Origin of the sequence: Flavobacterium sp. KACC 22758, assembly GCF_028736135.1 — a bacterium.
GTDB lineage: Bacteria > Bacteroidota > Bacteroidia > Flavobacteriales > Flavobacteriaceae > Flavobacterium > Flavobacterium johnsoniae.
In genome coordinates, this window is the sequence record NZ_CP117878.1 from 1960408 (window position 1) to 2191093 (window position 230686).

200 protein-coding genes (2 of these 200 running past the window's edge) are annotated in these 230686 nt (G+C 34.3%); 117 read left to right on the forward strand and 83 right to left on the reverse strand.

Translation table 11 applies throughout. From position 1 onward, the window contains the following. The 3 genes in view from PQ462_RS08485 to priA are tightly spaced (at most 23 nt apart) and all read left to right on the forward strand, a layout consistent with a single transcriptional unit that may run on beyond the window. Positions 1-132, forward strand: partial view of a DUF2147 domain-containing protein gene (locus tag PQ462_RS08485; RefSeq protein ID WP_274253108.1) — the end only. Its footprint begins 297 nt before the window's first position; the window shows 132 of its 429 coding nt (coding positions 298-429); its start codon lies beyond the left edge, outside the window; the stop codon is at positions 130-132. A gap of 13 nt (positions 133-145) precedes the next feature. Further along, entirely contained in the window at positions 146-892 is a 747-nt protein-coding gene (gene bla-B1-FLAV / locus PQ462_RS08490; protein WP_274253109.1) for a subclass B1 metallo-beta-lactamase, read from the forward strand. 23 nt (positions 893-915) lie between these two features. Then, a complete protein-coding gene (gene priA / locus PQ462_RS08495) occupies positions 916-3363 on the forward strand; it encodes a replication restart helicase PriA (RefSeq protein WP_073409200.1) in 2448 nt (815 codons plus the stop codon). Positions 3364-3365: 2 nt separating this feature from the next. On the opposite strand, the gene PQ462_RS08500 is transcribed toward priA, so the two are convergent. Continuing rightward, complete coding sequence (locus PQ462_RS08500; protein ID WP_071637338.1) at positions 3366-4061, reverse strand: LytR/AlgR family response regulator transcription factor; 696 nt, start codon at positions 4059-4061, stop codon at positions 3366-3368. 177 nt (positions 4062-4238) lie between these two features. Between PQ462_RS08500 and rpsF the strand changes: the two genes are divergently transcribed. The 10 genes from rpsF (at position 4239) to PQ462_RS08550 (ending at position 23983) form a co-directional block, all read left to right on the forward strand. Beyond that, the gene (gene rpsF, locus PQ462_RS08505; protein WP_007810575.1) at positions 4239-4580 is read left to right on the forward strand and encodes a 30S ribosomal protein S6; all 342 of its coding nucleotides are present in this window, start codon (positions 4239-4241) and stop codon (positions 4578-4580) included. Positions 4581-4585: 5 nt separating this feature from the next. Next, the gene (rpsR, locus tag PQ462_RS08510) at positions 4586-4882 is read left to right on the forward strand and encodes a 30S ribosomal protein S18 (RefSeq protein WP_002987043.1); all 297 of its coding nucleotides are present in this window, start codon (positions 4586-4588) and stop codon (positions 4880-4882) included. 68 nt (positions 4883-4950) lie between these two features. Beyond that, a complete protein-coding gene (gene rplI, locus PQ462_RS08515; protein WP_012025463.1) occupies positions 4951-5391 on the forward strand; it encodes a 50S ribosomal protein L9 in 441 nt (146 codons plus the stop codon). A gap of 139 nt (positions 5392-5530) precedes the next feature. Next, complete coding sequence (locus tag PQ462_RS08520) at positions 5531-6004, forward strand: DUF6495 family protein (RefSeq protein WP_274253113.1); 474 nt, start codon at positions 5531-5533, stop codon at positions 6002-6004. A gap of 566 nt (positions 6005-6570) precedes the next feature. Beyond that, positions 6571-6783: a hypothetical protein gene (locus PQ462_RS08525; RefSeq protein WP_274253114.1), complete on the forward strand. Its 213-nt coding sequence runs from the start codon at positions 6571-6573 to the stop codon at positions 6781-6783. Positions 6784-7233: 450 nt separating this feature from the next. Further along, entirely contained in the window at positions 7234-18120 is a 10887-nt protein-coding gene (locus tag PQ462_RS08530; RefSeq protein ID WP_274253115.1) for an Ig-like domain-containing protein, read from the forward strand. A 46-nt stretch (positions 18121-18166) separates the two neighbouring features. Next, positions 18167-19099 carry a PorP/SprF family type IX secretion system membrane protein gene (locus PQ462_RS08535; RefSeq protein WP_274253116.1) on the forward strand — a complete coding sequence of 311 codons (933 nt, stop codon included), beginning with the start codon at positions 18167-18169 and terminating at the stop codon, positions 19097-19099. 11 nt (positions 19100-19110) lie between these two features. Then, a complete protein-coding gene (locus tag PQ462_RS08540) occupies positions 19111-21048 on the forward strand; it encodes an OmpA family protein (RefSeq protein WP_274253117.1) in 1938 nt (645 codons plus the stop codon). A 246-nt stretch (positions 21049-21294) separates the two neighbouring features. Next, the gene (gene ligA, locus PQ462_RS08545; protein ID WP_274253118.1) at positions 21295-23301 is read left to right on the forward strand and encodes an NAD-dependent DNA ligase LigA; all 2007 of its coding nucleotides are present in this window, start codon (positions 21295-21297) and stop codon (positions 23299-23301) included. 70 nt (positions 23302-23371) lie between these two features. Further along, the gene (locus tag PQ462_RS08550; RefSeq protein WP_274253119.1) at positions 23372-23983 is read left to right on the forward strand and encodes a lysoplasmalogenase family protein; all 612 of its coding nucleotides are present in this window, start codon (positions 23372-23374) and stop codon (positions 23981-23983) included. Here the strand turns inward: PQ462_RS08550 and PQ462_RS08555 are convergent. Both PQ462_RS08555 and PQ462_RS08560 read right to left on the reverse strand, forming a co-directional pair. Continuing rightward, a complete protein-coding gene (locus PQ462_RS08555) occupies positions 23969-24880 on the reverse strand; it encodes a bifunctional metallophosphatase/5'-nucleotidase (protein WP_274253120.1) in 912 nt (303 codons plus the stop codon). The genes PQ462_RS08550 and PQ462_RS08555 overlap by 15 nt on opposite strands. Positions 24881-24931: 51 nt before the next feature. Continuing rightward, the gene (locus PQ462_RS08560) at positions 24932-25711 is read right to left on the reverse strand and encodes a 5'-nucleotidase C-terminal domain-containing protein (protein ID WP_274253121.1); all 780 of its coding nucleotides are present in this window, start codon (positions 25709-25711) and stop codon (positions 24932-24934) included. A 46-nt stretch (positions 25712-25757) separates the two neighbouring features. Between PQ462_RS08560 and PQ462_RS08565 the strand changes: the two genes are divergently transcribed. The 17 genes from PQ462_RS08565 to PQ462_RS08645 all read left to right on the forward strand — a co-directional run bounded on the left by PQ462_RS08565 (position 25758) and on the right by PQ462_RS08645 (position 42292). Then, on the forward strand, positions 25758-26270 hold the full coding sequence (locus tag PQ462_RS08565) for a DUF6913 domain-containing protein (RefSeq protein ID WP_443135210.1): 513 nt from the start codon (positions 25758-25760) through the stop codon (positions 26268-26270). 16 nt (positions 26271-26286) lie between these two features. Next, positions 26287-27168, forward strand: coding sequence for a 4-hydroxy-tetrahydrodipicolinate synthase (gene dapA, locus PQ462_RS08570; protein WP_274253123.1), 882 nt, complete (start codon positions 26287-26289; stop codon positions 27166-27168). A gap of 137 nt (positions 27169-27305) precedes the next feature. Further along, complete coding sequence (locus tag PQ462_RS08575; RefSeq protein WP_012025452.1) at positions 27306-28100, forward strand: outer membrane protein assembly factor BamD; 795 nt, start codon at positions 27306-27308, stop codon at positions 28098-28100. A gap of 8 nt (positions 28101-28108) precedes the next feature. Beyond that, positions 28109-28426, forward strand: a complete 318-nt coding sequence (locus PQ462_RS08580) for a DNA-directed RNA polymerase subunit omega (protein ID WP_012025451.1) — start codon at positions 28109-28111, stop codon at positions 28424-28426. 12 nt (positions 28427-28438) lie between these two features. After that, on the forward strand, positions 28439-29653 hold the full coding sequence (gene coaBC / locus PQ462_RS08585) for a bifunctional phosphopantothenoylcysteine decarboxylase/phosphopantothenate--cysteine ligase CoaBC (protein WP_274253124.1): 1215 nt from the start codon (positions 28439-28441) through the stop codon (positions 29651-29653). Between the two features lie 71 nt (positions 29654-29724). Beyond that, entirely contained in the window at positions 29725-30609 is an 885-nt protein-coding gene (porD, locus tag PQ462_RS08590) for a type IX secretion system protein PorD (RefSeq protein WP_012025449.1), read from the forward strand. Positions 30610-30664: 55 nt separating this feature from the next. Next, positions 30665-32317, forward strand: coding sequence for a DNA repair protein RecN (recN, locus tag PQ462_RS08595; protein ID WP_274253125.1), 1653 nt, complete (start codon positions 30665-30667; stop codon positions 32315-32317). Positions 32318-32417: 100 nt separating this feature from the next. Continuing rightward, positions 32418-33608, forward strand: a complete 1191-nt coding sequence (gene fabV, locus PQ462_RS08600) for an enoyl-ACP reductase FabV (RefSeq protein ID WP_012025447.1) — start codon at positions 32418-32420, stop codon at positions 33606-33608. 122 nt (positions 33609-33730) lie between these two features. After that, on the forward strand, positions 33731-34729 hold the full coding sequence (locus PQ462_RS08605; RefSeq protein WP_012025446.1) for a glycosyltransferase: 999 nt from the start codon (positions 33731-33733) through the stop codon (positions 34727-34729). A 1-nt stretch (position 34730) separates the two neighbouring features. Further along, positions 34731-35327, forward strand: coding sequence for a dephospho-CoA kinase (gene coaE, locus PQ462_RS08610; RefSeq protein ID WP_274253126.1), 597 nt, complete (start codon positions 34731-34733; stop codon positions 35325-35327). Between the two features lie 59 nt (positions 35328-35386). Beyond that, complete coding sequence (locus PQ462_RS08615) at positions 35387-36973, forward strand: sensor histidine kinase (RefSeq protein ID WP_121361593.1); 1587 nt, start codon at positions 35387-35389, stop codon at positions 36971-36973. A 3-nt stretch (positions 36974-36976) separates the two neighbouring features. Beyond that, positions 36977-37693 (forward strand): response regulator transcription factor, encoded by a 717-nt coding sequence (locus PQ462_RS08620; protein ID WP_012025443.1) that lies wholly within the window; start codon positions 36977-36979, stop codon positions 37691-37693. Positions 37694-38330: 637 nt separating this feature from the next. Next, positions 38331-39077 (forward strand): hypothetical protein, encoded by a 747-nt coding sequence (locus tag PQ462_RS08625; RefSeq protein ID WP_274253127.1) that lies wholly within the window; start codon positions 38331-38333, stop codon positions 39075-39077. 3 nt (positions 39078-39080) lie between these two features. Beyond that, positions 39081-40472, forward strand: a complete 1392-nt coding sequence (locus tag PQ462_RS08630) for an RtcB family protein (RefSeq protein WP_274253128.1) — start codon at positions 39081-39083, stop codon at positions 40470-40472. A gap of 12 nt (positions 40473-40484) precedes the next feature. After that, complete coding sequence (locus PQ462_RS08635) at positions 40485-41156, forward strand: hypothetical protein (RefSeq protein ID WP_274253129.1); 672 nt, start codon at positions 40485-40487, stop codon at positions 41154-41156. Then, a complete protein-coding gene (prfH, locus tag PQ462_RS08640; RefSeq protein WP_274253130.1) occupies positions 41083-41772 on the forward strand; it encodes a peptide chain release factor H in 690 nt (229 codons plus the stop codon). Before PQ462_RS08635 ends, prfH begins: the two co-directional genes overlap by 74 nt. After that, entirely contained in the window at positions 41759-42292 is a 534-nt protein-coding gene (locus PQ462_RS08645; RefSeq protein ID WP_121361589.1) for a hypothetical protein, read from the forward strand. The genes prfH and PQ462_RS08645 overlap by 14 nt, the downstream gene beginning before the upstream one ends. A gap of 210 nt (positions 42293-42502) precedes the next feature. Here PQ462_RS08645 and PQ462_RS08650 read toward each other — a convergent pair whose 3' ends face one another. From PQ462_RS08650 to PQ462_RS08685, 8 genes are all read right to left on the reverse strand, one after another. Further along, entirely contained in the window at positions 42503-43249 is a 747-nt protein-coding gene (locus PQ462_RS08650; RefSeq protein ID WP_274253131.1) for an acyl-[acyl-carrier-protein] thioesterase, read from the reverse strand. A gap of 68 nt (positions 43250-43317) precedes the next feature. After that, a complete protein-coding gene (miaA, locus tag PQ462_RS08655) occupies positions 43318-44238 on the reverse strand; it encodes a tRNA (adenosine(37)-N6)-dimethylallyltransferase MiaA (RefSeq protein ID WP_274253132.1) in 921 nt (306 codons plus the stop codon). A gap of 152 nt (positions 44239-44390) precedes the next feature. Then, positions 44391-45230: an ion transporter gene (locus PQ462_RS08660; RefSeq protein ID WP_121361586.1), complete on the reverse strand. Its 840-nt coding sequence runs from the start codon at positions 45228-45230 to the stop codon at positions 44391-44393. Between the two features lie 30 nt (positions 45231-45260). Further along, positions 45261-46622, reverse strand: a complete 1362-nt coding sequence (locus PQ462_RS08665) for an exonuclease domain-containing protein (RefSeq protein WP_274253133.1) — start codon at positions 46620-46622, stop codon at positions 45261-45263. Positions 46623-46674: 52 nt separating this feature from the next. Beyond that, the gene (locus PQ462_RS08670) at positions 46675-46917 is read right to left on the reverse strand and encodes a hypothetical protein (protein ID WP_274253134.1); all 243 of its coding nucleotides are present in this window, start codon (positions 46915-46917) and stop codon (positions 46675-46677) included. A 63-nt stretch (positions 46918-46980) separates the two neighbouring features. Beyond that, on the reverse strand, positions 46981-47640 hold the full coding sequence (locus PQ462_RS08675; RefSeq protein WP_274253136.1) for a YggS family pyridoxal phosphate-dependent enzyme: 660 nt from the start codon (positions 47638-47640) through the stop codon (positions 46981-46983). Between the two features lie 12 nt (positions 47641-47652). Continuing rightward, the gene (locus PQ462_RS08680) at positions 47653-48540 is read right to left on the reverse strand and encodes a 3-hydroxyacyl-CoA dehydrogenase family protein (RefSeq protein WP_012025431.1); all 888 of its coding nucleotides are present in this window, start codon (positions 48538-48540) and stop codon (positions 47653-47655) included. 88 nt (positions 48541-48628) lie between these two features. After that, positions 48629-49594 (reverse strand): Gfo/Idh/MocA family protein, encoded by a 966-nt coding sequence (locus PQ462_RS08685; protein WP_274253137.1) that lies wholly within the window; start codon positions 49592-49594, stop codon positions 48629-48631. 211 nt (positions 49595-49805) lie between these two features. On the opposite strand from PQ462_RS08685, the gene PQ462_RS08690 reads away from it, so the two are divergent. Then, positions 49806-50447, forward strand: coding sequence for a protein-L-isoaspartate(D-aspartate) O-methyltransferase (locus tag PQ462_RS08690; protein ID WP_177209989.1), 642 nt, complete (start codon positions 49806-49808; stop codon positions 50445-50447). Positions 50448-50476: 29 nt separating this feature from the next. Here the strand turns inward: PQ462_RS08690 and PQ462_RS08695 are convergent, their stop codons facing one another. The 3 genes from PQ462_RS08695 to smpB form a co-directional block, all read right to left on the reverse strand. Beyond that, entirely contained in the window at positions 50477-51484 is a 1008-nt protein-coding gene (locus PQ462_RS08695) for a helix-turn-helix domain-containing protein (RefSeq protein ID WP_274253138.1), read from the reverse strand. A gap of 85 nt (positions 51485-51569) precedes the next feature. Continuing rightward, on the reverse strand, positions 51570-52211 hold the full coding sequence (locus tag PQ462_RS08700) for a hypothetical protein (RefSeq protein WP_012025427.1): 642 nt from the start codon (positions 52209-52211) through the stop codon (positions 51570-51572). A gap of 78 nt (positions 52212-52289) precedes the next feature. Continuing rightward, positions 52290-52745 (reverse strand): SsrA-binding protein SmpB, encoded by a 456-nt coding sequence (gene smpB, locus PQ462_RS08705; RefSeq protein ID WP_073409225.1) that lies wholly within the window; start codon positions 52743-52745, stop codon positions 52290-52292. A 138-nt stretch (positions 52746-52883) separates the two neighbouring features. Here smpB and PQ462_RS08710 point away from each other — a divergent pair, with 138 nt between their 5' ends. Further along, a complete protein-coding gene (locus tag PQ462_RS08710) occupies positions 52884-53522 on the forward strand; it encodes an outer membrane beta-barrel protein (RefSeq protein ID WP_149207691.1) in 639 nt (212 codons plus the stop codon). Between the two features lie 96 nt (positions 53523-53618). Further along, positions 53619-53843 (forward strand): VF530 family DNA-binding protein, encoded by a 225-nt coding sequence (locus PQ462_RS08715; protein WP_073409227.1) that lies wholly within the window; start codon positions 53619-53621, stop codon positions 53841-53843. A 1-nt stretch (position 53844) separates the two neighbouring features. On the opposite strand, the gene PQ462_RS08720 is transcribed toward PQ462_RS08715, so the two are convergent. The 3 genes from PQ462_RS08720 to PQ462_RS08730 all read right to left on the reverse strand — a co-directional run bounded on the left by PQ462_RS08720 (position 53845) and on the right by PQ462_RS08730 (position 55922). Beyond that, a complete protein-coding gene (locus PQ462_RS08720) occupies positions 53845-54399 on the reverse strand; it encodes a DUF3575 domain-containing protein (RefSeq protein WP_274253139.1) in 555 nt (184 codons plus the stop codon). Between the two features lie 120 nt (positions 54400-54519). After that, the gene (locus PQ462_RS08725) at positions 54520-55068 is read right to left on the reverse strand and encodes a GNAT family N-acetyltransferase (protein ID WP_274253140.1); all 549 of its coding nucleotides are present in this window, start codon (positions 55066-55068) and stop codon (positions 54520-54522) included. Then, positions 55068-55922 (reverse strand): aldose 1-epimerase family protein, encoded by an 855-nt coding sequence (locus tag PQ462_RS08730; protein WP_274253141.1) that lies wholly within the window; start codon positions 55920-55922, stop codon positions 55068-55070. The genes PQ462_RS08725 and PQ462_RS08730 overlap by 1 nt, the downstream gene beginning before the upstream one ends. Before the next feature lie 189 nt (positions 55923-56111). Between PQ462_RS08730 and PQ462_RS08735 the strand changes: the two genes are divergently transcribed. Continuing rightward, positions 56112-58382: a M1 family metallopeptidase gene (locus tag PQ462_RS08735; RefSeq protein ID WP_274253142.1), complete on the forward strand. Its 2271-nt coding sequence runs from the start codon at positions 56112-56114 to the stop codon at positions 58380-58382. A gap of 185 nt (positions 58383-58567) precedes the next feature. Here the strand turns inward: PQ462_RS08735 and PQ462_RS08740 are convergent, their stop codons facing one another. Then, positions 58568-58735, reverse strand: coding sequence for a hypothetical protein (locus PQ462_RS08740; RefSeq protein WP_274253143.1), 168 nt, complete (start codon positions 58733-58735; stop codon positions 58568-58570). Between the two features lie 201 nt (positions 58736-58936). Between PQ462_RS08740 and PQ462_RS08745 the strand changes: the two genes are divergently transcribed. The 12 genes from PQ462_RS08745 (at position 58937) to PQ462_RS08800 (ending at position 72332) form a co-directional block, all read left to right on the forward strand. Next, on the forward strand, positions 58937-59584 hold the full coding sequence (locus PQ462_RS08745) for a GNAT family N-acetyltransferase (RefSeq protein WP_073409231.1): 648 nt from the start codon (positions 58937-58939) through the stop codon (positions 59582-59584). Between the two features lie 55 nt (positions 59585-59639). Then, complete coding sequence (locus PQ462_RS08750) at positions 59640-60833, forward strand: argininosuccinate synthase (RefSeq protein WP_274253144.1); 1194 nt, start codon at positions 59640-59642, stop codon at positions 60831-60833. Further along, a complete protein-coding gene (argC, locus tag PQ462_RS08755) occupies positions 60826-61803 on the forward strand; it encodes an N-acetyl-gamma-glutamyl-phosphate reductase (RefSeq protein WP_274253145.1) in 978 nt (325 codons plus the stop codon). Before PQ462_RS08750 ends, argC begins: the two co-directional genes overlap by 8 nt. 161 nt (positions 61804-61964) lie before the next feature. Continuing rightward, a complete protein-coding gene (locus PQ462_RS08760; RefSeq protein WP_274253146.1) occupies positions 61965-63098 on the forward strand; it encodes an aspartate aminotransferase family protein in 1134 nt (377 codons plus the stop codon). A 91-nt stretch (positions 63099-63189) separates the two neighbouring features. Next, positions 63190-64383, forward strand: coding sequence for a glutamate-5-semialdehyde dehydrogenase (locus tag PQ462_RS08765; RefSeq protein ID WP_274253147.1), 1194 nt, complete (start codon positions 63190-63192; stop codon positions 64381-64383). A 226-nt stretch (positions 64384-64609) separates the two neighbouring features. Beyond that, entirely contained in the window at positions 64610-65371 is a 762-nt protein-coding gene (gene proB / locus PQ462_RS08770; protein ID WP_274253148.1) for a glutamate 5-kinase, read from the forward strand. A gap of 142 nt (positions 65372-65513) precedes the next feature. Beyond that, positions 65514-66461: an N-acetylornithine carbamoyltransferase gene (locus PQ462_RS08775; RefSeq protein ID WP_274253149.1), complete on the forward strand. Its 948-nt coding sequence runs from the start codon at positions 65514-65516 to the stop codon at positions 66459-66461. Between the two features lie 97 nt (positions 66462-66558). Next, positions 66559-67332: an acetylglutamate kinase gene (gene argB / locus PQ462_RS08780; protein ID WP_274253150.1), complete on the forward strand. Its 774-nt coding sequence runs from the start codon at positions 66559-66561 to the stop codon at positions 67330-67332. A gap of 282 nt (positions 67333-67614) precedes the next feature. Next, positions 67615-68685, forward strand: a complete 1071-nt coding sequence (locus PQ462_RS08785; protein ID WP_274253151.1) for a M20 family metallo-hydrolase — start codon at positions 67615-67617, stop codon at positions 68683-68685. A 51-nt stretch (positions 68686-68736) separates the two neighbouring features. Further along, the gene (gene argH, locus PQ462_RS08790; RefSeq protein ID WP_274253152.1) at positions 68737-70017 is read left to right on the forward strand and encodes an argininosuccinate lyase; all 1281 of its coding nucleotides are present in this window, start codon (positions 68737-68739) and stop codon (positions 70015-70017) included. Positions 70018-70149: 132 nt separating this feature from the next. Then, positions 70150-71157: a DUF2157 domain-containing protein gene (locus PQ462_RS08795; RefSeq protein WP_274253153.1), complete on the forward strand. Its 1008-nt coding sequence runs from the start codon at positions 70150-70152 to the stop codon at positions 71155-71157. Next, entirely contained in the window at positions 71154-72332 is a 1179-nt protein-coding gene (locus tag PQ462_RS08800) for a hypothetical protein (RefSeq protein ID WP_149207680.1), read from the forward strand. The genes PQ462_RS08795 and PQ462_RS08800 overlap by 4 nt, the downstream gene beginning before the upstream one ends. A 132-nt stretch (positions 72333-72464) precedes the next feature. On the opposite strand, the gene PQ462_RS08805 is transcribed toward PQ462_RS08800, so the two are convergent. Together PQ462_RS08805 and ytxJ are read right to left on the reverse strand one after the other, a co-directional pair. After that, positions 72465-73007 carry an HD domain-containing protein gene (locus PQ462_RS08805; protein WP_274253154.1) on the reverse strand — a complete coding sequence of 181 codons (543 nt, stop codon included), beginning with the start codon at positions 73005-73007 and terminating at the stop codon, positions 72465-72467. A 19-nt stretch (positions 73008-73026) separates the two neighbouring features. Continuing rightward, positions 73027-73416, reverse strand: a complete 390-nt coding sequence (gene ytxJ, locus PQ462_RS08810; RefSeq protein ID WP_012025406.1) for a bacillithiol system redox-active protein YtxJ — start codon at positions 73414-73416, stop codon at positions 73027-73029. A gap of 205 nt (positions 73417-73621) precedes the next feature. Between ytxJ and clpB the strand changes: the two genes are divergently transcribed. The 7 genes from clpB to PQ462_RS08845 all read left to right on the forward strand — a co-directional run bounded on the left by clpB (position 73622) and on the right by PQ462_RS08845 (position 81401). Further along, a complete protein-coding gene (clpB, locus tag PQ462_RS08815; protein ID WP_274253155.1) occupies positions 73622-76225 on the forward strand; it encodes an ATP-dependent chaperone ClpB in 2604 nt (867 codons plus the stop codon). 162 nt (positions 76226-76387) lie between these two features. Further along, complete coding sequence (locus tag PQ462_RS08820; protein ID WP_274253156.1) at positions 76388-76879, forward strand: T9SS type A sorting domain-containing protein; 492 nt, start codon at positions 76388-76390, stop codon at positions 76877-76879. Between the two features lie 23 nt (positions 76880-76902). Further along, positions 76903-77940 carry a hypothetical protein gene (locus PQ462_RS08825; protein WP_274253157.1) on the forward strand — a complete coding sequence of 346 codons (1038 nt, stop codon included), beginning with the start codon at positions 76903-76905 and terminating at the stop codon, positions 77938-77940. Positions 77941-78294: 354 nt separating this feature from the next. Next, positions 78295-79170 (forward strand): DUF808 domain-containing protein, encoded by an 876-nt coding sequence (locus PQ462_RS08830; protein ID WP_274253158.1) that lies wholly within the window; start codon positions 78295-78297, stop codon positions 79168-79170. Positions 79171-79255: 85 nt separating this feature from the next. Next, positions 79256-79669: a hypothetical protein gene (locus tag PQ462_RS08835; protein ID WP_274253159.1), complete on the forward strand. Its 414-nt coding sequence runs from the start codon at positions 79256-79258 to the stop codon at positions 79667-79669. 249 nt (positions 79670-79918) lie between these two features. After that, on the forward strand, positions 79919-80329 hold the full coding sequence (locus PQ462_RS08840) for a hypothetical protein (protein WP_274253160.1): 411 nt from the start codon (positions 79919-79921) through the stop codon (positions 80327-80329). 181 nt (positions 80330-80510) lie between these two features. After that, entirely contained in the window at positions 80511-81401 is an 891-nt protein-coding gene (locus tag PQ462_RS08845) for a carbon-nitrogen hydrolase (protein ID WP_274253161.1), read from the forward strand. Positions 81402-81764: 363 nt separating this feature from the next. Here the strand turns inward: PQ462_RS08845 and PQ462_RS08850 are convergent, their stop codons facing one another. Next, the gene (locus PQ462_RS08850) at positions 81765-83027 is read right to left on the reverse strand and encodes an OmpA family protein (RefSeq protein WP_274253162.1); all 1263 of its coding nucleotides are present in this window, start codon (positions 83025-83027) and stop codon (positions 81765-81767) included. 199 nt (positions 83028-83226) lie between these two features. Then, on the reverse strand, positions 83227-84747 hold the full coding sequence (locus PQ462_RS08855) for a choice-of-anchor I family protein (RefSeq protein WP_274253163.1): 1521 nt from the start codon (positions 84745-84747) through the stop codon (positions 83227-83229). Positions 84748-84933: 186 nt separating this feature from the next. Between PQ462_RS08855 and PQ462_RS08860 the strand changes: the two genes are divergently transcribed. Both PQ462_RS08860 and PQ462_RS08865 read left to right on the forward strand, forming a co-directional pair. Next, entirely contained in the window at positions 84934-85974 is a 1041-nt protein-coding gene (locus tag PQ462_RS08860) for an agmatine deiminase family protein (RefSeq protein ID WP_274253164.1), read from the forward strand. Between the two features lie 214 nt (positions 85975-86188). Then, entirely contained in the window at positions 86189-87373 is a 1185-nt protein-coding gene (locus PQ462_RS08865; RefSeq protein ID WP_274253165.1) for an endonuclease/exonuclease/phosphatase family protein, read from the forward strand. 95 nt (positions 87374-87468) lie between these two features. On the opposite strand, the gene fahA is transcribed toward PQ462_RS08865, so the two are convergent. Then, positions 87469-88752, reverse strand: coding sequence for a fumarylacetoacetase (fahA, locus tag PQ462_RS08870; RefSeq protein ID WP_012025394.1), 1284 nt, complete (start codon positions 88750-88752; stop codon positions 87469-87471). Between the two features lie 109 nt (positions 88753-88861). On the opposite strand from fahA, the gene glyA reads away from it, so the two are divergent. The 6 genes from glyA to PQ462_RS08900 all read left to right on the forward strand — a co-directional run bounded on the left by glyA (position 88862) and on the right by PQ462_RS08900 (position 94728). Beyond that, the gene (gene glyA, locus PQ462_RS08875; RefSeq protein ID WP_274253166.1) at positions 88862-90136 is read left to right on the forward strand and encodes a serine hydroxymethyltransferase; all 1275 of its coding nucleotides are present in this window, start codon (positions 88862-88864) and stop codon (positions 90134-90136) included. Positions 90137-90284: 148 nt separating this feature from the next. After that, on the forward strand, positions 90285-90878 hold the full coding sequence (locus PQ462_RS08880) for a tRNA-(ms[2]io[6]A)-hydroxylase (protein ID WP_012025392.1): 594 nt from the start codon (positions 90285-90287) through the stop codon (positions 90876-90878). 176 nt (positions 90879-91054) lie between these two features. After that, complete coding sequence (locus PQ462_RS08885) at positions 91055-92095, forward strand: GMP reductase (protein WP_274253167.1); 1041 nt, start codon at positions 91055-91057, stop codon at positions 92093-92095. Position 92096: 1 nt separating this feature from the next. Beyond that, complete coding sequence (locus PQ462_RS08890; RefSeq protein WP_274253168.1) at positions 92097-92594, forward strand: GNAT family N-acetyltransferase; 498 nt, start codon at positions 92097-92099, stop codon at positions 92592-92594. Between the two features lie 111 nt (positions 92595-92705). Next, the gene (locus PQ462_RS08895; protein WP_274253169.1) at positions 92706-93272 is read left to right on the forward strand and encodes a TetR/AcrR family transcriptional regulator; all 567 of its coding nucleotides are present in this window, start codon (positions 92706-92708) and stop codon (positions 93270-93272) included. Positions 93273-93312: 40 nt separating this feature from the next. After that, positions 93313-94728, forward strand: coding sequence for an MFS transporter (locus tag PQ462_RS08900; protein ID WP_274253170.1), 1416 nt, complete (start codon positions 93313-93315; stop codon positions 94726-94728). Between the two features lie 12 nt (positions 94729-94740). Here PQ462_RS08900 and PQ462_RS08905 read toward each other — a convergent pair whose 3' ends face one another. Then, on the reverse strand, positions 94741-95319 hold the full coding sequence (locus tag PQ462_RS08905) for a pentapeptide repeat-containing protein (RefSeq protein WP_274253171.1): 579 nt from the start codon (positions 95317-95319) through the stop codon (positions 94741-94743). A gap of 157 nt (positions 95320-95476) precedes the next feature. Here PQ462_RS08905 and aspA point away from each other — a divergent pair, with 157 nt between their 5' ends. The 7 genes from aspA (at position 95477) to PQ462_RS08940 (ending at position 103195) form a co-directional block, all read left to right on the forward strand. Further along, positions 95477-96886 carry an aspartate ammonia-lyase gene (gene aspA / locus PQ462_RS08910; RefSeq protein WP_274253172.1) on the forward strand — a complete coding sequence of 470 codons (1410 nt, stop codon included), beginning with the start codon at positions 95477-95479 and terminating at the stop codon, positions 96884-96886. Positions 96887-97036: 150 nt separating this feature from the next. Next, the gene (locus tag PQ462_RS08915) at positions 97037-98311 is read left to right on the forward strand and encodes a BamA/TamA family outer membrane protein (protein WP_274253173.1); all 1275 of its coding nucleotides are present in this window, start codon (positions 97037-97039) and stop codon (positions 98309-98311) included. A 112-nt stretch (positions 98312-98423) separates the two neighbouring features. Further along, positions 98424-99044 (forward strand): outer membrane beta-barrel protein, encoded by a 621-nt coding sequence (locus tag PQ462_RS08920; RefSeq protein WP_012025384.1) that lies wholly within the window; start codon positions 98424-98426, stop codon positions 99042-99044. 167 nt (positions 99045-99211) lie between these two features. Further along, complete coding sequence (locus PQ462_RS08925; RefSeq protein ID WP_012025383.1) at positions 99212-99886, forward strand: response regulator transcription factor; 675 nt, start codon at positions 99212-99214, stop codon at positions 99884-99886. Position 99887: 1 nt separating this feature from the next. Further along, complete coding sequence (locus tag PQ462_RS08930; RefSeq protein ID WP_274253174.1) at positions 99888-101291, forward strand: sensor histidine kinase; 1404 nt, start codon at positions 99888-99890, stop codon at positions 101289-101291. A 77-nt stretch (positions 101292-101368) separates the two neighbouring features. Beyond that, the gene (locus PQ462_RS08935; protein ID WP_274253175.1) at positions 101369-102091 is read left to right on the forward strand and encodes a hypothetical protein; all 723 of its coding nucleotides are present in this window, start codon (positions 101369-101371) and stop codon (positions 102089-102091) included. 156 nt (positions 102092-102247) lie between these two features. Next, entirely contained in the window at positions 102248-103195 is a 948-nt protein-coding gene (locus tag PQ462_RS08940) for a bestrophin family protein (protein WP_337992972.1), read from the forward strand. 83 nt (positions 103196-103278) lie between these two features. Here the strand turns inward: PQ462_RS08940 and PQ462_RS08945 are convergent, their stop codons facing one another. Next, the gene (locus tag PQ462_RS08945) at positions 103279-104700 is read right to left on the reverse strand and encodes an aminotransferase-like domain-containing protein (protein ID WP_274253177.1); all 1422 of its coding nucleotides are present in this window, start codon (positions 104698-104700) and stop codon (positions 103279-103281) included. 94 nt (positions 104701-104794) lie between these two features. Between PQ462_RS08945 and PQ462_RS08950 the strand changes: the two genes are divergently transcribed. Then, positions 104795-105712, forward strand: a complete 918-nt coding sequence (locus tag PQ462_RS08950; RefSeq protein WP_274253178.1) for an EamA family transporter — start codon at positions 104795-104797, stop codon at positions 105710-105712. A gap of 236 nt (positions 105713-105948) precedes the next feature. Next, positions 105949-108207, forward strand: a complete 2259-nt coding sequence (locus PQ462_RS08955) for an acyl-CoA dehydrogenase family protein (protein ID WP_274253179.1) — start codon at positions 105949-105951, stop codon at positions 108205-108207. Between the two features lie 122 nt (positions 108208-108329). Here PQ462_RS08955 and PQ462_RS08960 read toward each other — a convergent pair whose 3' ends face one another. Beyond that, complete coding sequence (locus PQ462_RS08960; protein WP_073409263.1) at positions 108330-108674, reverse strand: 5-carboxymethyl-2-hydroxymuconate Delta-isomerase; 345 nt, start codon at positions 108672-108674, stop codon at positions 108330-108332. Between the two features lie 133 nt (positions 108675-108807). Here PQ462_RS08960 and PQ462_RS08965 point away from each other — a divergent pair, with 133 nt between their 5' ends. The 3 genes from PQ462_RS08965 (at position 108808) to PQ462_RS08975 (ending at position 114399) form a co-directional block, all read left to right on the forward strand. Continuing rightward, a complete protein-coding gene (locus tag PQ462_RS08965; protein ID WP_274253180.1) occupies positions 108808-110451 on the forward strand; it encodes a DUF6377 domain-containing protein in 1644 nt (547 codons plus the stop codon). 208 nt (positions 110452-110659) lie between these two features. Continuing rightward, the gene (locus tag PQ462_RS08970) at positions 110660-112876 is read left to right on the forward strand and encodes a glycoside hydrolase family 3 C-terminal domain-containing protein (RefSeq protein WP_274253181.1); all 2217 of its coding nucleotides are present in this window, start codon (positions 110660-110662) and stop codon (positions 112874-112876) included. Positions 112877-113268: 392 nt separating this feature from the next. Next, positions 113269-114399: an acyltransferase family protein gene (locus PQ462_RS08975; RefSeq protein ID WP_274253182.1), complete on the forward strand. Its 1131-nt coding sequence runs from the start codon at positions 113269-113271 to the stop codon at positions 114397-114399. Positions 114400-114608: 209 nt separating this feature from the next. On the opposite strand, the gene tyrS is transcribed toward PQ462_RS08975, so the two are convergent. The 3 genes from tyrS to PQ462_RS08990 all read right to left on the reverse strand — a co-directional run bounded on the left by tyrS (position 114609) and on the right by PQ462_RS08990 (position 117488). Beyond that, positions 114609-115811: a tyrosine--tRNA ligase gene (gene tyrS, locus PQ462_RS08980; RefSeq protein WP_274253183.1), complete on the reverse strand. Its 1203-nt coding sequence runs from the start codon at positions 115809-115811 to the stop codon at positions 114609-114611. Between the two features lie 261 nt (positions 115812-116072). After that, entirely contained in the window at positions 116073-117179 is a 1107-nt protein-coding gene (locus PQ462_RS08985; protein WP_274253184.1) for an NADH:flavin oxidoreductase, read from the reverse strand. A 6-nt stretch (positions 117180-117185) separates the two neighbouring features. Next, a complete protein-coding gene (locus tag PQ462_RS08990; protein ID WP_012025367.1) occupies positions 117186-117488 on the reverse strand; it encodes an ArsR/SmtB family transcription factor in 303 nt (100 codons plus the stop codon). A gap of 171 nt (positions 117489-117659) precedes the next feature. Between PQ462_RS08990 and PQ462_RS08995 the strand changes: the two genes are divergently transcribed. Together PQ462_RS08995 and PQ462_RS09000 are read left to right on the forward strand one after the other, a co-directional pair. Further along, the gene (locus PQ462_RS08995; RefSeq protein WP_012025366.1) at positions 117660-118154 is read left to right on the forward strand and encodes a TlpA family protein disulfide reductase; all 495 of its coding nucleotides are present in this window, start codon (positions 117660-117662) and stop codon (positions 118152-118154) included. A gap of 79 nt (positions 118155-118233) precedes the next feature. Further along, complete coding sequence (locus PQ462_RS09000; RefSeq protein WP_274253185.1) at positions 118234-118638, forward strand: lysozyme inhibitor LprI family protein; 405 nt, start codon at positions 118234-118236, stop codon at positions 118636-118638. Between the two features lie 164 nt (positions 118639-118802). On the opposite strand, the gene PQ462_RS09005 is transcribed toward PQ462_RS09000, so the two are convergent. From PQ462_RS09005 to PQ462_RS09015, 3 genes are read right to left on the reverse strand one after another with little or no spacing between them, the layout of a single operon-like run. Continuing rightward, complete coding sequence (locus tag PQ462_RS09005) at positions 118803-119303, reverse strand: hypothetical protein (RefSeq protein ID WP_012025364.1); 501 nt, start codon at positions 119301-119303, stop codon at positions 118803-118805. A gap of 58 nt (positions 119304-119361) precedes the next feature. Next, a complete protein-coding gene (locus PQ462_RS09010) occupies positions 119362-120228 on the reverse strand; it encodes a chromate resistance protein ChrB domain-containing protein (RefSeq protein ID WP_274253187.1) in 867 nt (288 codons plus the stop codon). Positions 120229-120247: 19 nt separating this feature from the next. Next, entirely contained in the window at positions 120248-120634 is a 387-nt protein-coding gene (locus PQ462_RS09015) for a hypothetical protein (protein WP_149207655.1), read from the reverse strand. A gap of 208 nt (positions 120635-120842) precedes the next feature. On the opposite strand from PQ462_RS09015, the gene galA reads away from it, so the two are divergent. Further along, entirely contained in the window at positions 120843-123662 is a 2820-nt protein-coding gene (gene galA / locus PQ462_RS09020) for a beta-galactosidase GalA (protein WP_274253188.1), read from the forward strand. 40 nt (positions 123663-123702) lie between these two features. Here the strand turns inward: galA and PQ462_RS09025 are convergent, their stop codons facing one another. The 3 genes from PQ462_RS09025 to PQ462_RS09035 form a co-directional block, all read right to left on the reverse strand. Next, positions 123703-125253 carry a DHA2 family efflux MFS transporter permease subunit gene (locus tag PQ462_RS09025; RefSeq protein WP_274253189.1) on the reverse strand — a complete coding sequence of 517 codons (1551 nt, stop codon included), beginning with the start codon at positions 125251-125253 and terminating at the stop codon, positions 123703-123705. A 64-nt stretch (positions 125254-125317) separates the two neighbouring features. Then, positions 125318-125770, reverse strand: a complete 453-nt coding sequence (locus tag PQ462_RS09030) for a PaaI family thioesterase (RefSeq protein ID WP_274253190.1) — start codon at positions 125768-125770, stop codon at positions 125318-125320. Between the two features lie 59 nt (positions 125771-125829). Next, entirely contained in the window at positions 125830-126420 is a 591-nt protein-coding gene (locus PQ462_RS09035; RefSeq protein WP_073409275.1) for a TetR/AcrR family transcriptional regulator, read from the reverse strand. Positions 126421-126648: 228 nt separating this feature from the next. Here PQ462_RS09035 and PQ462_RS09040 point away from each other — a divergent pair, with 228 nt between their 5' ends. The 3 genes from PQ462_RS09040 (at position 126649) to PQ462_RS09050 (ending at position 128564) form a co-directional block, all read left to right on the forward strand. Continuing rightward, the gene (locus PQ462_RS09040) at positions 126649-127518 is read left to right on the forward strand and encodes a helix-turn-helix domain-containing protein (protein WP_121361538.1); all 870 of its coding nucleotides are present in this window, start codon (positions 126649-126651) and stop codon (positions 127516-127518) included. 192 nt (positions 127519-127710) lie between these two features. After that, positions 127711-128127, forward strand: a complete 417-nt coding sequence (locus PQ462_RS09045) for a (R)-mandelonitrile lyase (protein ID WP_012025356.1) — start codon at positions 127711-127713, stop codon at positions 128125-128127. A gap of 29 nt (positions 128128-128156) precedes the next feature. After that, entirely contained in the window at positions 128157-128564 is a 408-nt protein-coding gene (locus tag PQ462_RS09050) for a cupin domain-containing protein (protein ID WP_012025355.1), read from the forward strand. Positions 128565-128780: 216 nt separating this feature from the next. Here the strand turns inward: PQ462_RS09050 and PQ462_RS09055 are convergent, their stop codons facing one another. Continuing rightward, positions 128781-129368, reverse strand: a complete 588-nt coding sequence (locus PQ462_RS09055) for a DUF4142 domain-containing protein (protein ID WP_274253191.1) — start codon at positions 129366-129368, stop codon at positions 128781-128783. Positions 129369-129548: 180 nt separating this feature from the next. Between PQ462_RS09055 and PQ462_RS09060 the strand changes: the two genes are divergently transcribed. The 5 genes from PQ462_RS09060 to PQ462_RS09080 all read left to right on the forward strand — a co-directional run bounded on the left by PQ462_RS09060 (position 129549) and on the right by PQ462_RS09080 (position 132774). Further along, the gene (locus PQ462_RS09060; protein ID WP_274253192.1) at positions 129549-129992 is read left to right on the forward strand and encodes a hypothetical protein; all 444 of its coding nucleotides are present in this window, start codon (positions 129549-129551) and stop codon (positions 129990-129992) included. A 339-nt stretch (positions 129993-130331) separates the two neighbouring features. Further along, entirely contained in the window at positions 130332-130571 is a 240-nt protein-coding gene (locus PQ462_RS09065) for a DUF7218 family protein (RefSeq protein ID WP_012025352.1), read from the forward strand. Between the two features lie 138 nt (positions 130572-130709). After that, positions 130710-131792, forward strand: a complete 1083-nt coding sequence (locus PQ462_RS09070; RefSeq protein WP_121361534.1) for a DNA topoisomerase IB — start codon at positions 130710-130712, stop codon at positions 131790-131792. A gap of 84 nt (positions 131793-131876) precedes the next feature. Next, complete coding sequence (locus PQ462_RS09075; RefSeq protein WP_035644678.1) at positions 131877-132038, forward strand: DUF1328 family protein; 162 nt, start codon at positions 131877-131879, stop codon at positions 132036-132038. 88 nt (positions 132039-132126) lie between these two features. After that, a complete protein-coding gene (locus PQ462_RS09080; protein WP_121361533.1) occupies positions 132127-132774 on the forward strand; it encodes a DUF5661 family protein in 648 nt (215 codons plus the stop codon). A gap of 71 nt (positions 132775-132845) precedes the next feature. Here the strand turns inward: PQ462_RS09080 and PQ462_RS09085 are convergent, their stop codons facing one another. Beyond that, the gene (locus PQ462_RS09085) at positions 132846-133400 is read right to left on the reverse strand and encodes a hypothetical protein (protein WP_274253194.1); all 555 of its coding nucleotides are present in this window, start codon (positions 133398-133400) and stop codon (positions 132846-132848) included. 186 nt (positions 133401-133586) lie between these two features. Here PQ462_RS09085 and PQ462_RS09090 point away from each other — a divergent pair, with 186 nt between their 5' ends. The 3 genes from PQ462_RS09090 to PQ462_RS09100 all read left to right on the forward strand — a co-directional run bounded on the left by PQ462_RS09090 (position 133587) and on the right by PQ462_RS09100 (position 135697). After that, on the forward strand, positions 133587-134183 hold the full coding sequence (locus PQ462_RS09090) for a YciE/YciF ferroxidase family protein (RefSeq protein WP_012025348.1): 597 nt from the start codon (positions 133587-133589) through the stop codon (positions 134181-134183). Between the two features lie 75 nt (positions 134184-134258). Then, complete coding sequence (locus PQ462_RS09095) at positions 134259-134990, forward strand: DNA-formamidopyrimidine glycosylase family protein (protein WP_274253195.1); 732 nt, start codon at positions 134259-134261, stop codon at positions 134988-134990. Then, positions 134987-135697 (forward strand): DUF72 domain-containing protein, encoded by a 711-nt coding sequence (locus PQ462_RS09100; protein WP_274253196.1) that lies wholly within the window; start codon positions 134987-134989, stop codon positions 135695-135697. The genes PQ462_RS09095 and PQ462_RS09100 overlap by 4 nt, the downstream gene beginning before the upstream one ends. Before the next feature lie 132 nt (positions 135698-135829). Here the strand turns inward: PQ462_RS09100 and PQ462_RS09105 are convergent, their stop codons facing one another. Next, positions 135830-136330, reverse strand: a complete 501-nt coding sequence (locus PQ462_RS09105; RefSeq protein WP_012025345.1) for a pyridoxamine 5'-phosphate oxidase family protein — start codon at positions 136328-136330, stop codon at positions 135830-135832. Between the two features lie 212 nt (positions 136331-136542). On the opposite strand from PQ462_RS09105, the gene PQ462_RS09110 reads away from it, so the two are divergent. Beyond that, a complete protein-coding gene (locus PQ462_RS09110; protein ID WP_274253197.1) occupies positions 136543-136971 on the forward strand; it encodes a response regulator in 429 nt (142 codons plus the stop codon). Positions 136972-137030: 59 nt separating this feature from the next. Here the strand turns inward: PQ462_RS09110 and PQ462_RS09115 are convergent, their stop codons facing one another. Next, positions 137031-140237, reverse strand: coding sequence for a PAS domain-containing protein (locus tag PQ462_RS09115; RefSeq protein ID WP_274253198.1), 3207 nt, complete (start codon positions 140235-140237; stop codon positions 137031-137033). 224 nt (positions 140238-140461) lie between these two features. Between PQ462_RS09115 and PQ462_RS09120 the strand changes: the two genes are divergently transcribed. Together PQ462_RS09120 and PQ462_RS09125 are read left to right on the forward strand one after the other, a co-directional pair. Beyond that, positions 140462-140800, forward strand: a complete 339-nt coding sequence (locus PQ462_RS09120; protein WP_121361528.1) for a hypothetical protein — start codon at positions 140462-140464, stop codon at positions 140798-140800. A 315-nt stretch (positions 140801-141115) separates the two neighbouring features. Then, positions 141116-141910, forward strand: a complete 795-nt coding sequence (locus tag PQ462_RS09125) for a hypothetical protein (protein WP_121361527.1) — start codon at positions 141116-141118, stop codon at positions 141908-141910. A 318-nt stretch (positions 141911-142228) separates the two neighbouring features. Here the strand turns inward: PQ462_RS09125 and PQ462_RS09130 are convergent, their stop codons facing one another. Both PQ462_RS09130 and PQ462_RS09135 read right to left on the reverse strand, forming a co-directional pair. Then, positions 142229-142489 (reverse strand): SemiSWEET family sugar transporter, encoded by a 261-nt coding sequence (locus tag PQ462_RS09130; RefSeq protein WP_274253199.1) that lies wholly within the window; start codon positions 142487-142489, stop codon positions 142229-142231. Positions 142490-142623: 134 nt separating this feature from the next. Next, a complete protein-coding gene (locus PQ462_RS09135) occupies positions 142624-143472 on the reverse strand; it encodes an SDR family oxidoreductase (protein WP_274253200.1) in 849 nt (282 codons plus the stop codon). Between the two features lie 366 nt (positions 143473-143838). Between PQ462_RS09135 and PQ462_RS09140 the strand changes: the two genes are divergently transcribed. From PQ462_RS09140 to PQ462_RS09160, 5 genes are all read left to right on the forward strand, one after another. Continuing rightward, entirely contained in the window at positions 143839-145056 is a 1218-nt protein-coding gene (locus PQ462_RS09140; protein ID WP_274253201.1) for a hybrid sensor histidine kinase/response regulator, read from the forward strand. Between the two features lie 15 nt (positions 145057-145071). Further along, positions 145072-148641 (forward strand): response regulator, encoded by a 3570-nt coding sequence (locus PQ462_RS09145; RefSeq protein WP_274253202.1) that lies wholly within the window; start codon positions 145072-145074, stop codon positions 148639-148641. Between the two features lie 67 nt (positions 148642-148708). Continuing rightward, the gene (locus PQ462_RS09150; RefSeq protein WP_274253203.1) at positions 148709-149074 is read left to right on the forward strand and encodes a response regulator; all 366 of its coding nucleotides are present in this window, start codon (positions 148709-148711) and stop codon (positions 149072-149074) included. Between the two features lie 6 nt (positions 149075-149080). After that, entirely contained in the window at positions 149081-149890 is an 810-nt protein-coding gene (locus tag PQ462_RS09155; protein WP_121361523.1) for a CheR family methyltransferase, read from the forward strand. Beyond that, positions 149872-150456, forward strand: coding sequence for a chemotaxis protein CheB (locus PQ462_RS09160; protein WP_274253204.1), 585 nt, complete (start codon positions 149872-149874; stop codon positions 150454-150456). Before PQ462_RS09155 ends, PQ462_RS09160 begins: the two co-directional genes overlap by 19 nt. Positions 150457-150459: 3 nt before the next feature. Here PQ462_RS09160 and PQ462_RS09165 read toward each other — a convergent pair whose 3' ends face one another. Continuing rightward, positions 150460-151233, reverse strand: coding sequence for a porin family protein (locus PQ462_RS09165; RefSeq protein ID WP_274253205.1), 774 nt, complete (start codon positions 151231-151233; stop codon positions 150460-150462). A 9-nt stretch (positions 151234-151242) separates the two neighbouring features. Next, positions 151243-152364, reverse strand: a complete 1122-nt coding sequence (locus PQ462_RS09170; protein WP_012025332.1) for a hypothetical protein — start codon at positions 152362-152364, stop codon at positions 151243-151245. A 258-nt stretch (positions 152365-152622) separates the two neighbouring features. Between PQ462_RS09170 and PQ462_RS09175 the strand changes: the two genes are divergently transcribed. The 5 genes from PQ462_RS09175 (at position 152623) to PQ462_RS09195 (ending at position 160986) form a co-directional block, all read left to right on the forward strand. Beyond that, positions 152623-152946, forward strand: coding sequence for a DUF6660 family protein (locus PQ462_RS09175; protein ID WP_274253207.1), 324 nt, complete (start codon positions 152623-152625; stop codon positions 152944-152946). Between the two features lie 109 nt (positions 152947-153055). Beyond that, positions 153056-156199: an efflux RND transporter permease subunit gene (locus PQ462_RS09180; protein ID WP_274253208.1), complete on the forward strand. Its 3144-nt coding sequence runs from the start codon at positions 153056-153058 to the stop codon at positions 156197-156199. A 16-nt stretch (positions 156200-156215) separates the two neighbouring features. Further along, entirely contained in the window at positions 156216-157496 is a 1281-nt protein-coding gene (locus PQ462_RS09185) for a TolC family protein (RefSeq protein ID WP_274253209.1), read from the forward strand. Between the two features lie 2 nt (positions 157497-157498). Then, a complete protein-coding gene (locus PQ462_RS09190; RefSeq protein ID WP_274253210.1) occupies positions 157499-158761 on the forward strand; it encodes an efflux RND transporter periplasmic adaptor subunit in 1263 nt (420 codons plus the stop codon). A gap of 233 nt (positions 158762-158994) precedes the next feature. Continuing rightward, complete coding sequence (locus PQ462_RS09195; protein WP_274253211.1) at positions 158995-160986, forward strand: heavy metal translocating P-type ATPase; 1992 nt, start codon at positions 158995-158997, stop codon at positions 160984-160986. Positions 160987-161040: 54 nt separating this feature from the next. Here PQ462_RS09195 and PQ462_RS09200 read toward each other — a convergent pair whose 3' ends face one another. From PQ462_RS09200 to PQ462_RS09265, 14 genes are all read right to left on the reverse strand, one after another. Further along, complete coding sequence (locus tag PQ462_RS09200; RefSeq protein ID WP_274253212.1) at positions 161041-161691, reverse strand: VOC family protein; 651 nt, start codon at positions 161689-161691, stop codon at positions 161041-161043. 659 nt (positions 161692-162350) lie between these two features. Continuing rightward, the gene (locus tag PQ462_RS09205) at positions 162351-163493 is read right to left on the reverse strand and encodes a cytochrome-c peroxidase (RefSeq protein ID WP_274253213.1); all 1143 of its coding nucleotides are present in this window, start codon (positions 163491-163493) and stop codon (positions 162351-162353) included. 159 nt (positions 163494-163652) lie between these two features. Then, entirely contained in the window at positions 163653-165128 is a 1476-nt protein-coding gene (locus PQ462_RS09210; RefSeq protein ID WP_274253214.1) for a hypothetical protein, read from the reverse strand. Further along, on the reverse strand, positions 165115-166575 hold the full coding sequence (locus PQ462_RS09215) for a RagB/SusD family nutrient uptake outer membrane protein (protein WP_274253215.1): 1461 nt from the start codon (positions 166573-166575) through the stop codon (positions 165115-165117). The genes PQ462_RS09210 and PQ462_RS09215 overlap by 14 nt, the downstream gene beginning before the upstream one ends. 4 nt (positions 166576-166579) lie before the next feature. Then, complete coding sequence (locus PQ462_RS09220; protein WP_274253216.1) at positions 166580-169939, reverse strand: SusC/RagA family TonB-linked outer membrane protein; 3360 nt, start codon at positions 169937-169939, stop codon at positions 166580-166582. 10 nt (positions 169940-169949) lie between these two features. Beyond that, positions 169950-171053: a FecR family protein gene (locus PQ462_RS09225; RefSeq protein WP_274253217.1), complete on the reverse strand. Its 1104-nt coding sequence runs from the start codon at positions 171051-171053 to the stop codon at positions 169950-169952. Positions 171054-171120: 67 nt separating this feature from the next. Then, positions 171121-171720 (reverse strand): RNA polymerase sigma-70 factor, encoded by a 600-nt coding sequence (locus PQ462_RS09230; RefSeq protein ID WP_274253218.1) that lies wholly within the window; start codon positions 171718-171720, stop codon positions 171121-171123. 312 nt (positions 171721-172032) lie between these two features. Then, positions 172033-172671 carry a hypothetical protein gene (locus PQ462_RS09235; protein WP_274253219.1) on the reverse strand — a complete coding sequence of 213 codons (639 nt, stop codon included), beginning with the start codon at positions 172669-172671 and terminating at the stop codon, positions 172033-172035. A 165-nt stretch (positions 172672-172836) separates the two neighbouring features. Next, positions 172837-174186: a DUF3526 domain-containing protein gene (locus tag PQ462_RS09240; protein ID WP_274253220.1), complete on the reverse strand. Its 1350-nt coding sequence runs from the start codon at positions 174184-174186 to the stop codon at positions 172837-172839. A 1-nt stretch (position 174187) separates the two neighbouring features. After that, on the reverse strand, positions 174188-175639 hold the full coding sequence (locus PQ462_RS09245) for an ABC transporter permease (protein WP_274253221.1): 1452 nt from the start codon (positions 175637-175639) through the stop codon (positions 174188-174190). Positions 175640-175831: 192 nt separating this feature from the next. Continuing rightward, complete coding sequence (locus tag PQ462_RS09250) at positions 175832-178132, reverse strand: TonB-dependent siderophore receptor (protein WP_274253222.1); 2301 nt, start codon at positions 178130-178132, stop codon at positions 175832-175834. Between the two features lies 1 nt (position 178133). Then, positions 178134-178829 carry an ABC transporter ATP-binding protein gene (locus PQ462_RS09255; protein ID WP_012025315.1) on the reverse strand — a complete coding sequence of 232 codons (696 nt, stop codon included), beginning with the start codon at positions 178827-178829 and terminating at the stop codon, positions 178134-178136. Positions 178830-179064: 235 nt separating this feature from the next. Further along, positions 179065-179418: a hypothetical protein gene (locus tag PQ462_RS09260; RefSeq protein ID WP_274253223.1), complete on the reverse strand. Its 354-nt coding sequence runs from the start codon at positions 179416-179418 to the stop codon at positions 179065-179067. Positions 179419-179569: 151 nt separating this feature from the next. Further along, positions 179570-180004 (reverse strand): DUF1810 domain-containing protein, encoded by a 435-nt coding sequence (locus PQ462_RS09265; RefSeq protein WP_012025313.1) that lies wholly within the window; start codon positions 180002-180004, stop codon positions 179570-179572. 384 nt (positions 180005-180388) lie between these two features. On the opposite strand from PQ462_RS09265, the gene PQ462_RS09270 reads away from it, so the two are divergent. Further along, on the forward strand, positions 180389-181138 hold the full coding sequence (locus tag PQ462_RS09270) for a 4-hydroxy-tetrahydrodipicolinate reductase (protein ID WP_274253224.1): 750 nt from the start codon (positions 180389-180391) through the stop codon (positions 181136-181138). Between the two features lie 157 nt (positions 181139-181295). Here the strand turns inward: PQ462_RS09270 and PQ462_RS09275 are convergent, their stop codons facing one another. The 4 genes from PQ462_RS09275 to PQ462_RS09290 all read right to left on the reverse strand — a co-directional run bounded on the left by PQ462_RS09275 (position 181296) and on the right by PQ462_RS09290 (position 187616). Then, positions 181296-182042, reverse strand: a complete 747-nt coding sequence (locus tag PQ462_RS09275; RefSeq protein WP_121361506.1) for a succinate dehydrogenase/fumarate reductase iron-sulfur subunit — start codon at positions 182040-182042, stop codon at positions 181296-181298. Between the two features lie 102 nt (positions 182043-182144). Next, positions 182145-184055, reverse strand: a complete 1911-nt coding sequence (locus PQ462_RS09280) for a fumarate reductase/succinate dehydrogenase flavoprotein subunit (protein WP_274253225.1) — start codon at positions 184053-184055, stop codon at positions 182145-182147. A gap of 92 nt (positions 184056-184147) precedes the next feature. After that, positions 184148-187066 (reverse strand): PQQ-dependent sugar dehydrogenase, encoded by a 2919-nt coding sequence (locus PQ462_RS09285; protein ID WP_274253226.1) that lies wholly within the window; start codon positions 187064-187066, stop codon positions 184148-184150. Between the two features lie 178 nt (positions 187067-187244). Next, positions 187245-187616: a winged helix-turn-helix transcriptional regulator gene (locus tag PQ462_RS09290; RefSeq protein ID WP_012025308.1), complete on the reverse strand. Its 372-nt coding sequence runs from the start codon at positions 187614-187616 to the stop codon at positions 187245-187247. Between the two features lie 107 nt (positions 187617-187723). Between PQ462_RS09290 and PQ462_RS09295 the strand changes: the two genes are divergently transcribed. Then, entirely contained in the window at positions 187724-188335 is a 612-nt protein-coding gene (locus PQ462_RS09295; RefSeq protein WP_274253227.1) for an FMN-dependent NADH-azoreductase, read from the forward strand. Between the two features lie 96 nt (positions 188336-188431). On the opposite strand, the gene PQ462_RS09300 is transcribed toward PQ462_RS09295, so the two are convergent. After that, positions 188432-189166, reverse strand: coding sequence for a hypothetical protein (locus tag PQ462_RS09300; RefSeq protein ID WP_274253229.1), 735 nt, complete (start codon positions 189164-189166; stop codon positions 188432-188434). 46 nt (positions 189167-189212) lie between these two features. Then, positions 189213-190493, reverse strand: coding sequence for an acetyl-CoA C-acetyltransferase (locus tag PQ462_RS09305; protein ID WP_274253230.1), 1281 nt, complete (start codon positions 190491-190493; stop codon positions 189213-189215). Positions 190494-190693: 200 nt separating this feature from the next. On the opposite strand from PQ462_RS09305, the gene PQ462_RS09310 reads away from it, so the two are divergent. After that, on the forward strand, positions 190694-193117 hold the full coding sequence (locus PQ462_RS09310; RefSeq protein ID WP_274253231.1) for a TonB-dependent receptor: 2424 nt from the start codon (positions 190694-190696) through the stop codon (positions 193115-193117). 226 nt (positions 193118-193343) lie between these two features. On the opposite strand, the gene PQ462_RS09315 is transcribed toward PQ462_RS09310, so the two are convergent. From PQ462_RS09315 to PQ462_RS09330, 4 genes are all read right to left on the reverse strand, one after another. Next, positions 193344-194366, reverse strand: a complete 1023-nt coding sequence (locus PQ462_RS09315; protein WP_274253232.1) for an LLM class flavin-dependent oxidoreductase — start codon at positions 194364-194366, stop codon at positions 193344-193346. Between the two features lie 87 nt (positions 194367-194453). Next, positions 194454-194861 (reverse strand): DUF1634 domain-containing protein, encoded by a 408-nt coding sequence (locus PQ462_RS09320; protein WP_274253233.1) that lies wholly within the window; start codon positions 194859-194861, stop codon positions 194454-194456. After that, entirely contained in the window at positions 194848-195684 is an 837-nt protein-coding gene (locus PQ462_RS09325) for a sulfite exporter TauE/SafE family protein (protein ID WP_012025302.1), read from the reverse strand. Before PQ462_RS09325 ends, PQ462_RS09320 begins: the two co-directional genes overlap by 14 nt. A gap of 290 nt (positions 195685-195974) precedes the next feature. Then, positions 195975-196967, reverse strand: coding sequence for a helix-turn-helix domain-containing protein (locus PQ462_RS09330; RefSeq protein ID WP_274253234.1), 993 nt, complete (start codon positions 196965-196967; stop codon positions 195975-195977). A 136-nt stretch (positions 196968-197103) separates the two neighbouring features. Between PQ462_RS09330 and PQ462_RS09335 the strand changes: the two genes are divergently transcribed. The 4 genes from PQ462_RS09335 to PQ462_RS09350 all read left to right on the forward strand — a co-directional run bounded on the left by PQ462_RS09335 (position 197104) and on the right by PQ462_RS09350 (position 203301). Continuing rightward, positions 197104-199452: a TonB-dependent receptor plug domain-containing protein gene (locus PQ462_RS09335; RefSeq protein WP_274253235.1), complete on the forward strand. Its 2349-nt coding sequence runs from the start codon at positions 197104-197106 to the stop codon at positions 199450-199452. A 21-nt stretch (positions 199453-199473) separates the two neighbouring features. Beyond that, a complete protein-coding gene (locus tag PQ462_RS09340) occupies positions 199474-200739 on the forward strand; it encodes a hypothetical protein (RefSeq protein WP_274253236.1) in 1266 nt (421 codons plus the stop codon). A 171-nt stretch (positions 200740-200910) separates the two neighbouring features. Continuing rightward, a complete protein-coding gene (locus PQ462_RS09345; protein ID WP_274253237.1) occupies positions 200911-202827 on the forward strand; it encodes a tetratricopeptide repeat protein in 1917 nt (638 codons plus the stop codon). Between the two features lie 81 nt (positions 202828-202908). Beyond that, positions 202909-203301, forward strand: coding sequence for a hypothetical protein (locus PQ462_RS09350; RefSeq protein ID WP_073409359.1), 393 nt, complete (start codon positions 202909-202911; stop codon positions 203299-203301). 67 nt (positions 203302-203368) lie between these two features. Here the strand turns inward: PQ462_RS09350 and PQ462_RS09355 are convergent, their stop codons facing one another. Both PQ462_RS09355 and PQ462_RS09360 read right to left on the reverse strand, forming a co-directional pair. Further along, a complete protein-coding gene (locus tag PQ462_RS09355) occupies positions 203369-203803 on the reverse strand; it encodes a DoxX family membrane protein (protein ID WP_274253238.1) in 435 nt (144 codons plus the stop codon). A 147-nt stretch (positions 203804-203950) separates the two neighbouring features. Then, positions 203951-204511, reverse strand: coding sequence for a GNAT family N-acetyltransferase (locus tag PQ462_RS09360; RefSeq protein ID WP_274253239.1), 561 nt, complete (start codon positions 204509-204511; stop codon positions 203951-203953). 300 nt (positions 204512-204811) lie between these two features. On the opposite strand from PQ462_RS09360, the gene PQ462_RS09365 reads away from it, so the two are divergent. From PQ462_RS09365 to ku, 6 genes are all read left to right on the forward strand, one after another. Further along, positions 204812-205825, forward strand: a complete 1014-nt coding sequence (locus tag PQ462_RS09365; protein WP_274253240.1) for a zinc-binding alcohol dehydrogenase family protein — start codon at positions 204812-204814, stop codon at positions 205823-205825. Between the two features lie 152 nt (positions 205826-205977). Beyond that, complete coding sequence (locus tag PQ462_RS09370; protein WP_083558554.1) at positions 205978-206364, forward strand: DoxX family protein; 387 nt, start codon at positions 205978-205980, stop codon at positions 206362-206364. A 170-nt stretch (positions 206365-206534) separates the two neighbouring features. Continuing rightward, a complete protein-coding gene (locus tag PQ462_RS09375) occupies positions 206535-207761 on the forward strand; it encodes a PQQ-dependent sugar dehydrogenase (RefSeq protein ID WP_274253241.1) in 1227 nt (408 codons plus the stop codon). A 130-nt stretch (positions 207762-207891) separates the two neighbouring features. Then, positions 207892-208737, forward strand: coding sequence for a helix-turn-helix domain-containing protein (locus PQ462_RS09380; protein ID WP_274253242.1), 846 nt, complete (start codon positions 207892-207894; stop codon positions 208735-208737). Between the two features lie 299 nt (positions 208738-209036). Then, positions 209037-209531 carry a hypothetical protein gene (locus tag PQ462_RS09385; RefSeq protein ID WP_274253243.1) on the forward strand — a complete coding sequence of 165 codons (495 nt, stop codon included), beginning with the start codon at positions 209037-209039 and terminating at the stop codon, positions 209529-209531. A gap of 115 nt (positions 209532-209646) precedes the next feature. Then, on the forward strand, positions 209647-210426 hold the full coding sequence (gene ku / locus PQ462_RS09390) for a non-homologous end joining protein Ku (RefSeq protein WP_274253245.1): 780 nt from the start codon (positions 209647-209649) through the stop codon (positions 210424-210426). Positions 210427-210435: 9 nt separating this feature from the next. Here ku and ligD read toward each other — a convergent pair whose 3' ends face one another. The 4 genes from ligD to PQ462_RS09410 all read right to left on the reverse strand — a co-directional run bounded on the left by ligD (position 210436) and on the right by PQ462_RS09410 (position 214991). After that, positions 210436-213003 (reverse strand): DNA ligase D, encoded by a 2568-nt coding sequence (gene ligD / locus PQ462_RS09395; protein WP_274253246.1) that lies wholly within the window; start codon positions 213001-213003, stop codon positions 210436-210438. Next, entirely contained in the window at positions 212984-213466 is a 483-nt protein-coding gene (locus PQ462_RS09400; RefSeq protein ID WP_274253247.1) for a hypothetical protein, read from the reverse strand. Before PQ462_RS09400 ends, ligD begins: the two co-directional genes overlap by 20 nt. Before the next feature lie 114 nt (positions 213467-213580). Continuing rightward, positions 213581-214471, reverse strand: a complete 891-nt coding sequence (locus PQ462_RS09405; protein WP_274253248.1) for a DMT family transporter — start codon at positions 214469-214471, stop codon at positions 213581-213583. After that, positions 214464-214991, reverse strand: a complete 528-nt coding sequence (locus PQ462_RS09410; RefSeq protein WP_274253249.1) for a GNAT family N-acetyltransferase — start codon at positions 214989-214991, stop codon at positions 214464-214466. The genes PQ462_RS09405 and PQ462_RS09410 overlap by 8 nt, the downstream gene beginning before the upstream one ends. Before the next feature lie 62 nt (positions 214992-215053). On the opposite strand from PQ462_RS09410, the gene PQ462_RS09415 reads away from it, so the two are divergent. Continuing rightward, positions 215054-215917, forward strand: a complete 864-nt coding sequence (locus tag PQ462_RS09415; protein ID WP_073409380.1) for a LysR family transcriptional regulator — start codon at positions 215054-215056, stop codon at positions 215915-215917. Between the two features lie 8 nt (positions 215918-215925). On the opposite strand, the gene PQ462_RS09420 is transcribed toward PQ462_RS09415, so the two are convergent. The 3 genes from PQ462_RS09420 to PQ462_RS09430 all read right to left on the reverse strand — a co-directional run bounded on the left by PQ462_RS09420 (position 215926) and on the right by PQ462_RS09430 (position 217496). Continuing rightward, positions 215926-216372 carry a GNAT family N-acetyltransferase gene (locus PQ462_RS09420; RefSeq protein WP_274253250.1) on the reverse strand — a complete coding sequence of 149 codons (447 nt, stop codon included), beginning with the start codon at positions 216370-216372 and terminating at the stop codon, positions 215926-215928. A 161-nt stretch (positions 216373-216533) separates the two neighbouring features. Continuing rightward, complete coding sequence (locus PQ462_RS09425) at positions 216534-216860, reverse strand: DMT family transporter (protein ID WP_012025280.1); 327 nt, start codon at positions 216858-216860, stop codon at positions 216534-216536. 72 nt (positions 216861-216932) lie between these two features. Next, positions 216933-217496, reverse strand: a complete 564-nt coding sequence (locus PQ462_RS09430) for a Crp/Fnr family transcriptional regulator (RefSeq protein WP_274253251.1) — start codon at positions 217494-217496, stop codon at positions 216933-216935. A 273-nt stretch (positions 217497-217769) separates the two neighbouring features. Between PQ462_RS09430 and PQ462_RS09435 the strand changes: the two genes are divergently transcribed. Then, a complete protein-coding gene (locus PQ462_RS09435) occupies positions 217770-218828 on the forward strand; it encodes an NAD(P)-dependent alcohol dehydrogenase (RefSeq protein ID WP_121361484.1) in 1059 nt (352 codons plus the stop codon). Between the two features lie 102 nt (positions 218829-218930). On the opposite strand, the gene PQ462_RS09440 is transcribed toward PQ462_RS09435, so the two are convergent. The 7 genes from PQ462_RS09440 to PQ462_RS09470 all read right to left on the reverse strand — a co-directional run bounded on the left by PQ462_RS09440 (position 218931) and on the right by PQ462_RS09470 (position 226931). Then, positions 218931-219737 carry an SDR family NAD(P)-dependent oxidoreductase gene (locus tag PQ462_RS09440; protein WP_274253252.1) on the reverse strand — a complete coding sequence of 269 codons (807 nt, stop codon included), beginning with the start codon at positions 219735-219737 and terminating at the stop codon, positions 218931-218933. A gap of 93 nt (positions 219738-219830) precedes the next feature. After that, positions 219831-220418: a TetR/AcrR family transcriptional regulator gene (locus PQ462_RS09445; RefSeq protein ID WP_274253253.1), complete on the reverse strand. Its 588-nt coding sequence runs from the start codon at positions 220416-220418 to the stop codon at positions 219831-219833. A gap of 141 nt (positions 220419-220559) precedes the next feature. Next, positions 220560-221774, reverse strand: a complete 1215-nt coding sequence (locus tag PQ462_RS09450; protein WP_274253254.1) for a hypothetical protein — start codon at positions 221772-221774, stop codon at positions 220560-220562. A gap of 36 nt (positions 221775-221810) precedes the next feature. Continuing rightward, on the reverse strand, positions 221811-222713 hold the full coding sequence (locus PQ462_RS09455) for a DUF4625 domain-containing protein (RefSeq protein ID WP_274253255.1): 903 nt from the start codon (positions 222711-222713) through the stop codon (positions 221811-221813). Between the two features lie 28 nt (positions 222714-222741). Beyond that, positions 222742-224934: a TonB-dependent receptor gene (locus PQ462_RS09460; protein WP_274253256.1), complete on the reverse strand. Its 2193-nt coding sequence runs from the start codon at positions 224932-224934 to the stop codon at positions 222742-222744. Positions 224935-224943: 9 nt separating this feature from the next. After that, complete coding sequence (locus PQ462_RS09465; RefSeq protein ID WP_274253257.1) at positions 224944-225447, reverse strand: DUF4625 domain-containing protein; 504 nt, start codon at positions 225445-225447, stop codon at positions 224944-224946. Positions 225448-226340: 893 nt separating this feature from the next. Continuing rightward, entirely contained in the window at positions 226341-226931 is a 591-nt protein-coding gene (locus PQ462_RS09470; RefSeq protein WP_274253258.1) for a hypothetical protein, read from the reverse strand. A gap of 273 nt (positions 226932-227204) precedes the next feature. Here PQ462_RS09470 and PQ462_RS09475 point away from each other — a divergent pair, with 273 nt between their 5' ends. Together PQ462_RS09475 and PQ462_RS09480 are read left to right on the forward strand one after the other, a co-directional pair. Continuing rightward, complete coding sequence (locus tag PQ462_RS09475) at positions 227205-228686, forward strand: DUF1254 domain-containing protein (RefSeq protein ID WP_274253259.1); 1482 nt, start codon at positions 227205-227207, stop codon at positions 228684-228686. A 20-nt stretch (positions 228687-228706) separates the two neighbouring features. Continuing rightward, on the forward strand, positions 228707-230686 hold the 5' portion of the coding sequence (locus PQ462_RS09480) for an arylsulfatase (RefSeq protein ID WP_274253260.1). The gene runs 420 nt beyond the window's last position; only the first 1980 of its 2400 coding nucleotides appear in the window; the start codon lies at positions 228707-228709; its stop codon lies beyond the right edge, outside the window.

The window sequence follows — 230686 nt, forward strand, 5'->3', positions numbered from 1 at the left end:
TTAGATCCTACAAGCGGTAAAAAATACAAATGTTATATTTCATTAGAATCTGCAGATAAATTAAAACTTCGCGGTTATGTTGGAATTTCTTTAATGGGAAGAACACAATACTGGACACGAGTGAAAAATTAATTCAAAATAATACATGCGAAAATTAGCTTCGATAATTTTATTCTTAGCCGCGGTTTCAAATAGTTTGGGACAATCTAAGAATTCGCCATTACAAATAAGTCATCTTACAGGTGACTTTTATGTTTATAGAACTTTTAATGATTATAAAGGAACTAAGATTTCTGCCAATGCTATGTATGTCGTTACAGATAAAGGCGTTGTGCTTTTTGATGCGCCTTGGGATAAAACACAGTTTCAGCCGTTATTAGACAGCATAAAAGCAAAGCACAATAAAGATGTTGTAATGCTTTTTGGCACGCATTCTCATGAAGATCGTGCAGGAGGATTTGATTTTTACAAGAAAAAAGGAATCAAAACGTACTCCATTAAACTGACTGATGATATTCTTAAAAAGAATAATGAACCAAGAGCAGAATTTATAATTTCAAATGATACAACATTTACTGTTGGAAATCATACTTTTGAAGTTTATTACCCAGGAAAAGGACATGCTCCTGATAATATTGTAGCATGGTTTAAAAAGGAGAAAATTCTTTACGGAGGCTGTTTTGTGAAAAGTGCAGAAGCAGTGGATTTAGGTTATCTGGGTGATGCTGACGTTAATGAATGGCAGAAATCTATAAAAAAAGTGCAGGCAAAATTCAAAAAACCGGCTTATATAATTTCGGGACATGATGACTGGACTAGTAAAGAATCTTTAAATCATACTTTCAAACTGGTTAACGAGTATTTGGCTCAAAAATCTGTCGGAAAAAAGTAACTTTGCAATCCTATATATAGTACATGTTTTTTATCGAAGTTATTTTACCGCTTTCCTTAGCAAAAACCTTTACATATCGTGTTTCTGAGGCTGAATTCCATTTTATTAAAAAAGGAATGCGGGTAGCGGTGCCATTTGGTAAAAGCAAAATTTATACAGCACTTGTATTAGATATACATGAAAATGCGCCAACCTTATATGAAGCCAAAGAAATTCATCAAATTTTAGATGAAAGGCCAATTGCAACCGAAATTCAGATTAAACACTGGCTTTGGGTGGCTAATTATTATATGTGTGGTATTGGCGATGTATATCGCGGCGCTTTTCCAACGGGATTACTGTTGGAAAGTGAAACTATTGTTTCGCACAAACCAGATGTTGTTGTTAATGATTCTGAACTTTCTGATGATGAATTTTTAATTTATGAAGCGTTACAGCATCAGAGTTCGCTTAAAGTTCAGGAAATAGCTTCTATTTTAAACAGAAAAAATATCCTGCCAATTCTTCAAAAATTAATAGCAAGAGATATAATTTTTCTGGAAGAAGAAATAAAAGAAAGTTATAAGCCTAAACTGGTTCGTTATGTTAAGCTGCATTCAAAATACGAAACAGATCAAGGTTTAGGAAGCCTGCTTGATATTCTGAAAAATGACAAACAAAAAGAAATTGTCTTAGCTTATTTTCAAATTAGTGCTTCAGAAAAAAAGCCTGTTACTGTTAAAAAATTAGTTGAGGTTTCTGGTTCGAGTTCTTCTGTTGTGAAAACCTTGGTTAAGAATGAAATTCTTGAAGAATATCTTTTGCAGCAAGACCGTGTTTTGTTTACCGGAGAAAAATCGGAAAAAGAATTATTGTTAAGTGAAGCGCAGCAAAATGCTTTTACAGCAATAAAACAAAGTCTTACTGAAAAAGAAGTCTGTTTGCTTCATGGTGTTACTTCGAGCGGGAAAACAGAAATTTATATAAAGCTAATCGAAGAATATCTGCATACAGGAAGACAGGTTTTGTATCTGCTTCCTGAAATAGCTCTTACCACTCAGTTAGTTTCTCGTCTGCGTCTTCATTTTGGAGACAAAGTTGCTGTTTTTCATTCAAAATACAGTAATAATGAAAGAGTTGAGGTTTGGAAACAGACACTTGAAAATTCTGAAAAAGCGCAAATAGTCATAGGAGCAAGATCGGCTTTGTTTTTGCCTTTTAATGATCTTGGTCTGCTGATTGTTGATGAAGAGCATGAGCAGACTTTTAAACAAACAGATCCGGCACCAAGATATCACGCCAGAGATGCCGCAATTGTATTAGCAAATTTTCATAATGCTAAAGTTTTACTTGGATCTGCAACACCAAGTATCGAGACTTATTTTAATACCCAGAATGATAAATATGGTTTAGTAACGCTTACTGAACGCTATAAAAATGTTCGAATGCCCGAAGTTGTTTTAGTCGATTTAAAAGACAAACATTTTAGGAAGAGAATGACAGGGCATTTTAGTGATCTTTTAATAGAAGAAATTACTGAGGCCTTGTCTTTGGGTGAACAAGTGATTTTGTTTCAAAACAGAAGAGGATATTCACCTATAATAGAGTGTTTGACCTGCGGACACGTACCTCATTGCCAGCAATGCGATGTGAGTTTAACGTATCATAAGTTTAAAAATCAGCTGCGTTGTCATTATTGTGGATACGCTATTGCAAAACCTACGAATTGTCATAGCTGTTCAAGTATAGATTTAACCACAAAAGGGTTTGGAACAGAGCAGATAGAGCAGGAGCTGGCATCACTTTTTCCAAAAGCAAAAACGGCACGTATGGATCAGGATACAACACGCGGTAAATTTGGTTTTGAAAAAATTATCGATACCTTTAAAAATCGAGAAATAGATATTCTTGTCGGGACGCAAATGCTGGCCAAAGGGCTTGACTTTGATAATGTAAGTCTGGTTGGAATCATGAATGCTGATAATATGCTGCATCATCCGGATTTCAGGGCTTTTGAACGCAGTTTTCAAATGATGACTCAGGTTGCAGGAAGAGCAGGAAGATCTGAAAAGCAGGGAAAAGTTGTTATTCAGACCTATAATCCAAATCATAATACAATTCAGCAGGTTACAAACCATAATTATAATGGTATGTATAAGGAGCAGTTGTATGACAGGCAGATCTATAAATATCCTCCTTATTTCAGAATTATAAAACTTACTATAAAACATAAAGATTTTGATAAGCTGAAAGAAGGTTCAATGTGGCTGTATCAGGTTTTAAGCCAAAATCTAAATATACCTGTTTTAGGTCCTGAAGAACCGGCAATCAGCAGAATACGAAATGAATATATCCGAACAATTTTAATTAAGATTCCGCAGAATATGCATTTGGGTAATACAAAAAAAACTATTCAGAAAATGTTGAATAGTTTTGAAGCTGTTGCTCAGTACAGGGCTATAAAAGTGGTTGTAAATGTCGATTTTTATTAAAATTACGACGTTGACAAAGCTTTAACTAAATCTTCTTTTTTGTTTCGGCTAAGCGGAATTTTAGTGATGCCGATTTCAGCAAATTTACTATTGAAACGTTCAACTTTATCAATATTAATAATATATGATTTGTGAACGCGTATGAATTTGTCTTTTGATAAATCATTTTCAAAAGATTTCATAGTCGAAAGTACCAGGTTACTGTCGTCTTCAGTAACTACTCTCACATAATCCCCAAAAGCTTCAATCCATTTGATTTTTGCAGTGAAAATTTTAAGTTTTTTAAGGTTGCTTTTTATAAAAATATGCTCTCCTTCTTCTTCTTTAACTTCTTTTTTCAGTAAATGCATATCGATTGCCCTTTTTACAGAAGCATTAAAACGGTCTACAGCAATTGGTTTCTGCAGATAATCAGTAGCATCATAATCAAAAGCTTTTAAAGCATATTCTGCTTTAGAAGTAATAAATATAATCTGCGGTTTAGATTTTAAACCGTCAAGAAAGTCAAAGCCGTTAATAACCGGCATTTCTATATCAAGAAATATTAAATCGATATTATTAAGTGAGATACAACTTTTTGCTTCTATTGCATTAGAAAAATCCCCGATTAAGTGCAAACCTGGGTGATTATTAACTAATTTTGCAATAATTGTCCTCTGTATAGAACTATCATCTACAACAACACAGTTTAGTTTCATAACATTTAAATTTAGAATAAATTCAGGATAGCAGTAGTAAATGTATTATTTTTTTGGAAAAAAAACTAAAATGAGCGCATATTTTTTGCATTATGACGAATAAAAGGAAAAAAGTGTTGTATATCTAAATATAATGATTACTTTTGCACCCAATTTTAACAAATAAATTTTTTATTTATGAATCATTATGAAACTGTTTTCATTTTAAATCCCGTTTTATCTGAGGTTCAGGTGAAGGAAACAGTAACGAAATTTGAAGAATTTCTTACTAGTAGAGGAGCTGAAATGGTATCGAAAGAGGATTGGGGTCTGAAAAAAATGGCTTACGAAATCCAAAACAAAAAAAGTGGTTTTTACCATTTATTCGAATTCAAAGTAGCTGGAGAAGTTCTAATTGCTTTTGAAACTGAATTCAGACGTGACGAAAGAGTTATGCGTTTCTTAACTGTAAGTTTAGACAAACATGCTATTTCATGGGCGGAAAGAAGAAGAGCAAAATTAAAATCTACTAAAGCGTAATTATTATGTCTACAATCGAACAATCTGCAAAAGGAAAAAAAGACGGAGATATCAGATATTTAACGCCTTTAAACATTGAAACTAACAAAACTAAAAAGTATTGCCGTTTCAAAAAATCAGGAATCAAATACATCGATTATAAAGATGCTGATTTCTTATTGAAATTCGTTAACGAGCAAGGAAAAATTCTTCCACGTCGTTTAACTGGAACTTCATTAAAATACCAAAGAAAAGTTTCTGTAGCTGTAAAAAGAGCTCGTCACTTAGCTTTAATGCCATACGTGGCCGATTTATTAAAATAGTATATAAAAATCTAGTCGCTGGTTTCTGTTAAAGCAGAACCTAACTTCTAAAATATAAGGACAACAACATGGAAATTATTTTAAAACAAGACGTACAGAACTTAGGATTTAAAGATGATGTAGTATCTGTTAAACCTGGTTACGGTCGTAACTTTTTAATTCCTCAAGGATTCGCTACATTAGCAACTCCTTCTGCTAAAAAAGTTTTAGCTGAAAACCTAAAACAAAGAGCACACAAAGAAGCTAAAATTGTTGCTGATGCTAAAGCATTAGCTGAAACTTTAAAAGCTCTTGAAATTAAACTTACTGCAAAAGCTGGTGGAGAGAAACTTTTTGGTTCTATCACTAACATCGATATCGCTGAAGCTTTAGAGAAATCTGGTAATGCTATCGATAGAAAATTCATCACTAGCGGTGTTGTAAAACGTATTGGAAAATACAATGCTACAGTTCGTTTGCACAGAGATGTAATCGTTGAATTACCATACGAAATTGTTGCTGAAAAGTAATAGTTTTAAAAACTATATAAAAATCCCGATGCGAATCGGGATTTTTTTGTTTAATACAAGATCTATATTAATAATTAGAATTATTGCTGGCGGTTTATGGCATATTGCTTAAGGCCTGCAGCGTAAAGCCTAAAAACAAATGAAATACGCTAGATTAACAAAAGAGCAATTTGATGAATTGCACGCTGAATTTGCCAGCTTTTTAGCAACTCAGGCAATTGATAAAGCAGAATGGGATTCTCTTAAAATAAATAAACCTGAAGTTGCAGAACAGGAGCTGGATGTTTTCTCTGATTTAATTTGGGAAGGTGTTTTAGGAAGAGCTGAGTTTTTAGAGCACTTTTCTAAAAATCATATTTTTTTATTTCAATGTTTTGATACTCATGTTCAATCTATAGTATTGAAATCATTAGTTCCTGAAACTGATTTTTTGACCAAAGAAGGTTTGCAGTGGTTAAGTGATAATATGTTTACTGAAAACATTGAAATGAAAGTAGGAAAAAAAGTGTTTACAGAAGAGAGAAATGCTTCTATTTTTGAATTGATTAAACAAGGGGCTTTTTTAAGCGATGGTCAATTATTTACGCAAATTAATACAATTTTAGAATCGTAGTGTGTAAATAGTTCATTTTCAAAATTTTATTAAGGGGTAAGCAGTATTGTTAAAATGTTTACCCTTTTTTATTTTTTTAACTTTTGTTTAGACTTTTTTGTTTTTTATTACCCGTATTTTTACCTCTTTTTTTAATAATATTCAAAAAATTAAGATTTTAAACAGAAATCAATAATTTGAATGTGTGTTTAATGATTATTGTTAAAATTCAATCGTTTTAAATTAATTTATTGTAGTATTAAACCTATAATTATTAAAATTAACATAAAAATTATAATTATTTTAAAGTCCAAAAACAGGTGTTTTTTCTATTAAAAACTCCGTTTTTTCTTATATTCCTTCCGTTTTAGTAGTTTTCGAAATTTATCCTCTTTCAAAAAAATAAGAATTTTATGCTTGTTTTATTATTTTGTTTTTTATAATTTTAGAATAGAAAAGTTAAACAAAATATTGGCTCCCATTTTTATCATGTTTAATATAAAGCCAATTTAACTTTAAAAACAAAAAATAGGATAGTATAAATTGTAATTAATTAGACTTTAAATAATAACTTAATTCGCCTGCTTATGGAACTGACAATTACTTTTTTTATCAAGTTTGCATTAGGTTTTCATATTATTTCAGCTTTAATTTTTATTATTTTGAAGAAAACCAAACTTCTTCATCCTGTAAGTTTTGCTTCTCTTGCAAATAACTTTTTTCAAAAGTTTTCAATATTCCATTTTCATTATTTAAAATTTGGCCGACGACGTTATGTCGATGACAATATTCTGCATTAAATATTTTGTTTAATGCTAAACATTCTAATGTTTAATTTATTCAATTGTTGAGTTTTTATTTTAAAGTAATAAAATTCATAGAAAGAGTAATCAACTTTCTATAAGAGATTGAAAAGGCTAAATGTTATCAAATTAAATTCTCCCCTCCATAACTGATTTTCTTTAGGAAAATTATTTAAACAGATCACTTCATTAAGAAGATGGTGCGGATCAATATTGTCTAAAATTTACGGAATATTTTATTCCAAGAAGATAAAAATTTCTGGTTTGTATGTTTTTTAAAACATACGGTGTAATAATTTTTTTTTGAAAATTTAAACTATAGTCTTTATGTGCTAAGGATTTATTATAGGGTTTAACTAATTGATTTTTAACGTTTTTTTTAATTGCCTAAGCATACGTGCTTATCGCAGCAGGTGTTTTATTGTCCATTTTCTAATCTTCCAAATTATGAAAAAAAAATTTACTTTTTGTAGTCTCAGCTTCCAGAAGAGATTATTCGGACTATTATTTTTATTCTTATTATGCACTAATGCATTTTCGCAGACTATTTGCAGACCTGTGTCTCAAACTAATAGTCAGGGAGGTCTATTGTGTGTAGGTTTAAATGTTGATAGTCCCGCCAACGCTTATGACAGCGCTGGTTTAACAACTTTTGCAACCCTGACAAATGCTGTTGGTGTAGGTTGTTTCGTTGAAGAAACACTCACTTTAAGCCAGACAGCAAGAGCAGGTGACCAGATTGCTATTTATTTTGGTACCGGAAATGGTTTGCTTGACGTAGGATTGTTATCTAATGCGTCTCTTCAGGCTAAATTTTCGGGTACAAATGTAGGTTCAAGTGTGGCTTTAAATAGTCCGCTGTTGAACCTAAACTTGTTAAATGGCAATACTGTTGCTGTGGCAAAATTTGCTGTGACAGGTGATACTAATCAGATTCAAATTCAGGTTGGAGGTTTATTAAGCCTTTTAGTGAGTTTAAGAGTTTACGATGTGCGTTTAGAATTTGCACAGCCTACTGTAACAGGTGGTTTAACACAAACTGTTTGTTCAGGTTCTACTGCAGCACTTACAGCGACACCTGCCGCAGGTACAACACTTGCATGGTATAGTTCTGAGGCATCAACAACACCATTAGCAACAGGTAGTACCTATACAACTCCTGCTTTAACTGCGTCAACTACTTATTATATTGGTATTTCGAGAGCTGCAGGCTGTGAGGGGAATGTTCGTGTTCCTGTGATTCTAAATGTTTCAAATCCTGTTGCTCCTGCTGTAAATAATGCGGGAGCTTCAATTTGTTCTACAGGAGCAACCCAGCAAACAACTTTGACACTTTTAAATCCTATTCCGGGAACAACATATTCCTGGTATTCCGGACCAACTGGCGGAACTGCACTTGCATCAGGAACAACTTATTCTCCTACGGTTTCATTAGGAACAACAACTTTTTATGTTGGAGGTTCTATAGGAAGTTGTGTGAGCCCAACTCGTACAGCAGTAAATGTTGTTTCGACAGCAGTGCCGGCAGCGCCAACTGTTTTAACACAAAGTGTTACTATTCAATCAGGTCAGAATGCTACTTTAACAGCAACATCTTCTGAACCTGGGGCTCAATTAAATTGGTATGATGTTGCCACAGGCGGAACAGCGGTTGCTGCAAACATAGCTACTTTTACAACGCCAATTTTAACAGCAACAAAAATATATTATGTAGAAGCACAAAGCCCGAACGGTTTATGTCCTAGTGCTGCCAGAGTACCGGTTACTGTAACGGTTCAACCAGCTGCTTTAGGCGGATGTCTTGAAGCCAGCAGTCAGTTAACGGTTCAAAACGGATTGTGTCTACTGTGTAGTTCTGCAAATCCAAATAATTCTGTAGATGGAAATCCTGCTACAGCAGCGAGACTTAGTGTTCCGGTTGGGTTAATTAACGGTTGGGTTCAACAGACATTACAATTTAATAATCCTGGAAAAGCAGGTGATATTGTAGATGTGGAGCTAGAATTACCAGGCGGTATTGCAGATCTTTCTTTATTAGGAGCCGTTAGTTTGGCAACTTATAACGGAGCAACTTATAATAATGACAGAATTGCTATTAATAATCCGTTAATTACACTTCAATTATTATCAGGAAATCGTTTTAGAGCCAGTGTAGTTGCAGGAGCTAATTTTGATCGTGTTGAAATTCGATTAGGAGGTTTGGCTACTGTTTTAACAACAGCTGATATTTATCAGGCAACTTACAGATATAAAGCGCCTGTAATTACAGGAAATACAACTATTTGCAGTGGAGCGACTACAACATTAACTGCTGCTCTTGCGGTAGGTGAAACTGTGAATTGGTATAGTGCAGCTACAGGAGGAACTTCGTTAGCTTCTACAGCTGCGTTTACAACTCCGGCTTTAACAGCACCAACAACATATTATGTTGAAATAACAAGAAATGGTTGTGTGAATAGTGAAAGAAATCCAGTTCAGGTATTGATACAAAATCCTGTACTGCCTACAGTTACTCCATCACCATCGAGCATTTGTAACGGACAGTCTACAACTTTAACAGTTGATATACCAGTTGCAGGTACTACTTATAATTGGTACGATGCGGCAACGGGAGGTAATTTAGTATTTACAGGAACGGCGTATACAACGCCAGCTTTGACTGCTAATGTAACATATTATGTAGAAGCAGTTGTAGGCGGTTGTTCAACTCCAACTCGTACTGCGGTTCCGCTGACAGTTAATCCTTTGCCTGCGGTACCAACTTTTGCGTCAACAGATGTAATTATACAATCTGGACAAACTATTACTTTGGCTGTTCAGAATCCGGTGGCGGGTGTTAGATACAATTGGTACGATGTTCCAACTGGTGGTGCTTCTGTTGCATTTGATACAACAACTTTTACACCTAGCCCGGCTTTAACTGCTAATAAAACGTATTATGTTGAAGCAGTTAATGTGGGTACTGATTGTACTAATTTAACAAGAGGTGTAATTAATGTTATTGTTATAGCTAATACAAGTACTTGTTTGCAAGCTGGTACACAGGCAACATCTACAGATGGTGTATTATGTGGTTTATGTACAGCTCTTACTCCAAATGATTCTGTAGATGGTAATATTAATTCGTATGCACATCTTTCTGTACCGCTTGGAGTAGGCGGATTCATTCAGCAGCAATTGATTTTTGCTAATCCGGGTCAGGCAGGAGATATTATTGATGTGGAATTAGAAGTTCCAGGAGGTCTTTTAGATATCAGTCTTTTATCTAATATTACTTTGGCAACTTATAACGGAGCAACTTATAACAACGATAGAATTTCTGTCAATAACAATTTATTAAATATCCAATTGTTGTCAGGAAATAAATTTAAAGCAAGCTTTACTACAGCAGCTGCATTTGATCGAATTGAAGTAAGATTAGGAGGTCTGGCTACAGTATTAAGCAATTTATACATTTATCAGGCGGCATACAGATTTCCAAATGCAACTGTAACGGGTGCTGCAAATCCAATTTGTTCTGGTCAGACAGCTTCTTTAACAGCATCTTCTACAGGAACAGAAACTTTTACCTGGTATGATGCTCCAACAGGAGGAAATATTGTTGCAGTTAATCCAACTGCTGCATTAACTTCTACTACAACTTTTTATTTACAAGGAACACGAGGCAGTACTTGCGAGAATAGCTTACGTCAGGGAGTTACAGTAACTGTATTGCTAATTCCTACAGATGCCGATGTTGTAGTTGCAACACCAGTTGAAGCTACTTGTACAGGACAAGCTGTTATAGCTCCAACAACAACTATTGCAGGAGCAGAGTTTAGATATTATACAGATCAAAATAAAACAACTCAAATTGTCAACGGAAGCGTAATTGGCGGTGTAACATTTGCAATAGATGCTTCTACGGGCGCACTTTCATTAACTGGTGTAACTGCTTCTGGAACCAATTATTTTGTTTCTATTTTAAATGGAGGTACTTGTGAAAATGTAAACGGTTCATTAAAAGAAGTTACAGTAAATTTACCTTCAACAACTACTTTGACAGTTAATGCTGCTTTGACAGGTTGTGGAAGTGCTAATTTAAGAAACGCAATTACTAACTTTGATTCAACAGGAAATACTACTTATACTTTCTATGATCCTTCAAATAATGTAATTACTTCAGATGCTGCTTCAAATATTACTGTAGGCGGGAATTATTCAATCGAAGCCCAGCTTACTGGTGATACTTGTCCTTCTGTTAGACAAACTGTAGCAGTAACGATCAATGCTTTACCAAGTATAGTGGTAACGAATCCACAGGAATCTGTAAATGTAGGTACAAATGTTACTTTACAAGCAACTTCTACAGCGCCAATCACTTGGTTTGATCCGCAGGGAAATGCTTTGCCAGGAACATCAACAGGTGCATTAAATACACCGGGAGTTTATACTTATACTGCAGTCGCTAATGACGGAACTTGTACAGCAACTGCAACAAAAATAATTAACGTTATAAACCTTAGCAGTTGTAAATCATTAACAGAAAGAGTTTATGCAACGGCACAGACATCTGGTTCAATAGTTACTGGAAATGTTACTAATGGAGGAAGTGCAGTTGACGGAAACCCACAGACTTATTCTACAATTACTACAGGTTTAGGACTTTTAGGAGTAGGTACAACATGGCAGAATTTAACCTGGCCAAGTGTTATTACTAAAGGAACACCGGTAACGATTAAATTAGGATCTGAATACAGCTTATTGGCTGTTGGTCAAAATTTATCAGTAATTGGAACTATTGGAGGTGTTGATATTGGAGCAATGCAGTCAGTATCAGGATCTTTATTGAACTTAATTTCAGGAGATAATACTTATGAGTTCACTTTTGTTCCTTCAGATGCATCTGGGCCACAAGCTTATGACGGAATTCGTATTCAGTCGGCTTCTGTTTTAAGTGTTGCTCAAAATACAAAAGTATTCGATGCTCATTATAATACATCAGTTCCATCTGTAGCATGTACTCCGGGAGATATTCGTGATATTTTCTATGGAGCAACAGATATGGGACTTCCAGTTGGGGCAGTTACAGCAACTGTAGGGGTAAGTGATGCATGGAATATTGCTGACAATGATATTACCACTTTTGCTACAATGTATAGTACAATTGGAGTAGCTGCTGCATCAGATTTAACTGTAGAATTTAAAACACCTTCAGTTGTAAGCGATACATTAAGAATTGTTGTTTCAAAACCAGGAACACTTTTAGATGTTAACTTATTGACTGGATTTTCAATTCAGCGTTATTTAGGAAGTGTTCCAGTTGGAGCACCAATTCAAAATACTAGTACATTATTAAGTTTAAGATTATTGCCGGGAAATACAATGGCAATGGTTTTGGTTTCTTCACCAACAGAATCTTATGACAGAGTAAGAATTCGTTTTGGAGGAGTTGCAGGAGTTTTAGATTTCTTACGAGTACATACCGTAGAAAGAGTAGCTAATACAACAGTTGTAGGAGCTGACCCTCAAAATAAAATAATAGTCTGTCCGGGTTCAACGATAACACTTCAAATACCCGAAGAAGCCTGTTCAACTTATATTTGGTACGATTCGCCAACTGGAGGAGCTTCGGTTGCAACAGGACCAAGTTTTACAGTTCCAGCCAATTTAACAGCAGGAATTTACAAATATTATGTACAGCCGGTACGTTATGGCTGTGAAGCCTTTACAAGAGGTGAAGTTACTGTTGAAGTAAAAGCTTCTGCTCCGGTAAATGCTTTAACAGATATTACTTTAAACGGAGGAACTACAACGTCAATTTGTTCTCCTTCAGGAACAGTGACTTTAGCGACAAGTTTAAGCGGAACACCAGTTGTAACTAATCCAGTTTATTATTGGTATAGCTTTAACGGAACTACAAGTCAGTTAATTCCGGGAGAAACAACTGCACAATTAATCGTAAACGGATTAGCTCCGGGAACTTATACCTATTATGTAGGAGTTAGTTCAGATCAATTTTGTGAAACAGCTGCAGCAGATAGAAAACAAATTACGTTTACAATTCTGCCTCCTTCAATTGCAAATGATATAGTAGTTGATGATATAACAGTTTGTCACGATGTACCTGCTTCATTAACTCCAACTGCACCAACATTAACAAATCCGGTATTTACCTGGTATTTGGATGCAGCTAAAACACAGCCAATAACCAATGGTGCAGTTATAGCCGGCGTTACTTATACAACTGATCCGGTTACTGGTGTTTTAACTGCAGTAGGTTTAACAAAAGCAGTAAGCCCAATAACATATTATGCTGCTGTTGCAAGTGCTAATACTTGTGAAAATCTAGCAGGAACATTGCAAGATGCAGTAATCATTATTAGTGATCCAAGTACACCAACATTAACAAATCCAGGAGATCAAAACTTCTGTTTGGTAAATGCACCAACTTTTGCGAGTATTTTACTAAATGAGTCTAATATTGCATGGTATACTGCTGCAACTGGAGGAACTCCAATTGCTTTAACAGATGCCTTAACAACTGGAGTTTATTATGTAGGTCATATTGATCCTGTTACTTTATGTGAAAGTTCAACAAGATTAGCTGTAACAGTAAATGTTAATGATCCGGGAATACCAACATTAGTAACAGCAGGAACACAAAACTTCTGTTTGGTAAATTCACCAACTTTTGCCAGTGTTCAGTTTAATGAAACCAATATTGTTTGGTACACAGCATTAACAGGCGGAACAGCGATTCCATCAACAACAGCTTTAACAAGCGGTACATATTATGCTGCTATCAGTGATCCGACAACAGGCTGTGAAAGCGCAGTAAGATTAGCAGTAACGATCAATGTTAATGATCCTGGCACACCAACATTAGTAACAGCAGGAACACAAAACTTCTGTTTGGTAAATTCACCAACTTTTGCCAGTGTTCAGTTTAATGAAACCAATATTGTCTGGTATACAGCATTAACAGGCGGAACTGCAATTCCATCAACAACAGCTTTAACAAGCGGTACATATTATGCTGCTATCAGTGATCCGACAACAGGCTGTGAAAGCGCAGTAAGATTAGCGGTAACAATCAATGTAAGTGATCCTGGCACACCAACATTAGTAACAGCAGGAACACAAAACTTCTGTTTGGTAAATGCACCAACTTTTGCGAGTGTTCAGTTTAATGAAGCAAACATTGTTTGGTATACAGCATTAACAGGCGGAACAGCGATTCCATCAACAACAGCTTTAACAAGCGGTACATATTATGCTGCAATCAGCGATCCGACATCAGGCTGTGAAAGTGCAGTAAGATTAGCGGTAACAATCAATGTAAGTGATCCTGGCACACCAACATTAGTAACAGCAGGAACACAAAACTTCTGTTTGGTAAATGCACCAACTTTTGCGAGTGTTCAGTTTAATGAAGCAAACATTGTTTGGTATACAGCATTAACAGGCGGAACAGCGATTCCATCAACAACAGCTTTAACAAGCGGTACATATTACGCTGCTATCAGTGATCCAACAACAGGCTGTGAAAGTGCAGTAAGATTAGCGGTAACGATCAATGTAAGTGATCCTGGCACACCAACATTAGTAACAGCAGGAACACAAAACTTCTGTTTGGTAAATGCACCGACTTTTGCGAGTGTTCAATTTAATGAAGCCAATATTGTCTGGTACACAGCATTAACAGGCGGAACAGCGATTCCATCAACAACAGCTTTAACAAGCGGTACATACTACGCAGCAATCAGCGATCCGGCAACAGGCTGTGAAAGCGCAGTAAGATTAGCTGTAACGATCAATGTAAGCGATCCTGGCACACCAACATTAGTAACGGCAGGAACACAAAACTTCTGTTTGGTAAATGCACCAACTTTTGCAAGTGTTCAGTTTAATGAAGCCAATATTGTCTGGTATACAGCATTAACAGGCGGAACTGCAATTCCATCAACAACAGCTTTAACAAGCGGTACATATTACGCAGCAATCAGCGATCCGGCAACAGGCTGTGAAAGCGCAGTAAGATTAGCAGTAACGATCAATGTTAATGATCCTGGCACACCAACATTAGTAACAGCAGGAACACAAAACTTCTGTTTGGTAAATGCACCGACTTTTGCCAGTGTTCAGTTTAATGAAGCTAATATTGTTTGGTACACAGCATTAACAGGCGGAACAGCGATTCCATCAACAACAGCTTTAACAAGCGGAACATACTACGCAGCGATCAGCGATCCGGCAACAGGCTGTGAAAGCGCAGTAAGATTAGCTGTAACAATCAATGTAAGCGATCCGGGAACACCAACATTAGTAACAGCAGGCACTCAAAACTTCTGTTTGGTAAATGCACCAACTTTTGCCAGTGTTCAGTTTAATGAAGCCAATATTGTTTGGTACACAGCATTAACAGGCGGAACAGCGATTCCATCGACAACAGCTTTAACAAGCGGTACATACTACGCAGCTATCAGCGATCCAACAACAGGCTGTGAAAGTGCAGTAAGATTAGCAGTAACAATCAATGTAAGCGATCCTGGTACACCAACATTAGTAACAGCAGGAACACAAAACTTCTGTTTGGTAAATACACCAACTTTTGCCAGTGTTCAGTTTAATGAAGCTAATATTGTTTGGTACACAGCATTAACAGGCGGAACAGCGATTCCATCAACAACAGCTTTAACAAGCGGAACATACTACGCAGCAATCAGCGATCCGGCAACAGGATGTGAAAGCGCAGTAAGATTAGCGGTAACAATTAATGTAAGCGATCCTGGCACACCAACATTAGTAACAGCAGGAACACAAAACTTCTGTTTGGTAAATGCACCAACTTTTGCCAGTGTTCAGTTTAATGAAGCTAACATTGTTTGGTACACAGCATTAACAGGCGGAACAGCGATTCCATCGACAACAGCTTTAACAAGCGGTACATACTACGCAGCTATCAGCGATCCGGCAAAAGGCTGTGAAAGTGCAGTAAGATTAGCTGTAACAATCAATGTAAGCGATCCGGGTACACCAACATTAGTAACAGCAGGAACACAAAACTTCTGTTTGGTAAATGCACCGACTTTTGCCAGTGTTCAGTTTAATGAAACCAATATTGTTTGGTACACAGCATTAACAGGCGGAACAGCGATTCCATCGACAACAGCTTTAACAAGCGGTACATACTACGCAGCTATCAGCGATCCGGCAACAGGATGTGAAAGCGCAGTAAGATTAGCGGTAACAATTAATGTAAGCGATCCTGGCACACCAACATTAGTAACAGCAGGAACACAAAACTTCTGTTTGGTAAATGCACCAACTTTTGCCAGTGTTCAGTTTAATGAAGCTAACATTGTTTGGTACACAGCATTAACAGGCGGAACAGCGATTCCATCGACAACAGCTTTAACAAGCGGTACCTATTATGCAGCGATCAGTGATCCGGCTACAGGCTGTGAAAGTAACACAAGATTATCAGTATCAGTTAACGTAACAGATCCGGTTACGCCAACAACTAGTAATGCTTCTCAAACTTTCTGTTCTGGAACTACACCAACTGTTGCTAGTATTCAGGTAAACGAAGCTAATGTAATTTGGTTCAGCACTCCAACAGGAGGAACACCAATTGCTTCTACAACAGTATTAGCAAGCGGTACTTATTATGGCGCAATATTAGATCCAGCAACAGGATGTTCAAGCAGCGTGAGATTACCAATCGCGGTTACTGTTGGAAATACAATTAATCCAACAACAAACAATGCTTCTCAAACTTTCTGTTCAACAGCAGTACCAACAGTTGCTAATATTCAGGTAAATGAAAGCGGCGTAACCTGGTTCAGCAGTGCTGCAGGCGGAACAGCAATTCCAGCAAACACACCTTTAGTATCAGGTCTTTATTACGGAAATATTGTAGATCCGATAACGGGATGCGAAAGCTCAACTCGTCTGGTAGTAACAGTTACAGTATCAAATCCAAGTCCAACACCAACAACAACTGATACAACACAAGATTTCTGTACTTTGAATACACCAACAATTGCCAGTATTCAGGTAAATGAAGCAAATGTAATCTGGTACAGCACAGCAACAGGCGGAACAGCGATTCCATCAACAACAGCTTTAGCAACAGGAACTTATTACGGTGCAGTTGCAAGCACAATAAATTGTGAGAATCCAGTGAGATTAGCCGTTGCCGTTACTGTAAATACTCCGGGTACTGTTACAACGCCTAAAACAACACAAACATTCTGCTTATCAGCACTTCCAACAATTGCAAGTATTTTGGTAAACGAACCAAATGTAGTTTTCTACGCAACAGCGACAGGAGGAACACCATTGGCACCAAATACAGCACTTACAGCAGCTACATATTATGCAGCTTTATTAAGTAATACAACTAATGGCTGCGAAAGTGCCGGAAGATTAGGTATTACAGTAAACTTTGAAAATGATGCTTTAGTGCAGCTTACAACTAATGATGATACTCCATGTGTTTTCAAAGGTGTAACGTATTCAATTGCAAATGGAAAATCAGATTATGTGTGGACAATTACAAACGGAACTATTCTTTCAGGTGGAGGAAATGCAGACGGAACTGTAACAGTTTCATGGTCAGATATTGGTCCGGGAAGAGTAGAGGTTTCTTACATCAACAACTGTAACGAAAACACAACGAAATTCCTAAATGTAAATGTGGCAACTTGTTCTGATATCACAATTACCAATGTAGTAGATAACCCGACTCCTAATTTTGGAGAACATGTAACGTTTACTATAACAGTAAATAATGTAGGCGAGGGAAGTTTCATAAACACAATAGTTAGTGAAATACTGCCAAGCGGATACGATTTAGTAAGCTTTAATACAACAGGCGGTACATACGATCCTGCAACACAGCTTTGGACAATACCTGCTTTAGCCTCAGGTCAGAGTCTGGTTCTTACAATAGTTGCAGAAGTATTGCCAAGCGGAAATTATCTAAATGTTGCTGCTATAGAAATTTCAACTCCTTTAGATGTTGATGCGGCAAACAATTCAGCTTCAGCTTCAGTAGAGCCAATCTGTTTAACAGTTTACAACGAGTTTACACCAAACAATGACGGCGCAAATGATCTGTTTAGAATTGATTGTATCGAATCATATCCAAACAATGAATTGAAAGTATTTAATAGATATGGTGCATTAGTTTACAGCAAACAACATTATGAAAACGACTGGGACGGAACAGCAAATGTATCCGGAGTTGTAAATAGAGGAGATATGCTGCCAACAGGTACTTATTTTTATGTGATTACCATTGGAGATGGAACGGTTAAAAAAGGATGGTTATCAATTATGAGATAAGCATTTCAATTAATCATCTAATTAATTAAACTAAATAAGTATCGTTATGAAACTATATATAAAACCATTAGAAACGTATTTCATTTTAATATGTTCTTTTATTACAATATGTGCCAGTGCACAGCAAGATCCCGAGTATACACAATATATGTATAACACAATGGCGGTAAATCCGGCTTATGCCGGGTCTACCGGTACATTAGAAGCCACACTTTTGCACCGTTCACAATGGGTGGGAATTTCAGGAGCTCCAGAAACACAGTCATTCTCTATTCATGGCCCGCTTCGAAACGAAAAAGTGGGTTTAGGATTAAGCGTTGTCAATGACAAAATTGGTCCTTCAAACGAATTATACCTTGACGGAAACTTCTCTTATTCATTGCCTCTGGGTTATGAAAAAAGATTAGCATTTGGTCTTAAAGCTGGTATGAGAATGCTGAACATCGATTGGTCTAAAGGAAAATATTATGATAATACAGACGTTCTTTTGAATCAAAATATCGACAATCAGATGAAATTAGCAGTTGGAGCAGGGGTTTACTATTATACAGAAAAATGGTATTTAGGATTCTCAATTCCAAGCTTTATAGAAAATAACTATTATGATGATGTTCAGGAATCTATAGATTATGATCGTTTACATTATTATTTAATGGGAGGTTATGTTTTTGATTTGAATCCAAATTTAAAGTTCAAACCAGCATTTTTAGTAAAAGCAGTAAATGGGGCACCGCTTACTGCTGACGTATCGGCGAACTTTATGATTAATGAAAAGTTTGTTATTGGAGGATCATACAGAACAGATGATTCGATCAGTATTTTGGCAGGTTTTCAAATATCACCAAGTTTTTATCTCGGATATGCTTTTGATTACACAGTAGGCGGATTGAATAAATACAACGATGGAACACATGAGTTCATCCTGCGTTATTCGCTTAACAAAAATCAAAGCAAAATCAAGTCTCCTCGATTCTTCTAAAAACAAAACATATGAAAAAATTATATATCCTGAGTTTAGTCTTGAGCATTACGTTTAGTTTTGCTCAAAAGACTAATTTAAAACAAGCCGATGCCTTGTTTAGAAATTATTCATATGCCGATGCTTCAAAAGCCTATGAAGAAATTTTGCAGAACATCAAAAATCCTACGGCTCAAACCTTAAAAAATGCTGCCGATTCGTATTACTTTATTTCAGATGCACGAAATGCACTTAAATGGTATAAAAAACTATACGAAGTTCAGGGGAATAATTTAACCGATATTTACTATCTGCGTTATATTCAATCTATGAAAGCAGTTATGGATTATGATGAAGCTGATAGAGTTACAAAAGAATATCTCGATAAAAAAGGCGATAAAAAAGAGATCAACCGTTATGTTGTCCAAAAGAAACAGCTGGACAGTTTAGCAAAATCAAAATCGCTTTATCAGATTAAAAATCTGGATATTAATACCAGTAAATCTGATTTTGGAGCAACATTTTTTGGAGATAAAATCGTTTTTACATCAGCAAGAGATACTACTAAATTTAGTGAAAAACTCTATACATGGAACAATCAGCCTTTTTTGAATTTATATGTTTCAGAAAGAAATCCGGCTGATGGAAGTTTGTTTAATGAAAAACTTTTTCTTCCAAATGTCATGAGCAAATATCACGAAGCTACGGCAAGTTTCGATCCAAGCGGGAAAACCATTTATTATTCGACAAACATTGTAAAGAAAAATAAATTGGTAGTCGATGGAGATAAAGTCAACAATTTTCAAATTGTAAAAGGCACAATTGTAGATAATAAGTTAGAAAATCCTCAAAATGTTTTCTTTGACAATGACGATTACTCAGTTGGACATCCTTGTTTAAGCGAAGACGGACAATGGCTCTTCTTTGCATCAGATATGCCGGGAGGTTTTGGTGAAACCGATTTGTATGTGGTAAAAATTGCTGCCGATGGAACAATGAGTTCTCCATTAAATTTAGGACCAAATATCAATACAATGGGAAATGAGGTTTTTCCTTATTACAGAAACGGAATGCTGTATTTTTCTTCAGACGGACATTATGGTTTAGGTGATTTAGATGTTTACGAAAGCAAATTTTTAGCCGATGGAAATTTTACAACCCCTAGAAATCTTGGCGCACCAATAAACAGTAACAAAGATGATTTTACTTATGTTGTTGATAAAGCAGATACTTATGGTTATGTTTCATCAAATAGAGCAGGAGGAAAAGGGGATGATGATATTTATTCATTTGTAAAAGGTAAACCCGTTTGCAACCAAAGTATTTCAGGGATTGCAGTTGACAGAAAAACGAAACTTCCTTTAACAGATGTTACCATTATGGCTTACAACTCTTTTAAAGAAGTGCTTGGAGAAACAAAAACCAATTACGAAGGAAAATATGCAATTGTTGTTCCATGTAATAAAGTTGTAAATATGATTGCGGCAAAGCCAAATTATAGCAGCGAAGAAAAAACAGTAGAAACAACAAAAGAAAACGAAGGCGAAATAAAAGATGTCAACTTCGAACTAAGCAACTACGACGATTTGGTAGTTAAAAAGAGAGGCGTAGAAATGGTAGATGTTCAGCCTATTTATTTTGATTATGACAAATACGATATTACGCCAAAAGCTATTGAAGAATTGACCAAAGTTGTTTTCATCATGCAGAAATTTCCAAACATTAAAATTAAAATAGAATCACATACAGATTCTCGTGGAAAAGATTCCTATAACTTAAAACTTTCAGACAACAGAGCCAAGTCAACAAGAGATTATATTCTCTCACAAGGCATTGATGCTTCAAGAATTGAAAGTGCCATTGGTTACGGTGAAAGCCGATTAATCAATAAATGTAAAAACGGAGTGAAATGTACTGAAGAAGAACATTTATTAAACAGACGCTCTGACTTTATCATTATTCAAAAATAGTACTATATTTGCACTCTAATAATTTGATTATCAGTATAAAAGTATAGAACGTAGAAACCATTTGGAAGTTGGTTTTTTTAAATTCTTTTTTAAGAATAATGGACAAGGAGAAAATCAGGCCGCATATTTTGCAGCCTGATTTTTGATTTTATAAAACTTTCAAATTTTAATGTTTTTGAATTAAAATAATCCTAATTTTGATATTCAAATTACTTTCAAATCAAATCAGCATTATTTTAATATTATATGAATATTCAGGAAACCATTCAAACATTAAGAGAAGAACTTAATCAGCACAATTACAATTACTATGTGCTGGATAACGCCACAATTTCTGATTACGATTTTGATATCAAATTAAAAGAACTGCAGGATTTAGAAAACAAACATCCTGAATTTTTTGACGAAGATTCACCAACACAAAGAGTCGGCGGATCAGTAACAAAAAACTTCAAAACCATAGCGCACCAATACAGAATGTATTCGCTTGATAATTCCTATTCTAAAGAAGATCTAATAGATTGGGAAAACAGAATTCAGCGTGTATTAGGTAACGTTAATTTACAATATACCTGCGAATTAAAATACGATGGAGCCTCAATCAGCATTTCATACCAAAATGGAAAATTAGTTCAGGCGCTTACACGCGGCGATGGTTTTCAAGGAGATGAGGTTACCAATAATATTAAAACCATCAAATCTATTCCGTTAAAATTAAAAGGAGATTATCCAGAAAGATTTGATATACGAGGAGAAATAATCCTTCCTTTTGCCGGTTTCGAAAAAATGAATCAGGAACTAATCGAAATTGGAGAAACCCCATATTCAAACCCAAGAAATACAGCTTCCGGAAGTTTAAAATTACAAGACAGTGCAGAAGTGGCGAAACGTCCTCTTGAATGTCTTTTATATACTGTTGCAGGAAATAATCTTCCTTTTAAAACTCAATTTGAAGGATTAGAATCGGCCAGAAAATGGGGATTCAAAGTGCCAAATGAAGCCAAACTGGTAAACAGTATGCAGGAAGTTTTTGATTTTATTGACTATTGGGATGTTCACCGCCATAAATTACCTTATGAGACAGACGGTGTTGTTATAAAAGTAAACAGCATTCATTCTCAGGAAGAACTTGGATACACGGCAAAATCACCACGCTGGGCCATTGCCTACAAATTCAAATCAGAACAGGCTTCAACAAAATTAAAATCAATATCGTATCAGGTTGGGCGTACAGGAGCTATTACTCCAGTTGCCAATCTAGAACCTGTGCAGCTGGCAGGAACTATTGTAAAAAGAGCTTCACTTCACAATGCAGATCAAATTGAAAAATTAGACATTAGAATAAATGATACCGTTTTTGTTGAAAAAGGCGGAGAAATTATTCCTAAAATTATTGCCGTAGATCTGGAAAAACGTCCTGAAAATTCAGAAGTTACACAATACATAACACATTGTCCTGAGTGTGAGACTGAATTAGTTCGAAATGCTGGAGAAGCCAACCATTACTGCCCGAATTTTTATGGATGCCCGCCGCAGATTATCGGAAGAATCCAGCATTATATTTCAAGAAAAGCAATGGATATTGAAGGACTCGGAGGAGAAACCGTTGCTTTATTATTCAAAAACGGCTTAGTTCACAACTATGCAGATTTATATGAATTAAAAGTAGAAGATATTCTTCATTTAGAAAGAATGGCACAAAAATCTGCTGAAAATTTGGTAAACGGTGTAGAAAAATCAAAAGAAATTCCATTTGAAAGCGTTCTTTTTGCGCTTGGAATTCGTTTTGTTGGAGAAACCGTAGCCAAAAAGCTAGCCAAACATTATAAAAACATAGACGCTTTAAGCCAGGCTTCATTAATGGATTTAATTCTGGTTGATGAAATTGGAGAAAGAATTGCCAGAAGCGTTATCGAATTTTTCGAAAACGAAGAAAATAAAATCATAATCGAACGATTAAAAAAATACGGTATTCAGTTTGAAACCGTAGAAAGAGTCAACCCAAATGCTACCGAGAAATTTATTGGAAAAACTTTTGTAGTTTCAGGAGTTTTCAGCCAATTTTCAAGAGATGAATTAAAGAAAGCAATCGAAGACAACGGAGGAAAAGTAGGAAGTTCAATTTCTGCAAAAACCGACTTTGTGGTAGCAGGAGATAATATGGGACCAGCTAAATTAGAAAAAGCAACAAAATTAAATATTCCTATACTATCTGAAGACGAATTTATAACCAAACTTAATGAAAGCGAATAAGCCCTCGTTGATTTTATTTTTCTTGTCATTACTGTTTACAATCATATTTGATTGTACTAAACAGGACTTCATGGCTATCTATGCCAAAGCAATAGTATTACCCGCTATTTTTATTTATTTTTTTATCAGTAATGAATTTAAAATAAAGAAGACAGAAGGTTTAATATTCCTGTTTTGCTTTATTGGGCAGGTTTTTGATTTGATGGATGTTGAGGTTTCAGAGATTGGCGGTGTAATAAGCTTTCTTATTGTATATTCATTAATCCTGCTCCTTTTTATCAGAGAACACGAAAGAATAAAACTCGTAAAAAAAGACATACTGCCAATTTCAATAGTAGTCGTATTTATTGTTTATCTGCTTATTTCTGTACTCAGTATGAAATTTGATAATATGCAGAATTTCAATATAATTTATATATTATACGGAATTGTGCTAAGCTTAATAAGCTATTTTTCATTTGTAAGCTACATTACCAAAGGGACATTTATTACATTGTTAATGTCCCTAATGGCAGTAAGTTATATATTTTCGGATATATTTTACATCTTCAATCAATACTTTTCCTATTCAGTTGTACTGGTTTTAATTCGTGATGTAACACAAATTCTAGCTTATTATTTTATGGTAGAATATTTTCTTGAAAAAACTAAAAAGAAACGAAGAGCCTTATACAACAATTGATCTGGCTTGGTTGCTGTGTGCTTTATCTTTATCAAAATAAAAATCGATACGGCCTAAATTAATTCCGTAACATCCAACCTGATTTACCAGTACCTCTTGTCCTGCTTTATTTTTTACAATTGTAGGTTTGTCAAGAAAAGTATGCGTGTGGCCGCCAATAATCAAATCAATATCCTGTGTAAGTTCAGCAAATTTTAAATCTGAAATCTTATTTTCTTCATCTTTATATTTATATCCAAGGTGCGAAAGGCAGATAACCAAATCACATTTTTCTTCTTTCTTTAATAATTGCGTCATATCCTGAGCAATTTCAACAGGATCATTATAAACAGTTTCCTTATATAATTGTTTGTCAACTAAACCCTGAAGTTCAATTCCTACACCAAAAACACCAACCTTAATTCCGTTTTTATTAAAGATTTTATACGGTTTAACAAGGCCGTTCATAACCGTATTTTTAAAATCGTAATTAGAATTTATAAATTCAAAAGTCGCATGAGGCATTTGAGCATACAAACCATCAAGACCATTATCAAAATCATGATTTCCAATTGTCGAAGCATCATATTTCATCATGCTCATCAGTTTGAACTCAAGTTCACCGCCGTAATAATTAAAATACGGAGTTCCCTGAAAAATATCTCCTGCATCTAATAAAAGCACATTTGGGTTTTCCTGACGAATAGTTTCAATAAGTGCTGCACGGCGAGAAACACCGCCTTTGTTTGGATTACGAGGATCATCAGCCGGAAAAGGATCAATATGACTGTGAACATCGTTAGTATGAAGAACAGTTAAGTGTTTAATATCGTTAGTTTCAAAACTGCTCAAAGACAATCCTAAACTTAATAAGGCAGTACTTGCAGCTGTTTTTTCGATAAATTCTCTTCTTTTCATCTTGTATATTTTTTGCGTAAGCGCTTTTTATTTTTTCTTAATTTGATTTCTTTATTCTTCTGTAATTCTAATATCTTTTGATACCGGGATTGTCTTAACTTGTTTAAAATAATCAATCAGCACATTTCGAAGTTTATAATTCAAATCAAATTTCTGTGTGTTTTTTGCGAAAAAACTCATATTGTCACCACCATTTGCTAAATAATCATTCGTAGCAACATAATATGTTTTGTTTACATCAAAAGGTTTGCCTTGTATCAAAATATTTTTAACAGTTTTATCTTTTGCAATAGTAAAAGTCATACCAGATAAAGGCTGTGCTTTTTGTGTTTTAATAAAATAAGAAGTTATTTCAAGAACTTGCTCACCTTTTAATGCCAGTACAACTAAATTATTTTCAAACGGCATAATTTCAAAAGCACTTCTGCTGGTAACATTTCCTTTTGGAAGACCAGCTCTGATACCTCCAAAATTTAAAAGGCAGAAATCAATGGTTTTGTTTTCTCTGGATTTAAAAATAATATCACCACGCTGTACACAAGCATCAGCAAGCATGTTGCCAATAGTAGTCTGCCATTTCCCCGAGTTTTTATCTAAATTTTCAGGGCAGTAGGCAAGAACACTGTCCAGATCTTTATTAATATGATCACGATAAGGCTTAATAAATTTTTCAATTTCAGGAGTTTCGGTACCTTTTTTTGTAACCGGAATCTGTTTTCCTTCTATTTTCGTTAAATTATAGTTCTTGTTGCTGCAAGAGATTATTGAAAATAGTGTTAAGAATATAACAAAAAGTTTTAAAAATCGGTTATACTTTTTTAGTTTTACCATCTTAAATGCGGCTTAAATAATTAATTTTGTAATTTGTAAAAGTACTATGTTTTTAAATTATATAAAGGAATTTTTTGTAAAAAAATCATTAAAAAATAACTTGAATATTGTCAAAAACGAAGTCTTTACCAGCAATATTCAAACGGTTGGTTTATTGGTAGATGAAACACAATTTCGTTATTCAAAAGAACTGATAAAAGAATTAATATCGAATGGAATTGCCGAAGAAAATATAAAAATTGTCGCGTACAGACGTAAGTTCAAAAAGAAAAAAATATATTCAAAACCCACTTTTGGCAGAAAACATATAGACTGGAGAGGGCAGGTAACCGAAGCATTTTTAAGTGAATTTATAGATACAGAATTTGATCTTTTGATTAGTTATTATGAAGTTGAAACACCTATTTTGATGATGCTCACAAGCAAATCAAAAGCAAAATTTAAAGTAGGATTTTCATCAGTCGATAAAAAACTAAATCGATGGATGATAGAAACGACAACAGCAGAGTATAAACTTTTCATTTCAGAATTGTTTAGATATTTAAAAAGTTTAAAATAAAATTATAAATCAAAATATGCAATCATTAATAGGAACGGGTGTTGCGCTTGTAACTCCATTTAAAAAAGACTTTTCAGTAGATATCGAAGCATTGCAGCGCGTTGTTAATTTTTCGATTGATGGAGGAGTTGAGTATCTTGTTGTTATGGGAACAACTGCAGAAAATGCAACCCTTACAGCAGAAGAGAAAGAGTTGGTTATTAACACCGTAATTGATGTTAATAAAGGAAGGCTGCCTTTAGTTCTTGGAGTTGGAGGTAATAATACCATGCAGATTGTAGAGGAATTAAAAACACGAGATTTTTCTGCTTTTGAAGCCATACTTTCAGTTTCACCATACTATAATAAACCTACACAAGAAGGAATCTATCAGCATTTTAAGGCTGTCGCCGAGGCATCTCCGGTTCCTGTAATCTTATATAATGTTCCGGGAAGAACTGCCAGCAATATGCTGCCTTCAACCGTAATTCGTTTAGCTAATGATTTTGATAATGTTGTAGCTATCAAAGAAGCAGCAGGAGATATGGCTCAGGCTTTAAAAATTATTAAAGATGCGCCAAAAGATTTTCTTGTAATTTCTGGAGACGATATGATCGCTCTGCCTATCGTTTTAGCCGGTGGTGCAGGAGTAATTTCTGTAATTGGACAAGGTTATCCTAAAGAATTTTCAGAAATGATTCGTTTAGGATTGAATAAAAAAGCAGTTGAAGCTTTTAAAACGCAATATTTTTTATCAGACTGTATCGACATGATTTTCGAGCAGGGAAATCCGGCCGGAATCAAACAAGTGTTTCAGGCACTTGGTATTACGGAGAACACAGTTCGTCTTCCATTAGTTTCTGTAGATGAATCTTTAGCAGAAAGAATAAATGACTTTGTAAAAAACAGCATTAAATAATTGTTAAAGTGTTAGTATTTTAATATACTAAAAAATTATTTTGCAGTCGCTAAATTAATACCTAAATTTGCCACCGAAACTTCGGTGTGGTTTTGCTTTGGCATAATGTCTAAAGAAATCATAATAAAAGTAAAAAAATGAAAAAAATAGTATCTCTATTAATTGTTGCTGCCCTTTTTTGTTCTTGTAGTGAGTATCAAAAAGCTCTAAAAAATGAAGATGTCGCAGCAAAATTCGAAGTAGCGACAAAAATGTATGATGCTGGAAAATACAATAAGGCGATCCGTCTTTTTGAACAACTCGCACCTACTTATAGAGGTAAGCCTCAGGCGGAAAAGCTTTTTTATATGTTTTCTCAGTCTTATTACAAGACAAAACAATATTATTTAGCAGGTTATCAGTTTGAAAGTTTTGTTTCTGGATACCCGCGAAGCGAAAAAGTACAGGAAGCAGCATTTTTAGGAGCTTACAGCTACTCTAAATTAGCACCTGTTTACAGTTTAGATCAGGCAGATACTGTAAAAGCCTTAGATAAATTACAGGCTTTTATTGATAATTACCCAAACTCAGAATATTTAGCTCAGGCAAATGAGTCTGTTAAGATTTTGAACGGAAAATTAGAGAAAAAAGCATACGAGAATGCTAAAGGATATAACACAATTTCAGATTACAAATCAGCTTTAGTTGCATTTGATAATTTTATTGCTGATTTTCCCGGAACACCTCTAAAAGAAGACGCTTTGTTTTATAAATATGATTCAGCATACCAATTAGCTATAAACAGTGTACCATCAAAAATGGAAGAACGTTTACATGTAGCACAGACAGCATATGCTAATTTGATGAAATATAAAAGCGATACTAAGTACAAAGAAAAGGCAGATCAAATGAATGCCAGAGTTGAAACAGATTTACAAAAATTTACTAAATAAATAAAGTCATGGATTTAAAAAAGACGAATGCTCCTGTTAACACAATAACTTACAATAAAACAGTTATTGAAGAGCCAACAGGAAATGTGTATGAGGCAATTACCATTATGGCTAAAAGAGCAAACCAGATTAATTCTGAAATTAAAAAAGAATTAACTGAGAAATTAGAAGAGTTTGCTACTTATAATGACAGTCTTGAAGAAGTTTTTGAAAATAAAGAGCAGATTGAAGTTTCTAAATTTTACGAAAAATTACCAAAACCTCACGCTTTAGCAGTTCAGGAATGGTTAGACGGTAAAACTTACCACAGAAACTCAAACAAATAATATATAGTAATAATGTCAGTTTTAAACGGTAAAAAGATTTTACTGGGAGTTTCTGGTGGAATTGCAGCGTATAAAACAGCCTCATTAGTACGACTTTTTATAAAAGCAGGTGCACATGTCCAAGTGATAATGACACCTGCTTCTAAGGATTTTGTAACCCCGCTTACATTATCTACCCTGTCAAAAAATCCGGTACATTCCAATTTCTTTAATCAGGATGATGAAGATGCTGTATGGAATAATCACGTCGAATTAGGTCTTTGGGCCGATTTGATGCTGATAGCACCTGCAACAGCAAATACATTATCTAAAATGGCGACAGGCAACAGCGATAATCTTTTAATTGCTGCATACTTATCAGCAAAATGTCCAGTCTATTTTGCTCCGGCAATGGATCTGGATATGTACAAACATCCCTCTACAATTTCTAGTTTTAATACCCTGAAACAGTTTGGTAATATTATGATTCCGGCTGAAAGCGGTGAGCTGGCCAGCGGTTTGTCAGGAGAAGGCCGTATGGCAGAACCAGAAAATATTATTGCTTTTCTAGAAGCTGATTTAGAGAGTAAATTGCCTTTAAAAGGAAAAAAAATACTAATTACTGCAGGTCCGACATACGAAGCGATAGACCCCGTACGTTTTATAGGAAATCATTCTTCAGGAAAAATGGGATTTGATATCGCTAATGAAGCGGCTAATCTTGGAGCAGAAGTTGTTTTGGTTTCAGGACCAACACATTACAAAGCTAAGAATGCATCAATTAAAGTTGTAAATGTAATTTCAGCGCAAGATATGTATGAAGCTTGTCATGAATATTTTAATGACGTTGATGCAGCAATCGCCGCCGCCGCAGTTGCGGATTACAGACCGAAAGAAGTCGCTTTGCAGAAAATTAAAAAAAATGCAGCTGAATTTTCTATTGATCTGGAAAAGACAAAAGATATTTTATCTTCATTAGGAGCGATCAAAAAAAATCAATTTTTAGTTGGTTTTGCTTTAGAAACTGAAAATGAAATTGAAAATGCTAAGTTGAAAATTCAGAAAAAAAACTTAGATTTGATAGTTCTAAATTCTTTGCAGGATGAAGGCGCAGGTTTTAAAAAAGAAACCAATAAAGTTACTTTTATTGATAAAGATTTTAAAATTGAGCCAATGGAGTTAAAGGCAAAAGAATTTGTAGCTCAAGATATTTTGAATAAAGTAATTTTACATTTTTCAAAATTGTAATGTTTAAAATGTAGTCTAAAAGCAAAAAATAGGAACACTATTTATGCTATTAAAAATAATATTTTATTTGTATGAACAGGATACTTACTTTCTTAGTTTTTTTGACTTTTGGCTTAACTCAGGCACAGCAGCTAAATTGTACTGTTACTGTAAACACAGAAAGACTTCCTAATGCAAATCAGCAGGTGTTTAAAACCCTGCAGACTTCTTTATCTGAGTTTGTTAATAAAACAGACTGGACAGGAACTGTGTTAAAACAAAACGAAAGAATTAACTGTTCAATGTATATTACATTGTCGTCTTACAGCTCAGATCAATTTTCGGGAACAATACAAATACAATCCTCGCGATTAATTTTTAATTCAACATACTCATCTCCGGTTTTTAATTTTAACGATAAAGATTTTAATTTTAAATACACAGAGTACGAACCTTTATTGTTTAATCCTTCTGTTTACGAATCAAATTTAGTATCTGTAATTTCATTTTACAGCTATGTAATTTTAGGAATGGATGCTGATACTTTTCAATCAGGAGCAGGAAATCAATACTTTGAAACGGCTCAAAACATTGCAAACGTAGCGCAGCAGGGAGGTTTTAAAGGATGGACTCAAACCGATGGACTTCAGAATCGTTATTATTTAATAAACGATATGCTTTCTCCAATGTTTGCAGATTTGCGTCAAACAAGCTTCTTGTATCATACAGGTTTAGATACCATGAGCGATGATCTAAAAGGAGCAAAAGAAAAAATAAAATCTTCTGTTGTGCTTATTGGTAAATTAAATTCAGTTAGACCAAATGCTTTTTTAACAAGAGTATTTTTTGATGCCAAATCAGATGAAATAGTTTCTATATTTTCAGGAGGGCCAAGTATTCCGGTTACAGATCTTACCGATGTTTTAAATAGAGTTTCTCCATTAAATTCAACCAAATGGTCTCAAATTAAGTTTTAAAAACTTAATTTTTTTTACTTTCTTCGTATCACTTTTATTTTATATTTTTTCCTCTATGATTACTTCACTGTCAATTAAAAATTATGCGCTGATTGAAAAACTTTCTATCGATTTTTCAAAAGGATTTTCTATAATTACAGGTGAAACAGGAGCGGGAAAATCTATTATTTTAGGTGCAATCGGGCTTGTTTTAGGAAAAAGAGCAGATCTTACTTCGTTAAAAAATAAAGAAGAAAAATGCGTTATCGAAGCGCAGTTTGAAATCTCAAAATACAATTTAAAAGAGTTTTTTGAAGCAAATGACCTCGATTATGAAGACGAAACCATAATCAGACGTGAAATTCTGCCTTCAGGAAAATCTCGTGCCTTTATAAACGACAGTCCTGTCAATCTTCAGGAACTGCAGGATTTAAGCTTGTTTTTAATCGATATCCATTCACAGCAGCAAACCCAGGAATTATCAGACGAAACAGTTCAGTTTAAGATAATTGACGCTATTGCAAATAATAACGATATTATCTTGTCTTATCAGGATTTATTAAAAAGTTATAAATCAGAAAAATCAAAACTGAATGCTTTATTGAAAAAACAAAGTGATTCAGGAAAAGAGCAGGAGTACAATACATTTTTATTAAATGAATTGGTTTCGGCTAAATTAAAATCAGGAGAACAGGCAGAATTAGAAGCTGATTTTGAAAAACTGAATAATGTCGAAATCATTAAAGAATCAATTGATAAATCGCTTGTAATAGCAAACGAAGAGCAGTTTGGAGTATTTCATAATCTAAATGAAATTAAAACGGCATTACAAAAAATCGCACCATTTTCTACTGAATATCAAAGTTTATTTGATAGAATAACCAGTATATCAATAGAATTTGATGATGTTTCAAAAGAACTGCAAAATGCTTCAGAAAAACTGCTAAACGATCCAGAGCAATTACAATTAGTAAGTCAAAAACTGCAGTTGATTTTCAATTTACAGAAAAAACACCACGCAGGATCTGTAGAAGAGCTGCTTCAAATTCAGGCAGATTTAGGGAACACACTTCTTGAATTAGATAATATCGAGGAAGAAATCGAAACATTATCAAAAGCAATCGAAGAAAAAGTGGTTGAATTAGATGCTTTTGCCGCTAAAATTCATCAAAATAGAATAAATGCCATTCCGGTTTTATCAAATCAGTTAATTTCGATTTTAGAAACCTTAGGAATGCCAAACGTTCGTTTTAATATTGAACTTATACCATCTGAAACCTATTTCCAAAACGGAAAAGATGAATTACAATTCTTGCTTTCGGCCAATAAAGGAACTGATTTTGGTTTGCTGAAAAAAGTAGCATCAGGAGGAGAGATGTCTCGTATTATGCTGGCTGTAAAAGCAATTTTAGCTCAATATTCAAAACTGCCTACTTTAATTTTTGATGAAATTGATACAGGAGTTTCTGGAGAAATTGCCATCAGAATGGGAGAGATTATGAAAGAGATGAGTGCTAAAATGCAGATTTTTGCCATCACACACTTACCGCAAATTGCAGCAAAAGGCGATTCGCATTTCAAAGTTTCAAAAGCAACCATAGATGATGATACACAGTCAGAATTGAAGCTGTTGTCTCAGGATGAAAGAGTTATAGAAATTGCTCAAATGTTATCCGGAGCAGTCGTTTCTGATTCGGCTTTAAATCACGCTAAAGCCTTGTTGAACTAAAGAAATACTTTATATTTGTCATCGAAAAAATAAGTAAACAAACGGTAATAAGCCCTCATTTATCTAATAAATAGCTTATTAACGAATAAATAAAACAAGTATGATCATAGAACCTAGAATGAGAGGATTTATTTGTTTGACAGCCCACCCGGCGGGATGCGAACAAAATGTTAAAAATCAAATTGAATATATCAAATCAAAAGGTGCGATTGCAGGAGCAAAAAAAGTATTAGTTATTGGTGCTTCTACTGGTTTCGGATTAGCTTCAAGAATTACAAGTGCTTTCGGATCAGATGCTGCTACAATTGGAGTGTTTTTTGAAAAACCGCCGGTTGAAGGAAAAACAGCTTCGCCAGGTTGGTATAATTCTGCTGCATTTGAAAAAGAAGCTCATAAAGCAGGTTTATATGCAAAAAGTATCAACGGAGATGCTTTTTCAAACGAAATTAAAAGAGAAACTTTAGATTTAATCAAAGCTGATTTAGGTCAGGTAGATTTAGTTATTTACAGTTTAGCTTCTCCAGTACGTACAAATCCTAATACAGGAGTTACGCATCGTTCAGTTCTAAAACCAATTGGACAGACTTTTACAAATAAAACAGTTGATTTCCATACAGGAAACGTATCTGAGGTTTCTATTGCTCCGGCAAATGAAGAAGATATTGAAAATACAGTGGCTGTAATGGGCGGTGAAGACTGGGCAATGTGGATTGATGCTTTAAAAAATGAAAATTTATTAGCAGAAGGCGCAACAACAATCGCTTATTCATACATTGGGCCAGAATTAACTGAGGCGGTTTACCGTAAAGGTACAATTGGCCGTGCAAAAGATCACTTAGAAGCTACAGCTTTTACAATTACAGATACTTTAAAATCTCTTGGAGGAAAAGCGTATGTTTCTGTAAATAAAGCTTTGGTTACACAAGCAAGTTCTGCAATTCCGGTTATTCCGTTATATATTTCTCTTTTATACAAAATCATGAAAGAAGAAGGTATTCATGAAGGATGTATCGAGCAGATTCAGCGTTTATTCCAAGACAGATTATACAATGGTTCTGAAGTTCCTGTTGATGAAAAAGGAAGAATTAGAATTGACGACTGGGAAATGCGCGAAGACGTTCAGGCAAAAGTTGCTGCACTTTGGAAAGAAGCTACGACAGAAACACTTCCATCTATTGGAGATTTAGCAGGCTACAGAAACGATTTCTTGAATTTATTCGGATTTGAATTCGCCGGAGTAGACTACAAAGCAGATACTAATGAAGTAGTTAATATCGAAAGTATTAAATAAAAATACATATAAAACAAGAAGAAACCATCAACCAAAAGTTGGTGGTTTTTTTATGAATATAACTTATCTTTGTTAAAATTTTATAAAGTTTAAAACAGACCACTTAAAACCGCATTCCCGCTATGATTTTTTCTTTAATTATACCAGTGTATAATCGTCCAGATGAAGTTGATGAACTTTTAGAGAGCCTTACAAAATCTGATTACAACGAACCTTTTGAAATTGTTCTTGTTGAAGATGGTTCTTCTATTCCTTGTAAAGATGTAGTGATGACGTATCAAGGGAAATTGAATATTTCGTATTACTTTAAACCAAATTCAGGTCCGGGTGATTCAAGAAATTTTGGGATGCAGAAAGCTAGAGGTGATTATTTTATCATTTTTGATTCAGATTGTATTATTCCTCCAAATTATTTAACCGAAGTCCGTAAAGCTTTAGATGAAAAATACGTAGATTGTTTTGGAGGTCCTGATAAAGCTCTTAAAAGCTTTTCAAACATTCAAAAAGCAATCAATTTTGCCATGACTTCTTTCTTAACAACAGGTGGAATTCGAGGCGGTTCTGAGAAGATAAATAAATTTCAGCCCCGAAGCTTTAATATGGGAATTTCTAAAAAAGCTTTTGAAGCGTCAAAAGGTTTCGGAAACATACACCCAGGCGAAGATCCGGATTTATCTATCCGTTTATGGAACTTAGGATTTGAAACAAGGCTGTTTTCTGAGGCTTTTGTGTATCACAAACGCAGAATTGACTGGGAAAAATTCTCTATTCAGGTAAAGAAATTTGGTATTGCAAGACCTATTTTAAACAGCTGGTATCCAGAACATAATAAACTCACTTTTTTCTTTCCTACTGTTTTTATTCTGGGGTTATTATTAGCTTTTTTATTGTTAATTTTCAATATTGATATTTTATTACAATTATATTTTGTATATTTCGTTATAATTTTTCTTACAGCGAGTGTTCAGAATAAAAGTATCAAAATTGGATATTTGTCAGTAATTGCTGTCTGGAAACAATTTTATGGTTACGGAACAGGATTTTTGGAATCTTTTGTAAAAGTGATTTTATTAAAGAAAAAACCACAAGAAGCTTTTCCACGTATGTTTTTTAAAATATAATATGACAAAAATAATTGGCCTGACCGGCGGAATAGGAAGCGGTAAAACAACAATTGCCAGTTTTTTTAAAGAAGAAGGAATTCCTGTTTATATTGCTGATGATGAAGCTAAAAAGGTAATGCAGTCATCAGAAATTATAAATCAAATAAAAACTTCTTTTGGAGAATCGCTCTTTGATAATAATGTTTTAAACCGGTCAAAATTAGCCGAAATAGTATTTAACAATAAAGAAGAATTAGAAAAGTTAAATGCAATTGTTCATCCTGCCGTAAAAAAAGATTTTCAATCCTGGCTTTTACAAAATAAAGGAATGGATTTTGTGGTATATGAAGCAGCTATTTTGTTTGAAAGCGGCAAGTATAAAGAATTTGATTATATAGTTACCGTTACAGCGCCTGAAGAGATAAGAATTGAAAGAGTAATGAAACGCGACAATTCTACAAGAGAACAGGTTTTAAGCAGAATGAAAATGCAGTGGAATGACGAAAAACGAATTTCTTTAAGCAATTTTGTAATTAATAACAGTAATCTTAAAATTGCGCGAGAAGAAGTTGGTGAAATTCTTAAAATTTTGAAAATAAAACAAAAACAGTCTTAAATGTTAATATTTGGTTAATGTATTATTTAGTATATTGTTAAAATATTAATTTTGTTTCGATGAATAAATTATTTTTTAGAATACTTGTTTTATTGATGAGTTTGTCCTTAATAGGGATAATTCTGGTACAGGTATTTTGGTTCAATTCTTCATTTAAAAATAATGAAGAACAGTTTAAATACCACGTTACACAAGTAATTGGAAATGTTGCAGATAAACTTGAGCAGCAAGAAGAATACAGTTTTTACGACAAATACAACCGTATAAAAGACAGTACCGGTAAAATTCCACAAAAGGAAGACTTACTTGAAGTATTGTATGTACAAAGAAACACAAAAACAAATAAAACAATTGTTTATTCTAATACTCTAAGCTCTGAAGATTACGATATAGACGGATCTCTTTTTAATAAAAAATTCAGCAGCGAAAGATTTAAAAATTTCAGTTCTAAAAGAGTAACAGAAGTTTATAATAATAACAACGGAATTGATAATAATAGTTTAGGTCAGAGTATTATTCCGGATCTTAAAATTGAAAAATCCGGAAGTTTAGATATTTTAAATAAAGTTCAGCAGCAGATTCAGTATAAAGACATTGCTTCATTAACCCCCATTGAAGGCCGAATTACAAAAGATAAACTGCATAAACTTTTAAAAAAGGAATTAGAAGAATATGGTGTTAAAACCAAATTCGAATACGGAATTTACAGCAGCGGTGTTCCAACCAAAATTAAATCGGATGGATTTCACTATGACAAAGAAGCAACATATAATATTCCGATATATACTGATAACGAAGGAAACAGCCGATATGAATTATCAGTTACCTTCCCAAATAAAAAGAAATTTTTATTATCTGAGTTATTAAGTATTACTATTTTATCGATAGTATTTACATTAATTATAATAGTTGCTTATACAAGTGCATTAAATCAGTTACTGCGTCAAAAACATATTTCTGAAATCAAAACCGATTTTATTAATAATATGACGCACGAGTTTAAAACACCAATTGCAACGATTAACTTAGCGTTAGATGCTATTAGGAGCCCTAAAGTAATTGAAGATAAAGAAAAGGTTTATCGATATCTTCAAATGATAAGGGATGAAAATAAAAGAATGCATGCCCAGGTTGAAAATGTACTCCGTATTTCTAAATTAGAAAAAAGAGAACTTGATATTACAAAAGAACCAACTGTAGTAACTGATATTATTGACGATGCAATCGAGCATGTAAATTTAATTTTAGAAGACAGAGAAGGTACGGTGGTAAAACACTATAATGCAGCAAGAACAACATGTTTGATTAATGAAGTGCATTTTACAAACGTATTAGTTAATATTTTAGAGAATGCTATAAAGTATTCGCCGGGAACTCCCGAAATTGAAATATTTACAGAAAATGTAAAAGATATGATCCTGATAAAAGTAAGAGATCATGGATTAGGAATGAGTAAGATAGCTCAAAAACGAGTATTTGAGAAATTTTACAGAGAACATACAGGAGACCTTCATAATGTAAAAGGACACGGTTTAGGTCTTGCTTATGTAAAAAGAATTGTCGAGGATCACAATGGACAAGTATATGTTGAAAGCGAAAAAGGAAAAGGTAGCACCTTTATAATAAAAATACCATTAATAAATTAAAATATGGAAAATACTAACAAAAGAATACTTTTAGTAGAAGATGACCTAAATTTTGGGGCGGTTCTTAAAGATTATCTAATGTTAAATGACTTTGAAGTTACTTTAGCTAAAAACGGTATGGAAGGTTTCGAGAAATTCAAGAAAGATGTGTATGATTTATGTATTCTTGATGTAATGATGCCTTATAAAGATGGTTACACTTTGGCTAAAGAAATTAGAGAAAAAAATAGTGAAGTGCCTATTATATTTTTAACAGCAAAATCTATGAAAGAAGATGTGTTAAAAGGATACAAAGCAGGTGCTGATGATTATTTAAATAAACCTTTTGATTCAGAGGTTTTATTAATGAAAATTAAAGCAATCATTCAAAGAAAATCTGCTGATACAAAAGCAGAACAAGTACAATTTGAATTTAACATTGGTAAATTCCACTTAAATTCAAAATTAAGATTCTTGACTTTTCAGGATGAAGAGCCAATAAAATTATCTCCAAAAGAAAATGAATTGCTTAAAATGCTTATTCTTCATGAAAATGATTTAATGCCGAGAGAATTAGCTTTAACTAAAATTTGGAGAGATGACAACTACTTTACTTCAAGAAGTATGGATGTTTACATCGCTAAACTTAGAAAGTATCTAAAATCTGACGAAGATGTTGAAATCTTAAACATTCATGGAGAAGGTTTCAGATTAGTTGTAAAGAGCAAAGTTTCTGAATAATTAATTCACCTGCAAAATATAAGCCCTGAGAAATCAGGGCTTTTTTTATGCCTAAAAAGTAAAAAGAAATTCAGCATAATCTTGTTTCGAATAAAAAGTATACACCCTGAGAAAACAAATTAAATTTGAATTTTTCATTTAAATTTTAATTAGGAGCAATTTCCTGCTATCCGCTTGTATCTTTTTCTTGCTAAAGAAGCAAGAAAAAGGATACCGCTTCTATCAAGGCTATAGGTTTAGTTTTCAGGTGTATACTGTGGTTTTAATGAGTTCTAAAAAAGGAATAATTTATTTTTTGAAGAATTTTCTTTAAAATAAATTTGGAAAATCAAAAAACAATTCTGAATATTTGCACACGAAAAAAATAATAACCCTTTTAAAAACGAAGAAAATGTTTGTACTTACATCGACATCACAAAGCTTTACACCAAACGAATTTGGTGCAGCTATTCTTCGTGGCTTATTTCAATCTTAGAAATATATTTTTAGATATATAAAAAAGCCCGAAGACATTTAGTTTCGGGCTTTTTTATTCTAGACACTTCAAATTTTCCCGAAAACCGATTTTATTATTTATCCTCAAGGATAAAATGTTAAGCCTTTATGGCTTGTAATTTAATGAACTGTAATTTTTTTAATGGAAAATTATACGGTAGATGAGTATGCTTTATGTACTCGTTTTAAAAGTAGAAGAAGGAAAGAAAGATTAGCAAAGGAAGATTTTGAAAAACATTTAATTCAGTTAAGAAAACGGGAAAAAGAACTTTGGAAAAAAAGAAAAGACTTACCATTGATTCCGCTAGAAAATCCTTATCAAAAAGGATGGCAGCGCAGTTTTGTACTGAGAGAAGATGTAGCAAGATCTAGCGAAGCTGAATTTTACAGAACATTATTGGAAAAAATAAATACATGGCAGTTTTCTTCTGAAAAATCTTTTAAAAGAAAGAAAAAGAGAAAAAGAAGGAACGTATATGTTGAAAAGATTCAAACTGTAAAAGAATTCTCTGAATGGGAATGGAAAAGTCCAAAATTAGAATTGACAGAAAAAGAAAAAGCACATTTTTATAAGCGGGAACGCTGGTGCAGCAATTTCAAGCGATATAAAATTCATTATGTGTTTAATGAGCCTTGGCGTTATGTACTTCGCGTTAGCCCATACATGATAACGCATACAAAAATGGTCGATTCAGATTTGGAAAGTGAAATTCAGATTCTTGACAATTACATAGTTAATCTTAATTTAAGAAATAAAATAAACAGATTAATACACGGCAGTTCTCTGAAATGGAGTTATTATCAAAAAGAAAACCCAAAAGAGACAAGCCCAATTAAAAATAAAAGTCTAAACACTTTGTATCAGCAATATTTAGACGAAATGATATAAATAATGGGAAATAAACTAACTGGAAAAGACCTGATTAAATTAGGTTTTCCAAAGAACAATTCAATAAATATCGCTTTAGGGCAGATAAACAGATATAGAAAAAGAGAAAAAAAGGAATATATTCTAACAGAAGCAAAAGATGTTTTGCTAAATCCTGAAAAGTACGAAGGAAACGGAACTTGGGGAAAAGTTGCTGAAGGTTTAATTAAACCCGTTCAGGTAAGAATGCACCAGCTTAATAATACAAGAGCCCCTTTTACCATTTTTGGTGAAAATGAAATTGATCAGCAGGCAAAATTCCAATTGTATGATTCATTGAAACTGCCAGTTTCAGTAGCTGGAGCTTTAATGCCAGATGCACATTCAGGTTACGGACTGCCAATTGGCGGCGTTTTAGCGACAGATAATGCTGTAATTCCATATGGAGTTGGTGTTGATATTGGATGCCGAATGAGTCTTTCAATTTTTGATTTGCCAGCTTCTCATTTTAAAGGAAAAGAACATCAGTTAGAAGCAATTTTAAAAGACAATACAAAATTTGGAATGTATGAAACGCATGTGTCAAGAGTCGATCATGAAGTTTTTCATAAAAGCGAGTTTCAGGACATTCCATTGCTGAAAAATCTTTTACCAAAGGCCTACAAACAATTAGGAACTTCTGGAGGAGGAAACCATTTTGTGGAATTTGGAATTGCTAAAATTGAGAATCCGGAGAACGAATGGAAATTGGAAAAAGGCGAATATTTTGCCGTTCTCTCGCATAGCGGTTCGCGTGGTTTGGGTGCAAACATTGCAAAGCATTATACTTATTTGGCAACAAAACAATGTCCGTTACCAAAAAACGTACAGCATTTGGCTTGGTTGGATTTAAATACGCATGATGGTCAGGAATATTGGCTGGCAATGAATTTAGCTGGAGAATATGCAAAAGCCTGCCATGACGATATTCACAGACGAATTGCCAAAGCAATTGGAAAAAGAGTAGTGGTTACAATTGAAAACCATCACAATTTTGCCTGGAAAGAAATGGTAAATGGTCAGGAATGTATTGTACATAGAAAAGGTGCAACGCCTGCTGGTGAAGGACAATTGGGAATTATTCCCGGTTCTATGACGGCACCAGGTTACATTGTAAAAGGTAAAGGAAATACTGATAGTTTAAATTCAGCTTCGCATGGTGCGGGACGTTTGTTTTCGAGAGCGAAATGTAAAAGTACATTTACGCAAAGTGAAATTAAAAAGGTTTTGAAAGCTAATGATGTAACCTTGATTGGCGGCAATATTGATGAAGCACCAATGGCATACAAAGACATCGAGAAAGTAATGGCGAACCAAACCGATTTAGTTGAAGTGCTGGGAACATTTACGCCAAAGATTGTTAGAATGGACCGCTAAAAATTAAATATTATGGAAAGATTTCAAGATGAAAATAAATGGCTGGGAAGCTTTTATAATGAGATATTGGTTAAATGTCCAAAATGCGAATCAAAAGCAGTTGTGAAAGAAGAATTAAAGGAAAAATGTGAATGTGGAAGATGTCACAATATGGTTTTTGAATGCAAAAATTGTTTCTATAAAATGAAGGAACCAGTGTATAGATACATCGCTTTTGGAAAAGAATTTTGCAATAATTGCTTTGAAAAATTTGAATATCAATCTCAGCCGCTAAAAGACAAACCTTTAACGTATAAAACTAAATGTCCTCATTGTGATTTTCAGGAGGAATGGGAAACAAAATCATATAGAGTTAAAGAAGAATCGAAAGCAGATAATGGTTTAGCAAAAGAAATGTGGTATAATTTACCAATTTGGTTTCAAAAAGAAGTAAATGGAAATCTTTTTTGGGCTTATAATCTTGATCATATCGATTATCTAGAAAGATACATTAAAGCAGATTTACGAGAAAGAAACAATGATGGTAGTGGTAATGGGACTATGGTTTCAAGACTTCCACAATTTGTAAAAGCAGCTAAAAACAGAGAAAAACTGCTCAAAATTTTAAAAAATGGAAAGAATAATTCAGATAACAGCGGGTCGCGGACCTGCAGAATGCACTTGGGTTGTCGCCCAAGTGCTTAAAAAAGTTTTGGAAGAAGCCCAAGATCAAAATTTAGAAACTGTTTTGCTACAGCGAGAAGCAGGGCAGGAAAACGGTACAGTGGAGACAGCATCGATTTCGGTAAAAGGAAAAAATGCAGATCAATTTGTGAAATCTTGGATAGGAACGATTCAATGGATTGGTCAGAGTCAGTTTAGGAAAATGCACAAACGCAAAAACTGGTTTATTGGGGTTTTTGAGATTGAACAGCAGAAAAATGCATCAGTTTCAGAAAACGATATTCAATATCAGGCGATGAGAAGCTCTGGAGCAGGCGGTCAGCATGTAAACAAAGTAAGTTCAGCAATTCGTGCGACACATATTCCAACAGGAATTGCAGTTGTGGCAATGGACAGCCGTTCGCAGCACCAAAACAAAAAACTGGCTAAAGAAAGATTATTAAAAAAACTAGATGACGAAAAACTGGTTCAGCTTAAAAATCACGTAGGAAAACAATGGGAAAACCAGCTCAATGTAGAGCGTGGAAACCCAATTAGAGTTTTTACCGGAAGTGATTTTAAAAAGAACAAAGTTGAGAAAAGCTACAAAGGAACTCGTCAGAAATTAAAAAAAGATTTACGAAATGAAAACAACTGATAAATACCTTTTTCAAGCCTTGGATAATTATCCGTTTTGGCTTGAAGGGACAATAGAATCTTTAGATTATGCTTTTTCTTATGACGATAAAAACACGATGGTTTTGTGTTTGTACGGAAGGATACAGGCAGAACAATTAATGAATTATGAAGAAGCGAAATCGTATTTTCAACAGGCTTTATCGATTAATATTCATGCACTTGAAGTATATCCGTATTATTTAAAAACATTGATTTTAAATGAAGATTACGAAGAAGCGCAGAAATTAATAGATTTTGCTTTAAAGGTTAAAGGGATCAATAAGTCAGAGATTTACATCAAAAAAGCAATTCTGTTAGAAGTACAGCATAAATTCAAAGATGCCTTAAAAGAAATTAAGCAGGCAAAATTATATTCTATTCTACATGACTATGATTCAGGAATTAGTGAAGTTGAGAAAAGGATTAAAGGTAAAATGGATTTGTTAAAAAAGAAGAAAGAGAAGAAATCTAAGAAAGGTTCTAAAAAGAAATCGAAATGATTTTAAAAAAAACGATGCAATTTAGCATCGTTTTTTTTGTTCTATGAAGAATATTTAGATAAAGTTTGTCATTTCGACGAAGGAGAAATCTCCGCGAGTAACTCCGCAACGAATGTACAATCTTTGTAGAGCTTCTTGTGGAGATTTCTCCTTCGTCGAAATGACAATATTGTGGGAAAATAGGAAAGAAAACTTATTTATAAACTTCTTTTATTTCCAATGCAATTCTAAAGCAAAACACGTTTTTTCGTCTTTTGTAATGCTGAATGTCGCTGTTGTATGATCGTCGTCTTCGCTTTCGTGAATTACCACATTATCTTGTAACGAAAGCTCTTTCATGAAATTCATTTCAAAGCTTTTTACTTCTTGTTTTATAATTCTTTTTGGATCGACATGATCCAGACACCACTCTAAGTATTTTACGTTATTGACGTGGTTTACAATATCTAAATCGGATAAATAAACTGTTTTTTCGAATACAGCTTCTTTTTCGTGGTTGATATTTATTTTAGAAAAACCTTCTGTTGTTGCTCTTTTTTCCGGGAACAATTCAAAATGTTCAAAAGGTAATGCCAATGCTTCTGGACGACGTGCTTTGGTGTTAAAAACAGCCCAGTAGGTTTCGCTTCCAACAATCTTTTTTCCGTTTATATACATTTCCAATGCACGAACAGAACGTGAATTTTCTAAGCTGTTAATCCATGTTTTTACAGTTACAACATCCTGCCATTTTGGTAATTCAGTAATTTCGACACGCATTCGGCTTAGAACCCATGCCTGATCAAATTCCTGCATATCGGTAAAACTGATTCCGCCAACTTCAGAATGTGCTGCAGCAGTTAATTGTAAAAGGTTGCACAAATCGGTATATTTTAAGTAGCCGTTTGGCGTGCACTGCGTGAAATTAATTTCCCAGTCTTTGCTTAAAACTGATGTAAAATTGGGAGATATTGGCATTGTTAATTTTAGATTTTAGATTGTTTTTAGAGAATAGAATAAATAGTATAGAAAAAAGACTTTTGATTTTACTTTAGAAGATTTTCTATGTAATCTATAATTTGTTTTCTATCTGTTGCGTAATCAAACCATTTGGTGTTCTCGTTTCGTTTGAACCACGTTAATTGTCTTTTGGAGAATCTTCTTGTGTTTTTTTTGATTTCTTCTATTGCAAAAGGCAAGGTGAATTCTCCATCAAAATAACTAAATAATTCTCTATAACCGACAGTTTGGAGTGCATTTAACGCTTTGTTAGGATAAAGTGTTTCAGCTTCTTTTAATAATCCTTGCTTCATCATAATATCAACACGCTGGTTGATTCGGCTGTAAATGATTTCTCTGTCGGCATCTAAACCAATTAGAATAGGAGTGAAGTTTCGGTTGTTTTTCTTCAAATTTAAAAATGAAGAATAGGGTTTTTGAGATCCAATGCAGACTTCTACAAAACGCATCATTCGTTGTGGGTTTTGCAATGTCTGTGGATTTTCCAAAGTTATTTTTTGATAATATTCTGGATCTAAATTTTTCAGTTGTTCTTGAAGATATTCAATTCCAAGTTTTTCATAATTTGTATTTACTTCGGCGCGAACATTTGGATCTATTTCTGGAAATTCATCAAAACCTTTTAGAATGGCATCAACATACAATCCTGAACCGCCAATAAGAATAACAAAATCATTGGTTTGAAATAACTTTTCAATTTTGGCTAAAGCTTCTTTTTCGTAATCGCCAACGGTATAATTTTCGAAAATAGATTTATTTTGAATGAAATGATGCTTGGCAGAATTGAGTTCTTCCTGACTTGGAACTGCAGTTCCAATGGTCATTTCTTTAAAAAACTGACGACTGTCGCAAGAAACAATTTCGCATTTAAAATGTTGTGCCAAAGCAATACTTAAGGCTGTTTTGCCTATAGCTGTTGGTCCGACAATAGTGATTAGGTATTTCATATTTTTTAGCCCAGATGGAAATGGAAACCCCGGACTTATATTTGTTGAATTTTTTTGGTGTAAAAGAGCGACCAGCGGAAGCTCCTTTTATGCCTTAAAAAATTACAAATATAAGGAGGAGTTGTAATGTACAGCTGGATTAGCTTCTAAAATTAATTATTAGGCAGTTCGGTTCCGCATTCGTAGCAATATTTTGCATTATCGAAATGGACTTGAGACTGGCATTTTCTGCATGTTTTTTTACCGCTTACAGAATTGTTTCTTAAACTGCTTTTGGCAAATTCGGCAGTAACTATTCCTGTTGGGACGGCGATGATTCCGTAACCTAAAATCATTACAAACGCAGCTATAAATTGTCCGAGTGGTGTTTGTGGCGAAATATCTCCGTAACCAACTGTTGTTAGGGTTACGATTGTCCAGTAAATTCCCATTGGAATGCTGGTAAATCCTGATTCCCTGCCTTCAACCAAATACATAACTGTACCAATGATTACGGTGCTGATTAAAACAAAGTAAATGAATACCAGAATTTTTTCTTTACTGGCTTCTATAGCTTCTTTTAACTGCAGTGATTGATGGTTGATTTGCGGAATATGCAAAATTTTGAATAATCGAAGAAAACGTAATGCTCTTACGATTGATAAAATACTTGCGCCTGGGAAAAAGATGGATAAATACATGGGTAAAACAGCCAATAAATCGATGATTCCGTAAAAGCTGAAAACGTATTTAACGGGTTTTTGTATTGAAATAATTCTCAATATATACTCTATTGTAAAAAATACCGTAATTACCCATTCGCATATCAACAATTGTTGGTGATATTTAGAACTGATACCTTGAACGGTATCCAGCATTATCAATAGAACGCTTAGTAAAATTAACCCCAGCAATACTAAATCGAACATTCGGCCTAATATGGTGTTGGTGCCATATAGAACAATTTTGACTTTTTCTCTAAAGATTTCGTATTGTGATTTTGTATTTTTCATATCCTTAAAGATAATGAAGGTTTCGATTTTTTAAAATTGAAGTATTTTTATTGATTTACTTTTGCGAATATAACTCTGAATGATATTTTTTACATCGCGGTTATGCTGCATTGGAACCAGAATATTTTTTAAGATGTCGATATTCGTAATTTGATAATTAAGATCGTAATAGGCATAACCTTTGTATATTCCGTTTTCAATTAGAATTGCACTTCGTTCGTTTACATTTCTTCCTCTGTCTATCAATACCATGCTTTTGTTTTCAAAGCTGTTTTCTGAAATGAATTGCTGTACTCTTAAATTGTAAATTTCTGGAGTAACTTCGCCAATGCAGGCGCCGTCGCATTCTTTGATTTTATATTGAAAACACTCTTTTTTGGTTTGATATAAACCTGTCAGTTTTTGGCACAAATGGTATTTTGACGTAAATCTGAAAAGTGCATTTTTTCCTTCTTGTAACGAAGCAAAAGAGGTAATTTCTTTTTTACGTCCGTCAGCTTTTTCCAATCTTAAGTTGATATAACCGTCTGAATCTTTTTCGGCATATAAAGCTACAGGAAATACAGATTTTTTTTGCGAACGATTGTATCGCGGACGATTAACTTTTACTTCCTGACTTTCTTTTAAAAGCGCAATTAATTCGCTTCCTGTTTCGTCATACGTTATGGTAAAAACTTCTGCCTGGATTCTTTTGCTTTTGGTTGTAATTCCCGTAAAATGCTGATTGACTCTTTTTTTTATATTTTGGCTTTTGCCAATGTAAATTAAAGTTCCGTCTTCTTTGTAGATATAGTAAACACCTGTTTTAGCCGGCATTTGATTTACAATATCCAGGAATTTTGGAGAAATTCCTTTTTCTACTTCCAGCTTTATAAAATCTTTTACGATTGTTTTTTCAACATCTTTTTCTAAAAGCATTTTAAACAGCTTTGTGGTTGCCATAGCGTCTCCGCTTGCACGGTGTCTGTCGGCCATAGGGATTCCAAGTGCGCGAACTAGTTTTCCTAAGCTGTATGAAGGCTGTTCCGGAATTAGTTTTTTGGCTAATTCTACTGTGCAAAGCGTTTTGGCTTCGAAATCATAACCCAAACGACGAAATTCGGTTCTCAGGATTCTATAGTCAAAAGAAGCATTATGAGCCACAATAACGCAATCCGTAGTGATTTCTATAATTCGTTTAGCAACTTCGTAGAATTTTGGTGCAGAACGTAACATAGCATTATTAATTCCGGTCAGTTTTACTACGAAAGGCTGAATGGGAATTTCAGGATTGACAAGGCTGATGAATTGATCAACTACTTCATGCCCATCAAATTTGTAGATAGCGATTTCAGTAATTCCCTCTTCATTAAATTGTCCCCCAGTGGTTTCTATGTCTAGTATTGCGTACATATTCAATGTCAATGTCAAAAATCAATGGCAATTACAATATCAAAACTCAATATCAATTTTGAAAATTGTTATTGTAATTGCCATTGTCATTGGTATTGAAAATTATCTTTTGTTTATTATCATTTTTGACTGTTCCTTGTGCTTCTCCAAAATTTAAAGATGCACTTCCAGATGATCTAATTAATTGATTTTTATAATATTCGTTTTCAAATAGTCTTTCAAATTGTCTTGTAAAGAAAATACATTCTCCAGCAAAACGAACTAATCGATCTTCAAAATTGAATATTTTTTCCATTTAAAACTTTTCCACTTTTAAAAATGACATTGATTTTTGTAATTTTAATTGATTATTGAAAAATTATCTGCCTCCAAAAATGCTGCTTCCAATGCGTACCATTGTGCTTCCGCATTCTATTGCCAATTGATAGTCTCCAGACATTCCCATCGATATGGTGTTCAGGCTGCAGTTTTCAGTTTTCAGATTTTTTATCGAATCAAAAATGGATTTTAAATGGGTAAATTCTTTTTTTATCTGGTTTTGATCTTCTGTGAATGTTGCCATTCCCATTAAACCTAAGATACGAATATTTTTTAACTCTTTAAACTCCACAGAAGTTAAAAGTTCATTTAATTCGTTTTCGTCTAAACCAAATTTAGATTCTTCTTCAGCAATATATATTTGAAGAAGACAATCTATTGTTCTATTGTTTTTTACAGCTTGTTTGTTGATTTCTTGTAATAATTTCAAGCTATCAACACCATGAATCAAAGTGACATACGGCGCCATAAATTTGACTTTATTCGACTGAACATGACCTATCATATGCCATTGAATGTCTTTTGGCATTTGTTCCCATTTCTCAGTCATTTCCTGTATTTTGTTTTCTCCAAAAATGCGCTGTCCAGCTTCATAAGCCTGCATCAAATCTGAAACAGGTTTTGTTTTTGAAACAGCAACCAGAGTTACATGTTCAGGTAAAGTTGTTTTAATTGTATTTAAATTCGATTGAATCGACATGATATTTCTTTTTTATAAAAACTGCTTCGAGATTTTCTCAGCTTTTTTGCTTTCGCTGTAATCGTAAAAACCTTCGCCGGATTTAACCCCAAGTTTACCAGCTCTTACCATATTTACTAAAAGCGGGCAAGGAGCATATTTAGGATTTTTGAATCCGTCGTACATTACATTTAGAATTGCAAGACAAACATCAAGACCAATAAAATCGGCCAATTGAAGTGGTCCCATTGGGTGTCCCATTCCTAATTTCATTACCGTATCTATTTCGTAAACTCCAGCAACTTTATTGTATAACGTTTCGATGGCTTCGTTTAGCATTGGCATTAAAATTCTGTTTGCTACGAAACCTGGATAATCGTTTACTTCTACAGGAACTTTACCTAATTTTTCAGATAAAGTCATGATAATTTTAGTTACTTCATCGCTGGTATTATATCCGCGGATGATTTCAACCAATTTCATAATCGGCACAGGATTCATAAAGTGCATTCCGATAACACGTTCAGGATGTGCAACAACAGCTCCGATTTGTGTAATTGAAATAGAAGAAGTATTGGTTGCTAAAATGGTATTGTGCGAGCAATATTCGTTTAATTGCTTAAAGATATTTAGTTTTAATTCAACGTTTTCAGTTGCTGCTTCAACTACTAAATCAACTCCAACAACACCGTCTTTTAAATCTGTATAAGTAATGATATTGGTAATAGTTTTGGCGACATCTTCCTGCGTAATCGTTCCTTTAGATAACATACGGTCTAAGTTGGCAGCAATTGTTGCCATTCCTTTATCTAATGATTTTTCAGAAACATCTATTAATTTTACGGTAAATCCGCTTTGTGCAAAAGTGTGGGCAATTCCGTTACCCATTGTTCCTGCTCCAATTACAGCTATTGTTTTCATTTTTTGCTAGATATTTTTTTATGATTTAGCCACGAATTCACCAAATAATTCGTGAATTCGTGGCTAATTTATTTTGATTTTTTTAAAACTATTTATCGAAACAATCAATAATTTGATAAGCAACACGCAATGCATCTGTTGCCTGCTCTAGTGTTACAACTGGAGTTGTATTATTGTTAATTGCATCTGCAAATGAATTTAATTCATCTAAGATCGCGTTGTTTTGTTCAACATCAGGATTAGTAAAATAAATTTGTTTTTTAACTCCTTCGGCATTTTGAAGAATCATATCAAAATCTCCAGGAACTTCTGGTGCATCTTTCATACGGACTACCTCACATTTTTTCTCTAAAAAGTCAACAGAAATATAAGCGTCTTTTTGAAAGAAACGTGATTTGCGCATGTTTTTCAATGAAATTCTGCTTGCCGTTAAATTGGCAACACAGCCATTTTCAAACTCAATTCTGGCATTGGCAATATCTGGAGTATCACTTATCACAGATACACCGCTTGCATGAATATCTTTTACCTTTGAATTAACAACGCTTAAAATAGCATCAATATCATGAATCATTAAATCTAAAACCACAGGAACGTCCGTACCACGCGGATTAAATTCTGCCAAACGATGTGTTTCTATAAACATCGGATTTTCAATCATGTTTTTCGTAGCAATAAAAGCGGGATTAAAACGCTCTACGTGACCTACTTGCCCTTTTACATTGTATTCATTTGCTAAAGTGATAATTTCTTCGGCTTCTTCTACAGTGTTTGCGATTGGTTTTTCAATAAAGATATGTTTTCCTGATTTTATGGCAACTTTAGCACATTTATAGTGTGAGAGAGTTGGAGTTACAATATCAATCACGTCGACAGCGTGAATGAGTTTTGCAATTGTACTGAAGTTTTTGTAGCCAAACTCTTTTGAGATTTTTTCGGCATTTTCTTGATTTTCGTCGTAAAATCCAACTAATTCGTATTTGTCAGATTGTTGTAATAAGCGTAAATGTATTTTACCAAGATGACCAGCACCTAAAACTCCTACTTTTAACATGAGAATGTATTTTAAACAAAAATATAATTTATTTGTTTAACGTGAAAATGAATTCATCTAATTGTGAGTTATGAATTGTGAATTGTAAATTATTTGCTGTCACTTTTGATTTTCGACTTTTGACTTTTGAGTGTATTAATTTATTATTTAAAAATCAATATTTGAAATCCTGTTTTGTTTCTTATTTTTGCGAAAATAAAACCTACCCATTTTGAAAGACACTGCCAAACATCAAGGACTTCGTAATCAATTAGTAACTACTTTAGAGCAGAAAGGAATTACTGATAAAGCGGTGCTGGATGCGATAAAAAAAATCCCGAGACACCTTTTTTTAAATTCAAGTTTTGAAGATTATGCTTATCAAGATAAGGCTTTTCCTATTGGAGCAGGGCAAACTATTTCCCAGCCATACACAGTTGCTTTTCAATCACAATTGTTAGAAGTAAAAAGAGATCATAAAGTTCTTGAAATCGGAACTGGTTCTGGTTATCAGACTGCTGTTTTGTTTATGCTTGGAGCTAAAGTGTATACTGTTGAAAGGCAAAGTGAATTATTTAAAACAACATCAAACTTATTTCCAAAATTAAATATTCGTCCTAAGCATGTTACATTTGGAGATGGATATAAAGGATTGCCAAATTTTGCACCGTTTGACAGTATTATAGTTACAGCGGGTGCGCCTTTTATTCCACAGCCTTTAATGGCACAATTGAAAATAGGAGGGAGATTGGTTATTCCGTTAGGAGAAGATGTTCAGATTATGACTTTATTGATTAGAAAGAACGAAACTCAATTTGAAAAACATGAATTTGGAGAATTTAGATTTGTTCCTCTATTAGAAGATAAAAATTAATGAGAAAGCCCAGTTTTAGCTGGGCTTTTTTATTTTTCGATTAATTGTATCGCTCTTTTTAAATTTTCTTTTTCGATTCGAATGATATAATTAATAAAAATTGATTTGTCATTCTGAATCTGACTTTCCTCCAAAATAGAGAAATATTCATCGATACTCTTTTGATTTTCGTCAATTGTAACGTATGTATAATTATGTTGGATTAAAATCCAGTTTAATGCTAAGTTTGCCATTTGCAGATTTCCATTTTCAAAAGGTTTAATTTCAGCTATTTTTAGATGAGCTTCAGAAGCGAGAATTATAGGGTGCAAATTGTTTTTTTGTGATTCATACCAATTAAAAAATAAATTCATTTCGCGTATAATAAGTGCATCATTGATATATTTTCCAGAACTTTCAGATTCAAATCCTTTAAAAAGAAAAGTGTGAAGCAAAAGAAAATCTTTTTCATTTAATGCCGTTTTCTTTTGAATTAGATCTTTAATGTAAAATGTTGCTTCTTGAAAATTAATAGCTTCAAGATGATTTTGCATGCTTTTTCCAGAAATGGTTAATCCTTCATTTAAAACTAGTTTAGTTTCTTCTAATGTTAATGGATTCTTGTTTAAATGGATACTTTTAAATATAAATTCTAATTCTAAAGTTTTTGAAATCTGACGGAGCTCAAAATGATTAAAGGAGTGGATTTTATTTTTTAAGATTTCAATTTCATCTAAAATATTTTGAATAGAAGATATTATAGCGGAATTGATTTCTTTTTTGTTATTTTGAATTTCTTGTTCAGCTAATATTAAAGCTTTCAGTGCAAATTCTTCATCACCAATTTCATAAAGAATCTTTTCTTTAAGCCAGGTAATCATTAAAGTTTCATAATCAATCTCTAAAAGCTGAGATAGTTTAATAACCTGATCTTTGGTTGGTTTTCGTGTTCCAGATTCAAATTTACTGATCAATGCCTGATCGATTCCGGCAAGCTGAGCCAATTCTCTCGTTTTTAGTCCTTTTTGTTCTCTTGCATTTTTTAAAAGTGATTTCATTTTTGATGAAATTTAAAGTCTTGACAAAAATGGTCATTTGTTTAGTCATAAAAAAAAGCAGCATTTAAGCTGCTTTTTGTTTCTCTTATTTTGGAGGTAATGAGCCGTCTTTTCTCATTTCTTTTACAACTGCCTGCATTATGGCATCTACAGTTTGTCCTACATCGGTTACGTAATCTGATCTTGTGGTTCCGGTCCAGATTAATTTGTTTTCTTTTAGCGAAAAAATATTGGTTTCTACCATGTAATAAGTTGTTTCCTGATAATATCCCGGATCGTAGAAAGCCGGTGAATACATTCCGTACCAGTTTCCAAAACCGTATCCGTACATTCCTGAATATAAGCCATCAAAGCCTCCATAATACATTCCCGTATAACTTCCGGGAACGTAGGTAGTTTCTTTTTCAGTACTTACTAAACGCATCGTGACAACTCCATCAAAGTTTTCATCTTGAAGGATTTTTAATTTTTGTTCCTGCGTAAGCTGTTTGGTAGTTTCGTTTAAATATTGGTAGGAAGTTTTAAAAATAGGATTGCTTGCAGCGATTCTGTTTTCGGCAATTCTTCTTGAAGCTTCGTCTTTAACAAGGGCAACTACTAAGACTTTTTTAAAATGTTCCTGAGCAACTGTTATTTTTGGATCTCTCCAGCTGTTTACAATAGTTGTATTACTGCCGCAGCTTGAAAGTGACAGAATTACAATGAGTAGAATTAAGTACTTTTTCATATTTTACAGTTATATTGTTTGTAGTAAAAATAACTATAAAATTTTGATAAACACAGATTTAAGGAATTAAATCTGTGTTTAGTTATATGCTTTTTTAATTCTGTCTAAGTCGCGTTTTGTATCCTGCTCTTTTAGAGATTCACGTTTGTCGTAGTTTTTCTTTCCTTTACAAAGACCAATCTGCAGTTTTGCAAGACCTTTTTCATTGGTAAACAATTTTAAAGGCACAATAGTAAGACCTTTTGCCTGAACACTTTTATGAAGGTTTTTTAATTCTTTTTTATTCAAAAGCAATTTTCGTTCACTTCTTGATTTATGGTTGAATTGATTCCCAAATGAATATTCCTCTATATAAGTATTGATTGCAAAAAGTTCCATCCCGCTGAATTCGCAGAAGCTTTCTGTAATATTCGCTTTTCCTAAACGTATCGATTTAATTTCGGTTCCTGCCAAAACAATTCCGGCAGTATAGGTGTCGATTATTTCGTAATCAAACCGGGCTCTTTTATTAAGTATATTGACTGATTTTAACATGGGTACAAAAGTAAGAAAATTGCAGGAATATAAACTGCTCAAATATAATTAAAGATTTTTTTTAATCTATGATTTTAATCATCCTTCTCAAAAATGCTTACAAGTAAGTTTGTCCTGTAATTCAAAAACAAATTTATAATGAAAAAAATTGTAACATTAGTCAGTATTGTGTTAATGGGCTTAACCGCTAAGGCTCAGGATTCAGCTCAAGGACTAAAAGGAGCTTGGTTTGCAACCTCTCAATTCGGTTATCAGCAGACAAAAACTGCAGACGAAAAAAATACGAGTTTATCTGTACTTCCAATCGTGGGTACATTTGTAACTCCATCTGTAGCCGTTGGAGCAGGATTTGGATTAATTAACATCAAAGCCGAGTCAAATGCAGGCACAGCTGCAAAAACAGATTTAATTGTTATTCAGCCTTTAGTTAGAAAATATTGGAATGTAGCTGGTTCATTGTACTTCTTCGGACAGGCAGCGATACCAGTTATTACCGGAAAAGAAAAAGAAAGCGAGTTAAAAGTTAATCAGGTAGGATTATCAGTATCAGGAGGTTTTGATTATTTCATTACAAAAAACTTCTCTGTAGAGTTCTCTTACGATTTGGCTAATTTTACTTCTACGACTCTAGAGCCTAAAAATGGAGAAAAAACGACTGTTACAAATTTTGGATTGGCGCATGTTGCAAATGTTGACCCATTTTACAATACAGCTTTAGCAGGAAGTAATCCAAATTTAACTTCTCCGCTTTCTTTTGGATTTAAATTCATATTCTAATTTAGCGGATTGTTTTAGGTCAATTCCGTAATTTTGCAAAAAAGACCGTGCTTTTTTAAGTACGGTCTTTTAGTATTATTTAATATATAAATTAAAATGGAAAGCAAATCTAAAGATCCGCTTCACGGAATTACACTTCAAAAAATTGTTGAAACTCTTGTAGATTATTATGGTTTTGATACTTTAGGAGAATTAATTCCAATTAAGTGTTTTATATCAAATCCAAGCGTGAAATCGAGTCTTACTTTTTTAAGAAAAACAGATTGGGCAAGAAAGAAAGTGGAAGATTTGTATATAAAATCACTTCCTAAATTCAGCTGATTTACAATTTATAAGAAATCATCACACCCCCGCGGTACGGAAGCCATTCGCCGCTTTTATTGTAGTTAGGGGCTTTTTCATATCTTCCGGGAGTACCATCATTATAATATCCATGATAAAAACCTTGGTGCCAGCCGCCGCCAACAAAAATATCAAGTAAAAATTTATCGCTGAGTTTTACATTATAACCAACTGTAGCGCCTAGTCTATAACCAAAACCATCTTCATATTTGTTACTGTCCCAGTAATTCCATTTTTGAAGTTCATATTTATCAGCACCTACATGACCTCCGACATAAAAACCATTGTATTTTTCTTTAAAATGGTAACGGATTTCTGGAGTTGCCGTATAAAATTTCATAGGAGAATGACCATCAAATGATTCCCAAAAAGATGCCATAACGTCAAAACTAAAAGTTGTTTTTTCGCCAATACTGGTTTCAACCCCAATATTTGGTACACCAACTAAAGCTGTTACACCATTAAATTTGATAAAAGTCTGGCTTTGTAATTGAATAGATACAAGAAGAACGGTAAGGGCGAATATTTTTTTCATGGTATTTTAAATCGCAGGGAATAATTTATTTTGGCGCAAATATAACTTAACTAAAATCTTAGTATTAAAGATTAACGGACTTTTAACAGGATTATTTTGGTCAGAAATAATTATGTTTTTCTAATTATTTAGTAATGAGTAAATTACTTTGTCAAGGAATTTTCCTTCCCAAAATTCGGCTTCTCTTAAATGAGCTTCTTTAACAAAGCCGCATTTTTGTAAAACTTTTTCTGATGCGTAATTTTCAGGATCAATCACAGCTTCAATAGAATGTAATTTTAAATTTTCAAAACCATATTTTAGCAATACATTTACTGCTTCGGGAATAATTCCTTTTCCGTGAAAATCTGGAGACAGCATATAGCCAATTTCGGCGCGGTAATTTTCAGGCTGCATTCTGTAATAGCCAATTATTCCTAAAAGTTTAGGATTATCTTTTAAAGTTATTGCCCAATTTATACCAATATTTGTTTCAATTTTTTCTTCGATCATCGCAATGTGCTGCAAGGCATCTTCATTGTCTTTTACTAATGGTCTTGGAATGAATTTCATAGTTTCAGGATTCGATCTCAATTCGAATACTTCGTTAACGTCATCATTTGTAATTCTTCTTAAAAGCAAACGCTCAGTTTCAATTACAGGAAATGGATTAAAATTGAATTCTAACATTATGATACTATTTTAATACTAAATTGAGAATGGAAAGATTGATCGATTTCTAAAACTAAAATACCTTCTTTTTTAAATAAATCACCCGAATTATCTGCAGTGTCTGAGTAGCCAAACCATGGTTCAATACAAACAAAAGGCGCCTGGTCTTTTGTCCAGATTCCTAAGCTTGGAAAATCTTCAAAATCAACCTGAACGTAAGTTTTTTTATTTTCAAGTATAGTTAATGAATTTGATTCTAGTGTTTTAAAAACCAAAGCATCATTTTCAAAAAGTTTATAAGTTAACGGAACGACATTTTCTGTAGTTTTTAGAGTTTCAGTTTTATTTGAAATTAGATCATTCTCTAAAAGATTATACTTTAAAGGTTCTTGTTTTTCAAATTTAAAAGAATAGTTCTCGAAATTTTCAGGAAGCGCAATTGCCGGATGTGCTCCAATAGAAAATGGCATTTTAGTTTCACCTTTATTAATTACGATATATTCTATGTTTAAAGAAGTGTTTTCAAGCGTATAAATAAGCTGTAATTCAAATTCGAAAGGGTATTTTTTTAAGGTTTCGGCATTTGATTCTAACGAAAAAACGGCACTATTTCCTGTTTTCTCAACCAATTTGAATTCCATATCTCTTGCAAAACCATGTCTTGACAGCTGATATTCTTTTTTGTCAATAGTATAAGTATTGTTCTTTAATGTACCTACAATTGGAAACAAAACAGGTGAGTGTTTACCCCAAAAATCAGGATTTCCTTCCCAGATATATTCTTTGTTTTGATTGTCTTTTAAAGAAAATAATTCTGCTCCTGCATGTTTGATTGAAGCTTTAAGTATTGAGTTTGATATTGTTGTATCCAAAATAGTAGAATTGAAATAGAATTAAGTTTTAAATCGTGATGTAAATATATTTTATAAATTTTGTTTTTTAGGAAAAATACTCTGAATTATTTTTTTAATAAAATTTTGCTAAAATTAAATTTAAGCTTAGCTATTCCTCTGCAAATAGCTTTTTTTTTCATTAATTTGCTACATAAACAGCTAAAAAATATGAAAAAGCAATCTGCAAAAGCCATACTAACCGCGGCTTTATTTTTTGGGATTTCTTCAGTCTGGGCGCAGCAAACGTCTCCGGCGGCAACAGCAAATCCGGTAAACAATTATAATTATCACGATGCCTTTGGTCCGCATTTTTATACAAAAAATGGAACAACGACCCGTACAGCAAGCGGTCAGCCGGGAGCAGAATACTGGCAGAACAGAGCCGATTATCAAATCACAGCAAAATTAAATGGTACTACAAATGAAATTGTAGGTACAGATGAAATTACATATACTAATAATAGCCCTGATAAGTTAGGTTTTCTTTGGCTGAATTTAGATCAGAATTTATTTAAAGAAGATTCTAGAGGAAACGCTGTTGTGCCATTGACAGGAAGCCGTAACGGAGCTCAAGGGCAGGTTTTTGACGGAGGAAACAAAATTAAATCTGTAAAAGTGATTTCCGGAGGAAAAAACAAAACAGAAGTTGCAGCAAAATATATCGTTACAGATACTAGAATGCAGATATTTCTTCCACAGGAATTAGCAGCAAAAGGAGGTTCTGTAAAAATTAAAATCGAATTTTCATTCATCGCTCCATTTGAAGGTTCTGACAGAATGGGGGTTTTGGAAACTAAAAACGGAAAAATCTTTACAATTGCGCAATGGTATCCTCGTATGTGTGTGTACGATGATGTACGCGGTTGGAACACGGCTCCTTATTTAGGTGCTTCTGAGTTTTACCTAGAATATGGTGATTTTGATGTAAAATTGACAGTTCCGGGGAATCATTTTGTAGTTGCTTCTGGTGAATTAATAAATGGTCAGGAAGTATTTTCTGCAGATCATTTCAAAAAATATAAAGATGCTGCAAACAGCGATAAAACAGTAACAATTCGTTCTGAACAAGAAGCAAATTCGGCTTCAAATGCAAATGCAGGAACAGAAAAAACATGGCATTATAAAATTAAAAATGCACGTGATTTTTCTTGGGCATCATCTCCTGCTTTTATCTTAGATGGAGCAAAAATTAATCTTCCAAGCGGAAAAAAATCTTTAGCATTATCTGCTTATCCTGCAGAAAGTGCCGGACAAGGCGCTTACGGACGTTCTACTGAATATGTAAAAGCATCAATCGAACATTATTCTAAACAATGGTTCGAATATCCTTATCCTGCTGCTACAAACGTGGCTGGAAATGAAGGAGGAATGGAATATCCAGGAATTGTTTTCTGCGGATGGAAATCTAAAGGACAAGATTTATGGGGAGTTACAGACCACGAATTTGGCCATATCTGGTTCCCAATGATTGTAGGTTCAAACGAAAGATTATTCGGCTGGATGGATGAAGGATTTAATACTTTTATTAACTCATTAAGTACAGCTGCTTTTAATAATGGAGAATACAAAGAACCTGCAACAGATTTACACGAGCAGGCTGAACCGTTTACAAGACCTGATTTAGAAACCATTATGAGTTCTCCTGATAATATGAAGGAAGCAAATATTGGTATGTTATGTTACTTTAAACCAAGCGCAGGTCTGGTAATCTTGAGAGAACAGATTTTAGGTAAAGAACGTTTCGATACTGCTTTTAGAACTTATATTGAGCGCTGGGCTTACAAACACCCGCAGCCGGATGATTTCTTTAGGTCTATGGAAAATGTTGCAGGAGAAGACTTAAGCTGGTTCTGGAGAAGCTGGTTCGTAAATAACTGGCGTTTTGATCAGGGAATCAATTCAATTAAATATGTAAAAAATGATCCTGCAAAAGGAGTTATTATTACTGTTGAGAATTTTGATAAAATGCCAATGCCAATTGTCTTAGATGTTAAAACAAAAAGCGGTAAAGTAAGCAGAGTAAATCTTCCTGTAGAAATTTGGCAGCGTAATAACAGCTGGTCTTTCATGCACAATTCTACAGAAGAAATTGAAAGCATCACTTTAGATCCAGATCACGCTTTTCCAGATAATAATGCATCAAACAATGTTTGGACAGCCGGAAAAGGTAAAGTAGAAAAAGACGTAATTTTAGATCCATATTTAGGAATGTTTTCGACTTCAAGAGCACCTCTTAAAATTGAAGTTACAGAGAAAAACAGCACAATGTATTTTGAAATTACAGATTTTCCGAAGTTTTCAGTTAAACCAGTAGAAAACGAAAAAGACACATTTGAGTCTAAAGGAGCTGGTTTAAAATTCAAATACAATGAAGCAAAAACAGGTTTTGATATGATTGTTACAGGGAGTGCACAAGTGATTCCGTTTACAAAAAACTAAATACAAAACTCCAAATAATTTAAACCCGATGGTATTTTTACTATCGGGTTTTTCTTTTGTTTAAACTTTTCAGAGTTTAAAGTTTATTTAGTCAGGTTAGAAAAAAAAGAAAAACTCAGAACCTTAGTAGCTTAGAACCCTTAGCATCTTGAAAAATAACTTTTCATTAAAAAAATGTTAGAATTTTAATTTTTTGTTTTGTAAATAAAAAAAAGATGTACTTTTGCACCGATGAATAAAATAAGTTTACATATAACTTCTTTGTCACGGACAAACTCACCGATTACTTCTCCCGAAGTACGGACACTATTTCTATAGTGTTCACTGAGTTTTATAGCCGTATATTTATTCATATCCATTTTTCATTTTGAAATCACATAATTTGTCCATTGGACAAACATATCCTAAAAGTATTTATTATTTTGTAAATTTTCTTAGTCAAGTTTTTGATTTAGAGAATGTTACTTTTATTTTGCTTAATTTTATTGGATTCAATTCTGGATTTCAAACTAAACAACATGCTTTAATTTTTAACTCTAACTTCAATTATTGAAATGAAGATCTCTATTGTTGTTACCCAGGAAGAACACTTCAAATTCGCACAAGAAATCTGCGATACGATAGAATCATCTGCCTTGTTAAGAGGTACGGGGATTGCTAAAAGAACTCCTGAGTACATTCAGAAAAAAATGTCGAATGGTGATGCGATGATTGCTCTGGCTGATGGAAAATTTGCAGGTTTTTGTTACATCGAAAGCTGGGAACACGGAAAGTTCGTAGCACATTCCGGCTTAATTGTACACCCTGACTATAGAAGTTTAGGATTGGCAAAAAAGATAAAATCAAAAGTATTTGATTATTCTTTGCAGCGATATCCAGATGCAAAAATATTTGGAATTACTACTGGTCTGGCAGTAATGAAAATTAACTCTGATTTAGGCTATAAACCGGTTCCGTTTTCAGAATTAACTACCGATCCAAGTTTCTGGGCAGGCTGTAAAACCTGTACTAACTTCCCAATTTTACAGAGCAAAGAAAACAAAATGTGTCTTTGTACCGGAATGTTATACGACCCAAAAGAAAAACAAAAAACACCGCCGAGACATCCTTTTAATGAGGCTGTTTTAAGCAGACTTAAAAAAATTAAACAGGCTTTATTCTTAAACAAAATATTGTCATTTATTTTTTTATTCAAAATTTAATCAAAAAGAAATCTCAAACTGCTATATACGAAAGTATTAGCCTAAATTATAAAAAATGAAAAAAGTAGTATTAGCTTATAGCGGAGGATTAGATACCTCGTATTGTTTGAAATATTTAAAAAACGAAAAAGGTTATGAAGTTCATACCGTTCTTGTTGATACAGGAGGATTTAGTGCAGAGGAATTATCAGCTATAGAAAAAAGAGCTTACGAATTAGGAAGTGCGCAGCATGCTAACTTAACAATTTTAGATAAATATTACGATAAAGCTATAAAATACCTGATTTTCGGAAACGTATTAAAAAACAATACATACCCATTATCAGTAAGTGCAGAGCGTGTTTTTCAGGCAATTGAAGCTATAAAATATGCAAAAAAAGTAGGAGCAACTGCAATCGCTCACGGAAGTACAGGCGCAGGAAACGACCAAATTCGTTTTGATTTGATTTTCCAGACAATTGCTCCAGAAATTGAAATCATTACTCCAATTAGAGATTTAAAACTTTCAAGACAAGAAGAAGTTGATTATTTAGCTCAAAACGGAGTTCACTATTCTTGGGAAAAAGCACAATATTCTATCAATAAAGGACTTTGGGGAACAAGTGTTGGAGGAAAAGAGACTTTAACTTCTAGCCAGCCATTACCAAGTGAAGCTTATCCATCGCAATTGCAAAAAGAAGGTGAAGAAAAAGTGACTCTTCATTTTGAACAAGGAGAATTAGTTGGTTTAAACGGAAAAACGGACAAACCATCAAATAATATTGTAGCTCTTGAAAAACTGGCAAATGCGTATGCAATTGGTAGAGATATTCACGTTGGAGATACCATTATCGGAATTAAAGGAAGAGTTGGTTTTGAAGCTGCGGCTCCTTTAATTATCATCAAAGCGCACCATTTATTGGAGAAACACACTCTTGGAAAATGGCAGCAATATTGGAAAGAACAATTAGGAAACTGGTACGGAATGTTATTCCACGAAGGTCAGTTCTTAGATCCAGTTATGAGAAATATTGAAACTTTCTTACAAGATACTCAAAAAACAGTAAATGGAACCGTAACAGTTTCATTAAAACCATACCATTTCTCACTTGACGGAATTGAATCTGAAAACGATTTGATGAACACAGGTTTTGGTCAATACGGAGAAATGAACAATGCCTGGACATCTGACGATGCAAAAGGATTTATCAAGATTTTAGGAAATGCACAAAACATATTCTCATCTGTAAACAAATTAGATCATGATTAATGTCGGAATTATTGGTGGTTCGGGCTACACAGCCGGAGAACTCATCAGAATTTTAATGTATCACCCAAAAGTAAACATCGATTTTGTTTACAGTACAACAAACGCTGGAAAGCCGCTTTCTGTGGCGCACCACGATTTGATGGGCGATATCGAAATGAATTTTACGGATGAAATCAATCCAAATGTGAACGTTGTTTTCTTGTGTTTAGGTCACGGAAAATCGATTTCATTTTTGAAAGAAAATCAGTTTGCAAGTCATACTAAAATCATCGATTTAGGAAATGATTTCAGATTGAATAAAGATGCGCATTTTGAAGGAAAAGATTTTGTTTACGGACTGCCTGAGATCAATAAAGCCGAAATCAAAAAAGCAAATTATATCGCAAATCCGGGTTGTTTCGCTACAGCTATTCAATTGGCTTTATTGCCTTTAGCAGAACATAATCTGCTGAATAATGATGTACATATTAATGCAACAACAGGAAGTACTGGAGCAGGAGTAAGTCTTTCAGAAACTTCTCATTTCAGCTGGAGAAACAATAATATGTCGCATTACAAAGCTTTTGAACATCAGCATTTAGGTGAAATCGGAGAAAGTTTAGTTCAGTTGCAGGATGATTTTGACAGCGAATTGCTTTTTATTCCAAACAGAGGAGATTTCCCAAGAGGAATTTTTGCAACCTTATATACATTATGTGATGATAGTTTGGAACAATTAGTTGCAAAATATGAAGAGTTCTACAAAAATGAGCCTTTTGTAACCATTACCACAACCAACATCAACATGAAACAAGTGGTGCAGACGAATAAATGTATTATTAGTTTATTGAAAAAAGGAAACCGGGTTCTCATAACATCAATTATCGATAACTTAACCAAAGGCGCTTCAGGACAAGCGATTCAAAACATGAATTTAATGTTCGGTTTAGAAGAAACCACAGGTTTACATTTGAAACCAAGCGGATTTTAATTTTTTAGTTTGCAAGTTTAAAGTTTCAGGTTTCACGTTCTGTGCGTGACTTGAAATGGATACGAAGAAACATAACTAGTTTTAAGGTTTGAAGTTTTAGTTTTCACGTTCAGTGAGTAACTTGAAACATGAAACCTGAAACAAAATAAACAAAACAAAAAATGAACTTATTCAACGTTTACCCATTATACGACATAACTCCAGTAAAAGCAGTAGATTGTACAATTATTGATGACAAAGGAGTAGAATATTTAGATTTATACAGCGGACATGGTGTGATTTCTATCGGACACACACAACCAGATTATGTAGCAAAACTAAAGAATCAATTAGACCATTTAGGTTTTTATTCGAATGCTATTCAGAATCCTTTGCAGGTAGAATTGGCTCAGAAATTAGGAAAACTATCTGGTCTTGAAGATTACGAATTGTTTCTATGCAGTTCTGGTGCTGAAGCCAATGAAAATGCTTTAAAACTAGCTTCTTTTCATAACGGAAAATCAAGAGTTGTGGCTTTTGATAATTCTTTTCACGGAAGAACTTCTGCAGCAGTTGCCGTTACAGATAACAAAAAGATTGTTGCGCCATTAAATGCACAGCAAGAAGTTACGTTTTTACCTTTAAATCAAATCGAATTAGTTGAAGCTGAATTGGCTAAAGGAGATGTTACAGCAGTAATTATCGAAGGAATTCAGGGAGTTGGGGGTTTAGACCAAGGAACAACCGAGTTTTTTCAGGCTTTAGAAAAAGCTTGTAAAAAACACGATGTTGTTTTGATTTTAGATGAAGTACAATCAGGATACGGAAGAAGCGGGAAATTCTTCGCTTTCCAGCATCACGGAATCAACGCTGATATAATTTCAGTTGCGAAAGGAATGGGGAACGGTTTCCCTGTTGGAGCGATTCTAATTTCTCCAAAATTTGAAGCAAGCTTCGGATTATTAGGAACTACTTTCGGCGGAAGCCATTTATCTTGTGCAGCAGGAATTGCAGTTCTTGATGTAATCGAAAAACTTGATTTGCAGAAAAATGTAAATGAAGTTTATGAATATTTCTTAGAGAAAATCAAAGAAGTTGAAGGAATCAAACAAGTAAAAGGAAAAGGATTAATGCTTGGAGTAGAGTTTGATTTTGATGTAGCAGCTTTAAGAAAGAAATTAATCATCGAAAAACACATTTTTACAGGAAGCGCGAACAATAAAAATCTATTAAGAATTTTACCGCCGTTAACGGTGAAAAAAGCTGATATTGATACGTTTGTAAAAGCTTTAAAAGAAAGTTTAGAAGAACTATAATGTTAATTTGTTTAATCGTTTAATTGGCTAAACGAATTACCGATTAAACAGTTAAACGATTAAACCAACTAACCAATTAAACCAAAATAAAATGAAACCATTATCAATTGAAACACGCAATGCGGTTTTGCGGACTATGTCAAAGCTGGTCGAGCAGGAGCGGAATGAGATAATCCTAACCAATCAGGAAGATCTTGCTGATTACGACGGCTCAGATTTAGCGATGGAAGAACGCTTAAAAGTAGATGATAAAAAAGTTGATGAAATGATTTTATCATTAAACCAATTAGCTTCTCAAGAAGATCCCGTTGGTGTTGAGCGTTTTCATTTTACTCATGATAATGGAATAAAAGTGGTCAATAAAACTGCTGCTTTTGGAACGATTTTAATTATTTACGAATCCCGCCCAGATGTTACAATAGAAGCGGGAGGAATTGCCTTTAAATCCGGAAATAAGATTTTATTAAAAGGAGGAAAAGAATCTTTAAAATCAAATTTAAAAATCGTAAGTCTTTGGCACAAAGCTTTAGAAGAAAACGGAGTTTCAAAAGACTGGGTAGAGTATCTGAATTACAACCGAACTGAAACTCAGGCTTTTTTAGAAAAACCAACTCAAAAAGTCGATTTAATAGTTCCAAGAGGCGGAGAAAAACTTATTGAATTTGTAAAAGCGCACGCAACATGTCCCGTAATAGTAAGCGGACGAGGGAATAATTTCGTTTACGTTCATGAAGATGCAGATACTGATTTGGCTTTAAAAGTAATCTTAAACGCTAAAACAGCTAAAATTTCGGCTTGCAATGCTTTAGATAAAGTTTTGATAAGTTCCAAACTTTCAAATTTTGAAGGTTTCGTTGCAATGTTAATTGAAGCTTTAATCGAATCAAAAGTAGAAGTTATTGTAGATAAATCGTTAGAAAATTTCGAAAACACCAAAACTATCGTAAACGAAGACATTTGGTACGAAGAATTTCTGGATTATAAAATCGTAATAGGAACCATCGATTCTCAGGATCATGCAATTGATATGATTAATAAATACTGCGGAGGGCATTCTGCAGCAATTATTACGAGAGATAATGAAGCTGCACAACAGTTTATGGAATCAATAGATGCTGCAGCAGTTTATCAAAATGCTTCAACCCGTTTTACAGACGGCGGACAATTTGGTCTTGGTGGAGAATTAGCAATAAGTACTGATAAATTGCATCAACGAGGTCCAATTGGCCTTCAACATCTCGTGACCAATAAATGGTACGTTTACGGAGAAGGACAGATTAGATAGTTAGACTTTCTTAGATTGTTAGACCTCTTAGAATTTTAGATTGATGATTAACGATTTTTGATTGCAGATTATTGGAATTTGGAATTTTTTATTGAAATTTAACTGTAGACAAAGCTTTGCGAACTTAGCGTTTGTAAACACAAAATATATCAAAAACTTTGCGCCCTTTGCGGTAAAAAACGGTTGCAATACAAAAACTTAGAACCTTAGCACCTTTTAAAAAAAAATGGGTAAGAAACGGATTTTATTAAAAATAGGAAGTAATACTTTAACCAAAGAAACCAATCATATTTCGCGGGGAAAGATTGAAGACCTTGGAATACAGATTGCGGCTTTAAACGACGAATATGAATTTATCATAGTAAGTTCAGGAGCAATTGCAGCAGCAAAGCAGTTTGTGAAACTTGATAATCAGGATAAAGATGTTTTTGTAAAACAGGCTTTAGCTTCAATCGGACAGCCTCATTTAATGCGGATTTACAATGAAAATTTCAAGGATTTAGGATTAAATACTTCTCAGTGTCTGCTTTCTTATTCTGATTTCGAAAAAGAGCAGACCAAAAAGAACATTGTAAATACGATTAATGTATTGGTTAAAAACAATTACATTCCGATTATCAATGAAAATGATACCGTTGCCACAGATGAGATTCGGTTTGGAGATAATGATAAATTAGCGGCTTTAACGGCAGTTCTTTTAAATGTTGATATTCTGATAATTGCCACCAATACAAACGGAATTTATACGAAAGATTCTATTCATGATGAAATTCCAGAAACAATCAAATTGGTAAATGATTTAAAATCACTCGAAAAAGAAATCGGCGAATCAAAATCATCACACGGAACTGGCGGAATGCAATCAAAAATAGAAGCAGCTGGAATTGCAAAAGCAGCTAATATCGAAACTTGGATAGTCAACGGATTAAATGATAATTTTATTTTAAAGGCACTCAAGGACGAAATTCCTTTTACCAAGATTGTGTAAAGAGGTTTAATTGTTTAATCGTTAATTCGATTAATCGATTAAAAGAGAACATTAAAAAAACAAAAATGGATAAAAGTTAGATTTGTTTAAGCAGTAAAACGATTAAACAAATCAACTATTAACCGATTAAACAAAAAAAACAATGAATTATATTTCAATAAAAGATATCGACTCATTATCAAAATGGGTTAAAAGCGCGATCAAAATCAAAAAAGATCCGCTTAAAAATAAAAAACTAGGTAAAAACAAAACCTTAGGAATGTTATTCTTCAATCCGAGTTTAAGAACGCGTTTGAGTACACAAAAAGCGGCTTTAAACTTAGGTATGAACGTTATGGTAATGAATTTTACCAACGAAGGATGGACATTAGAATTTGAAGACGGAGCGGTAATGAATTCTGGTGCTTCGGAGCATATCAAAGAAGCAGCAGAAGTAGTTTCTCAATATTGTGACATTATTGCCATTCGTGCTTTTGCAGGTTTAGTAGATAAAGAAAAAGATTATCAGGAAACTGTAATTTCAGGGTTTTTGAAATACGCTACAGTGCCAATCGTAAACATGGAAAGCGCTGTACGTCACCCATTGCAGTCTTTGGCAGATGCCATTACAATGGAAGAATTTAAAACGAAACACAAACCAAAAGTGGTTCTTTCTTGGGCGCCGCACCCAAAAGCTTTGCCTCAGGCAGTTGCGAATTCATTTGTAGAAATGATGCAAATGCAAAAAGATATGGATTTTGTAATCACACATCCAGAAGGTTACGAACTAAGTCCAGAAATTACAAAAGACTGCAAAATTGAATACGATCAAAATAAAGCTTTTGAAAATGCCGATTTCGTTTACGTAAAAAACTGGAGCAACTTCAACGATTACGGAAAAGTAACCAACAGCGATCCAAATTGGACCGTTACGGCTGAAAAAATGGCTTTAACAAACAATGGAAAATTCATGCACTGTCTTCCGGTTCGTCGTAATGTAATTGTAAGCGACGAAGTTTTAGATGGAGAAAATTCAATCGTAATCGAGCAAGCGAATAACAGAACGTATTCAGCACAATTAGTTTTACAAAAGATTCTTAAAAAAATATAATTTTTGAGGAGCTAAGGTTCTAAGTTTCTAAGATGCTAAGAAACGATGAGCAAAAACCTTAGTACCTTAGAAACTTAGCATCTTAGAACCTCAAAAAATGAACGTATCAGTAATAAAAATTGGTGGAAACATCATCGATAATCCAGCAGAATTAGAACAATTCTTAACCGATTTTTCTAAAATTGAAGGCTATAAAGTTTTAGTTCACGGTGGTGGAAAATCGGCTACAAAAATGGCGCAGAGTATTGGTTTGGTGCCGCAGATGATCGACGGACGCCGAATTACAGATGCTCCAATGCTTGATGTTGTAGTAATGATTTACGCAGGACAAATCAACAAACATATTGTAGCGCAACTGCAGGCGAAAGAGAATAACGCAATTGGTTTTTCAGGAGCTGACGGAAATTTAATTCAGTCAACAAAAAGAAATCACCCAACAATCGATTACGGATTTGTAGGTGATGTAAAACAAGTCAACACCAAATTACTGGCAACTTTGCTTGAAGCTGGAGTTGTTCCTGTTTTTTGTGCTATTACACACGACAAAAACGGACAATTGTTAAACACAAATGCAGATACCATTGCGAGCGAATTATCAATTGCTTTATCTGAATTTTTTGATGTGACGCTGACGTATTGTTTTGAAAAACAAGGTGTTTTGCAGGATTCAGAAGACGATTCATCTGTAATAACCCAAATCAACGAAGCATTATACAATAAGCTGAAAGAAGAAAAAGTAATCCATTCCGGAATGATTCCAAAACTGGATAACTGTTTCAATAGTTTATCACGAGGCGTGCAGAAAATCAAAATTGGGCATCATAAAATGCTTCAAAATCCAGATGTTCTGCATACGACGATTACATTATAAATGATGCTGTCGCGGCTTACACAAATTGACACTAATTTTTTCTGTTAAAAGAGAAAATAATTTTAAACAGACACTAAAAAGTTTATTTTGATTTTAAATCTGTGACAAAAAAATAATCCATGCAATTAGTGGCAAAAAAACCGAACTGCGCAGTGCTTTTAAATATTAATTTAAGAAATTTGCGCCAATTAATTTTCTGGCTAACATTGGGTAAAGTCATTGCTTAAAAGCTTAGAATCTCAGTCCCGATAGTTATCGGGATAGCCTCAGAACCTAACAAAAATGAAAAATATAGATACGCTTACTCAGGAAGCAATTAGTTTATTAAAAAGCTTAATCGAAACCCCTTCATTTTCTAGTGAAGAAGACCAAACAGCTCTTTTAATCGAAAATTGGTTCAATCAAAATGAAATTCCTTTCAAGAGAGAAAACAACAATGTGTGGGCTTTCAACAAATATTTCGACGAAAACAAACCAACACTTTTATTAAACTCACATCACGATACTGTACGACCAAATCAGGCGTACACAAACGATCCGTTTAAAGCAATCGAAAAAGACGGAAAATTGTTCGGTTTAGGAAGTAATGATGCAGGTGGATGTCTGGTTTCATTATTGGCAACTTTTGTGCACTTTTACGAAAATCAAAACCTTTCGCATAATATTGTAATTGTGGCTTCCGCCGAAGAAGAAAGCAGCGGAAAAAATGGATTGAATAGCGTTTTAAAAAGCTTGCCAGAATTAGACTGCGCAATTGTGGGAGAACCAACATTAATGCAGTTAGCAGTTGCTGAAAAAGGTCTTTTAGTTTTGGATGTAAAAGTAAAAGGAACCGCAAGCCACGCTGCACATCAAAACGACGATAATGCATTATATAAATCAATTCCGGTAATGGAATGGTTTAAAAACTATAAATTCGATAAAATCTCAGACGTTTTAGGTCCTGTAAAAATGACTGTAACGCAGATTAATGCAGGAAAACAGCATAATGTAGTGCCGTCAGAATGTGATTTAGTTGTAGATATTCGTGTAACAGACCGATATACAAATACTGAAATTTTAGAAGTTGTAAAAGCAAATGTAAATGCCGAAGTAACGCCAAGATCCATGCATTTAAACGCATCGTCTATACCGGTTTCACACGGTTTAGTTCAAGCGGGAATTGCTTTAGGAAGAACAACATATGGTTCGCCAACACTTTCAGATCAGTCAGTTTTAAGCTGTCAGTCTTTAAAATTAGGGCCAGGAGAAACGTTGCGTTCACATTCAGCAGACGAATTTATTTTTGTAAATGAAATTGAAGAAGGAGTCGACTTGTACATTAAAATACTAACTGATTTCTTTAAATTATAATTAAACCCGACAGGTTTTTAAAACCTGTCGGGTTTCTAAAAAATAGTACCTATGAAACTTTGGGAAAAAGGAATACCAACAGATAAACAAATCGAACAATTCACTGTTGGAAACGACCGTGAACTGGATTTAGTTTTAGCAAAATACGATGCTTTAGGTTCAATCGCACACGCCAAAATGCTGGGTCAGATAGGTTTGTTAACTGAAGAAGAAACAACTTCTTTAGTTGATGCATTAAACGAAATCATTGCAGATATCGTAGTTGGAAATTTCGAAATCGAAGACAGTTTTGAAGATGTACATTCTAAAATAGAATATCTTCTAACAGTAAAACTTGGCGATGCAGGAAAGAAAATCCACACCGCACGTTCTCGTAACGATCAGGTTTTAGTAGATGTTCATTTGTATTTAAAAGACGAGTTAAAAGCAATAAAAGAACAGGTAAAAACATTGTTTGATTTGTTGATGGAATCGGCAGAAAAACATCAAAATGTATTATTGCCAGGTTATACCCATTTACAAATTGCGATGCCGTCGTCTTTCGGAATGTGGTTTTCTGCTTATGCAGAAAGCTTGATTGATGATATTACAATATTGAACGCAGCTTCTAAAATTGTAGATCAAAATCCATTAGGTTCTGCTGCTGGTTACGGAAGTTCATTTCCAATCAATAGAACATTTACAACAAAAGAATTAGGTTTTGAAACTTTGAAATACAATGCTGTTGCAGCTCAAATGAGCCGTGGAAAAGCAGAAAAAACGGTTGCTTTTGCTATGACAAGCGTTGCAGGAACGTTGTCAAAATTTGCAATGGACGTTTGCTTGTATATGAGCCAGAACTTTGATTTTATTGGTCTTCCGGCCCATCTTACAACAGGTTCTAGTATTATGCCTCACAAAAAGAATCCAGATGTTTTCGAATTAATCAGAGGAAAATGCAATAAGATTCAGGCGCTTCCATACGAAATCACTTTAATTACAAATAATCTTCCAAGCGGTTATCACAGAGATTTACAGCTTTTAAAAGAAGGTCTGTTTCCAGCGATTCAAAACCTGAAAGCTTGTTTGGATATTGCGATTTTTTCCATAAAAGATATTACAGTAAAAGATCATATTTTAGAAGATAAGAAATACGATTATTTGTTTACAGTTGATACTTTAAATGAAATGGTTGTAGAAGGAATGCCATTTAGAGATGCTTATAAAGCAGTTGCCGAACAATTGGAAGCGGGAACTTACAAATCTCCAAAACAAACAAAACACACGCACGAAGGCAGTATCAATAATTTATGCCTTGATGCAATTAAAGATAAAATGAAAGCTGCTTTCTAAAGCCGTATTATTAAAAAAGCCGATTTCTTACCATACAAATCGGTTTTTTTATTTCTTCAAATATCTTTTTTAAATTAAGAAAATTCGGCTTAAATTAGTTAAATTTGCAAATTGATTACCTACATTAAAAATATGACACAATTTGAAGATCAGGCATCTCAGGAACTCTATGAGAAAAATCTAATTACTGAAAGTCAGTTTCAGGAAATAAAAGAGTATCGAAGTCTGAATATTTTTTCTCTTAATGTAGAACTAAAACTGCTGCTTTCTATTTCAGTTTTAATGTTTACTTCCGGAATAGGAATTCTTATATACGATAATATCGACAGCATTGGTCACATAGCGTTATTGTCTATTTTGTTTGCTGTTACGTGTGGATGTTTTTATTATTGTTTTAAAAATTCAAAAGGTTTTCAAAAAGATGAAACTACATCAGAAAGTCCGTTTCTTGAATATTTAGTTTTAACAGCAAATGTTTTAACCTGTATTTTTATAGGATACCTTCAGTTTCAATATAAAGTATTTGGAACAGATTATGGTTTGGCAACTTTGGTTCCTACAATTGTCAGCTTTGTTTGTGCTTATTATTTTGATAACAAAAGCGTTTTAACAATTGCTGTTACAGGTTTGGCTGCTTATATTGGTTTTTCGGTAACACCTCAGGATATTTTTAATGGTAATAATGATTTTTATGCCAATGAAAGTTTAAGTTATTCAGCGATAATTCTTGGTGTTTTATTAATATTATGGACAGTTTATAGTTTTAAAATTAAATTAAAAACACATTTTGCTTTAGTTTATCTAACGTTTGCTCTACATATTATAAGTGTTGTTTCGATAAGTAATATGCTTCGTGAGGAAATAACCTGGCTGCTTTTCTCTTTAATTTTAGCTGGATCATCTTTTTATTTTTATAAAGTAAGTCATGAACTAAAAGCAATTTCGCTTTATGTTTTCATGGTTCTATACGCTTATATTGGTATTAATGTTTTTTTATTTATTTTATTTAAAATTTTTCAACATGTTGTTTTTGATGAAATATGGGTTTTATTTTTTATGTCATCGCCAATTTACTTTATTGGCTCAATTGTGTTGTTTATAATGTTGATTAAAAAATTCAATAAAGAAATTGCAAAATGATAAAATACGATAAAAATTTACTGAATAATTTATTTTTGACAGAAGAGGCTGATTCTCTTGAAAATGGAGGGTTTATAAGTAAAGATCAAAAGAAAATAATTAGAAATCAATTACCTTCTTTTAAAATTCAAAACAACATTTTAGTTCGTTTAGGATTTTTTGTGCTGGGATCATTTCTTTATTTATCTATTTGTGGTGTAATTGCTTTGATGGGATTGTCTGGTGGCGGCTCTGAACGTTATTTTTTTAAAATTTGCTGTTTTCTTTTTGCAGGTGTTGGTATTGCCGGCGCTGAACTTTTAGCGAATCAAAAATTTTATAGACACGGCTTAGACGATGCTTTTATTTTGGGAATACTTTTGAGTATCGGAGGTGGTGTTTTTGTAATTACAGAAGATTTTGAAACAGTTTTAACTCCTGCAATTTTTGTAGCGATTGCTTCTTTTTTAACCTACAAAAGATACCTGCATTTATTATCTATGCTTGTGTTCTGTTTTGCTTGTTCTGCCGTTTTGTTTTTCGGAATGTTTGAAATTGGAGATATTGGAAAAACAATTTTGCCTTTTGCGGCAATGCTGACTTCGGGAGTGTTTTATTTTTTCACTAAACGAAAAATTAATAATCTAAACGAAGTTTACTATTATAATGGCTTAGTATTAGCTAATAATTTCTGTTTGATTTTATTTTATCTTTCTTGTAATTATTTAGTTGTAAGAGAGCTTTCATCAGAACTTTTAGGGGTTGATGTGCAGCCGGGACATGATATTCCTTTTGCTTATTTCTTTTACGCTTTTACATTTATTGTTCCAATTGTATACTTGGTTCAGGCATTGAGAACAAAAAACAGAATTATGCTCTGGATTAGTTTTGCTGCAATCGCTTTTACTATTTTTACAATCCGTTTTTATTATTCGGTTTTGCCAATTGAAGCTGCATTAACTCTGGGCGGATTAGTAATGTTTACAATTGCTTTTTTCTCAATCCAAAAATTAAAAAATAAAGAATCTGGACTAACCTTTAAACCAGATAGGATCAATCATTCAAATGCTATTTTAAATGCTCAAACTTTAATTGTAGCTTCAACTTTAGGTATGAAACCAGGAATTAAAACCGAATCTCCAATGGATTTTGGAGGAGGAGGATTTAGTGGAGGCGGATCTGGAGAAAGCTTTTAATTAATTATTAATTATTAATTATTAATTATGAATTATGAATGGTTAATTGTGAATTTGAATTTGAAAATGAAAAATTATAACAAAAAACGCTGAATTTTTATTCAGCGTTTTTTGTTTTTTAAATGAAGAATCTTAATCTAGATATGCTTCGTATTCTTCTATTTTAGTTTGTAAACGATTTTCTAAATACGTGTTGCCGCCTTTTAATTTTTCCAGAATAATTACTGCTTCAGCTTTATAATTTCTCCTTTTTAAATTGTCCCAGGTTTTAGGAGGTTTTTGTAAATTGGTAATTCTGTCCGCTAATTTTATGGCCCAGACTTCTTTTCTCAGCTTTAAAATTCGGTCTAAACTATCCAGCATTTTTTCTTCTTTATGTAAATTGCTGTTTTTTGTAAGAGCAGAAACTCCTTTGGCAATTTCCAACCCAAATTCATGTTCCAGTTCTTCAAATGTGGTATTTGTATCTTCTAATGTATCATGTAATAAAGCAACCTGTATAGCAAAGTTTAAATCAAAATTGTCAGTATGATTCGATGCAATCAGGATTTCCATCGCCACATTACTCAAATGAATAACATACGGAAGATTAGAATCAGTAATAGTCTGATTATTTTCTAAATGCTTTATGGTGGCAAAAATTATAGTTTTTTGATAAGCTGTTTGAACATCCATTCAGTTAATTTTAGAATTATTACACTTTACTTTTCAAAGCTTCGGCATCAATATCACTGTGCGAAACATTGTAAACAGCTTTTCCGTTTTTAATTAAAATTAACTGAGGTGATTCATGATAAACTCCAAATCTGCTGGCAATTTCATTTGAAATGTCTCTGTGAGCAATTAAATCCAGAAAATAAGCATCAACTACACCTTCCAGATCAAATTCTCTTTCAAATTGTTTTAATGCCATACGGCTGATACTGCATCTTGTACTGTGTTTAAAAATAACAACCGGTTTTTCATTAGAAATGGCTTCTATTTCCATTAACTGAAGAATATCAGTTAATTCTGTCCAGTTTACTTTACTTTTTGATGCTTCTGAGTTCTCTGAACTTCCGAAGATTGAATTTAAAAAACTCATATTTGGCGGTTTTTATGACTTTTTGACATTTAAAAATGATAAAAATCACGTTTTTAATGTCATTTTGTCTTTATTTTTACTATGGAATATAATTTGTCTATTCGAGTACAAAGTTAGATTATTTGAGTCAAAAATGTATCTCAATAAATTGTAACTTTAATGTAATCGAATATTTCAAACAAAAAATCAATCAAATCGAAAAAATATGAATATAAACAAGTTTACTATTAAATCGCAGGAAGCCATACAGTTGTCTCAGCAATTAGCACAACGAAACGGCCATCAGCAAATTGAAAATGAACACATTTTCAAAGCTATTTTTGAAGTTGATGAAAACGTTGCGCCATTCATTTTAAAGAAATTAAATGTAAATGTGCCTTTGTTTTTACAAATTTTAGACAGTACAATTCAGAGTTTTCCAAAAGTTTCCGGAGGCGATGTTATGCTTTCGAGAGATGCAAATAAAGCTTTGAACGAAGCAGAAATTATTGCACAAAAAATGAACGACGAATACGTTTCGATCGAGCATTTAATCTTAGCAATTTTTGATTCAAAAAGTAAAGTTTCTCAAATTTTAAAAGATCAGGGAGTTACAGGAAAAGGTCTTAAGGCAGCAATCGAAGAACTTCGTAAAGGAGAGAGAGTAACTTCTGCTTCTGCCGAAGAAACCTATAACTCATTAAATAAATACGCTAAAAATCTAAATGAATTAGCACGTACAGGAAAATTAGATCCGGTTATTGGCCGTGACGAAGAAATTCGTCGTGTATTACAAATTCTGACTCGTCGAACTAAAAATAACCCAATGCTTATTGGTGAACCCGGAGTTGGTAAAACCGCCATTGCAGAAGGTTTAGCACATAGAATTGTGGATGGAGATGTTCCTGAAAATCTGAAGGATAAAATCGTTTTCTCTTTAGATATGGGAGCTTTGATTGCTGGAGCAAAATATAAAGGAGAATTTGAAGAACGTTTAAAATCGGTTGTAAAAGAAGTTACAGCCGCAGAAGGTGATATCGTATTGTTTATTGACGAAATTCACACACTTGTAGGTGCAGGTGGAGGTGAAGGCGCAATGGATGCGGCTAATATCCTGAAACCAGCGTTGGCTCGTGGAGAACTAAGAGCAATTGGTGCTACAACCCTAGATGAATATCAAAAGTATTTTGAAAAAGACAAAGCACTTGAAAGACGTTTTCAAAAAGTACTAATCGATGAACCGGATACTGAAAGTGCTATTTCAATTTTACGTGGTATCAAAGAGAAATACGAAACGCACCATAAAGTTCAGATTAAAGACGAAGCAATTATTGCGGCTGTTGAACTTTCGCAAAGATATATTACCAATCGTTTTTTACCAGATAAAGCGATTGATTTAATGGACGAAGCGGCTTCTAAACTGCGTATGGAAATCAATTCAAAACCTGAAGAATTAGATGTTTTGGATCGTAAAATCATGCAGCTTGAAATTGAAATCGAAGCGATTAAACGTGAAAAAGAAGAAAGTAAGCTGAAAATTTTAGGTATGGAATTGGCCAACCTGAAAGAAGAGCGAAACGAAATCTATGCAAAATGGAAACAAGAAAAAGATATCGTTGACGGAATTCAGGCTGTAAAACACGAAATCGAAGACTTTAAATACGAAGCAGAACGTGCAGAACGTGATGGTGATTACGGAAAAGTAGCCGAAATTCGTTACGGTAAAATAAAAGAAGCACAAGAACGTCAGGAAAATTTGCAAAAACAATTATTGGAATTTCAATCTGGTAATTCTTTAATTAAAGAAGAAGTTACAAGAGAAGATATTGCCGAAGTTGTAGCAAAATGGACTGGAATACCAGTAACAAAAATGCTTCAGACAGAAAGAGAAAAACTATTGCATCTTGAAGATGAATTACACAAACGTGTAGTTGGTCAGGAAGAAGCGATTGAAGCTGTGAGTGATGCCGTTCGCAGAAGCCGTGCCGGTTTACAGGATATGAAAAAACCTGTTGGTTCATTCTTGTTTTTAGGAACGACCGGAGTTGGTAAAACGGAGCTGGCAAAAGCCTTAGCCGAATATCTTTTTGATGACGAAAATGCGATGACTCGTATTGATATGAGCGAATATCAGGAACGTCATAGTGTGAGCCGATTAGTTGGTGCGCCTCCAGGATATGTAGGTTATGATGAAGGAGGCCAGTTAACAGAAGCTGTTCGTAGAAAACCTTATTCTGTTGTACTTTTAGACGAGATCGAAAAAGCACATCCGGATACTTTTAATATTTTATTGCAGGTTCTGGACGAAGGACGTTTAACAGATAACAAAGGGCGTCTGGCCGATTTTAGAAATACGATTATTATTATGACCTCAAATATGGGAAGTAATATTATTCAGGAGAAATTTGAAAATCTAAAAGGCAGCGTTGAGGCAGCAACAGAAGCAGCTAAAAATGAAGTTTTAGGATTATTAAAACAAACTGTTCGTCCTGAGTTTATCAACCGTATTGATGAGATTGTAATGTTTACACCTCTTACTGTAGAAAATATTTCAAGAATTGTAAGTTTACAGTTAAAAAGTGTTACAAAAATGCTGGCTCTGCAAGGTATTACAATGGATGCAACTCCAGAAGCGATTGCTTATCTGGCAGATAAAGGTTACGACCCTCATTTTGGTGCGAGACCTGTAAAACGTGTAGTTCAAAGAGAAGTCTTAAACCAATTGTCAAAAGAAATTCTGGCAGGGAATATTACAACAGATAGTATTATCTTATTAGATGCTTTTGATGGCAATTTGGTTTTTAGAAATCAAACTGAGGAAGCCAAATAATTAATGAGATGCACAGAAGGTGCGTTGTCATGATAAGAAAACACCAGCAGAAATGCTGGTGTTTTTGTTTATTACATTATATGTTATTCGTAAAATATTTTTCATGTAAGAATTATTATATATTTGACTAATTAAAAACTAATCAACAGTTAAATCAATTATATGAAAGAAAACCAACAAACTTTTTTATTGTTTTTAGTTACTTGTATTCTCTGCATAACAAATGGTTATTCGCAGGAAAGCATAGTAGTTACGGGAGGAAATGCTGCTGGTGCAGGCGGTACGGCAAGTTATTCTATTGGACAAATAGCGTATACAGTTTTATCAGGATCGGATCAAAATGCTATTCAGGGTGTTCAACAGCCATATGAAATAACAACATTAGGCAATAATGAATTTGCCGAAATTAAGCTTACAATGACTGCTTATCCAAATCCGGTTATTAACGAGCTTAGCTTAGTTGTTAATGATGATAAACTAGATGATTTATCATATGGCGTATTTGATATAAATGGAAAAACAGTATCACAGAATCTAAAAGTAACAACTTCAGAAACCAGAGTATCAATGCAGGGACTAAATCAAGGGGTTTATTTTTTGGTCATAAATAAGAATTCAAAAAATATTAAAACTTTTAAAATAATAAAAAAATAACATTTTAAACCGCAGAAAAATATATGAAAAAAATTACTCTAGCATTATTATTAAGTTCTTTTACAGTTTTATTTGCACAGGCTCCGCAGAAGATGAGTTATCAATCTGTTATTCGTAAAGCAGACGGAACATTGGCAGCGAATACATTAGTGAATATAAAAACCAGTATTTTATTAGGTTCAGCAACAGGAACGGCTTCTTATGTTGAAACACAAACTACCACCACAAATACTAATGGATTAGCAACAATAGAAATTGGAGGCGGAACACCTGCTTCTGGAACTTTTGCCAATATCAATTGGGGAGCAGGATCACATTTTATTAAAACCGAAATAGATCCAACAGGAGGGAGTAATTTTACTATAAGCGGTACAAGCCAGCTTTTAAGTGTACCTTATGCTTTATATGCAGGCTCTGCTCAAAGTCAAGGTAAAACAAGTATTGTATTAACAGGTGATATTACAGATGCACAAGCTGTTACGCAATTACAGAATGAGTTAGGACCAAATACAGAAAATATTTATGTTTTAGGGACGACAAACCTGACAAATTTGGATTTAAGTGCTATAAAGAATGTAGTTAATTTATCTGTAATGGAAAATTTAAAATTAGCTGCAATAAATTTTAGTAATCTTAGTGAAATATATAATGAGTTGAAGATAGAAAATAACGATAAATTAGCAACATTGTTATTTCCTGCTTTAAAGGCGGTACATGGATTCGATACCTATGTTTCTAGAAATTTATCATTAGTATCAATTTCCTGTCCTGTATTAACAAAATCAAAAAGCATCTATTTTCGAAGAAATCCTCTTTTAAGTTCTATAGATTTGCCTTTATTGGTTAAAGTTCATAATGGTGAAGCAAGTCTTAATTTTGATGGAAATGCTCTTTCAAGCTCTCAGGTTAATTTAATTTTAAGCAGATTATTAAATATTTCTCCAGCTTCAGGAACTTATATTCAACTGCAGTATCAAAACCCTCCTGCACCGCCTACAGGACAAGGTCTTATCGATAAAACAACTTTAATAAACAGAGGTAACAGCGTTGCAACCGATTAAAGATTTTTTAGAATAAATATATTTAAAAACACCAGTATTTCAGCTGGTGTTTTTTTGTTTGTACCCGTGAATAATGAAACTTTTTTTAAAAGTCCTATAAGTAAATTTTTGGTTTAATTCTCAAATTTACAGTAACATAAAACAAATTATCATGAACAATATATTTAGAGGATTAATCGCCGGATATGGCGCAAAAAAGTTAGGCGGAGGGTGTTTTGGAACCATATTAGTTTTTATAATTATCTGGCTGTTATTAGGGCAGTGCAGTTAAAAATTAAATCCAATTTTAGTTAAAGAGATTCGCATAAAAAGTAGTAGATTCGCACAACTAAACATTAAACAAAGACAAATATAATGGCATCAGGTTTTTTCGTACTATTAGACGATATAGCAGCAATTATGGACGACGTTGCAGTAATGAGTAAAGTTGCGGCAAAAAAAACAGCAGGAATTTTAGGAGATGATTTGGCGGTAAATGCCGAAAAAGCTTCGGGATTTGCATCTTCAAGAGAACTGCCGGTTTTATGGGCAATCAGTAAAGGTTCATTGCTTAATAAAATTATTATTCTGCCAATCGCATTTCTGCTGAGTGCCTTTTTACCAGTTGCAATAATTGTCATTTTGGTTTTAGGAGGATTATTTTTAGCATATGAAGGTGCCGAAAAAATATATGAATTTGTATTTCCTCACAAACATGAAGAATCTGAAGGAATAACCGAAGAAACTTTGACTGAAGAACAAATACTTGAAGCCGAAAAAGGTAAAATAAAATCAGCAATTATAACCGACTTTATATTATCTGTAGAAATCGTAATTATTGCTTTGGGTACGGTTATAGGCCAGCCTATTACACAGCAGATTATTGTAACATCAATAATAGCTTTGATCGCTACTATAGGAGTATATGGTATTGTAGCTCTTATTGTAAGAATGGATGAAGCAGGGTATAAGCTTATTAAGTTTAGTAAAGGAGAAAAAAGTATTTCAAAATTCATTGGAAATATCTTAGTAAAAGCACTTCCACTGGTTATTAAAGGGTTGACTATAATAGGTACAATTGCTTTACTATTAGTTGCCGGCGGTATCTTTGTACACTACATTCCGTATTTTCATCATTTAGCAGAAAAAATTAATATTCCTTCGATAATAAAAGAATTTGTAATTGGGTTAATATTAGGTTTCGTTGTTTTAGGATTTGTAAATTTGTTCAAAAAGATTTTTAAAAAATAATTCTAAATTTGAAAATTTAACATTTTTATACGCAACTAAAATCAATTATTACATCTATATATTATTAAGAACAATTTATTATACTATGAAAAAAATCAAATTACAATCTATTGCAGTGGTTCTAATGCTGGTAACTTTTTTGAGTTCATGCAGCAGTGACAACAATACACCAGATACTTCTGATGTTATTTTTAAAAGTTCTTTTGCAACTGATGTGAATGGACCAACAACCGGAAAAGTAAATCAAGAGCTGACTTATGTGATATCTTTTGAAGTAGAAAACAGCTGTGGAGAATTTCAGAGATTTACTGATGTTGAATTTAAAAAAGAACCAGGATTTCAAATTGAAGCTAAATATCCAAAAGCGGGATGCGAAAGTTCTACTCCTACAATAAAAAGAACAGTATATAAAATTACTCCAACCCAAAAAGGAACTTATTATTTAAGAATTGCAAAATCTGATAGTGAATACATAGAAACAAAAGTTGTTATAGACTAAACCTAAAAGATTATTTAAAATACGACCGCTTTACAAATTTTGTAAAGCGGTTTTTTTTATGGTTGTAATTCACAAACGCTTGATCATTTTTCGTAAGAAATTACATTTGTTTTGTAAAATATTTTTACTGAATAACTTTTTAAAATTCAGGTATTTAGTCTTTTTGTAAAACGAATTAACATTTTATCTAAGCAACCTTTGCAACTCGGTTACATCTTCATAGTAATTAACAATTAATTATTATTTTATATGAAAAGTTCTAATTTAAAATCTATTTTAGTAGTATTATTTTTATCAATTTCATTTGTTTCATGCAGTAATGATGATGATCATGCTGAAGCACCAGTCAAAACAAAAACAGCATTTGTTACACAAATTAAAGGAGCAGGAACAGGAAAAGTAAATGAAGAATTGAGTTATGATGTAACTTATACTGTGGATAATGCTTGTGCCGAATTTATAAAAATCAGCGAGACAACAATTGGTACAGTAAAAGGATTTCAAGTTGAAGTAAAATATCCATCAGAAGTTTGTACTCAGCAAGTACCAGAACCTAAAAAAACAGTTTATAAATTTAAATCGGCTGTAAAAGGAACTTTTGAAATTAAATTCAAAAAATCTGAAACAGAATTCGTGACTCAAAAAGTTGTTATTCAATAATATTTTGAGTTGATATTCCAAGATAGAAAACCATTTTGCGATTGTTTAAAATTTTAAATTAATGCAAAATGGTTTTTTATATAATTCAATTATCTCGATGCATTTCTTCGATGTTATATAAAAGTTATAGACTTTGCCATTCCTTTAAAAAGTATTATTTTTGCACTCTAAATTTTATGTCATGTCGAAAAGAAAGTATAAAATATCAGTTATTCAGTTAAATCTGAATGATGTAGCCGAAAATAATCTTAAAAAATGTATCAGCTGGGTAAGAGATGCTGCAAGCCAAGGAGCAGAGGTAATCTTACTTCCGGAATTATATAGCAGTCATTATTTCTGCCAAAGCGAAGATGTAGATAATTTTGCATTAGCAGAGCCGCTTTACAGTACTTCATTTATTGCATTTAGCGAGTTAGCAAAAGAATTAGGAGTGGTAATTATTGTTCCTTTCTTCGAAAAAAGAATGGCAGGAATTTATCATAATAGTGCATACATCATCGATACAGATGGTACAGAAGCTGGTTTATACCGTAAAATGCACATTCCAGACGATCCGCATTTTTATGAAAAATTCTATTTTACTCCAGGTGACTTAGGTTTTCAGGCAATCGAAACTAAAAAAGGAACAGTTGGAACATTAATCTGCTGGGATCAATGGTATCCAGAAGCGGCACGTATCACTGCTTTAAAAGGTGCTGAGGTTTTATTCTATCCAACAGCAATTGGATGGCATCCAAAAGAAAAAGAACAATACGGAGAAAACCAATACGGAGCATGGATGAATGTAATGAAAGGTCACGCCGTTGCAAATGGTGTTTTTGTTGCAGCCGCAAACAGAATTGGTCTTGAAAAATATATTGAAGGAACAGAAGGAATTCAATTTTGGGGAGCGTCATTTATTGCAGGACCTCAAGGAGAGATTTTAGCTCAGGCTTCTCACGATAAAGAAGAAATCTTAATTGCTGAGGTTGATTTAGATCTTCAGGAAAATGTTCGTCAAAACTGGCCATTCTTTAGAGATAGAAGAATTGATGCTTTTGGTGATATTACAAAAAGAGCAATCGATAAATAATTTAGTTTATTCAAAATATAAAAAGGGCAAAATTGATATTTTGCCCTTTTTTTGTAAGCTTCGAACAAGAGAAATATTTCTAGCAAGAAATGCACATTTGCTCCAGAGAAGCAAAATATTTATAACAACAAATACACATTTGCATAAAACTCCAGCGGAGCGACATGCATTAGATTGTAAAAAATATGTCGCTCCGTAGGAGCTTATTTTATTTGTCCTATTGAAATTCTATAAATATTTTGCTCCTCTGGAGCTTTTATTAAATATCCATTAACTAGAAAGAAATCTATTGTTTTTATATTATTAAACAAAAAGGCGGTTTCAAAACTATTGAAACCGCCTTTTTTAATATATAGACTAAGATTATTTTACTTGGAAAGTAACTCTTCTCACGATTTGACGTGCTTCTTTAGAGTTTTTGTTAACCGAAGTATCTTCTCCGTTAGCAATTACATTCAATCTTGAAGCATCGATTCCAGCGTTTACAGCTACTTTTTTCACTGCTTCAGCTCTTTTTCTTGATAATTCAGTGTTGTAACTTGTTTTTCCAATTTCGTCAGCATAACCAATAATGTCAGCAGATTTTCCTGGATTATTTTTTAGATATTTCACTAAGAAATCAACGCCAGATAAAGAAGCATTTGTCGGTTTAGATGAATTGAAATCAAAATAAACATTTACATAACCGCCGTTAATTAACTCTTCAACCGTATTGTTTGTAGCAGTTCCGCTGCCTTTCTTTTCGTAAGTTTTATCTAAATAGCTTTCTAGCTCATCCGGCACACCATTTTGATTTGTATCAATAGATTGTCCTTTTGTATTAACAGCTACTCCTGCAATAGTATTAGGTTCTAAATCGTATAAATCAGCAACTCCGTCTTTGTCTGAATCGATAAGACCAGTTTCGATTAAGTCCACTCTTTTTTCCAATTCGCCAATTCTGTCTTCTTCGCCAACCCAGTCAGCATGTTTTTCGTTTTTACCTAAGTAGAAAGTTAAACCAACAGAAGCGTTTAATAATACTCCGTCAAAAGAACCTGTAGTAGTATTACCCATACCGTCAAAATTCCAGTTTTGTCTTCCATTCACAATTCCTGTAAGGTCACCAGTCAAAGCAACTCTGTTACTAAGTTTGATTTGTCCTGTAATACCTGCGATTCCGTGAGCCATATAATCCTGCCCTCCAAATCCAGTTTCAGTACTAATTTGCGAAACCCCAAAACCACCATGTGCCAAAATACCAATTGTATTCGTCCAGGTTTCAAAATTTAAAGCGCGTCCTACGTTAATAACCCCCTGAAAACTGGCTCTAACATAACGGCTTTCAAAATCTGGTGTGTTTTTCTTTTCTTTAAACTGGTCGTAACCTACATCTAATTTTACCCCAAACTTAGGATTAAACATATATCTTACACCTAAATCACCGTGAAAGAAATTTAAAGATTCTGTAGTATAACCTGCGGTCATAGCACGGGTTGGTTTATTAACACCGCCATTAAGTTCAATAGACCATTTGTTGTATTCTGGTTGGTCAACACTTGGTTTTGCTGATGTGGTAGCCATATTTTGAGCACCTGCTGTAAGTGCTAATAGTAAAAGGGATACTGATGCTAATTTCTTTTTCATGATATCAAAATTTAATTGGGTTTTTATTTAAACTCCAGACAAAATTATGGCTCATGTTTAAGACAATGTTCTATATGCTCTTACATAATTCCCACTAATTAACGTATAATTCTGAAAATGTGTTAATTAAAATTGAATTTTTGACATAAAAAAAGGGTAAAATTTAAGTTTTACCCTTTTTGAATTTGTGAAATAATGGTTATTTTAAATCTGGCTGATAAATTTTTACAGATCCGTCGCCTTCACTGCTTACTACTAATAAACTTCTTTTAGTTGGACTTTTTGAAGCCGGAATAAAAAGAATTCCTTCTGGGGCATCACCTGTTTTTACAGTTTGTAAATATTGTGGAGAAACAGGATTTGTTACATCATAAACCATAAATGCATCAGATCTTTCAAGACCAACAAATAAAATGTTTTGATTTCCCATTTTAGTAACAACTACAGCTTCTGGTTCAGAACCCTTGTCATCACTTCTCTTATCATCATAAGTTCCTAATTCGTTAGTTTTTTTATCAACATCGTTCTTACTGTCAAAAACAATTTTTCCTGTGTTTCCATTCCAGATAGAGAATGATCTTGCGCCAAAGCTTACCATTTCGTCTAAATCACCATCGCCGTCAATATCTCCCATATCAGCAACAAGATTCAATCTTCCTAAATTAGCATCTAGTTTTAAAGTAGCAGCATCAGGAAAAACGGTTGCATCAAGTGTCATGTTTTTCATTCGCTTCACATCAGTATAAGCTGTATATTCTCTTGCATCACCTTCATTAGCGGTTACAAAATACGGAACATTATTTACAGAGAAATGGCTGATAGCATCTGGCATATACAATCCTTTTACTTTCCAAGGATTAAATGCAATTTTATTATCGCTGTCGCTTACATCAATTGCATTTTCAGCAGTATTATAATCTTTTAACCCTAAAGGATAAATAGCAGTAATCGTTTTAGAAGTTAAATCAACTTTTGCTACACCATTGTTTTCTTGCAGAGTTACCCATGCAGTTTTAGAATCATCAGAAATGGTAATATATTCTGGTTCGATATCTTGAGCAAAACTAGTTTTAGCAAATTTAGAAATTCTAAACCCGTCTTTTGCTAAAGCAGCAGCTTGATTAGCAAACGAACTGAAATCTAAAGTTGTAACATTGTAAGTGCTAGTTTCAATAATAGAAATTGTTCCGTTTGGATCTTGAGAATAATCAGTATTTGGTTCACCTTCATTAGCAGTCATAATATATTTTCCGTCTGGAGAAAAAGTAATCATATCTGGTAATGCACCAACGCTTACCTGTTTAATTAAACTGTAGTCAGATGTATTAAAAATAACCACTTTGCCATTTGCCTGTTTGTTTGTGATTGATTCTAAAGCAACTGCCAGTTTTCCGTCAAAAACAGAAACACTATTTGCAGCACCTTCATAAACAGCTAAATCAATTTTTCCTATTTTAATTGGTTTTGCAGGATCAGAAATATCAATAACATCAATTTGGTTTACCCCACTGTTATTTACTGTAAAAAGTCTTTTTGTTTTTTCGCAGTAAGCAGAAATTTCCGCAGCAGCTTCACCGCCAATTGTAATTGATCCAATTTCTTTAAAAGTTCCAGGATTTTCATTTACAACTGCTTCTGGTTCATTTTTAGAGTTTTCATCGTTGTTACAGCTTGCCATAAACACAAGAGCAGCTAACAATGTGATAGTTAAATTTTTCATTTTGTTGTGTTTTAGTTTTTAGCCAAAAGTAATTCTCGGATTTGGGTGTAATATTAAGTCTGTATTATTTAATCTTTAACTTAAATTTTATAAGATATTATGGGTGAAATGTTATATCTTTTTAAGCAGCTGTTTTATAATCCTATCGAATGATTATCTTTGCACTTTCTAAATTAGAACGTATTTATGTCAACAAATAATAGAAGATTTCCAGCAGAATGGGAAAAACAGCAAGGAATTGTATTGTGTTTTCCGCATAATGGCAATGACTGGCCGGGAAAATACGAAGCTGTTCAATGGGCTTTTGTAGAATTTATTAAAAAAGTAGCCGCTTTTGAAACTGTTTTTTTGGTCGTAGCCGATGAAAAGCTGAAAGAAAAAGTTGCTGATATGCTTGAAAGAGCCCGCGTAAACATTAAAAACATTTCGTATATCATTCATAAAACCAACAGAAGCTGGATGCGCGACTCTGGGCCGATTATTGTAAAAAATGGTTCAAAAAGAGAAGCATTGAATTTTAACTTCAACGGCTGGGCAAAATATAAAAACTATCAATTAGATAAATTTGTTCCGGGTAAAGTGGCTGACTTTATTGATGTGCCTTTAACTCAGGTAATGTATAAAGGTAAACCTGTAATTGTAGAAGGCGGAGCGATTGATGTAAACGGAAAAGGTACTTTACTGACTTCTGAAGAGTGTTTAATGCACCCAACAATTCAGGTTCGTAACGCCGGTTTTACAAAAGAAGATTATGAAGCAGTTTTTAAAGAATATCTAGGAGTAACCAATGTAATCTGGCTTGGAGATGGAATAGAAGGAGATGACACACACGGACACATCGACGATTTATGCAGATTTGTAAACGAAGATACTATTGTAACTATTGTTGAAACAGATAAAAACGATTCAAACTATAAACCTTTGCAGGACAATTTAAAACGTTTGCAAAATGCAAAATTAGAAAACGGAAAATCTCCGGTTATTGTAGCATTGCCAATGCCAAAACGTGTCGATTTTGAAGATTTACGTTTACCGGCAAGCTATGCGAACTTCTTAATTTTAAATAATTGCGTTTTAGTACCAACATTCAACGATAGTAATGATCGTGTGGCTTTAAATATCTTATCTGAATGTTTCCCAGATCGGGAAGTAATCGGTATAAGCTGTATTGATTTTATCTGGGGATTTGGAACTTTACATTGTTTAAGTCAGCAGATTCCTGCATAAAAATAATAGCTGCAAATTAGAAAAAATCACTTTTGTTTTTTTTAATCCGTAATAAAATTATCAGATATACAGAGACTTTCTTATATCATTTGAGCTGTCACCAAAAGTGGCAGCTTTTTTTTGTTGTATATTTAACATACAGATTTGCCGTGTGTCCCTGCATCCTTCTTATATTCGTATGTTTAACAATGCAGAAATGCAGATTTAATTTTATATGAAGAAGATATTTTTTATCCTTTCCGTGCTTTCTTCCGGAGTTCTATTTTCGCAGTCTGAGGCACAGGAAAAAACTGAACTTACATTTGCTACCTATAATGTAAGTATGGAATCTGATAATTATTCTCCCAAAGGTGCAATGGGGAAATCGGAGCAAATATTGATTTATCAGCTTAATTCAGGGGTTAATGCTCAAATCAGAAATATTGCCCACATTATTCAGACCGTTAGACCAGACGTTATTTTGCTAAACGAATTTGATTATATTAAAGACCCTGAACTTGGTGTAAAGGCATTTGTAAAAAAATATTTGAATGTGAGCCAAGGCGACGCAGCAGCCATTGATTATCCTTACTACTATTATTCGACAGTAAATACAGGCCAGCCAAGTCCTTACGATTTGAACAATGATGGAAAGTTGAATAATTTTGGAAATGATGCATGGGGATTTGGTATGTATCCTGGGCAATATGGGATGATGCTTTTATCTAAATATCCTATTGATGTTAACGCGGTTCGTACTTTTCAACATTTTAAATGGAAAGATATGCCGGGAGCATTGCTTACCAAAAAAGCAGATGGATCGGATTGGTACAGTAAGAAAGCATGGAAGGAATTTCCATTATCTTCAAAATCGCATTGGGATGTTCCTGTAGAGATTGGTAATAAAATAGTTCACGTTTTAGTTAGTCATCCAACTCCTCCTACTTTTGATGGCGACGAAGATCGAAATGGAAAAAGAAATCATGATGAAATCCGATTCTGGAAAGATTATATTTCAGACAATTCGGCTTCGTATATTTATGATGATAAAGGGGTAAAAGGAGGTTTGCCTCTGGATTCCCGATTTGTTGTAATGGGTGATCAAAACGCTTCACCAGTTGAAGGAAACGCAATTAGAGAAGGTATAAAGTCTTTAATAGACAGTCCGAAAATTAATAACGACTTTACGCCTGCCAGCAAAGGTGGTACTGAATATAGTCCTGAAAATCCTTTTGGAGTTAATCATACAGCCTTTTGGAGAATGCGAGCTGATTATGTATTGCCGTCCAGACTTGGTTTTACGTTTGTCAATAGCGGCGTATTCTGGCCTGCAAAAGGTGAACCAATGTCAGAATTAGTTGAAAAAAGAGAATCAAGTTCAGATCATCGTTTGGTTTGGGTAAAGGTGATCTTAGAATAAATAGCTTTTTTTAATTTTTTCGAGATTAAAAGCATAAAAAAAACCTTGGTTCGCCAAGGTTTTTTTTATTTCTATACTTCAGATTGCTCTGTTCTTCATTGTCTTGTAAATGGAGGTAAAAGCTGGCTGGCAACTTCACCAAAACCAATTCTTACTTCATTATTTTCGCAGAATCCGCGAATAATAACTGTGTCATTATCTTCAATAAATTTACGTTCACTTCCGTCATTTAGTTTCAACGGATTTTTTCCTCCCCAAGTTAATTCCAGCATAGAACCAAAACTATCCGGAGTTGGGCCAGAAATAGTTCCAGAACCCATCATGTCACCAGAATTAACACGACATCCATTAGAAGTATGGTGCGTTAATTGCTGTGCCATTGACCAATACATATATTTAAAGTTGGATTTTGAAATCACAGTTTCTTCCTGATTCTCTGGTTTTAAAGAAACTTCTAAATGAATATCAAAAGCTTTTTTTCCTTTTGTCTGCAAATAGGGAAGCGGAGACGGATCTTGTTTTGGGCCTTTGGTTCTAAAAGGCTCCAAAGCATCCATAGTCACAATCCATGGAGAAATCGAAGTTGCAAAGTTTTTTGCTAAAAATGGTCCAAGAGGCACATATTCCCATTTCTGCATATCGCGTGCGCTCCAGTCATTTAGTAAAACCATACCAAAAATATAGTCTTCTGCTTCATAAGTTGAGATGTTTTCTCCCATTACATTCACGTCAGTAGTAATAAAAGCCGTTTCTAATTCGAAATCTACCAAACGCGAAGCTCCAAAAACTGGTGTGTCGTGACCCGCAGGCAATGTTTGTCCCATTGGCCTGTGAACCGGAATTCCAGATGGTACAATTGTAGAACTTCTTCCATGGTACCCAACCGGAATATGAAGCCAGTTTGGCAGTAAAGCATTTTCTGGGTCACGGAACATTTTACCTACGTTTGTAGCATGTTCTCTGCTTGAATAAAAATCTGTATAATCACCAATTAAAACCGGAAGCTGCATTTCTACATCTTCAATCTTAAATATAACAATATCTCGGTGTTTTGTTGAATCTCTTAGTTGTGGATTAGTCTCGTCGAAAATATCAGCGATACGATTTCGCACCAAACGCCATGTTTTTTTTCCGTCAGAAATAAAATCATTCAGCGTGTCCTGCATAAACATATCATCGGTTAATTCTATTCCTTCAAAATAGTTTAATTGTTGTAAAGCCCCTAAATCTATGGCATAATCGCCAATTCTAGTTCCCACTGTAACGACATTTTCTTTGGTAAGAAACACGCCGAAAGGAATATTTTGAATAGGGAAGTCACTATTTTCTGGTACTTCTAACCATGATTTTCTATTTGTATCGTTGGCGGTTATTGGCATGTTAGATGTTAATTATTTGTTGAAAAATTATATGTCAAATATATCATAATCTGCCAGTATCACAAACGTTTTTTTGTATTTTTGCAGGAAATTAACGAAAAACGAAAAAATGCAACGCGACGAACAAATTTTTGATCTTATCCAAGAGGAAAAAGATAGACAAATTCACGGATTAGAACTTATCGCTTCAGAAAATTTTGTAAGTGATGAGGTAATGGAAGCAGCTGGGTCTGTTTTAACTAACAAATATGCTGAGGGTTATCCTGGCAAAAGATACTACGGCGGTTGTGAAGTAGTTGACGTTATCGAGCAGATTGCTATCGACAGAGCAAAAGAATTATTTGGAGCTGAATATGCAAACGTACAGCCTCACTCAGGTTCTCAGGCAAACACTGCCGTTTACCACGCTTGTTTAAATCCTGGTGATACTATTTTAGGTTTCGATTTGTCTCACGGAGGACATTTAACTCACGGTTCGCCTGTAAACTTCTCAGGACGTTTATACCGTCCGGTTTTCTATGGTGTAGATGCTGAAACAGGACGTTTAGATTATGATAAAATTCAGGAAATTGCAACTAAAGAACAGCCAAAATTAATCATCGCAGGAGCTTCGGCTTATTCTCGTGATATGGATTTTGCTCGTTTCAGACAAATTGCAGACAGCGTAGGAGCGATCTTATTTGCTGATATTTCTCACCCGGCAGGGCTTATTGCAAAAGGATTATTAAGCGATCCAATTCCACATTGTCATATCGTTTCTACAACGACTCACAAAACATTAAGAGGACCACGTGGAGGTCTAATCTTAATGGGGAAAGATTTCCCAAATCCACAAGGATTAACAACTCCAAAAGGAGAAATCAGAATGATGTCTTCATTATTAGACTTAGCTGTTTTCCCTGGAAACCAAGGTGGACCTTTAATGCATATTATCGCTGCTAAAGCGGTTGCTTTTGGTGAAGCTCTTAAAGATGAGTTCTTTACTTATGCAATGCAGTTACAAAAAAATGCAAACGCAATGGCAGATGCTTTCGTAAAAAGAGGATACAACATTATCTCTGGCGGAACTGATAACCACATGATGCTTATTGACTTAAGAAATAAAAATATTTCTGGTAAAGAAGCTGAAAATGCATTAGTAAAAGCAGAAATTACAGTAAACAAAAACATGGTTCCTTTTGATGATAAATCGCCATTTATCACTTCTGGAATTCGTGTTGGAACAGCTGCAATCACAACTCGTGGTTTAGTTGAAAAAGATATGGAAACTATCGTGGCACTTATCGATAAAGTATTAACAAATCATACAAATGAAGACATTATCGAAGAGGTTGCTGAAGAAGTAAACGAATTAATGAGCGAAAGACCAATTTTTGCGTATTAAAAATTAGTCGTAAAGTCTTAAAGTCGAAGGTCAAAAGTCTAAAAAAGAAATGTGAATTTCTGTGTTTAGTTTTTGATCTTCGATTTTTCTTTTTAGGTTTTCTAATGGCTTTATGACTTTTGACTTTCAAACTTTAAGACTTAAAAAAATGGGCGTATTAAGATTACAATTGCCAACAGACCCAAGATGGGTAAATATCGTTGAGAAAAACATCGAAGAAATCCTGACAGATCACGCTTGGTGCGAGCAGAAAGCAGCAACAAACGCAATTACAATTATTACCAATAACTCTGAACATCAGGATTTAGTAAAAGATTTATTGGCTTTAGCCAAAGAAGAAATTGATCATTTTGAACAAGTTCACAACATTATCATCAAAAGAGGGTTGAAACTAGGACGTGAGCGTAAAGATGATTACGTAAACGAACTATACCAATACATGAAAAGAAGCGGAGACGGAAGCCGTGTTTCTGGTCTTGTTGAAAGATTATTATTTTCAGCCATGATTGAAGCAAGAAGCTGTGAACGTTTTAAAGTGCTTTCAGAAAATATTAAAGACGAAGAGTTGGCTGTTTTCTATAGAGAATTAATGGAAAGCGAAGCAGGACATTATACAACATTCATTACCTACGCACGTAAATACGGAACCGGAATCGACGTTGAAAAACGCTGGAGAGAATGGCTGGCTTTTGAAGAATCAATTATTACCAATTACGGAAAAGGAGAAACGATTCACGGGTAGTTTTTTTAGTTTCAGTCTCAGTCTCAGTTTTTAGTTTTCACATTTGTCAGGCTGAGCGAAGTCGAAGCCCACGAAAAGTAAATAAATTGTTCAAAAGTTCAAGTTTTTGTTAATCTAAAATCTAAAGTCTACAATCTAAAATTCCTTACATTTGAGAGTAACCAAAATCTTGAAATATGAGAATAGAAATGGACTTAAAACTGGGGTTTAAAGATGTAATGTTTAGGCCAAAAAGATCAACGCTCAAAAGCAGGTCTGAAGTTTCTTTAGAACAAAATTTCAAGTTTTTGCACAGTACTGCAAGTTGGACAGGAATTCCAATTATGGCAGCGAATATGGATACAGTCGGAACTTTTGAAATGGCTCAGGTTTTGGCTAAAGAAAAATTGTTTATCGCTATTCATAAACATTACACTTTAGAAGAATGGAATGCGTTTCTAAAGAATGTAACTCCGGATTTTTACGATTATATTGCCGTAAGTACAGGAACTGGAAAAGAAGATTTTGAAAAGATTGAAAAAATAATTACTGCAAACCCGTTGCTCAAATTTATCTGTATTGATGTTGCAAACGGCTATTCAGAGCATTTTGTACAGTTTTTAAAGAAAACCCGAAAACAATATCCTGATAAAATAATCATTGCAGGAAATGTTGTGACAGGTGAGATGACTGAAGAACTTTTATTAGCTGGTGCTGATATTGTAAAAGTCGGAATTGGACCAGGCTCTGTTTGTACAACTCGTGTTAAAACAGGTGTTGGTTATCCGCAGTTATCGGCTATTATCGAATGTGCCGATGCAGCGCACGGTTTAGGCGGTCATATTATAAGCGATGGCGGCTGCACAACTCCGGGCGATGTTGCTAAAGCTTTTGGTGCAGGAGCCGACTTTGTAATGTTGGGAGGAATGCTCGCAGGACATACAGAAAGCGGCGGAGAACTAATAGAAGTAAAAGGCGAAAAATTCAAACAATTTTACGGAATGAGTTCAAAAACTGCAATGGATAAACATTCTGGCGGCGTTGCAGAATACAGAGCAAGTGAAGGAAAAACAGTGCAGGTTCCGTTTAAAGGAGATGTGATTCACACTGTTTTAGATATATTGGGCGGAATAAGAAGCACTTGCACTTATGTTGGAGCTTCAAGATTAAAAGAATTGACTAAACGAACGACTTTCATTCGCGTAAGCGAACAGGAAAATCAAGTTTTTAAAAAATAATATGATTAAAATTACCGAAGCATTTGTAAAAGATATTGCTAAAATTCAAGAAATTGCACATATAACCTGGCCAATAACCTATGGCGAAATTTTGACTGCAGAACAATTGGATTATATGTTAGATCTGATTTATTCTGATGAAGCACTTTCAAAACAAATTCAAAATAAAGAACAGTTGTTTTATTTGATTTCTGATTCAAAATCTATAATTGGTTTTATCGGAATTGAACACAATTATAAAAAAGAAGCCATTACCAAAATTCATAAAATCTATCTTCTGCCGGAAACACAAGGAAAAGGTTACGGAAAAATAGTATTTGAAGAAATTGCAAAAATGGCTTTAGAAAATAATTCCAAAGGACTTTTATTAAACGTAAACCGTTTCAATACAGCTTTAAATTTCTATAAAAAACTAGGTTTCGAAATTAAGGAAACCGTTGATATAGAAATTGGAAACGGATATTTGATGGAAGATTATGTAATGGGGAAAGCTCTGTAAATAATTCAAAATCAATGAAATTTAAAATCACAACTTTTGTGATTTTTTTTATTTTGAAATAAAATAGATAACTCTATCTATTTTTATTTTATCTTTGGCAAAAAAATAACAATGAAACAGAAAAGCAGTGTAAAAGAACGAATACTCGATACAGCATCTCGTCTGTTTTATCATCAGGGATTTAATAGTACAGGAATTAACCAGATTATTGCTGAGGCAGATATTGCGATTGGTTCGCTTTACAAACACTATGAGTCAAAAAGTGATTTGTTGTATCATTATCTTGAACAGCAGGAAACAGAATATTTTGCCAATCTAGATGACTATTTAAAAGACGAGAAACAGCCCTTAAAAAAGCTTCTTAAATTAATAGATTATCGTATTAAACTTCAGGAGGAATCAAATTTTTCCGGATGCCATTTCATAAAAATAAATGCTGAAATAGGCAGAGAAGATAAAAAAATAGAACAGTTTGTTCTGGCACATAAAGAGCGCCAGCGTGAGTATATTAATTTGTTAGTTGATGAAATTAGTACAGTAAAAACACTTTTGATAGAAAAAAACGCACTGCAAAACAGTATTTTTTTGATGATAGAAGGAGCTGTAGTTTCGGCAGGTATAAACGGAAATACGAATGACTTAAAAGCCGTAAAAAAAAGTATAAATCAGTTTTTCTGATTTTTTTTTGACCAAAAATAGATAGACTGTTCTATATATTATGAAAAATAAAAAATACATTTCGCTCCTTATATTGCTGCTGGCACATTTGCTTACTATTTTGGATATCTTTATTGTAAATGTTGCTATTCCGTCAATTCAGCGCGGGCTTGGTTCAAGTAATGGAAAAATTCAGTTAGTTGTAGCCATGTATATGGTTGGATTTGCTTCTTTTCTTATAATTGGCGGCAAGACTGGAGATTATTTCGGCAGAAAGAAAATTTTTGTTTTAGGAATGCTCTTATTTATGATTAGCTCTGCGGGCTGTGGTTTTGCAGATTCGACTCACCAGCTTATTATTTTGAGGTTTTTTCAGGGAATAAGCGCAGGATTGATGTCTCCTCAGGTTTTGTCTTATATACAAGTTCTTTTTACAGATCATAAAGAGCGAACTTACGCAATGGGCTGGTATGGAATTACAATTGGTATTGGCACTATGCTGGGACAGTTTCTGGGTGGTTTTCTGGTAGAACTCAAACCATATTTAATTGATCAATCCTGGCGGTATATATTCCTTATTAATGTTCCTATTTGTGCTTCAGGTATTTTGCTGGCCATTCGTTATCTTAATCCGTCCAGAGATTATTCTTCTTTACAAATGGATTATTGGAGTGCTTTTATATTATGTATTGGACTCGCATTATTGGTTTTTTCCATGGCTGTTGGTTTAGAACAAACCGGTTTGGTTAAAATTACCCTGCCAGTATCAATCGTATTTATTTGTGTTTTTATATTCAGGCAGATAAAAAGAAAATTAAATAAAAAAGAACCTTTATTAAACTTTGAGCTTTTTAAGAACAGGAATTTCAATATGGCGGTTTCAGCATCAGCTCTTTTTATGTTAATGCTTGATGCTTATTTTTTTGTGCTTGCTGTTTTTTTACAAGAAGGGATTCGGCTTTCTCCCATGCAGGCAGGATATTTTATTGTATTTCAGGGAAGTGGATTTATTCTGGCGTCATTTTTATCAGCGAGATTAGTACTGCGTTTTGGTAAAGGCGTATTGATTTTTGGTGTATTGCTTCTTATTTCAGCAATCATTTTACAGCTTGTTCTTTTTTATTATCCAATAGTTGATTTTAGAGGATATGTAATAATGTTTCTGCATGGTATTGGGGTAGCGCTGGTTTTACCTTCATTCGCTAATATTGCCTTGAAAAATCTGCCTCAAAATATGATTGGAAATGCATCAGGTGTTTATTCTACGGCACAGCAATTATTTGGGGCATTGGGCATTGCATTAACAGGAAGCGTATTCTACTATTTAGTAAAAGGAAATACAGATTTCAAGCATTTTTATAATGCTTTTTTCTATGGCACATTTATTCATTTGTTTTGCCTAATAAGCGTACTGCTGCTTTTATTTTTGCTGCCAAAGTCGGTTCTTCCCAAAAAAGAAAAGAATAGTGAAAAATAATTACGGTAATGATTAACTGACGATTACATCGTGTTTAAATAGCAGTCCTTTAACCTCATTCAAAGAAAAAACTGCCTTTTTTAATTTCGTTTTAGAAGGATCAATAGTATAATTATAACTCGTTTTAAAATCGGCTTTGTTGGCGATGGCTTTGTCAAATTCTGATCGGTACAAATCACAATTATAGAAAACGGCATTCGTAAGATCTGCCGCCATAAAATCAACGGCAATCAAACTGCAGTTCGTAAAACAAGTTCCTTTTAATTTTAAAGTATAAAACTTCGAAAAGTCTAAAATACAATCATTAAATTCAATTTCAAATATCAATTTGTCGCACATTGCAAAATTCACTTCTTTAATTTCACATCGGTTAAATCTCGCAGTTCTAAAAGCAACATAATTAATCTTTGCTTCATTAAAAATGCAGTCATTAAAAACACAATCGATAAAAGTAACGGCTAAAAAAGTGCAGGCAGAAAAATTACAATTATTAAAAACACAGCATTCAAAATCTTTAAAATTAAGATCATCTTTGTTGTAAATAATCGTATTGTATTCTTTATCAATAAAATATTCGCTTTCTTTTTTCAACTCTTTTCGATAATTATTTGAAGGTGAAAAGGTAATAATTTACCACAAAATATTCTTCTTAAAATGCAAATCATTTTGATTTCATTCACATTTTTAATCCACAAAATGCTGTAGCTTTACACTTTTTTTTTTAGTTAAAACAGATCAATTTTATTATATGGAACCAACAAGAAAGGAACATGATTTTTTAGGAGAATTAGAAATTCCAAATCATTTATACTACGGAATCCAAACTTTTAGAGCGGTAGAAAATTTTAATATTACAGGAATTCCTATTTCAAAAGAGCCTTTGTTTATCAAAGCTTTAGGATATGTAAAAAAAGCGGCAGCTTTAGCAAATAAAGACTGCGGCGCAATCGATTCGAAACTTGCAGAAGCCATTTGTTATGGAAGTGACCAGATAATTTCGGGTAAATTTGATAAGGAATTTGTCAGTGATTTAATTCAGGGTGGAGCAGGAACTTCTGTGAACATGAACGCAAATGAAGTAATTGCCAATATAGGATTAGAATATTTAGGCCATAAAAAGGGCGAATATAATTTTCTGCATCCCAATAATCATGTAAACTGTTCGCAGTCTACAAACGATGCTTATCCATCGGCATTTAGAATTGCTTTATATCTTAAAATGGAAAGCTTCATTAAAACTTTAGCTGGTTTAGAAGCTGCTTTCGCTAAAAAAGGAGAGGAGTTTAAAGAAGTCCTGAAAATGGGAAGAACGCAGCTTCAGGACGCGGTGCCAATGACTTTAGGACAAGAATTTAAAGCGTATGCGACAACAATTGGCGAAGATATTCAGCGTTTAAAAAATGCTCAGGAATTATTGTTGGAAATCAATATGGGCGCAACAGCCATTGGAACAAAAGTAAATGCTCCGGAAGGTTATCCAGAAATTTGTGTTTCTTATTTAGCCAAAGAAGTTGGAATTCCGTTAACACTATCACCAGATTTGATTGAAGCAACAGTTGATACAGGCGCTTATGTGCAGATTATGGGAACTTTAAAACGTTCTGCGGTTAAAATATCTAAAATCTGCAACGATTTACGATTACTAAGTTCAGGCCCAAGAACAGGTTTTAACGAAATCAATCTTCCGGCACGCCAGCCGGGATCGTCTATTATGCCTGGAAAAGTAAATCCGGTAATTCCAGAAGTAGTAAACCAGACTTGTTTTTATGTAATAGGTCAGGATTTAACGGTTACAATGGCAGCAGAAGCAGGACAATTGCAATTGAATGTAATGGAACCTGTAATTGCTTTTGCAATGTTTACTTCGCTGGATTATCTTTCAAATGCTATTCAGACTTTAATCGATAAATGTATTAACGGAATCACCGCAAATGTAGATCACTGCTACAATATGGTTATGAACAGTATTGGAATTGTAACACAGTTAAACCCAATCATTGGTTATGAAGAAAGCGCCAGTATTGCAGGTGAAGCTTTAAAAACAAACAAAAGTGTTCATCAAATAGCTGTTGTAGAAAGAAAACTTATTACACAGGAAAAATGGGATGAAATTTATTCTTTAGAAAATTTAATTCATCCAAAATTTATAACAAAATAATATTGTTATAAAAAATATAATAACAAGCCGTCGGTAAATCGACGGCTTTTTTTGTTTTAGAGATAAAAGTTATTATGTAAAGTCTTGAAAATGAATTATATTTACAAGAGGTTTGAATTTGTCTTAATAGAAATTAAAATTTTTTGGAGAATGAAATTCTTAACGAATATAAATTTTCAGCATAAATTTAAAACAGCAGTTTTGCTATCTATTATACCTTTATTTTTAACTGCACAAATTAAAACAAACCCGGAAGAAACAGAAATATGTCCGCCCAAAACGATCTTCGAAGTCTTTAAAAATAAAGATTCAGTTTTAGAAATCAAACCAGCAAAAAACAACTTTTTTCTCGTAATTCCTGCAATAGGTTCACAACCCGCAACCGGATTCTTTTTTGGTGCCGTAGCACAATATACTTTTAAAGGAAAACAAGAATCAGATAAATATTCTGTAGCTAATCTTGGAATTATTTATACCTTAAAAAAGCAGTGGATGATTAATGTAAAAAATAATATCCTGCTTAAAAACAACCGAATATTTTTAAGCGGAGATTATAGACTTTATATTTTTTCACAGCCCAATTATGGTTTAGGAACCGATATAATTCCGCCTCGTCGGGATCGTGATCCAGGTTTTAGTATTGATTCTCTGGCTCAGGCAATGGATTATAATTATTTCAAATTTCACCAAACCGTTTCTTTTGAAGTTAGGAAGAATTTTTATGTTGGCGGCGGTATCAATATCGATTGGTATACAGATATAAAAGATAAAGAATTAGATATTGAAAACGGAAATTTAACCTATCATTACAATTACAGCCAAAAACACGGTTTTGATAATTTAGAATATTTTCTAACAGGTGTAAGTTTTAATCTCGTTTACGATTCCAGGGACAATCAGGTAAATTCTTCCCGAGGCTGGTTTGCCAATATTAATTATAGATTTAATCCTGTATTGTTTGATAATCAAAAATACAGCAATATTTTATATGCAGAATATCGAAATTTTATTCCGCTTTCGCGAAAAAACGATCGATATATTCTCGGTATTTGGGCTTATGGCCAGTTTGTAACCAGAGGTGAAGTTCCGTATTTAAATCTTCCTGCCATTGGCTGGGATCAGCGGAGCAGGAGCGGTGAAGGTTACACGCAGGGATTATTTAGAGGAAATGGTCTCATTTATCTTTCAACAGAATTTAGATTTCCTCTTATGTGCAATCAAATGCTGAGCGGTACAGTTTTTACCAATTTTGTAACAGCCAGCAATGCAGATAATAATATCGGACTTTTTCATTCCATTCAGCCCGCAGCAGGTGTTGGACTGAGATTGTTAATAGATAAAAAAACACGAACAAATCTTGTAGCTGATTATGCCTGGGGAAATAATTCTAAAGGATTTTATCTCAATGCAGGAGAAGTTTTTTAATTAGATTTTTTGTTAACTGTTTGATTTTGTGAAAATTATGTTTGTGAAATGTTAAAAATTTAGAAGAAAAACCTTAAATTTGATAATCATTTAACTTTCAAACACAAAATTTATGAAAAAATACAGTTTATTATTAGCTGTGTTTCTGTCGGCGATAGGAATGCAGGCTCAGGATGCAAGGTCATTTTCTCTTAATTTGTATGGTGGTTATAACTTTTCAGATAAGTTGGATTATGACGGTTACTCAGCAACAATTGAAGACGGTTTTCAGTATGGAGCAGGATTTGAGTATTTCTTTACAACAAACAATTCAGTTGAGTTAAAGTATTTAAGGTCAGATGTAAAAATACCTTTTTATGGTCCGGCAGGAAACCAGATTAATGCAGGAAACGATAAAGGTGCGTTCAATTTTATTTTAGCAGATTTTACCCATTATTTTGATACAGGATCAAATTTACTGCCTTATCTGGGTGCTGGTGCCGGTGTAGGTATTGTTGAAACACCTCAGGGCGGAAGCGGTACTTATTTTGCCTGGGATGTAAAGGGTGGAGTAAAAATTAAAACAGCTTCATCAGTTTCTGTAAATCTTAATGCCTATTTGCAGTCTATGTCGGCAGCGGTTGGAGAAAGCTATTATTGGACCTATTGGTATGGACCAGTTGCGGTCGATGATTATATTTCGACTTTTCAGTTTGGATTAGGAGCCGTTGTGAGTTTTAATTTTAAAAATTAAGTCGAATTTCCTAAATTTCTTTTTCAAAATATAAAAAAGCATTCATAAAAGTGAGTGCTTTTTTTATGCTTGTAAAAGTCATTGTTCATAATTAAATCATAATTTATAACTATTATGAATAATATTTTTGAACTCAATCCTTATTTTTGTTGTATATACAAGTTAATATGAAGTTACTAATAGTCGAAGACGAACCAAATCTTTTATCGATTTTACGTAAAGGTTTTGCCGAAAATAACAACGAAGTAAGTGTGGCTCTTGATGGTAAAACTGCCCTTGAGATGATTGACAATTATAACTTTGATGTTGTCGTTTTAGATGTTATGTTACCGGATATTAACGGAATAGAGATTTGCAGAAGACTTCGCGCCAGTAAAAACTTTGTGCCTATTTTACTTTTAACGGCTTTAGGAACTTCAGAAAATATTGTAACAGGACTTAATTCCGGTGCCGATGATTATTTGGTAAAACCTTTTAAATTTGGGGAACTTGATGCCCGCGTAAACGCCCTGCACAGAAGAGCGCATCAGGAAACCGATAAAATCGACGTAATTACTATTGGCGATTTAGAAATAAACGGACGTGCCAAAACAGTTAAAAGAGATGGAGAATCTATTATTTTAACAGCAAAAGAGTTTAAACTCCTGTATTATTTGGGTAAAAATGCCGGAAGAATTGTTTCTCGCGATCAGATTTTAGATAATGTCTGGGACATTAATTTTGACATGAATACCAATGTTGTTGATGTTTATATTACCTATTTAAGAAAAAAAGTAGACAAGCCTTTTAAAACTAAACTAATTCATACCATGAAAGGTTTAGGTTACGTTATAAAGCCATAAAATGGATATTAGAAAAAAAATTACTTTTACTTATGTAGCACTTTCTACCTTTAGTACCTTGCTATTGAGTATTATAGTATTCGTTTTATTTAGAGAAAATAACCGTTATCATTTCTTGAAAAGACTGGAAGACCGCGCAAAAATTGTAGCTTCTATCCATTTTCAGCATGATCCCGAAAAAATCAAATATTACAGCAATTTAAAGAAAAACGGGCTTGAGGAACTTATTGAAGAAGAAGAATATGTTCTTAAAATAAACAGTGCCAATAGCTTCGATTATAATACTAAATTAAATCTTCCAAATAAGTTTTATTCTAATATCCTTGCAACCGGAGAAGATTATTTTGAAGTCAACAGCAAATATTATCTTGGGCAGGTTTTTACAGAAAGAGACCAAAAATATATTGTAATTGTTGGCGCGCGCGACCGCAGAGGAAAAACTACAACCGTTTATATTGTCAAAATATTGCTTTTTGGGGGTATTGGTTTTATACTTCTGGCTTTCTTTTTAGGTCGTTTTCTGGCTAAAAGAGTTATAAATCCTGTAGCAAGAATAACAAAAGAAGTTAACAGAATCAGTGCTTCAAATCTTCATAACCGATTGCCGGCCGTTAAAAACTCTGATGAAATTTCAGATCTTACAGAAACCTTCAATGATATGCTTGACAGGCTTGAAACATCATTTGAAATTCAGGCCAATTTTATCAATAATGCTTCACACGAATTAAAAACGCCAATTACTACGATTATTGCCGAGGCGGAAATTATGCTGCTAAAAGAACGTGAAGTAGCAGAATATATAGAATCATTACAAAACATATACGGACAGGCTTCAAGATTAGGAAACCTCACCGAAAGTTTATTAAAACTGACTCAAACGGGTTACGATGGAAATAAACAGGTTTTGGATATAGCCAGAATCGATGAATTACTGTTGGAGGTAAAATCTGATTTAGATAAAATTTTCCCAGACAACCGTGTGAGTATTAAAATGAATTTTGCGCCAAAAGATTCTAATTTACTTTTAATTCCCTGCAATAAACCGCTTTTAGAACTGGCGATTAATAACATTATAACCAACGGCGTTAAATATTCAGACAATAATGAAGTATTCGTAACGCTTTCGGCAAATCTGGATGCCATTAAAATTTCGATTAATGATATCGGGATCGGAATTCCGCCGGAAGATATTCCGCATTTGTATGAACCTTTCTTTAGAGGTAAAATTGCGGCCAAATATATAGGTTACGGTTTAGGTCTTCCATTGGCTTCAAAAATCATTCGCATGCACGACGGAGAAATACAAGTACAATCAGAACAAAATAAAGGTACGATTGTGACCATCATCTTTAAAAAAACAAATCCGAAAAAGAACAACATTAAAAATTCTAATGTTGAATCTTAGAAAAATCTAATTTAAGATTAAGACCCTTCTAATTTTCAGGCAGTTATTTTGTATGTATAAACTAAAAGATTATACATATGAAAAATTTCCTAATACCTACTACTTTAAAAGATGATACAATTTCTGCTGTAAAATCAGCAATTAGTCAGGCAAAAGAATCAGGCTGTGAAATTGTTCTAATGATGGTTTCTGAAACTCCGGATGCCTTTTCATCCTCTAATTTTTTAAGAGAAATGAGAACCGGACTTACCAAAAGTCAGGAAGAAGTTCTCGAAACCTGCAGATATATGATTGATCATACTAAAAACTGCAAAATTAAAATCCATAATCAATACGGACTTTCGTCTCCCATTTTTAGAGGAATCATCGAGCATTTTGCTGTAAAATTGGTTATTCTGACCCATTCTTATAAACAGGAAACAAAGCGCATTCACCAATATTTAGTGCAATTAGCCGCAAATCAAAAATGCCCGATTCTGCATTTAGGAAACGAACAGTTCAAACAAGATTTCACAAAAGCACTTTATATCGAAAACAGCAGTGCTAATATTCATGTAAAAGATGTGCAACAGTATTTAAATCAGAATTTCTCGTATGAAATTGTAAGCCAGACTTCCAAAATAGATGAAAATTACGAAGAAGTTGCGCCTTATTTAACCGAAGCCATTTCGAAATACGAAATAGATTTACTGGTAGAAACCCGTAAAGGAGAAAAAATCAAATTTAAAAAAGTAAAAAAACAAGATATTAATGAAAAACTGGGACTTCCGGTGCTTTCATTATATGAGGAGCTGGCTTAGTTTCTGGTGCTTAGTAATTAGTGCTCAGTCCCTGGTAAATAGTGATGAGTTAATATTATTTTTTTAAATCTAAAACGAATCACTAAAGACTAATTACTAAGAACTAATTACTAAGAACTAATTACCGTAATATTAATTTAATTTAAAACCGAAAATATGTTATTAAGAAAAAGAATACCAATGAAGTACGTTCTCGGGAAAATTAAAGTAGAAATTGCTCTGGTACTGGCTTATACCGTACTATTTGAAATATTTCACCATTATTTTGTTACACTTCCCGTAGATATTCCAATTGCGATTCCAACCATGATTGGAACCATTATATCTCTATTATTAGCTTTTAAATCCAATCAGGCTTATGACCGCTGGTGGGAAGCCCGAATTGTGTGGGGAGCCGTTGTAAACGATTCGAGAACCTTAATCCGTCAGGTGCTGACGTTTTATAAAGACCCTGATTTTTCTGTTGAAGCAAGCGAATTCAAAGAAAACTTTGCCAAAAGACAAATCGCCTGGTGTTATAGTTTAGGAGAATCGCTTCGAAACCGAGACGCTATAAAACCGTTAAAAGGTTTAATGAGCGATGAAGAAATAAAATACATCAAGAACCATCAAAACGTTCCAAATGCTATTTTAATGCTTCATGCGCGCGATCTTAGAAATGCTAAAATCGAGAAGAAAATCAATATGTACCAACAGGTTGAAATCGATAATACATTATCGAGATTATGTGACGAAATGGGAAAATGCGAGAGAATTAAAAACACTATTTTTCCAACCACATACAGTATGTACATTAGGCTGACTTTGTGTTTGTTTATTTTATTACTGCCGTTTGGACTGACTAGTGTATTAAGCTGGTTTGCAATTCCGTTGATTACAGCAATTGGTGGGGCTTTCTTTTTAATCGAAAGAATGGCAATACATTTACAGGATCCATTTGAGAACAGACCAACAGATACGCCTGTAACAGCAATTGCCAATACAATTGAAAAAAATATCAAGCAAATGCTGAATGAATATCAAAGTGAATTTGATATCCTGAAAGAATTTGATCTAAAAGACGAACCTAAGAAAGTCGAAAAAGACGCTTATTTCGTTTTATAACTTTTTAATTTTGGTCTCTTTAATTAATTGTTGGCCGGATGGTGAGTAGTTGCACTGTCCGGTTTTTTTATAAAACGTATTTTCTAAATACTTTTTGCCAGTCTTCCTAAAGTTCGAATAGATTCACGCAGTTCATTCGTCCATGGAAGTCCAAAACTCAAACGCATACAATTTGAAAATTGATCCTGGAAAGAAAAAATTCTTCCCGGCGCAATGCTTATATTATGTTTTAATGCCAAATGATAAAAAGCAGAAGTGTCGATTTTTTTATCCAATTCAACCCAAAGGAAAAATCCGCCTTGGGGCTGGCTTACTTTTGTACCAGCCGGAAATGATTCTAAAACTGTATTGATGTAATTATTGCAGTTTCGGTTCAGGATTTGGCGAATTTTGCGGAGATGATTTTCATAACGTCCGTTTTTTAAAAAATCGCCTACCACTTCATGCGTAATAGTAGGAGAGGAGATCGTATGATATAATTTTGCTCTCAGGATTTCTTTTTTAAATTTTCCCGGAGAAACCCATCCAACGCGATAACCCGGTGCCAGAGTTTTAGAAACCGAACTGCAGCAAAGTACAATACCGCTTTCGTCATAGGTTTTGCAATTGGTCGGTCGGCTTGAGCCAAAATATAAATCGCCGTGAATATCATCTTCAATTAACGGAACATTATAGAAATCCATCAAGCGGACAATTTCTTTTTTGTGTTCATTCTGCATCATACTTCCAGACGGATTGCTGAAATTGCTCATCAAAACACAAGCTTTAACTTTGTTTGCCGAAAGTGTTTTTTTAACAGCTTCAAGTTCAATTCCCGTTGTCATATTAGTAGGAAGTTCCATTACATACAAACCCAAAGATCTGGCTAATTGCAGAATACCAAAATATACCGGACTTTCGGTAATAATTGTGTCTCCCGGTTTTGTCAAAGCCAGTAAACAATCTGAAATAGCCGAAATACAGCCCGGAGTTGTAATAATATCTTCTTCAGTCAAAGAACCGCCCCATGTAAAAGACCAGCGCGCAATCTCTTTTCTTAAATTACTGTTTCCCTGAATTTCCTCATAACTTGTACCGCTGTTTGGTAATTGGCGCATTGCCTGAACCATCCCTTTATTCAGTTTTGCAATTGGTAACAGTTCATTTGAAGGAAAGCCAAGCGAAAGCATCGTTAAGTCTTTTTTGCGCATATCGCCGTAAACCAAATCCACTAAATCTTCGCGTTCAATATTTTCGACACTTAAAATTGGTGTGCTGGCAGAAGGTTCAGGAATAGTTCTCGCCGAAATATTACTCACATAATAACCAGACTGCGGGCGCGATTCAATCAGCGAACGGCTTTCAACTTCATAATACGCTTTGCTTACCGTACTCATGCTGTAACCCGTTTCTGCACAGACTTCTCTTATCGACGGCAGTTTATCGCCAACATTTAAAAGACCTGATTTGATTTGTTTTTCAATCACGTCTGCAAACTGTAGATATAAGTAATTTGAGTTTCCCATAAAATTAAACTGTTATGGTGCAATTTACAAAAACTGTATCTGTATTGCTATTTTATTTTTTAGAAATTTGTCTCTTCAAAAAACAAAAACTGTCGTGAAAACCACTAAATATTACATCGCTGCAATTACTGCCTATACCACTTGGGGATTTTTTAGTTTGGTTTTAAGACCAATACACGAATATCCTGCGCTCGATATTTTGTTTTATCGCGTTTTCAGCTGTAGTATTTTAATGCTTTTAATTACCTTTTTATTTAAAAGAAAAGCATTTCAGGAAACCATTGCAATTTTCAAATCCTTACCTGATTCTGAAAAGAAAAAAGCAGTTTTATTAAACATTGGCGGGAGTTTCTTTTTAATGGCGAACTGGTTCACGTTTATTTATGTAATGAATCATGTAAGTGTAAAAGCAACTTCTCTGGCTTATTTAGTGTGCCCAATTTTAACCACATTACTGGCATTTTTTATCCTAAAAGAAAAACTGGCAAAAACACAATGGCTGGCAGTTGGTTTAAGCATTTTAGGATGTTTGTTATTGTCCTATGCCGATATTATGGATATGTTTTTCAGTATTATTATCGGTTTTACTTATGCATGTTATCTGGTAAGTCAGCGTGTTAACAAAGGTTTTGACAGGTTCATTGTACTGACATTTCATATTACTTTGGCAGCTATTTTATTATTCCCTTTTTATCCGGAATACAGCGGGCCTATTCCAACTGAATTTAAATTTTATTTCTGTATAGAAACCATCGCCATTGCATTTACAATTATTCCATTGTTCCTAAACTTGTACGCCCTTTCAGGAATCAACTCATCAACCGTTGGAATGTTGTTAAATGTAAATCCGATGATTGCTTTTTTATTAGCAAATTTTGTCTATCACGAAAAAATCAGTGCTTTGCAAATCAGTGCTTACGGCATTATTTTTATTGCAGTGTTAGTTTTTAATTCACATCATATTTTTGCTATAAAACAGAAATATATCCTGTCGTCTAAAGATTCTCACTAAGTTAATCTTGTATTTTTTATTGGTTTAAGGTATAAAATTACGAGAATCTTAACAGGAATATTAAACAGGAATGAGTATTTTTCATTCCTGTTTTTTTATGCAGTAAAATGAAATACACACCGCAGATTGTACAGATTAAACGGATTATTTTCTTTGTTTTAAAAACTCCGGCAAAAAAATCCCTTTAATCTGTGTAATCTGTGGCAAAAAATAATTAAAAACCGAATCTCTATTATATGAAACCAGCTAAACTTCAAGCCTTTACTCCGTTGTTTTATTTAGTGTGGTCTGATGATCTTTTGACTCAAAAAGAATTTTCGACACTAAAAGAATTTATAAACTCCTTAAATGTTTTATCAGAAGAAGAAAAAGAATATTTACTGTCTAAAGTAGACATTTCAAATCCGCCTTCACGAAACGAACTCACACAATGGAAATTAGACATTGAAAAAAGTATTCAGGATAAATCTTCAATTAAATCAATATTTGATATTGCAGAAGCGCTTTCGGGAAGTGATTTAGATTTAACGCCAATTGAATCAGATTTTATAAAACTTGAAAATGATCTTGGAATTTTAGGCGAAGAAGCGCTTCAGAACTTTAAAACAAAAGCCGATTCTTTTACCGCAAATTCACATACTACAAGCAATTTTGATATTCAGAAAATAACTGAATTTCTGGATGGGAAAGAAGCACCAATTATAAAAAAGGTAAAATCGGTTATTTCCCGACCAGAGTTTGCATACGAAACATCTACAGATATTAGCGTTTTCCGCCAGACGGTTTACAATTGGTGTAAAATTCTGGCCGATGAAAACTTAGGAAATATGGCATATCCAAAAGAATATGGCGGCGGAGGCAATGTAGAAGATTATTTTGCTATTATGGAAACGCTGAGTTATCACGATTTAAGTTTAGTGATAAAATTTGGCGTTCAGTTTGGACTTTGGGGTATGAGTGTTCAGTCTCTTGGAACTGAAAAACATTATGCTAAATATTTAAAAGATATAGGTTCGCTAAAACTTCCGGGTTGTTTTGCAATGACCGAAACACATCACGGATCGAACGTAAAAGGTCTGGAAACTACTGCAACTTATAATCATTCAGACAAAACTTTTACCATACATACACCAAACAAAAATGCTCAAAAAGAATACATCGGTAACGCTGCAGTTCATGGTCAGATGGCAACGGTTTTTGCTAAATTAGTTATAGACAATCATGATTATGGCGTAAATGCTTTTGTAGTGCCATTGCGTGACACAAACGGCAATACGGTAAAAGGAGTAACAATTGGTGACTGCGGTCATAAAATGGGATTAAACGGAGTAGACAACGGAACAATCAGCTTTGATAATGTCGTGATTCCAAAAGAAAATATGCTGGATCGTTTTGCTTCTGTAAACGATAAAGGAGAATTTGAAAGTCCGATTCCGAGTGATAACCGAAGATTTTTTACGATGTTAGGAACTTTGGTGGGAGGAAGAATCGGGATTCCGCGTTCAGCTTTGGCAGCAGCCAAATCCGGATTAACTATTGCCATTCGTTACAGCGACCAGCGCCGACAATTTGGTCCTGAAGGCGGATCTGAAGTTCCAATTTTAAATTACAGAATGCACCAGCGCAGATTATTACCGCATTTGGCAAAAACCTATGCTGTTCATTTTGCGCTTCAATACCTTACCAAAAGATTTTTGAATAAGAAAGAAGAAGAAATGCAGGAAATTGAAGCACTTGCCGCAGGAATGAAATCCTATTCAACCTGGAGTACAAGAGATATCTTGCAGGAATGCCGTGAAGCCTGCGGCGGAAAAGGTTATTTATCTGAAAACAGAATTGATGCACTTAAAAATGATACTGAAATTTACACCACTTTTGAAGGTGATAATACAGTTTTAATGCAGTTAGTAGCTAAAAACCGTCTATCTGAATTCAGAAAGTCTTTTGGCGAAATGGGTTCTTTGGGAATCATCAATTATGTATATGAAAATGCCAAAACGGCAATTACAGAAAAAAATCCAATCGCGACCCGAAGAACAGACGACGAACATTTACTTGATACGGAGTTTCATCTGCAGGCTTTTGTACATAGAGAAAAAACAATTCTGGCTTCGGCAGCAAGACGTATCAAGAAATTAGTCGACGGCGGATTAGAAGCCTATGATGCTTTTAATGTTGTACAGCATCAAATGATCGATGTAGCTCAGGCTTATCTGGAACGTATTGTTTTAGAACAGTTTCAGGAAGCTGTTAAAACCATCGAAGACGAAAACTCAAAGCAAATATTGACAAAATTATATCAGTTATATGCGCTTTCGCAGATAGAAAAAAACAAAGCCTGGTATTTAGAAGACGGCTATATGGAAGCTGTAAAAACCAAGGCAGTCCGTAAAATTGTAAATCAGCTTTGCTGGGATATTCGTCCGGACGCCGTAGCGTTGGTAAATGCCTTTGATATTCCGGAAAGCTGTTTAGCAGCACCAATTGCAGTTTAGATTTTTTAATCAAAAAATTCCACTTGAATATTCGAATAGAATAATTAAGTGGAATTGTCTTTTTTATATCATTTGTAATATGAAATAAGTTTTCTTATATCTTATTTGAAAGATAATCAGTTTTAAATCATTGTTTTATTGAAATAATTTGATTTTTCAAAATCCTGAATGTTGATAGAAATTACAGGAACCTGTGGAAGTAAAGAGTTTAGTTTTGTTACGATTACTTTAGATAAATTCCCTTTTTGATCGTCGTTTCGGCCTTCCATTATGTAACTAAAAACGTGTATAAAATCATCCAGAGTATTTCCGTTGTTGTAATAACTAAAAGGATTGATGCGTACTTTAATTTCAGATGCCGTAAATAATCCAGTTGATAAAGCTGCGTCAAAAACTTCCTGCATTATATCATCTGCAGATTTTAACCGAATTACATTTTCTGAACAATCTATTATAAAGTGCGGCATAATTTTAAGTTTTAGGTTAAATTTTTATTGTAACAAAATTATGAAAAACGATACTTGTAATACGTGGTAGAAAAGATATTTTTCTATTTTACACTTTAGTATATTTGTGCGTTTCATTTATCTCTTAATTAGTTTGAAAAATCTATTCCTGTTATCTTTTATAGTTCTTATCTGCTTTCCGGTTTTTGCGTTGGATAGTACTGATACTATTTTAACTAAGCTCAATTTTGCTTTAAAAAATAAAGAGCATTATGTAAGGCTGAAAGAAGAACGAATTTTGAATTTCAAAAAAATAAAATCTGATAACTTAACTCAGGAACAAGAATACAATTACAACAAAACGTTATATACAGAATATCAAAAATTCAATTCAGATTCGGCAATATTGTATGTGAAAAAGAATTTGAAGATTGCTGTACAGCTTCAAAATAAAGAACTGGAAGATCTGGCTAATCTGCAATTAGTTACCTTATATTCATCTTCAGGTAAATACCGCGAATCTGAAGCTATTCTGAAAAGCATCAACAAAAAAACACTTTCAGCACATTTACTGCCAACCTATTATATTTCTTATCGCGAGTTTTTTGAACATTATGCGGCAAACAGTTATAATGATGAATACCGCCTGCAGATTATAAAATACAGAGATTCGCTGCTTAAAGTTTTAGATCCTAAAACATTAGATTATAAAATCAACAGAATACAGCAGAACATTTTTCTTCGAAAATTTGGTAATACACAAAAGCAATTACTGGCATTATTAAAAAATACGCCAGAAGAGAATCCGCAGTATGCTATGATTACCTATTTGCTTGGTAAAATTAATGAAGCAACAAACAATCTGGAGCTTAGAAAGAAATATTACGCACTTTCGGCCGCATCAGATTTAAAAAATGCAAATAAAGATAATGCTTCACTGCAGGAACTTGCTTTAGTTTTTTATGAAATTGGCGATGTAGATATGGCTTACAAGCTTACACAATCAGCCATTGAAGATGCCTTATATTGTAATGTACAATTCCGTACACTTTTAATGTCAGAAGTATATTCGATTATCAATACCGTTTATTTAGAGAAAGAAGCCAAGCGAAAAACTGAATTACAGTTATACTTAATCTGCATCAGCTTATTATCTGTTTTTTTAGTTGCCGCAGTAATTTATGTTTACAAGCAAATGAAAAAGGTTTCTAAAATTCGTGCTGAATTGTATGAAACGACTCAAAAACTGGCAAAATTAAATAAAGAAATAACCGAGACAAACGAACAGCTGCAAGAAACCAATTCGCAGTTATCAGAATCTAATCATGTTAAAGAAGAATACATTGCGCATTTTTTCAGCCTTTGTTCTACATATATTAACAAACTTGAGAATTACCGTATCATTTTAAATAAAAAAGCAACGGCTAAACAGTTTGATGAAATTTACAAAATGCTAAAATCGACTACTTTAGTTGATAATGAACTCGAAGAGCTTTACAAGAATTTTGACATTATATTTCTAAATCTTTATCCAACGTTTGTAAAAGATTTTAATGCGCTTTTAATTCCCGAAGAACAGATTGTTTTAAAACAAGGAGAACTGCTGAATACGGAGCTTCGAATTTTCGCTTTAATCCGACTTGGAATTACAGACAGTGTTAAGATAGCGGCATTTCTTCGTTATTCTTTAAGCACAATTTACAATTACAGAACACGGGGCAGGAATAAAGCCGCAGTTTCGAGAAATGATTTTGAAGAAATGGTCATGAAAATTGGCTCAATGGCATTAAAATCCTAAATAAACATTTTAAAAGCACTACTTTTTTTAGTGCTTTTTTTTATTTATTTAATTGTTAATCAATTATTTAATTTTTTAAATCACTACTTTTTTGCGTTTAAAAATGTAACATGTACGATAACGTTTTAGTTTTACAATATTATTAAAAGGTACTTCTGACCAATAGTATCTTTTTAGAAATTGAATGCTTAAATAAATTATAATAGTTATGTTTAAAAACGTTAAAACAATCGTTGTTTTAGTTTTATTGAGTTCATTCGGATTGAATGCACAAAATAAAGTTCCGGTTTATCTTGATGATAAGAAGCCAATTGATGAGCGTGTAGAAGATGCGCTTAAAAGAATGACAACCGAAGAGAAAATTGCCATGATTCATGCGCAGTCTAAATTTAGTTCACCTGGAGTGAAACGTCTAGGAATTCCTGAAAACTGGATGACCGACGGACCGCACGGAATTCGTACTGAAGTAAAATGGGACGAATGGGATCAGGCTGGATGGACAAATGACTCTTGTATCGCATTTCCGGCTTTAACAGCTCTTTCTTCAACATGGAACAAAGAACTATCTTCTTTATACGGAAAATCAATTGGAGAAGAGGCACGTTACCGTAACAAAAATGTACTATTAGGACCTGGAGTAAACATTTACAGAAGTCCATTAAACGGCCGTAATTTCGAATACATGGGAGAAGATCCGTTTTTGGCTGCAAAAATGGTTGTACCTTATATTAAAGGAGTACAGGCAAACGGTGTCGCTGCTTGTGTAAAACACTTTGCATTAAACAATCAGGAAACAAACCGTAATTCTGTAAACGTAATCGTTGATGATCGTGCATTATACGAAATTTATCTTCCGGCTTTTAAAGCTGCAGTTCAGGAAGGCGATGTTTGGTCGATTATGGGATCTTACAACAAATACAAAGGACAGCAATGCTGCCACAACGAATATTTGTTAAACGATATTCTTCGAGGCGAATGGGGCTTTAAAGGTGTTGTAGTTTCAGACTGGGGAGGAGTAAATGATACCAAACAAGCTATTCACAATGGTCTTGATATGGAATTTGGTTCTTGGACAAATGGTCTTTCATGGGGAACAAGTAATGCTTATGATAACTATTACTTAGCAAAACCGTATTCAGAAATGATTAAAAAAGGTGAAGTAGGCACAAAAGAGTTAGACGAAAAAGTACGTCGTATTTTACGTTTATCTTTCTTGACTACAATGGATAGAAATCGTCCGTTTGGATCTTTTGGAACACAAGAACACGCTGATGCAGGCCGTAAAATTGCCGAAGAAGGAATTGTATTATTACAAAACAACAATAACATTCTTCCAATTAATCTTTCTAAAACTAAGAAAATTGCAGTAATTGGAGAAAATGCTATTAAAATGATGACAGTAGGAGGGGGAAGTTCTTCTCTTAAAGCAAGATACGAAATTACACCTCTTGAAGGTTTAAAGAAAAGAATTGGAAATCAGGCTGAAATCGTGTATGCACGCGGTTATGTGGGAGACCCAACAAGTAACTACAACGGAGTTGTTGCAAAAGTAAGCTTAGAAGAAAAACGTCCACAGGCTGAATTAACTGCCGAAGCTTTAAAAGCAGCTAAAGATGCAGATATCGTTCTTTTTATTGGAGGTTTGAACAAAAGCCCAAATCAGGATGATGAAGGACACGATCGTAAACAATTGGAATTGCCTTATGGTCAGGATAAATTAATCAGCGAATTAGCGAAAGTAAATAAAAACATTGTTTTTGTAAATATTTCAGGAAATGCAGTTGCAATGCCGTGGGTAAAAGAAGTTCCTGGAATTGTTCAGGGATGGTTTTTAGGAACTGAGGCTGGAAACGCTTTGGCAAATGTTTTAGTTGGAGATGTAAACCCTTCTGGAAAACTTTCTTTTACTTTCCCTGTAAAATTAGCTGATAACGGAGCTCACGCTTTAGGAGAATTTCCAGGCGGCGATGAGGTAAAATACAACGAAGGAATTTTTGTTGGATACCGCTGGGCTGATAAAAATAAAGTTAAACCATTGTTTTCTTTCGGACACGGATTAAGCTATACAACTTTTGCTTACGGAAAAGTAACAGCTGATAAAAAACAACTTTCAAGCAGCGATAAAATTACATTTTCTGTGAATGTGAAAAATACAGGAAGCAGAGAAGGATCTGAAGTTGTTCAGCTTTATATCAGCGATTTAAAATCTTCATTACCACGTCCGGTAAAAGAATTAAAAGGATTTGAAAAAGTTTCGCTAAAAGCGGGGGAAGAAAAAACAGTTACGTTTACTATCGATAAAACTGCCTTAAGTTTCTTTGATGATAAAAAACACGACTGGGTTGCAGAACCGGGAGCTTTTGAAGCAATTGTTGGAGCATCTTCAACAGATATAAAATCGAAAGTGGGCTTCTCACTTCAATAATTTCATTATTTCTAAATTGGTTGGTTAGTAAAAGCTGCAAGTGTAAAAATTTGCAGCTTTGCTTTTGATTTAATTTTGCCATTAGGATGATTAAGAGAACTTTATTTTCTGAAATGTTTTGACGCTAAAACAAGATTTATTAAGTTCAGCTTAATTTTCTTAATATCTTTTGATGACAAAATTGTATCATGAACAGAAATGCACCTTTACAAAATAATACACACCTGTACAAGTTGGGTTAATGGCTGTATCTCTAGACGGAAAAGGTTTCGAAGCTAAATTCGAAAATTTCACTGTAAAAACATCTTCCGGACCAGCGAATATCAGAATGGCTTAAAATCACCAATAAAACAATTATAACTAACTATTAACCATTAATAATTAACCATTTTATGAGTTCAGTTTCAGTTGACATTCAACCCAAAAAACACTATGAAATTTTAGACGGACTTCGAGGAGTTGCCGCTGTATTGGTTGTAATTTTCCACATTTTCGAAGCTTTTAATGAAGGAAGCCGTTTTAAACAAATTATGAATCACGGTTATCTTGCCGTAGACTTCTTTTTTCTTCTCTCAGGATTTGTTGTAGCATATGCCTATGATGACCGCTGGAGTAAGTTAACCCAATGGGAGTTTTACAAACGACGCTTAATCCGCTTACAGCCCATGGTAATTATGGGAATGATAATTGGAGCCATTTTTTATTATTTTCAAGAATCAAGTGTTTTTCCGCAAATAGCAACAATGCCCGTTTGGAAGTTATTATTAACAATGGTAATTGGTTTTACACTGCTTCCAATTCCGCCGTCAATGGAAATTAGAGGCTGGGGAGAAATGCATCCTTTAAATGGTCCGGCATGGTCACTTTTTTTTGAATATATTGCTAACATCTTGTACGCCCTAATTTTTCGCAAATTTTCAAATAAAGTACTATCAGTATTCGTATTGATATTTGCCGGACTTTTAATAAACTATACTGTATTTGGCCCAAAAGGGGATGTAATTGGCGGATGGTCCTTAAATCTGGAACAAATGAATGTGGGTTTTACACGTTTATTATATCCATTTTTTGCTGGGGTTCTGCTTTCTCGTTTAGGAAAACTAATTCATATTAAAGGTGCTTTCTGGATTTGCAGTATTATGATTATAGTTATATTCTGGATGCCAAGATTTGGGGATGAAAATACTTTATGGATGAACGGTTTATATGAATCTTTTAGTATTATTTTTTTATTCCCGTTAATTGTTGCCATTGGTGCCGGAGGCGAAATTAAAAATCCAATTTCACTTAAAATATGTAAAGCCTTAGGAGATATTTCGTATCCTATTTACATAATACATTATCCATTAATTTATTGGTATATGGGCTGGGTTATTGAAAATAAAGTTCCATTAAAAGACGGTTATATATTAGGAATCGGTGTTTTATTTGCCAGCATAACTATTGCCTATTTATGTTTAAAACTATATGATGAACCGGTTCGTAACTGGCTTCAGAATAAATTTCAAAAAAGAAGGAGTTAAGTTTAGGTTCAAAGACACAAAGGTTCAGAGGTACAAAGGGAAGAACTTTGTCCCTCTAAACCTCACTAAAAATATTGAATTTCTTAATTTTGTTAGTTATGAAATTTCAAAAAAGGGATAGACTTAATTGTTTATCCCTTTTGTTTTTCGAAAAAAGACAATCAAAGAAAGCTTTGTCTCTTTGTCACTCTGTTTCTCTGAACCTAAATCTAAAGCAATTCATAGAAATTTCGTTTTCCAATTTTAATTTTGGTTTCCTTTTTCAACTGAATCAATTCGTACGGATTTGTAATTTTTAAATTATTTACTTGAACAGCACCGCTTTCGATCAGCCTTCTGTTTGCAGATTTTGTAATGTCATTTTTTATAAAAACACAAAGATCAATTAAAGCCATTTGCTCAGATTTATTTTCTAAAGAAGAAATCAAAACAGGAACAAACGATTTTTCCTCAAAGTTTTTGTTCTGAAACTGATTCACGAAAAAATCTTCTGCTTTATCTGCTTTCTTCTCATCATGGTATTGACTGATGATGTTTTTTGCAATTATTTTTTTGATGTTCATTGGGTTTTCTTCTTTCAACCGATTTTTGATTTCTTGTTTTTCTTCTGTAGAAAAATCAGTTGTCAATTCTAAGAATTCCAAAATAAGATCATCAGGAATTGACATTGTTTTACCAAACATTTCATTAGGTTCGTCTGTTAAACCAATGATATTATTGAGCGATTTGCTCATTTTTTCCTTTCCGTCCAATCCTCTCAACAAAGGCATACACATTACGATTTGCGGCGATTTTTTAAAGGTTTCCTGTAATTGTCTTCCCATAGTACAATTAAAAAGCTGATCTGTACCGCCCATTTCAATATCGGCATTAATTTTAACCGAATCAAAACCCTGCAGAATTGGGTACACTAATTCATGCATGGCAATAGGCGTATTTTCAGTAAAACGTTTGTTAAAATCATTTCGCTGCATGAGCTGCGCAACCGTTACGTTTGACATGATCTGAATTATTTCAGAAAAAGAAAGAGAATCGAGCCAGTCAGAATTAAAAACAATCTGCGCTTTCTCTACATCAATGATTTTTGATAATTGAGCAATATAAGTTTCGGCATTGTGCTGTACTTCTTGGGCATTTAGAGGTTTTCTGCTTTTATTTTTTCCGGTTGGGTCGCCAATTCTGGCTGTAAAACTTCCCACCAAAATCACAATTTGATGTCCTAAATCCTGAAATTGCTTTAATTTTTTTAATACAACGGCATGCCCTAAGTGCAAATCAGGCGCAGTAGGATCAAATCCCAGTTTAATAATCAGTTTTCTGTTTTCTTTTTCAGCCTGATTTAATTTTTCTTCCAGACCATTTTCCGGTAAGAAGATGGCGGTGTTTTCTTTAAGTTTTTGAATTGTTTCCATTTTTTTGAAAATAAAAAAGCCCGGGCAAAATGCCCGGGCTTTAAGGTTTATATAATTTATAATACTAATTTACAGTCGTGAATACGTTGAATTATATGCATAGCCTATCCGAGCAGGTATTATTGCATAATAATAAGTGCTGAAAAAAGGAAGGCGTAATATGCTGTTCAAAAATTTCATGACTGCAAAGATAAATTTTTTAATTATGCTATTCAAAAAAACTTATTGCCTCAGAATCTTAGAGGCTTAGTACTTTTAAACTTATTCTAAAACTAAAGCTCCTAAAGCTTCTTTACTGAAACCTTTTAACTGATCTGTTTTTCCTGCTTTAATTTTAGCAACCCAGTTAGGATCAGATAAAAGAGGTCTTCCTACGGCAACCAAATCAAAATCGCCTCTGTCGAAACGTCTGTTTAATTCGTCTAAAGAAGTCGGCTCAGAACTTTCTCCGGCAAAAGCACCAAAGAAATCACCAGATAGACCAACAGAACCTACTGTAATAGTTGGCGCTCCGGTTACTTTTTTAGCCCATCCCGCAAAGTTTAAATCAGATCCTTCAAATTCAGGTTCCCAGAAACGACGCTGCGAAGCGTGAATAATATCAACTCCGGCATCAACAAGAGGAGTAAGCCAAGCTTCTAATTCCTGCGGATTTTCAGCCAGTTTATAATTGTAATCAGAAGGTTTAAATTGAGAAAAACGCATAATTACAGCAAAATCATTTCCTACTTGTTTTCTGATTTCTTTTATAACCTCAATAGCAAAACGATTACGTTCCGGCAGTGTTTTTCCGCCATAAATGTCTTCACGTAAATTCGTTTCGGCTCTAAAAAACTGATCAATTAAATAACCGTGCGCACCGTGAATTTCGATAGTATCAAAACCAAGTCTTTTAGCATCGGCAGCAGCTTTACCAAAAGCAAGAATCGTGTCTTCAATATCTTTTTCAGACATTGCAATTCCGTTTCTAAAATCAGGACGGTTTAATCCAGACGGACCTTCAAATGGAACAGGAGGAACCCAGCCGGAATGATGGTTATCCATAATTCCCATATGCCAGATCTGCGGGCCCATTTTTCCGCCTGCAGCATGAACTTCGTCAATAACTTTTTTCCAGCCGTTTAAAGCCAGGTCGCCATAAAAATGAGGAACATTCGCATCATTAGATGATGATTTTCTGTCGATAACAGTTCCTTCAGATAATATTAAACCAACTTCACCTTCAGCTCTTTTTTGGTAGTAAGCTGCTACATCATCAGTTGGAACTCCGTTTGGAGAAAATGAGCGCGTCATAGGCGCCATTACGATTCGGTTTTTTAAGTTTAACGTTTTTAGGTTAAACGGAGAAAACAGGTTGTTTGTGCTCATAGTAATTTACAAATTAGATTGAATTAATTTACTGAGTGCTTCAAAGGCACCTTCGTTACGTTTATAATAAGTCCATTGCCCAACACGTTTGGCTTCGATAAAACCGGCGCGTTGTAAAATAGACAAGTATTCAGATACTGTAGATTGTGTCAAACCCGCCTTAGCCTGAATTTGACCCACACATACTCCGTGTTCAAATCCGCCGTGTTCGAGCTGGCCGGGAAAGTTTATTTCGGGTTCCTTCAGCCATTCCAGCATTTGCAGTCTGGACTTGTTAGAGAGTGCCTTAAAAATTTCTATATTTTCCATGATGCAAATATATCGACTTTTCCCGATATATCAATTAAGTAAAATGTTTTTAGGATAATTTTATGATAGAGGAGAGAACCATGGAGTAAAAGAATGGAATATTTAATAAAGAAATTTATATTTGTAAACGTTATGATTTAATAATCCCCAAATAATTAAACTTAATAAATTATGAAAAAAACATTACTTGTTTTAGGATTTTTATGCTGTGTAATTACCAGTTCAAAAGCGCAGGTTGTAGGTACTGACATTGGTGATATTGCGCCAGAAATTGATCTTCCTGATACAAAAGGAAACAACGAGGTGCTTTCGTCTTTAAGAGGTTCTTTGACTTTGATCGATTTTTGGGCTTCCTGGTGCGGACCATGTATTAAAGAACAGCCTTTACTGCAAAAATTATACGCAGCTTATCCTGATAAATTTTCTATTTACAGTGTTTCTATGGATACTAAAAAGCCTTTGTGGCTAGCCGCAATTGCCAAAGGAAAATTACCGTGGATACAAGTAAGTGATTTAAAATACTGGAAGTCTCCGGTTGTAGGTGATTACATGCTTCAATCTGTTCCGTTAAATTTTTTAGTAGATAAAAACGGAATTATTATAGCTAAAAATATTCACGGAAAAGAGTTAGAAGATAAGGTTAATAGTCTGCTTGCAATACAATAAATTTATTTCAGATTTTTCTTAATTTTAATTTCGGGTGAAAAGAAAAACTTTGTAAATTTCACATTTAAAAAATTAAATTATGATGCAAAAATCAATCATATTAGTGTGTATTCTAGCTTCGATGTACTGTAATTCACAAACACTTGAAACGGTTTATAAAATGAAATCCGATTATCAAAAATGTTTGAATAAAGGTCAAAATATGCGTAACTGCGCCCTTGAGTATTACAATCAGTCAGATAGCCTGCTAAATGTGTCTTATAAAAATCTTAAGTCTAAGATAAGTTCAAAAGAACAGTCTAAATTAAAGAAAGAACAATTAGAATGGCTTAAAAAACGAGACCAATTCTTTCAGAAAGTATATTCAGATACAAAAAAGCAAGGAAATTTTATTGAAGGAACACAAGACTTTGAAATGATCATTTATGATGAACAGGCAAAATTTGTGTTTGGAAGAGTAAAAGAACTTATAAATAAAGGGTAATTTTTGTTTCAGGTTTCAAGTTTTCTGTAACTATCAATCTTTTTCAAAGTTTGAACTTTTACAAAGATATACCTGAAACCTGAAACAAAAAAAGTAAATATATTATCAGCTTCCTCTCCAAAAGCTATAATATAGGTTTCTTCTAAAGTTTGAAAACATGATATTTAAAAAGCAATTCCGAATTGAAAACCAACTGTAAAAGAGGCAGGATGATCGTTGCCAAAACGAATAGGAAAAGGAATAGCGGCGAAGTAACTGCAATTATCGCTTTTTAGAATCGTTTTATTGATAACGGGAGTTATGCCGTATCTGCCGCTGCTTTCAAAAGCGGCTCTTCCTGCAAAAGTGTAACCGTTTCCAAGAGCAACTAAAACGCCGGGATGGAACAATAAATTAGTTACTTTATCACTGTTACCCTGAACTCTTATGTTAGGTACAACTTCAAAAGAAAAACCTATTTTCTGATTCTTCCAAATATTAATCCCCGTTGGAAAACCTACAGCATAATAATCCCTGAAATTTACGCTTGTTTGTTCACTATTAAAAGTGGCTATGGGATGAAGAATTCCAAAATATCCCGTGATTTTTGGATAAGTGGTTTGAGAAAACAAGTTGAAACTCAAACAAAATAAAGTGATTGCAAAAATGTGTCTGAATGAAATCATGATAGTCTGGTTAATTAAAAAACAAAACTATCAACAATGTCAATTTAGAAATAGAATGCTATTTACCTTTTGTATCTAAATTACTTTTCAGTGCATTTTTTCTATATGAAGAAGGATTTTTTCCTGTTTGAAGCTTAAATATCCTGGTAAAATGACTTTGATCTGAAAAGCCTGTCATGTACGCAATTTCAGTTAAGGTATAATTTGAATTTTGAATTAGATTGATTGCTTTTTCAATTCGCAGTTTTCGTACATATTCGCCAAAATTTAAATCTTCAAAATATTTAGAAAACTCTCTTGATAAATAAGAAGGGTTTAACTCTAAATCGCTTGAAATTTTCTTTAAATCAAAAGTAAACTGTGCATCAATTTGATCCTGAATTATGTTTTTTAATTCTTTAACCCATAAAGGTGTTTTTTGGGTTGTTTTCTTTTCGATTAAAAACTTCTTATATACTTCATGAAGTAAATTTTCGAACGGGCTGTTTTGCAGATGATTTTGCTTATACAAATGTTTTGCCCAGCTGTACAAAGCATCATAAAGTTTTAGTCCGGTTTCTAATAATTCGGTATCGTTTGTAATATTATACGAAAGTCCGGCAGAAATTGCCCAGAGCCCGGCAGCTTCTTTGGCAAGATCATGGCGGTCCGTATCGGCGCCGCGAACAATTTTTGCCATAATTAAAACCGCCGGATCGGCAATTTGATATTTTTTTATAATGTAGTCAAAAGTACATTCTTCATTATAATGTGTAAATTCTACTTCCGGAATATCAAACGGAATTGCATCTAACTTTTTTGCTTTCTCTAGAACTTCATTAAAAGGAACGTAAATAAATTCTGCATCAGCGTCGACAAAGTTTTTGATAAGCCATGGACAGGCTATTCGATCAATTTTAGGTCTTTCGCGCGTGATCCATTTCATTTTTTATGAAAACTTAGAATTAATTGTTTTCTGCAGATGTAATTTTCTTTACGCCGCCAAAATTCGTTTTCATTATTTCTCTAATCTGAAACTGGGTTTTATTTCGGGTTACACTTTTCCATTCGTCAAAATCGTAGATGTGAATTTTATCAGCATACGGATTTGTTACAAAGAAAAGTCTTGATATAGAGAATTTATAATATTTTAATTCATGCGAAATGTGGCGGTCGGGAACGACAATAAGAATCGTATCCCAATCCAGAAAATTCTGGGGTACGTCCTCTCTTTCTGTTAATCCAAGAGATTCAAAAAAGGCAACTATCTTTTGATCATTATTCTTATCGATCTTTTCATCGATACGTTTAATGGTGCTAAGAAGCTTTTTTTCATCTTTAATAACACTCATATAATCTCTGTTTTTTAAATTTTTATATAAAATTACATCAAATCAAAATTATTTTGAAAAGTATAGCCAATAGAATGATTCTAAATTTTTTGAAGTCCGTTTTTAGAAGGGGTATAGGAAGTTATTGTGCAGTTTTTGATAAAATACTATTAAAACAAACCAGTTTAATACTCTATTTTTATCGTTCTAACTTACCTAACCCTGTTTTATGAAAATTGTTTACGTAAAAAGAATTTTTCTGTGTATCCTGTTTTTGGTTTCTGTCCTGGCTTTGGCCCAAAACAAATCAGAGAGGGAATTAATATTGATTGATAACGACTGGCGTTTTTCATTTGGTCATTTATACGATACAGAAAAAGATTTTAAACACGCAGAAGGCTATTTTTCATATTTAACCAAAACCGGATTTGGCGACGGTCCGGCAGCAAAAGATTTTGATGACCGCGCGTGGCGAAAATTAGATCTGCCTCACGATTGGGCAGTCGAACAAGACTTTAGTGAAAGCGGCAGTTTCAGCCACGGATTTAAAACGTCTGGAAAAGGTTTTCCGGAGAAAAGCATTGGCTGGTACCGAAAAAAAATCACTATTCCTGAAACCGATAACGGTAAAATTATTTCAATAAAATTTGATGGTGTTTTTAGAAATTCGAAAGTTTTTTTTAACGGCTATTATCTGGGAACAGAACAGAGCGGATACAATGGTTTTGAATATGATGTATCAGCTTATGTAAATTATGGAGGCGAAAATACGATTGTGGTTCGTGCCGATGCTTCGATGGAAGAAGGCTGGTTTTATGAAGGAGCCGGAATTTACAGACATGTTTATCTGCAGAAAACAAACCCAATTCATATTACACCAAACGGAACTTATGTAACCTCAGAAATTACAAATACTAATGCCGAAATAACTGCCGAAGTTTCTATTGAAAACAAGGGAAATTATAAAGGTTCTCTAGAAATTATTCAGACTGTTTTTGATGCTTCAAACAAAGAAATTGAAGCTGTTTCTGAAAATGTAAAAGCTCCGGAATTTTATAAAACAGACAAGTATATCTCAAAATTACAAGTAAATAATCCGCTTTTATGGGATATTGATTCTCCAAATTTGTATCGTTTAGTAACTCAGATTAAGCAAAACGAAAAAATAATCGACAATTATGAAACGCCTTTTGGAATCAGAACTATTAAGTTTGATCCGGAAAACGGTTTTTTTCTAAACGGAAAACCTGTAAAATTAAAAGGAACCAACAATCATCAGGATCATGCGGGAATTGGAACAGCGCTTCCAAATGAAATTCAGTATTACCGAATTAAAAAGTTAAAAGAAATGGGTTCGAATGCGTATCGCTGTTCGCATCATCCGCCAACACCAGAACTGCTGAAAGCTTGTGATGAACTTGGAATGCTGGTAATTGATGAAACACGTTTAATGGGAATTAACGACTATCATTTGAATGATTTAAAACGAATGATGGAGCGCGACCGAAACCATCCGAGTATTTTTTGCTGGTCGGTTGGAAATGAAGAATGGAATATTGAAGGCAATATTGTGGGCGAACGCGTGACGAATGTAATGCAGGATTTTGCAAAAAGCATCGATCCAACAAGACCTGTAACTGTTGGAATCAGCAGCGGATTTAAAAGCGGCATTTCGTCTGTAGTAGAAATCATGGGGTATAATTATCTTGGTAACGGCGATATTGATGCGCATAGAAATCAGTTTAAAAATCAACCCGGAATGGGAACTGAAGAAGGTTCAACTTTTGCAACACGCGGTATTTATTTTACAGATGACGCCAAACATTACCAAAGTGCTTATGATCGCAAACCGCGTCCCACTTTTTACAGTATTGAAGAAGGCTGGAAGTTTTATGCCGAAAGACCGTATCTGGCCGGAATGTTTATTTGGACAGGTTTTGATTATCGCGGCGAACCAACTCCTTATGGATGGCCTTCGGTAACTTCATATTTCGGAATGATGGATGTATGCGGTTTCCCAAAAGACAATGTGTTTTATTTAAAATCGTGGTGGGGAACGCAGCCAGTTCTGCATATTATGCCGCACTGGAACTGGAGCGGCATGGAAGGAAAAGAAATGGATGTATGGGTGCATTCGAATTGCGATGAAGTAGAACTTTTTCTAAACAAGAAAAGTCTCGGCAAGAAGAAAATGGAGCTAAACAGCCATTTAGAATGGAAAGTAAAATATATGCCCGGAACTCTGGAAGCCATTGGATACAAAAACGGCAAAAAAGTATTAACAGAAATCCAGAAAACGACCGAAAACGCTCAAAACATAAAACTATCTATCGATAAAGAAAACATTCCAAACTCTAAAGTTTTGGTTGTAACGGCAGAAGTTACCGATAAAAACGGATTGCATATTCCAACTTCAAATGAGGAAATTACCTTTTCTATAAAAGGAGGAAAGATTTTAGGAGTAGGAAACGGCGACCCGACTTCTTTAGAAAAAGACCAGTTTATCGATGCTGTTTCGTTAGTTCAAATAACGAATTTTCAGGAGCAAAAAGGATTGACAGCTGATTTGCCTCAGGAATTTCAAAATTATCCTGAAAATGATTGGAAAACAGCCTTTAAAGACCGTGACTATAAAAATCAGGCGCCGTCTTATGTTTATAAAGGAGAATTTGACTTAATAAATAATTCGGCTTTAAATAAGGTGAGCTTTTTTTATAAAAAAATAGGAGTAGAGGCAGTAGTTTTCATCAACGGAAATAAAATAAATCCGAGTTCAGAAGATTCTCAAAAATTTGTTTTAGAATCCAGTATTTTAAAAGAAGGAAAAAACACAATTCATATTGCTGCAACGCCTTTGCAAAAAATAAAAGACTGGGACGTGCTGAATACAGATCCGGGAATTATACAAGTTATAACACCCGCAGAATCCTGGAAAAGAAAACTTTTTAATGGTTATGCGCAAATCATAATTCAAAAAGAAGAAAATGCAGATGAAGTTGTTTTATCGGCTTTCGCCAAAGGATTAAAAACAGGAATTTTGAAGAAATAGATAAAGCCCTGCAGATTTTTAAAATCTGCAGGGAAAAAAATTAATGATCAGAAATTACCATGTTGGTTTTTGGCTTTTTCGATTTGTTCATTACAAATAAAAGAAGGGGCAGCGTTATAACAAAAAACAAACCGACAAGAAAAAAAGCGTCTCTGTAACTTAACAGCGAAGATTGTTTCATTACGATATTTTCCATCAGCTTTAAGGCTTTTGCTCTGGCTTCATTATAAGTAAAACCTCTATATTGAAAGTACTTTATGTAAGCATTTATGCGATCCATAGCGAGAGTATTACTTGGTGTCACCTCTGAAATCAATTCATTTCGATGTGCGGCAAATCGATGAGCCACATAAGTGTTGATGATCGATACACCAAATGAACCGCCCAATTGTCTCATCATATTATTAAGCGCAGCACCTTGCCCGACATCTTTATCCTCTAATGAAGAAACAGCCAGCATAGTAAGCGGTACGGTAAGCAGCGCCATTCCCAAAGCACGAAAAACAAGAGATGCGGCGACTTCGGCGGCGCTTGTGTTTAAAGTCATACCGGACATTCGCCAATTGAAATAGATAAATAACAGAAATCCAGCAGCAATAATAACTACTGGAGAAACGCCTTTCTGCAATAATGTACCGCAGATTTTTAAAGCCAGTAAAGCAAATAATGCACCCGGAAGCAAAAGTAATCCCGTTTGATACGGTGAGAAACTCAATAAACGCTGTGCCACAACCGGACTTATATAAATGGAAATAAACATTCCAAAACCGGTTACAAAAGTCAAAATTGCTGCAATGCTTAATGATTTGCTTTTAAGCACCCGAAGGTTTACGACTGGTTTTTCTATTGTTAATTCCCAATAAATAAAGGTGAGTAAGGTTGTTACTGCAATAATCGTTAGTACAACAATATATTTAGTTTCGAACCAGTCTTCGACTTCGCCTCTTTCTAATACCGTTTGTAAAGCGCCCACTCCTATAGCCAGAAGCGCAATTCCGGTCCAGTCGACTTTGGCAATTTCTGGTTTCACAGTCGGTTCGCGTAAAAGGAAATAACAAGAAATAGTAACCAAAATTCCAATAGGAATATTAATTAAAAAAATCCACGGCCAGTCATAATTTTCAGTAATATACCCGCCAAGTGTCGGGCCAATTGTAGGGCCAATAAAAATTCCGGCTCCAAACAAAGCTCCGGCTGTTGACTGCTTCTCTTTTGGAAAAAGTTCAAATACAACAACCTGTGAGATAGATAATAAAGCACCGCCGCCAATTCCCTGAAAAAATCTAAAAAAGACGAGCATCCAGATATTAGACGAGTGACCGCACATAAAAGAGCAGAATGTAAATAAAACCACTGAGCCAATATAATAATTGCGTCTGCCCAGATTAGCACTTAAAAAACTCGTTATGGGAATAATAATAACATTTGCAATGGCATAAGCAGTAATTACCCACGAAGTATCTTCGAGAGTAGCACCCAGATTACCGCTCATGTGCGAAAGCGCCACATTTACGATAGAAATATCAATCAGTTCCATAATGGCAGCAAGAATGACGGTAATAATGAGCAGGTTTCGGTTTAAAGGTGTCATAGAAATATTTTATACCAATTGGTATATTTTTGTTCAAAAAAAAGACGATGAAAATCAGGTGCTTTTAGGAAAGCACCTTTTTTACAACATTTGTTTTAAATAAGTTAGAAGTCGCTCTTGCAATTAATCGAGTTTGATCAGCATTCCAAATTTCGCATTGTGCATTCACCATTTGTCTTCCTTTTTTAATGATTAATGTTTTCGCAAGAATAGTATCGCCAACATGTGCGGGAGCAAAATAATCAACAACAAGATTTATGGTAGTATAAAAGGTTTCTTCATTTAAAGAAAACATCGTAGCACCAATACAATCATCCGCAATTGCAGCTGTAACACCTCCATGCAGACTTTGAATTGGATTTGACATTTCTTCCCTAATCATATATTTAAAAGTTACGGTTCCTTCTTCAGCCGCTAACACAATTGGTCTCATCCAAAGCATAAAAGGGGAAGGAGAAGCAGTAAATTCTCGATTTATGTGATCCTGTAATACTTGTAATCTTGTTTTTGTTTCCATTTTAGTTTTAATATTAGATTTTATAATTATACCAATCGGTATATTTTTAGATAAAAAAATTATTCTAAGTCTTCGATAATTTTTGTGACAGAAAGCATAATATCAGCCAGAGTTGACAGGTTTCCGGTAATTTTAGCAATCATAACAGCTCCTTCAATCATAGCAATAATAGTTAAAGCTGTTTTTTCGGGATCGATAGATTGGGCTTTAAATTCTCCCAAAAGGATTCCTTGTTCAATAAAATAAACCAATTGCTCTTTCCAGGATAAAATAACACGTTCTACTTTTTTCTTCAGGACTGGGTGTGTGTCATCAGCTTCTGTGGCAGTATTAATAATTGGGCATCCGCCTTGTGTTACTCTTAAATCGTAGTAATCAGAATAAAGACGAGGATAAACCAATAGTTTGCCCTTAAAGGTTTTTTCTTTTTCAATTTCTCTTGCAAAAATATCATGCAGTTTTTTGACATTAAATCGAAAAGCTGCTAAAGCCACTTCATCTTTATTGGCAAAATTACCGTAAATGCTTCCTTTGGTTAATCCGGTAGCCTCAGTAATATCGCTCATAGACGTACCGCTGTAGCCTTTCATGTTAAAGATAGGAGCGGTTTTCTCGATTATAAATTGCTTGGTTCTTTGGGCTTTACTCATAATATATCAAAATAACGAAGCAAATATATACCGATTGGTATAATTAAAAAAGCTTTTAACGTAATTTTTTCTAACTATAGAATATTAACGAAAAGAGACAAGAAAATACTACTTTGCATCTTCGCGCCTTTGCGAGATTATTTCGCCCAGCAAAAATAAATTTAGCCAAACCTTGGTGTGCTTTGTAATTGAAACAAAAATATTGTTTGATTTTCATAACTTTGCAAAATGAATAATCAAACAGAAACTCAGAGTTGCGATTTTTCTTCAGATTTAAAAATGAAGGGATTTAAAGTGTATCCTATAAATGGGGATTTTAGTAAAGTTCCCGTTTACAGTCGAAGAGACTTTTATAAAATCTGCATCAATACCAGCAAAAGTATCATACAATATGCTGACCGAGGAATAGAAACCGACGGAACGATTTTGTTTTTTGGTAATCCTATAATTCCTTATTCCTGGGAAACTGTTTCAGAGACTTACGAAGGTTATGCGTGTGTTTTTACGGAAGAATTTTTGAAAGCAAAAGACAGATCAGAAACGCTTCATGAATCGCCTTTGTTTAAAATAGGAGGAACGCCAATTTTTTCTTTAAATGCTGAACAAAAGCTGTTTGTAGATTCTTTATTTCAAAAAATGATTAAAGAATATGAAACGGATTATGTTTTTAAAGACGATTTAATGCGCAGTTATGTCAACCTGATTATTCATGAATCAATGAAAATGCAGCCTTCTGAAAATTTCTTTAAACATAAAAATGCTTCTTCAAGAATTACTTCTTTGTTTTTGGAATTATTAGAAAGACAATTTCCTATAGAAACCAAAAACGAACCTTTGGCTTTAAAAACGCCTCAGGATTATGCGCAAAGTCTTGCTGTGCATGTTAATCATTTAAATCGTTCTGTAAAAGAAGTTACAGGAAAACCAACAACGGCGCACATTACAGAGCGAATTATAAACGAAGCAAAAGCATTATTACAGCATACGGACTGGAGTATTTCGGATATTGGATATTCGCTTGGGTTTGAATATCCGAGTTATTTTAATAATTACTTTAAAAGACTTACCGGAACTGTTCCAAAATCGCTTCGAATGTAAAATTGTTTCAAATTCATAATTTTTTGTTTGAATATTGTTATTTCAGGAAAGTATTCGCGTAGTACTTTTGTCTTGAAATTCAGTATTAATCATTTATCAGTTTTTAACAGACTAAATAAATACTTCATAAAGCGCATTCTAGCTTTCTTAAATTTAGTTTTCTGATTCTGATAAATTTCAAACAATAAATTTATGGAAGCATTAGACAATCTATATAATGGTGTCATTTTCCCTAAAGGAGATTTAGCACCTTCAGAATATTTTACAGGAAAAGCATGGGTTAAAATGTTAGTTCCCAATGATGAGGTTCTTAATACCGCTGTTGGAAACGTTGTTTTTGAACCCGGCGCAAGAAACAACTGGCATACACATCCCGGCGGACAAATTTTAATCGTTACTCACGGAACAGGATATTATCAGGAAGCGGGAAAACCAATCCAGTTATTGCAGGCTGGAGATGTTGTAAACATTCAGCCCGAAATAAAACACTGGCACGGCGCTTCGCCAGAAAGTGAATTTACACATATCGCCATCAGTACAAATACACAAACGGGAATTGTAGACTGGCTTGAGCCGGTAACTGATGAAGAATACAATAGTTTTAAATAAAATCAATCTCAAAAAATAAATTAAAAATTATGTCTAAGAATTATTCAGCCGTTATCGAAGAAGGAAAAGTCCCGAATACATATATGACGGGTGACGTTTCCTATAAAAAACAAAGCAGTGACATTCATCCGGAAAACACTGTAATTAAGGAAGTGACTTTTGAGCCTTGCTCAAGAAGTAATTGGCATAGTAACGCTAGTCTGCACATGCTGATTGCAAAAGAAGGAACGGGGTATTATCAGGAAAGAGGAAGCGCAGTCAGAATGCTTAAAAAAGATGAGGTAGTTACCATTTTGCCTGGAGTAGAACATTGGTACGGAGCAACTCCGTTTGAAAAATTCTCTTATGTTGCCATTATCACAGAGATTGATAAAGGCCACGGAGTCTGGTTAGAAAAAGTAACTGATGGAGAATATTTTCTATTAAGCAGTCATTAATATAGCTTCTAAGCAGCTAAGGTTCTAAGAAAAAAACTTAGAACCTTAGAATCTCAGTACCTCATTAACTAAAAAATAAAACAAAACCCCTTAAGCAATTCAACTCTTAAGGGGTTTTTTAGCAAAGTTTGAGTTCTAGACGATCCAATAATAGGATCATAGAATCTCAGAATCTTAGCGTCTTAAAAAAATAAATAATAACCAATTAAATTTATTTTACTTTTTGTCAAGGTTTTGTTTCAGCAATTTAGCATGCTCTAAATGTGAAGTTAAACCCGCAATATTGTTTGTTGCCCACAATTTTACATCTTCGTCATGAGCGTCTTTAGCCGCTTTTTGAAGTTTGTCAATTGCTTTTTGGTGGCCGTCGATCATCATATCGGCGAATTTTTTATCAAAATCCAAACCTGATTTCTCGTTTAGTTTTTTATATTCTTCCTGACCTTCTTCAGTTAGTGAAGTTGGCAGAGTAAAGTTTTTTGCTTTTGCTAAGGCACTTACTTCAGATGCCGATTTTGTGTGCTCGTCAACCAGCATTTTTCCGAATTTTTTCACTTCTGCATTTGTTCCTTTTTGCTGCGCCAGTTTTCCAATTTCGATTTCAGCTAAATTAATTTCGGCCTGATCTACTAAAAATTCCGAATCATCTTCTTTGCTGTCAATAGAGTCAAATTTGGCTTCATTAGCATCTTCTGCAACTTCTTTTGGGTCTTCTTGTTTTGTTTCATTTTTGCAAGACTGCAAGAATATAATAATAAGTCCCGCTCCTAAAATTGCTTTACCGGCTAATAGTAACTTTTTCATGATTTTATAGTTTAAATGTTATAATGTAAAATTATTTAGAACTTACAGGAATACCTTACAGGATTTTTAGAGATTGTTATATGATTTGGATGCAAAGAAATATTCGATCATTTTTTAACCTTGTAAATATTATATATTTGTTTTTTAAAGAGAAGAAATAATAATAATTTAAGACTTAGAATGTATATCACCTCAGAGTTTAGAAAAATATTAGGTATAAGAATAATAATGGGTTTGTTTTTATTTGTAATTACGCTGTCGTATGTTGTGTATAATGGTTTTTCAACTTCCGAAATAAATCCATTAATAGTAATGGCATATATGGTTTTGTTTTTTTTAGTTTATTGTTTTCCGGATTTGTTCAAGATTTTTAAACTGACTATTACAGAAGAAGGAATAGAAAAAACAATGGTAATTACAGGTGTAAAACAGTTTATTCCTTTTGATAATATACAATATATTAAAAAAGGAAAAGTTAAACTTAGAAGCAAAACAGGGGATATATCAGATGGTTATTATTTTACTACATTAATATTAGAAAATAAAAAGAGTCTGATAATTTCTCCAGATCATTTTGAAAATTATAAAATTTTGATAACTAATATTGAGGATAATTTTAAATAGCTGTCAGTGGCAGAATAAAAACAATTAAAAAAAACAAAAATCCCATTCGTTTTTGCGAATGGGATTTTTGTTTTTTTAATGTGATAATTGTCAATAATCTTTGTTGACCTGCCTGCGAAGATTTACTTTGTCTGTTCGCGATCGCTCGAGTCTCCTTCGTCGAAATGACAAGATCGCTTATAATCTATAATCTAAACTCTACAATCTAAAATCTGCAATCTAAGCTGTACAATCTTAATTATGAAAGTTATAAGCAAAATTGTATAACGGAAAAATCCTTCTTTTTGAGGAATTTTGAAATACCATACAAGATAAATCAATAACTAAAATTTTTAAGTCATGCCAGATCCAAGAATTAAAAACGAAGCCCAATACGAAGCTCTTGTTAAAAAAGGGTACAGTAAAGAAAAATCGGCACGTATTGCTAATACGCCGGATGCAGGAGAAAAAGGCGGTAAAGCTAAGCCTTATGAAGAATGGACAAAAGAAGAACTTTACGAGCAAGCCAAAAAAGTGGGGATTTCTGGACGTTCATATATGAACAAAAAAAGCCTGATAAAATCTTTAAGAACGAATTAAAATAAAATGCTTTTTGATAGTTATTGGCATTCGCAGATTCTCACAGATTGTGTGGGAAGAATAATGAGACAAGAAAAATCTTTTGAATCTGTGAATCCCAATAACAATTAACAGCAGCAAAAAAAAATAAAAACGACCATGAATACTGCCAGAACTCAAAAACTAATGAACCAGCTTATTAAAACACCTCATTTGGTGCTGGAAAAGCTAGAATTAGTTTACGTAAACAATCAAAATTTGCCTATTGAAAGATGTCAGGGAGAAGATGGTTTTATTTATAAAAAAAACGGACGCTGTATTAAGCAGAAAAGCGAAATAAAGCGTTTTAACAGTTTGGTTTTACCGCCGGCCTGGGTAAATGTAAAAATCACCGATTTATCAAACGGGCATTTGCAAGCTGTAGGTTTAGATGTTAAAAACAGAAAACAGTACAGATATCATCCAAAATGGAACTTAATCCGTAATCAAACCAAGTTTTACAAAATCGCAGAATTCGGACAAAAGCTTCCCTCTATACGAAAACAAGTTGATATTGATTTAGAACAAAAAGAATGGTCGAAAGAAAAAGTAATTGCACTCGTGATCAGGTTAATGGAAGAAACCCACATCCGAATTGGAAATGAAAAGTACGCCAAAGACAATAAATCATACGGGCTTTCGACTTTGCGAAAAAGACACATCAATATCAATAAAAATTCCCTTCGTTTTGAATTCATCGGCAAAAAAGGAAAACAGCACACCATTACCACAAGAAACAAACAGCTGATTAAACTGGTAAGCCGATGTGAAGAAATTCCGGGCTGGGAAGTTTTTAAATATTACGATAAAAACGGCGAAAGAAGAGTTTTAGACAGTCACATGGTAAATGAATATCTGCACGCTATTTCGGGCGAATATTTTAGTGCCAAAGACTTTAGAACTTGGGCAGCCTCAATTATATTCTTTGAAAATTTGATGGAACTCGGTATTGCATCAGACGAAAAAGAAATCAAAAAAAATATTATTACAGCTTATGATGCCACTGCTGAGGCATTGGGAAACACCAGAAATGTCTGCAAAAATTATTACGTTCATCCGCTGCTGGTTTCGACATATGAAGATGGTTCGATTGAGCCGTATTTTGATAAAGTTAAAAAGAGCCGAAGCAATAAAAAATACTTCTCAAGAAGTGAAAGCGTATTTGCAGAATTAATTGAAAATTATCAGGTCAGTTTGTTGTAGTTAGAAAAAATAGAGTTAATGCATCTTCTTAAAAAGCATGAATTTGAGTAAAAACAAAATCGTTATTAACTAAAATCTATTATTATGTTACGTTGGACAGTCATATTTATTATTCTGGCAATTATTGCAGGAATATTTGGTTTTGGTGGTATTGCCGCCGGAGCCGCTAGTATAGCAAAAATTTTATTTTTCATATTCTTAGTGTTATTTATTATCTCGCTAATAAGCGGACGAAGAAGTGTGTAACACGAAGAATTCAGTAAAATAAGAACGAAATTAAAACGGCACATATATCTCGGTAAATGTGTCGTTTATCTTTTTAAAATATAAAATTATGGGAACTAAAAGCGGTGCTTACCAAGATGTTTATATCAAAAGAGAAGATGAAATGGTAAGCTTGAAAAATGATGTAACAGATTTTTGCGAAAAATACATCAAACCTGTTCATCCTGAAAATTGGGACTGGTCGATACGAGATTTCGAAAATCCTGAAAACGACCCTACAACTGCCGAAGCCAGAGCTGTGGCAAATGTGGTTTACAAAGATTTGCTCGACAGCAAACATACACAAGTCGATCTTTCGACGATGAATAATGTTGATGCCATAAAATCCTATTTGAATCCACAAAGCAAATATGCCGATTTTAATATGGAAGAATTTGCTTTTGCTTTAAAAGTAGAACTCGAACACGGTAAAATAAAAGACGTAAACGTAACCAATAACCATCCGTTTTTAACGGCAATGATTGCATTAGCACACATGACGGAAAGTTTGACCTATTACAAACGACTAAAAGTAATGGAGGCGGAAGGTGAGATTTACGAGATCATGCGAAAAATAGAAAATTCAAAAACCGGAAAAGAGGAATGGTACAAAGAATTGAGCAAAGCCGAAAAGGAATTAAGTGAAGCCAGAATCGGTTTAGTGGAACGTTTACAAAAAATGGATGATATTCCGGTGTTAGAAAAAATTGGTGATTAGCATTCAAATCGCATAAAAAAGCCGTTAAGTTTCAATTCTTAACGGCTTTTTTATTTCAGTTTCCTGAAAAATTACAATCTTCTTTTGTCTTCTTCTGTGTAATCATCGTCTTCCTGAACATCATCTTCAACATAATCATTGTTTTCGTCTTCTTCGTCCTCTTCATCGTCAATGTCTTCAAGATCATCTTCAGTTTCGTTAAAATCGTTTTCAAAAGTATCAGCCGGATTATCAAATTCGTCATTTTCTACTTGTTCATCAAGATCTTCTTCGATGTATTCTTCTTCATCTTCTTCATCTTCATCATCAAGGTCATTTTCATCTTCTAAGACAACTTCATAGATAGTGTCATTATTATCTTCAAGATCTCTGTCTTTATGGAAGTCATCATCTAAATCATCCAAATCGTCGTCGTAGAGCTCCGATCTCTCATCGGGATTAGGTTTGTTAGGGTTGTGCCCATTTCGTACCGTAAAACCGCGCTCTGCGTCTTCTGCGGGATTGTTTTGAGTTTCGCGAGTATTTAAATCGTAAAGTTCCTCATTCATTACCGTATTTCTTTCCTCGGTATTTGGACTTCCCGGATCTCTGGGAAAAGTGCTGTTTGTTTTATCTGTAGTATTCATGATGTTTTATTTTAAATAGTTATAGATACAAATCTAATTCTGAATGTTAAAGATTTTCTTATAGAATTGTCTGATGTAATTGTATAATTAACAGATGTTTAGAATGAAATTTAATTTGCAAATAGTATAACCCTGCAGATAATAACGGCACTAATTTTACAATATTAATTATTAAAAAATTATACCATGAAAACTACACAAAACAAGAAGGAAACCAAGTCAAAAAATACAACGACAAAGGAAACTGTAAAAAAAGGGGTTACAAAACCAAAATCTAACGCAGCCGCGGGCTTGTCAGAATTATTTGAAGACGGGCTAAAAGATATTTACTGGGCAGAGAAAGCGCTCACAAAAGCATTACCGGCAATGGCAAAAAATGCAACATCGCCAGAATTGATCGATGCAATCAATAATCACTTAACCGAAACTGAGGAACAAATAACTCGTTTAGAAAAAGTTTTTGATTTAATTGGAAAAAAAGCAACGGCTAAAAAATGCGATGCAATGGAAGGTTTAATCGAAGAAGGAAAAGGAATTCTGGAAGAAACAGAAATAGGAGTAGTTCGTGATGCCGGAATTATTGCGGCAAGCCAAAAAATAGAACACTACGAAATCGCAACGTATGGAACTTTAAGACAGTTTGCCGAAACGCTGGGTTATACTGAAGCTGTTACTTTACTGGAACAAACACTGGATGAAGAAAAAGGAGCCGATAAATTATTGACAGAAGTTGCTGTAAACGCTGTAAATCTTGAAGCTGCAGAAGTAGAAATGGAAGAATAACAACCTTCTTACCACATCAAAAGTGCAGTTTAAAAGACTGCACTTTTTTTTCATTAAAAATTTAAAACGAAAGTTATGCCCGAAGGTCCGTCCATATTGATTTTAAAAGAAGAAGTACAGCAGTTTGCAGGTAAAAGGATAATTGAAGTTTCTGGAAACGCCAGTATTGATCTGGAACGTTTACAAGATAAAACGATCTTATCTTTTAAAACCTGGGGAAAGCATTTTTTAATTTGTTTCGATGATTTTACAATAAGAATTCATTTAATGATGTTTGGAACGTACAGAATCAACGAAAAAAAAGAAACTGCACCAAGGTTGCATTTGGGATTTTCTAACGGAGAAATCAACTTTTATACCTGTTCCATAAAAGTTTTAGAAGGTGCTGTAGATCAATATTACGATTGGAGCGAAGATGTTTTAAACGAAAACTGGAATCCCAAAAAAGCAAAAATACGCCTTGATAAAATTCCAAATGAAAAAATATGCGATGCGATTTTAGATCAAAATATATTTTCGGGAGTAGGGAATATTATTAAAAACGAAGTTTTATACCGATGTTTTGTTCACCCGGAATCTTTGGTTGGAAAAATACCGCCAGAGAAGATCGACGAACTTATAGCCGAATGTTCGATTTACAGTTTTGAATTTTTGTATTGGAAAAAGAAATTTGAACTCAAAAAACACTGGCTTGCATATTCTCAAAAAGAATGTAAAAGATGCAGTTTACCGATGATAAAAAAACCGACAGGGAAGAAAAAACGCCGTAGTTTTTTCTGTACCAACTGCCAACAACTTCACTCATGAAAAATAAAATATTAATAGGATGTTCAAGCTATAATAATCGGTATTGGAAGGGAATTTTCTACCCTGACAATCTGACAGATAGTGGTATGTTTGAGTTTTATTACCAGCACTTTAACACGTATGAGTTCAATGGAAGCTTTTATAGGTTTCCAACGCTTAAAGTTTTTACAAACTGGTATAATAAATCGCCGGAAGAGTTCCTTTTTTCGGTAAAAGCGCCCAAAGAAATCACACATATTAAACAATTTTCAGACTGTGAAAATCTGATTTCAGAATTTTATAATGTCTGTAAAATGGGTTTAAAAGAAAAGCTCGCTTGTGTATTATTTCAGTTTCCGCCAAGCTATTATTTTACTTTGGAAAGATTACATCATATTATTAAAAATTTAGATTTAAAATTTCAAAATGTAATCGAATTTCGACATGAATCCTGGTGGAATGACACCGTTTGGGATGCTTTTTTAGAAAATAATATTACGTTTTGCAGTGTAAGCCACCCGCAGTTACCACAAACAATTTTTAAAAATTTTCCGCTGGTTTATATTCGTTTACACGGAACTCCAAAAATGTTTTACTCCAGCTATCCACTTCAAGAATTACTTCATATAAGAGATGAAACTCATTTAGAATCAGGATTTATATATTTTAATAATACTGCAAGTGAAGCAGGGATTTTAAATGCTTTAGAATTGAAAAATTTAATTTGAAGATAGATTTAACTGTAAAGTTTTTTAACCGCAAAGAGCGCAAAGGTTTACATAAAAGGTCACAAAGAGAATTAATCTTTGCGAACCTTGCGTAAACCTTTGCGCTCTTTGCGGTTAAAGAATAAAAAAAAACTACAGTTTCAAAGTTCCTTCAATCCCGTCATCCATTGTTTTACCAGTTACAAGGGCAGTGGCCATTTTTGCTATGGCAACCATTTTACCGTGTTTGTTGTTCCAGTAATAACCGTCTTCGGGTGTAACTGTGATAACACTTAAATTTGGGTCGTCTTCTCCGCCTGGCATCCAGACTTTTACAATAGGATCGTATAATTCTTTGATGGTTTCTCTGTCGTACGAAATCGTTGCGGTTCCGTGCAGTGTAAGGAATTTATCGTGTGGTTCAGAAAAAAATATCTCAACCTGCGGATTTAAAGTAATCTCTGCATTCTGGCTGCTGTTGCGATCAGATAAAAACCAAAGACGTCCTAAATCATCAATTTTTTGAACCGACATTGGTCTTGATTGCAGTCTGTCGCTGTTGTAAGTACAAAACATGCAGGTTTTTATGTTTTCTGCCAAATCTTTGATTTTATTGACAGCAAATTCTTCAGTAAGGTCTTTATGATCTCCCATGGCTTTATTGTTTTTAAAGTTTTTATAATTTTAATTGTGTTTATGGAAACACGTAAAACAAAGTTGAGATTTTTATAACCGACTCAATTATAGAATTATATTTTAAAATTATCATATTTCAACAAGGTGTTTTTATGAGAATTTTTATACAAATTATTGATTTTTGTATAATTTACCCTATCTTTGGAGAAATAGACTTATCCCCAATATATATGAAAAACTTTACAATTTTTTATACTGATGATGATGAAGATGATTTAAACATCTTTACAGATGCTGTAGAGTCATTATCCAAAGATATTAACCTTAAGACTTACTCAGGCGGGGAAAAGCTTTTAGATGCCATTTATCATCCGCCTCCTGTGCCAAGTGTTATCTTTTTAGATTTAAATATGCCCGGAAAAAATGGATTTGATGTTTTAAACGAGCTTAAAGGTTCTAATAAAAGTGATATTCCGGTTATTATTTTTTCGACATCAAATGAGCCTGGTATTATTGAGAAATGCCTGAAATTGGGAGCTAATTATTTTATTACAAAGCCGGTTTTGATGAAGGATATTATAAAATCAATAGAGCATTCTCTCAACATCAACTGGAAAGAATTTGTTCCTGACAGTAAGAATTTTGTATATAAATTGTAATTACATTTTGATGTAGAAGAAACACCAAACTTATTTACTAAAATGAGTTTGGTGTTTTTTTATAGCTCCGGCAGAAAGATCTTAAACGTTGCTCCCTGGCCTTTTTCACTGCGTGCTTTTATAACTCCTTTGTGGTTTTCGACAATCTTTTTTACAATTGCCAGTCCAATTCCGGTTCCAGAGAATTCACTTTCAGTATTTAATCTTTGAAAAACCTCAAAAATACGCTCTTTGTATTCGTCGTCAAAGCCAATGCCGTTGTCTGAAATCCTCAAACAAAAGTAAATATTGTTGGGATAATCCACTTTAAAATCCAGTTTGTGTCCCACAACACGTCTTGCTTTAATCTGTATTTGAGGCGGAATTCCCTTGCGGGAAAATTTCAATGCATTTCCTATCAAATTATGCAGTAATTGTCTAAGCTGAAACGGCATAACAGTTCCTTCTCCAAGCGGATGAAGATCAATAACGGCTTTCTTTTCTTCAATGCGTTCAGAAAAATCCATTAAGACTTCTTCTACAATTTCGTCCAGATTCGTTTTTACAAAAATCCTTTCGGCAGAATTGGTTCTGGAATAGGTGAGAAGATCCTGAATTAATGTCTGCATTCTCTTTGCCGAAACTTCAATACGCTCTAAATAAGTTTTGGCTTTCGCCGAAATATTCTGGTCGTCTAACTCAGCCAGACGGCTTGCAAAAGTCTGGATTTTTCGAAGCGGTTCCTGTAAATCATGACTTGAAATATAAGCAAAAGACTGCAGTTCAATATTCATATTTATCAAATCCCTGTTCTTAAGTTCCAGTTCCTGAGTACGGTCATGAACTTGCTTGGCGAGCATATCTGAAAAATCCCTTTGGTTCTGAATATCAGTACTTGTACCTACCCACATTTGAATCTTTCCTTCAGTATTTCTTTGTGGAATAGCACGGCTCAATTGCCAGCGGTATTCGCCATCATGACGGCGGAATCGGTTTTCGAATAAATACTCTTCACCAGTTTTTACAGATTCCATCCATCGGTTTACATTTTCCTCGCGGTCTTCGGGATGAATAAACTGAAGCCAGCCGTTTTTTTCTACATCTTCTTTAGAAATTCCCGTAAAATCATACAGAGACTGATTGAAATAATCTATATTTCCCATCGCGTCGCTTGTCCATACAAACTGAGGCATCGAATCTGCAAGAACCCTGAATTTTTCCTCACTTTTCATTAAAATCTCATGTCTGTTTTTTTCGTCTGTTACATCCATAACAGTTCCCAGCATTTTGACAGGATTTTGTAATTCATCAAAAAATATTTTACCATGTACGCGTATCCAGCAGGTGGTATTGTCTGGTTTAAGAACGCGGGCTTCATATTTGTAAATATTAGTTTTTAAAGCCTTTTGATAGGCTTTTTCTAATATAGGCAGATCTGCAATATAAAATCGGTCGAGAATCTGCTGACGTGAAATTTTTATATTCTTTTTTAAACCAAAAAGCTCCGGCAGGTTATCAGAATAAATTAATTGCTGCGTATTAACATTTAAATCCCATGTTACAATTTCGGCAATTTCTGATGCTAATCGGGCCCTTTCCTCGGCATCTTCAACTTTTTTTCGGGCTTCGACTTTTTCTGTAACATCATTTACAGTAATCATAATCGACGATATTTCGCCGTTTTTTTCAAAAAGAGGGGTATATTGATAATCGAGATAATACTTTTTTAATTTGCCTTTTATATTGACGTATGCAATAGCTTCGCTTTCCCGAATTGTTTTACCATTGTACAGTACTTCATCTAGTAATTCAGGAAACTTTTGATTTAAAAGCTCCGGAAATACCTCCAGGGCGGGTTTGCCAATAACTTCGCTGGGCTTCTTCTGCCAAATCTCATCAAGCATTGCCGTATTGGCAAGTTCGATGATATAATCGTGGCCTTTAAAAATAGTCATGGCAATTGGCGACTGCATAACCAGATTTCGGAATGCTTTTTCGCTTTCGCTCAAAAAATACCTTGCCTTAACAGAATCAGTCACTTCGTAACCCACTACAATTACGCCGGTCACTTCGTTGTTTTCTTCTCGCAAAGGATGAAAAACCAAATTGAAATAACAGTCTTCCTGCTTTCCATAACGGTTTAAAGTAACCAATAACTCATTTGTAAAATAAGGGATTCCGTCTTCGTAAACCTGAGAGAGCAGGGGATGAACGGTTTCCTGAGCTTCGGGCACAGAGTCAAAAATTGATTTATGAAGCGTTTGTTCTTCGGTCTTATCAACTATTTGCAAGTATGTTTCATTAACCATTTCCACTACCAGATCAGCTCCTTTTAGAATGGCAATTCCAAGCGGCACCTGTTTTACGATGTTCTTAAAACGTTTTTCACTTTCTTCGATAGCATTTCGTGCCATTACTTGCAGTGTAACGTCGTTTGCGCTGGCTACAATTCCATAAATAGTACCGTCTGGTTCTTTCAAAGCTTCATAAACGACATTGATAAAAGTATCGACAACTTTGCCGTTTCGGGTTAGTTTTACCGGAAGTTCATTGGCAGTAAATCTTTCGCCTGTAAGGTAAACCTGCATTAGAATATCTTCTAAACCTCGGCCTGCGGCTTCAGGAAGCGATTTAAAAATAGGTTTGTTGAGGACTTCATGTTCTTCTCGTTCCCATATTTCGAGCATGGGTTCGTTTGCTATTTCTACAATAAAACTGCTTCCTTTAAAAATACACATCGCATTTGGCGCCTGCATAAGATTTTCCTTGTAGCGTTTATTGCTTTCTTCAAGGTTTTTGCGAATGTTTACTTTATCGGTAGTTTCGTTGCAAATCACCAGAACTCCGGCAATATTTCCACCTTCACTTTTTACGGGACTATAACTAAAAGTCCAGTAAACATCTTCCATTTTTCCGTTTCTGTAGATAGGCAGATACAGATCTTCATGCCAGGTAGCTTCGCCTTCAGTTAAAACCTGATTAATAAGCGGGCCTATAAAATGCCATATTTCCGGCCAGTATTCGGCACCTTTTTGTCCCAGTATATGCGGATGTTTCCCGTCGTTGCCCAGACTTGGGCGGTAAGCATCATTATAAAAGCAAATATGTTCTGGTCCCCAAAATAAAAACATCGGGAACTTTGAGTTTAACAGAATTCCTAAAGTAGTACAAAGACTCTGCGGCCAGGTTTCTATGGCACCAACAGAAGTATTACTCCAGTCTTTGGCACGAGTTAACGCACCCATTTCGCCTCCTTTTGCAAGGAAATCGTAATTTTTATTAGTCATTAAAAATTTGTTTTTGTTCTGATTGAAACAATGAAATTTATGTAATAAATATAGTACTTTTTACTATATATCATAATGAAATTTAAAATTAATAAAAATTAATTTCGATACTCTTTTGCTTTTTTGAATGAGGCAACATTAAAATCTATTGAGTTAATTTTCATTGGTTTTATTGAAGAACTTTGAATTAAATAAGATTATTGCTAATCTGAAATCTGAAAACCATGAAACGAGAGCAAAAACACGAAACCGACTATATACAGAAATATCAAGATGAGGGCTATACTAAAAATTATTTATTTGAAAATGGATGCCTGATTGATTCTGATACAAAATATGCTTATCAGCCAGACGAAATTTACATTGTAGCACACCATCGTTATGAAGGAATGAGCGACCCAGATGATATGTCGATCTTATATGTTATTGAAACCAAAGACCAGCAGCGAGGAACTCATTTATTAGGATACGGCCCAACCGCTGATTTAGAAGAAGCTGAATTTTTTAAAGATATCCCAAAAAAGAACTATTCGAAAAATTCGGATATCAATGAACTTACATAAAATAAAATAGATAAGTATTTTTATTTTGCTGAGGAGCAGTTGTTCCAGATTTATCTGGGGCAGCTGTTTTTTCATTTTAAGGTCTAAGCTGCTGAGTTGCTAAGGCACTAAGTTTTTTGGTTTTTTAATCTTAATTCTGAGTTTTTTAGAATCTCAGAACCTCTGTGTAAAAATTATGAAATTTCTGATTGAAATTGTATAAGGATTTGACTTACAATTAACACGAAATTTGACTTATACAAAATGAGATATGAAAATACGAATTGTTTTTATACAGATAAGTATTGAAACGATTCTCTAAAGCAAAATAAAAAAATGAGAAAACTTTACTTAAATACTGGAGAATTTGATACCGTTTTTAACGATTTGAAGGACAGTTTCTGCGGAAAACTTACTGCAAAAAACAATGAATATAATTTAGAAATTAATTCAAAATGGACAAAAGGTTCTATAAAAGGAACCCGTTTTGATGATAAGGTTTTGTTTATGCATTTTGATCTTGAATTTCATCAGGAAGTAAGTTTAAGTATTGAATCTATGAAAACGGCGCCGGTCTTTTTTGTTTATTGTGAAAATGGAACTGTAAGCCACAGTTTTGGAGCAAATGGTGAAAAGAAAGTATTGAGTAAAAATCAATCGGCTGTTTTGAGTAATTCTTCTGTAATAAATAGTGTATTGTATTTTGAAAGTTATAAACGTATTCAGTTTACATTGTTAGGCATGCCAACGCTTACTAACAGAGATTCTGAACTGGTTTCTCAGGTAAAACAGCGTTTTACCAACGATTCTGGAAATTATATTTATGTGGGAAAAGAGAATCCAAAAATCTCAGATAAAATTCAGGAATACAAAACTGTTCCGCAAAAAGGTATTGTGGGAACGCTTCTTAAAAAAAGCATTTTAAAAAATATTATAGAAATGGAAGTAGAGCAGCACAGTTTCAATTATTTAAAAACATTTGATCCTGTTGTAAATATTGCAAAAAGACAGATTAACGAAATTAAACGAATTTCGACCATGAATTTCTCTGAAATGGTTGCAGCTGCAAAACTTTTTAGAACAAAATATCATTTTTCATTTAAGCCATACAACCAAAAATTAGCTAGCTAAGAAGCATTATATATATTAACTACTATTACGAAAAAAACAGCTTTCCTAAAGAGCTGTTTTTTTTATTTAAGGTGCTTTTCTAAGGTTGTGAGATGCTAAGGTTCTAAGGTACTAAGATTTTTGGCTCTCTGATTTTACAGGTTAAACCGGTTTTTCACTGGTTTTTTATTTCTTGAAAAACCGCAGACTAAAATTATATTCTTCAAATCTTAAAATAAGTTTTAAAGGAGCAAAACTTTGCGTGTCTGCTTCTCTGCGAGATTAAAAACATCCCGAAAAAACTCAGAACCTTAGCACCTTAGCATCTTTAAAAAAAAACTACTCTTTCTTATAAGTAATAATAAAATAAATCATAGTGAGATTAAGGCATAAGGAAACACTGTTGGTAATTATTATGGGAAGATCTTCTTTGAGAATTCCGTAAATAATCCAGACAAGAATACCGAAAGTCAGAATGCTGAAAGTTTTAAGGGAAATATCCTTGACTTTCTTAGTTTTCCAGACTTTAACAATCTGTGGAATTGTTGATATTGTAATACAGCCTCCGGCAAAAAGACCTATGACGTCTATAAAATTCATTTTTTTGAGGTTCTAAGGTTATTAAGATTCTAAGATACTGAGATTCTAAGACTTTGAGTTTTTTTCTGCAGTCATTCGCTCATAAAACACTGTGTTAACCTGTTCAATCCGCTAAATCTGCGGGCAAAAAAAATCTAGCCCCCAACTAATTCACCACCGTTAATATGAATAAACTGTCCGGTGATATAACTGCTGTCTTCGCAGGCCAGAAAAACGTAAGCAGGTCCAACTTCAGACGGTTGTCCGGCTCTTTCCATTGGATTGTCTTTTCCAAAGTCAGAAACCTTATCGAAAGTTGCCACGATTAACGGTGTCCATATTGGTCCTGGCGCAATACCATTCACTCTGATTTTTCTTTTTGCCAGCATAGACGAAAGTGATCTTGTAAAACTAACAATTGCACCTTTTGTACTGGCATAATCTGCTAAGTGCTCACTGCCGCGATAAGCTGTAACAGAACTGGTATTGATAATTGTATCACCTTCTTTTAAATGCGGAAGTGCGGCTTTGGTAATATAGAAATACGGATAAATATTGGTTTCAAAGGTTTTATGCAGTTGTGCGGCGGTAATTTTTTCTAATTCATTCTGCGGAAATTGTATAGCCGCATTATTCACCAGAACATCTATGGTTTTAAAGGTCGAAACACATTTTTTGACAGCCTCTTTACAGAATTTTTCATCTTTAAGATCGCCGCTTATAAGCAGGCACTGCTGTCCTTCTTTTTCAATCATTTCTTTGGTCAGCTTTGCGTCTTTATCTTCTTTTAGATACACAATTGCAATGTTTGCGCCTTCACGGGCAAAATGCACGGCTGCACTTCGGCCAATACCGCTGTCTCCGCCAGTAATAAAAGCAGTTTTACCTAAAAGTTTACCGCTTCCGGTATAATTTTCTCTGATAATTTCTGGTTCCGGATTCATTTTATGTTCGTTTCCCGGAAGTTCTTGTTTCTGTTCCGGAAATGTCTTAGGTTTTTTCATGATATTCTAATTTTATGATATTCTTCTAGCTTAAAATTAGTGTGTCTTGTATGAAAATACAGACTGTAAGAAATATAATTTTGCCTCAAAAAGATGAAAATTGAGCAAAAAAAGAAAGAAAAGGATTATTTTTTTAAAGCCGTAGTTAATTTTTTGGATTTGTATGAATGCCTGAATCACTGATTAAGTTGAAGTTAATTTAAGACATGGGAATTATGTAACGAATTTGATTTTGAATAAAAGTGCTTTGTTCTTTAAATTTATACATTTGAAAGTTTTGACTGCTTTTTGAATAGGATCAGATGTTCAAAATGATGAGTAGTAAATTATTTTTTAATTCATAAACGCTTTATTCCCCATAACGGCATGGTATTAATTGTAGATGATATCAAGGCAAATATTATTGCCTTAAAGAAAACATTAGAATTGCACGACATTGACGTAGATACTGCTGAATCTGGAGAAGAAGCGCTGAAAAAAATATTAAAAACAAACTACTGTCTTATTATTATGGACGTACAAATGCCGGGACTTGACGGCTTTGAAGTAGTTAAAATTCTCTCAGGAAATAAACGAACAAAAGATATTCCTGTAATTTTTCTTTCAGCTTTAAATATTGAAAAGAAATACATTTTTAAAGGATATGAAACCGGAGCTGTAGAATATATTACGAAACCGGTTGATACTGATTTGCTGATGCTTAAAGTAAAGACTTTCCTTAAAATTTACGAACAGCAGAACGAATTAAAACTTACCAAAGAACTTCTTTCTAAAGAAATCAAAATTAGAAAAGAGGCGCAAGACAATCTCGAAATCAAAATCGCCGAAAGAACCAAAGAACTGGTTTTAAAAAACGAAGAGTTAGAGATGAAAAACCACGAATTGCAGCAGTTTGCCTGGGTGGTTTCGCACGACTTAAACGAACCTATACGGAAAATCCAGATTTTTATTAAAATAATTAAAGAACTTTATCTCAAAGAAGATGATAAGGGTATTGATTATGTCGACCGAACGATAAAATCAGCAGAAAGAATGCAGACTTTAATTACAGACCTTCTGGCTTATTCTCGTTTATCTGCACAGGTAAAACCTGAAGTTACAGATTTAAATATCGTCTTGCAGGAAGTTCTTTCTGATTTTGATTATTTAATTGAAAGAAAAAATGCAATTGTAAAAACAACCGAACTTCCTACGATAGATAGTATTCCAAGTCAGCTTAGACAAGTATTTCAAAATCTTATAGGAAATGCACTCAAATTCTCCGGAGCAAATGAACCTCCATTAATCGAAATAACTTCAGAATTAATTGTCGACAAATCGTTTGACAGCCCGACTTCTCCGGAAGGGAAATACTGCAGGATTATTGTAAAAGACAACGGAATAGGCTTTGATGAAATTTATCTCGACAGAATTTTTATCATTTTTCAAAGCTTAAACGACCGTCAGACTTATGAAGGTACCGGAATTGGACTTGCAATTGCAAAAAAAATCATCGAAAAACACAACGGATTAATAACCGCAAGGAGTGAAGTAGGCAAAGGCGCGAGCTTTATAATTATTCTTCCTTTAAAATACGAAAAATAAAATAATTTAGAATATATGAATGGTAACTTTAAAAGAAATCTGCTTATAAGTTCATTGGTTTCGCTGTTTGTACTTACTATTAGCTCTGTAGCTTCATTTATTAGCATTAAAAGCCTATTAAACAGCAATTTTTGGGTCAATCATACTCAGGACGTAATTTATAACTTAAACGAAGGATCGTCTATTATTACAGAGGCACAAACCAGTATGAGAGGATATCTTCTTACGGGTGATGAACAGTTTGTAGATCGTTTTAACGATTCTGAAGCCAAATCAAATGCTTATTTTGAAAAGCTGGATGAACTTACATCTGATAATATTTCGCAGCAAAAACTGTTAGAACAACTGCGTTCTAAACGTTCAGGTTTCTTTAAATATCTAAACAATCAGATTGTTAAAAAGCGTTTAAGCAAAGAAACATTAATCTTTGACTTAAACGAAGGACGAAACATGATGAATGAAATCAAGGCGATTATTAAAAAAGTTGAAAATACAGAACAAAGACTTTTAGAAGAACGCAATGCCAATTCTGAGCGTTATGGAACGTATAGTTTGATTTTAATAGTAGTGGCTTTTTTCATCGCTTTTATTATTTCGATAGTATTCTTATTTCGTATTTTAAAAGATTACAACGAGCGTTCGTTACTGCAGAGAGAACTGGAGAAAAAAGATATAGAAACTGCTCAGAGGATTGAAGCAATCAGTACAATCGCCAGTAATATTTCAAAAGGAAATTATGACATTCGTGTAGACGATACAAAAGCCGATGCACTTGGAAGTGTAGGCGAGTCGTTAAATTATATGGGAGTTTCTCTTAAAAACTCTTTCGATTTATTGTCTCAAAAAGAATGGCTTCAAACCGGAGTAGCAGAATTAAACAATGTAATGCTGGGAGAAAAAACGCTGCAAAAACTTTCTAAAGATGTTATTGAGTTTTTATGCCAGTATACTAACAGCAGTGCAGGTGTTTTGTATGTTTTAGAAGATAACGAATTGATATCTTCAGGAGGTTACAGCTATATACCGAGTAAAAATCGTGAAAGAATTCAAAAAGGCGAAGGCTTAATTGGTCAGGCTATTACTTCTGGAAAAATTCTGGAACTAAAAACCTTATCACCGGATGATATTCAGATTAATTATGCTTTGGGACAAATTAAACCAACACATATTGTGGCACTTCCTTTAATAGATAACAAAATTGAAGGTGCAGTTGAACTGGCCAGTATTTATGGTTTTTCAGAACTTCATTTAGAGTTTTTAAAATCAGTTGGAAACAATATTGGAATCGCAATTCGTTCTACTCAAAACAGAAAACGAGTTCTTGAATTATTAGAAGAAACCAAATCACAGTCAGAAGAACTTCAGGTACAGCACAGCGAACTTGAAGCAATTAACGCAGAATTAGAAGCACAGACTGAAAAACTGCAGGCTTCTGAAGAAGAATTACGTGTACAGCAGGAAGAACTGGAGCAGACTAACGAAGAGCTTTCGGAAAGAAGTGTTTTACTGGAAGAAAAAAACAATGAAATCCAAAAGAAATCAGAAGCTCTTGAATTAACGACTCGTTACAAATCTGAGTTTTTGGCCAATATGTCGCATGAATTAAGAACGCCTCTTAACTCAATTTTACTCCTAAGCCGATTATTATCTGAAAATAATAATCAAAGTATGAACAATGAAGAAATCGAATTTGCTAAAGTAATTCAGAGTTCAGGAAACAGTTTATTAGGTTTAATTGATGAGATTCTGGATTTATCTAAAATCGAGGCTGGAAAAATGGAGCTTGAATTCCTTGATGTTTCGACCAAAGAAATCACAGATACACTTTGGAATTTATTTAATCTTGTAGCCAAAGAAAAAGGAATTGAGTTTGAAATTATTTCTAAAGATGCACCGCTTGTTATTAAAACAGACAAAATGCGTTTAGAACAAATTCTAAAAAACCTGATTTCAAACGCCATCAAATTTACCGAAAAAGGAAAAGTAAGCTTAGAAATAAAAATAGATACAGACGACGATAAAATTATTTGTTTTATTGTAAAAGATACCGGAATTGGAATTCCGATCGAAAAACAGCCATTGGTTTTTGAAGCATTTCAACAGGCAGACGGTTCTACAAAACGCAAATACGGCGGTACTGGTTTAGGATTATCAATAAGCAGGGAGCTGGCTAAATTGCTTAAAGGCGAAATCGTCCTGCATAGTAAAGTAAACGAAGGAAGCTCATTTACATTATGTCTTCCTGTTTATGGTTCGGCTATTCATAAAGTAAATGTAGAAAAAATACCGCCGACAGATTTTACAGAAATCGAATCAGAAACAGAGCCAATTGTATCAAAAAAATACATAAGTCCTGTGATTCCTGATGAAATTGACGATGACAGAGAGTCTGTAAAACTAGGCGATAAAGTAATTTTGATTATTGAAGACGATATTAATTTTGCAAAATCACTATTAGCATTTACACGTCAAAAAGGATATAAAGGAATTGTAGCCGTACGTGGTGATTATGCCTTAAACTTTACTTTATTGTATAAACCGGTTGGAGTTTTACTTGATATTGAACTTCCGGTAAAAAGCGGCTGGGAGGTTCTGGAAGAACTTAAAAATCATGCAGAAACCAAACATATTCCGGTTCACATTATGTCATCACATAAACTAAAACAGGAAAGTTTATTAAAAGGAGCAGTAGATTTCTTAGACAAACCGGTAGCATTCGATAAAATTCCAGATGTGTTTTTACGTATAGAACATATTATTAATAAAGAAGCCCAAAAGGTTCTAATTATCGAAGACAATCCAAAACATGCCAAAGCACTGGCTTATTTCTTAGAGACTTATAACATTAATTCAGAAATAAAAAGCGAAGTTTCCGATGGAATTCAGGCCTTAGGCAAAACCGAAGTAGACTGCGTAATTCTGGATATGGGAATTCCGGATAAACAAGCGTATCAAATTCTGGACGGCGTGAAGAAAAATCCAGGCTTAGAGAAACTTCCCGTTATTGTATTTACAGGAAAAAGTCTGTCATTAAAAGAAGAAGTAAAAATTAAAAAATATGCTGATTCTATTATTGTAAAAACAGCACATTCTTATCAAAGAATGCTCGATGAAGTTTCATTGTTCCTGCATTTAGTAGAAGATAAAAAAGAAGGAGCAGATAAAAAAGACGGACATAAAAAGCTAAATTTACTTAACAATATCCTGCACGATAAAAAAGTGCTGATTGTAGACGATGATGTTCGCAATATTTATTCGCTTACAAAAGCGTTAGAAGTTTTCAAAATGACCATTATTACGGCATTTGACGGAAATGATGCAATAAAGGTTTTAAGCGAAAACCCAGATACCGATGTTGTTTTATTAGATATGATGATGCCGCACATGGACGGTTATGAAACAGCCGAAAAAATACGCGCTAATCCTAAGTTCTTAAATCTTCCGGTAATTGCCGTTACAGCAAAAGCAATGACAGGAGACAGAGAAAAATGTATAAAAGCCGGCGCTTCAGATTATATTACAAAACCGGTAGACGTAGATCAGCTTTTATCATTATTGAGAGTTTGGCTGTATGACAGGGTTTAAAATGAATTGATTCAATTGAAACCTGACAGGATTTTAAAACCTGTCAGGTTTAATAAAATAATATTAGATGAGTAATAAACGACTTTTAATTGTAGATGACGATTCCAGAAATATATTCGCATTAACGCATACTTTGCGCGTCAAATCATACGATTGTTTGTCTTGCACAAGTGCCGAAGAAGCTTTAAAACTGCTTAAATCTGATGAAGAGATCGACGCCGTTTTACTGGATATGATGATGCCCGAAATGGACGGTTACGAGGCAATTCCGTTAATAAAAGCAATTCCGTCAAGAAAATCGATATTTGTTGTTGCAGTTACAGCCCAGGCTATGACAGGCGATAAGGAAAAATGTTTAGAGGCTGGAGCCGATGATTACATCTCTAAACCAGTTGATGTTGATAAATTACTGCTTATACTAAGCAAAATTTGATGAATTATGATTGAGGATATTGAACTGGAAACGCTTATCAATGAGGTTTATGAGTATTATGGTTTTGATTTTAGCAGTTATTCAAGAGCATCGCTGAAAAGGCGTGTTTACAGAGTATATCAATTAGATGGATTTACTCATTTTCATGAATTTTTATCAAAAGTCCGTACAGACCCTGAATATTACAAAAGAATGGTCGACGAAATTACGGTTAATGTTACCGAGATGTTTCGCGATCCGGCATTTTACAGCATACTCAGAAAAGAAATTTTACCGCTTTTGGGTACAAAACCATTCATCAGATTATGGCATGCCGGCTGTTCAACCGGAGAAGAAGTATATTCTATGGCAATTATGCTCAAAGAAGCAGGTTTGCTGCATAAATCCTTAATTTATGCAACAGACATTAATGCAACCGTTCTGGATACAGCAAAAAAAGGAATTTTTCCGCTCAGAATGATGAAAGAGTATTCGCAAAACTATCGTGATGCAGGCGGGCAGGAAGATTTTTCGAGTTATTATACTGCTAATTACGGCATAGCCAAATTTAACGAAGAACTGTCGCAAAAAATGGTGTATTCGCAGCACAATTTAGTTTCAGACACATCATTTAATGAGTTTGATATGATCTTGTGCCGTAATGTTTTAATTTATTTTGATAATGACCTTCAAAAAAGAGTCATTAATTTATTTGATGAAAGTTTAGCTGTTTTAGGGTTTCTCGCCTTAGGCACAAAAGAAACCATAAAATATTCTATTTCTCCAGGCAAATACAAACAGTTTGAAAAAGAGAAAATATGGAGGAAAATAAAATAATATCTAACTGCCGGTTAACTATAATAGGAGGGTCAGCAGGGAGCTTAAATGCCTTAATGCAGATTTTACCAGAATTAAAAAGATTACATAATTTTGCCGTTGTCATAGTACTGCACCGCAAAAGTACCGACGACCAGACTTTAGAAGAACTCATTACTTTAAAATCGAGCGTTCCGGTAAAAGCAATTGAAGACAAAACCAATCTTAAACCAGGTTTTGTCTATGTAGCCCCATCAAACTATCATTTATTATTTGAAAAAGATGATACAATGGCACTTGATATTTCAGAGAAAATAAATTACAGTCGTCCCAGTATAGATGTTTCTTTCGAATCAGCAGCAGAAATATATGGAGATTCTCTGGTTGGAATTCTATTATCAGGATCAAACACAGACGGAACAGAAGGTTTAAAAGCCATTCAGGCAGCAGGCGGTAAAATTGTAGTGCAGAATCCGCTTTCTGCAGATATGCCTTTCATGCCTAATAATGCTATTTTATTTACAAAGCCGGATTATGTTTTAAACAACAAGGAAATATTAGAACTGCTCAATTCAATTAATACCTAAAATTTACTTTTCAGGTTTCGGCCTTTCATCTTCAGGAGGAATAACTTTATATAATTCTGCGTCTTGTTCAGCACGTCTCTGCGCTGCTTTTCCTTTACCAATTGGTATTCCTGCTGTTAAGTACAAAGACCTGTTGTAAACATTTGGGCCGTCGCCTTTCATAACCGGAACCAATCCGTAATAATATTGAATGGTAACATTTAATCCGTTGCCTACATTCATGTGATACCCCGTTCCAAAGGCAATTCCGGCATCAATAACCCTGATTTCATCTCTAATTTTTTTCTTGTAAACAACATCATTTTTGTTGACTTCATTTTTAAACTCATCAAAAGCCGAAGCCAAAAGCCCCAGTTGAGGTCCTGCTTTAAGGTAAATTCTATTTTTAAATTGATATTTAATTAAAATAGGCACATTAAAATACCGAATTTCTCTGTTAACAGTTCCACCTGCAAAAGCGTTATCCAGGTTAACATCATCTAAAGAATAAACCGGAATATGGCGCGCACCCATTGGCGATTTTACAATTACACCTGTATTTATCATCCATGCCGGATTTTGTTTGGAACGAATATCAAAATAAAAACCAAGATTAAAACCCGGGTTCATACCAGAACTTTCCAAATCAGAAATATCAGAAAGATTGAGACCGCCTTCCAGACCAAATTCCAAAAAAGGAGAATTTAGTTTATCACCAAAAATCAAAGAGATCAAAACCTGCGACTTCGCCTGATGTATCGAAAATACCGCGATAAGTAATATTAGACTTTTTTTCATAAACAGGATTTATAATCCAAAACGATATTGTATTCCTCCTAAAGCTTGTGTTCGAGTTCCCAGAAAACCAGCTTCGACCCTAAACATGATATGTTTATTGAGTTGGTATTGAGTACCTACAATAAAATTCCACATATCTTTTGGTCTTTTTTGAAGCGAATATTGAATCGATGACGAATCAGCAGTGCTCAAAGCCCCATCTAAAGTGGATAGAAAATTTCCGGCACTTTCCAATGCACGATTTGCCGTATTATGTTTAGCCGCGTTAGCAGGATTTTTTTGTTCAGCAGGTGTTAGTCCGCTCCACCAGGTGTCGACTTTTTGCTGATTTTCAGAAACTTTATCTAATCCATTGTCAACTTTTGCCTGCGCTGTAGATAAATCAATTATATCAGATAAATTAATATTTCCATTTGTATTTCCGGAAATATGAACCCTGAAACCGCCCACCCAAACCGCTATATTTTGGTCTGCTTTAGGAAGTTTAAATGTTTTTCCTAAACGAGGGCCAAATACATACGAAAAAGCAGGTTTATCTAAAGCACTTACATCTGTCCAGGCCATATTCATATCAAGTGCGAGCCACCCGCCCCCAATTCCTATGGTTGGTGTCATCCCAAAACCAAATGTCGTAGCGCTGAAACTTGCTTTTGTACTAAAATTGGCAATTTCAGTCCAATTATTATCAGCATCAGGAATATAAATCCCTGCATTGATTTTTGTTGAAGGATTTGATTTTCCAAAAATACCATAGATGTTTAAAAAAGGCAGCAGCCAAATATCCGGACGAATAGTTAGTGCTCCCGCTTCGACAGAAGATTTATCAAAGCGTACAATTTCGTCTAAATTATACATTGGGCCATTATTAAAACCCACTTGCAGGTTACTAATGATAATTTCAGAATCCTGCCAGAAATAATTTAGGGAAAGCCCGGCAGAATAAGGAAGTTTGTATCCTTTCTGAGCTACTTTTTCACCCCAGATAGGAAGTGCATACGGATAATCGGCTACTTTAAGACTGTCTTTTAACTCTTGGTTTTTTTGTCCTACGATTTTTTCAGTATAAACCTGACCGAAAAATGAAATACTAGATAATAAAAAAAGGGCTGATATTAGTTTTTTACATTTCATTGATTAGAGTATTAATTGATTAAAATAAAACTGCTTGAAATAAATGTGGACTAATGTATTCTAATGCGGAATTTCGGCTTGTCTTTTTGTTTTACTGGAGTATAAAATGATTGTATTAAGAGGGAATTATGTGTTAATTAATGTTAAAGTTAACTAAAAAAATCTTTGTTAAGAATTATTTTTAATAAAAATGATTTAAAATCAGTGTTTTACATGTTTTTTTGAAACTGAAAAGAATAATGTATTATTTTTACAGTCATGAAATGGATCACTATTTTATTGTCAATTTATTTGATGGCACTTTCAAATATGCCTTGTGCAGATATGGAAGTAAATAGTGCTATGCATAAAACGGCGCAGTTTGCTTCAGAAGACAATCACTCCCATGATAAAGACAATGATTTATGTTCTCCGTTTTGTGCCTGTAACTGTTGCGGCGCACAGGTTTTAAGTTACCATTCTGCTGTAAGTTTTGAGTTTCCTAAAACTTACAATCAAATTTCAATAGTTTTACCAAGTTACAGTTCAGTTTTTATTTCCAATTTCTACGGAAATATTTGGCAGCCCCCTCAAATAGCATAATGATTATGCCTGTCCGGTAAAGATCGGAAACGGGCGAGAGAGTTGTGGACTTTCCACACGTTTACAGACAATTTAATTTGTCTAATTTCTCACGTCATTATATATTCAAATGTTAGATAAAATCATTCAGTTTAGTATACGAAACAAATTCGTAATACTATTATTTACCCTTGTGCTTATTGCCTGGGGAAGCTATTCGCTTAAAAATTTACCACTCGATGCCCTGCCGGATGTAACCAACAATCAGGTTCAGATTATTACCACAGCACCAACACTGGCAAGTCAGGAAGTAGAGCAATTAATTACGTACCCATTAGAAAGAGCTGTAAAGACAGTTCCAGATGTAATAGAACTCCGCAGTATTTCCCGTTTCGGATTATCGGTTGTAACCGTTGTTTTTGAAGACGATGTTGATATTTACTGGGCCCGCGAACAAATATTCCAGCGCTTAAAACAAGCCGAAGAAAACATTCCGGATTATGTAAACTCTCCAGAATTAGCACCAATTTCTACAGGATTGGGAGAAATTTACCAATACGATGTTTATGCCAAAAAAGGGTATGAAAACAAATACAGTGCTGTAGAGCTAAGAACAATTCAGGATTGGATCATTATTCCGCAATTACAGGGAATTAAAGGCGTTGCAGATGTAAGTACATGGGGCGGAAAACTCAAACAATTCGAAATCGCCGTGAACCCAAATATGCTGAATAGTCTTGGCGTTACCATTACCGAAATTTTTGATGCTTTAGAAAAAAACAATCAAAATACTGGCGGCGCTTATATCGAAAAAGATCAATATACCTATTTTATTCGCGGTGTTGGAATGGCAAAAGGTGTAAAAGACCTTGAAAATGTAGTAGTAAAAAACCGAAACGGTTCTCCGGTTTTGGTACGCAATGTAGCGCAGGTACGCGAAGGTGTGGCATTGCGTTATGGAGCATCAACCAAAGACGGAAAAGGAGAAATCGTGTCTGGTATGGTTTTAATGCTCAAAGGAGAAAACTCCAGCGCCGTTGTAAATCGTGTTCACGAAAAAATGGAACAAATAAACAAAAGCCTTCCTGAAGGAGTAGTTGCCGAAGCCTTTATTGATAGAGGAAAGCTGGTTGATAATTCTATTAAAACCGTTGCCAAGAATTTATTAGAAGGCGCTTTGATCGTGATTTTCGTTCTGATTTTGTTTTTAGGAAACCTTCGTGCCGGATTAATTGTTGCTTCCGTAATTCCGTTAGCAATGCTGTTTGCCGTTATTTTAATGAATGCCTTTGGCGTAAGCGGAAACCTAATGAGTCTTGGTGCGATAGATTTTGGAATTATAGTCGACGGCGCCGTGATTATTGTTGAGGCCACAATGCATCATCTGCAGAAATTCAAAAACAAAAAAGAATTAACGCAGGAAGAAATGGACGAAGAAGTCTATAATTCGGCTTCAAAAATAAGAAACAGTGCTGCTTTTGGAGAAATTATCATTTTGATTGTTTATCTGCCAATTCTGGCTTTAATTGGAACCGAAGGAAAAATGTTCAAGCCAATGGCTATGACAGTTGGTTTTGCCATTATTGGAGCATTTATTCTTTCGCTTACTTATATCCCAATGATGAGTGCTTTGTTTCTTTCGAAAAAAACAGAACACAAAGAAAATTTCAGCGACCGTATGATTGCATGGTTAGAAAGTCGTTATATGCCTTTGTTGAAAAAAGCTTTAGCGTTTAAAAAAGTCGTGCTTTCTGTTGCTGTCGGGTTATTTGCTTTTGCTTTTATTGTTTTCCAAAATATGGGCGGTGAATTTATCCCGACAATCGAAGAAGGCGATTTGGCTATCAATGCCACCATTATGACGGGAAGTTCGCTTACGCAGATGGTTGAAACGACTACAAAGTACGAACAGATTCTAAAAGCCAAATTCCCAGAAATCAAAACCATCGTAACCAAAATAGGAAGCGGTGAAATCCCAACCGATCCAATGCCGATTGAAAGCGGGGATTTAATTATTGTTCTAAAAGACAAAAAAGAATGGAAGGGGAAATACCATAATTGGGAAGAACTGGCAAATGCCATGAAAAAGGAAATGGAAGTAATTCCAGGAGCGAATATCGAAATTTCTCAGCCCATCCAAATGCGTTTTAATGAGTTAATGACAGGAAGCCGATCTGACATTGCGATCAAGATTTTTGGTGATGATTTGGAAATTCTGGATGCTAAAGCGACCGAATTGATTTCGAAAATAAAAGGAATCGACGGAATTGGAGATTTAAAAGCCGATAAAGTAACGGGACTGCCGCAAATTACCATTAAATACGATTATGATAAAATTGCACTTTACGGTCTGAATATTTCTGATATCAACCAAATCATTCGTTCCTCTTTTGCCGGAGAAAGTGCCGGAAAAATTTATGACGAAAGTAAAAGATTTGATGTTGTGGTAAGAATGGACGAAAACAATCGTGCCGATATTACTGATGTAAGCAATTTGTTTATTCCGCTTCCAAGCGGACAGCAGGTGCCGCTTTCTCAGGTAGCTTCTGTTGAATATGAACAAGGACCTGTGCAGGTTATCCGCGAAGACGGAAAACGAAGAATTACCGTTGGTTTAAATGTTCGAGGGAGAGATATTAAAAGTGTTGTCGAAGAAATTCAGGCAAAACTGGATAAAAGCTTTAAACTTCCAGCAGGTTATTATGTGACTTACGGCGGACAATTTGAAAATTTGATTGAAGCCTCAAAAAGACTTTCTGTAGCCTTGCCAATTGCTTTGGGACTTATTTTGGTTCTGCTGTATTTTACTTTCAAAAGTGTCAAACAAGCACTGCTGATTTTTAGTGCGATTCCGTTATCCGCGATTGGAGGTGTTTTTGCGCTTTCGCTGAGAGTAATGCCATTTAGTATTTCGGCAGGAATTGGTTTTATTGCCTTATTCGGAATTGCGGTTTTAAACGGAATTGTACTGATTTCGTATTTCAACCAATTAAAAACGGAAGGTATTTCAGATCCGTTTCAGAGAATCCTTATCGGAACCAAAACACGTCTGCGTCCTGTTTTAATGACCGCAGCTGTAGCTTCGTTAGGATTTCTGCCAATGGCTTTATCCACAAGCGGCGGGGCAGAAGTACAAAAACCACTGGCAACCGTAGTAATCGGCGGATTAATCTCTGCAACACTATTAACCCTAATCGTTTTACCGATTTTGTATTTATTACTGGAGCGTAGGTTTAACCACAAAGAACGCAAAGATTTACGCGAAGAACGCTAAGAAAAATTTAAAGAAAATGAAAAATTTATTATACAGTTTAAGAAAGATAACCTTTGCGAACTCTGCGCATCCTTTGCGAACTTTGCGGTTAAATGAGTTGCTATCGGCAAATAAGGTTTTGTGGTTAAGTGCATTTCTATTAGCAAATACAGCAACATTTGCACAGCAAACCATAAGTCTAGAAAAAGCAATAGAATTAGCCAAATCAAACAACATCGATTTAAAAATTGCTGATAAAGAAATCGAACGACAAAACATTTTAAAGAAAACTGCTTTTCAGCCGGATCCATTGCAGGTGCAGTATCAGGGCGGACAGTTTAACAGTGTTGATTTTGATCATAATGTTTCGATACAGCAGTTTTTTCCGCTGGGAAATGTCACAAAAGCCAATAGACAATTACAGGAAGAACTCGCCAAACTGGCCGAAAAACGAAAAGCATTATCATCTTATGAATTGGAAAAAGCCGTGACTCTGGCTTATTATCAATATTTGTATGGAGTTTCAATTCAAAAATTAAACTCAGAACTAAATGAGATTTATACCAAATTTCTAAAGAACGCCGAACTTCGATTTAAAACCGGAGAAAGCGGGAATATTGAAGTTATAAGTGCAAAAGCTAAAGTAAAGGAAATCGAAACGCAGAAAGAACAACTAAATTACGATTTAGCGATTTACCAAAAACAACTTCAGTTTTTTATTCAGACCGATGAAAACATCGTTCCGGATGAAACGACTTCACTGCAATATCCCTTTATAGAAAATAAGGATTCGAAAGCAGAAAGCTTAATGACCGATTTTTATCAGCAGCAAATTTCGGTTTATCAAAAAGAAGCGGGCACATTTAAAGCGAATCGTACACCAAAATTAGGTTTAGGTTATTTTGCACAGACTATTAATACAGAATCGCTGTTTCAGGGATTTACAGCAGGATTACAGATTCCGTTATTTGGAGGGGTAAATACAGCAAAGGTGAAAGCGGCAGAAATCAGTATTTCGCAGTCACAATTGGCATTAGATAAAAATAAAATTATTCTGAATCTGCAAAAAGAGGAATTACTAAACAATTTTAAAAAACAGCAGAAAAATCTAAATTATTATAAAAATGAAGGTTTGCAATACGCCAATCAGATTATTGAAACAGCTCAAAAGAGTTATGCCAACGGCGATATGAGTTATTGGTCGTATATAAGCTTTTTAAATCAGGCGATCGATATAAAAAAACAATTTGCAGAAGTAACACACAGTTATAATCAAAGTGCTGTCGAACTTCAATTTCCAACTATCAAAAATAATTAATCATGAAAAATATATCTAGTTATTTAACCGCAAAGTTCGCAAAGAAAAATCGCAAAGTTCGCAAGGAAATTAAACTTAGCGTGCTTTGCGGAACCTTTGGAATCTTTGCGGTTACCTTAATCGCTTGTAACGAAAAAAAGGCTGAAGAAACAAAAGAAGAAGAAAAAGAAACTACAGAAGTGGCTTTAAGCGAATCTCAATACAAAACAGTCGGAATTGAAACGGGCATTGTAGAAGACCGCAATCTTAATAAAGTGATCAAAGCAAATGGTTATACTACAGTTCCTCCGCAAAATTCAGCTGAGCTTTCGACTCTAATTGGCGGAACGGTGAAAGATATTTATGTATTGGAAGGAACATTCGTTAACAAAGGGAAAGTTTTGGCAACGATTCAAAATCTTGAAGTTATTGGCATGCAGGAAGATTACCAGTCGGCAGCTGCCAATGTAGAATACCTGCAATTAGAGTACAACCGCCAGAAAACGCTGAGTGATGAAAATGTAAATCCAAGAAAGACTTTTCAGGAAGTAAAAGCCAAATTAGCAGCAGAAAGAGCCCGTGCGCAGGCAGCAAAAAACAAATTAGATGCTTTGCATGTCAACACAAAAGGAACAACATCGGTTGTGCCTATTGTTTCGCCTATTAGTGGTTTTGTTGGGAAAATCAATATTGCCAAAGGCGCTTTTGCAAACACAGGAGTTTCGCTTTTTGAAGTAACAGATAACAGCCAGATGCATTTAGATTTAAATGTGTATGAGAAAGATTTAGGTTCGATTTCTATTGGTCAGGTGATCGATTTTGTATTAACGAATCAGTCTAACAAATCGATTAAAGGAAAGATTTTCGGAATCAATAAATCATTTTCTAACGAAAGTAAAACCGTTGCTGTTCATGCGAAAATCGATCCTGCCGATGCCAAAGGCCTGATCCCGGGAATGTATGTTTCGGCAAATATTAATATTACAAACACAACAGTTCCGGCATTGCCAAAAGATGCCGTTGTTCGAAATGCTGATAAATATTTTGTTTTTGTACAAGAAGAAAATCATCCAGAAGAAAAACACGAGCATAAAGAAGGGGAAAAAGAAGAAACTCACGAAAAAGAAATTCATTTTAAAGCCATTGAAGTCGTTCCCGGAACTACAGATTTAGGTTTTACAGAAGTTAAGTTCGTGGATAAGATTGACTCTCAGGCAAAAATTGTTACGAAAGGGGCTTTTTACCTGCTTTCGGCAATGAAAGGCGGAGGAGAGCATGAACATTGATTTTTTTAAGGTGCTGATATTTTAAGATCCTGAGGTGCTGAGTTTTTTTAGAAATGACAAATGAATGTTTAATTTTCATTCTCAAAAAAAACTTAGCACCTTAGTGCCTTAGCGGTAAAATAAGCGAGATTAAAAACAAACTTTGCTTATACCATTTGCTGCAAATTGATTAAATTTAGAGCATTATTAAAATAAGTTTCCAGAATCTGAAACTTTAAACATGAAACTTTCTCATGATACATCAAGATAAAGAAATAAAAAATACAAAAACTAAAGCCAAACCTTCCTGCTGTTGTTCGCATGACGAACCTGTACATTCAGATAATGACGGACATGATCACGATCATGAGCATGGTGCAGAGGGAAGCTTGTTTAAAATGTTCCTGCCTTCTATTATATCTTTCATTTTATTACTAATCGGAATTGGTTTAGATAATTATTTTCCGCAGGATTGGTTTACGGGATATGTTAGAATCGGCTGGTATGTTATTGCGTATATTCCGGTTGGGCTTCCGGTTTTGAAAGAAGCTTATGAGAGCATTGTAAAAGGCGATGTTTTTTCAGAGTTTTTCCTAATGTGTATTGCCACAATAGGCGCATTTGCAATTGGCGAATATCCTGAAGGTGTTGCCGTTATGCTGTTTTATACGATAGGTGAAACCTTTCAGGGAATGGCGGTTAGTAAAGCAAAATCGAATATTAAAAGTTTACTGGACCAGCGTCCGGATGAGGTTAATATTATAGAAAATAATATTGTTACAAAAGTTAAGGCAAAAGACGTTCAGATTGGAGCCATTATTCAGCTTAAAGCAGGAGAAAAACTTGGTTTAGACGGCGAATTGCTTTCAGATTCGGCTTCGTTTAATACCGCTGCCTTAACTGGAGAAAGCAAACCTGATACTAAAAAGAAAGGAGATACGGTTCTGGCCGGAATGATAAACGGAAATACAATTGCACAGGTAAAAGTAACAACCGCTTATAACAATAGTAAGTTGTCTAAAATTTTAGAGCTGGTACAAAATGCAACCACTAAAAAAGCACCTGCAGAGCTTTTTATCCGCAAATTTGCTAAAATCTACACGCCAATTGTAGTGTATCTTGCTATTGGAATTTGTTTACTGCCAATGCTTTTTGTTGATAATTATGTTTTTAGCGACTGGTTGTACAGAGCTTTGGTTTTCTTGGTAATTTCTTGTCCGTGTGCTTTGGTTATTAGTATTCCGCTGGGGTATTTTGGAGGAATAGGTGCTGCCAGTAAAAACGGAATCTTGTTTAAAGGAAGTAATTTTCTGGACAGTATTTCGACCATTCAAAATGTGGTTATGGACAAAACCGGAACAATGACCGAAGGTGTTTTTAAAGTGCAGGAAGTGATTATAAAACCTGAATTTAATAAAGAGGAAATTCTGAAACTAGTTAATGCTTTAGAAGGAAAAAGTACGCATCCCGTAGCAACCGCAATTCATAATCATGTTGGAACAATTGATTCATCAATTGAATTGAATAATGTAGAAGAAATCTCAGGCCACGGTTTAAAGGCTGAAATAAACGGAAAAGAGCTTCATGTTGGAAACTTCAAACTTCTTGATAAATTTAATATTTCGTATGATGTTGATCCGTCTTCTGTAGTTTATACCACAATTGCCATAGCATACGAAAGAAAGTTTGCAGGCTATTTAACCATTGCCGATGAAATTAAAGCAGATGCTCAAGAAACAGTTTCTAAACTAAAATCTTTAGGTGTAAAAGTTACGATGCTCAGCGGCGACAAAACTAATGTCGTTCAGTTTGTAGCCGATAAACTTAAAATTTTAAACGCTTTTGGAGATTTGCTTCCGGAAGATAAAGTCAATAAAGTAAACGAAATTAAAGCCAAAAACGAAACGGTAGCTTTTGTAGGAGACGGTGTAAATGATGCGCCGGTAATTGCTTTAAGTACCGTAGGAATTGCAATGGGAGGTTTAGGAAGCGACGCTGCCATAGAAACTGCCGATGTTGTAATTCAGGATGATAAACCAAGTAAAATTGCAATGGCGATTAACATTGGAAAACAAACCAAAAAAATTGTCTGGCAGAATATTACTCTGGCTTTTGTTGTAAAAGCTTTTGTTTTAATCCTTGGCGCGGGCGGACTTGCCACAATGTGGGAAGCTGTTTTTGCTGATGTTGGAGTAGCGCTGTTAGCGATTTTGAATGCGGTACGAATTCAGAGAATGAAGTTTTAATTCATCAATATAGACAACAAAAGCCCAATTCATTTTGAATTGGGCTTTTTGGTTTTAAAATTTTAATTCAATTATATTTTCATTATTCTCTAATGTAATTATCGTTGGATTACTTTCAGAAGGAATTTGTGTTGGATACCAATTTCTAGTAGGCTGCACAAGTATTAATAAACCTTCGTGATCGCCAATGGCTGAGAATTTTTCAGTATTGGTATTTTGAGAAAAGAAATGCAATCCATGTTTTTCGATTAATTGATTTCCCAGTTCCAGAGGGTTTTCGGTAACAATTCCTATTTCGCTTATACTTAAAATAGATTCAGGCTTAAATTCTCCCAACTGTTCATTTTCGAGATCGTGTCTGGCAATAAATTCCAGCAGATTGCCATTGTGATCGTAAAAATAAAGAGAATGTGCATTCCAGTTTTCAAAATGAGTAACTACACTTTTATCTTCCAAAACAATTAAATCTACTTTGTCCTTAGACCACTGAATGGCTTCTTCAACCTGATTTTCGGGAATATTAAAAGCAAAATGGTAAATGGAATTAAACTGCAGATCTTCGACAAATTTTAAGATAGAAGTTCCCGCCTTAAAAGTAATCCATTTTTTATCTTCTTCCAGAATAAAAAGGCCTAATACATTTTGATAAAATGCTTTCGTTTTTTGTATATCGTTTGTTTTGATTTGAATCTGATCTATTTTCATAATGGTATTTTTTATTAAAAGAAAATGCTTCTTTTGAGTGATAAACAAATTTAGAAAATGCCTGTGATATCAACGATGCGACGCTATTTTATACATCAATGAAAGCATAGTAAATAAGTATTGGCTGAAGTTAAATTGCATCTTTTTAAATGTTTTAATAAAGTTACAAAAAACACAAACAGTCATTGTTGCAAGATTATCTAAAAAACTTTCATTTTAAAATTTTTGAATTTATCGTTGAGTTTAAAAAAATCGCTTTTTCAAAAGCATAGCTCTATTTTTGTAAGCTTCGGAGAAGCGAAATATTTGTAGCAAAGAATAAACGTTTACAATATAAAGCTCCAGAGGTGCGACATATATTTAGGTTGCAAAAAAAATATGTCGCACCTCCGGAGCTTTTTTTATTCGTCTTATTGTAATTCTATAAATATTTCACCCCGCTGGGGTTTTACCTATGAATTCAATTTTATTACTCGATTATATTTCACGATTTAAGAAAAGTTGAGAAAGAAGAAAAGTACTCAAGATTTAATAGCTGAAATGGATAATGTTTATTTAGTTTTTACAATAAATATTTCTAAAATAAAAAAGCCCATTTCGTAAAGAAATGGGCTTTGAAAATTTGCAAATTTTAGGCAAATGCAAATCCATCAACTAACTTATTTTGGCATTTCAGGAACCATAATTCTTCTTGTCGGAGTGCTTAAAGTTTCGATAAAAGCTAATAGATCGCTGATTTCTTCTTTGCTCAAATCTAACTTTCTAAGCATTGGATCTGATTTTGGAATTAAAGAATCTCTTGCTGTTCCTAAGTATTTCTTTTGAACAGGAGACGGATTTCCTAAATTGTATAATTCTACAACATCCAGTAAAGTTGGAAAATGCCCATGATGCATCCATGGTTTTGTATTTACAACTTCGCGAAGCGTTGGTGTTCTAAATTTGCCAATATCTTTTACATCTTTAGTCACATTATAGCGTCCGAAATCTTCATTTTTTGTACCAAATAAAGTTTGACCGTCGTTATGAAACTGATTATCGCTGAAATAAGGCGTATTATGGCAGTTGATGCATTGCGCTTTGGTTCTGAACAAATGCATTCCTTTTACCTGCTGATCAGTATAAATATCTGATTTTCCGCTTACAAACTGGTCAAATTTACTTTTCGGACTATTGATGGATCTTTCAAAAGTAGCAATCGCATATTGAATTCTCTCTAAAGTCACTTTTTTATCTCCAAAAGCTGCTGTAAATAACGAATTGTATCCTTTAATTTTGGCAATTTTATCAACGGCAATCGTCAGTTTTTCGTTCATTTCTAAAGGATCAGAAACAGGAAATTGCGCTTGATCTTCTAAGCTCGAAGCTCGTCCGTCCCAAAATAGAGAGGTTGCGTATGCCGAATTTAAAATCGTCATAGAATTTCGTTTTCCCGTCTGGCGGTCATGACCAAACGAGCGCGTTAAATTATCCGTCCATCCCAATTCTGGATTGTGGCAAGAAGCACACGCAATCTGTCCGCTTTTAGACAATCTCGGATCAAAAAACAAAATCTTGCCCAAACTTTCTTTTTCCTTCGAATACGGATTATATGCAGGATAAGGAACAGCAGGCAAAACGCCAATATCCTGAAATTTCGATTTATCTACACTTTCGTGTAATTCTGCAGCGGACCATTTTGAAGGATCTCCGCCGGAATAAATTTTTCGTAATTCCTGTATGTCGATATAATCGGGCTGTTCAACGCTTTTATAAGCCGTCAAACTCACGAGGAATAGGAGAGGGAAGATTAGTTTTTTCAATTCTTTTGTTTTTTTGTTTTTTTTTGATTGGTTTTTAAGTCTCAGTCTCAGATTATCTTAGACTTCAAAAGCTTTGTCAAAGTTTTAAACTTTGACAAAGCTTGAATAAAGATTCCAGACTGTTAACTGCGACTGTCAACTGAGACTGAGACTAAATACTTAAAGCGTAACCTCCTTAGGACACGGAATACTCAAAGCAGCAGGTTTTGGATATGTTCTGTTGTTGAACATTCTGTATTGTGTCGAAACTGTTCCTCCAAAAAGTTCGTCATTTGTTAGTTTCAATTCAAATGAAATTTCATATAAACCATTGCTGATCTCTTTGTAAGTTCCTTCGCCGGAAATAGCAATGATATGTGACTTTGATGGAACTGAAGCCGTTGCGGCAGATCCAATGGTAATGTCCTGCGGAATTACGAGAACCGTTCCTTCAGTTTTGCTGTTTCCATTTGCAGGGAAAAACTCCAATGCCGAAGTAATGTTGAACCCTGGAGAAATGGACGCTGAGTTGCTTTCGTTAGAGAACCATCTCTTTAAACCAAAAGAGTTTACAGTGTTGGTTCCGCTGGCAACGTTAAAGCCAATTTTAAAAGCATCGTGGTAAATATCATCATTTGGGTTTGTAGTTCCTCTATCACTGTATAATATGGCATTAGGATCGTCTTTAGTAACAATAACCGGGAAAGTTAGAGCATTGAAAGTCTGCCACGAACAAGCACCATTGTTAAACCAATGTTCACCATATGTTAGATAAAAGGCATTTGTTGGATCTGTAAATTTCGATGCTGGATATGCCTGAATATCTCTTGGTATTTTTATTGGTTTTGTAATAGTTAAGCTGATATTTCCTGTAGCCGTATAATTTGGAATATTGATTAACGTTAATTTAGACTCGTATTGAGCATCATCGTTTTGAAGATCTTCTAAAAGAGTTAAATGATAGTTTACAGAAGTTCTGTTATCACCATAATCATCATGTGTTAAAGAATATTCGAATCCGTTTTGGAACTTAAAAATAGAAGCATTTTCAATTTCTTCCGGGAAAAAACCATTAGGATAGTATACTTTAAAATCAATTGTTTCACCTATTTCGCCTTTTACATTGTACTTTGTTACAGGAAAAGTATAATTAGTAGCGATAGTTCCTAAATTGATATTGAAAGTATCGTTTGGATATGCAGAATTTAGATTTCCAATATGAATATCAGGATCAGAAACGGTTTCCAATTTTAGCTTAATATTTTGACTTGCAGCCCATCTTTTATCAAATGACACATAAATAGTATCGGTTAATTTACTGCCTTGAAAAGTAAGCTGATTTACAGGATTTACGCTGAAACTGTCGCTGGCACCATTTGTTTCGGCACTAAAATTGGCTGTAATAGTTCCCTTTAAGGCACGTGTTGTTAAAGCTACAGGAACTTTTAATGTTCTTATAGCTTTGTTGTCATAAGTTGACTGAGGAACTAGATTTCCGTTTACAGCCGGGTATTCTAAAGGTGTGTTATCACTTTTTACTAAAAAATTAAATCTTAAAAAAGGATCAATATCTGAACCTAATTTATAATCATCTTTTGAACATGAAATATATAACAGAGCTGTAAATAATATACTGAATATCTTAATACGAGTCATTTTGCTGCAAGTTTGGGTTAAGATTAGTGTTGTATGTTGGTATTGGCAGGACGTATTTTAAAGACGGATAAGTCAAACTGCAAACTGTGGCGATACAGCCGTCATTTCTTGAAACATCTTTATGATTTCTGGCAATATCAAAGAATAAGAAACCTTCAAAACATAATTCTTTTCTTCTTTCTAAAAAGATGTTTTCTTTTAAATTGGCTGTATTGGTTAATAATGATGCATTGGCACGGGCACGGATGATATTAATGTCTGCCATTGCCAAATCTGCTCTATTGATTTCAAATGCAGCTTCAGCACGAATCAAGTACATTTCACTGAGTCTAAAAGCGACATAACCGGCATTATTCTGAAATTTTTTGGTAAAGTTGTAATCTCGGTAAGTCTGCACACCGCCTATAATTGTATAAAGTGATTTTGTTAAGAACAATTGTTTTCTTAAATCACTGCTTTCATATAGGTCAATTAAATCATTTGATACTGTATATTTTTGAAAGTTTATGTCTGAAGTATAGCCAAAAGTCTGAGCCATTGATGATGAAACATTTCCTTCTGTGTCTTTCGGAATAGAAAATTCAAGGAGGATTTCTGATACTGGAAGATCTGGTTTTTCCCATTCAGAAACTAAAGTTTCTTTGCTCATTAGTGCAGCACCTGAATTGGTAATTACATCATTTGCCATTTCATAAGCATTTATCCAGTCTCCTTTTTGAAGATAAACCCTTGCTAATAGTGCTTTTGTATTTTTTCTGTTAAAGAAAGAATAAGCGGGACCAGGAAGTAATGAATTGTCTGAGTAATTTTCAACAGCCGTTTTTAAATCATTAATAATTAAGTTATAAGTTTCTGCCAGGGTTTTTCTGGCCGGATATTGTATTCCTGATTTAATAGATTCTGTGTTATAAATTATTCCTAAATGCGATGCATCAGCCGTATATTTATAATCCTGACAGTAAACAAGAGATAAAAGAAAATGGGCATAAGCTCGTATGGTTAAAGCTTCTGCTTTTATTTGATTTTTTTCTGCATCAGTCGCATCTTTTAGGTCAGGAGTATATTCTAAAATTAAATTCGCCTGATTTATGATGTCATAATTAGTATCATAAAATGTTTTAAAATTACTGGACAGCGCCACATCGTCAAAAGAATAAAGCTGCTCAACATTTGCCGATGGCGAAATCTGGCCTTTTAGACCACCTGTTGCTGTTGGACCAAATTTTAAATTGCCTCCCTGTAAATCAGCATAAACAGCATAACGTTCTGGTCTTACATTAGCTTCTACTTCAGTATAAAGTCCGGTAAGTGCCTGCAAAACCCCTGTTTTGTTTTGTAAAAGTTCGTCTACAGATGTTTGGGTTCCGGGTTCCTGCTCTAAAAAGTCACTACAGCTTAGTAATGAAAGTATTAGAAAAAATAGGGATAGGTATTTTGAATATTTCATTTTCTTAAAATTTAGCATTAACTCCCAGCGAGATTGTTCTTGCCTGCGGATAGATATAACTATACTCTCGTATTCCATTCATTCCTTTAGGACTTTTGTCTTTGTACCAATATGCCACATTTGTAGCATCTGCAAAAACAGAAACAGCATCCAGAAAAGTATTCTTTTTAAGAGGTACATTATAACTTAAATTAATATTACTGATTCTGATATAGGTAGCATCGTAAATATATTTGCTTAAGTTTGAGATTATTGGTGAAAGTGTAACGGCAGATTGTGAAACATTGTCGCCTGGATTTCTCCAATAATCGTAAGCATTTACAGAAAGATTTCGATTTGATGTTACATTATATTGATCGATAAGAACACTTGGTGCCATAAAGCTTCCGCCAATTTGATAATCTCCTCTAATAGATAAAGTAAGATTATTGTAGAAAGTAAAATTATTATAGAAACCTCCGTAAGCATCAGCCTGTTTGTCTCCAATAGGTTCCCAGTCTGCCACTGTAAATAACTCGTTGTACGTTTTAGCATCGTAAATCTGTCCATTTTTTTGTATAAGATCTCTTCCTGTTGCTGGATCTACACCAGCCCATTTAATGCCCCATAATGTTGTTGTACTGTAACCTACTTTTTGTGCCAATGCAATATTTGCTTCAGCATAATCACTGCCTAAACCTTTTAAATAAGTTACTTTATTATTTATTGTGGCAATATTAAATGCCGTAGTCCATTTAAAAGCATCGCTTTTTATCCATTTTATTCTTGTAGTAAGTTCAAAACCTTTGTTGTACATGCTTGCTGCATTTAATTGTACAGAACTATACCCTGTTTCTGTAGGAATGTCTCTTGAAGCAATTAAATTGCTTTTATCATCGTAGTAATATTCTAATGTCAATTCGACTCTCTTGAAAACATTAAAATCAAATCCTGCATTGAATTTTGTATTTTTTTCCCAGCTTAATCTGCCATTTGGCGCGGCTCCTGTAGTCGCTCCAATAGAACCATTATACCCGTTTTGGCTTATATTATAAATTCCTTTTGATCTGTAAGAACCAATTTTAGAATTTCCGGTTGATCCGTAACTTGCTTTCAGTTTTAAGAAATCAATCCAGGAATTTGTGCTTAAAAAATTTTCATTACTAATAATCCATCCGGCACCCAAACCGCCATTATGAGCCACATCAGTATCATCTCCAAAAACAGAACTCTGATCACGACGGTAATTTGCTAATAAGAAATAACGTTTTTTGTAGTTGTAATTTATTTGGGAGAATAAAGAAACTCTTGAATTGTAGCTTATTTCATTTCTGTAACTCTGACCGTTTTTAGATTCATCTTCCGGTGTATCCGGATTGTCATCTCTTATGGCGTCTGTGACATTATTGATATGATCAGGTTCTAAAAATCCTACACCAGATTTATAATTAAAATCTGTTTTATCTTCTGCTAATTCAAAACCAACAACTCCATCAATTTCATTGCTTTCATTTAATTGTTTATTGAATAAAGCTTGTCCCTGCCAGTTCCATTTAGTAGAATTTCTCTGGTTTATAAGACGTCTTCCCCAAGCCGGATATGTAATTCCGTCTAAAACAAAAGTCGCATTGTACTGGCCGCTTTCATTTGCTGCAGAAAAATAACGATCCTGCTCTTTATCAGTATAATCCATACCAAATAGAGTAGAAAATTTGATATTTTTATTAAGTTTATAAGATAAATTCAAACTTCCTAAAAGACCAAAAGTCTGCGCTTCGTTTTTATTTTGCTCAATCGCTGCCAAAGGATTTCCTCTTGCAGAACCGCTTGCGCCCAAATCGGCATAAGAACCATCTGCATTGTAAACAGCAAGTGTTGGAAGGTAAGCGAAACTATAAAAAATATTAGGCGCATCTTTTTGAACATAACTAGGATTAAGCATTAAATTAATATCCCATTTACCTGAGTTGTAACCTAAATTAATTCCGGCGTTTAATTGTTTTGTTTCGTTTCCTACCTGCGGTTCATCGATTTTTGTATAACTAACATTCGTGCGATATGAAAATTTAGAAGTAGATCCCGAAACATTAAAATTGTATTTATTATATACACCAGATCTGTTTAATATATTAAACCAATCCGTGTTTATTCCGTTATAAGAAACTGGAACATAACCCGCCGTAGTGTTTTTCATGAACTCATTTCGCAATTCTGTATATTGTTCCCCGTTTAAATATTTAATTTGATTGACTGCAGAAGAAACTCCTAACTGATTAGAAAAACCAAATTGTGTTTTCCCTTTTTTTCCTTTTTTGGTTGTAATTAAAATTACACCATTTGCTCCATCAGCACCATAAATACCAACCGCCGCAGCATCTTTTAAAACAGAAATAGTTTCAATGTTTTCTGGGGCAATTTTCATTAACGGATTGGCCAGATTTTCGGCATAATCGCCGTTTCCGTTAAAATTGGCACTGTCAATAGCATATTCTTCGCTCATTACAACACCATCAACAATAATAAGAGGCTGCGATGAAGTTCCAGTAATAGCACCGCTTAAAGAAGATAAAGTACCTTGTCCGCGAATATTGATTTTAACCGGACCGCCAACGCCAGAAGTATTTTCAACCATAACACCGGCAATCTGTCCTGTAATCATTTTATCAAAACTTTCAGAAGCCTGTTCAACCGCAATATCCTTTGCTTGTAAAGTCGAAATACTCCCTACGATTTCTTCTTTTAGTTTTGTAGTTCCATAAGAAGAAGTAATCACAACCGGATTCAGTTCGTCTCTAGTTTCCTGAAGATAAAATACGAAATCCTTTTTGTTGTCTGCTTTTTGAGACTGAGGTTCCATTCCAAGAAATCCAACTTCAAGAACAAGATTTGGGATATTGTTTCCTTTTAACTGATAAACAAATTTTCCGTTGAAATCAGTTACAGCACCCATTCCGGTTCCTTTTATGCGGATAGTTGCGCCCGGTAGAGGCTGTTTGTCTTTAGCATTATAAACCGTTCCGGTAATAAATCTTTCTGTTTCCTGAACATCAGAATTAGACGAATCAGGAGTAGAGCTGGTTAATAAAACCTGCTTTTTCTGAATGTAAAATGAAATGTTTTTATCTTTTAAAAGCTGTTTTAAAGCCGTTTCAAGGGAGGCATTATTTACATCTAAATCCGCCAGCTGATCGGCATCGATTTTACGGGCGTTATAAATTATTCTAAAATCAGTTTGTTCCTCAATAGATTTGATAATTAGGCTTATAGGTTTGTTTTTTACATGTAATGTTATGTGTCTATTCTGAGAAAATCCTTTAAATCCAGATATGAGAATAGCTAAGAAAAACAGAATTTTTCTTAAAACGGGTTGTATCGCAAATGTCATGTTTATTTATTTATCGAGGATTGGTGATCGTAATTGTTTTATGTTCAATTGAATAGTTAAAAGGAGTGTCGCGTTTTAGCAGGTCTAAAATGTTTTCGACACTAGATTCGCTTATATTTATTGTACCAGTAAAATTCTGTCTGGCCAAATCAGAATTTTGATTGATAATTTCAACGTCGTAGGTACGCTGAATAATTTTAGCGATTGTAGAAAATGGGGTGTCTTTAAATGCCAGTTCTCCTTTAGTCCAGGCCGAGTAAAGAGAAACATCAACATTTTTGAGGGTAATTTTTTTAGCGTTATTCTGCCATGTTGCCATTTGGTTTGGTTCAAGCAAAATAACATTCGAAGGATTGGCAGTTTCAGACATTTGAATGCTTCCTTCTATCAAAGTACTGTTAACAGTAGGATTTTCAGGATAAGCGCTCACATTAAACTTTGTCCCAAGAACCTTAATATCAACCTGATTGGCGTTTACAATAAACGGATGCTCTTTATCTTTGGCCACTTCAAAAAAAGCTTCTCCGGTTAAATACACATTTCGGTTTCCGTTATTGCTAAATTGTTCCGGATAACGTAAAGAACTTCCGGCGTTTAAACTCACGATAGTACCATCCGAAAGTCTAAGTTTGAAACGTTTTCCATACGGAATAGTAAGCGTATTGTAAACTACTTTATCAGCAGCAGTTTTACCAAAATAAATGATTTCATCAGGAAATTTTTTGGCCACTAAATCTCCTTTGTCATTTACCAAAGTGGTTTGATTTTTTCCAGAAAAATATTCTATACGGCCGTCGCCCATTTCCAGAACAATTTCTTTTGATGTTTTAGAGGTATCGGTAAATAATAAAATAGTTTTTCCTAACCCAATCAAAACTAAAAATACTGCAGCATAACTTAAGTACTGCTTCAGCCTGTTTTTTGGTTTCATTTGAATTAATGGAACAGAATCACTTAAAATATCTTCAGATAAGCCGGAAAGAACCCACGCTTTCTTTGCCTTTACAAATTGTTTTTTATTATCTTCCGATGCTTCAATCCATTCAAAAAGTGCCTGAACTTCTTGTTCTGAAGCTTCGTTAGAAAGATATTTTTGTATTATTTCCGATGTCATATTTGAGTATTAAAACGTCTCACTATAGTTAGTACACTTCAGAAATAAAAAACCCTACCTTTTATTCTTAATTATTATAAATAAGGATAAAGATTAGGAACAAATAATCCGATAATTTGGTCTTTAAAATCTTCAAAGCCTTTGTCATATGGGCTTCTACGGCTTTTAAGGTAACTTCCATTTCTACGGCGATTTCTGCATTTTTTTTATTTTCGAAGCGTTTTTTTATAAAAACTTCCCTGGTTTTGGGCGGCAAATCGTTGATAGATTCCTGAATGATACGTTCTAATTCAGTTAATTCTAAAGTATCGAATTGAAGCGAATTTAAAACCTCAATATCCAGTTCTCTTTCTTTGTGGTTAAGTAAGTCGTTTTTAAATTTATCCTTCACCTTATTATGGCGGATTAAATTCAAACATTTAGATTTGGCATAAGTAAACAAAAAGGCCTGAATTCCGTTTATAGATTCTACACTTTCTCTATTCTGCCATAGGTGTAGTAAAGCTTCCTGAGCCAGATTCTCGGCTTCTTCCTGGTCATAAATAAACTGAACGCTGAAAGACTGAATTCTTCTAAAGTATTTATCATAGAAAAACTTGAAAGCAGTTTCGTCTCCTTCCTTAAAGGATTTGAAGAGATTTAATTCGAAACTGGTATTGTTGTTCATTAATAAAAATTTATTTTGGAAAAGCAATATTAAGTAAATTTTAAAAAGTACTTATATTTGCCCGGAAAGCGGCAAATATAAAAGTTTATTTATATTAATTCTAAATAAAATTCAAATAAACTACTTTCCTGAAAAAATTATTCAGAATAGGTTTAGTATTGCAGTTTTTGTAACCGCAAAGCACGCAAGGTTTTAGTATTTACTTACGTAATATAAACGCCAAGTTCGCAAAGCTTTACCTAAAAACTTTGCGAACTTTGTGTTCCCGATGGCTATCGGGATTGTATTCTTTTCGTTTAAATAATTTTGCGGTTAATTAAGTATCAAATCTATATTTTGAGACAACCTCTCGGCTAATTCAGGTGTAGTGTTGTTGTTTAAAACCCATGGAACCAGTTTTCCCTTGTTTATAATTTCATCTTTAGAATAAACTAAACTGAAATATTCCTGTAATTCGTTGTAATCAACTGGTATTGGAAGATTTTTTTTATTCTCAGGGATTTCTTCAAAATAATATCTGGAGTCCAGTAATGAAGGATATTTTTCTAATAAAAAATTATTCAAAGTATAAGAAGGACCGGCTTTATACAAATCCTCTTTTAGAATTCCTGTGATTTTTGTATTTCCTATATTTTGTTTTAAATCTTTATAAGCTTCTTTGGTTGTCGAAAAATCAGATTGGAGCAGCTTATCTTTTTGCGACAACTGCCTAATAACCGAAAGTTTCACATAATCGCCGTTTATTTCAATTACCTTAAAAATAAAGTATTTGTGTTCCATGCTTTGACTCCCGTTAGAGCCGCTTTGTTTACTAAAGATAAAACTTCCTAGTTGCAGTTTATGCTCAGGGCTGTTAATTGCTTTTTTCCATTGATAAGAATCATAAACTAATTTTTTGAAAGCATATAAAATGAATACAAAGACAACGCCGGCTATAAATATTTTTTTCATTAAATGGAAATTTCATTAAAAGTACTACTTTTTAACCGCAAGCAAAGTTTTTTCACTTAGTATCCTTATAAAAAACGCAAAGCCCGCAAAGCTTTATTTAAAACTTTGCGAACTTTGCGTAAACCTTCGCGCTCTTTGCGGTAATATAACTTCGAGGTTAAAAAATCAAATAATAACTTTACGATTAAAATTTCGCCATCCAAAACCAATCAGCAATAAATTGAAAAGTAATAATGGTAAAAATGCTTTCATAAAACTCGTTTCAGAATTATCAGTAAAAGTTTCTACTTTAAAATCTCCCCATTTTTGTTCGTTGACCGGAGCATTATCAAATATCTTTGGATAAAAATGCAGGCGTAGTTTTTCATGAAATTTCGTTGTTTCTTTTAAAAACAAAAGTTGGTTTCGCAAATCAGATTTTGCAATTTCATTTAACTGAATTTGTGTGTGAAGCGTTGGAATAAATTGCGCAATCAGTTCACTCGCGCGGTTTCGCTGCTGTAGTTTCGTTTCTAATTCTTTGGATTGTACAGCCGATTCGTCGTCGCCCATTTGCTGCATAGCATAATACCAAAGCCAGCTGAATTCTTTATCAGGTAAAGGATAATTTTTAAACTGCGGATAATGTTTGTAGAATTTATCCAGCGTTTCCTGTTTATCCATATCCCATTTTTCATGATAGGCATTTCTCTGCGTAAGCGTTAATTCTAAAGCTTCGGGAACTTTATATCTATTGATGATATACGTATTGATTCCCGCCGGAAGAATGATAATTAGAAACAGCCAGATTGTCAATAAAATTACAGCATTGAAATTGGAGTTTTTTTGAAGAGAAACAATGAAAAAACAAACCGCAAACCAAAATAAAATATACAAAACCGAAAGTCCATAAAACACCAGAAATGCTTTATCAATTGGAATCTGCAAAAACAAAACAGCCGCTAAAAGAATCAAAGTTAAAAGAGCTGTTAGACTTAAAATTCTGATATAGAACAATTTTAAGATATACAAAAACGTATTCGGACTTTGTGTTGCTACAATTTTCCAGGTTCCAGATTCTTTTTCTTCTGAAATAATATTATACGAAAAAGCAATAATCAAAAGCGGAAATAAATATAAAAGCACAAAACTAAAATCGATATTTCCTGACAAAAGATTGCTCGGATTATTGAGTTCTGAATCGTATTTCTGGCCTTCCAAACCTCGAATCGTAACATTTTGAATGGACGGATTTACATCGCGCTGCCCAATTGCCAAACTGTTAATGGGCAATGTATTATTAACCAATGAAAATTTAATGTAGTAGAGGAGAAGTCCAATTTCGTCTTTATGAAAAGCAGCATTTCTCGCAATATGTTCTTTTTGATAAACAGCTGCTTCGGTAATACTATTTTGTTGTTTTTCCTGAAACTGACGGCCAATTAAAAGACTTATAAAACCAATGATTAATAAAAAAAGTAAGCCAATTTTGGTACCTTTTGAACGTATGAAATTTTTAAATAAGAGTACTAACATATTAAATGGCTTTTAGATTTTTAGCAGCAATTCTGATCAAAACAAATAGCAGAATTACCCATAAAAGAATAGAAATAACAGAAACGATTTCGGTTTTTAAAACCTCCCAGACGCCTTTTGGTTCATAATGAAATTCTTCAACATCAGCCCAATGTTCTCTGCCAATTGTAAGCGGTTTATCGTTGGGTCCGGGTTTTTTATTGCTGATGTATTTTACCTGCAAAGCATTCATTTTCTGCGCCATTCCATAACGGTATTTCTCAGCTTGTTTCTGGAAATCGATGTACGAATCATAATCAGTATTCGATAATCCCATCGATAAATTTTTCATCGCGATGTACGGATTAAAGAAAGAAACGGCTTTAGAAAAACTGTTTTGTCTGGCATAAATTTTCAAAAGTTCTTCTAAATGTTTGTTGTAAATATTCGAGCTGATTTTTTCGCCTTCGGTCATAATAAATCCTGAATAATTGAAAGGAAGTTTCTGCACCGAATCGACTTTATAAGCCCGAAGTAAAGAGTCTTTTATGGCTTTATAATGCACATCATTTGGGTTATGACTGTCGCCTTGTTTCAGGATATCTTTTTCGATATCGCTGTTAAACTGAATTTTAGAAGGTGCTTCATACAAATAAGCTCCAATGGCCTGTGTTGTTCTTGGCAGAATGATGGTAAAAATCAGCCAGATTCCAATTAACGAAACCAATGCTTTTTTTGAGGTTTTGCTTGACGCCGAAATCAAAACTGCTCCGACGCAAAAGAACATCAGATAAATAAAATGAAACCCAATAAATAAAAGCATTTTTATTGTTTCATCGGCCGAAATTGAAAAGTTTTGAAGCGTTAGCCAGATTAAAACCAAAATGATAATGGTGGGAATAAAAAGCAGCATAACAACGCTGGCAACTCCCAGGACTTTACCAAACAAAAGCTGTTTCCAGCTGATTCCCTGACTCAAAAGGATTTTTAAAGTTCCGTTTTCTCTTTCGTATGCCACAGAATTGAAACCGACAAAAAAGATTAATAAAGGCAGTAAAACCTGTAAAACCATGGCAATGCTGATTTCGCCGAAACGAAGCATGCTGTTTGAAAATCCGGCTTCAGAGAAATTGGCTGTATTTTGCTTGTGCGCTTCAAGAAAAATTGCATTTCCAAAAAACAGTTCCATTCCAAATTCAAAAACGCTCAGGGAAGTACTTTTTCTAAAAGCAAAATTCCCGTAATGTGCCATTCTATGCGGATTTTTATCCGGGTTTTTCAACCAGTCTTCGCGGGATTCATGCTGATATTTTTCGCTGGTTTCGTTTTGGTTTTTGTAATTGTCCCAGCCCGAAAACGCAGCAAATAAAAGCAAGGCGCCAATAAAAAATGTAATAATATAAATCGCCTGATTTTTAAAAACAGAATTTTTAAAATGTCTGGCTATAAGGAGTTCTGTATGTAATAATTTCATATTTATTTAAAATTTATCAGTTGCGTGTAATGGTTTAAACACATAGAACCATAGATTTTTTTCTATAGAAGGTAATCGAAAGAAACTAGTTTTTAACACATAGCTATGTGAATTGATGCTAGTGAAACGCCTTTTTTAAAATCAATCTACAGCTATGTTTCTATGTGTTTAAATATTTTTCACTTCAACGAATTAAAATTTATAAGTTACCGTAAGCGTAACGTTTCGCGGACTTCCCGGAAATAAACGCAGATAATTCTGAGCGCCAAGCCAATACGTTTTGTTTAATAAATTGCCCGCATTTACAGCAATCTGCACATTGCTTTTATTTGGTTTGTAAAACAAAGCAGCATCAAAAATGGTAAAATCTGGAAGTGTAAAATCTCTTGTAAACCAAGGTACTTTACTGCTTTGGTACTGCATTCCAATTCCAATTCCTAAATCTTGCAAATCAGAATCTGAAGCAAAGTTGTAGCGTGTCCATAAGTTGGCGCTGTTTTTTGGCGTGTTTTGCTTTCGGGCACCAATTAAAGCCGGATTATTATCTTTTGTAATTTCGGCATCAATATAACTGTACGAGGCATTAATCTGCCAGTCTGGTGTGATATAACCTGCTAAATCACATTCAAAACCACGGCTTCGTTCAGCGCCTCTCGTTACCAGTAAATCAGGATTTACGGGATCATTAGCATTCATTAAAATGTTGCGCTGTCTGATTTCGTAAATCGCCGCATTAAAACTCATCGAGTTGTTTAAAAAAGTAGTTTTGATTCCTACTTCTTTTAAATCACTTTCTAGCGGGTCAAATAAACTGCCGCCCGGTAAACTTGCTGTTTGAGGCATCAAAGTAACGGTATTCGATTGAGGCTGATAACCTTCCAGATACGTTGTGTACACATTTATGGCACTGTTTACGGCATACGTAATTCCAATTCTTGGCAGTAAAGCCGATTTTTTGACTTTCAGTTCGTTACTGGTTTCATAGTTCGTAATATCTTCAAACCATTCGTTTCGAAGTCCCAATAAAAAAGTAAACTTTTCCCATTGAATCTGATCCTGAATATAAATGGCATTTGTAGTAGTTAATGCCGATGGAAGCGCTGTTCTCACATTCAGCGTATAATCTTCAGGACTGGTCAGTCTGTAACTCGGATTATTCAAATTAAAATAATCAACATTTGGTTTTGGCATTACAACGCCGTCAACGGTTACGGTTTGATAATTTGATGCATTTGCCAAAACAAAACTGCTCGCAACAGTTCCGTCTTTCAACAGATAACCTCTCGCCGCGTTTTGTCCGCCGCCTTTATTTTTGTTCCAGCTGCTTAAATCGTAACCTGTCAGTAATTTATGATGGAGCTTTCCTGTTTTTAAATCGAAGTTTAAATACGCACTCAAATTGTCAATATCCCAATTTTGCTCACGCTGTACAAACTGCATCATAGCCAGACTCGTAACAGGCTGATTGTTCATGTCAACCGCAAAAGCATTTGTGGTGCGGTGTTCCTGAAGATCTTCTGTCCAGGTTTGTTTCATATACGACGCATTAAAACCAATTTTAGAATTGAATTTATGCGCAAAATTGGTCATCAGGATCATTTCCTTCGATTTAAAAAAATCACTTGGAGCGCCCAGATTTAAACTTATCGGTGTTTTATTTAAACTTGTTTTTCCGGCGACAGCACCAAAAATAGGCTGTCCGCGATCCAGAATTCCGGTCATGTCACTTAAAATTAACTCGGTGTTAATGGCCGTTTTTTCATTTGGTATATAACTGAAAGAAGGCGAGATCAAAAACGATTTATTATTAACTAAATCACGAAATGATTTTGCCTGCTGATAGGCACCGTTTACACGATATAAAAGTGTTTTTGATTCGTTTAAAGGTCCGGTAAAATCAAGTGTTCCTCGCAAAGTGCTGAAACTCCCCACGCTCATGCTGATTTCTTTTCGGTCTATTGCCAAAGGTTTTTTGGTCACCATATTGATACTTCCGCCCGGATCAACAGAAGAAAATGTGGCACTCGATGGACCTTTTATGACTTCAACACGTTCAATATTACTCGTTAAAGGCTGTAAAAAATAATACTGGCGCGTTCGCATTCCGTTAATTATCTGGCCTTCTTCATTCTGGCTGATACCGCGAATTGTATATTGATTGTAATAACTTGCCGGAATTACACCACTCGACATTTTCACTGCATCGGCCAGATAAAAAGCACCTTTGTCAGCAATTAATTCTTTGGTAATTGTCGAAATAGACTGCGGAATATCTTTGTTTAAAGCGGCAATTTTTGTTGCTGCAAACGAATAATCGCTGTTGTATTTCTTGGTCGAACGGCCTACAATTTCAACGGTCTGCAATTCATTTCGTTTGGTTTGCATTTCCAGAGAATCTTTTGCAATACTGTCTTTAACTTTGTTATTGTTATTTTGTGCCTGGATGAAATGTGTACCGCTTATTAAAAGTAAAAAAGAGAATATATTTTTCATCTTAAACAGTTTGTAAATACAAATCTTCCAGTTCATTTGCTGATATTTTATCAGCCTCAATCACGGTAACTAAATTTCCCTGTTTCATGATTCCGATGTGTGAAGCAACTTCTCTGGCTCTGAAAATATCGTGGGTTGCCATTAAAATAGCCGTTCCGTCTGCCGAAAGTTCTTTTAAAATCTGCGAAAATTCGTTAGATGCTTTTGGGTCTAAGCCGCTTGTAGGTTCGTCCAGTAAAAGCACTTTTGCTCTCTTAGCGATGGCAATTGCAATTCCCACTTTTTGACGCATTCCTTTAGAATAACCTCCTAAATTTTGATCGTGAGCACCAGCCTGAAGCCCCGCTTTAGTTAAAAAATAAGTCAATTCTCCTGTAGAATATTTAAATCCTGCCAATGACGAAAAGAATTTAAGATTCTCTAAACCTGTAAGATTTGGATATAACATTACGGTTTCCGGAATATAAGCAACATGTTTTTTAGTTTCCTGATTATTCTCTGTAACTGAAATGTTATTGATTTCTAATTCTCCCGAAGTAGGTTCTATAAAACCTAAAAACAAATTAATGGTAGTCGTTTTTCCGGCACCGTTCTGCCCTAAGAGAGCAAAAATTTCACCTTCTTTTATTGTTAAGTTTAAGGCATTCAAAGCCGTATGATCGCCATATTTCTTGGTCAGGTTTGTTGCTGTAAGCATAAATTTATTTGTTGAGAAAAATTAATTTTAAATAATAGATATAGAAATTTTCAGGCTTTTAAGAGTTGTTAAAAGCTTGAATATTAGTTTTTTGAGGATTACAACAATTTAAAAAGAGATTTACTTGATTAGGCTAAAAAATCCAGATCAAATGAATTATAAAATAGATTTTCCTTTACCTATTTGAATAAATGAGGTAAAAGCTATTTTAATTTGAGAAAATAAACTGTGGTAATTAAATGAATGCAGGAGGTGCACGCAGGGCAAAGAGACTGCCTTTGAAAAAAGCTGAAATTCCCTCAAAATAAAAGAATTTATAAGAAGCAGCTTCGACTAATGTTTTGTGAAATGAAAAGCTCTGGAATGAGTTTGGAACAAACGTACTAAAAGCAAAATGACAAATATGACAGTTTGCATCAACCGAATGGCTGTGTGTTAATTCCTTTTGCCCTGTGGTGTATTTATGATCACAATGCTTTTCTGAAGAAAGCCTTAAGATATGTTCATAAGAGTGAACTGTCTGAAACAGCATGGCGAACAATACTGCAAAAGACATCAAAAAATTCACTGCTATAACCTTTTTCTTCATTCTGTGGCATTTCTGTTCCGATATTTAAATGTTTAGTTATCAAATAAATAATCGCAACAGTGTTGCAAATATAGATATCTTATTTAAAAATGCAGCTAAATTGATCTTATTTTTAGAAGATCAGGAGTATTTGCAAAATGATTCTTACTTCTTATAAATTACTGTATAGCAATTGAAGTGTATGAAAGTCAGATGATCCGTCGAAGTATTTATGCAAAACTTCCTGAAAAACCGGTTCTGTATTTTGAATACTGGCAAACAAAGTCATGCACGACTGTAGTTTTGCTACATCCGGAGTTCCAAATATATCAGTTACAGTCTCATCTTCTTTCTTAATTAATTCTGCCGTGATTTCAACAAGATGTTTTCCTAAAATAGGATGTTCTAAGAAAGCAATAGCTTCATCAGCACTTTTAATTTCGTAAAACTTAGAAGTATCGCTGGAACCCATTCCTTTTATTTGAGGAAAAATAAACCACATCCACGGAGATTCCTTTTTACCTTTTTTTATTTCATCAAGAGCCGTTAAATACAGCTTGTTTTGAGCATCTAAAAATCGCACTAATTCTTTCGTATTGTAAGCCATTCTTTACTGATATTGATTCAGGGGTATCAGGCCATAAAACTACTGAAAATAAGTTTAGTTGTATATTACTAAATCTTTTTTTTACTGCTATTTTTTTTAAATATTACGAAGGAGTTTTGATGTAGAAATTTGGCTGCAAAATCCTTTTTGATGAGAATTTTAAATAATTATGTAAGAAATTCTAATTAGCAAAATAATTCTTGTTAACTGCTTCTTGAATTGTTATAAAAGTCAATTTTAGTTAGTAAAACTGTTACAATTTTCCTATTTTTATCAAACTACGATATTTTAGAGGCTTTTTTTGGAGCAATTTCCTGATTGTTCTGCTTTCTAAAAGTATCAATTTCTGCTAACGAGTTTCATACTCAATTTAAAAAATATTATATGAAAATAGGATTAATCGGATTTGGAAAGACTGGAAAATCAGTAGCGTCAATATTACTGGAAAACAAAAAATTCTCACTGGAGTGGGTTTTAAGACAAAGTAAAGTTTTAGAGCACAGATCAGTTCCGGAATTTTTCGGAGTCGAGTCAGAAGAACCCGGATTAATTTATTCAAGTGCCACTACAAGTATAGAGGAATTACTGGAAAAACATCCGGTTGATGTTATTATTGATTTTTCATCAAATGAAGGAATTTACACTTATGGAGAATCGGCGGCATTAAACAACGTTAAAATTATTTCTGCAATTTCAAATTATGAAGAAAATGAATTAAAACTACTCAAAAAATTATCGAATAAAACAACCGTTTTCTGGTCGCCAAATATCACATTAGGAGTCAATTATTTATTGTTTGCGGCCAAGTTTTTAAAGAAAATTGCCCCGTGGGTTGATATTGAAGTAAATGAAGAACATTTTAAGAAAAAGCAAGGCACATCGGGTACAGCTTTAAAAATTGCCGAAGCGCTTGATGTTGAAAAAGAAAACATCAATTCGGTAAGAGCGGGAGGAATCGTTGGAAAACATGAAGTTATTTTCGGATTTCCGTACCAAACGGTTCGTTTAATTCACGAATCAATTTCAAGAGAAGCCTTTGGAAACGGAGTCGTTTTTGTAGCTGAGAATTTAAAAGACAAGAAAAAAGGACTTTACAATTTTGAAGATATTTTGACGCCTTATTTTGCGATTTAAGTTTTTAAATGAACTGTTTTTGTTCATCTAAACGAAATAAAAATATATTTTTATCTCGCAAAGACGCAGATTCGCAAAGATCTTCTTTTTTAAGTTTTAAAACTTTGCGGCTCTGCGTCTTTGCGAGAAATCTCTAATTGTTGACTTAACTTCATAATTACTTTCTAAAAGTCAAAGCTTTCATGTATTCTAAATTCATTTTAGCAATTGAAAGCACCGAAATTCCCTGCGGGCATTCGATTTCGCAGGCTCTGGTATCAGAACAATTCCCAAAACCTTCTGCATCCATTTGTTTTACCATTGTAATGGCTCTTTTTGAAGCTTCTACTTTTCCCTGAGGAAGCAAAGCCAAATGCGTTATTTTAGCCCCGACAAATAAAGCTGCACTTGCATTTTTGCAAGAAGCCACACACGCACCGCATCCAATGCAGGCGGCAGCATCAAAAGAAGCTTCGGCAGTTTCAAAAGATATTGGAATACTGTTGGCTTCTGGCGCCTGTCCGGTTGAAGCGCCAATAAAGCCGCCGGAACAGATAATAGCATCAAAAGCGCTTCGGTCGATTTTTAAATCTCGTAAAACCGGAAATGCTTTTGCTCTAAAAGGTTCAATATAAATCGTTTCGCCGTCTTTAAAACTTCGCATATGAAGCTGGCAGGTTGTAGTATTTTTTAAAGGTCCGTGCGCTCTTCCGTTAATCATAACGCCGCATTGACCGCAGATTCCTTCACGGCAGTCATGATCGAATTCAATTACACGTTCTTTTTTCTGAATTAAAGATTCGTTTAAAAGATCCAGCATTTCGAGAAAAGACATGTGTTCTGAAACACCGTCTAATTCATAATCTACCATTTCTCCTTTAGAAGAAGTATCAAACTGACGCCATATTTTTAGAAAGAGTTTCATAGCTAATTATTAATTATAAATTGTTAATTATGAATTACTGGTGAGTTTTAAAATTGAACTTGTGGATTGTTAATTAATAATTTACAATTCACCATTCACCATTTATTTATAGCTTCTAACAGTAAGTTCAACAGCTTCAAACACAAGAGGTTCTTTATGTAATTTTTGAGGCTTATCTTTTCCCTGCCATTCCCAGGCCGAAACATAACAGAATTCAGCGTCATTCCGAACCGCTTCACCATCGGGAGTCTGGTATTCTTCTCTAAAATGCGCACCGCAGGATTCTTCTCTCTGCAGGGCGTCATAGCACATTAATTCGGCTAATTCGAGATAATCGGCTATTCGTCCTGCTTTTTCTAATTCGCTGTTTAAAGTATCATCTCCGGTAATTAAAAGCTCATTCTCAAAAGAAGTTTTTAAGATTTTAATCCCTTCAATTGCTTCTTCGAGGCTTTTTCGGCTTCTGGATAAACCGCATTTTTCATACAAAAGCCTGCCGATAGTTTTATGAAAATAATCAGCACTAAGTGTTCCTTTGCTGTTTAGAAATTTATCCAATTGTTTTCTGACAGCGCTTTCCGCTTCATCAAAAGCGGGATGCGTAATAGCAGCTTTAGGAGTATTTAATTCTCCGGCTAAATAATTTGGAATGGTATAAGGAGCAATAAAATAACCGTCTACACAGGCTTGAAGTAATGAATTGGCACCAAGCCGATTGGCGCCATGATCTGAAAAATTAGCTTCTCCAAGAGCAAATAAACCCGGAATTGTGGTCATTAATTCATAATCAACCCAAAGTCCGCCCATAGTAAAATGAGCCGAAGGAGAAATCAGCATGGGTTCTTTGTAAGCGTTGATTCCGGTAATCTTTTCGTACATCGCAAAAAGATTACTGTATTTGGCTTCTATTTTATCTTTTCCCTGCGCTTTTATAGCATCGGAGAAATCCAGATAAATAGCATTTTTCATTGGGCCGACGCCATGTCCGGCATCGATTCTTTCTTTTGCGGCACGCGATGAAATATCTCTGGGAGCTAGATTTCCAAAAGAAGGATAACGGCGTTCTAGATAATAATCGCGTTCTTCTTCGGGAATTGAATTTGGAAGCCTGTCATCTGCAGCTGTTTTGGGAACCCAGATGCGTCCATCATTACGAAGCGATTCTGACATCAAAGTAAGTTTCGATTGATTGGTTCCGTGCTGAGGCAGTGAAGTAGGGTGGAACTGAATCCAGCTTACACCAGCCATATAGGCACCTTTTTTATGGGCTCTCCAAATGGCAGAACTGTTACAGCCCATTGCTAATGTCGAGAGGTAATATACTTTTCCGTAGCCTCCGGATGCTAAGACAACAGCATCTGCAGCATGGCGTTCGAGTTCTCCGGTTTCAAGATTTCGCGCAATAATTCCTTTTGCTTTTCCGTCAATAACCACTAAATCGAGCATTTCATGACGGGTATGTAAGCTTACTTTTTCTAATGAAACCTGTCTCATCAAAGCCTGATAAGCACCTAATAAAAGCTGTTGTCCGGTCTGTCCGCGTGCATAAAAAGTTCTGGAAACCTGAACACCGCCAAACGAACGATTGTTTAAATATCCGGCATATTCTCTGGCAAAGGGAACGCCTTGTGCCACAGCATGATCTATTAAGGCAGCAGAACATTCGGCTAATCGGTACACATTGGCTTCGCGGGATCTAAAATCGCCGCCTTTTATGGTATCATAAAACATTCTGAAAACACTGTCGCCGTCATTTTTGTAATTTTTGGCAGCATTAACACCTCCTTGCGCGGCAACAGAATGGGCTCTTCTGACTGAATCCTGAAAACAGAATGATTTTATGTTGTAACCCTGTTCGGCCAAAGAGGCTGCGCAGGAAGCTCCCGCAAGTCCGGTGCCAACAACGATTATGTTTAATTTTTTTCGGTTGGCCGGATTTACGAGTTTAGCTTTTGCTTTATAAGTATTCCATTTTTCGGCAAGCGGGCCTTCGGGTATTTTTGACTCCATCATTTTTTAGCGGTTTAAAATGAATTCATGCAAAATTTTGAAAGTAATAGTACTTTAGAACCCTAAATTTAATATAAAAATCTTATAAAATAAAATTATTGTTTGCTGATTATTATTGCTTTAGCTGATGCATTTGTTTTTAAGAAATAAATTCCGGATGCCTGTTCAGAAATTGAGATTTCGTTTCCTCTGCCTTCTTTAATTTTACTTCCAGAAACAGAAAACACGGTCCACTCTAATTCTTTTGACAAATGAAATAATCCTTTTGACGGATTTGGATAAACGATAATCCTATTTGATTCTTCATTTGGATTTTCGACACCCAAATTACAATTATGCACCTCAAAAGGAGAATTGTTTTTAGTATTACTTCCAATAGAATTGCTGACTGTTAATGAAACTGTTTTTGTTCCTTCGGTTCCGTAAATCACCGTATGCGGTCCAATTCCGGCTGCGGTTGCCGGCTGAGCGCCTTCGCCAAAATTCCAAAGATAATTGTCTACCGTTCCTACTGAAACTGATGTAAAAGTTACGGGCGTATTTATACAGCCCATTTGAGGTGTTACTTCATAATCGGCGATAGGAGTGGTTGTACTTCCTGATAATACAAACTCCATTTTATTTACATTCGTGTCGTTTTCATCAAAATGCAAAGTAATAACGTGATTGCCCTGCGTTAATGGAATATTTGGAATTGAAACAGTCTGCCAGTTCTGGAAACCCCCAGTATTTGGAATATTCACGACTCCGGTAACATTTACACCATCGACTTCAAGATGTAATTTTCGGGTATTATATGGCGTGGCAACTCTTAGGTTTATAGTATAATTTCCGGTTGTATTTACTTTTGCAGTATATTTCAGCCATTCATCTTTTGCAACATAGGCAAGATTAAAACCGCCTTCGTTGCAGACTTCAGTTCCTACTCCGTCACCCGGTCTGTAAGCTGTATCTCCGCCGCCGTTTTTATCCAGAAAAGCACCTGGGCCCACATCATAATTTTCAGCTTCAATAATACCCGGAATTTGGGCAATTAATCCTTGATAAGGGGCATTTTGAAGAACTGTTTCAGTATAAAATGCTGTGTATGTTATTGTTCCTGTGGCAGGAGCTTTAAATGTTTGATTGGCATTTCCTCCCTGGCTCCAATGGTCAAAATCATAGCGGATATTTCCAATATATTGAGGCGTAGGTGCATTTAAAGTTTGTAAAGCAGCATTTGCCACAACTTGTTTTGTTGAAGGTGAGGTAACTGGTTTTTGGTTGAATTCTAAATTAAGCGGAACAGGCGAACTTGCCGCTGTAACATTAACTAAATTGGGTTTAATGTCTACAAAAGCAGTTCCTGTTAAACCATTACTGTCGGTTACTTTTACGGTAAATCGATACCATACATTTGGCGTTTTTTCTCCTTGATTTGAAGCTGTAAAATTTCCTGATTTTACGCCTTGCGGACTCGCACCCGGATGTGAGTGTCCGGCTCCGGGAATGTCTTCGTGAAAAAGATCAATATTCCATGAAAATGCACTTGCTGGTAAAGTTCCGTCTTCAACATCTGATGCCGTGGCTTCAAAAGCAACAACATCATCGGCATTCCATTTTAATGCTGGTAAAGGAGAAATAATAGATACAGTTGGCGCATTACTAAATGGTGTAACAGTTAAAACGGCGGGATTACTGGTTGTATTTCCGGCAGTATTGGTAACTATAACTCTGTAATTTCCCGCATTTGCATTTGTAACATTCGGAATTGTATAGGTTGCTGCAGTTGCTCCGTTTATATTAGCATTGTTAAACTGCCATTGATAAGTTAATCCTGTACCACTTGCCGAAACTGAAAAAGTTACAGGATTGGTTTCCATTATAGATTGAGAAACAGGATGATTAACAATTGTAGGAGCCGCTGTTTCAATATAATCAAGTTTAATTAACGAGCCGTTATTTCCGTAAGCACAGTAATAAATATAGCCATCGTTACCTAACATCATTCCGAGCGCCTGCTGCTGCGGTGCGGTAAAGAATACTGTAGAAACCGGATCGGCAATATTAGGATCAAATGATCGTATTTCTGTTCGAACATAATCCTTAATTATAAATTTCCCCTGAAGATTAGGATAACGAGAGATTGCCGGATTATAAAGCACGCCGTTTGTTAAAGCATTTCCAATACTTCCTGTTGCGTAGGTAAAAATTGGATTCGTAAAAAGATTTATTTCAGTTTGTTTTCCGTCGCCTCCCTGCGGATGTCCCCATCCATAATTGCGAATAGCAGGATTGCTTATTTCGTTTACTTCTTCCCATGAAGTTCCAACATCTAAAACAAACAATTTATTGGCTGTTTCATTAGCAACCAATCGCCATGGATTTCTAAAACCGTAAACCCAGATGCTTTGTCTTTGTACAGAACCGCTTCCATAAAAAGGATTTCCCGGAGCCGGCTGTCCGTCTTCAGTTAAACGAAGGATTTTTCCTTTGTAAGTATCTAAATCCTGCGAATTTGAAGCCTGCTGACTGTCTCCAACAGTTACATAAAGATAGCCGTTGAAAAATTTTAAATCGCCTCCATTGTGAAATCCGCCGCCAATAGGCTCTAAAAGTAAAATTTCCTGTCTGCTGACTACCTGATTATTAGTATCGATTTTGATTCTTTCAATTCTATGTCTTACCACACCATCGTTAATGGCATAAAAAACATAAATATAGCCGTTTGCAGCAAAGTTAGGATGAAGTGTGAGCCCAAGTAAACCTTGCTCAGCATCTGTTAATGTAGTTACTGTAAAAACTGTTGATACCGTATTGTTTTGAAAAACTTTGACAATTCCGGCTCTTTCTGCAATAAAAATTCTTCCGTCTGGAGCTTGTTCCAATGCAAGTCCTTCTTTTATGACAGCAGTGGGAGCAAGGTTTTGGGTGATGTATTGAGAATAAGATTGACTTGAAATTAATAAAGCAGAAATCAGTAGGAAATAACTAAAAAAGTGCTTCTTAATGTTAAAATGTAAAGTTTTTTTCATAATTATTCAGAAATTTTAGTGATTTGGGTAATCAAATTTAGTCTATTTCTGTATAATTATTTGTTTTACTAAAATTTCTTTACGATATCGATTGAGGACTTCAAAAGGTGTAGATTTACTAAGGAAAAGAGGCACAAAGTTTTTTGATGCAGATTAATTTCTTCTGTAATTCAAGGGTTTACTTACCAATAATTTCTTTTCGATGCAAAGTTCCCCATTCGTTTAATGCACTTATAACATTATACAAAGTATGACTGTGTTCTGTTCTGGCGTACTCAACAGTTGGCGGAAAGGTATCATAAACTGTTCTGGTAACCAGTTTGTTTATTTCCAGATCTTTAAGTTCTTTAGAAAGCATTTTATCTGTAATTCCGTTTATGTCTTTCGAAATTTCCTTAAAACGTTTCGGTCTGTTTGATAAGGCAATTAAAATTGGGAGTTTCCATCTGCCGCTTAAAACTTCCAGAGCATCTCTTACGGGTAATAATGCAGCAAGACATTCTTCTGGCTGACAGTCCATTTCTTTTGTTAGTTCACCTTTTGTTTTCATACTAATAATGTTACTATCCTCAATGAAAGCGCTATCCTTGAGGATAGTACTATAAAAGAGATAGCAAATGTAGATAAGTTTGTATCGTAAAACAAATTATATAAGTTATGAGCCAAAAAATTCTACGCATAATTACCAGTACCAATGGTGATACTTCATTTAGTAATCAGCTTTCGAATGCTGTTATTGAAAAATTAACTGCAGCAAATCCTGAAACCGAAGTAAAAACTCTTGATCTTACTAAAACACCTTTACCATATTTGACTAATTCGCATATAAGTGCTGTATACGCTCCTGAAAATACTCATACCACAGAGCAGACTGAGGCACTTAAGTATTCTGATGAAGCGATACAAACTTTATTAGAATCGGATGTAATTGTAATTGGTGTGCCTTTGTACAATTTTGGTATTCCGGCAGTTTTAAAAGGCTGGATTGATCAGGTTGCCAGAGCAGGAAAGACTTTTAGTTACAGCGCCGAAGGACCAAAAGGATTGGTAACCGATAAAAAAGTGTATTTATCAATTGCGTCTGGTGCTATTTTTTCTGAAGGGCCTTACAAAAGCTACGATTTTTCAGAATCCTATCTTCGAACCGTTTTAGGCTTTTTAGGAATGACTGATGTTACAACTTTTCGTGTAGAAGGAACTGCAATTCCTGATTTTGCCGAAAATGCTTTACCAAAAGCCTTATCTTCTGTAGAAGAATTTGCCTTTTAAGATAAACTATAATTACGACGGTTGAACATTCTCGTATATAGTAAACCCGGCAGGATTTAAAACTCTGCCGGGTTTTGAGTTTTAAAAATTATATGTTTACACTGCCTGATCTGCATATCGTTTATCAAGATGTTGTTCTTTATCGAATTGATTTGAAGCTAGCTGTTCCAGAATATCTATAAAAGGAATTTCCATTTTTAGAAGCATTGGTTCGGCATCATGAACTATCGAATATACTTCTAAAGTGTTATTTACAGCTAAATAGTTCCCGTCTTCCAGTTCACAAAAAGTATAAAAAGTTTCTCCAAAATAATCGATGTCTAATACATCATTATAATCCAGTTTTTGTTTAATATGTTCGTCTAAACTATCATAAAAAAGATCAACCTGTCTTGCCGGAAATTCAAAATTTACCTCTATTGCATTTTTACCTTTAATAGAAGATAAATCAAACTCTTTCAGGTCATAATTAGAATGACTTATTTTTAATGCCCAGATTAAATTGTCCCAAAGCAGGATTTCAATTTCTTCAAATTTTTTATTGGTTTTGGAGAATATGGTGAGACCTGAAATCTTACTGTTTCTGCCTCTCTTTTTGTATTTAAAGTAGTTTTCTCCTGGATAAGTAATTTCAGTGTACTTAAAATCCGGATGCAGACTCCAGTTTTTAAACCCAAGAAAATTATTGTTTTCAGCCTGCGCTTTTACATCTGAGAATTCATCTGGTAAAGCATTTATTATAGCATTAAAAAGCTCTTTTTGTTCGTTTAAGATAACAACTGCTTTGCGTTTTGGAAAAATAGCAGCAAGTATTTTTTGTATTATACCCATTTAGTATTGTTTTGTATACAGCAGATTTTAATTAAAGGAATATTTTTTACTTTTCTATTATCATAGTAACGCCTTGTCCGCCAGCAGCACAAATCGAAACAAATCCACGGCCTGAACCTTTTTCGTTTAGTAATTTTGCCATTACGCCAATTATTCTGCCTCCTGTTGCCGCAAAAGGATGCGCGGCTGCAAGACTGCTTCCTTTTGCATTTAATTTTTCGCGGTCTATTGCACCAAGTGTTTTCTTTAAGCCTAACTCAGCACTTAATTCCGGGCTTTCCCAAATTTTTAAAGTTGCCAATACCTGCGCAGCAAAAGCTTCATGAATTTCATAATAATCAAAATCCTGCAAATTTAATTCAGCTTTTTCAAGCATTCGGCTTGCTGCAAATAAAGGTGCCAGCAAAAGATTCTGTTGATTTTTTACATATTCTATCGCGGCAACTTCAGCAAAAGTAATATATGCCAAAATAGGAAGACCGCGTTCTTTTGCCCATTCTTCGCTGGCTAAAAGCACACAAGAAGCACCATCCGTAAGGGGAGTAGAATTTCCGGCAGTTAAGGTTCCGTTTACTTTATCGAATGCCGGTTTTAGTTTTGCCAGTTTTTCAATCGAGCTGTCTTTTCTCAGATTATTATCTTTTTCAAGTCCGTTAAAGGGCGTAATCATATCATTAAAAAAGCCCTCATCATACGCTTTTGCCATATTCAAATGACTTTTAAGTGCAAAATTATCCTGATCTTCTCTTGAAATTTTATAATATTTTGCCGTAATCTCAGTATGTCCGCCCATTGAAAGTCCCGTTTGCTGCTCTTCATTCTTAGGAACTAAAGGCGAAAGGTCTTTCGGTCTTAATTTTAAAAATGCTTTGATTTTTCCGCCCAGCGATTTTGCTTGTCGGGCTTCTAACAAAACTTTCCTTAGTTTTTCACTTACTGCCATTGGTATATCGCTGATAGAATCTACACCGCCCGCAATTCCAGATTCAATTTGCCCCAATGCAATCTTATTGGCAATATAAACTGCACTTTCAATTCCGGTATCGCAGGCCTGTTGTAAATCGCAGGCAGGAGTAGCAGGATCTAGAGCGGTTTTCATTACACATTCTCTGATTAAATTATTATCGTAGGTATGTTTGATTACAGCGCCTCCGGCAACTTCACCTAATAATTGGCCCTGCAGATTATACTTATCGACAAGTCCGTTTAGGGCGGCAGTCATCATTTCCTGATTTCCAACAGATGCATAGGCGGTATTTGCTCTTGCAAAAGGAATTCGGTTGTAACCTACAATAGCGACTTTTCTAACTGTTTTGCTGGTATTCATAAGATTTTGTTTTGACGGATTTGTTTTTGCAGGATTAAAGATAAGCAGACTTAATTAAAAATTAGCAATAAAATTCGGGTTTGAAATTATTTCACTAAAAAGCAGTTTTTAATTGTATTTATTTAGAATGAATTAAAATAATTTGGAAAACAAAATATTTGAATCTACTTTTGCCAAACAAAACTTAAAATTTTACCAAAATGAGTATAAATACCATTAAGAATGTCTGTTTTTTTATAGTTCTTTTAACATCATTTACTATGATGAGCCAGGAATTAGGAAAAGTGAGCGGAAAAGTTGCTTTAAGCGGAAATGAACCATTAGAAGGTATTTCGGTAGTTCTTAAAGGAACCAAACATTCGTCTGTTACCAATGCAAACGGACAATATGAAATTAGAAATGTAAAACCAGGTTCTTACACTATTAGTGTTCGTTCAGTAGGTATTCGTCCGCTTGAAGATGCAATTGTTGTTACAGCAAAACAAACTACAGTAAAAAACTTTTCACTTTCTGAAACTCAGGAAGATCTTGATGAAGTAGTGATTACAAAAAATAAGTACAAACAAGATAAACCTTCGTTATCATTACGTCTTCAGACTCCTGTTCTTGAAATTCCTCAGAATATTCAAATTGTAAGTGCGCAAACACTAAAAGACCAGCAGATTACAAGTATGAGCGATGGTGTTATCCGTAACGTAAGTGGTGCTGTACGTTTAGAACACTGGGGAGATTTGTATACCAATATTACAATGCGTGGTACTCAGATTCAGGCTTTTCGTAACGGATTTAATGTGGTATCTTCTTTCTGGGGACCTTTAACAGAGGATATGAGTTTTGTAGATCATATCGAGTTTGTAAAAGGACCTGCAGGATTTATGCTTTCGAGCGGTGATCCAAGCGGACTTTATAATGTAGTAACTAAAAAGCCTACCGGAATTTCAAAAGGTGAGGTTACGGCAACTGTAGGAAGTTATGATTTTTACAGAGTGAGCCTTGATCTTGACGGAAAACTGGATAAAGCCGGAAAACTGCTTTACAGATTTAATGGGGCAGCTCAAAAGAAAAGATCTCACCGTCCGTTTGAACACAATGACCGTTATGTAATTGCTCCTGTAATTTCATATCAAATTGATGATAAAACAAAAATTACAGCCGAATATAATTTTCAATATGCTAACATGACTGAGGTTGGTTCTTATTATGTTTTTGGACCTCAGGCCGGCGGTTATGCTGCTTTACCGCGTAATTTTACAATGACTCAGCCAGGATTGCCTGATACTAATATTCAGGATCACAGCGGTTATTTGCAATTTGAACATAAATTTGATGAGAACTGGAAACTTACAGCTCAGACTTCATACTTTAAATATATTCAGCAGGGATATAGTTCATGGCCTGGCGTTGTAGGTCCCGGACCAGCCGACAGAGATTTTGACGGTACACCAGAAGGTAATCTTGCTTATGGTGAAATTATTAGAAACGTGGGTATCTGGGATGCTGAAAGTAATATGTATTTAGGACAGATTTTCGTTAACGGAAAATTCAAAACAGGTGCTGTCTCTCACAAAATATTAGCAGGGATTGATTTAGGAAATAAAGATTATATGGCAGACTGGGGACAATCTCATGATCTTGATACTGTAGACAATCCTTTTAATGTATATAATCCAAATTATGGAACTCCATCAAATGGTTTTCCGGCTTTTGATCATGAAACACCGCTCAGCCAGAGAGCAGGAGGAATTATGAGTTCAGAATATGCTGCGGGTTACATTCAGGATGAATTAGGTTTTTTTGAAAACAGATTAAGATTAACTCTTGCTGCAAGATATACATGGTTAAGTCAATCGAGCTGGGGAGATACACAGGAAGATACCCATATTACACCTCGTGCAGGACTTAGTTTTTCTATAGATTCAAATACAAGTGTTTACGGATTGTACGATCAGGCATTTATTCCTCAATCTGGAATTACTCAAAATGGAGATCCTATAAAACCGCTTACAGGAAATAATCTGGAATTTGGTATTAAAAGAGACTGGTTTGACGGATCATGGAATACTACACTTTCTGCTTATAGAATTACAAAGAAAAATGAGCTTACATCTGATCCAAAAAATGGGCCTAATGACATTTATAAAGTTATTTTGGGAGAAAAAAGAGCAGAAGGTATTGAATTTGACGTTAGAGGAAAAATTATTGACGGCTTAAATGTAATAGCTAATTATGCTTTTACTGAATCTATCGTGACCTCTTCTAATGTTCCAACTATTGCTGCAGGTTCTACAGTTCCCGGATATGCAAAACATACAGCAAATGCATGGTTAAATTATACAATACAAAGCGGTAAACTAAAAGGTTTTGGAGCTTCTATAGGGGGAACTGGTCTGGTAGGCCGTCAGACTGATACTTGGAGTGTAGGTCTTGAAAGGCTTCCAAACTATTTTAAATTAGATGGAGGTTTGTCTTATGAAACAGGAAAAGTTAAAATTACGGCAAACGTATTTAATATTTTAGATAAGTATTTATACAGTGGTTCTTACTATGAGTGGCTGCAGGCTTATTACTGGCAGACAGAAGCGCCGAGAAACTTTAGAGTTGGCGTGACATATAAATTGTTTTAATTTTAAGACAATCATATAAAAAAAGCATCCGTTATCAGCGGATGCTTTTTTTATATAGGTTCAAAGGTTCATAGAGACAAAGGATCAAAGTTTTTTAATTGATACATTTTTTATTGCCCGCGGATTTTACGGATGAAACGGGTTTACACTGTTTTATTAAAAAATCCGTTTAATCCGTTTAATCTGTGGTCCAACATCGGCTATGGCCCCCAAAAACACACATCGATTATCCTTTTCTAATTAAAGGAATTAGTTTTGTTCCTATAAGTTCTATGGCGTTCATTAACTGCGAATGTGTTAATCCGGCGTTATCCATTTGAAAAGTAAATCTTTCTACACCGCCAAGTGCTTCGCTGTGACGTAAAATCTTCTCTGCGGCTCTTTCCGGGCTTCCAACAATTAAAACGCCCAGATCATCAATTAATCCGTCAAATTTGCCTTTTGTTACCGGAGGCCAGCCTCTTTCATATCCTAATTTTGTCCACAATTCGGCATAACCCGGATAGTATTCTTCGACTGCTTTTTCGGTTGTATTCGACACATATCCAGGAGAGTGAAGACCAACTTTTAATTCATGCGGTTTAAAACCTGCTGCTTCACCAGCCTCACGATATAAATCAATTAAAGGTCTAAAACGATGTGTTTGTCCGCCAATTACAGCAACCATTAAAGGTAAACCCAGACTTCCGGCTCTGATAAAAGATTCAGGAGTACCGCCAACACCAAGCCAGACAGGCATTTTTTCTTGTAAAGCTCTTGGATAAACGGGTTGATTGTTTAATGCCGGACGAAATTTTCCGTACCAGTTTATAAATTCGTTGTCCCTAACCTGAAGCAGTAATTCCAGTTTTTCTTTAAAAAGCGCGTCGTAATCCTTAAGATTAAATCCGAAAAGGGGATAAGCTTCAATAGCAGATCCTCGACCCACAACAATTTCAGCTCTTCCTTTAGAAATTAAATCTAATGTTGCAAAACTTTGATAAACACGTACAGGATCAGCAGCGCTTAAAACCGTTACCGCACTTGCCAGACGTATATTTTTAGTTCTCGCTGCAGCAGCACTTAAAATAACTGCTGTAGCTGAGTCCAGAAATTCTTTTTTATGATGTTCTCCAATTCCAAAAACATCCAGACCGCACTGATCAGCAAATTCAATTCTTTGTAAAAGCTGTTCCATGGCGTCAACACTGCTTAATGTGTTGTTGTCTCCATACATTGCCGAAGCAAAGCTGTCTATTCCTATTTCCATACTATTTTTTTTGCTTTAGGCAGTAAGCTATAAGCTTAAAGCTGTTTTTTATGCCTACAGCGTACAGCTTAAAGCTTACGGCTATTTTTAATGTGAAAAACCAAATGAAATACTTGTGATAATAATCAGGATTACAATTAATGTGATTACGACATATAGATAATCTTTTTCAAGCATGAATGAAAACAATGAAAGTAAAACCCGAAATACAGGTGTTAAAAACAATAATATGATTCCAAAGAAAATTAAATATTCACCTCGACCATCAATTGCACCATTGACAACTGTTGAAATTACTTCAAAAATATTTCGATCATTTTCCTTAAAAACCGAATAATCTTCGATTTCGCTTCCGTGGTGCATTAAATATACGATTCCGCCAATAAAAGCAACTGATAATGAAATCCAGACGCCATAACGCAATAAGTTTCCAATAATAGTTTGAAAATCTTTTTCTCCAAATTTTTCGTGCTGCATAACTTTAGATTTTTCCATTAATTCCGTTGTAGATCATATTAACTGCCAGTACGAAAATCAGACATGCAAAAAATATTCTTAATTTTTTTGGGTTGGTTTTCACCAAAACTTTGGCTCCTGCCATTGCGCCAAATAGTACGCCAATAACCACAGGCATACAAATTCCTGGCTCAATATATCCTTTCTGGATATAAATTACAGAACTTGCCATTGCTGTAACACCCATCATAAAGTTACTTGTAGTAGTCGAAACCTTAAACGGAATTCTCATAATATTATCCATGGCAATTACTTTAAATGCTCCGGAACCAATTCCTAATAAACCCGACATCATTCCGGCAATTCCCATCATACTGAAACCGCCAATTACGTTTTTGGTTCCGTAACTTACGACTTCACCTTCGTGTGTTGGATAAGTTCCGTTTAATTTTAGTTTTTTTGCCAATGGACTCGATTCTAAAACAATATGTTCTTCTTTCTTTCGAAGTGAATTAATAGCAGAAAAAATTAGTGTAAGTCCAAATAAAACGGCGATGAATGAAGTAGGAGCGATAGTAGAAAGCAATGCGCCGCAAACGGCTCCAATTGTGGTGGCGATTTCAAGAAAAATACCGAGACGCATATTGGTAATCCCTTCCTTAACATAAGCCGCCGCCGATCCCGAAGAAGTCGCAATTACCGAAACTAAGGCAGCACCAATTGCATAATGAATATCAACACCAAGAATAATTGTTAAAAGCGGGATAATAATGATACCGCCGCCTAAGCCTGATAATGATCCAATAAAACCGGCTAAACAAGCCCCAAGAAGCATAATCAGGGTAAAAGTAAGTACTGTCATTTAAAGTATGTTTTTGTATTTGCTAATTTACGAATACATATCTGTTCAGGAAGTTTTTTAGAACTTAAATATACCTTAAAAATTTTTAGTATTGTTTTTTTTAACCGCAAAGCACGCTAAGAATTTGCCAATAGAGTTTCACAAAACCGCGATGTACGCAAAGCCGTACATCAATAAAGCTTTGCGTACTTTGCGGTCGTTAGATAAAATAAGATAAAAATCTTAGCGTGCTTTGCGGTTAAATTTCAATATTCGGCACAACACTATAAACTGCGACTGAATACTGAATATTAAACCTTAAGCCTCAATTTAGTAGGCGGGTAGCCGAAAATCCTTTTAAAAGCGATACTAAAATTAGAAACATTTTGATAACCGGAAAGGTGGCTTATTTCCTGAATTGATAGTGAAGTGTCTGATAAATAATGTCTGGCTTTATTCATTCTGATTTCCTGCAGATAGCCAAAAACGGTATCGCCAAAAACAGTTTTAAAACCTTCTTTCAGCTTGGTTTGGTTTACGCCGACTTTTCTCGCCAGTTCTACAATCGTAAACGGATTATCTATGTTTTCACGGATTAACTGCGCTGCAAACTTTATTTTTTCAACATCATCGCCGGCTAAGTTTCGGGATTGTTTTTCGATATCTAAATTATGATGACTTAAAGCAATAAGTTCATAGACTTTAGATTCCATGTAGATTTTTCGAGTCAGGCCTCGATAAAAACAGTTTTTAATATCTTCTATAACGCTGAATATTTTAGCGCTTATTTTTATTTCATTTTTAGCTAAAGCATTACTGCTGTTTTTCTGGATATTATTGAGAAAACTATCCATTACTTTAGATTCTCCCTCATATTTAGTAAGCACATTTAAAGGAAGATGAATATCAAACGTATTGTAAATAATATCTTTTTTGAAGTCGATTTTTGCGTGGTTGCCTTCGGCTGAAAGAAAAGTAATATTGCCGGACATTGGCGAAGCATAACCTTTAGAAGAACCCGGATTTATATATCCGATTTTTTGATTCGTAAGATTAAAGTGCATTTCTAACAGCGGAGAATCCCCATGACCAGAAATAGCAACATCATCATGCAATTGATAATTTCCCTGCAAAATAGATAATTCATCTGTGATAGTATGTTCATGAAATAAAATATCGCCTTTTGGTGTGGCAAATTTTATGTCTTTTTCATCCTGAATTTCTATCCTGGACAGTTCCAGATCTGGCTTTTCATCCACTTCCAGAAAATCCGCAAAGTCATTAGAATCAATTTTAAATGCCATTCCTTATACTTCTAAATTCATAATTAAAACTTCCACTTTCATAAATGCAGCCATTAGTAATCAAATACTTTTGCACTGCAAATATAATTTATAATAAGTTTAAATAAAAACAGCTTTGACATTTAAATTAAACCTTATGTTTATGTTTCTGGTTGGCTTGTTCTCTGCAAATGCCTGCCCGGTGTATATTCATATTGAAGATAATCTCGGAAATCCAGCCTCAGGCCTGACCATTTTGGTTAATAATAAACCAATGGGAACCAGTAATAATTCAGGTCTTCTGGAAATTTCACTTACCGATGGAAATTATACAATTGAAATTGTAAAAAATGATCTTATAAAATCCAGACAAACCGTTTCTGTTGCCTGTGGTCAGGATAATCATTTTACATTTCGTTTGGATTCATCCAACAGTGAATCGGCAAATTTAAAAGAAGTTACCGTTCAAAACAAAAGTGTAAAAAAACAGATTGAAGAATCTCCTTTTTCAGTTCAGGTTATCGATTTTAAAAAGCAGTATGACAAAGCGGGCGATGTCGGCGATTTTTTAAACAGAGCTTCTGGAGTAAAAATAAGAACTAATGGAAACATTGGTTCTCAGGTGCAGGTCAATCTTGGCGGGCTTCAGGGCAAAGCGGTTCGTATTTTTAAAGACGGAATCCCAATTGAGTTGTTCGGACATGGTTTCAGCCTTGGAACCATTCCTGTAAATATGCTTGACCGTGTTGAAATTTACAAAGGCGTTATGCCGGTTTATCTGGCTTCTGATGCATTGGGCGGAGGCGTTAATCTTGTTACCAGAACTTCTAATAAAGATTTTGCCGAAGTATCGTATGAAATTGCTTCTTTTAATACACATCGCGCTACAGCCAATCTTTATCTTCAAAATAAAAAGAATTTCTACGGAGGTTTTAACGGTTCTTTTAATTATTCTGATAATAATTACAAAGTACGTGTTCCAATTGAAAATGTCGAAAGAGATGTAAAACGTTTCCACGACATGACGAGATCTAATTACGGAGAAGCATTTATAGGATTAAAAGAAAAATCATGGGCAGATGATATTCGTTTGACCTTAATTTATTCTGATTTCTACAAACAGATTCAAAATGATGCGGGAATGGTAAGTGTTTACGGAAAGGCATTTTCGAAAGAACAAAATTATACCGGAATGATTAATTATCGTAAGAAGTTTTTTAACGATAAACTAAAGGTTTCTTTTTTAACCAATTACAGTCATTTTAATACCAAGTTTATTGATACAACAAGATTACGTTACAATTGGCTGGGCGAAACTTACAATTTAAAATTTCAGCCGGGAGAGATAAGAACTGGAAATGACCAGCGAATGAAATTCAATTTTGTTTCATCGAGATTGAATATGGAATATGAACTTTCTGATCGTAACTTTTTAGAATTTAGTGAATTATATTACTCTCAAAGAAGAAAAGGGAGCGATCCTCTAGGTGCCGTTTCTATAGTTACGGGTCTTGATGTTTTAACGGTTCCGGCAACGTATCGAAAAGATAATATGGCATTTGCGTGGCGTTCACTATTTTTGGATAAAAAGCTGGAAAGCATTGTGGCCGCAAAATACTACCATTATAATGCAGAAGGCTACACAACCGACAAATTTGGTTTTGCGTGGCAATCCTCAAAAGAAGACAGTCAGTTTGGATATCTAGGAGGTTTGAAATGGGAACAAAATAATTATCTATTGAAATTTTCTTATGAATATGCCACACGTCTTCCAGATGAATATGAGATTTTTGGAGATGCCAGGCTGGTTAAAGAAAACTTAGATCTTAATCCTGAAAAAAGCCATAATCTAAATTTAAACGGTCAGTATTCGATACTGAAAGAAAACAGCAGTTTAACCTTTTCGGCTAATTTATTCTATAGAAAAGTACAGGATATTATCTTTTTGCAGCTTGATATTCCGTTTAACCGATACATCAATTATGAGAATTCTACAGTAAAAGGTTTTGAGTTTGAAACTAATTATGCTCCGGTAAAATGGCTAAACATAGGGTTTAATATGACCTATCAGGATCTTCGAAGAATTGAAAGTGAATCCAGATATGCCTATTTAAATGATTCCAGAGTTCCTAATATTCCGTTTTTGTTTGGCAACTTTTGGGCAAATACTTTTTTCAAAAATGTTTTCAAAAATGAGGACAGTTTAAATTTTACCTGGAATGCCAATTATACCCATAGATTTTTCTTAGTAGAAATTCCAAAAAGTCAGGAACCTTCTTTATTTGGTCCGGTAAAAGATTTTCAAACTTCATTAATTATTCCTAATGACGGCAGAATAGGACAGTTTTCTAATGATGTTGGAGTTTATTATCATTTTGCCGATAAAAAAACAACGGTTTCAGCAGAATGCAGGAATGTTGGAGATGTACGACTGTATGACAACTTTAATGTACAGAGACCCGGAAGATCATTCCACCTTAAGTTAGTTTATAATTTTTTTAAATAAAACCAATAAATCAGATCAACTATGAAAAGAAGCAACTCACTTCGTTCAGTACTGGCAGGAATCGCTGCTTGTATGCTTTTATTTTCTTGCAGCAGCAATGATGATAACAACACTCCGGAAAACGGAAATAACGACGATACTTTACCAAAAAACGAAACTTGGATTATATATAATGGTGCAGCTAACTGGAGCGGTGGCGTTTATGCATTAAAAGATAACAAATCAAGAGAAATCAACCTTTCTGGATTGCCATTTCTGCAGGTAACTTCTTCTCTAGGAGGAAGAACATTTGAAAAAAGTCTTTTTAAAGTAAATGATGTTTCAAATGCAAAACAAGGAATTAACAAAATGGGTCTTGATGCATCTGGTAAAGTGGTAGACCAGGGATTTTTGCCATCTCTTTCTAATGCTTACGAAACGAATTTTTTAATTGCCGGTGCAACAGAAGGATACTACTGGGATAGAGTAAGAGGAGGTTTAAAACTTCAGACTTTCAACCCAACTACAATGGAGAGAACAGGAGAAATTGATTTTACTTCACTTTCACAAGGACAGCCATTAGAGTCAATTGGGCAGTTGATAATTGCAAAAAGAGACAATAAATTGTACTTAGATTTATTATTAGGAGACAAAGCTTCAGGAAACTGGCAGGTAACTCCAGTAGTTAAAGAGGTTGCTATTGCAGTATATGATTTAACCGCAAAGAAAATCGAAAACGTTACAAAAATGGGTAATACAACAAATTTAGGTGTATTTATTGACCACGTTTTATGGAGTTTAGACGAAGTTACGGGAGATTTATATTTTGCTTCTGTTGGAGACATGAAAACGCAGCCAAGCGACTATTCTTCAAAAATTCTTAGAATTAAAAAAGGAGAAGTTAATTTTGATACTACGTTTGCAATTGACATGAAATCATACCAATTTCCTGCTGAATTCAACAGACTTTTTGCTTACAACAACAAAATTTATACTACAATTCCATCAAGAGCAGTTTCTTACTATGGAGGCGGACAGCACGGAGTTAGATACAGAGACGATGTTTGGTTTTGGAATGAAATCGATGCTGCAACTAAAAAAGCAACTCGTTTAAATATGCCGCCAGATAATTTCTATACAACTCAAAATCCATTTTTCCATAACGGAGAAATCTATTTCTTATCAAACAGCACTACTGATGGTTTCTCTGGAGTTAACCAATACAATCCATCTACAGGAGTTGTAAAAGAAACTTTCCGTTTAAAAGAAAGCGGAAGAATCCAAGGATTTAACATCATCAAAGACTAATTTTAAGTTTTGTCTTAGATATTTAGCCCTAAATACTATTTTTTTTGACAGAAGTAATTTTCAAAATTGCTTCTGTTTTTTTTTTGAATATTACTTTTTAAAAATCACTATTTATGATGACTTCTGTGGTTTAGCGAACCTTTACATTTGCTTTTTTAACTCAAGAATATCATGAAAACTTACCGTTCGTATAAAAAAGTTGATCCCGTTTATTTTAGCGGCGAAATTTTCTTTCCCGTCGGATTATTGTGTGCAGCCGCACTTATAAGTTATGTACTGCTTTATTTTATCGGGCTGGGATTTGCAGTGTTTTTTAATGCAGCACTTGCCTGGTGCGGCTATTTTTACTTTTATTATTATGGAAGATCCCGCGCCGGAATTACTTTAGAATTTTTGATGGGAGTTTTTCTGCTCACAGCATTTTTACTCTTTGCAGATTATGGTGTTTATGCTTTGGTGCAGTATCAAAAAACAGCATTATTTAACGGTTTGTATTTTTCAATCTGGTTAACTATTCTGCTGGGAACGCCAATAGTTTATTATACTTATTATTTTGGGTCGCATTATTATGCAAAAGTTCGTTTGGCCAATACGTATTTGAAAGCCTCATTTAGCGTTTATCACGACAGAGAACATCTTATGTATATTGATTCGATTGCTTTTATAAATTCGGATAAACTTTTAATTTCTGATATAGAAGTAGAAAATAATATTCCATTTTATTCAGATAAAGAATTAGCAGAAATGGAAATATCTTCTAAATATTATCATTTGCAGCAATCTGCTTTTTCAGGTTTAATTCATATTCCTTTTGATACAGATCGTTTTGAAATTTCATGGTATTCTATTATCGAAGATCAATATTATAAAATCAATATTCCTTTTCCTTTTAATAAATTAAAACTCGAAGAAGAGAAATATCCTTTAAATGAATCCAAAAACATAAGAGGCCAGAAAATAAAACGCACTTATCTTCATATTTACCTAAACGGAGGTTTTAAATTATATAATGATGACGCGGTTTTACTTGACTTTTCGACTAATAAACCAACCGAAATAAGTGAAGAAGAAAAGAATAAAAAAATTATCACACATCAGCTTAGTCATAAATATTATAATAACAAAGATCATTTTTCTCAGTTAATTGAAAGCATCAGAAAATCAAATAATATTCAGGAACGTTTCGAACTGAAAGATAAATCAGTAGTTTGGAATTTAGAGTTTTCGGGTTTAGATGAAAATCATTATTTGGAAATTACCGACACAAATTTTAGAAATTACAAGATAGAAAAAGCTCCAGCAGAAATTTCACCGCGTTATCTGCCTAAAAAAATCACATTTGTTTATAGAGGTTCCTATTTATTTCCGTGGCTGAAACTGCACATAAATACACAAAAACTAAATCAGTTTATTGAACAGGTTTTACCTGATGATTTTGAAAATAGGGTTTTGTTTTCTCTTGATTTTAAAGACAGTAATCCAAAAGATCTTGTTTTTACAATTTCATCCAACGCAAAAAAAGTTCTTTTTAAGGATTGGGAAATTGAAATTGATGCATACCGCAAAAAGGAAATGGACGAAGAACAGCTTGAAAAAAGAATGGACAATACAAAACGTGCACTTTTAAAAGAAGGCTGGGATTTTGTTTTTGCGAAAAATTATAAAGCCGCCCAAAAGAATTGTGAAGCTTTACAAGTTATAGATCCTCAATATGCATCGGCTTATTTTCTGGAAGCACGAATACTTTGGTATACAAAAGGTTTTGAAATTTGTTACAGTAAAAGAGATTACTTTATTGCAAAAACAGAACATGAGCCACCAGTTAATGCTCTTATTTACAATAATTACGGTTGTATTTTAGATCGGGAACTGCGTTATGAAGAATCACTTCCTTATTTTGAAAAAGCAATCGAAATAAATCCTAAAGAACCCATTTTTGTCTGCAATCTTGGAGAAATGTATTATAAACTAAAAGATCCGGCAAAAGCTTTAAAAGAAGCCAGAAAAGCTAAAATGATGGGCTATGAATCTGATATGTTATCTGAAATTTTAGCAAACAAAGGAGTAATTGATTTGATAAATCATTAAAGTAAAAATCACTATTTATAGTGATGCAGGAAATAAATCCGGAAGATACATTTGCCAGCGTAATTAATAACTAAAATCAATATGGGATTAGCAGAAAAACGTTTAGCAGAATCAATTAAAGTAGAAAAACTTCCGGCCTTTGAAGCAAAATTAAAAGAAAGAGCCGGTTATGATATTAAAGTAGATATTGACTGGAATACTTTTACGGCTTATGACGAATATCCATTATCAAGACTGGAATATGTTTTTGATGATGTAGAATCATTTGTAAAAAAGATTTGTATCGATGATATGGGAAAAGAAGCACTGCAGGATAAAATGAGCACAATTCATTTAACCAATTCTGAAAATAACGACGATGTTAAGGTGGAACTAAAAGAGGACACATTGTTTTTAACCGTCCAATTAGTCCAGTCCTCTTTTAGTTACCAAACAGACTCACAAATTGCAAGTTATGTAGAATCCCTATTATAGGAATTAATGGTGTTTTAAATATTTTGTTGGGGGCAGAAAGGGATAGATTACTCTATCCCTTTTGTGTTTATATTCTGTTATCTACTGCAAAAACAGTTTTTCCAATTGTAGAAAGCAGCAACGCAGCAGCAGCGCTCGTTAAAACCGAATAATCAAAAGGTGCTTTTACCGAAATTGAAATTGCCATAGCCAGTGCGAAAAGCATCATCAAAAAAGCAGTTCCCAAAGCAGCAATTCTGGTTTTGAATCCAAAAAGTAATAAAAGAGATAATAAAACTTCGAAGAAAGTAGCAATAGATCCTAGTATTTCTGCCACAGATTTAGTTGCAAAAGGGTTGAGGGTTTGTGTATAAACAACAAAATTTTCCCAATTTCCCCAGGCAACACCGTTTGAACCCGGCGCTCCCCAAATTCCAAATCGATCAGCCACCGCTGAAAGCATTGTAATTGCTAAAACTATTCTTAAAATTAAACCTGCTTCTAATATGGTTATGTTTTTCATTCTGATTCTTAGTTTTTATTTCAATATGTCATTAAATGGCTTTTCAAAAATTTATAAAAAAAAGCCTCATTGTTTTTTATAACGACAGAATTATCGTCAAATTGTTTAAAATAAACGATAAAGTGCACAAAACAAGGAATAGAGTTTTTATTTATGACTTATTTGAAGATGTTCCAGCTTTTTGCCAACCAGAGTTTTTTCGCCCACTATTTCAAATCCCAGCTTTAAATAAAGACTTTTTGCCAAAGGATTATCTTCTTCAACAAGCAGTCCTAAAGTCTGCTGATTTTTATGTACATATTCATCAATTAAAAAACGAAGTATTTTAGAACCAATTCCTTTTCCCTGATGATTTGGATTAACGCCCAATGAATCTATATAAAACTCTCCGGCGCGGGTTTCAAATTCGGGATTAAATTCAGGGTTATAATTCTTTCGCACATAATCGATAATAGGAGCACGTAATGTTTCTATATCAGATCCATTATAAATATTTACTGCACCAATAATTTCATTATTTTCTTCGGCAACAAAACAATTTTGATAAGAATATTGATTGTTTTCTCTTGAAGCGAAATACTCCAGAAAGTCTTTGGCTGCGGCGTAATCTTTTTTAGTAATAAATTTGTAAATTATGTCTTCCATTGCTAATAATAATATAGGAGCAATATATTTAGAATCGGATATTTCAGCTTTTCTGATATTCATTTTTAAAAGATTTTTGTTTAGCAAATTTAATGCTTTATAAACACATAGAACCCTGGTTCTTCTTTGCTGCGACATTCATAAGTTATTTAGTTATGTTTCTATGTGTTTAATTTTTTTCAGTAAACATCAGCTCAATCTGCCCAATCTGCGTGAGAAATAAACGCAGCATCTTAAGAACTTAGAATTTTAGGCCTTAAAAAAAATGCTGAATTTGTACAAATATTGCATAAAATTATACCAATTATAAGAATCAAACCGCTCGTATCTTTGTTAGTATATTTAAACCAAAATTTAGAAACAATGAAAGCAATAGGATTCAAAACCTCATTATCTATAGAAGAAAAAGACAGTTTTATTGAATTTGAAACTGTAAAACCAACGCCAGGTCCGCACGATTTATTAGTAAAAATTGATGCGATTTCAGTAAATCCGGTCGATTTTAAAATTCGCCAGAGCGCTGCAAAAGACACCGTATTAGAAACCCCAAAAATTATTGGCTGGGATGCAGTTGGAATTGTGCAGGCCGTTGGCGAAAAAGTAACTTTATTTGAAGTTGGCGACCTGGTATATTATGCCGGAGATATTACCAAACAAGGAAGCAACGCCGAATACCAAATTATTGACGAAAGAATTGTTGGAAATAAACCAACATCCTTAACTAATGCCGAAGCAGCTGCTATTCCGTTAACAGGATTAACAGCCTGGGAAATTCTGTTTGATAGAATTCGAATTAATCCTGAAAAAGACAAAGGAAAATCAATTCTTATTATTGGAGGTGCTGGTGGTGTGGGCTCTATCGCTATTCAGCTGGCTAAGAAAATTGCAGGATTAACAGTTATTGCCACAGCTTCACGTCCGGAAACCATTGACTGGTGTAAAAAACAGGGAGCTGATTTTGTTGTCGATCATAAAAACTTAATTGAATCGGTTAGAGAAGCTGGTTTTCAAAACGTAGATTTCATTTTAGACTTTGTTGATACCAATGCGTATTGGGATATTATGGCCGAATTGATTAAACCTCAGGGACATATTGCCTCCATAACAGGAAGTGCAGAACCTGTTGTTTTAAATAAATTAAAAGGCAAAAGTGTTTCTTTTTCTTGGGAATTGATGTACACGCGTTCAATGTTTCAAACAGAAGACATGATCGAGCAGCATCATATTTTAAACAAAATAGCCGATCTATTAGATGAAGGCGTTTTAAAAACGACTTTAAAAGAAACATATAAAGGACTTACTGCTGAAAATTTAAAGAAAGCACATCAGCTTTTAGAGTCCGGAAAAACAATTGGAAAAATTGCAATAAAATTTTAAAAACAGCAATCTGAGCAGGTTTGTGGTATAGAAGATTAATTATTTAGAATTAATTTAAATAACGTATTTTTTATCTTAACAATTTTTGTATTTTAGCGGCCTTACAACCCAAATTTGTATTTAATTTTTTTAAAAACCAAAACAAAATTGTTATGATTTCAAAAAACACAGACCTTGGATTATTACTAATCAGAATCAGCGTTGGTGGTTTAATGTTGTTTCACGGAATTTCGAAAGTTCTTCATGGAATTTCTTTTCTGGTAGACAATATGGGAGCATTTGGATATGCTGTTTATATTGGAGAAGTTTTAGCTCCAATTGCTATTTTATTAGGTTTTCGTACCAGAATTGCCGCAGTTCTTCTTGCTGTAACTTGCGTGGTTGCCATTGCCGTAGCACATGCTCAGGATATTTTCTCAATCAGTGAACACGGAGGTTATGCAAACGAATTGTTGATGCTTTACCTTTTAGGTTCGGTTGGATTGTTCTTTACAGGAGCAGGAAAATATGCTGTTTCTAAAACCAATAAATGGGATTAATATCTTTTTAATACTATATACTAAAAGAGACCGTTTTTATTTAAAATGGTCTTTTTTTATGTTTACTGATAAAAATTCTGTAAGTCTTTCCTTAAATTATATAAAATAAGCCGTTTTTAATTTTAGACATTTGACGCTTATAACCCAAATTAATTTAATAAATAACTACTATGAAAAATTTAAAGTACATTTTCATTGTTTCAAGTGCATTATTTGCCTTTAGCTGCAACAACGATGATACTCCTGCAAACGGAGGCGGAACAGTAACAGATCCTGTAGAAACTAATCCTGCAAATACTCAATATAAACCTGCATTTAACGGACAAACCAGAATTGCGGGTATGACTACTAATACAGAATTTAAGGCTGATATTATTACAAGTGCACTAACAAGTCCGTGGGGAGTTAAAGCACTTCCAGACGGTCGTCTTTTGGTAACTCAAAAAACAACAGGAACTTTACGTATTGTTACAACTGCCGGAGTAGTAAGCGAACCAATTACAGGTCTTCCGGCTGTTAATCCTGCTAATCAGGGAGGTTTATTAGGTTTGTGTCTTGATCCGGATTTTGCATCAAACAGAATGATTTACTGGGTATTTTCTGAAGCTGTAACAGGAGGAAATATTTCATCTGTAGCAAAAGGAAAACTGGCTGCTAACGAAAAAACAATCGAAAATGCAACGGTTATTTACCGCTCAAGTCCTGCAAATCCTAGTGATCTTCATTATGGCGGACGTATTCTTTTTGACCAGACAGGAAATCTTATTGTTAGTACTGGAGAACGTTCGGTTTTACAAACCCGACCTTTAGCGCAGTCGCTTACAGCAAGTTTAGGTAAAGTTTTAAGAATTACAAAAGACGGACAGCCGGCTTCTGGAAATCCAACTTTTAGCGGTGCCGGAGCTTTACCTGAGCTGTACACATACGGACATAGAAATCCGCAGGGATTAGCAATTCACCCGGTTACGAAAGAAATCTGGCAGAGTGAACACGGACCAAGAGGAGGTGATGAATTGAACCGTTTAAAAGCGGGTTCTAATTACGGATGGCCGACTATTACTTATGGAATTGAATATAGCGGACAACCAATTGGTGACGCTATCCAGCAGAAAGAAGGAATGGAACAGCCGGTTTATTACTGGGATCCGGTTATTTCTCCAAGCGGTATGACTTTTTACACAGGAAATCGTGTTCCGGAATGGGAAAACAACCTTTTCATTGGTTCTTTAAGCGGCCAGCATATTGCAAGATTGGTAATTAAAGACAATAAAGTAGTAGGAGAAGAAAGACTTCTGTCAGGAGAAGGCCAGCGTTTTAGAGATATAACGCAAGGAGGTGATGGAGCTTTATATGCCGTAACAGATCAGGGAAGACTTTATAAAATAGATAAAAAATAAATTGTTGATGGTTAATTATTAATGATTGATTATCTTATAAATTTAAGAATGGCGCTTTTGCGCCATTTTTGTTTCTTTTCATATCGCTTTCATTCGTTATCTTTGAGTATCATTATTACAAAAGACAACTTTGAAAAATAAAATTCAAACGTATTCCTTAACACAGCACAAAAGCCTTTTTTCAAGTACTGATAAAAAGGATTATTTCTACACTCAAACCACAGAACATCCTTATATAAGTGAACCCTATCGTGCAGAAAGCTATGCAATTGAATTTTTAAGAAAAGGTTCAATTATAATGCAGACATATTTGGATAAAAAAATAATCCATGCGCCTGCTGTCATTGCTTTGGGCCCAACAGTAACGAGAAGTTTTACCAAAAACAGCGATGAAATTTTAATCGATATTATATTCTTTAAGCCGCAGTTTTTTCTGGAAACACAAACTAATGTTTTCTTTTTATCACAATATGAATTTTTCGAAAATAATAATGTTCTGGAACTGAAAGGAAGTTTAAAAATTAAATTTGAGCGCATTTTCAATTTGATTAAAGAACTTTTAGAAGGCGATTCTAAGCATCAATCGGCGACGTTAATAAGTTATCTGTATATTTTGATATACGAGCTCGATTCGGTTCAGGAAGCCGTTTCTGCTGAAGGAACTCAAAATCCAATATTCGAAAATTTTAAAAAACTTCTTTTTAAAGATTTCCTAAAACAAAGAGCAGTCGAGTATTATGCAGATTCCTTAAACGTAACCCGAAAATACCTCTCAGAAGTAATTAAAAAGAACAGCGGTAAAACCGCAAGCGACTGGATTAATGAAGTCGTGATTCTGGAAGCTAAAGTTTTATTGCAGAATAAAAGCTTAACCATTAACCAAATCAGCGACGAATTGAACTTTCAAAATCAATCGGCTTTTGGAAGGTTTTTTAAAAATCATACTGGTATTTCACCTTTAGAATATAGGAAGTAGTTTTTTTAGTTTTCAGCCGCAGTCCCGGTTTTCAGTTTTTTTAGAATCTCGCAAAGTCGCAGAATCGCAAAGTTTTTTTCTTAATTTAAAACTTATTAAAGTTTGGTAAGTCTATAGTCTTTGCGACTCTGCGACTTTGCGAGATTAAATCAAAAAGTATAAAAACTCAGTACCTTAGATCCTCAGCCCCTTAGAACCTTTTAAAAAAAAGCCTTTTTGCACAAAACAACCGTCATATTGCTCTTTTCTTAAAACCAGAATCCCTGCAAATTTGCTTTTTCATCAATACTAAAAAAGATATGAGTAAAACGGCACGATTTGTAGTTATAATTAATGATAATGTGTTTTGGATGGAGAACCAGGCACTTCAGTTTTATGAGCGTTTATTTGAACAGAAAGATGCAGCGGTACAAACAGCAGAAGAAAGATTTTCTCAAAAAGAACTGTTTCGAATACAGAATGATTTTTCAATTGAAATTTTGATGGTTTATGAAGGTGAAAACCCGCAGTCATTTTTAAAATTAGATTCTTCGAGACTTTCCAATGAAAATCTTGAGGCAGAAAAAGCAATTTGTTTAAAAGACATTATTTATTTTAATGAAGAAGATTTAGCAGTGCTTTTTAAACGTGCCGAAGAAATTGCATCGCAGCGAAAACACGATTTAATTTGGGTAAAAGCTTTTGCTGTTGAAGAAGTTTTAATTAAAACACTAAAAGCTTTAGACTATAAGGAATTTGAGTTTCAGGAAAACACTATAGAAAAACAAATTTATTTCAAGAAAAAACTACACTGATGTTAGGTTTAGAGTGTTGATTTTGAGTTTGTATTTTATAAAACATTCCTATGATAGTATAAAGCAATATTGATTGATGTGATTTACTTTTAAGTGAAATTTAAAGGAAAAAATTATGAGATCGATATGGACAGGTTCAGTGAGTTTTGGGTTAATTAATATTCCAATAAAAATGTTTTCGGCAGTTCAGGAAAGCAGTCTTGATATGGATATGCTGGATAAAAAAGACAATGCAAACATTAAGTTTAAACGTGTCAATGAAAATACAGGTAAAGAAGTCGATTTTGCCAATATTGTAAAAGGGTACATGGTGAATGATAAATATGTAATCTTAGACGATTCTGATTTTGAAGCGGCAGATGCCATTAAAACCAAAACAATTGATATTGAAAGTTTTGTTTTAGAAAAAGAAATTGAAAGTATTTATTACGAACAGCCGTATTATCTAGAACCAGACAAAGGCGCAATGAATGCCTACGGACTGCTTCGTGATGCACTGCAAGCTTCCGGAAAAGTAGGAGTTACGCGTTTTGTTTTGCGAAACAAAGAAAGCCTTGCCATTTTAAAACCGTACAAAAATGTGATTGTATTAAACCGAATTAGATTTGAACAGGAAATACGAAGCACTGACGAATTAAAACTGCCTCCCATTTCTAAAAAAGCAACAAAAGAAATGGATATGGCCGAAAAACTAATCGACCAGCTTACTGAAAAGTTTGATATTACAGGTTTTAAAGACGAATATACAGCCAAACTATTGGATATTATTAAAAAGAAAGCCAAAGGAAAAGTTCAAAAAACGGCCCCTAAAATGAAAGTGGTTCATAAACAAGGCGACGATTTAATGTCAATGCTAAAAGCCAGTTTAGAGACTAAGAAGAAAAAATCTTCTTAGTCTTATGTTTTAATTTTCCTTTTGTTTTTCCTCTAATTTCTTGATAATCTTTTTGATATTGGCGCCTTTAGACAAAACGGGTTTCCATAAATCGCCTTTTTTCTCAAAACGCTGTAATACATTTTTTATCGTAAACTGCGACGGATGTAGTTTTTCATTTACTTCATTCCATTCTAACGGAGTCGAAACTGTTGCGCCTGGTTGCGGGCGGACAGAGTAGGGCGCAGCCAAAGTTTGTCCTCTTCGGTTTTGAAGAAAATCGATATACAATTTATTTTTTCTTTTCTTGATGCTTCGTTCAATTGAAGTGGTCTCAGGCAGTCTTGTATGCACTTCTTTTGCAATTAATTCGGCCAGGATTTTAATAGAATCATAGTCGTATTGTGCGCCAAGCGGTATATAAATATGCAGTCCTGAAGCTCCGGAAGTTTTGCACAAACACTCGGTTTCCAATTCATCCATAACTTCTTTAACTACTAATGACGTTTCGATTACAGATTTAAAATCATCTTCTTTCGCGGGATCTAAATCGATTACCAGCCAATCCGGATTTGAAATATTTTTAATAGTGGAATTCCACGGATTGATTTCAATACAGCCCAAATTTGCCATATAAAGCAGCGTTTCTTTATCATTGCAAATAAGATAGTTAACATCGGCATCATTTGATTCTGAAAAGATTTTTTTGGTTTTCAGCCATTTTGGAGTTTTGTCGACATCAATATCTTTTTGGTAAAAACCAGGCGAATCAATTCCGTTAGGAAAACGGTTCATCGATTCCGGACGGTCTTTTAAATAGGGCAGCATTAACGGTGCGGCTTCATTATAATATTGAATAATATCGCCTTTTGTAATTCCGTCCTGCGGGAAATAAATTTTATTTTGATTGGTTAAATGCAGTATCGTTTTTCCAATTTTTAAATCGTAATCATTTTCAGTTGTATGTTCTTTTAAATTTTCCATTTTTTCCTGATTGTGATTTATAGTTTTAGTTTTGTCATTTCCATTAAAAACAACCTCTTGGGCTTTTTTGTCAATTCGTAATCCCAGATAAACAGGATGCCTTAAATTATGATCCTGCGTCCATTCAGAGTATTTTACCTGACAGACTAATTGGGGTTTAACCCATTGAATAGTATCCCGTAAAGGAACTTTTTCCAGCAATGGTGACTGATCTGTAAAAAGAGGTTTTAATTTGGTATAGAGTTCTTTTAAAACAGCTTCGGTAAATCCAGTACCGCATTTCCCTATATATTGCAGATTTTTACCGTTGTATTGACCCAGCAAAATTGCGCCAAAATATTTTCGGGAATTTTTGGGTTCTGTAATCCCGATAATAATGGCTTCTTCTTCGTTTGAAATCTTTATTTTCAGCCAGTTATTGCTTCTTCCGCCAGCGGTATAAGAACTGTCTGCTTTTTTGGCAATTATTCCTTCGCTGTTATTTTTTCGGGCTTTTTCAAATTGCTCAATTCCATTTCCAATTGTATGTTCAGAATAGAAAATATTCGAAAAAGAATATTTATTAAATAAAATTTTAAGCAGTTCTTTTCGATCGAGGAGAGACAATTCCGTCACCTCATTTCCGTCTAAATTGAGTAAATCAAAAACATAATATTTTAAATTTCCAATTCCGGTTTTTAAATAGTTTTGAAGCAGTTGAAAATCTGCTCGTCCAGATTCATTTTCCACTACAATTTCGCCATCGAGAACTACGGTATGATCTATTTTTTTTAATTCGTCTGCAATGGGTTTAAAATTGATATCAAAAGAAATTTTATTTCTGCTGAATAATGCTGTTTTATCAGAGTTAACAACAGCAATCGTGCGGTAACCGTCGTATTTATTTTCAAAAATCCATTCTTCGTTATCAAAAGGTTTTTCTGTAGTATTGGCAAGCATGGGTTTAATGAATTCGGCTTTTACAGTTTTTGCTTTAGGCTTTTTTTTTATGGCTTTTAGTTTGGTTTCTTTCTCTTCAGATTTGGCGGTCATCTTATCTGATTTTTTCTCCAGTTCTTCCAGACTTCTTTTAGAAATAACCGATTTGTCTTTTTCTAATATATCTGATTCTGAAGCATATTTATCCTGTTTTTTGATTAAAAGCCAGGCATTTTCCTGTTTTCCATGAAGTTTTACCAATGAAAATTCACCTTTCAGTTTTTTTCCTTTTAAGATAAAACTCAGACGGCCTTTTTTAAGATCGGCTAAAAGCTGTTTTTCATCAGAAGCTGTTTTTTCATCAGAAGTATACGTACCGTTATCCCATACAATTACATTTCCGGCACCATAGTTTCCGGCCGGAATTGTTCCTTCAAAATCTTTATAACTGTAAGGATGATCTTCAACCATCATAGCGAGGCGTTTTACTTCGGGATCCATTGAAGGACCTTTTGGAACTGCCCAGCTTTTGAGAACACCGTTCATTTCCAGTCTAAAATCATAATGCAAATGCGATGCAGCGTGTTTTTGAACGACAAAAATCAATTCACTGGCCGATTTTTCAACCTTTCCTTTTGGCTCGCGTGTTTGCTTAAAATCTCTCTTTTCGTTGTATTTAGACAGTGACATAGGCATTTGTTAGTATTAAAATTGTCATTGTAATAGAGTAGAGAACTGTTGCGGCAATAGCAAAAATTATATGAGCAAAGAACAGCTGAATATAATAACCTTTAAAGTCAATTGGGGGTTGATGATGGGTTATTTTAAACATAAATACCCAGCTGATAATACCAATCACACCGCTTATTACTCCTAGTAGGAGAGCACTTAACGGAGAAATTGGTAATATGTCCTTTACCCAAATAATGTGATACCCAAGAACAAACAAAAAACCGATTATATAATGCAGTAACCAGCCCCAAGTTTTTTTTGATTGTTCTGTAAGATTCAGTTTTAATTTCTCTAAAACAAAAGCAAGTAATACAGGCTCTTTATACAATTCCCTAAAGTTTTTTGACATAGCGTAACTAAACCAAGTCATGGCTGAAGTTGCGGCAATAGAAACCAGCAGTAATTGTATAATGATATATATAACCATAAAAGCTTTTGTGAAATTAAATTGAACTGTATATCAAAGTTATTTCAGAAAAGCTTATTGTGCTTATACTATTAAAAGTTGTAATTATATAATTATCAGTATGTAAGAATTGGATTAAGAGGTTTTTTTACTCCCTAATTTGTAATTGGAGTTTTTAAGGTTTACTTCGGAAATAAGAGTCGCAGCAAAAATAAGACTGCCTCCCAAAAGCAATCGAAGCGAAAGATTTTCGCCAAGAATAAAGAATGCGGCTATGGCGCCAAAAATGGGTTCGAATAAATAAATTACCGCCACTCTTTCTGCTGATAAATAGCGTTGTGATATATTTGAAATGGTGTACATATAGGCCGTAGAAAATAAAGCGCAATAAATAACACCAAGCCAAAATGTATTTCTTTCTGGAAACCAATCTGCGTTTTGATCTGTAAGTGCCAAAATGAAAGTAAATAAAGCACAAAATGCAAACATGGGTACAATTGACGTTAAAAGGTTTTTTGCAGCTGAATGTTTTTCTACAGAAATTAAATAAACTGCAAAAGCAAAGGCTCCGGCAATTGTATATAGATCTCCCAGGTTTATGGTGAATTTATCTTTTACAGCGATAATAAATAATCCGGATAATGCTGTTAAAGCGGCCATCCAGATTTTTAAAGGCGGACTGGTTTTATAAACGGTAAGTTTTATAAACGGAATTATAATAACACATAATCCGGCTATAAAAGAACATTGAGAAGCATCGGTATATTTTAAACCAACTGTCTGCAAATGAATTCCTAAAAACATAGGAACGGCCAAAACTGCACCGGTTTTAATAGATTCTAAATTGGTATTTCTAACATATTTCCAGAAAATCACAGTTAGAACCATTACAGCCATTAAAAAGCGATAAAATAAAAAAGTGGATGGCGAATAATTTCCAATTGCCATTTTCGTAATAGAATACGATATGCCCCAAAAGGCAGTGCCAATGATAAGTAAAACCAGTAAAATCTGCCTTTTATTCATTGATTAAAATTTTCTTCATCATTAAATCGGTTTGCTCGTCATCGCCCAGTCTGAAAATATGGGTATCAAATTGTACAAAACCATTTTTGGTATAAAAACTTACTGCCCTGAAATTCTTTTCCCAGACACCAAGCCAGATATAATGTACCTTTATTTCTTCGGCTTTTTTTAAAGCCTGATTGTAAAGTTCCTGAGCTATTTTTTTACCGTGAAATTCCTTTAAAACATAAATTCGTTCTATTTCGAGCACATTTTTTTCTTTCAATTCGGTTTGAGCTTCTCCGGTATTTAATTTTAAATAGCCAATTACTTCTCCGTCTAATTCTGCTAAATAAAAGTGTGAATCTTTATTGTTGAGTTCAGAAGCGATTTTTTCCAGATTAAAACTTTCATCCAGATATTTAATCATATTTTCTTCTGAATTTACATCCGAAAATGTTTCAGAAAAAGTTATTCTTCCAATGGTTTGAAGTTTTTCAGCATCACTAATCAGCGCTTTGCGGACTTTTATTGTGTTCATGTTTTTTATTATTAATGCATTAAAATCTGTTTTTTGTTTTTATAAATGCGTAAATTGCATCAATGGATTTACAGCAGATTAAATATTTTCTGGCTCTGGCCCGCGAACTTCATTTCTGGAATACTGCCGGAAAAATGAATATTACACAATCGGCTCTAAGCCGTCAGATTCAGTCTCTTGAAAACCAGCTTGGTGTTCAGCTTTTTGAACGTAATAAGCGAAATGTCAAGCTTACGTCGGCCGGCAGATTTCTTCAGGAAAAATGGGAAGTAGAACTCAGTAAACTGGAGTATATACATCAATCGGCGCGTCAGATTCATTTAGGCGAAAGCGGTACACTTACCATTTCTCATCCGGATTCTATTTCGGCTTCTATTATGCCCGATATTTTATCGCGTATTTCTGATGCGTTTCCCAAATTAAAAATCAAACTGGTTCAGGTTTTGTATGAAAACCAGCAGGAATTTCTCCGCAATTATAAAATTGATCTGGCGATTACAAGAGATATTAACCACGCCAGAGATATAAAATCAGAAAAAATCTATACTGATAACCTGGCGATTGTAGTTCCTGAAAATCATCCTTATCAAAAGCCCGAAGATCTTACGAAAGAATCATTGGCAAATCAAAAATTTATCCTGCCTACTACAGACGAAGGAAGCAGTTACAGCGATTTAATACAAAGATTGTTTAACTCTTTTGAAAATGCGCCCGAAGTTTATCTTCATTCTGAATTTGGTTCGGCTATAATTGCATTAGTTCGAAAAGGACTTGGTATAGCGATATTACCGGATTCGTATGTTTTTCATGAAATTTCAGGAATCAGATTTATCAAACTTCCGTTAGAAACCGATCTTTATATCAATTGGAGAGCCGAAGATCATAATCCGGTTTTGGCCAATGTTTTAAAACTGGTTGTTCCTTAAACTTGTATTTAAGCTCTCAGCATTTCAATATGCGGAATTCCGTCTTCATCATATTGTTCTCCCTGCTCAACAAATCCTAATGACTGATAAAATTTTGATAAATGATACTGTGCACCAATTCTAATAGGACCATTTCCAAATTTTTGCTGACAGCCTTCTATTGCAGCTTCCATTAGTTTTACTCCTAATCCTAATCCGCGGTGAGAACCGGCAATAACAACTCTGCCTATAGAGATTTCCTTAAAAGACAAACCAGCCGGAACCAGCCGTGTGCTTCCGGCAAATTCGTTATTTACATAATACAGCAAATGAAAACTTTTCTGGTCTTTATTATCTAAGTCAAGATAAGCACAGTTTTGTTCTACCACGAAAATCTCGCTTCTTAAACGAAGCAGATTATATAATTCGTTATTGGTTAATTCATCAAAAGATTTAATACAATAATTTAAGGTCATATTCTAAGTTTACATTTTTGACAAAGATAAGACAGAGATTAATGATATAAAATGCTTATTTTTTATCAAGTAATGCATGAAATGCATTAATGAATAGTTTGGCAAAAAAAAAGCAGATTACTTTTTCTAATCTGCTTTTTTAAATAGTATTGTTATTTCTATTAATGAGAAACCGCTTTAAGCCCAACGATAGAACTTACTAAGGTTACAAGGAAAAACAATCTCCAGAAAGTTGCCGGTTCTTTAAAAACAAATATTCCCATTAACACAGTTCCAACCGCACCAATTCCTGTCCATACGGCGTATGCAGTTCCCATTGGGAGCGTTTCGGTAGCTTTTATCAGCAGCAGCATACTTATTGTTAAAGAGGCAAAGAAACCAATATACCAATAATACATTTCCATTCCTGCGGTTTCTTTTGCTTTTCCAAGGCAAGTTGCAAAGGCTACTTCAAAAAGGCCTGCAATAATTAAAATAATCCAGTTCATATAGTTAAAATTTATGGTACAAAGTTCCTTCTCTCAATTCAGAAAAAATTTAACAAATGATAAAAAAGTATTTTATTTTAATTCAGCCCGTATTCTGCTTAAGCTGACTTGTGTTATGCCCAGATAAGAAGCAATATGTCCTAACTGAATTCTTTTAATAAGTTCAGGATTGTTTTTTAAAAGATCTAAATAACGTTCAGAAGCATTTTTAAAAAGCTTGGATATCAATCTTTCTTCGGTTTTTATAAGTTCTTTTTCGGCAAATTTTCTACCCCAGTTGGCAATGTGAATGTCAGAATTAAACAATCGTTCTAAATCGGCTGTTTTTAATTCATACAATTCGCATTCTTCCAGAAGTTCTATGTTTTCATAACCATTTTGGTTTTCGACATAACTTTTCATCGAGATAATGGTTTCTCCTTCTTTACCAAACCAAAAAGTAACATCATTATTATCGTCATCAATATACGCCCTTACAATTCCTTTTTTAATAAAATAAATGCTGGATTCAACTTTGCCTGCTTTTAGTATTATATTACCTTTTGGACGACTTATTAAATTGATTGTCAGTAATAAATCTTTTTTTGACTGCTCTGGTAACTGATATATATGGTCGAGAATTAGAGAAATATCCATTTTAGGGTATGATTCGTTTTTTAAAATAATAAAATTCTTATTATTCAGGATAAAGTTATTAAATTTGATAGAAGACAAAATATAAAATCGAATTAAATGATTCTATTGCAGGTATATTATTTACCTTAAACTTCTCTCTATAGTTTAGCTTTTGTCGATTTTGCCCCTCTGATAATGTTTTAAAATTGTTTGAATTTCATAAGTAAATGTTTCTTTTCTGTTATTTTTAGGCAAGAAGCTGTTTTAATTTTACAACTTAATAATCTAAAAAATATGAATACAAGTAACACAAAAGCATTTGGTACAAAAGCAGCAGACGCATTGCTGGAAGAAATGACAATTGCACGCAGAGAGGTTTTAGCAAAAGATGTTGAGATCGAAATTTTATACTGTGGTGTATGTCATTCTGATTTGCATACAGCCAGAAATGACTGGGGAGGGAGCCAATATCCAGCAGTTCCGGGGCATGAAATTGTAGGAAGGGTAACAAAAGTGGGAAATGAAGTTACGAAACTTAAAGTCGGTGATTTAGCAGGAGTGGGCTGTATGGTTGATTCTTGTCATACCTGCGAAAGCTGTAAACAAGATTTGGAACAATATTGTTTAAACGGATTTACAGGAACTTACAATGGTAAGGATAAAAATATTGGCGGACATACTTTTGGCGGTTATTCTGAGAAAGTGGTAGTTGATGAGCATTTTGTTTTAAAAGTACCTTCAAATTTAAATTTAGCAGCTGTTGCTCCTTTACTTTGTGCAGGAATTACAACCTGGTCACCTTTAAGACACTGGAAAGTTGGAAAAGGAAGTAAAGTTGCTGTTGTCGGCTTAGGCGGACTTGGACACATGGCAATTAAACTTGCAAAAGGTTTAGGTGCCGAAGTAACTTTGTTTTCAAGAACTCCGGATAAAATACAAGATGCAATCGATTTGGGTGCCGATTCTGTAATTATTTCTACAGATGACCAGCAGATGAAATCAGTACACGGAAGATATGATCTTATTATTGATACAGTTCCTTATGTACATGATGTAAATCCGTATGTTTCTACTTTAAACATCAACGGAACTCTTGTATTAGTTGGTTACTTAGGGGGTTTAGAACCAATTTTAAATTCAGTGCCAATGATTATGGGAAGAAAATCTGTTGCTGGTTCTGTAATTGGAGGTATTGCAGAAACACAAGAAATGCTTGATTTTTGCGGTGAACATAACATCGTTTCAGAAATTGAAATTATTAAAATGCAGGAAATCAACGAAGCGTATGAAAGAATGCTGAAAAGCGATGTAAGATATCGTTTTGTAATTGATATGGATTCTCTTAAATCTTAAATAAAGATTAAAAAGGCAAAAAAGGCTTTCTGAAAATTATTTTCAGAAAGCCTTTTTTATTTAGATGAATAAACCTTTCGGGATGAAATATTTATAGATTAATTATCCGTGAGCTTCTACAGAAACATCATTCCATTCTTCCCAAACTTTTAATTTTTGTTCATAGCTGTGTTTTACAAAAGGCAGAGCTACTCTTCCTAAAAATAAGCGTAATGGAGGATTTTCACTTTCAACTAGTTTTACGATTGCCGGAGCAGTTGCTTCAACAATTCCGAAATCATTTTCTGATTCTGAAAATGCTTTTTTAAGACCATCATAAACCGGGTTGCTTTTGCTGCTTATTCCGGTATGCCAGATATTCGATGCATATCCGTTTGGTTCAACCAGCGTAACATTGATTCCAAATTGTTTTACTTCTGCAGCCAGAGTTTCGCTTAAACCTTCAATAGCAAATTTTGAAGCGTTGTAAAGTCCCATGGTTGGTAAAGCTGCTAAACCTAAAATTGAAGAAACCTGAATAATGTGTCCGCTTTTTTGATTTCTCATAATAGGTAAAACAGCTTGAGTAAGCCATAAAGTTCCAAAGAAATTAGTTTCAAACTGCGCTCTGGCTTCATATGGAGTTGCTTCTTCAATTGCTCCGGTTAAGGCATAACCGGCATTGTTGATTAAAATATCGATACTTCCAAAATGGTTTTGCACTTTTTCGACAACTGATAATGATTCTTCGCGATTGTCTACATCCAGTTTTAAAGTTAAAACCGATTGACCGTATTTTTCTTTTAAATCATTTAAGGTATCTACGTTACGGGCTGTAGCTGCAACGTTATATCCTTTTGCTAAAAATGCTTCTGCCCAGGTTTTTCCAAAACCTTTTGATGCTCCTGTAATTAAAATTGTTTTTGACATGATGTTTCTATTGTTGTTAATTAATGTTTATTGTTAGTTGTTTACGATTGTTGTTTAAAAATGACTGATCGGTCATTTTTTTAATAAAAAAAATTAGATGCTGTTTTGTTCAATTAAATTTTTAAGCGTTTTGGCTACGATTTTCATTTTATCATTACTGCCAGAAACTCTGGCCATTAAATGACCGCCTTCTAGCATTGCAAACATTGCAGTGGCAAATTCTGCGGGGTTTAAATCTGTTTTGAATTCTTTATTGGCAATTCCTTTTTCTATAATGCCGGATAATAATTGTTGTCCTTGTTTAATAGCGCTGTTAACTTTTTCTTTTACGATTGGGTTAGTATCATCAGCCTCAGTTCCGAAATTCAATAAAGGACAGCCGCCAATAACGGGTGGGTGAGTAGGGTTGCTGAAAAAATCGATATAAGCAAATAAAGCTTCTTTAGATGTTGAGCTTCCACTTAAGGCATTTTGAAGTTTAGAGCTTAATATTTTCATATTATGATCGACAGCAGCGCAGGCCAATACTTCTTTATTTTCAAAATGAACATACATGCTTCCTTTAGACAATTTGGTTGCCTCCATAATGTCGCTCATAGAAGTAGCCGCAATTCCTTTTGTGTTAAAAATAGGAGCCGCTTTTTCTATAATAAACTGTCTGGTTTCTTCACCTTTTGCCATGATAGCTGAATTTTACACTGCAAATATATGACCGATTGGTCATAAAAACAAATATTTTTAAAGCTTTTTTACTTTTAGGATATTTTAAACCAAAAAAAGCGTGCCGTTAAGCACGCTTTTCCAATAGCTTAAGCCTTATTTTTAATGGCTTTCACTATTTTCAAACCCCAGAATTGTAATCATATAAGGTGTGTTAGAAACTTTGATTTTATTTACAATTGACATTTTTTCAAAACTCAATTGTAACAATTCTCCTGTTGATGGCGAAGTAATGTAAGCAAAGTTCTCTGTTAGCTGTATTTGAGGTTTTAATGCTGCATCGTTTGCAGTTTCACCAATAATTTTAGCTTCTTTTTCAACCTGCAGACTGTTTAGGTTAAACAACTTAAATTCACCTGAATGCAGTAAAACACCTAATTTTTTATGGTTGTAGCTTACTTTACACTGCATAATTGTTGTATTTTGGATAATAGGTTTTATAGTTCCGTTTACAACATCAATCAAATAAGCACCTTTTGCGGCAGTAAAACCAACAAATTTTCCGTTATAATCTGTTTCTAAAATAGTTCCAAACCAAGCTGTTCCAAAATCTTCTGGAAAAGCAATCAGTTTTTGTTTTCCATTATTTTCTACAACTAAAACACCGCTTGCAGAACCAAAAACGGCATAAGTTCCATCAGAAGCATTTCCGTGAATTCCTTTTGTAGCAAGAGTCGGCTCAAATAAAGTTTTACCTGTATTATCGATAATTTTTACTTTTTCAGGAAGTGTTCCTGTAACCGAATTATCTTTTACTGTAATAGCATACGTTCCGTTTCCAAAAGCGGCCATAGCACCATGATGTGCCAAAAGTCCGGCGTTGATGGTTTTGAATTGCGCTCCGGCAGTATTTACATCCTTTTCTTTTGCAACAGATAAAGTTCCGTCACCGTCATTAAAAGTCAGGATTTCACCAATTTTACTTTTAAAATGCGTTGGAAGAGCCGATTGTCCAGTTAAAGCACCAAATTTTGGTTGTCCGTCAACATCAACATGATCGCCGTGGCTTTCAAATCCGCTGTCAAACGTTTCTACCGTATTATCCAGTCTGTGAACAATTCCTGCATATCGTCCGGATTCAGTTGTATAAAGTGAAGATTTTGCAAATTTAGCATTAAAGAAAGAAGATGTGGCATCAACCGGATTTACAAGCGTAAGCTGTGTAGTTTTCTCATCAGAAAGTAAAATTCTCAGATATTTAAATTCCGTTAATGCTTCATCAGGAGTTTCTGGCGTGGTATCGTCATCATTGCTGCAGGAAACGGCAACAAGCGATAAAGCAAATAAGAAAATCAGTTTGAAATAAGTTTTAGTCATCGTTAAAATGTATTTAGGGTTAATATTTACTTGATTTTAAAAGTTTATTGTAATAGGCATCGATTTATAGACGCTCATGCTGTAAGAAGTATTTTTGTAAAGTACAACCCAGTTATATTGACCAGATTCCCAGGCCTTTTCAGCAGTTATAGCATTTCCTTCATTGTCTTTATCAGCACCAAGAACAATACTTTCGCCGCCATAGACATCATTTATTTTTTGAAGTGTTGTAATCTTTGACGCAGGCCCAAGATCTTTATGCTCTACTTTTGAAATAATGATTACTTTTTTCAGATCCAGATTGTCAATGCTTTCAGGGTGATAATTAAGGCTTTTTTTAATCAAAACAGAATAGAGTATTCCGTTGCCCATAATCTGGCTGATTTGTGCATGAGCCGTTAGTTTATCATTCTTCTTATAGATTAACTGAGGTTCAACCCAGGTTTCCATGTAATAAATCAGATCATCATTTCGCGAAAGCATATCACGGCCAATAACAGGATCAACCGGCATATTAGCCGGATCTGTAATAGTAATGGTCTCTTTAATTTCGAGCGCCGTTCCGTTTTCGTCGGTTACAATAAATAAGAAATCAAATTTACCTTCGGCAGCATCAGCGGGAATAGTAAAGTGTTTATGAACATTGGTGTTTTTTGTTCCAATGTATTCCGGCCAGGTAAATTCGAGTTTCCAGTCTTTAGAATAAGTTTCACCGGTTTTAGGTAGTATTTTTAATTGTACATTGGCAATTTTGTTTCCGGCAGTGACATCGGCATTAAAATGAAAATCACGACCAATTAAAGCTTGTTTATTATCTGCCGTTCCAATTTCAATATTTTTGGCAGTTGGTTTTAAGACTTCGTTATCATCGTCATTGCTGCAGGCAGTAAAGACAGAAGCTGTCAATAGGAATAAAAAAAATGATTGTACTTTTTTCATGGTTTTGAGGTATTAAAAATTTGTTGTTTTATTGATGAATTAAAAAAGGAACTTTTACAGAAAGAATAATATTTCTGCCCATTTCCGGAAGTTCTATAAGTCTGTAAAAGCTTGTATGATTCAGGTATCTTGTATTAAATAAATTCTGCAGCTGAAGCGAGACCGCAAAATCTTGTTTTCCGGCTTGTAATTTTGTTCCTAATGCCAGGTTGAAAACATGACTGCTTTCTGTTTTTTTTTCGGGCGGTACAATCTGATTTTGCTGAGCCGTAAAACGATAATCCAGCGAAAAATAAGTTTCTCTTAAATTCCTGATTTCGGGATTATAATTGATGCCAAATAAAACCGAAGCAGGAGGAGAGAATGGAAGCGTATATCCTTTTTTACTGCCCGATAATTGTTCAGAATAAAGATATTCGGCCAAAATCTCACCGCTTAGATTTTTTAGAAACTGATAATGTATCTGTAACTCGCTTCCGTAACGCATAACTTTACTCTGCTGATATTCAAAAACCTGATTTCCTGCTCCATAATGAATATCATGTTGTGAGGTTGGGTTTAGGTAAATGAAATTTGGGAAATAATTAAAAAACGGACTCAGCTGCACAGACCATTTGCTTTCCTGCCAGTCGATACCAAGATCCAATTGATACGAACGCTCGGCATCAAGATTTGGATTTCCTTTTTCAAATCGGAAATAATGGTAATTGACGCCATTAGAAGCTAATTCTTTTGCAATGGGCATTCTAAAACTCGTTCCTGCATTAGCTTTAAATGAAACTTTACCCGGATTGTAATTTATCCCTGCTGACCATGTAAAACTTTTAAATGTTTTGTTTAAATCTTCAGACCGTTTTAAATATTCCTGAGTTGTCTGCCCGTTTTGAGTCACATCACTTTTAAACCAGTCTGAATATTGTTTCATTTCGATTTGGCCATAATCCATTCTCATGGCTCCGTGCAGTATCCATAAATCATTCAGCTGTATTTTATCATAGCCATACAATCCTGTATTCAGCTGATTAAAAGCGGGAATTAAAAAACTCCAGCCGTTAATTTCATTCTGCTGTTTTTCTCCGTTTAAGCCAACTGTAAATTGATGTCTGCCAACAGAAAACTCATCTTTTACAGAAACCGAAAAAACATCTTTGTCGTATTGTCTTTCCAAATCCTGCGGTGCATACATATCTGCTGGATAAATTGGCGGCATATAACCATGATTTACATAATGACTCCATTCTCTGCGGAAATTCTTTTGAAAACCCAATTGTGTCTGCAGCAGATGATTTCCTATTTCAAATGAAGTTGTATTACTGATTTTAGTATGATTAACTTCCTGAAAAGGCATCAAAATATCACGACTCGATTTATCATGAAGTTCAAGATTCACATTACGAGGTTCAAGTCCGTGTGCATTCGCAAAAAAGCCGCTTTTGGTATGTATATTACTGAAATACAAAACCGATTTAAACTTTTCGCCCACAAATCCTGTACTGGCATGCAAATCCAGTTCACGTCCTGCAGTATTGCGCAAATGATTTTTGTATAAAGGCACTGTATAATTGTAAACCTGAACCTTATCAGCCGGAACCCTGTAATCACCATAATCCTGTGAAGTAATTCTGGTATCGAAAAACCAGTTTTCATTTCGTCCAAACAAATTCAGCGAACTTCCAATTTGTTCATTATTACTTTTAGCAGTAAAATCTACATTACCGCCCAAAGTATTTTTTTTAGGAAAAGGCACAGGTTTGATATTAACTGCACCGCCAATAGCATCAGAACCATAAATAAAGGATGAAGGACCTTTTATAATTTCCACCCGATTAACAGCATATTGATCGATTTCAAGCCCGTGATCTGCGCCCCATTGCTGGCCTTCATGTTTAATGCCGTTTTCGACTACAATAACCTGATTAAAACTCAATCCGCGAATCAGCGGCTTTGAACCTCCTGAACCTATCGAAATGGTTTTAACTCCAGGAATTCGCTGTAAGGACTGCATCAGGCTTCCGCCGAGATTCCGCTGAATAAAAGTGCTGTTTACTGTTTCTGTATTTAATGATGCTTCTTTCTTGGCACGTTTTTCTGACTGGTCTTTAATCACTACTTCTTCAAGTTCCTTTATTTCCGAATTGGTGTTCTGAGATTGGACTTTTGTCAAAAAAGCAAAGCAGAATAACAGAAAAATCAATATGCTGTTTGATTTATTTTCAATCATTAAGCGGTTTTATAAAATTTTAATACTTAAGCCTTTAATAGTCTGCCAGCCTTCTTTATCAGTCAAACGAATCATAAAATGATAATCTCCCGGATCAATATCTTCCGGAATAGTGATTTCCTGAACTGCTTCGTATTTTTTTAAACCTTCGGGAATGGTAACCGAATTAATGTAAAGCAATGGTTTTACAGGTTTTTTTACCGGATCTGTTTCGCAGTCTGATACTTCGGTACTGTGCGTATGATGATCGAAATTGTGATGAATATCAACACTGTACGATCCTAATGCGGCATTGTCGCTGAATGCGGCACGAAAAGTAATTTTCTGTCCTCGATTCATTTGACTGCATTGGATAGGAAATGCGTTTGAAGCCGAAATATCAATTACAGGATATTCTGTATCAACAGAATCATTGTCACTGCTGCAGGCTGTAAATACCAGAAAGCCGAGAACTAAAGCGGCAATTTTTTTTGCAGTTGTTATTCTGCTCCATTTGATTTTGACATTTTTCATATAAATTATTTTGGGATTACTTGGCGATAACAGCTTTTGTCCGGATTTTAGAATTAGACATAGTAATTCCTTCTCAGATGCAGAAGCGCTGAGAGAATCCAAATACAAAATTGAATTGTATCAGTTTACAAAAGCATGTTTTTTGAAGTGAGAAAAAGTCATTGCGTCAGTCAAAAAAAGATGAAATTCTATTTAAGAATGTCGTTTTTTTACTGAATAAGTTTTGTGGCATGTTACTGATTCTGCTCAGAATTTCTGGAAGTATTAAAGACAATCAAAATTGTGCCTGTTAGTTTATAACACAACACTACTGATCCCTATAATTTTAGATTTAAATACTAAGCAAAACGTAATTCTTTCCTTTTAGGAATGACTATTTCTGCTTAAATTCCGGGAGGCGCCCGAAGTGAAAACAACGCACCTTTAAAAAAACTAGAATAAGATTTAGAATAGAAAACAACAAATGAAGTTATGCTGCTGTTTTTGTAAAAAATAAAGGGTTCAAAACTAAAAGTGGTAACAGGGCTGAATTTAAAATGACAGATAGCACATTCTTCTGAATGCTTTTTAATTTTAAATTCAGTTTTTGCTGTATGATGCAGCTCTGTTTTTTTAGAATTTGAATTGTGATTATGGATGTGTTCATAAGAATGTATAACCGGAAATAGTATCGCAAACAATACTATCAGCGGGAACAGAAGATTAATACATTTTAATTTCTTTTTCATTCAGATCAACCTGCAGCTGATTAATGCCACAGAGTTGCAAATATAAAATTCTTATTTATAAATGCAACAATGTTTCAGTAAAACTTTTTCAAAAAAATAAAAACCTTAAAAAATCCAAACTCTTGTTAGATCTTTTAAGGCTTTACAGTAATTAAAATTTAGTTTTTATTCTTTGTATAATATGATAACGGCTTTATAGCCAGTACCCACATTCCATTGGCTCGATTCTATAACAGCTCCTTTATCATCAAAAACCTGAAATTCGGCAGTATTTGGCGAAGCAGAACCTTCATTTAATGCTTCAAAATCAATTTTATTAATTCCTTTTACCAGATTTATTTTAAAACCTTTAAATTCTCCGTCTAATAAAACTTCTGGTTCGATTACTTTATCATTTAGATATACCCTGATTTTATCGCCGTCAACAAAAGCCGCATCCCGATAACGAACAGTAGAAACTGCTCCCTTTGTTATAAAACCTCCTAAGTATTCGTTTCGTCTGTAAAAGATACCTTCAACATTGGCTTCTTTTTTATATAAAGCATTATTTTTAAATAGCTCTTCGGGATTTATTTGTAAAACAATTGGATCTTTTGCCAGTGCAGGCGGTTCTGCGGCTGGATTATTTTCTGGCGGAACCACTTCTTTAGTTTCTAAATTTTTTTGCTGTACCGGCTGATATTTTCCTTTAAGCTCATCTTGTGAATATACTTGCAGGGAAGCGGCAATTATAATTATAAACAATATTCTTTTCATACTTTATTTTTTATTTATCATATAAATGTGCTGTTAATTAGCACATCAACTCTTGGTAATAAAAACAGCTAAATGGGGCATTTATTGCCTTTAGGAATAATTATTTTGCGTTACTACAAGATACGAAAAGATACTTTTGAAACTAAAATGACAATAAAACTTTGTTTCAAATTATAATATGAAACCTAATTCAGGTTTCAAAAGTAATTTAAACTGACAGGTGGTGATAACTTTGATAATGTTTTGAAGTTTAATTATTTAAAATCAATTTACATGAAAAAAATATCAGTTTATATTTGTTTGATTTTTTTGGCTTTGACCAGCTGTAAAAAAGAAACAGAAGTTACAAAAAGTACCGACAGTTCTGTAGATTTAACTTCGGATTATGAATTTACAGGCGGTTATCCAACCGAAGCAACCATAAAAAAAGCTTATGATGATGCCGATTTAACACGAGCAATACAGGCTTATAAATTTTTCTATCCAACGGTTTCCGGCGAAGGTCTGGTTAAAGGGAATGACAGCATTAAAATTACTCCAAACAAATCATTTGGAACTTTAGATACCAAACCGGGGCAAATTGGTTTTACCCTTAATTCAGACACGCCTTACGGACCAATTCCTATTGATTTATCAGATGGGCCTATGGTTATAGATATCCCAAAAGGACCGCTTATTGTTGTGGCAATGGATGTAAATCAACGCTGGGTAGCTGATATGGGAATTCCGGGACCTGATGCGGGCAATGGTGGTAAACATCTGCTATTACCTCCTGATTATAAGGGTGTTGTTCCTGCTTCGGGTTATCATGTCTGGAAATCTTCATCCAATAATTTAACTGTAGGTATACGTTCGCTTCCTGTTGGCGGTGATGTAAATGCGGCTATAACACGTATTAAAACCGTTAAAGTATATCCGTTAAATAAACCGGCAAACTGGAAAGAGCCAGACTGGCTGGATCTTACTAACAAACCACAAAATACAACACCTCTTGGCTGGGAAAATAATATAAAATACTGGGAAAATTTAAATGATGTTATCCAGCGAGAACCAGTTTTTGAAGGTTATAGAAACTATTATGGAGAACTGGCTGTGTTAGGTATTAAAAAAGGAAAATCATTCAGCCCCGATGCGCGTATGAAAGCAATATTAGAAAAAGCCGCTAAAATTGCCAATGCACAAATGCGTGTACAATCGTTTGCAGATCGTCGCGAAGACCGTGTGGTTTGGAAAGACCGCCAATGGGAATGGGTGGCACTTCGATTTGAAGACGGCGATTTTAATACTCCAGATTATGTAGATCTTGATGGCAGGGAAACCTGGTTTTATCAGGCAATTGGCGCTTCGCCGTCTATGTTTAGAAGAAAAGAAGGCGGAGGATCTTTATACTGGCTTGGACTTAAGGATAATACAGGGAAATATGTTGACGGAAGCAAAACATATAAGTTAACAATACCTACACCTGTTCCTGCTAAATTATTCTGGTCGGTTACGATTTATGATGCCAAAACGAGAAGTCAGGTGATAACAGATCAAAATAAAGCCGCGCTTCGTTCTTTATTTGAACTAAAAGATAAAATAGGCGGTAAAACGGTTGACTTATATTTTGGACCAAAAGCTCCTGCCGGAAAAGAAGGTCAATGGATTAAAACAATTCCAAATGTGGGCTGGTTTGCTTATTTCCGAATTTATGGACCAGAAGCATCCGCTTTTAATGGAAGTTGGAAACCTGGAGATTTTGAAGAAGTAAAGTAACATTTTAACCCCATATCATCATGAAACAATTATTAAAACTTTTGATATTTTTGTTCTGTTCTGTTTTAATGGCGCAGAATCCTCCTAAGAAACAGGAAGAAAAGAAATTTGGCGGTGATATTAAACTCGATATTCGCGATTCAAAAGGCGACTGGCCGGCGTTTCTGGAGACAAAAGCACCAAAAGATGCCCCAAACGTACTTATTATTTTATATGATGATACCGGTTTTGCCGCATGGTCACCTTACGGTGGTCGTATCAATATGCCCACTATGGATGAACTGGCAAAAAACGGATTAACGTATACTCAATGGCATACTACATCAGTATGTTCTCCTACACGTTCTACACTTTTAACAGGGCGTAATCATCATCAAAACGGATTTGGTTCTATATCAGAATCTGCGGTTGGATTTCCGGGCTACAGCGGGCATATCCCAAAAGAAAATGCTACGCTTGCTACTGTATTGCGAGAAGCCGGATGGTCGACTTTTTGGATTGGGAAAAACCATAATGTTCCTGTAGATGCACTTGATATGGCTTCTTCTAAAGAACGCTGGCCTCTTGGACTTGGATTTGATCGTTTTTACGGATTTATTGGAGGAGAAACTAACCAGTGGTACCCAAGTCTTATAGAAGACAATCATTTTATAGAACAGCCTTCTCAACCAGAAAATGGTTATCATTTAAGCAAAGATTTGGCCGATAAAGCAATTGCGTATATTCAGGATTCAAAACAATCAAAACCAGATAAGCCTTGGTTTATGTGGTATAATCCGGGAGCAAATCATGCACCGCATCATGCACCAGCCGATTATATTGCGAAATACAAAGGGAAATTTGACGATGGTTATGAAGCTTACAGAGACTGGGTTTTAAAACGTATGATCGATAAAGGAATTCTGCCAAAAGGAACAAAAATGACACCTTTAAACCCTATGCCAAAAGGGAAGTTTTCTGAAGGAGATTCTGTAAAACCATGGAACAGTCTTACTGCCGATGAAAAAAAATTGTTCAGCCGTATGGCCGAAGTATATGCGGCTTATTCAGAATTTACAGATGCTGAAGTAGGGCGTGTAATTAAATATCTAAAAGATTCAGGTCAGTTTGATAACACTTTGATTATGTATTGTGCTGATAATGGTGCTTCTGCAGAAGGTTCACCAAATGGCTCGGTAAACGAGAATAATTTCTTTAATGCCTATCCGGATGACATGAGTGTTAATTTAAGCATGATTGATAAACTGGGTTCAGAAGATACTTATAACCATTATCCAACAGGATGGGCAGCTGCTTTTTCGACACCATTTAAAATGTTTAAAAGATATTCTGGCTACAGCGGAGGAACTGCTGATCCTCTTGTAATCTGCTGGCCAAAAGGAATAAAAGCAAAAGGTGAATTAAGAAGCCAGTATTACCACTGTACTGATATTGTGCCTACCATTTTAGATGCCTGCGGTCTGACCATGCCGGATGTAGTGGATGGTGTGAAGCAGAGTCCTCTTGCAGGAGTTTCTATGAGAAGCAGTTTTAATAACGCCAAAGCACCCACGGCTAAAAAAGTACAATATTACGAAATGGTAGGTACGAGAGGAATCTGGAAAGAAGGCTGGAAAGCTACAGCTGTTCATGGGGCTTTACCTGTGAATATTGGAAATTTTGATAAAGATCAATGGGAATTGTACAATGTAGATGCAGATCGCTCCGAATCAACAGATCTTGCCTCCAAATATCCTGATAAAGTAAAAGAACTAAAAGAAGTTTGGATGCAGGAAGCTTTAAAATATAATGTGCTGCCACTGAATGATGTTTCAGTAAATGAATTCCATGCTATGGAATATCACAAAGAAATTCCCGCCGATGGCCGTTTTATCTATTATCCGGGAACGACAGAAATACCAGAGGCTTCTGCTGCGCCGACATTGGGCCGTTCTTTTAAGATTCTGGCCGAAGTAGATTTTACAAAAGATTCAAAAGGCGTTATAGTATCTCAGGGATCA

Coding starts and splice junctions, on each gene's coding strand:
- PQ462_RS09265 (WP_012025313.1), bottom strand. CDS start 180,004: ATGGCTTACAATACGAAAGAATTAGTGCGATTTTTAGATGCTCAAAAC.
- PQ462_RS08540 (WP_274253117.1), top strand. CDS start 19,111: ATGAAAAAATTATATATCCTGAGTTTAGTCTTGAGCATTACGTTTAGT.
- PQ462_RS08945 (WP_274253177.1), bottom strand. CDS start 104,700: ATGGGAAACTCAAATTACTTATATCTACAGTTTGCAGACGTGATTGAA.
- PQ462_RS08720 (WP_274253139.1), bottom strand. CDS start 54,399: ATGAAAAAAATATTCGCCCTTACCGTTCTTCTTGTATCTATTCAATTA.
- PQ462_RS09080 (WP_121361533.1), top strand. CDS start 132,127: ATGGGAACTAAAAGCGGTGCTTACCAAGATGTTTATATCAAAAGAGAA.
- rpsR (WP_002987043.1), top strand. CDS start 4,586: ATGTCTACAATCGAACAATCTGCAAAAGGAAAAAAAGACGGAGATATC.
- PQ462_RS09170 (WP_012025332.1), bottom strand. CDS start 152,364: ATGAAATGTAAAAAACTAATATCAGCCCTTTTTTTATTATCTAGTATT.
- PQ462_RS09425 (WP_012025280.1), bottom strand. CDS start 216,860: ATGAACTGGATTATTTTAATTATTGCAGGCCTTTTTGAAGTAGCCTTT.
- priA (WP_073409200.1), top strand. CDS start 916: ATGTTTTTTATCGAAGTTATTTTACCGCTTTCCTTAGCAAAAACCTTT.
- PQ462_RS09280 (WP_274253225.1), bottom strand. CDS start 184,055: ATGATGGAGTCAAAAATACCCGAAGGCCCGCTTGCCGAAAAATGGAAT.
- PQ462_RS08560 (WP_274253121.1), bottom strand. CDS start 25,711: ATGGTAAAACTAAAAAAGTATAACCGATTTTTAAAACTTTTTGTTATA.
- PQ462_RS08685 (WP_274253137.1), bottom strand. CDS start 49,594: ATGTTAAAAGTAGGAGTTTTAGGTGCTGGTCATCTTGGTAAAATACAT.
- porD (WP_012025449.1), top strand. CDS start 29,725: ATGAACAGGATACTTACTTTCTTAGTTTTTTTGACTTTTGGCTTAACT.
- PQ462_RS09100 (WP_274253196.1), top strand. CDS start 134,987: ATGAAAAATAAAATATTAATAGGATGTTCAAGCTATAATAATCGGTAT.
- argB (WP_274253150.1), top strand. CDS start 66,559: ATGAACGTATCAGTAATAAAAATTGGTGGAAACATCATCGATAATCCA.
- PQ462_RS09455 (WP_274253255.1), bottom strand. CDS start 222,713: ATGAAAAAAGTACAATCATTTTTTTTATTCCTATTGACAGCTTCTGTC.
- PQ462_RS08890 (WP_274253168.1), top strand. CDS start 92,097: ATGATTAAAATTACCGAAGCATTTGTAAAAGATATTGCTAAAATTCAA.
- PQ462_RS08725 (WP_274253140.1), bottom strand. CDS start 55,068: ATGTTAGAATTCAATTTTAATCCATTTCCTGTAATTGAAACTGAGCGT.
- PQ462_RS08895 (WP_274253169.1), top strand. CDS start 92,706: ATGAAACAGAAAAGCAGTGTAAAAGAACGAATACTCGATACAGCATCT.
- PQ462_RS09070 (WP_121361534.1), top strand. CDS start 130,710: ATGAATACTGCCAGAACTCAAAAACTAATGAACCAGCTTATTAAAACA.
- PQ462_RS09030 (WP_274253190.1), bottom strand. CDS start 125,770: ATGGAAACAAAAACAAGATTACAAGTATTACAGGATCACATAAATCGA.
- PQ462_RS09050 (WP_012025355.1), top strand. CDS start 128,157: ATGTCTAAGAATTATTCAGCCGTTATCGAAGAAGGAAAAGTCCCGAAT.
- PQ462_RS09400 (WP_274253247.1), bottom strand. CDS start 213,466: ATGGTTATATATATCATTATACAATTACTGCTGGTTTCTATTGCCGCA.
- PQ462_RS09240 (WP_274253220.1), bottom strand. CDS start 174,186: ATGTTAGTACTCTTATTTAAAAATTTCATACGTTCAAAAGGTACCAAA.
- PQ462_RS08820 (WP_274253156.1), top strand. CDS start 76,388: ATGAAAGAAAACCAACAAACTTTTTTATTGTTTTTAGTTACTTGTATT.
- PQ462_RS09180 (WP_274253208.1), top strand. CDS start 153,056: ATGTTAGATAAAATCATTCAGTTTAGTATACGAAACAAATTCGTAATA.
- PQ462_RS09365 (WP_274253240.1), top strand. CDS start 204,812: ATGAAAGCAATAGGATTCAAAACCTCATTATCTATAGAAGAAAAAGAC.
- PQ462_RS09175 (WP_274253207.1), top strand. CDS start 152,623: ATGAAATGGATCACTATTTTATTGTCAATTTATTTGATGGCACTTTCA.
- PQ462_RS09325 (WP_012025302.1), bottom strand. CDS start 195,684: ATGACAGTACTTACTTTTACCCTGATTATGCTTCTTGGGGCTTGTTTA.
- PQ462_RS08800 (WP_149207680.1), top strand. CDS start 71,154: ATGATAAAATACGATAAAAATTTACTGAATAATTTATTTTTGACAGAA.
- bla-B1-FLAV (WP_274253109.1), top strand. CDS start 146: ATGCGAAAATTAGCTTCGATAATTTTATTCTTAGCCGCGGTTTCAAAT.
- PQ462_RS08930 (WP_274253174.1), top strand. CDS start 99,888: ATGGATATTAGAAAAAAAATTACTTTTACTTATGTAGCACTTTCTACC.
- PQ462_RS08550 (WP_274253119.1), top strand. CDS start 23,372: ATGGCTATCTATGCCAAAGCAATAGTATTACCCGCTATTTTTATTTAT.
- PQ462_RS08845 (WP_274253161.1), top strand. CDS start 80,511: ATGTCGAAAAGAAAGTATAAAATATCAGTTATTCAGTTAAATCTGAAT.
- PQ462_RS08530 (WP_274253115.1), top strand. CDS start 7,234: ATGAAAAAAAAATTTACTTTTTGTAGTCTCAGCTTCCAGAAGAGATTA.
- PQ462_RS09200 (WP_274253212.1), bottom strand. CDS start 161,691: ATGAAAATAGATCAGATTCAAATCAAAACAAACGATATACAAAAAACG.
- PQ462_RS09435 (WP_121361484.1), top strand. CDS start 217,770: ATGAATACAAGTAACACAAAAGCATTTGGTACAAAAGCAGCAGACGCA.
- PQ462_RS08805 (WP_274253154.1), bottom strand. CDS start 73,007: ATGGATGTTCAAACAGCTTATCAAAAAACTATAATTTTTGCCACCATA.
- PQ462_RS09215 (WP_274253215.1), bottom strand. CDS start 166,575: ATGAAATATTCAAAATACCTATCCCTATTTTTTCTAATACTTTCATTA.
- PQ462_RS09410 (WP_274253249.1), bottom strand. CDS start 214,991: ATGAACACAATAAAAGTCCGCAAAGCGCTGATTAGTGATGCTGAAAAA.
- PQ462_RS09460 (WP_274253256.1), bottom strand. CDS start 224,934: ATGATTGAAAATAAATCAAACAGCATATTGATTTTTCTGTTATTCTGC.
- PQ462_RS09150 (WP_274253203.1), top strand. CDS start 148,709: ATGAGTAATAAACGACTTTTAATTGTAGATGACGATTCCAGAAATATA.
- PQ462_RS09405 (WP_274253248.1), bottom strand. CDS start 214,471: ATGAATAAAAGGCAGATTTTACTGGTTTTACTTATCATTGGCACTGCC.
- PQ462_RS08935 (WP_274253175.1), top strand. CDS start 101,369: ATGAAAAATTTCCTAATACCTACTACTTTAAAAGATGATACAATTTCT.
- PQ462_RS08700 (WP_012025427.1), bottom strand. CDS start 52,211: ATGAAAAAGTACTTAATTCTACTCATTGTAATTCTGTCACTTTCAAGC.
- PQ462_RS08675 (WP_274253136.1), bottom strand. CDS start 47,640: ATGTCGATTCAATCGAATTTAAATACAATTAAAACAACTTTACCTGAA.
- PQ462_RS08985 (WP_274253184.1), bottom strand. CDS start 117,179: ATGAGCACAAACAACCTGTTTTCTCCGTTTAACCTAAAAACGTTAAAC.
- PQ462_RS08915 (WP_274253173.1), top strand. CDS start 97,037: ATGAAATTCTTAACGAATATAAATTTTCAGCATAAATTTAAAACAGCA.
- PQ462_RS08565 (WP_443135210.1), top strand. CDS start 25,758: ATGTTTTTAAATTATATAAAGGAATTTTTTGTAAAAAAATCATTAAAA.
- PQ462_RS08670 (WP_274253134.1), bottom strand. CDS start 46,917: ATGGAAAAAATATTCAATTTTGAAGATCGATTAGTTCGTTTTGCTGGA.
- PQ462_RS09125 (WP_121361527.1), top strand. CDS start 141,116: ATGAGAAAACTTTACTTAAATACTGGAGAATTTGATACCGTTTTTAAC.
- PQ462_RS08715 (WP_073409227.1), top strand. CDS start 53,619: ATGGAAAGCAAATCTAAAGATCCGCTTCACGGAATTACACTTCAAAAA.
- PQ462_RS08710 (WP_149207691.1), top strand. CDS start 52,884: ATGAAAAAAATTGTAACATTAGTCAGTATTGTGTTAATGGGCTTAACC.
- PQ462_RS08970 (WP_274253181.1), top strand. CDS start 110,660: ATGTTTAAAAACGTTAAAACAATCGTTGTTTTAGTTTTATTGAGTTCA.
- PQ462_RS09220 (WP_274253216.1), bottom strand. CDS start 169,939: ATGACATTTGCGATACAACCCGTTTTAAGAAAAATTCTGTTTTTCTTA.
- PQ462_RS09420 (WP_274253250.1), bottom strand. CDS start 216,372: ATGACCTTAAATTATTGTATTAAATCTTTTGATGAATTAACCAATAAC.
- PQ462_RS08940 (WP_337992972.1), top strand. CDS start 102,248: ATGTTATTAAGAAAAAGAATACCAATGAAGTACGTTCTCGGGAAAATT.
- PQ462_RS09005 (WP_012025364.1), bottom strand. CDS start 119,303: ATGATTTCATTCAGACACATTTTTGCAATCACTTTATTTTGTTTGAGT.
- smpB (WP_073409225.1), bottom strand. CDS start 52,745: ATGTTAAAATCAGTCAATATACTTAATAAAAGAGCCCGGTTTGATTAC.
- PQ462_RS09375 (WP_274253241.1), top strand. CDS start 206,535: ATGAAAAATTTAAAGTACATTTTCATTGTTTCAAGTGCATTATTTGCC.
- ku (WP_274253245.1), top strand. CDS start 209,647: ATGAGATCGATATGGACAGGTTCAGTGAGTTTTGGGTTAATTAATATT.
- coaE (WP_274253126.1), top strand. CDS start 34,731: ATGACAAAAATAATTGGCCTGACCGGCGGAATAGGAAGCGGTAAAACA.
- PQ462_RS09195 (WP_274253211.1), top strand. CDS start 158,995: ATGATACATCAAGATAAAGAAATAAAAAATACAAAAACTAAAGCCAAA.
- clpB (WP_274253155.1), top strand. CDS start 73,622: ATGAATATAAACAAGTTTACTATTAAATCGCAGGAAGCCATACAGTTG.
- miaA (WP_274253132.1), bottom strand. CDS start 44,238: ATGAAATACCTAATCACTATTGTCGGACCAACAGCTATAGGCAAAACA.
- PQ462_RS09310 (WP_274253231.1), top strand. CDS start 190,694: ATGAGTATAAATACCATTAAGAATGTCTGTTTTTTTATAGTTCTTTTA.
- PQ462_RS08885 (WP_274253167.1), top strand. CDS start 91,055: ATGAGAATAGAAATGGACTTAAAACTGGGGTTTAAAGATGTAATGTTT.
- PQ462_RS09135 (WP_274253200.1), bottom strand. CDS start 143,472: ATGAAAAAACCTAAGACATTTCCGGAACAGAAACAAGAACTTCCGGGA.
- PQ462_RS08735 (WP_274253142.1), top strand. CDS start 56,112: ATGAAAAAGCAATCTGCAAAAGCCATACTAACCGCGGCTTTATTTTTT.
- PQ462_RS09190 (WP_274253210.1), top strand. CDS start 157,499: ATGAAAAATATATCTAGTTATTTAACCGCAAAGTTCGCAAAGAAAAAT.
- PQ462_RS09015 (WP_149207655.1), bottom strand. CDS start 120,634: ATGAGTGTTATTAAAGATGAAAAAAAGCTTCTTAGCACCATTAAACGT.
- PQ462_RS09385 (WP_274253243.1), top strand. CDS start 209,037: ATGAGTAAAACGGCACGATTTGTAGTTATAATTAATGATAATGTGTTT.
- PQ462_RS09025 (WP_274253189.1), bottom strand. CDS start 125,253: ATGACACCTTTAAACCGAAACCTGCTCATTATTACCGTCATTCTTGCT.
- PQ462_RS09415 (WP_073409380.1), top strand. CDS start 215,054: ATGGATTTACAGCAGATTAAATATTTTCTGGCTCTGGCCCGCGAACTT.
- PQ462_RS09110 (WP_274253197.1), top strand. CDS start 136,543: ATGAAAAACTTTACAATTTTTTATACTGATGATGATGAAGATGATTTA.
- PQ462_RS09250 (WP_274253222.1), bottom strand. CDS start 178,132: ATGAAAAATATATTCTCTTTTTTACTTTTAATAAGCGGTACACATTTC.
- PQ462_RS09055 (WP_274253191.1), bottom strand. CDS start 129,368: ATGAAAAAGTTACTATTAGCCGGTAAAGCAATTTTAGGAGCGGGACTT.
- PQ462_RS08525 (WP_274253114.1), top strand. CDS start 6,571: ATGGAACTGACAATTACTTTTTTTATCAAGTTTGCATTAGGTTTTCAT.
- argH (WP_274253152.1), top strand. CDS start 68,737: ATGAAACTTTGGGAAAAAGGAATACCAACAGATAAACAAATCGAACAA.
- PQ462_RS08765 (WP_274253147.1), top strand. CDS start 63,190: ATGAAACCATTATCAATTGAAACACGCAATGCGGTTTTGCGGACTATG.
- PQ462_RS09040 (WP_121361538.1), top strand. CDS start 126,649: ATGAATAATCAAACAGAAACTCAGAGTTGCGATTTTTCTTCAGATTTA.
- PQ462_RS08635 (WP_274253129.1), top strand. CDS start 40,485: ATGGAAAGATTTCAAGATGAAAATAAATGGCTGGGAAGCTTTTATAAT.
- PQ462_RS09185 (WP_274253209.1), top strand. CDS start 156,216: ATGAAAAATTTATTATACAGTTTAAGAAAGATAACCTTTGCGAACTCT.
- PQ462_RS08650 (WP_274253131.1), bottom strand. CDS start 43,249: ATGCCAATATCTCCCAATTTTACATCAGTTTTAAGCAAAGACTGGGAA.
- PQ462_RS09085 (WP_274253194.1), bottom strand. CDS start 133,400: ATGAATACTACAGATAAAACAAACAGCACTTTTCCCAGAGATCCGGGA.
- PQ462_RS08745 (WP_073409231.1), top strand. CDS start 58,937: ATGAAGATCTCTATTGTTGTTACCCAGGAAGAACACTTCAAATTCGCA.
- PQ462_RS09300 (WP_274253229.1), bottom strand. CDS start 189,166: ATGGGTATAATACAAAAAATACTTGCTGCTATTTTTCCAAAACGCAAA.
- PQ462_RS09340 (WP_274253236.1), top strand. CDS start 199,474: ATGAAAAGAAGCAACTCACTTCGTTCAGTACTGGCAGGAATCGCTGCT.
- PQ462_RS09060 (WP_274253192.1), top strand. CDS start 129,549: ATGTATATCACCTCAGAGTTTAGAAAAATATTAGGTATAAGAATAATA.
- glyA (WP_274253166.1), top strand. CDS start 88,862: ATGCAACGCGACGAACAAATTTTTGATCTTATCCAAGAGGAAAAAGAT.
- PQ462_RS08605 (WP_012025446.1), top strand. CDS start 33,731: ATGATTTTTTCTTTAATTATACCAGTGTATAATCGTCCAGATGAAGTT.
- PQ462_RS09165 (WP_274253205.1), bottom strand. CDS start 151,233: ATGAAAAAAAGTCTAATATTACTTATCGCGGTATTTTCGATACATCAG.
- PQ462_RS09140 (WP_274253201.1), top strand. CDS start 143,839: ATGGTATTAATTGTAGATGATATCAAGGCAAATATTATTGCCTTAAAG.
- PQ462_RS08975 (WP_274253182.1), top strand. CDS start 113,269: ATGAGTTCAGTTTCAGTTGACATTCAACCCAAAAAACACTATGAAATT.
- PQ462_RS09465 (WP_274253257.1), bottom strand. CDS start 225,447: ATGAAAAATGTCAAAATCAAATGGAGCAGAATAACAACTGCAAAAAAA.
- PQ462_RS09335 (WP_274253235.1), top strand. CDS start 197,104: ATGTTTATGTTTCTGGTTGGCTTGTTCTCTGCAAATGCCTGCCCGGTG.
- PQ462_RS08660 (WP_121361586.1), bottom strand. CDS start 45,230: ATGAAAAATACAAAATCACAATACGAAATCTTTAGAGAAAAAGTCAAA.
- PQ462_RS09010 (WP_274253187.1), bottom strand. CDS start 120,228: ATGAAATGGATCACGCGCGAAAGACCTAAAATTGATCGAATAGCCTGT.
- PQ462_RS09225 (WP_274253217.1), bottom strand. CDS start 171,053: ATGACATCGGAAATAATACAAAAATATCTTTCTAACGAAGCTTCAGAA.
- PQ462_RS09350 (WP_073409359.1), top strand. CDS start 202,909: ATGGGATTAGCAGAAAAACGTTTAGCAGAATCAATTAAAGTAGAAAAA.
- PQ462_RS08860 (WP_274253164.1), top strand. CDS start 84,934: ATGTCAACAAATAATAGAAGATTTCCAGCAGAATGGGAAAAACAGCAA.
- PQ462_RS09430 (WP_274253251.1), bottom strand. CDS start 217,496: ATGGATATTTCTCTAATTCTCGACCATATATATCAGTTACCAGAGCAG.
- PQ462_RS09095 (WP_274253195.1), top strand. CDS start 134,259: ATGCCCGAAGGTCCGTCCATATTGATTTTAAAAGAAGAAGTACAGCAG.
- PQ462_RS09450 (WP_274253254.1), bottom strand. CDS start 221,774: ATGACTAAAACTTATTTCAAACTGATTTTCTTATTTGCTTTATCGCTT.
- PQ462_RS09245 (WP_274253221.1), bottom strand. CDS start 175,639: ATGAAATTATTACATACAGAACTCCTTATAGCCAGACATTTTAAAAAT.
- PQ462_RS09275 (WP_121361506.1), bottom strand. CDS start 182,042: ATGAAACTCTTTCTAAAAATATGGCGTCAGTTTGATACTTCTTCTAAA.
- PQ462_RS09355 (WP_274253238.1), bottom strand. CDS start 203,803: ATGAAAAACATAACCATATTAGAAGCAGGTTTAATTTTAAGAATAGTT.
- PQ462_RS08760 (WP_274253146.1), top strand. CDS start 61,965: ATGAACTTATTCAACGTTTACCCATTATACGACATAACTCCAGTAAAA.
- PQ462_RS09260 (WP_274253223.1), bottom strand. CDS start 179,418: ATGAAGAAAAAGGTTATAGCAGTGAATTTTTTGATGTCTTTTGCAGTA.
- PQ462_RS08695 (WP_274253138.1), bottom strand. CDS start 51,484: ATGAAATCACTTTTAAAAAATGCAAGAGAACAAAAAGGACTAAAAACG.
- PQ462_RS09145 (WP_274253202.1), top strand. CDS start 145,072: ATGAATGGTAACTTTAAAAGAAATCTGCTTATAAGTTCATTGGTTTCG.
- PQ462_RS09155 (WP_121361523.1), top strand. CDS start 149,081: ATGATTGAGGATATTGAACTGGAAACGCTTATCAATGAGGTTTATGAG.
- PQ462_RS09305 (WP_274253230.1), bottom strand. CDS start 190,493: ATGAATACCAGCAAAACAGTTAGAAAAGTCGCTATTGTAGGTTACAAC.
- coaBC (WP_274253124.1), top strand. CDS start 28,439: ATGTCAGTTTTAAACGGTAAAAAGATTTTACTGGGAGTTTCTGGTGGA.
- argC (WP_274253145.1), top strand. CDS start 60,826: ATGATTAATGTCGGAATTATTGGTGGTTCGGGCTACACAGCCGGAGAA.
- PQ462_RS09360 (WP_274253239.1), bottom strand. CDS start 204,511: ATGAATATCAGAAAAGCTGAAATATCCGATTCTAAATATATTGCTCCT.
- PQ462_RS08955 (WP_274253179.1), top strand. CDS start 105,949: ATGAAACCAGCTAAACTTCAAGCCTTTACTCCGTTGTTTTATTTAGTG.
- rpsF (WP_007810575.1), top strand. CDS start 4,239: ATGAATCATTATGAAACTGTTTTCATTTTAAATCCCGTTTTATCTGAG.
- PQ462_RS09315 (WP_274253232.1), bottom strand. CDS start 194,366: ATGGAAATAGGAATAGACAGCTTTGCTTCGGCAATGTATGGAGACAAC.
- PQ462_RS09290 (WP_012025308.1), bottom strand. CDS start 187,616: ATGAAAACAAAAGGTGAACTAACAAAAGAAATGGACTGTCAGCCAGAA.
- PQ462_RS08785 (WP_274253151.1), top strand. CDS start 67,615: ATGAAAAATATAGATACGCTTACTCAGGAAGCAATTAGTTTATTAAAA.
- PQ462_RS08665 (WP_274253133.1), bottom strand. CDS start 46,622: ATGTACGCAATACTAGACATAGAAACCACTGGGGGACAATTTAATGAA.
- PQ462_RS08775 (WP_274253149.1), top strand. CDS start 65,514: ATGAATTATATTTCAATAAAAGATATCGACTCATTATCAAAATGGGTT.
- tyrS (WP_274253183.1), bottom strand. CDS start 115,811: ATGGAAACAATTCAAAAACTTAAAGAAAACACCGCCATCTTCTTACCG.
- PQ462_RS08920 (WP_012025384.1), top strand. CDS start 98,424: ATGAAAAAATACAGTTTATTATTAGCTGTGTTTCTGTCGGCGATAGGA.
- prfH (WP_274253130.1), top strand. CDS start 41,083: ATGGAAAGAATAATTCAGATAACAGCGGGTCGCGGACCTGCAGAATGC.
- PQ462_RS08750 (WP_274253144.1), top strand. CDS start 59,640: ATGAAAAAAGTAGTATTAGCTTATAGCGGAGGATTAGATACCTCGTAT.
- PQ462_RS08995 (WP_012025366.1), top strand. CDS start 117,660: ATGAAAAAAACATTACTTGTTTTAGGATTTTTATGCTGTGTAATTACC.
- PQ462_RS09210 (WP_274253214.1), bottom strand. CDS start 165,128: ATGACTCGTATTAAGATATTCAGTATATTATTTACAGCTCTGTTATAT.
- PQ462_RS08855 (WP_274253163.1), bottom strand. CDS start 84,747: ATGAAAAATTTAACTATCACATTGTTAGCTGCTCTTGTGTTTATGGCA.
- galA (WP_274253188.1), top strand. CDS start 120,843: ATGAAAATTGTTTACGTAAAAAGAATTTTTCTGTGTATCCTGTTTTTG.
- PQ462_RS08880 (WP_012025392.1), top strand. CDS start 90,285: ATGGGCGTATTAAGATTACAATTGCCAACAGACCCAAGATGGGTAAAT.
- PQ462_RS09320 (WP_274253233.1), bottom strand. CDS start 194,861: ATGGAAAAATCTAAAGTTATGCAGCACGAAAAATTTGGAGAAAAAGAT.
- PQ462_RS09130 (WP_274253199.1), bottom strand. CDS start 142,489: ATGAATTTTATAGACGTCATAGGTCTTTTTGCCGGAGGCTGTATTACA.
- PQ462_RS09330 (WP_274253234.1), bottom strand. CDS start 196,967: ATGGCATTTAAAATTGATTCTAATGACTTTGCGGATTTTCTGGAAGTG.
- PQ462_RS09230 (WP_274253218.1), bottom strand. CDS start 171,720: ATGAACAACAATACCAGTTTCGAATTAAATCTCTTCAAATCCTTTAAG.
- PQ462_RS08620 (WP_012025443.1), top strand. CDS start 36,977: ATGGAAAATACTAACAAAAGAATACTTTTAGTAGAAGATGACCTAAAT.
- PQ462_RS09470 (WP_274253258.1), bottom strand. CDS start 226,931: ATGAAAAGAATATTGTTTATAATTATAATTGCCGCTTCCCTGCAAGTA.
- PQ462_RS09065 (WP_012025352.1), top strand. CDS start 130,332: ATGCCAGATCCAAGAATTAAAAACGAAGCCCAATACGAAGCTCTTGTT.
- PQ462_RS09475 (WP_274253259.1), top strand. CDS start 227,205: ATGAAAAAAATATCAGTTTATATTTGTTTGATTTTTTTGGCTTTGACC.
- PQ462_RS08520 (WP_274253113.1), top strand. CDS start 5,531: ATGAAATACGCTAGATTAACAAAAGAGCAATTTGATGAATTGCACGCT.
- PQ462_RS09255 (WP_012025315.1), bottom strand. CDS start 178,829: ATGCTTACAGCAACAAACCTGACCAAGAAATATGGCGATCATACGGCT.
- PQ462_RS09445 (WP_274253253.1), bottom strand. CDS start 220,418: ATGGCAAAAGGTGAAGAAACCAGACAGTTTATTATAGAAAAAGCGGCT.
- PQ462_RS08900 (WP_274253170.1), top strand. CDS start 93,313: ATGAAAAATAAAAAATACATTTCGCTCCTTATATTGCTGCTGGCACAT.
- ytxJ (WP_012025406.1), bottom strand. CDS start 73,416: ATGAGTTTTTTAAATTCAATCTTCGGAAGTTCAGAGAACTCAGAAGCA.
- ligA (WP_274253118.1), top strand. CDS start 21,295: ATGAATATTCAGGAAACCATTCAAACATTAAGAGAAGAACTTAATCAG.
- PQ462_RS08990 (WP_012025367.1), bottom strand. CDS start 117,488: ATGGAAAATATAGAAATTTTTAAGGCACTCTCTAACAAGTCCAGACTG.
- PQ462_RS08615 (WP_121361593.1), top strand. CDS start 35,387: ATGAATAAATTATTTTTTAGAATACTTGTTTTATTGATGAGTTTGTCC.
- PQ462_RS09295 (WP_274253227.1), top strand. CDS start 187,724: ATGAGCCAAAAAATTCTACGCATAATTACCAGTACCAATGGTGATACT.
- PQ462_RS08580 (WP_012025451.1), top strand. CDS start 28,109: ATGGATTTAAAAAAGACGAATGCTCCTGTTAACACAATAACTTACAAT.
- PQ462_RS08500 (WP_071637338.1), bottom strand. CDS start 4,061: ATGAAACTAAACTGTGTTGTTGTAGATGATAGTTCTATACAGAGGACA.
- PQ462_RS08535 (WP_274253116.1), top strand. CDS start 18,167: ATGAAACTATATATAAAACCATTAGAAACGTATTTCATTTTAATATGT.
- PQ462_RS08850 (WP_274253162.1), bottom strand. CDS start 83,027: ATGAAAAAGAAATTAGCATCAGTATCCCTTTTACTATTAGCACTTACA.
- PQ462_RS08680 (WP_012025431.1), bottom strand. CDS start 48,540: ATGAAAACAATAGCTGTAATTGGAGCAGGAACAATGGGTAACGGAATT.
- PQ462_RS09105 (WP_012025345.1), bottom strand. CDS start 136,330: ATGGGAGATCATAAAGACCTTACTGAAGAATTTGCTGTCAATAAAATC.
- PQ462_RS08925 (WP_012025383.1), top strand. CDS start 99,212: ATGAAGTTACTAATAGTCGAAGACGAACCAAATCTTTTATCGATTTTA.
- PQ462_RS08840 (WP_274253160.1), top strand. CDS start 79,919: ATGAAAAGTTCTAATTTAAAATCTATTTTAGTAGTATTATTTTTATCA.
- proB (WP_274253148.1), top strand. CDS start 64,610: ATGGGTAAGAAACGGATTTTATTAAAAATAGGAAGTAATACTTTAACC.
- PQ462_RS08575 (WP_012025452.1), top strand. CDS start 27,306: ATGAAAAAAATAGTATCTCTATTAATTGTTGCTGCCCTTTTTTGTTCT.
- PQ462_RS08625 (WP_274253127.1), top strand. CDS start 38,331: ATGGAAAATTATACGGTAGATGAGTATGCTTTATGTACTCGTTTTAAA.
- fabV (WP_012025447.1), top strand. CDS start 32,418: ATGATCATAGAACCTAGAATGAGAGGATTTATTTGTTTGACAGCCCAC.
- PQ462_RS08740 (WP_274253143.1), bottom strand. CDS start 58,735: ATGAATAAATATACGGCTATAAAACTCAGTGAACACTATAGAAATAGT.
- PQ462_RS09235 (WP_274253219.1), bottom strand. CDS start 172,671: ATGAAAAAAATATTTATAGCCGGCGTTGTCTTTGTATTCATTTTATAT.
- rplI (WP_012025463.1), top strand. CDS start 4,951: ATGGAAATTATTTTAAAACAAGACGTACAGAACTTAGGATTTAAAGAT.
- PQ462_RS08835 (WP_274253159.1), top strand. CDS start 79,256: ATGAAAAAAATCAAATTACAATCTATTGCAGTGGTTCTAATGCTGGTA.
- PQ462_RS09000 (WP_274253185.1), top strand. CDS start 118,234: ATGATGCAAAAATCAATCATATTAGTGTGTATTCTAGCTTCGATGTAC.
- fahA (WP_012025394.1), bottom strand. CDS start 88,752: ATGCCAATAACCGCCAACGATACAAATAGAAAATCATGGTTAGAAGTA.
- recN (WP_274253125.1), top strand. CDS start 30,665: ATGATTACTTCACTGTCAATTAAAAATTATGCGCTGATTGAAAAACTT.
- PQ462_RS09035 (WP_073409275.1), bottom strand. CDS start 126,420: ATGAGTAAAGCCCAAAGAACCAAGCAATTTATAATCGAGAAAACCGCT.
- PQ462_RS09075 (WP_035644678.1), top strand. CDS start 131,877: ATGTTACGTTGGACAGTCATATTTATTATTCTGGCAATTATTGCAGGA.
- dapA (WP_274253123.1), top strand. CDS start 26,287: ATGCAATCATTAATAGGAACGGGTGTTGCGCTTGTAACTCCATTTAAA.
- PQ462_RS08645 (WP_121361589.1), top strand. CDS start 41,759: ATGAAAACAACTGATAAATACCTTTTTCAAGCCTTGGATAATTATCCG.
- PQ462_RS09370 (WP_083558554.1), top strand. CDS start 205,978: ATGATTTCAAAAAACACAGACCTTGGATTATTACTAATCAGAATCAGC.
- PQ462_RS08960 (WP_073409263.1), bottom strand. CDS start 108,674: ATGCCGCACTTTATAATAGATTGTTCAGAAAATGTAATTCGGTTAAAA.
- PQ462_RS09440 (WP_274253252.1), bottom strand. CDS start 219,737: ATGTCAAAAACAATTTTAATTACAGGAGCATCAAAAGGTTTTGGAAAA.
- PQ462_RS08865 (WP_274253165.1), top strand. CDS start 86,189: ATGAAGAAGATATTTTTTATCCTTTCCGTGCTTTCTTCCGGAGTTCTA.
- ligD (WP_274253246.1), bottom strand. CDS start 213,003: ATGCCTATGTCACTGTCTAAATACAACGAAAAGAGAGATTTTAAGCAA.
- PQ462_RS09120 (WP_121361528.1), top strand. CDS start 140,462: ATGAAACGAGAGCAAAAACACGAAACCGACTATATACAGAAATATCAA.
- PQ462_RS08630 (WP_274253128.1), top strand. CDS start 39,081: ATGGGAAATAAACTAACTGGAAAAGACCTGATTAAATTAGGTTTTCCA.
- aspA (WP_274253172.1), top strand. CDS start 95,477: ATGGAACCAACAAGAAAGGAACATGATTTTTTAGGAGAATTAGAAATT.
- PQ462_RS09090 (WP_012025348.1), top strand. CDS start 133,587: ATGAAAACTACACAAAACAAGAAGGAAACCAAGTCAAAAAATACAACG.
- PQ462_RS08555 (WP_274253120.1), bottom strand. CDS start 24,880: ATGAAAAGAAGAGAATTTATCGAAAAAACAGCTGCAAGTACTGCCTTA.
- PQ462_RS09115 (WP_274253198.1), bottom strand. CDS start 140,237: ATGACTAATAAAAATTACGATTTCCTTGCAAAAGGAGGCGAAATGGGT.
- PQ462_RS08825 (WP_274253157.1), top strand. CDS start 76,903: ATGAAAAAAATTACTCTAGCATTATTATTAAGTTCTTTTACAGTTTTA.
- PQ462_RS08830 (WP_274253158.1), top strand. CDS start 78,295: ATGGCATCAGGTTTTTTCGTACTATTAGACGATATAGCAGCAATTATG.
- PQ462_RS09270 (WP_274253224.1), top strand. CDS start 180,389: ATGAAAATAGGATTAATCGGATTTGGAAAGACTGGAAAATCAGTAGCG.
- PQ462_RS09345 (WP_274253237.1), top strand. CDS start 200,911: ATGAAAACTTACCGTTCGTATAAAAAAGTTGATCCCGTTTATTTTAGC.
- PQ462_RS09160 (WP_274253204.1), top strand. CDS start 149,872: ATGGAGGAAAATAAAATAATATCTAACTGCCGGTTAACTATAATAGGA.
- PQ462_RS09285 (WP_274253226.1), bottom strand. CDS start 187,066: ATGAAAAAAACTTTACATTTTAACATTAAGAAGCACTTTTTTAGTTAT.
- PQ462_RS09045 (WP_012025356.1), top strand. CDS start 127,711: ATGGAAGCATTAGACAATCTATATAATGGTGTCATTTTCCCTAAAGGA.
- PQ462_RS08795 (WP_274253153.1), top strand. CDS start 70,150: ATGACACAATTTGAAGATCAGGCATCTCAGGAACTCTATGAGAAAAAT.